The organism is Nocardia sp. X0981, from assembly GCF_977089955.1.
On sequence record NZ_OZ372435.1, the window covers coordinates 5158623 to 5387324 of the forward strand.

208 protein-coding genes and 8 pseudogenes (2 of these 216 running past the window's edge) are annotated in these 228702 nt (G+C 68.8%); 92 read left to right on the forward strand and 124 right to left on the reverse strand.

The annotated features are described in order from the left end of the window. Positions 1-63: the start of a cation:proton antiporter regulatory subunit gene (locus ACYR7D_RS22660; protein ID WP_459546541.1), read on the reverse strand. Its footprint begins 420 nt before the window's first position; 63 of the gene's 483 nt are visible here — the first part of the coding sequence; it begins with the start codon at positions 61-63; its stop codon lies beyond the left edge, outside the window. Positions 64-166: 103 nt separating this feature from the next. Then, positions 167-1027 carry a bifunctional 5,10-methylenetetrahydrofolate dehydrogenase/5,10-methenyltetrahydrofolate cyclohydrolase gene (locus ACYR7D_RS22665; protein WP_459546542.1) on the reverse strand — a complete coding sequence of 287 codons (861 nt, stop codon included), beginning with the start codon at positions 1025-1027 and terminating at the stop codon, positions 167-169. Between the two features lie 244 nt (positions 1028-1271). Between ACYR7D_RS22665 and ACYR7D_RS22670 the strand changes: the two genes are divergently transcribed. The 3 genes from ACYR7D_RS22670 (at position 1272) to ACYR7D_RS22680 (ending at position 3831) form a co-directional block, all read left to right on the forward strand. Then, entirely contained in the window at positions 1272-2147 is an 876-nt protein-coding gene (locus tag ACYR7D_RS22670) for a YdcF family protein (RefSeq protein ID WP_459546543.1), read from the forward strand. Positions 2148-2313: 166 nt separating this feature from the next. Further along, on the forward strand, positions 2314-2937 hold the full coding sequence (locus ACYR7D_RS22675) for an NUDIX domain-containing protein (protein WP_459546544.1): 624 nt from the start codon (positions 2314-2316) through the stop codon (positions 2935-2937). Positions 2938-3018: 81 nt separating this feature from the next. Beyond that, positions 3019-3831 carry a putative protein N(5)-glutamine methyltransferase gene (locus ACYR7D_RS22680; protein WP_459546545.1) on the forward strand — a complete coding sequence of 271 codons (813 nt, stop codon included), beginning with the start codon at positions 3019-3021 and terminating at the stop codon, positions 3829-3831. On the opposite strand, the gene ACYR7D_RS22685 is transcribed toward ACYR7D_RS22680, so the two are convergent. Together ACYR7D_RS22685 and ACYR7D_RS22690 are read right to left on the reverse strand one after the other, a co-directional pair. Next, positions 3815-4642 (reverse strand): SDR family NAD(P)-dependent oxidoreductase, encoded by an 828-nt coding sequence (locus ACYR7D_RS22685; protein ID WP_459546546.1) that lies wholly within the window; start codon positions 4640-4642, stop codon positions 3815-3817. The two genes, ACYR7D_RS22680 and ACYR7D_RS22685, sit on opposite strands and share 17 nt — an antisense overlap. A 36-nt stretch (positions 4643-4678) precedes the next feature. Then, on the reverse strand, positions 4679-6250 hold the full coding sequence (locus tag ACYR7D_RS22690; RefSeq protein WP_459546547.1) for a succinic semialdehyde dehydrogenase: 1572 nt from the start codon (positions 6248-6250) through the stop codon (positions 4679-4681). A 179-nt stretch (positions 6251-6429) separates the two neighbouring features. Between ACYR7D_RS22690 and ACYR7D_RS22695 the strand changes: the two genes are divergently transcribed. Then, positions 6430-7185 (forward strand): TetR/AcrR family transcriptional regulator, encoded by a 756-nt coding sequence (locus ACYR7D_RS22695; RefSeq protein ID WP_459546548.1) that lies wholly within the window; start codon positions 6430-6432, stop codon positions 7183-7185. A 28-nt stretch (positions 7186-7213) separates the two neighbouring features. Here ACYR7D_RS22695 and recD read toward each other — a convergent pair whose 3' ends face one another. The 3 genes from recD to recC are packed head-to-tail and all read right to left on the reverse strand — an operon-like array spanning position 7214 to position 16060. Next, the gene (gene recD, locus ACYR7D_RS22700; protein ID WP_459546549.1) at positions 7214-9160 is read right to left on the reverse strand and encodes an exodeoxyribonuclease V subunit alpha; all 1947 of its coding nucleotides are present in this window, start codon (positions 9158-9160) and stop codon (positions 7214-7216) included. Beyond that, positions 9157-12525 (reverse strand): UvrD-helicase domain-containing protein, encoded by a 3369-nt coding sequence (locus ACYR7D_RS22705; RefSeq protein ID WP_459546550.1) that lies wholly within the window; start codon positions 12523-12525, stop codon positions 9157-9159. Before ACYR7D_RS22705 ends, recD begins: the two co-directional genes overlap by 4 nt. Before the next feature lie 40 nt (positions 12526-12565). Next, positions 12566-16060 carry an exodeoxyribonuclease V subunit gamma gene (recC, locus tag ACYR7D_RS22710; RefSeq protein ID WP_459550253.1) on the reverse strand — a complete coding sequence of 1165 codons (3495 nt, stop codon included), beginning with the start codon at positions 16058-16060 and terminating at the stop codon, positions 12566-12568. A 587-nt stretch (positions 16061-16647) separates the two neighbouring features. Here recC and ACYR7D_RS22715 point away from each other — a divergent pair. Continuing rightward, positions 16648-17526: a serine hydrolase gene (locus ACYR7D_RS22715; protein ID WP_459546551.1), complete on the forward strand. Its 879-nt coding sequence runs from the start codon at positions 16648-16650 to the stop codon at positions 17524-17526. Positions 17527-17595: 69 nt separating this feature from the next. Here the strand turns inward: ACYR7D_RS22715 and ACYR7D_RS22720 are convergent, their stop codons facing one another. Then, complete coding sequence (locus ACYR7D_RS22720) at positions 17596-19080, reverse strand: cytochrome P450 (RefSeq protein ID WP_459546552.1); 1485 nt, start codon at positions 19078-19080, stop codon at positions 17596-17598. Between the two features lie 250 nt (positions 19081-19330). On the opposite strand from ACYR7D_RS22720, the gene ACYR7D_RS22725 reads away from it, so the two are divergent. The 3 genes from ACYR7D_RS22725 (at position 19331) to ACYR7D_RS22735 (ending at position 22786) form a co-directional block, all read left to right on the forward strand. Beyond that, on the forward strand, positions 19331-20821 hold the full coding sequence (locus ACYR7D_RS22725) for an NAD(P)/FAD-dependent oxidoreductase (RefSeq protein WP_459546553.1): 1491 nt from the start codon (positions 19331-19333) through the stop codon (positions 20819-20821). A 75-nt stretch (positions 20822-20896) separates the two neighbouring features. Further along, on the forward strand, positions 20897-21778 hold the full coding sequence (locus ACYR7D_RS22730) for a hypothetical protein (protein ID WP_459546554.1): 882 nt from the start codon (positions 20897-20899) through the stop codon (positions 21776-21778). Positions 21779-21907: 129 nt separating this feature from the next. Then, on the forward strand, positions 21908-22786 hold the full coding sequence (locus ACYR7D_RS22735; RefSeq protein ID WP_459546555.1) for a hypothetical protein: 879 nt from the start codon (positions 21908-21910) through the stop codon (positions 22784-22786). A 35-nt stretch (positions 22787-22821) separates the two neighbouring features. Here the strand turns inward: ACYR7D_RS22735 and ACYR7D_RS22740 are convergent, their stop codons facing one another. After that, on the reverse strand, positions 22822-24318 hold the full coding sequence (locus ACYR7D_RS22740) for an MFS transporter (RefSeq protein WP_459546556.1): 1497 nt from the start codon (positions 24316-24318) through the stop codon (positions 22822-22824). 128 nt (positions 24319-24446) lie between these two features. Between ACYR7D_RS22740 and ACYR7D_RS22745 the strand changes: the two genes are divergently transcribed. Continuing rightward, entirely contained in the window at positions 24447-25556 is a 1110-nt protein-coding gene (locus tag ACYR7D_RS22745; RefSeq protein ID WP_459546557.1) for a lycopene cyclase family protein, read from the forward strand. Further along, positions 25556-26443, forward strand: coding sequence for a non-homologous end joining protein Ku (gene ku, locus ACYR7D_RS22750; protein WP_459546558.1), 888 nt, complete (start codon positions 25556-25558; stop codon positions 26441-26443). The genes ACYR7D_RS22745 and ku overlap by 1 nt, the downstream gene beginning before the upstream one ends. A 5-nt stretch (positions 26444-26448) precedes the next feature. Here ku and ACYR7D_RS22755 read toward each other — a convergent pair whose 3' ends face one another. Continuing rightward, positions 26449-26946 (reverse strand): GNAT family N-acetyltransferase, encoded by a 498-nt coding sequence (locus tag ACYR7D_RS22755; RefSeq protein WP_459546559.1) that lies wholly within the window; start codon positions 26944-26946, stop codon positions 26449-26451. Positions 26947-27118: 172 nt separating this feature from the next. Here ACYR7D_RS22755 and ACYR7D_RS22760 point away from each other — a divergent pair, with 172 nt between their 5' ends. Continuing rightward, the gene (locus ACYR7D_RS22760; RefSeq protein WP_459546560.1) at positions 27119-28030 is read left to right on the forward strand and encodes a universal stress protein; all 912 of its coding nucleotides are present in this window, start codon (positions 27119-27121) and stop codon (positions 28028-28030) included. Positions 28031-28152: 122 nt separating this feature from the next. Here the strand turns inward: ACYR7D_RS22760 and ACYR7D_RS22765 are convergent, their stop codons facing one another. Further along, a complete protein-coding gene (locus ACYR7D_RS22765) occupies positions 28153-29061 on the reverse strand; it encodes an LLM class F420-dependent oxidoreductase (protein WP_459546561.1) in 909 nt (302 codons plus the stop codon). 154 nt (positions 29062-29215) lie between these two features. Between ACYR7D_RS22765 and ACYR7D_RS22770 the strand changes: the two genes are divergently transcribed. Beyond that, positions 29216-30106, forward strand: a complete 891-nt coding sequence (locus ACYR7D_RS22770; protein ID WP_459546562.1) for an alpha/beta fold hydrolase — start codon at positions 29216-29218, stop codon at positions 30104-30106. Positions 30107-30194: 88 nt separating this feature from the next. Here the strand turns inward: ACYR7D_RS22770 and ACYR7D_RS22775 are convergent, their stop codons facing one another. Continuing rightward, the gene (locus ACYR7D_RS22775) at positions 30195-31043 is read right to left on the reverse strand and encodes a class I SAM-dependent methyltransferase (RefSeq protein WP_459546563.1); all 849 of its coding nucleotides are present in this window, start codon (positions 31041-31043) and stop codon (positions 30195-30197) included. Between the two features lie 80 nt (positions 31044-31123). Between ACYR7D_RS22775 and ACYR7D_RS22780 the strand changes: the two genes are divergently transcribed. Next, positions 31124-31702 (forward strand): TetR/AcrR family transcriptional regulator, encoded by a 579-nt coding sequence (locus ACYR7D_RS22780; RefSeq protein ID WP_459546564.1) that lies wholly within the window; start codon positions 31124-31126, stop codon positions 31700-31702. Positions 31703-31744: 42 nt separating this feature from the next. On the opposite strand, the gene ACYR7D_RS22785 is transcribed toward ACYR7D_RS22780, so the two are convergent. After that, entirely contained in the window at positions 31745-32737 is a 993-nt protein-coding gene (locus ACYR7D_RS22785; protein WP_459546565.1) for an MsnO8 family LLM class oxidoreductase, read from the reverse strand. A gap of 105 nt (positions 32738-32842) precedes the next feature. Here ACYR7D_RS22785 and ACYR7D_RS22790 point away from each other — a divergent pair, with 105 nt between their 5' ends. From ACYR7D_RS22790 to ACYR7D_RS22800, 3 genes are all read left to right on the forward strand, one after another. After that, the gene (locus ACYR7D_RS22790; RefSeq protein ID WP_459546566.1) at positions 32843-33175 is read left to right on the forward strand and encodes a histone-like nucleoid-structuring protein Lsr2; all 333 of its coding nucleotides are present in this window, start codon (positions 32843-32845) and stop codon (positions 33173-33175) included. 510 nt (positions 33176-33685) lie between these two features. After that, positions 33686-34759 carry an alpha/beta hydrolase gene (locus ACYR7D_RS22795; protein ID WP_459546567.1) on the forward strand — a complete coding sequence of 358 codons (1074 nt, stop codon included), beginning with the start codon at positions 33686-33688 and terminating at the stop codon, positions 34757-34759. 74 nt (positions 34760-34833) lie between these two features. Beyond that, positions 34834-35283, forward strand: a complete 450-nt coding sequence (locus tag ACYR7D_RS22800) for an SgcJ/EcaC family oxidoreductase (RefSeq protein ID WP_459546568.1) — start codon at positions 34834-34836, stop codon at positions 35281-35283. 81 nt (positions 35284-35364) lie between these two features. On the opposite strand, the gene ACYR7D_RS22805 is transcribed toward ACYR7D_RS22800, so the two are convergent. Further along, positions 35365-36183, reverse strand: coding sequence for a hypothetical protein (locus ACYR7D_RS22805; protein WP_459546569.1), 819 nt, complete (start codon positions 36181-36183; stop codon positions 35365-35367). A gap of 239 nt (positions 36184-36422) precedes the next feature. Continuing rightward, positions 36423-36800: a PepSY domain-containing protein gene (locus ACYR7D_RS22810; RefSeq protein ID WP_459546570.1), complete on the reverse strand. Its 378-nt coding sequence runs from the start codon at positions 36798-36800 to the stop codon at positions 36423-36425. Positions 36801-36920: 120 nt separating this feature from the next. Here ACYR7D_RS22810 and ACYR7D_RS22815 point away from each other — a divergent pair, with 120 nt between their 5' ends. The 3 genes and pseudogenes from ACYR7D_RS22815 to ACYR7D_RS22825 all read left to right on the forward strand — a co-directional run. After that, positions 36921-37598 (forward strand): response regulator, encoded by a 678-nt coding sequence (locus tag ACYR7D_RS22815; RefSeq protein WP_459546571.1) that lies wholly within the window; start codon positions 36921-36923, stop codon positions 37596-37598. Positions 37599-38316: 718 nt separating this feature from the next. Then, positions 38317-38712 (forward strand): annotated as a pseudogene (locus tag ACYR7D_RS22820) (histidine kinase dimerization/phospho-acceptor domain-containing protein); the annotation flags it as partial. 150 nt (positions 38713-38862) lie between these two features. Then, positions 38863-39180 (forward strand): annotated as a pseudogene (locus ACYR7D_RS22825) (ATP-binding protein); the annotation flags it as partial. A 28-nt stretch (positions 39181-39208) separates the two neighbouring features. Here ACYR7D_RS22825 and ACYR7D_RS22830 read toward each other — a convergent pair. Next, a complete protein-coding gene (locus tag ACYR7D_RS22830; protein WP_459546572.1) occupies positions 39209-42463 on the reverse strand; it encodes a protein kinase domain-containing protein in 3255 nt (1084 codons plus the stop codon). Between the two features lie 597 nt (positions 42464-43060). On the opposite strand from ACYR7D_RS22830, the gene ACYR7D_RS22835 reads away from it, so the two are divergent. The 3 genes from ACYR7D_RS22835 (at position 43061) to ACYR7D_RS22845 (ending at position 44796) form a co-directional block, all read left to right on the forward strand. Beyond that, entirely contained in the window at positions 43061-43741 is a 681-nt protein-coding gene (locus ACYR7D_RS22835; protein WP_459546573.1) for an HAD family hydrolase, read from the forward strand. A gap of 151 nt (positions 43742-43892) precedes the next feature. Then, positions 43893-44045 (forward strand): hypothetical protein, encoded by a 153-nt coding sequence (locus ACYR7D_RS22840; protein WP_459546574.1) that lies wholly within the window; start codon positions 43893-43895, stop codon positions 44043-44045. A gap of 250 nt (positions 44046-44295) precedes the next feature. Beyond that, on the forward strand, positions 44296-44796 hold the full coding sequence (locus ACYR7D_RS22845) for a beta-class carbonic anhydrase (protein WP_459546575.1): 501 nt from the start codon (positions 44296-44298) through the stop codon (positions 44794-44796). Between the two features lie 45 nt (positions 44797-44841). Here ACYR7D_RS22845 and ACYR7D_RS22850 read toward each other — a convergent pair. The 6 genes and pseudogenes from ACYR7D_RS22850 to ACYR7D_RS22875 all read right to left on the reverse strand — a co-directional run. After that, positions 44842-45231 (reverse strand): annotated as a pseudogene (locus ACYR7D_RS22850) (xanthine dehydrogenase family protein molybdopterin-binding subunit); the annotation flags it as partial. Beyond that, positions 45232-45450 (reverse strand): annotated as a pseudogene (locus ACYR7D_RS22855) (2Fe-2S iron-sulfur cluster-binding protein); the annotation flags it as partial. A 30-nt stretch (positions 45451-45480) separates the two neighbouring features. Further along, positions 45481-46815 (reverse strand): hypothetical protein, encoded by a 1335-nt coding sequence (locus tag ACYR7D_RS22860; RefSeq protein ID WP_459546576.1) that lies wholly within the window; start codon positions 46813-46815, stop codon positions 45481-45483. Continuing rightward, a complete protein-coding gene (locus ACYR7D_RS22865; protein WP_459546577.1) occupies positions 46812-47201 on the reverse strand; it encodes a hypothetical protein in 390 nt (129 codons plus the stop codon). The genes ACYR7D_RS22860 and ACYR7D_RS22865 overlap by 4 nt, the downstream gene beginning before the upstream one ends. Further along, complete coding sequence (locus ACYR7D_RS22870; RefSeq protein WP_459546578.1) at positions 47201-47389, reverse strand: hypothetical protein; 189 nt, start codon at positions 47387-47389, stop codon at positions 47201-47203. Before ACYR7D_RS22870 ends, ACYR7D_RS22865 begins: the two co-directional genes overlap by 1 nt. After that, positions 47386-49242, reverse strand: coding sequence for a hypothetical protein (locus tag ACYR7D_RS22875; protein WP_459546579.1), 1857 nt, complete (start codon positions 49240-49242; stop codon positions 47386-47388). Before ACYR7D_RS22875 ends, ACYR7D_RS22870 begins: the two co-directional genes overlap by 4 nt. A 397-nt stretch (positions 49243-49639) precedes the next feature. Here ACYR7D_RS22875 and ACYR7D_RS22880 point away from each other — a divergent pair, with 397 nt between their 5' ends. Further along, a complete protein-coding gene (locus ACYR7D_RS22880) occupies positions 49640-50590 on the forward strand; it encodes a hypothetical protein (RefSeq protein WP_459546580.1) in 951 nt (316 codons plus the stop codon). 179 nt (positions 50591-50769) lie between these two features. After that, positions 50770-50970: a hypothetical protein gene (locus tag ACYR7D_RS22885; RefSeq protein ID WP_459546581.1), complete on the forward strand. Its 201-nt coding sequence runs from the start codon at positions 50770-50772 to the stop codon at positions 50968-50970. Positions 50971-51004: 34 nt separating this feature from the next. Here the strand turns inward: ACYR7D_RS22885 and ACYR7D_RS22890 are convergent, their stop codons facing one another. Then, a complete protein-coding gene (locus ACYR7D_RS22890; protein WP_459546582.1) occupies positions 51005-52108 on the reverse strand; it encodes a hypothetical protein in 1104 nt (367 codons plus the stop codon). 83 nt (positions 52109-52191) lie between these two features. Then, a complete protein-coding gene (locus ACYR7D_RS22895; protein WP_459550254.1) occupies positions 52192-52620 on the reverse strand; it encodes a DUF4383 domain-containing protein in 429 nt (142 codons plus the stop codon). A 545-nt stretch (positions 52621-53165) separates the two neighbouring features. Here ACYR7D_RS22895 and ACYR7D_RS22900 point away from each other — a divergent pair. Next, positions 53166-53921, forward strand: a complete 756-nt coding sequence (locus tag ACYR7D_RS22900) for an MHYT domain-containing protein (protein WP_459546583.1) — start codon at positions 53166-53168, stop codon at positions 53919-53921. 16 nt (positions 53922-53937) lie between these two features. Here the strand turns inward: ACYR7D_RS22900 and ACYR7D_RS22905 are convergent, their stop codons facing one another. Continuing rightward, positions 53938-54363, reverse strand: coding sequence for an ATP-binding protein (locus ACYR7D_RS22905; protein ID WP_459546584.1), 426 nt, complete (start codon positions 54361-54363; stop codon positions 53938-53940). Positions 54364-54688: 325 nt separating this feature from the next. Between ACYR7D_RS22905 and ACYR7D_RS22910 the strand changes: the two genes are divergently transcribed. Beyond that, positions 54689-55048, forward strand: a complete 360-nt coding sequence (locus ACYR7D_RS22910) for an STAS domain-containing protein (RefSeq protein WP_459546585.1) — start codon at positions 54689-54691, stop codon at positions 55046-55048. Positions 55049-55086: 38 nt separating this feature from the next. Here the strand turns inward: ACYR7D_RS22910 and ACYR7D_RS22915 are convergent, their stop codons facing one another. The 6 genes from ACYR7D_RS22915 to ACYR7D_RS22940 all read right to left on the reverse strand — a co-directional run bounded on the left by ACYR7D_RS22915 (position 55087) and on the right by ACYR7D_RS22940 (position 63254). Further along, on the reverse strand, positions 55087-55530 hold the full coding sequence (locus ACYR7D_RS22915; RefSeq protein WP_459546586.1) for a response regulator: 444 nt from the start codon (positions 55528-55530) through the stop codon (positions 55087-55089). Further along, entirely contained in the window at positions 55527-57191 is a 1665-nt protein-coding gene (locus ACYR7D_RS22920; RefSeq protein WP_459546587.1) for a sensor histidine kinase, read from the reverse strand. The genes ACYR7D_RS22915 and ACYR7D_RS22920 overlap by 4 nt, the downstream gene beginning before the upstream one ends. Beyond that, the gene (locus tag ACYR7D_RS22925; RefSeq protein WP_459546588.1) at positions 57191-58423 is read right to left on the reverse strand and encodes a PP2C family protein-serine/threonine phosphatase; all 1233 of its coding nucleotides are present in this window, start codon (positions 58421-58423) and stop codon (positions 57191-57193) included. The genes ACYR7D_RS22920 and ACYR7D_RS22925 overlap by 1 nt, the downstream gene beginning before the upstream one ends. 301 nt (positions 58424-58724) lie before the next feature. Continuing rightward, positions 58725-61634: an FxSxx-COOH system tetratricopeptide repeat protein gene (gene fxsT / locus ACYR7D_RS22930; protein ID WP_459546589.1), complete on the reverse strand. Its 2910-nt coding sequence runs from the start codon at positions 61632-61634 to the stop codon at positions 58725-58727. A gap of 95 nt (positions 61635-61729) precedes the next feature. After that, positions 61730-62215, reverse strand: a complete 486-nt coding sequence (locus ACYR7D_RS22935) for a hypothetical protein (RefSeq protein ID WP_459546590.1) — start codon at positions 62213-62215, stop codon at positions 61730-61732. 97 nt (positions 62216-62312) lie between these two features. Then, positions 62313-63254 carry a DUF5995 family protein gene (locus ACYR7D_RS22940; protein ID WP_459546591.1) on the reverse strand — a complete coding sequence of 314 codons (942 nt, stop codon included), beginning with the start codon at positions 63252-63254 and terminating at the stop codon, positions 62313-62315. A 345-nt stretch (positions 63255-63599) separates the two neighbouring features. Between ACYR7D_RS22940 and ACYR7D_RS22945 the strand changes: the two genes are divergently transcribed. The 4 genes from ACYR7D_RS22945 to ACYR7D_RS22960 all read left to right on the forward strand — a co-directional run bounded on the left by ACYR7D_RS22945 (position 63600) and on the right by ACYR7D_RS22960 (position 67766). Beyond that, a complete protein-coding gene (locus tag ACYR7D_RS22945) occupies positions 63600-64118 on the forward strand; it encodes a CinA family protein (protein ID WP_459546592.1) in 519 nt (172 codons plus the stop codon). Beyond that, complete coding sequence (locus ACYR7D_RS22950) at positions 64118-65293, forward strand: pyridoxal phosphate-dependent aminotransferase (RefSeq protein ID WP_459546593.1); 1176 nt, start codon at positions 64118-64120, stop codon at positions 65291-65293. Before ACYR7D_RS22945 ends, ACYR7D_RS22950 begins: the two co-directional genes overlap by 1 nt. 118 nt (positions 65294-65411) lie before the next feature. Then, positions 65412-66152 carry an SDR family oxidoreductase gene (locus tag ACYR7D_RS22955; protein WP_459546594.1) on the forward strand — a complete coding sequence of 247 codons (741 nt, stop codon included), beginning with the start codon at positions 65412-65414 and terminating at the stop codon, positions 66150-66152. Positions 66153-66209: 57 nt separating this feature from the next. After that, positions 66210-67766: an FAD-dependent oxidoreductase gene (locus ACYR7D_RS22960; RefSeq protein ID WP_459546595.1), complete on the forward strand. Its 1557-nt coding sequence runs from the start codon at positions 66210-66212 to the stop codon at positions 67764-67766. A gap of 20 nt (positions 67767-67786) precedes the next feature. Here ACYR7D_RS22960 and ACYR7D_RS22965 read toward each other — a convergent pair whose 3' ends face one another. Genes ACYR7D_RS22965 through ACYR7D_RS22975 form a run of 3 tightly spaced genes read right to left on the reverse strand, consistent with a single transcriptional unit; the run spans position 67787 to position 72330 of the window. Next, complete coding sequence (locus ACYR7D_RS22965) at positions 67787-69538, reverse strand: penicillin-binding transpeptidase domain-containing protein (protein WP_459546596.1); 1752 nt, start codon at positions 69536-69538, stop codon at positions 67787-67789. Between the two features lie 48 nt (positions 69539-69586). After that, positions 69587-71362 carry a DUF3556 domain-containing protein gene (locus ACYR7D_RS22970; protein ID WP_459546597.1) on the reverse strand — a complete coding sequence of 592 codons (1776 nt, stop codon included), beginning with the start codon at positions 71360-71362 and terminating at the stop codon, positions 69587-69589. 59 nt (positions 71363-71421) lie between these two features. After that, positions 71422-72330 (reverse strand): LLM class flavin-dependent oxidoreductase, encoded by a 909-nt coding sequence (locus ACYR7D_RS22975; protein ID WP_459546598.1) that lies wholly within the window; start codon positions 72328-72330, stop codon positions 71422-71424. Between the two features lie 198 nt (positions 72331-72528). Between ACYR7D_RS22975 and ACYR7D_RS22980 the strand changes: the two genes are divergently transcribed. Continuing rightward, complete coding sequence (locus tag ACYR7D_RS22980) at positions 72529-73044, forward strand: alpha/beta hydrolase family protein (RefSeq protein WP_459546599.1); 516 nt, start codon at positions 72529-72531, stop codon at positions 73042-73044. 178 nt (positions 73045-73222) lie between these two features. Here ACYR7D_RS22980 and ACYR7D_RS22985 read toward each other — a convergent pair whose 3' ends face one another. The 7 genes from ACYR7D_RS22985 to ACYR7D_RS23015 form a co-directional block, all read right to left on the reverse strand. Continuing rightward, entirely contained in the window at positions 73223-74209 is a 987-nt protein-coding gene (locus ACYR7D_RS22985; protein WP_459546600.1) for a glycine betaine ABC transporter substrate-binding protein, read from the reverse strand. After that, entirely contained in the window at positions 74206-74943 is a 738-nt protein-coding gene (locus ACYR7D_RS22990; protein ID WP_459550255.1) for an ABC transporter permease, read from the reverse strand. Before ACYR7D_RS22990 ends, ACYR7D_RS22985 begins: the two co-directional genes overlap by 4 nt. Then, entirely contained in the window at positions 74943-76223 is a 1281-nt protein-coding gene (locus ACYR7D_RS22995; RefSeq protein ID WP_459546601.1) for an ATP-binding cassette domain-containing protein, read from the reverse strand. Before ACYR7D_RS22995 ends, ACYR7D_RS22990 begins: the two co-directional genes overlap by 1 nt. Beyond that, complete coding sequence (locus ACYR7D_RS23000; protein ID WP_459546602.1) at positions 76223-76864, reverse strand: ABC transporter permease; 642 nt, start codon at positions 76862-76864, stop codon at positions 76223-76225. Before ACYR7D_RS23000 ends, ACYR7D_RS22995 begins: the two co-directional genes overlap by 1 nt. A gap of 202 nt (positions 76865-77066) precedes the next feature. Continuing rightward, on the reverse strand, positions 77067-77273 hold the full coding sequence (locus tag ACYR7D_RS23005; protein ID WP_459546603.1) for a hypothetical protein: 207 nt from the start codon (positions 77271-77273) through the stop codon (positions 77067-77069). Between the two features lie 421 nt (positions 77274-77694). Next, complete coding sequence (locus ACYR7D_RS23010) at positions 77695-78042, reverse strand: DoxX family protein (RefSeq protein WP_459546604.1); 348 nt, start codon at positions 78040-78042, stop codon at positions 77695-77697. A gap of 166 nt (positions 78043-78208) precedes the next feature. Further along, positions 78209-79276, reverse strand: coding sequence for a flavin-dependent monooxygenase (locus tag ACYR7D_RS23015; protein ID WP_459546605.1), 1068 nt, complete (start codon positions 79274-79276; stop codon positions 78209-78211). A 217-nt stretch (positions 79277-79493) separates the two neighbouring features. On the opposite strand from ACYR7D_RS23015, the gene ACYR7D_RS23020 reads away from it, so the two are divergent. Together ACYR7D_RS23020 and yczE are read left to right on the forward strand one after the other, a co-directional pair. Continuing rightward, entirely contained in the window at positions 79494-80531 is a 1038-nt protein-coding gene (locus ACYR7D_RS23020; protein ID WP_459546606.1) for an acyl-CoA thioesterase, read from the forward strand. Positions 80532-80650: 119 nt separating this feature from the next. After that, the gene (gene yczE, locus ACYR7D_RS23025) at positions 80651-81340 is read left to right on the forward strand and encodes a membrane protein YczE (protein WP_459546607.1); all 690 of its coding nucleotides are present in this window, start codon (positions 80651-80653) and stop codon (positions 81338-81340) included. Positions 81341-81518: 178 nt separating this feature from the next. Here yczE and ACYR7D_RS23030 read toward each other — a convergent pair whose 3' ends face one another. From ACYR7D_RS23030 to ACYR7D_RS23040, 3 genes are all read right to left on the reverse strand, one after another. Next, complete coding sequence (locus tag ACYR7D_RS23030; RefSeq protein ID WP_459546608.1) at positions 81519-81821, reverse strand: hypothetical protein; 303 nt, start codon at positions 81819-81821, stop codon at positions 81519-81521. 81 nt (positions 81822-81902) lie between these two features. Beyond that, on the reverse strand, positions 81903-82997 hold the full coding sequence (locus ACYR7D_RS23035; RefSeq protein ID WP_459546609.1) for an NAD-dependent epimerase/dehydratase family protein: 1095 nt from the start codon (positions 82995-82997) through the stop codon (positions 81903-81905). Positions 82998-83025: 28 nt separating this feature from the next. Beyond that, the gene (locus ACYR7D_RS23040) at positions 83026-84417 is read right to left on the reverse strand and encodes an aldehyde dehydrogenase family protein (RefSeq protein WP_459546610.1); all 1392 of its coding nucleotides are present in this window, start codon (positions 84415-84417) and stop codon (positions 83026-83028) included. A gap of 102 nt (positions 84418-84519) precedes the next feature. Between ACYR7D_RS23040 and ACYR7D_RS23045 the strand changes: the two genes are divergently transcribed. After that, complete coding sequence (locus ACYR7D_RS23045; RefSeq protein WP_459546611.1) at positions 84520-84687, forward strand: hypothetical protein; 168 nt, start codon at positions 84520-84522, stop codon at positions 84685-84687. 82 nt (positions 84688-84769) lie between these two features. Beyond that, complete coding sequence (locus ACYR7D_RS23050; RefSeq protein WP_459546612.1) at positions 84770-85564, forward strand: SDR family NAD(P)-dependent oxidoreductase; 795 nt, start codon at positions 84770-84772, stop codon at positions 85562-85564. 71 nt (positions 85565-85635) lie between these two features. Here ACYR7D_RS23050 and ACYR7D_RS23055 read toward each other — a convergent pair whose 3' ends face one another. Continuing rightward, the gene (locus ACYR7D_RS23055) at positions 85636-85971 is read right to left on the reverse strand and encodes a MerR family transcriptional regulator (RefSeq protein WP_459546613.1); all 336 of its coding nucleotides are present in this window, start codon (positions 85969-85971) and stop codon (positions 85636-85638) included. A 578-nt stretch (positions 85972-86549) separates the two neighbouring features. On the opposite strand from ACYR7D_RS23055, the gene ACYR7D_RS23060 reads away from it, so the two are divergent. Beyond that, the gene (locus ACYR7D_RS23060) at positions 86550-86861 is read left to right on the forward strand and encodes a cold-shock protein (RefSeq protein WP_459546614.1); all 312 of its coding nucleotides are present in this window, start codon (positions 86550-86552) and stop codon (positions 86859-86861) included. Positions 86862-87181: 320 nt separating this feature from the next. Here the strand turns inward: ACYR7D_RS23060 and ACYR7D_RS23065 are convergent, their stop codons facing one another. The 3 genes from ACYR7D_RS23065 to ACYR7D_RS23075 are packed head-to-tail and all read right to left on the reverse strand — an operon-like array spanning position 87182 to position 87884. Then, the gene (locus ACYR7D_RS23065) at positions 87182-87367 is read right to left on the reverse strand and encodes a DUF2795 domain-containing protein (protein ID WP_459546615.1); all 186 of its coding nucleotides are present in this window, start codon (positions 87365-87367) and stop codon (positions 87182-87184) included. Positions 87368-87414: 47 nt separating this feature from the next. After that, a complete protein-coding gene (locus ACYR7D_RS23070) occupies positions 87415-87648 on the reverse strand; it encodes a hypothetical protein (protein ID WP_459546616.1) in 234 nt (77 codons plus the stop codon). 5 nt (positions 87649-87653) lie between these two features. Next, entirely contained in the window at positions 87654-87884 is a 231-nt protein-coding gene (locus tag ACYR7D_RS23075; protein ID WP_459546617.1) for a hypothetical protein, read from the reverse strand. A gap of 251 nt (positions 87885-88135) precedes the next feature. On the opposite strand from ACYR7D_RS23075, the gene ACYR7D_RS23080 reads away from it, so the two are divergent. Further along, on the forward strand, positions 88136-89488 hold the full coding sequence (locus ACYR7D_RS23080; RefSeq protein WP_459546618.1) for an APC family permease: 1353 nt from the start codon (positions 88136-88138) through the stop codon (positions 89486-89488). Positions 89489-89511: 23 nt separating this feature from the next. Here ACYR7D_RS23080 and ACYR7D_RS23085 read toward each other — a convergent pair whose 3' ends face one another. Then, a complete protein-coding gene (locus tag ACYR7D_RS23085; protein ID WP_459546619.1) occupies positions 89512-89745 on the reverse strand; it encodes a hypothetical protein in 234 nt (77 codons plus the stop codon). A 17-nt stretch (positions 89746-89762) separates the two neighbouring features. On the opposite strand from ACYR7D_RS23085, the gene ACYR7D_RS23090 reads away from it, so the two are divergent. Next, positions 89763-90401 carry a hypothetical protein gene (locus ACYR7D_RS23090; RefSeq protein WP_459546620.1) on the forward strand — a complete coding sequence of 213 codons (639 nt, stop codon included), beginning with the start codon at positions 89763-89765 and terminating at the stop codon, positions 90399-90401. 68 nt (positions 90402-90469) lie between these two features. On the opposite strand, the gene ACYR7D_RS23095 is transcribed toward ACYR7D_RS23090, so the two are convergent. From ACYR7D_RS23095 to ACYR7D_RS23105, 3 genes are read right to left on the reverse strand one after another with little or no spacing between them, the layout of a single operon-like run. Beyond that, positions 90470-90910 carry a hypothetical protein gene (locus ACYR7D_RS23095; RefSeq protein WP_459546621.1) on the reverse strand — a complete coding sequence of 147 codons (441 nt, stop codon included), beginning with the start codon at positions 90908-90910 and terminating at the stop codon, positions 90470-90472. Further along, the gene (locus ACYR7D_RS23100; protein ID WP_459546622.1) at positions 90907-92076 is read right to left on the reverse strand and encodes a zinc-dependent alcohol dehydrogenase; all 1170 of its coding nucleotides are present in this window, start codon (positions 92074-92076) and stop codon (positions 90907-90909) included. Before ACYR7D_RS23100 ends, ACYR7D_RS23095 begins: the two co-directional genes overlap by 4 nt. Next, entirely contained in the window at positions 92076-92588 is a 513-nt protein-coding gene (locus ACYR7D_RS23105) for a hypothetical protein (protein WP_459546623.1), read from the reverse strand. Before ACYR7D_RS23105 ends, ACYR7D_RS23100 begins: the two co-directional genes overlap by 1 nt. Positions 92589-92769: 181 nt before the next feature. Between ACYR7D_RS23105 and ACYR7D_RS23110 the strand changes: the two genes are divergently transcribed. Continuing rightward, positions 92770-93270: a YflT domain-containing protein gene (locus tag ACYR7D_RS23110; RefSeq protein WP_459546624.1), complete on the forward strand. Its 501-nt coding sequence runs from the start codon at positions 92770-92772 to the stop codon at positions 93268-93270. Here ACYR7D_RS23110 and ACYR7D_RS23115 read toward each other — a convergent pair. Then, the gene (locus ACYR7D_RS23115) at positions 93260-94270 is read right to left on the reverse strand and encodes a helix-turn-helix transcriptional regulator (RefSeq protein WP_459546625.1); all 1011 of its coding nucleotides are present in this window, start codon (positions 94268-94270) and stop codon (positions 93260-93262) included. The genes ACYR7D_RS23110 and ACYR7D_RS23115 overlap by 11 nt on opposite strands. Positions 94271-94333: 63 nt before the next feature. Between ACYR7D_RS23115 and ACYR7D_RS23120 the strand changes: the two genes are divergently transcribed. After that, the gene (locus tag ACYR7D_RS23120) at positions 94334-96571 is read left to right on the forward strand and encodes an ATP-binding cassette domain-containing protein (protein WP_459546626.1); all 2238 of its coding nucleotides are present in this window, start codon (positions 94334-94336) and stop codon (positions 96569-96571) included. Between the two features lie 80 nt (positions 96572-96651). Here ACYR7D_RS23120 and ACYR7D_RS23125 read toward each other — a convergent pair whose 3' ends face one another. The 12 genes from ACYR7D_RS23125 to ACYR7D_RS23180 all read right to left on the reverse strand — a co-directional run bounded on the left by ACYR7D_RS23125 (position 96652) and on the right by ACYR7D_RS23180 (position 104613). Next, complete coding sequence (locus ACYR7D_RS23125) at positions 96652-96957, reverse strand: gas vesicle protein K (protein WP_459546627.1); 306 nt, start codon at positions 96955-96957, stop codon at positions 96652-96654. Then, entirely contained in the window at positions 96954-97169 is a 216-nt protein-coding gene (locus ACYR7D_RS23130; RefSeq protein ID WP_459546628.1) for a gas vesicle protein, read from the reverse strand. Before ACYR7D_RS23130 ends, ACYR7D_RS23125 begins: the two co-directional genes overlap by 4 nt. Beyond that, on the reverse strand, positions 97166-97957 hold the full coding sequence (locus ACYR7D_RS23135) for a GvpL/GvpF family gas vesicle protein (RefSeq protein ID WP_459546629.1): 792 nt from the start codon (positions 97955-97957) through the stop codon (positions 97166-97168). The genes ACYR7D_RS23130 and ACYR7D_RS23135 overlap by 4 nt, the downstream gene beginning before the upstream one ends. Next, positions 97950-98342: a gas vesicle protein gene (locus ACYR7D_RS23140; RefSeq protein ID WP_459546630.1), complete on the reverse strand. Its 393-nt coding sequence runs from the start codon at positions 98340-98342 to the stop codon at positions 97950-97952. Before ACYR7D_RS23140 ends, ACYR7D_RS23135 begins: the two co-directional genes overlap by 8 nt. Then, on the reverse strand, positions 98339-98599 hold the full coding sequence (gene gvpO / locus ACYR7D_RS23145; protein ID WP_459550256.1) for a gas vesicle protein GvpO: 261 nt from the start codon (positions 98597-98599) through the stop codon (positions 98339-98341). The genes ACYR7D_RS23140 and gvpO overlap by 4 nt, the downstream gene beginning before the upstream one ends. 103 nt (positions 98600-98702) lie before the next feature. Then, the gene (locus tag ACYR7D_RS23150; RefSeq protein WP_459546631.1) at positions 98703-98936 is read right to left on the reverse strand and encodes a gas vesicle protein GvpG; all 234 of its coding nucleotides are present in this window, start codon (positions 98934-98936) and stop codon (positions 98703-98705) included. Between the two features lie 4 nt (positions 98937-98940). Continuing rightward, on the reverse strand, positions 98941-99732 hold the full coding sequence (locus tag ACYR7D_RS23155; protein ID WP_459546632.1) for a GvpL/GvpF family gas vesicle protein: 792 nt from the start codon (positions 99730-99732) through the stop codon (positions 98941-98943). Beyond that, positions 99732-100124 (reverse strand): gas vesicle protein GvpJ, encoded by a 393-nt coding sequence (gene gvpJ / locus ACYR7D_RS23160; RefSeq protein ID WP_459546633.1) that lies wholly within the window; start codon positions 100122-100124, stop codon positions 99732-99734. The genes ACYR7D_RS23155 and gvpJ overlap by 1 nt, the downstream gene beginning before the upstream one ends. Continuing rightward, a complete protein-coding gene (locus tag ACYR7D_RS23165) occupies positions 100121-101356 on the reverse strand; it encodes an SRPBCC family protein (protein ID WP_459546634.1) in 1236 nt (411 codons plus the stop codon). Before ACYR7D_RS23165 ends, gvpJ begins: the two co-directional genes overlap by 4 nt. A 5-nt stretch (positions 101357-101361) precedes the next feature. Further along, the gene (locus ACYR7D_RS23170) at positions 101362-101946 is read right to left on the reverse strand and encodes a hypothetical protein (RefSeq protein WP_459546635.1); all 585 of its coding nucleotides are present in this window, start codon (positions 101944-101946) and stop codon (positions 101362-101364) included. 641 nt (positions 101947-102587) lie between these two features. Beyond that, positions 102588-103232, reverse strand: a complete 645-nt coding sequence (locus tag ACYR7D_RS23175; RefSeq protein WP_459546636.1) for an endonuclease — start codon at positions 103230-103232, stop codon at positions 102588-102590. Between the two features lie 991 nt (positions 103233-104223). Next, the gene (locus ACYR7D_RS23180; RefSeq protein WP_459546637.1) at positions 104224-104613 is read right to left on the reverse strand and encodes a MarR family winged helix-turn-helix transcriptional regulator; all 390 of its coding nucleotides are present in this window, start codon (positions 104611-104613) and stop codon (positions 104224-104226) included. A 214-nt stretch (positions 104614-104827) separates the two neighbouring features. Here ACYR7D_RS23180 and ACYR7D_RS23185 point away from each other — a divergent pair, with 214 nt between their 5' ends. Together ACYR7D_RS23185 and ACYR7D_RS23190 are read left to right on the forward strand one after the other, a co-directional pair. Further along, positions 104828-106156, forward strand: a complete 1329-nt coding sequence (locus tag ACYR7D_RS23185; protein ID WP_459550257.1) for an MFS transporter — start codon at positions 104828-104830, stop codon at positions 106154-106156. 157 nt (positions 106157-106313) lie between these two features. Then, a complete protein-coding gene (locus tag ACYR7D_RS23190; protein WP_459546638.1) occupies positions 106314-107261 on the forward strand; it encodes a phosphotransferase in 948 nt (315 codons plus the stop codon). Between the two features lie 109 nt (positions 107262-107370). Here the strand turns inward: ACYR7D_RS23190 and katG are convergent, their stop codons facing one another. Continuing rightward, on the reverse strand, positions 107371-109602 hold the full coding sequence (katG, locus tag ACYR7D_RS23195; protein ID WP_459546639.1) for a catalase/peroxidase HPI: 2232 nt from the start codon (positions 109600-109602) through the stop codon (positions 107371-107373). Positions 109603-109637: 35 nt separating this feature from the next. After that, positions 109638-110042, reverse strand: coding sequence for a Fur family transcriptional regulator (locus ACYR7D_RS23200; protein ID WP_459550258.1), 405 nt, complete (start codon positions 110040-110042; stop codon positions 109638-109640). Positions 110043-110207: 165 nt separating this feature from the next. Between ACYR7D_RS23200 and ACYR7D_RS23205 the strand changes: the two genes are divergently transcribed. Beyond that, a complete protein-coding gene (locus ACYR7D_RS23205) occupies positions 110208-110963 on the forward strand; it encodes an SCO6745 family protein (RefSeq protein ID WP_459546640.1) in 756 nt (251 codons plus the stop codon). Between the two features lie 70 nt (positions 110964-111033). Here the strand turns inward: ACYR7D_RS23205 and ACYR7D_RS23210 are convergent, their stop codons facing one another. The 5 genes from ACYR7D_RS23210 to ACYR7D_RS23230 form a co-directional block, all read right to left on the reverse strand. Continuing rightward, positions 111034-111852, reverse strand: coding sequence for a DUF1206 domain-containing protein (locus ACYR7D_RS23210; RefSeq protein ID WP_459546641.1), 819 nt, complete (start codon positions 111850-111852; stop codon positions 111034-111036). A 235-nt stretch (positions 111853-112087) separates the two neighbouring features. Continuing rightward, the gene (locus tag ACYR7D_RS23215) at positions 112088-112690 is read right to left on the reverse strand and encodes a hypothetical protein (RefSeq protein ID WP_459546642.1); all 603 of its coding nucleotides are present in this window, start codon (positions 112688-112690) and stop codon (positions 112088-112090) included. Between the two features lie 7 nt (positions 112691-112697). After that, positions 112698-113258 (reverse strand): hypothetical protein, encoded by a 561-nt coding sequence (locus ACYR7D_RS23220; RefSeq protein WP_459546643.1) that lies wholly within the window; start codon positions 113256-113258, stop codon positions 112698-112700. A 284-nt stretch (positions 113259-113542) separates the two neighbouring features. Continuing rightward, the gene (locus ACYR7D_RS23225) at positions 113543-114601 is read right to left on the reverse strand and encodes a DUF5914 domain-containing protein (RefSeq protein ID WP_459546644.1); all 1059 of its coding nucleotides are present in this window, start codon (positions 114599-114601) and stop codon (positions 113543-113545) included. Next, on the reverse strand, positions 114598-116142 hold the full coding sequence (locus ACYR7D_RS23230; RefSeq protein ID WP_459550259.1) for an FAD-dependent oxidoreductase: 1545 nt from the start codon (positions 116140-116142) through the stop codon (positions 114598-114600). Before ACYR7D_RS23230 ends, ACYR7D_RS23225 begins: the two co-directional genes overlap by 4 nt. Positions 116143-116690: 548 nt before the next feature. On the opposite strand from ACYR7D_RS23230, the gene ACYR7D_RS23235 reads away from it, so the two are divergent. Then, positions 116691-117569, forward strand: coding sequence for a class I SAM-dependent methyltransferase (locus ACYR7D_RS23235; protein ID WP_459546645.1), 879 nt, complete (start codon positions 116691-116693; stop codon positions 117567-117569). Here the strand turns inward: ACYR7D_RS23235 and ACYR7D_RS23240 are convergent. Next, positions 117566-118027, reverse strand: a pseudogene (locus tag ACYR7D_RS23240) (phytanoyl-CoA dioxygenase family protein); the annotation flags it as partial. The gene ACYR7D_RS23235 and the pseudogene ACYR7D_RS23240 sit on opposite strands and share 4 nt — an antisense overlap. Before the next feature lie 211 nt (positions 118028-118238). Between ACYR7D_RS23240 and ACYR7D_RS23245 the strand changes: the two are divergent. Then, positions 118239-119153, forward strand: a complete 915-nt coding sequence (locus ACYR7D_RS23245; RefSeq protein ID WP_459546646.1) for an SAM-dependent methyltransferase — start codon at positions 118239-118241, stop codon at positions 119151-119153. 125 nt (positions 119154-119278) lie between these two features. Next, positions 119279-119689: a hypothetical protein gene (locus ACYR7D_RS23250; RefSeq protein ID WP_459546647.1), complete on the forward strand. Its 411-nt coding sequence runs from the start codon at positions 119279-119281 to the stop codon at positions 119687-119689. 737 nt (positions 119690-120426) lie between these two features. Here the strand turns inward: ACYR7D_RS23250 and ACYR7D_RS23255 are convergent. Both ACYR7D_RS23255 and ACYR7D_RS23260 read right to left on the reverse strand, forming a co-directional pair. Then, positions 120427-120759: a hypothetical protein gene (locus ACYR7D_RS23255; protein ID WP_459546648.1), complete on the reverse strand. Its 333-nt coding sequence runs from the start codon at positions 120757-120759 to the stop codon at positions 120427-120429. 41 nt (positions 120760-120800) lie between these two features. Continuing rightward, a complete protein-coding gene (locus ACYR7D_RS23260) occupies positions 120801-121598 on the reverse strand; it encodes a peptidoglycan recognition protein family protein (protein ID WP_459546649.1) in 798 nt (265 codons plus the stop codon). A gap of 238 nt (positions 121599-121836) precedes the next feature. On the opposite strand from ACYR7D_RS23260, the gene ACYR7D_RS23265 reads away from it, so the two are divergent. Continuing rightward, positions 121837-122112: a helix-turn-helix domain-containing protein gene (locus ACYR7D_RS23265; RefSeq protein ID WP_459546650.1), complete on the forward strand. Its 276-nt coding sequence runs from the start codon at positions 121837-121839 to the stop codon at positions 122110-122112. On the opposite strand, the gene ACYR7D_RS23270 is transcribed toward ACYR7D_RS23265, so the two are convergent. From ACYR7D_RS23270 to ACYR7D_RS23285, 4 genes are all read right to left on the reverse strand, one after another. Beyond that, positions 122074-122238: a hypothetical protein gene (locus ACYR7D_RS23270; protein ID WP_459546651.1), complete on the reverse strand. Its 165-nt coding sequence runs from the start codon at positions 122236-122238 to the stop codon at positions 122074-122076. The genes ACYR7D_RS23265 and ACYR7D_RS23270 overlap by 39 nt on opposite strands. Before the next feature lie 438 nt (positions 122239-122676). Beyond that, positions 122677-123573 (reverse strand): glycosyltransferase family 2 protein, encoded by an 897-nt coding sequence (locus ACYR7D_RS23275; protein WP_459546652.1) that lies wholly within the window; start codon positions 123571-123573, stop codon positions 122677-122679. A gap of 4 nt (positions 123574-123577) precedes the next feature. Next, complete coding sequence (locus ACYR7D_RS23280; RefSeq protein ID WP_459546653.1) at positions 123578-124465, reverse strand: glycosyltransferase family 2 protein; 888 nt, start codon at positions 124463-124465, stop codon at positions 123578-123580. Then, complete coding sequence (locus tag ACYR7D_RS23285) at positions 124462-125349, reverse strand: polysaccharide pyruvyl transferase family protein (RefSeq protein WP_459546654.1); 888 nt, start codon at positions 125347-125349, stop codon at positions 124462-124464. Before ACYR7D_RS23285 ends, ACYR7D_RS23280 begins: the two co-directional genes overlap by 4 nt. 169 nt (positions 125350-125518) lie before the next feature. On the opposite strand from ACYR7D_RS23285, the gene ACYR7D_RS23290 reads away from it, so the two are divergent. From ACYR7D_RS23290 to ACYR7D_RS23320, 7 genes are all read left to right on the forward strand, one after another. After that, positions 125519-126496, forward strand: a complete 978-nt coding sequence (locus tag ACYR7D_RS23290; protein WP_459546655.1) for a glycosyltransferase — start codon at positions 125519-125521, stop codon at positions 126494-126496. Positions 126497-126504: 8 nt separating this feature from the next. Then, complete coding sequence (locus ACYR7D_RS23295) at positions 126505-127485, forward strand: NAD-dependent epimerase/dehydratase family protein (protein ID WP_459546656.1); 981 nt, start codon at positions 126505-126507, stop codon at positions 127483-127485. A 64-nt stretch (positions 127486-127549) separates the two neighbouring features. Next, positions 127550-129172 carry a carbamoyltransferase family protein gene (locus tag ACYR7D_RS23300; protein WP_459546657.1) on the forward strand — a complete coding sequence of 541 codons (1623 nt, stop codon included), beginning with the start codon at positions 127550-127552 and terminating at the stop codon, positions 129170-129172. Beyond that, positions 129169-130263, forward strand: coding sequence for a glycosyltransferase family 2 protein (locus tag ACYR7D_RS23305; protein WP_459546658.1), 1095 nt, complete (start codon positions 129169-129171; stop codon positions 130261-130263). The genes ACYR7D_RS23300 and ACYR7D_RS23305 overlap by 4 nt, the downstream gene beginning before the upstream one ends. 46 nt (positions 130264-130309) lie before the next feature. Beyond that, entirely contained in the window at positions 130310-131260 is a 951-nt protein-coding gene (locus tag ACYR7D_RS23310; protein ID WP_459546659.1) for a glycosyltransferase family 9 protein, read from the forward strand. After that, complete coding sequence (locus ACYR7D_RS23315) at positions 131253-132575, forward strand: UDP-glucose dehydrogenase family protein (RefSeq protein ID WP_459546660.1); 1323 nt, start codon at positions 131253-131255, stop codon at positions 132573-132575. The genes ACYR7D_RS23310 and ACYR7D_RS23315 overlap by 8 nt, the downstream gene beginning before the upstream one ends. 59 nt (positions 132576-132634) lie before the next feature. Further along, complete coding sequence (locus tag ACYR7D_RS23320; protein ID WP_459546661.1) at positions 132635-133336, forward strand: class I SAM-dependent methyltransferase; 702 nt, start codon at positions 132635-132637, stop codon at positions 133334-133336. A 169-nt stretch (positions 133337-133505) separates the two neighbouring features. Here the strand turns inward: ACYR7D_RS23320 and ACYR7D_RS23325 are convergent, their stop codons facing one another. Further along, a complete protein-coding gene (locus ACYR7D_RS23325; RefSeq protein ID WP_459546662.1) occupies positions 133506-134885 on the reverse strand; it encodes a cytochrome P450 in 1380 nt (459 codons plus the stop codon). Between the two features lie 103 nt (positions 134886-134988). Here ACYR7D_RS23325 and ACYR7D_RS23330 point away from each other — a divergent pair, with 103 nt between their 5' ends. The 7 genes and pseudogenes from ACYR7D_RS23330 (at position 134989) to ACYR7D_RS23360 (ending at position 140120) form a co-directional block, all read left to right on the forward strand. Further along, a complete protein-coding gene (locus ACYR7D_RS23330; RefSeq protein ID WP_459546663.1) occupies positions 134989-135600 on the forward strand; it encodes a TetR/AcrR family transcriptional regulator in 612 nt (203 codons plus the stop codon). A gap of 64 nt (positions 135601-135664) precedes the next feature. Beyond that, positions 135665-136186, forward strand: coding sequence for a hypothetical protein (locus tag ACYR7D_RS23335; protein WP_459546664.1), 522 nt, complete (start codon positions 135665-135667; stop codon positions 136184-136186). Between the two features lie 252 nt (positions 136187-136438). Then, positions 136439-136987: a copper chaperone PCu(A)C gene (locus ACYR7D_RS23340; RefSeq protein ID WP_459546665.1), complete on the forward strand. Its 549-nt coding sequence runs from the start codon at positions 136439-136441 to the stop codon at positions 136985-136987. A gap of 22 nt (positions 136988-137009) precedes the next feature. Next, on the forward strand, positions 137010-138191 hold the full coding sequence (locus ACYR7D_RS23345) for a Dyp-type peroxidase (protein ID WP_459546666.1): 1182 nt from the start codon (positions 137010-137012) through the stop codon (positions 138189-138191). Positions 138192-138256: 65 nt separating this feature from the next. Further along, positions 138257-138679: pseudogene (locus ACYR7D_RS23350) on the forward strand (HIT family protein); the annotation flags it as partial. 383 nt (positions 138680-139062) lie between these two features. After that, positions 139063-139788 carry a hypothetical protein gene (locus tag ACYR7D_RS23355; RefSeq protein ID WP_459546667.1) on the forward strand — a complete coding sequence of 242 codons (726 nt, stop codon included), beginning with the start codon at positions 139063-139065 and terminating at the stop codon, positions 139786-139788. Beyond that, positions 139785-140120, forward strand: a complete 336-nt coding sequence (locus tag ACYR7D_RS23360) for a winged helix-turn-helix domain-containing protein (RefSeq protein WP_459546668.1) — start codon at positions 139785-139787, stop codon at positions 140118-140120. Before ACYR7D_RS23355 ends, ACYR7D_RS23360 begins: the two co-directional genes overlap by 4 nt. A 49-nt stretch (positions 140121-140169) precedes the next feature. Here ACYR7D_RS23360 and ACYR7D_RS23365 read toward each other — a convergent pair. The 4 genes and pseudogenes from ACYR7D_RS23365 to ACYR7D_RS23380 form a co-directional block, all read right to left on the reverse strand. Then, positions 140170-140289: pseudogene (locus tag ACYR7D_RS23365) on the reverse strand (ACR3 family arsenite efflux transporter); the annotation flags it as partial. 4 nt (positions 140290-140293) lie between these two features. Beyond that, positions 140294-140803: a carboxymuconolactone decarboxylase family protein gene (locus tag ACYR7D_RS23370; RefSeq protein WP_459546669.1), complete on the reverse strand. Its 510-nt coding sequence runs from the start codon at positions 140801-140803 to the stop codon at positions 140294-140296. Between the two features lie 37 nt (positions 140804-140840). Beyond that, positions 140841-141284, reverse strand: a complete 444-nt coding sequence (locus tag ACYR7D_RS23375; RefSeq protein ID WP_459546670.1) for a DoxX family protein — start codon at positions 141282-141284, stop codon at positions 140841-140843. Positions 141285-141326: 42 nt separating this feature from the next. Then, positions 141327-142499, reverse strand: a complete 1173-nt coding sequence (locus ACYR7D_RS23380; protein ID WP_459546671.1) for a serine hydrolase domain-containing protein — start codon at positions 142497-142499, stop codon at positions 141327-141329. 320 nt (positions 142500-142819) lie between these two features. On the opposite strand from ACYR7D_RS23380, the gene ACYR7D_RS23385 reads away from it, so the two are divergent. After that, entirely contained in the window at positions 142820-143701 is an 882-nt protein-coding gene (locus ACYR7D_RS23385) for a sigma-70 family RNA polymerase sigma factor (RefSeq protein WP_459546672.1), read from the forward strand. A gap of 653 nt (positions 143702-144354) precedes the next feature. On the opposite strand, the gene ACYR7D_RS23390 is transcribed toward ACYR7D_RS23385, so the two are convergent. After that, the gene (locus ACYR7D_RS23390) at positions 144355-144867 is read right to left on the reverse strand and encodes a hypothetical protein (RefSeq protein ID WP_459546673.1); all 513 of its coding nucleotides are present in this window, start codon (positions 144865-144867) and stop codon (positions 144355-144357) included. Positions 144868-145052: 185 nt separating this feature from the next. Here ACYR7D_RS23390 and ACYR7D_RS23395 point away from each other — a divergent pair, with 185 nt between their 5' ends. Further along, positions 145053-145337 carry a DUF4760 domain-containing protein gene (locus tag ACYR7D_RS23395; RefSeq protein WP_459546674.1) on the forward strand — a complete coding sequence of 95 codons (285 nt, stop codon included), beginning with the start codon at positions 145053-145055 and terminating at the stop codon, positions 145335-145337. On the opposite strand, the gene ACYR7D_RS23400 is transcribed toward ACYR7D_RS23395, so the two are convergent. Further along, on the reverse strand, positions 145327-146568 hold the full coding sequence (locus ACYR7D_RS23400; protein ID WP_459550260.1) for a Glu/Leu/Phe/Val dehydrogenase dimerization domain-containing protein: 1242 nt from the start codon (positions 146566-146568) through the stop codon (positions 145327-145329). The genes ACYR7D_RS23395 and ACYR7D_RS23400 overlap by 11 nt on opposite strands. Before the next feature lie 217 nt (positions 146569-146785). Between ACYR7D_RS23400 and ACYR7D_RS23405 the strand changes: the two genes are divergently transcribed. Further along, on the forward strand, positions 146786-147784 hold the full coding sequence (locus ACYR7D_RS23405) for a LysR family transcriptional regulator (protein WP_459546675.1): 999 nt from the start codon (positions 146786-146788) through the stop codon (positions 147782-147784). A 234-nt stretch (positions 147785-148018) separates the two neighbouring features. Continuing rightward, positions 148019-148363, forward strand: coding sequence for a rhodanese-like domain-containing protein (locus tag ACYR7D_RS23410; protein WP_459546676.1), 345 nt, complete (start codon positions 148019-148021; stop codon positions 148361-148363). A gap of 191 nt (positions 148364-148554) precedes the next feature. Here the strand turns inward: ACYR7D_RS23410 and ACYR7D_RS23415 are convergent, their stop codons facing one another. Together ACYR7D_RS23415 and ACYR7D_RS23420 are read right to left on the reverse strand one after the other, a co-directional pair. Further along, a complete protein-coding gene (locus tag ACYR7D_RS23415) occupies positions 148555-149001 on the reverse strand; it encodes a hypothetical protein (protein WP_459546677.1) in 447 nt (148 codons plus the stop codon). Positions 149002-149096: 95 nt separating this feature from the next. Beyond that, positions 149097-149540 (reverse strand): MarR family winged helix-turn-helix transcriptional regulator, encoded by a 444-nt coding sequence (locus ACYR7D_RS23420; RefSeq protein WP_459546678.1) that lies wholly within the window; start codon positions 149538-149540, stop codon positions 149097-149099. Between the two features lie 111 nt (positions 149541-149651). On the opposite strand from ACYR7D_RS23420, the gene mug reads away from it, so the two are divergent. Both mug and ACYR7D_RS23430 read left to right on the forward strand, forming a co-directional pair. Next, positions 149652-150242 carry a G/U mismatch-specific DNA glycosylase gene (gene mug / locus ACYR7D_RS23425; protein WP_459546679.1) on the forward strand — a complete coding sequence of 197 codons (591 nt, stop codon included), beginning with the start codon at positions 149652-149654 and terminating at the stop codon, positions 150240-150242. 74 nt (positions 150243-150316) lie between these two features. Beyond that, positions 150317-150516: pseudogene (locus tag ACYR7D_RS23430) on the forward strand (acetyl-CoA C-acyltransferase); the annotation flags it as partial. A 255-nt stretch (positions 150517-150771) separates the two neighbouring features. On the opposite strand, the gene ACYR7D_RS23435 reads toward ACYR7D_RS23430, so the two are convergent. From ACYR7D_RS23435 to ACYR7D_RS23465, 7 genes are all read right to left on the reverse strand, one after another. Further along, the gene (locus ACYR7D_RS23435; RefSeq protein WP_459546680.1) at positions 150772-151725 is read right to left on the reverse strand and encodes an acyl-ACP desaturase; all 954 of its coding nucleotides are present in this window, start codon (positions 151723-151725) and stop codon (positions 150772-150774) included. Positions 151726-152071: 346 nt separating this feature from the next. Next, a complete protein-coding gene (locus ACYR7D_RS23440; RefSeq protein ID WP_459546681.1) occupies positions 152072-153031 on the reverse strand; it encodes an NAD(P)H-dependent flavin oxidoreductase in 960 nt (319 codons plus the stop codon). Positions 153032-153144: 113 nt separating this feature from the next. Beyond that, positions 153145-154785, reverse strand: coding sequence for a TlrC/CarA/OleB/SrmB family ABC-F type ribosomal protection protein (locus ACYR7D_RS23445; protein WP_459546682.1), 1641 nt, complete (start codon positions 154783-154785; stop codon positions 153145-153147). A gap of 144 nt (positions 154786-154929) precedes the next feature. Beyond that, on the reverse strand, positions 154930-155199 hold the full coding sequence (locus tag ACYR7D_RS23450; protein ID WP_459546683.1) for a hypothetical protein: 270 nt from the start codon (positions 155197-155199) through the stop codon (positions 154930-154932). Then, the gene (locus ACYR7D_RS23455) at positions 155196-155348 is read right to left on the reverse strand and encodes a hypothetical protein (protein WP_459546684.1); all 153 of its coding nucleotides are present in this window, start codon (positions 155346-155348) and stop codon (positions 155196-155198) included. Before ACYR7D_RS23455 ends, ACYR7D_RS23450 begins: the two co-directional genes overlap by 4 nt. Before the next feature lie 39 nt (positions 155349-155387). Further along, positions 155388-156131 carry an MBL fold metallo-hydrolase gene (locus ACYR7D_RS23460; RefSeq protein ID WP_459546685.1) on the reverse strand — a complete coding sequence of 248 codons (744 nt, stop codon included), beginning with the start codon at positions 156129-156131 and terminating at the stop codon, positions 155388-155390. A gap of 131 nt (positions 156132-156262) precedes the next feature. After that, positions 156263-157153 carry a manganese catalase family protein gene (locus tag ACYR7D_RS23465; protein ID WP_459550261.1) on the reverse strand — a complete coding sequence of 297 codons (891 nt, stop codon included), beginning with the start codon at positions 157151-157153 and terminating at the stop codon, positions 156263-156265. A gap of 492 nt (positions 157154-157645) precedes the next feature. Here ACYR7D_RS23465 and ACYR7D_RS23470 point away from each other — a divergent pair, with 492 nt between their 5' ends. After that, positions 157646-158230, forward strand: coding sequence for a DUF2231 domain-containing protein (locus ACYR7D_RS23470; protein WP_459546686.1), 585 nt, complete (start codon positions 157646-157648; stop codon positions 158228-158230). 35 nt (positions 158231-158265) lie between these two features. Here the strand turns inward: ACYR7D_RS23470 and ACYR7D_RS23475 are convergent, their stop codons facing one another. After that, on the reverse strand, positions 158266-158889 hold the full coding sequence (locus ACYR7D_RS23475; RefSeq protein ID WP_459546687.1) for a TetR/AcrR family transcriptional regulator: 624 nt from the start codon (positions 158887-158889) through the stop codon (positions 158266-158268). Between the two features lie 177 nt (positions 158890-159066). Between ACYR7D_RS23475 and ACYR7D_RS23480 the strand changes: the two genes are divergently transcribed. After that, positions 159067-161322, forward strand: coding sequence for an MMPL family transporter (locus ACYR7D_RS23480; RefSeq protein WP_459546688.1), 2256 nt, complete (start codon positions 159067-159069; stop codon positions 161320-161322). Between the two features lie 50 nt (positions 161323-161372). On the opposite strand, the gene ACYR7D_RS23485 is transcribed toward ACYR7D_RS23480, so the two are convergent. From ACYR7D_RS23485 to ACYR7D_RS23500, 4 genes are all read right to left on the reverse strand, one after another. Beyond that, the gene (locus ACYR7D_RS23485) at positions 161373-162101 is read right to left on the reverse strand and encodes a hypothetical protein (protein WP_459546689.1); all 729 of its coding nucleotides are present in this window, start codon (positions 162099-162101) and stop codon (positions 161373-161375) included. Positions 162102-163438: 1337 nt separating this feature from the next. Beyond that, positions 163439-163900 (reverse strand): DUF4254 domain-containing protein, encoded by a 462-nt coding sequence (locus ACYR7D_RS23490; RefSeq protein WP_459546690.1) that lies wholly within the window; start codon positions 163898-163900, stop codon positions 163439-163441. 277 nt (positions 163901-164177) lie between these two features. Further along, the gene (locus ACYR7D_RS23495; protein WP_459546691.1) at positions 164178-164891 is read right to left on the reverse strand and encodes a DUF6875 domain-containing protein; all 714 of its coding nucleotides are present in this window, start codon (positions 164889-164891) and stop codon (positions 164178-164180) included. After that, a complete protein-coding gene (locus ACYR7D_RS23500) occupies positions 164888-182140 on the reverse strand; it encodes an amino acid adenylation domain-containing protein (protein ID WP_459546692.1) in 17253 nt (5750 codons plus the stop codon). Before ACYR7D_RS23500 ends, ACYR7D_RS23495 begins: the two co-directional genes overlap by 4 nt. A gap of 632 nt (positions 182141-182772) precedes the next feature. Between ACYR7D_RS23500 and ACYR7D_RS23505 the strand changes: the two genes are divergently transcribed. Together ACYR7D_RS23505 and ACYR7D_RS23510 are read left to right on the forward strand one after the other, a co-directional pair. Continuing rightward, positions 182773-182991 (forward strand): hypervirulence associated TUDOR domain-containing protein, encoded by a 219-nt coding sequence (locus tag ACYR7D_RS23505; protein ID WP_459546693.1) that lies wholly within the window; start codon positions 182773-182775, stop codon positions 182989-182991. A 33-nt stretch (positions 182992-183024) separates the two neighbouring features. Next, the gene (locus ACYR7D_RS23510; protein WP_459546694.1) at positions 183025-183363 is read left to right on the forward strand and encodes a DUF3140 domain-containing protein; all 339 of its coding nucleotides are present in this window, start codon (positions 183025-183027) and stop codon (positions 183361-183363) included. A 686-nt stretch (positions 183364-184049) separates the two neighbouring features. Here the strand turns inward: ACYR7D_RS23510 and ACYR7D_RS23515 are convergent. Next, entirely contained in the window at positions 184050-185354 is a 1305-nt protein-coding gene (locus ACYR7D_RS23515) for a cytochrome P450 (RefSeq protein WP_459546695.1), read from the reverse strand. Between the two features lie 226 nt (positions 185355-185580). On the opposite strand from ACYR7D_RS23515, the gene ACYR7D_RS23520 reads away from it, so the two are divergent. Next, entirely contained in the window at positions 185581-187221 is a 1641-nt protein-coding gene (locus tag ACYR7D_RS23520) for an ABC-F family ATP-binding cassette domain-containing protein (RefSeq protein WP_459546696.1), read from the forward strand. A 225-nt stretch (positions 187222-187446) separates the two neighbouring features. Then, positions 187447-188571 (forward strand): AI-2E family transporter, encoded by a 1125-nt coding sequence (locus tag ACYR7D_RS23525; protein WP_459546697.1) that lies wholly within the window; start codon positions 187447-187449, stop codon positions 188569-188571. A gap of 30 nt (positions 188572-188601) precedes the next feature. Here the strand turns inward: ACYR7D_RS23525 and ACYR7D_RS23530 are convergent, their stop codons facing one another. Beyond that, positions 188602-189993 (reverse strand): MFS transporter, encoded by a 1392-nt coding sequence (locus tag ACYR7D_RS23530; RefSeq protein ID WP_459546698.1) that lies wholly within the window; start codon positions 189991-189993, stop codon positions 188602-188604. Positions 189994-190002: 9 nt separating this feature from the next. Then, positions 190003-191844 (reverse strand): glycoside hydrolase family 15 protein, encoded by a 1842-nt coding sequence (locus ACYR7D_RS23535; protein WP_459546699.1) that lies wholly within the window; start codon positions 191842-191844, stop codon positions 190003-190005. 362 nt (positions 191845-192206) lie between these two features. Between ACYR7D_RS23535 and ACYR7D_RS23540 the strand changes: the two genes are divergently transcribed. Continuing rightward, positions 192207-192995 (forward strand): Mut7-C RNAse domain-containing protein, encoded by a 789-nt coding sequence (locus tag ACYR7D_RS23540; RefSeq protein ID WP_459546700.1) that lies wholly within the window; start codon positions 192207-192209, stop codon positions 192993-192995. A gap of 99 nt (positions 192996-193094) precedes the next feature. Here ACYR7D_RS23540 and ACYR7D_RS23545 read toward each other — a convergent pair whose 3' ends face one another. Continuing rightward, the gene (locus tag ACYR7D_RS23545; protein WP_459546701.1) at positions 193095-193280 is read right to left on the reverse strand and encodes a hypothetical protein; all 186 of its coding nucleotides are present in this window, start codon (positions 193278-193280) and stop codon (positions 193095-193097) included. Positions 193281-193515: 235 nt separating this feature from the next. Here ACYR7D_RS23545 and ACYR7D_RS23550 point away from each other — a divergent pair, with 235 nt between their 5' ends. Continuing rightward, positions 193516-193737, forward strand: coding sequence for a hypothetical protein (locus ACYR7D_RS23550; RefSeq protein WP_459546702.1), 222 nt, complete (start codon positions 193516-193518; stop codon positions 193735-193737). Positions 193738-193887: 150 nt separating this feature from the next. After that, entirely contained in the window at positions 193888-194850 is a 963-nt protein-coding gene (locus ACYR7D_RS23555) for a ferritin-like domain-containing protein (RefSeq protein WP_459546703.1), read from the forward strand. 222 nt (positions 194851-195072) lie between these two features. Here the strand turns inward: ACYR7D_RS23555 and ACYR7D_RS23560 are convergent, their stop codons facing one another. Continuing rightward, positions 195073-195999, reverse strand: coding sequence for a universal stress protein (locus ACYR7D_RS23560; protein WP_459546704.1), 927 nt, complete (start codon positions 195997-195999; stop codon positions 195073-195075). 494 nt (positions 196000-196493) lie between these two features. Here ACYR7D_RS23560 and ACYR7D_RS23565 point away from each other — a divergent pair, with 494 nt between their 5' ends. Next, the gene (locus ACYR7D_RS23565; protein ID WP_459546705.1) at positions 196494-197009 is read left to right on the forward strand and encodes a DUF2231 domain-containing protein; all 516 of its coding nucleotides are present in this window, start codon (positions 196494-196496) and stop codon (positions 197007-197009) included. Positions 197010-197120: 111 nt separating this feature from the next. Then, positions 197121-199205 (forward strand): neutral/alkaline ceramidase, encoded by a 2085-nt coding sequence (locus ACYR7D_RS23570; protein ID WP_459546706.1) that lies wholly within the window; start codon positions 197121-197123, stop codon positions 199203-199205. A gap of 131 nt (positions 199206-199336) precedes the next feature. Here the strand turns inward: ACYR7D_RS23570 and ACYR7D_RS23575 are convergent, their stop codons facing one another. The 4 genes from ACYR7D_RS23575 to ACYR7D_RS23590 all read right to left on the reverse strand — a co-directional run bounded on the left by ACYR7D_RS23575 (position 199337) and on the right by ACYR7D_RS23590 (position 201070). Further along, the gene (locus tag ACYR7D_RS23575) at positions 199337-199816 is read right to left on the reverse strand and encodes a CBS domain-containing protein (protein ID WP_459546707.1); all 480 of its coding nucleotides are present in this window, start codon (positions 199814-199816) and stop codon (positions 199337-199339) included. A gap of 194 nt (positions 199817-200010) precedes the next feature. Next, a complete protein-coding gene (locus tag ACYR7D_RS23580) occupies positions 200011-200268 on the reverse strand; it encodes a DUF4235 domain-containing protein (protein WP_459546708.1) in 258 nt (85 codons plus the stop codon). Continuing rightward, the gene (locus ACYR7D_RS23585; RefSeq protein ID WP_459546709.1) at positions 200265-200657 is read right to left on the reverse strand and encodes a DUF3618 domain-containing protein; all 393 of its coding nucleotides are present in this window, start codon (positions 200655-200657) and stop codon (positions 200265-200267) included. Before ACYR7D_RS23585 ends, ACYR7D_RS23580 begins: the two co-directional genes overlap by 4 nt. Beyond that, on the reverse strand, positions 200654-201070 hold the full coding sequence (locus ACYR7D_RS23590; protein ID WP_459546710.1) for a phage holin family protein: 417 nt from the start codon (positions 201068-201070) through the stop codon (positions 200654-200656). The genes ACYR7D_RS23585 and ACYR7D_RS23590 overlap by 4 nt, the downstream gene beginning before the upstream one ends. 377 nt (positions 201071-201447) lie before the next feature. Between ACYR7D_RS23590 and ACYR7D_RS23595 the strand changes: the two genes are divergently transcribed. The 8 genes from ACYR7D_RS23595 (at position 201448) to ACYR7D_RS23630 (ending at position 206980) form a co-directional block, all read left to right on the forward strand. Then, positions 201448-201798 carry a hypothetical protein gene (locus tag ACYR7D_RS23595; RefSeq protein WP_459546711.1) on the forward strand — a complete coding sequence of 117 codons (351 nt, stop codon included), beginning with the start codon at positions 201448-201450 and terminating at the stop codon, positions 201796-201798. Between the two features lie 44 nt (positions 201799-201842). Beyond that, positions 201843-202550: a DUF6597 domain-containing transcriptional factor gene (locus ACYR7D_RS23600; protein WP_459546712.1), complete on the forward strand. Its 708-nt coding sequence runs from the start codon at positions 201843-201845 to the stop codon at positions 202548-202550. Between the two features lie 10 nt (positions 202551-202560). Next, entirely contained in the window at positions 202561-203415 is an 855-nt protein-coding gene (locus ACYR7D_RS23605) for a hypothetical protein (RefSeq protein ID WP_459546713.1), read from the forward strand. Positions 203416-203620: 205 nt separating this feature from the next. Then, positions 203621-204484 carry a universal stress protein gene (locus ACYR7D_RS23610; RefSeq protein ID WP_459546714.1) on the forward strand — a complete coding sequence of 288 codons (864 nt, stop codon included), beginning with the start codon at positions 203621-203623 and terminating at the stop codon, positions 204482-204484. Positions 204485-204603: 119 nt separating this feature from the next. Further along, positions 204604-205329 (forward strand): GlxA family transcriptional regulator, encoded by a 726-nt coding sequence (locus ACYR7D_RS23615; protein ID WP_459546715.1) that lies wholly within the window; start codon positions 204604-204606, stop codon positions 205327-205329. Between the two features lie 176 nt (positions 205330-205505). Then, the gene (locus tag ACYR7D_RS23620) at positions 205506-205673 is read left to right on the forward strand and encodes a hypothetical protein (RefSeq protein WP_459546716.1); all 168 of its coding nucleotides are present in this window, start codon (positions 205506-205508) and stop codon (positions 205671-205673) included. A 45-nt stretch (positions 205674-205718) separates the two neighbouring features. Further along, on the forward strand, positions 205719-206027 hold the full coding sequence (locus ACYR7D_RS23625) for an antibiotic biosynthesis monooxygenase family protein (protein ID WP_459546717.1): 309 nt from the start codon (positions 205719-205721) through the stop codon (positions 206025-206027). A gap of 329 nt (positions 206028-206356) precedes the next feature. Then, complete coding sequence (locus ACYR7D_RS23630; protein WP_459546718.1) at positions 206357-206980, forward strand: TetR family transcriptional regulator; 624 nt, start codon at positions 206357-206359, stop codon at positions 206978-206980. Between the two features lie 498 nt (positions 206981-207478). Here ACYR7D_RS23630 and ACYR7D_RS23635 read toward each other — a convergent pair whose 3' ends face one another. Together ACYR7D_RS23635 and ACYR7D_RS23640 are read right to left on the reverse strand one after the other, a co-directional pair. After that, positions 207479-208006 (reverse strand): DUF1990 family protein, encoded by a 528-nt coding sequence (locus ACYR7D_RS23635; RefSeq protein ID WP_459546719.1) that lies wholly within the window; start codon positions 208004-208006, stop codon positions 207479-207481. Between the two features lie 131 nt (positions 208007-208137). Beyond that, positions 208138-208503 (reverse strand): hypothetical protein, encoded by a 366-nt coding sequence (locus ACYR7D_RS23640; RefSeq protein WP_459546720.1) that lies wholly within the window; start codon positions 208501-208503, stop codon positions 208138-208140. Between the two features lie 91 nt (positions 208504-208594). Here ACYR7D_RS23640 and ACYR7D_RS23645 point away from each other — a divergent pair, with 91 nt between their 5' ends. Then, positions 208595-209425, forward strand: a complete 831-nt coding sequence (locus ACYR7D_RS23645) for an alpha/beta hydrolase (protein WP_459546721.1) — start codon at positions 208595-208597, stop codon at positions 209423-209425. 71 nt (positions 209426-209496) lie between these two features. Here ACYR7D_RS23645 and ACYR7D_RS23650 read toward each other — a convergent pair whose 3' ends face one another. The 3 genes from ACYR7D_RS23650 to ACYR7D_RS23660 all read right to left on the reverse strand — a co-directional run bounded on the left by ACYR7D_RS23650 (position 209497) and on the right by ACYR7D_RS23660 (position 212876). After that, complete coding sequence (locus ACYR7D_RS23650; RefSeq protein WP_459546722.1) at positions 209497-210684, reverse strand: His/Gly/Thr/Pro-type tRNA ligase C-terminal domain-containing protein; 1188 nt, start codon at positions 210682-210684, stop codon at positions 209497-209499. A 164-nt stretch (positions 210685-210848) separates the two neighbouring features. Then, a complete protein-coding gene (locus tag ACYR7D_RS23655) occupies positions 210849-211898 on the reverse strand; it encodes an AraC family ligand binding domain-containing protein (RefSeq protein WP_459546723.1) in 1050 nt (349 codons plus the stop codon). Between the two features lie 126 nt (positions 211899-212024). Then, positions 212025-212876 (reverse strand): crotonase/enoyl-CoA hydratase family protein, encoded by an 852-nt coding sequence (locus ACYR7D_RS23660; RefSeq protein ID WP_459546724.1) that lies wholly within the window; start codon positions 212874-212876, stop codon positions 212025-212027. A 65-nt stretch (positions 212877-212941) separates the two neighbouring features. On the opposite strand from ACYR7D_RS23660, the gene ACYR7D_RS23665 reads away from it, so the two are divergent. The 5 genes from ACYR7D_RS23665 to erm all read left to right on the forward strand — a co-directional run bounded on the left by ACYR7D_RS23665 (position 212942) and on the right by erm (position 219326). Beyond that, a complete protein-coding gene (locus tag ACYR7D_RS23665; RefSeq protein WP_459546725.1) occupies positions 212942-213097 on the forward strand; it encodes a hypothetical protein in 156 nt (51 codons plus the stop codon). Between the two features lie 164 nt (positions 213098-213261). Next, on the forward strand, positions 213262-214518 hold the full coding sequence (locus tag ACYR7D_RS23670; RefSeq protein ID WP_459546726.1) for a cytochrome P450 family protein: 1257 nt from the start codon (positions 213262-213264) through the stop codon (positions 214516-214518). Between the two features lie 231 nt (positions 214519-214749). Further along, positions 214750-216435 (forward strand): tetratricopeptide repeat protein, encoded by a 1686-nt coding sequence (locus ACYR7D_RS23675; protein WP_459546727.1) that lies wholly within the window; start codon positions 214750-214752, stop codon positions 216433-216435. A gap of 140 nt (positions 216436-216575) precedes the next feature. Next, positions 216576-218087 (forward strand): MFS transporter, encoded by a 1512-nt coding sequence (locus ACYR7D_RS23680; protein ID WP_459546728.1) that lies wholly within the window; start codon positions 216576-216578, stop codon positions 218085-218087. Between the two features lie 402 nt (positions 218088-218489). Beyond that, positions 218490-219326: a 23S ribosomal RNA methyltransferase Erm gene (gene erm / locus ACYR7D_RS23685; RefSeq protein WP_459546729.1), complete on the forward strand. Its 837-nt coding sequence runs from the start codon at positions 218490-218492 to the stop codon at positions 219324-219326. A 66-nt stretch (positions 219327-219392) separates the two neighbouring features. On the opposite strand, the gene thpD is transcribed toward erm, so the two are convergent. The 10 genes from thpD to ACYR7D_RS23735 form a co-directional block, all read right to left on the reverse strand. After that, on the reverse strand, positions 219393-220262 hold the full coding sequence (gene thpD, locus ACYR7D_RS23690; protein ID WP_459546730.1) for an ectoine hydroxylase: 870 nt from the start codon (positions 220260-220262) through the stop codon (positions 219393-219395). A gap of 18 nt (positions 220263-220280) precedes the next feature. Then, positions 220281-220676, reverse strand: coding sequence for an ectoine synthase (locus ACYR7D_RS23695; RefSeq protein ID WP_459546731.1), 396 nt, complete (start codon positions 220674-220676; stop codon positions 220281-220283). 16 nt (positions 220677-220692) lie between these two features. After that, complete coding sequence (ectB, locus tag ACYR7D_RS23700; RefSeq protein WP_459546732.1) at positions 220693-221952, reverse strand: diaminobutyrate--2-oxoglutarate transaminase; 1260 nt, start codon at positions 221950-221952, stop codon at positions 220693-220695. Then, complete coding sequence (gene ectA, locus ACYR7D_RS23705; protein ID WP_459546733.1) at positions 221952-222563, reverse strand: diaminobutyrate acetyltransferase; 612 nt, start codon at positions 222561-222563, stop codon at positions 221952-221954. The genes ectB and ectA overlap by 1 nt, the downstream gene beginning before the upstream one ends. A gap of 94 nt (positions 222564-222657) precedes the next feature. Further along, positions 222658-223734 (reverse strand): sensor histidine kinase, encoded by a 1077-nt coding sequence (locus ACYR7D_RS23710; RefSeq protein ID WP_459546734.1) that lies wholly within the window; start codon positions 223732-223734, stop codon positions 222658-222660. A gap of 3 nt (positions 223735-223737) precedes the next feature. After that, positions 223738-224448, reverse strand: a complete 711-nt coding sequence (locus ACYR7D_RS23715) for a response regulator transcription factor (protein ID WP_459546735.1) — start codon at positions 224446-224448, stop codon at positions 223738-223740. A 153-nt stretch (positions 224449-224601) separates the two neighbouring features. Beyond that, a complete protein-coding gene (locus ACYR7D_RS23720) occupies positions 224602-224913 on the reverse strand; it encodes a hypothetical protein (protein WP_459546736.1) in 312 nt (103 codons plus the stop codon). Positions 224914-225127: 214 nt separating this feature from the next. Beyond that, on the reverse strand, positions 225128-226237 hold the full coding sequence (locus ACYR7D_RS23725) for a PP2C family protein-serine/threonine phosphatase (protein ID WP_459546737.1): 1110 nt from the start codon (positions 226235-226237) through the stop codon (positions 225128-225130). A 133-nt stretch (positions 226238-226370) separates the two neighbouring features. After that, positions 226371-227744 carry an FAD-dependent oxidoreductase gene (locus tag ACYR7D_RS23730; RefSeq protein ID WP_459546738.1) on the reverse strand — a complete coding sequence of 458 codons (1374 nt, stop codon included), beginning with the start codon at positions 227742-227744 and terminating at the stop codon, positions 226371-226373. 79 nt (positions 227745-227823) lie between these two features. Beyond that, a protein-coding gene (locus ACYR7D_RS23735; RefSeq protein ID WP_459546739.1) for a flavin-containing monooxygenase crosses the window boundary here: on the reverse strand, positions 227824-228702 show its 3' portion. The gene runs 663 nt beyond the window's last position; only the last 879 of its 1542 coding nucleotides appear in the window; its start codon lies off the right edge, out of view — the gene reads right to left on this strand; it ends in the stop codon at positions 227824-227826.

A 228702-nucleotide genomic window follows, 5' to 3' on the forward strand; every position in this document is an offset into this window, starting at 1 on the left:
GGCGGTGAGCGGAAAATCCTTGCGTACGCCTATACCCGGCAGGGGCGTCACTTCGACGTTCACGATGTCACCTCAACTCGACTACGAGTGCGGCCCGATGGCCGCACCCACCCTAGCGGCTACCCCGCAGCGGCCGTTCTCGAACCTGTCCGGGGCGGGACGCGGGTCAGTCCGCACGACGCGCCCGCTCGGCGGCGATCACCACATGGCGCATGAGCAGTGCCGTGGTCACCGGACCCACCCCGCCCGGCACCGGGCTGAGGCCGGCGGCGATGCCCCGTACCGAGTCCGGGTCCACATCGCCGACGATCTTGCCGTCGGCGGATTCGTTCGTACCCACATCGATCACCACCGCACCGGGGCGCACATGTGTCCCGGTCACCAATCCGATCCGGCCGGCGGCGGCGACCACGATATCGGCGGCCGCGGTGACCGCGGGCAGATCCCGCGTCCGGGAGTGGCAGACGGTGACGGTCGCGTTCTCCGCGAGCAGCAGATGCGCCAGCGGTTTGCCCACCACGTTCGACCGGCCCACGATCGCCACGTGCCGCCCCTCGAGGGCGATCTCGTGATGTTTCAGCAACTCCACCACCGCTTCGGCGGTGGCCGGGGCGAAACCGGCCGATCCGGCCGTGAGCAGACCCAGGGAGAGCGGGCTCACCCCGTCGACATCCTTGGTGGCGGCGATCGCCGGGGACACCTCCTCCAGCGTCACCCCCGAAGGCAGGGGGGTCTGCAGCATGATCGCGTCGGTTTCCGGGTCCGCGCTGCGCACCGACAGCTCGGTCCGCAGCGTATCGAGCGAGGCGTCGGCCCCGAGATCCACTGTGTCGCATTCGATTCCGCGGTTGGCCGCCGATTTCCGCAGCGAACTGACATACCAGGCGCTGGCCGGGTCGTCGTTGGCGACGACCAGCGCCAGCCGCGGAGCGCGGCCGGTCTGCTCGGTGAGCGCCGTCGCCCGCGCGGTCGTATCCGCGTTCAGGGCGGCGGCGAGGTCTTTCCCGGTCAGCGATGCGGTATCCACGAACGTTCACCCTAACGGGCGCGCCCCACCGCTTCCCATCCGCAGTCGCACACCGCCGGAGCGGCGGCGGGAAGCTTCCACTCCGCCACACCGGAAGGCGCCGGGACATGCCCGGGATCCGGTAGTGGCAAATCCCGGGTTCCGGGTGTGTCGCGCTCTAGGGTGATGAGCCACGTACCGTAAGCGCCGGCCCATCCCGTCCGTCTACGAGAACCAACTCCGCCCGTGGAAAGGTGTCGACGTAGTGCACAGTCGCAGAGGTTCGCAATATCTGGTGGCGCTCACCGCCGCCGTGAGTATCGCCCTCGCCGGATTCAGCGGCGCCCCCGCTCGGGCCACCCCCGAAACAGACGCCCTCTACAACGCCGCGCAACGCCATTTCACCGACGGCGACGCGGCGGCCGGTCGCGCCGCGCTGAACGATCTCATCGGCCGCGACCCCACCGATGCCGAGGCATTGTCGTTGCAGGTCATCTGGTCACACTATGCCGGCGATATCCCGGCCCTGCACCATGCGATGGGCCGCCTGCGCGATATCGACGCGGGTATGGCCGCGGGCACCGACCGGGTACTGCACGCGGTGGCCGCGGGTATCGCCACCCTGCCCAATCCGCTGCCCGCCCTGGTCGGGCCGCAGACCGGCATCGTGGTCTTCGGTTTCGGCCTGTTGCCCGATGGCTCACCCCGGCCCGAACTGGTCCAGCGACTACAGGCCGCCTGGGTCCAGGCCCTGGCCTCGCCGTTCTCCCCGATCGTGGTGAGCGGGAACAACCCGAGCAACGGCATCACCGAGGCCGAGGCCATGCGGCACTGGCTCATCGGCCACGGAATCCCGGCCGAACGGATCCATGTGGAGAACCGAGCCGGATCGACCGTGCAGAACGCACTGTTCAGCGCGGATATCCTCCGCCGGATAGGGGCGGATACCGTTGTCGCGGTGACCTCGCCCAACCATATCCGGCGGGCGGTCGCGGACCTGTACGTGGCCGGTATCCCGGTGGTGGGCGCCACCACCTCGCTGAACCAGCTGGTATCGCAGCTCCCGCCACCGAGCAAACAGGCGCAGTACAGCATCTATCTCGATGCCACCCGCACCTTCCGCCTCAGCACCAGCCGCTGAACGGCCGGGCACCGCGTTCCCCGGCGCGGTGCCCGGACCCGGCTGCGGTCCTACCGAGGCGACGGCCGCGCGGATGCGGGCGGCGACCGTCTCGGGCGGGATATCGGCGACGAAGGCACCCGGCCGGTGGGGCCACCTGCCCTATCGGATGCGGCAGGATGAGTTCGTGGAGCAATCGGCGGTATCGGTGGATGTCGTGGCATTGCGGTTCTGGAGCGATGAGGCCGCGGCCACCTTCGGAATCGCGGCCCGCTCCCATGAGCCGTTCACCGGCCGGCTCGCGCTACCGGGTGTCCTCCTGGGTCGCGGGGAACGCCTCGCGGACGCGGCCCGCCGGGCGGTCCATACCGAGCTCGGAGTCCCGTCCGCCGCGGTGGGACCGGCCGGTCAGCTGGTCACCTTCGACGAACCCAGCCGTGACCCGCACGGCCCCACCCTGTCGATCGCCATGTGGGCGGTCACCGAACCCCATGAGGGGCCTGCGGAATGGGCCTCCTTCGATTCCCCGCCGCCGCTGGCCTTCGATCACAACAGCATCGTGACCGCCGCGCGCACGCTGCTGTCGGGCCTGCTGTGGAAAGACCTGACGCTCACCCGGGCGCTGCTCGGCCCGCGGTTTCCGGCCACCCGAGCCATCGATCTCACCGCCTCCCTCCTGGGGGCCCGGCCGGACCCGGCGAATCTGAACCGCACCCTGGCCGGGATACCGGGGCTGACGAAGACCGGCGAACGGCGGCGCACCAGGGCCACCGGCCGCCCCGCGGCGGTGTGGGCCTTCACCGGACAGTAGGGCGGAGCAGCCGGCGTAGGCACCCCGCCGGACAGCGGATATTCCGGTGCGCGCGAACGCCGCGATCGACACACTGGGCCCATGACCGCATTCGATACGGCCGCCGTCACCCGGCGCCTCCGGGCGGCGGGTTGCGTTTTCGCCGAGGACGAAGCCCGGCTGCTGGTGAGCGCGGCCCGGTCCGCGGACGAGCTCGCGGGACTGGCGACGCGACGGGTCGCCGGGACCCCGCTCGAGCATCTACTCGGATGGACGGAATTCCACGGCCTCCGGGTCGGCGTCCGGGCGGGGGTGTTCGTTCCCCGGCAGCGGTCGGTCCTGCTGGTGGACGAGGCCGTGGCGCTGGCCCGCACACACTCGGTCCATACCGTGGTGGATCTGTGCTGTGGATCGGGCGCGCTGGGGCTGGCCCTGCTCACCGAGCTCGGCGACTACCGGCCGCATCCGCCGCGACTCGTCGCCGCGGATATCGATCCGGTCGCGGTGGCCTGCGCGCGTGACAACCTCGCGGCCCTCGGCGGACAGGTCCACCAGGGTGATCTGTTCGAGGCACTCCCGGACACCCTCCACGGGCGGATCGATCTCCTGCTCGCCAACACCCCCTACGTGCCCTCCGAACAAATTCCACGGCTGCCGCCGGAGGCACGCGAGCACGAACCGGTGGCGGCGCTCGACGGTGGCCCGGATGGCCTCGAGCTGGCCCGGCGCACCGCCGCGGCCGCGGCCCACTGGCTGGCGCCGGGCGGATCGCTGCTGATCGAGATCGGAGTGACCCAGATTCCGGCGGCCACCACGCTGCTCACCGAAAGCGGTTTGCACGCACATATCGTGCGTTCGGCCGAACTCGGCGCGACCGTGGCGGTGGGCCGCCGGGACGCTACTTCCGACCGGTGAACTCGTCCATGGAGTGGTACACCCCGACCGTGTTCAGGAACAGGTCCCGGAGCCGGATCGGCAGCAACCCGGACAGCGCCTTGTTGAAACGAGAGGTCCAGGGCAGGATCACCACCGGCGTGCCCTTCTTCATCTGCTTCCACGAGGTGTTCACGACCCGGTGCTGATCGAGGATCGGGGTGAACCAGAAACCCTTGGCGCCCTCGAACATTCCGGTATTGATGTAGGTCGGGCAGACGGTGGTGACCCGGACGTGGTGGTGACCGGCCTGCTGTAGTTCGATACGCACCGAATCCGACCAGCCCAGCGCCGCCCATTTCGACGCGGCGTAGACACTCATCCGCGGATTGTGCACCAGCCCCGCCGAAGAGGCGATGGTGAGTACCCGGGCCTGCCCCGTACCGGCGACCATGGCCGGTAGGAACTCCAGGGTCACATACATCGGACCGAGCGCATTGATCGCCATGGTCTTGTCGATATCGGTGCGGTCCTTCGTCTCCCAGAAGTAGGCGTTCCCGCGGACGATCCCGGCATTGTTGACCAGGACATCGATATCGCCGACGTCCGCCCGCACCGATTCCGCGGCCGCCGCGATCGCGGCCCGGTCCGAGATGTCGACGGTACAGGTGTGCACGGCACCGCCCGCGGCGGTGAGCTCGGCCGCGGTCGCGGCCAGCGCGGTCTCGTTGATATCCCACAGCACCACGGCGGCAGCGCCCTCGCGGACCGCCCGTTCGGCGAACAGTTTGCCCAGACCCATGGCGGCGCCGGTGATCAGGACTTTCTTACCGGCCACCGTATCCAGTTTCATCGGTGTGAATCCTTGTCGTGAGAGTGGTGTCAGGGCCTACTTCTGGCGCAGGGTCCGCATAATCCGGAAGTAGAGTGTCATGGTTTTGGCCCACATCGCCTCCGACATACCCGGTAGCGGGGCGATGGGCAGTATCCGCTGGACCGCGATGGTCTGGGTATCGACGTATTTCAGCAGGCCTTCGGGGCCGTGCCGGCGGCCGGTACCGGAAATTCCCAGCCCACCCGACGGTGCGTCGGCGCTCCCCCACGCCGCGATGAACCCCTCGTTCACGTTCACCGAACCGGCGTTGATGCGGGCGGCGAACGCACGGCCGCGGGCCGCGCTGCGGGTCCAGACGCTGGCGTTGAGCCCGTACGGAGTGTCGTTGGCCTGCTCCACCGCCTCGTCGTCGCTACTCACCTTGTAGACCGAGACGACCGGTCCGAAGGTCTCCTCCCGGTGGACCGTCATCTCCGGGGTGACATCGGTGAGCACGGTGGGCTCGTAGAAGTACGGGCCGAGATCCGGGCGATGGACGCCACCGGCGAGCACGGTCGCACCCTTGGCCACCGCGTCCTCCACATGCGCGCGAACGGTTTCGAGTTGCCGCGGGAAGGTCAGCGATCCCATATCCGTGGTGTAGTCGAGGGGCGACCCCAGTTTCAGGGCGCGCACCGCCGCGACGAATTCGCCGATGAACCGGTCGTAGACCTGCTCGTGGACGTAGATACGTTCCATCGACTCGCACAGCTGGCCGGCCGAGGCGAAACTGGCCCGCACCGCGGTCCGGGCGGCCGCTACCGGATCGGCATCCGACAGCACCAGCAGCGGATTCTTACCGCCCAGTTCGAGGGAGCAGCCGATGAGCCGCTCCCCTGCCTGGCGGCCGATGGTGCGGCCGGTAGCGCTGGAGCCGGTGTAGTCCACGTAATCGGCCCGGTCGATGACCTCACCGCCGATCACCGACCCACGGCCGAGCACGATCTGCCAGAGTCCTTCCGGCAGGCCCGCGCGTACGGCGGCGTCCACGGCCCACAGTGCGGTGAGGGCGGTCTGGTTGTCGGGACGGCCGACCACGGCGTTCCCGGCGATCAACGCCGGCAGCGCGTCGGATACGGCCAGGGCGAGCGGATAGTTCCACGGGGAGATGACCGCCACGACCCCCTTCGGCCGATGCCGCACCTGCACATCGGTGAGCAGTGGCAGCACGCCACGCGGCTTGCGGCGCGCGAGCAGTGCGCCGGCGGTGGCGGCGTAGTACCGGGAATTGACGGCCACATCGGCGACTTCGTCGAAAGCGTGCGCCCGGGACTTACCGGTCTCGGTCTGGACGATATCGAGGATCGTCTCCTGTTCGGCCAGCACCAGATCGTGGAAGCGGCGCAGGATCGCGGCCCGCGCGCGTACCGGTACCCGCGCCCATTCCCGCTGCGCCGCGCGGGCCCGGTCGAAGGCGGCGTCGATATCATCCACCGCGGACTGGGGCAGTTCGGTGATCGTCTCCCCGGTGGCGGGCGCGGTGATCGTCACCGGGGGAGCTCCGCCGGCCGCGGCCCGGGCGAGTAGCGGTTTCACCAGTTCCGGGGTCAGCGCGCCGGTGGCGGCGGGCCGCTGGGCGGTCGTCATCGTCGGGATTCTCCTGGGCGATCTCGCGCGGCGGGCGGAAAACCGCAGCGGGCGGATTAATTGAACAGTGGTGTTAGAGTAATGCTCGTGCCGCATGCCGTGTCAAGGGCTCCGTTTCGCGCAACAGCGCGCCACCGCCGCGGTCTGTGGGATTTCACAGGCCGGCCGGGAGCCGGATCGTGAACGAGAAGCCGGCGGATCCCGGGGCGGCCACGGTCCCCGACGAGCACATACCCCCGAACACCTCACGCGGAATCCGCCGGGGCCGCCCACCACAGACCCGGGAGCAGGCCGAACAGGTGCGCGCCCGCATCGTAGGGGCCACCGCGGAGGTCTTCACCCGCGGCGGTTCGCGCACTCTCAGCGTCGCGCAGATCATCGAGCAGGCGGGACTGTCCCGTCCGACCTTCTACCGCTATTTCGCCAATGCGACCGAACCGCTCAACGCGGTACTGGATGTATCCAACGCCGAACTGGTCGCAGGTATCGGCGCGGCACTCGAATCGTCCGGTGAGGGTGTGGACCTGGGTATCCGGCTCATCGACGCCTACCTGGACTGGGCACGTGGGCACGGAGCCATGTTGCGCCCCCTGTTCGCCGAACTCCACGACCCCGGGTCGCCGGTATCGGGCTACCGCAATACCGCGCTGGAGGCGATCCGCTCCATCGTACGAACCAAGTTCGCCGAGCTGGGCCGGCCGGTTCCGGCGCCGCTGGACCTCGACGCGGCACTGCACGTCTGTGAGTACGTGGTGTACCGGATAGCGGCCGCCGCCGAACCGGGCGGCGAACCCGATCCCGGCACGGTGGCGGCGGCCCGCCTCACCATGATCCGGGTCGTACTGGCCACCCTCGGCAACACCGACGACGTGCACTACGCCATGGCGCTGCCGGGTATCTTCCCGGCGGCCCCCGCCGAACCACCGCCCGGATAGCCGTGGGTCCGGCACCGGGTGCCCGGAATCAGAGCCGCGCCCCGGCCTCGTCGAGGCTCAGCCCGCTGGCCCGCAGGACATGCCGGTCGATGGCCGCCCGGATGGCCTCCTCGGTACCCAGCACCCGCACATGCCGGCGAGCCCGGGTGATCGCGGTGTAAAGGAGTTCGCGGGTGAGCAGACCGGAACCCGGTTCGGGCAGGACGATGGTCACCGCGTCGTACTGACTGCCCTGGCTCCGGTGGATGGTCATCGCGAAAACCGTGACCACGGCCGGGAACTGGGTCGGATGGACCAGATGAGGTTCGTTCCCGCGCTGCAACGCCACGCGCAACGAGCCGTCGGGGCGGCGCAGCACCACCCCCGTATCACCGTTGTAGATACGGGCCTCGTGATCGTTGGCCGTAACCAGCAGGGGCTGTCCGGGATACCACGGCCCCGACCGGCCCTCCGGCCCGGCACCGGCCGCCGCGGCCCATTCCGCGGCCGTACGATCCCACTGCTCCACCCCGTAGGGGCCACGACGGTGTGCGCAGAGCAGACGATGCGATTCGAATGCCGCGAGCGCCGCGGTGGCGTCACCGGCCAGGGCCGCGGCGGCGACCCGCCGCGCCGTGGCGGCGATATCGGCACGGACGGCGGCGATATCGTCCGGTTCGAGCAACTCCAGCATATCGCCGCCGGCACGCAGCAGGTCCAGGGCAGCCTCGGTATCACCGGCCCGGACCGCGATCGCCAGATCGGCGATCCGGCCCCCGAAACGACGGCCGCGGGTCAAGCGGATGATCCCGCCGCGCAGCCGGTTTCGCTCCGATTCGGTGAGCGCTTCGGCATCGGGCGGCTCCACCGGCCCGGAAACGCCGGCCGTCGCATCCCCGCCGTCGGCCGGGCCGGACGATTCGAAGAGCGCCTCGAAGGCCGGATTACCCGGCCCGGGGAACGGCGCGGCCACGAGATCGGCGAGAACAGCGCCGGCATCGACCGAGGCGAGCTGATCCGGATCGCCGACGAGGACCAGACGGGTGTCCGGGCGCAGCGCGGCCAGGAGCCGGCTCATCATGGTCAGCGAGACCATGGAGGTCTCGTCGACGACCACCACATCGTAGGGAAGACGGTTGTGTTCGTGATAACGGAAGCGGGTGGTACGGCCGCGTTGCCAGCCCAGCAGCCGGTGCAGGGTGGCCGCCGACAATTCCGGGAGACCGAGTTCACCGGCCTGGTCCCGCACGGCCTCCTGGAGCCGGGCCGCCGCCTTGCCGGTGGGCGCCGCCAGCGCGATCCGCAGGGGCGCGTCCCCGGCATCCGGCTCGGCCCCGGCCGCCCGATACGCGACCAGTAGCGCGAGAATGCGGGCGATGGTGTGGGTCTTCCCGGTACCGGGACCACCGGCCACCACCGTGGTCCATCGCGTCGCGGCCAGCGCCGCCGCGAGACGCTGGCGGTCCTGGATCGCACCCGGCGGGCCGAAGAGCCGGTCGAGTTCCCGGCGGATCACCACGGAATCGACCGGCGGATGGTCGGCCGCGCGGGCGGTGAGCACCCGGCGGATGATCTGTTCCTGCTGGTAGTAGCGATCCAGGTAGAGCAGCGGGCCCACTCCGGGGCGGGCCGGATCGGTGAGTCGCAGCGGGCGCAGGGGTCCGGCCGGGCCACCGCACACCAGCGGACTCCGCCGCAACGCCGCGATGACCTCCTGTTCGTCCGGCCAGGGTAGTTCGGCCGGATCGAGCGGATCCGGGCTTTCCTCGTCGGCGTCCACACCGATCTCCCGTATCCGCGTCAGATCCAGGCACACCGATCCCGACCGCACGGCACGCACCGCCAGCGCCGCGGCGAACAGCACCGGTTCCGCCGCCTCCCCACCGAGCCTGCCCAGCCGTTCGGCCACGTGCACATCCGCCGCCGAGAGCACCCCGGCTTCGTTGAACTCCCGCAGCAGTCCGGTTCCCCGCTGCGCCACTCGGATGGGGATCATGCCGGCCCCCCGGCGAGCAGGTCGGAGAGGGCGGTGACGAGACCGGGTGGTGGTGCCCAGTCGTAAACTCCCGCACCGCCCGGGGTCTCGGGGCCGATCATCCCGCGAACGAACAGGTAGCGGATACCGCCCAGATGCCGGGCGGGATCGTAGCCGGGCAGCCGCCAGCGCAGATACCGGTGCAATGCCACCGAGTACAGCAGGGCCTGCAGGGGGTAGTGGGAGCGGATCATCTCCGCGGCCATCCGGTCGCGGGTGTAGTGCGCCACGGTGAGCTCCCCCGTACCGAGGCGGTTGGTCTTGTAGTCGACGACGATGTACCGCCCGTCCGGAATACGCAGTACCGCGTCGATACTGCCGGTGAGGTATCCCCGCAACGGTACGTCGTCGAGGGTGTCCAATTCCGCGGCATAGGCGTAGAACTCGTCGGCCGGGTCCAGATGCGCGCGGAGTACGGTGGCGATCCGGTGCAGCGTGGCGGCGGAGGCAGCGGGCGTGTCCCCACCGGCGAGCGGTAATTCGAACTCCAGCTCGCACAACCTGTCCCGGCCCGCCACCTCGGCGAGGGTGCCGAACCCGATCGGTGTCCGCAACACCGCGAGCAACGCGGTCGCCAGTAACTCCGGATCGGCATCGGAGAGCATCTCACCGACCGCCTCGGCACAACGCGCCCGTAGCTCGGCCGCGAGATCGGCCGCATCGGTGTCCACTCGTTCCAGCACACCGTGCACCAGAGTGCCGAATTCCGCACCGTAGGGCAGATCGTTCATCAGCGAGAACGCGCCCGGTTCCGGATCGGCGACCGCGACCGGAGCCTCGGGCTCGTCACCGGGACCGGGCGTCCCCTCTGGTTCGGCGCCGGAGGATTCGGCATGCGCGGCGGCGGTGAGCGCCGAGTAGGACGTACGCCGCCAGTGGTCGTCGACCTCCCGATCGAAGGTCGCGACGACGAGATCCTCCCTCGTCGTACCGCCGGGGGCGCGGTACACCGGGGGTTTCGCGGCAGGGTCGGCGGCGGTGACCGAAACGACGTCTCCGGCCGCCGCGGCCCAGGCTCCGATCCGGTCCACCACTGCCGTGTCCTCGTCGACAGGAGCGCGGAATGCCGGTTGCGCCGTACCGGCGGTGCGCCCGAACAGCAGCCGGTGCAGGGGTGCGGTGGCGGTACCGAAGGAGGGCGCCCACCAGGCGACCACCTGGCAGCAGGCCCGGGTCAGCGCCACATAGCAGAGGCGGAGTTCTTCTCCGGCCGATTCGCGGTCGGCACGTTCCTTACGCGCGGCGTATCCCGGGGAATCGGGTCCGCCGATATCCAGTACCCGGACGCCGTCCTCGTGCATGAGCAGAGTGGCGGGTTTGGGATCGGCGGAACTGTCCCACGCGAAAGGCAGGTACACCACCGGGAATTCGAGACCCTTACTCGCGTGCACGGTCGCGATCTGCACGGCGGCGATATCGCGGTCGAGCCGGCGACTGCGCCCGGACACCGATCCCGAGGCGGGCTCCCGCACCCGATCGGTCAGCCATCTGGTGAGCGCGGTGAGGCCGAAACCCTCGGTGACCGAGACCTCGTCGAGCAGCTGGGCGAGGTGGCGGATATCGGTGAGCCGGCGTTCGCCGTGCTCCACGGCGAGCAGCCGGGCCGCGAGCCGGGTTTCGGCGGCGATCTTCTCGAATACCGCGGCGAAACCCGAACGCGCGAAAAGCCTTCCCGCATCGCGCAGTTCGGCGCTCACCCGGCCCACCAGATCCGCGCCCCCCGCCTCGAGCTCGGCGGTGGTCTGCCCGAACAGCGGGGTGAGCGCGGCCAGCCGCACCCGGTCGGCGCGATGCGGCTGTTCGAGCGCCCGCAGCACCCACAGCCAGTCGGTGGCGCTGGGAGTGGCGAAAATACTGCTGCCGCTGGTCAGCACAACCGGGACCCCGGCGCGTTCGAGAGCGTCGCGGACCACGTCGAGCTGGGTGTGGGTGCGGACCAGCACCGCGATATCACCGGGCCCGATCGGCCGCCACTCCGAGGCGGACTCCGCGGCATCACCGGTTCCGGCCGGCGGCTGGTCCCGCTGCCGGCGGCGTACCGCCGTTTCGGCGACCGTGGTTCCCGATTCCAGGAGCGCGACGATATCGGCGGCCAGATCGGCGGCGACACGGGCACGCTGCCGATGGATGTTCGGGAAACCGGAGAATCCACGCGGGCCCGCGCCGGTCCGGGGCAGACAACGCAGGCGCAGCGGGGTGATCAGCCCGGCCGGGCCGTTCAGCCTGCTCCAGGGCTGGGTGGCGGTCACCGCGGGCACCACGATCTCGTCGTGGCCGAGCGCCGCACCGCCCAGCAGATGTTCGAGGGCGGCGAGCAGTCCGGCATCGCTGCGCCGGTTGGTGGTGAGTTCACAGCGCGCGCTCGCATGACCGACCGCGTCCAGATAACTGAGCACCTCCGCGCCCCGGAAAGCGTAGATCGACTGTTTGGGGTCGCCCACCAGCACCAATGTGTTGTATCCGTGGAACGCGCGGCGCAGGATCTCCCACTGCAGGGGGTCGGTGTCCTGGAATTCGTCCACCAGTACCACCCGATAGCGGTCCCGGATACGGCCGCAGGCCGCCGCACCGTGCACCGGATCGGCGAGGATATCGCGCAACAGCACCAGCAGATCGTCGAAATCCCGGAGGCCCGCCAGGCGTTTACGACGTTCGACCTCCGTGCGGACCGCGGCGGCGAACGCCACCCGCTCGGCGGAGATCTCGTCGGTATCCGGTGCCAGGCGCGCCTGCCGGTCGCGCACCGCGGCCAGCGCGAAGCGGTGGGCCTGTTTCACCGGGAAAGGCGCCCGGGTGCGGGCGTAGCGGCTCAGATACAGATCGTCCACCGCCGTGCGGATCACCTCGTCGGCTTCCTCCACCAGCCGGACACCGGGATCCAGATCGCCGGCGAGGCCCAATTCGGCGAGCATACGCTGACAGAAACTATGGGTGGTGGCGATCGCCCCCGCGTCGAAACCCGAGAGCGCGGCCAGCAGCCGGGCGCGGCGGGTCTGGACCTCTTCCGGGGTCCCGGTGGCCAGATGCCGGATGAGCTCATCGGGCGCGCGGCGGGCGGATTCCGGGTCGGCCAGCGCGGCGGCGACGGCGACGAAACGGTCCCGGGTGCGCTCGCGTAGTTCCTGGGTGGCCGCACGACTGAAGGTCACCAGCAGCAGCCGGGAGATTTCGACATCGGCCTCGGCCACGTAACGGACGGCGAGGCCGACGATGGCGTAGGTCTTACCGGTACCGGCGCTCGCTTCCAGCACGGTGGTGCCCTCGGGCAGTTCACCGCACAGGTCGAAGGCCGTGCCGGTGGGTAGCGCCGTGGTGGTGGTCGTCATATACCTTCCGCCGTCCCGTCCGGGAGCCGTACCGTCGCCGTCACGGCTCCCCCTGCCGTTCGGCGCGCAGCAGCGGCACCCACAACCGCCGCGCGATGGAGCCGAAACGTGTCGTTTCCACGGGTTCCCCGGCGGGTGCGCCCGCACGGGTCAGATCACGCAGGTCCGGCGCCGCGCCCCAGACATAGCGCAGCGTACGGTCGGTGCGCTCGGCGAAATCGCGAGCGCGGTCGCCGCCGCCGAACGTGCGCTCGGCGGCGACGATCGCCTCCTCCGGTGGTAGCCGGCGGTAGCGGGCCTCGGCATAGGCGGCGGTGGTGGCGGTGGCGATGGGCAGGGGCTCGGAGAGCCCGGCGTCCCGGAGAGTGACCAGGGTACGCAGGACCGATATCGCCTCGTCCGCGGGCGGAGCGGTGAGTTCGGCCCGCCACGCCGGCGTCGGGAACCGCCCACGACCGGTGACCGCGGCGCGCCACGGCCGGTCCTGCGCGACGGCCAGCGCCAGCAGCGATACCCAGGCCGCGAGCCGGTGTTTCGGCGCGATACGGGAGAACGTGGTACGCACGAGCAGATCGCCGCGCACCTCGGCAACGGTTCCGGTGAGCCGGCGGCCGCCGCCCAGATCCACGGCGATATCGATATCGCGCGGCGCCTGCGCGTAATCCGGACCGGCGGCCCGGGCCAGGAGCTCCACGGTGCGTTCCACTTCGTCGAGCACCGCCCGGCCGAGTTCGGCCGGGGGCAGGGTGCCGCGCCGCCATTCCGCGGCCCGCAATTCGGCCGGATCGGCACCGGCCAGCCGGGCTGCCAGCATGCGCTCCCCCAGCGCCCAGGTCTCCAGCCCACCGAACTCGATGGGCAGCCGGTCGGCGATCTCGTCCTCGTGGTCCGGTACCCGCAGTCCCAGACGCTGCCACAGGAAGCCGCGAACCGGATGCTCGAGGAAGGCGACGAGTTCGGCCAAGCCGATTTCGGTTGTCTCGGCGGCGGGTAACGCCCGGCCCAGCAACCCTGCCGGCGGCACCGGCGCACCGGTTGCCGCCCGGGCCGCCGCGAACGCGACCGTATCGAAGCTGAACGGCCGCGGCGGGGTGAAATTGCGGTGGTCGTGGGCCTGCAACGGGTGGCGGATCAGCACACGGGACATTCCCGTGGCACCGGTATGGGCACGCAGCACATCGAGAAGTTCGGCGATCGGCACCGCGGGTGGGCGGTAGGCGCCGGTCACCGGATCGGCCCCGGTGTGCACCACCACCAGGGTGTCGCCGGCGGCCATGAGCGCGTCGAGCAGGAGCTGGCGGTCCTCGGACCGCGGATCGCGTTCGCCCAGGAGCGGATCGCGGGCACAGACCTCGTCGCCGTCGATACCGGCGCCGCGCGGGAACACCTCATCGTCCACGCCGAGCAGCACCACCACCCGATGCGGAACCGACCGCATCGGGGTCATGGCGCAGACGGTGAGTTCACCGGTGCGGAAATTGGCGCGGGTGGGGGCGGCGGCGAGCCGGTCCCGGAGCAGGACCGCGATATCGGCGAGGCGCAGCGGCAGCTCTCCGGCGTACGCGGCGGCGGCGGCCAGTTCACGCCGCGCCTCGGTGCGTACCCACGCCTGCGACTCCGGCACCTCGGTGAGCAGATCCAGGGCCCGGCTCAGCGTCGCCGACCACTGCGCCGCGGGCCCCGTACCCTGCAGGTCACGCAGAATCGAGGCCAGCCGGTCGACGTATTCGGCGAACCGGCCGGCGAGGTCGATATCGTTGCTGTCCACATCGTCGAGCGGCAGTACCCGGCCGAGCCAATCCTGGGAGCTCTCGTCCGCGGTCACCCCGAGCAGGATCCGGTCGACGGCGGCGTTCACCGTGTTCTGCTCGAAATCGCCGAGACCGAACGCGGTTCGCTGCCGCCTGCCGATCCCCCAGCGCGCACCGGCTTCGACCGCCCATTCCCGGATCCGCTCGAGATCGTCGCCGTCGAATCCACAGGCGCGACGCACCGGTTCGGTCGCCGCCACATCCAGTATCTCCGTGACCGTAGCCCGCCCCTGCGCGAGTTCCAGCAGCATCATGACCACACCCAGCAGCGGATTGGTCACCGCGCGACCCCGGTCGGCCAGCCGCACCCGCAATCGGTGGCCGGGGTGGGCCGCGACCTCCGGCGGTTCCGGGGTTCCCGTCCCGGGGTGCCCGAACGCGGCACGGATCAGGGGGGCGAACGCCTCCACTTCCGGGCACATGATCAGCACATCGCGCGGCTGCAGGCCGGGGTCGGCGGCGAACAACCCGAGCAGACATTCCCGCAGGACCTCCACCTGCCGGACCGGACCATGGCAGGCATGTATCTGCACGCTACCGTCGCCGGGCACTTCCCCGGGGCCCGGCGGCCAGCGGTCGTCCCTGATATGCGCCTGCAGGGTTCGCAGCAGGGTCGCCGGCGCCGCATCCGGCCGGACCCCATCGGTCTCGTCCACGCAGGCACCGGAGGGCTCCGGGGCGGCATCGTTTCCGGGTTCCGGATACCGCCGGTCCGTCTCCGCGGGCGGTAAGCGGAGCTGGAATTCCCGGATATCCCGGCTCAGCCCGGCCAGCAGCGGGTGTCGTACCCGAGTGGCCGACAGATCGGCGGCCCGGGCGATATCCGGCACCGGCCCGGCCCCGGACGGCTCCGTCGCCTCGGTATCCGCCGCGTCCCGCCGCAGCGTCTCCCACATCGCCGGGCTCGGGTGGGCGAGCCACAGGTGCAGGTCGCGATGTTCCGCCAGCGCGGTGAAGACCGCCGAATGCGCGGCCGGTAAGCGGGTCGTGCCGAAGAGGGACAGCCGGGCCGGGAGGTCGACCACCGCGGGATCCGACCGCAGCCGCGCGCATACCGCGTACAGGCGTTCGGCCGGATCGGGGGCGGCGACGGCCCGGCGCAGCCGGCGCCACAGGGCGGGCTGCCAGAGCAGATCGTCCGGTAGGGACCGGCCGGTGCCGTCGGTATCGGAACCCGCGGCCCATTCGGTGAGCATCGTGGGGCGCTGCACCGCGTAACTGTCGAACAGGGCGGCCAGCCGGGCCGCGGTGGCGTAGCGCCGGCCGCGCCGGTACCCGAGGCCGGACTCCTCGGCGGTCGCTTCCTCCGCACCCGGTTGTGTTGCGCCGGTTTCCGGTTCGCCGGCCGTCAGGCCGAGATGTCGCGCCAGCACCGCGCACCAGGGTTCGTGGACCGATGCGTCGATGACCCGCAGCAGCTCCCACACCACACGATCGGCCGACCACGGGTCGGTATCGGGTGCGATACCGGCGGTTGTGGTCAGCACCTCCTCGACCAGGGCCGCCGGAGCGGGGAACCGGATATTGGCCGCGATACCGTCCGCCGCACCGGCCGAGGTGCCGAGAGAACCCGAGAGCCGCTGGGCCAGCCAGCGTTCCACTCCCTTGGCGGGTACCGCCACCACCTCGGTGGCGAACGGGTCGGGCAATGGATCCGCCAGTACCGCGGCCAGGGCGCCGGCCAGCACGTCCGCGCGTTCGGCGCGGTGGATGTGCAGCGGCATCTCCGCCCTTTCGCTCGGTTCGATCACCGTCCTCCGGCACGTCCGCACGGACGCGGCGGACGCTTCGTCCACCCGTTTATACGCCCGGTCCCCGACACCGCTCGACGGCCCCCCGAAGAGGGCAGGACACCCCGGGGACAGGCGATCGTCAGCCGAATGTCCCTAGCGCCGAAGACTTTTACCGGATATCCACCCGATGCGCACAGTGATTTATCACACATGAGCCACCGACACGCGGCTCGATGGCCGCGGTACGACCGAGGCCCTGTGTCACAGTGCAACCCCGGGAGGAACGGGTTACCGCACGAAAGGCTGGTTCGCGCCGATGAAAGCGCTGGTTGTGCCCTTGATGCCGAGAGACGGGTTCACTGTCCGCCGATCCGGCGACCGGTGGGAGCTGATCAACTCCCGACATTACGGACGCGCCGTCGTGCTCCACTCGTGGCCGCGCGAGGCCCATACCGAAGCGTTCGAACACTGCTGTCGCCTCAACGGCCGGTCGCCGGCCGAAACGAAGGCCACGGCGCGAGTCCGCTAGCTGCCGGAAAACGTGCGTACGGAGCGCCGATATGACAAGGTGTTTCCTCGTGCGTTACCCCCTGCTCACCGGTGCAGCGCCTCGTGTGGCCGCACCCGCCACTGTCCTGGCCGCCGCCGCGATCCTGTTCGCCGGGGCGCCCGCCGGCCTGCCGTCGGCCGATGCCGTCCCGCACGCCCACGCTCAGGGTTGCGCGCACGGTTTCGACTGCGATATGGCGGGCCGGATCGAAAACGTCAACTCCTACCTGAACTCCCGCCCCGGGGTCACCGGTTACGTCATCCGGGACCGGCAGACCGGGGCCGTCTACGCCAGTCCGCACGCCGAGGACATGGTGTGGACCGCGTCCACCATCAAGCTCGCCATCGCCGAGGACCTGCTGAACCGGGCCCGCGTCGGCGCCATCGCCCTGCCGCCGGAGGATCGCGCCCTCATCGAGCAGATGATGTCGACCTCCAACGACCAGGCCACCGATCTGCTCTGGAACAAGTACGCGGGTATCGACCGGCAGGCGTTCAACAACGCCTTCCGCGCCAACGGGATGACGAGCCTGGCGCCGCAGCCTTCGCCCAGCGGCGGACCGCACTGGGCATTCCAGAAGGCGACCGCGGCGGATCTGGACCGGCTCATGTCGAATGTCCTCGACCGTATGCACCCCGACGACCGGTCCTATCTGCTCGATCTCATGCGCCGGGTGGACTCCAACCAGCACTGGGGTGTCTGGGGCGCCGGCGCGAGTATGCGACCGGGCCTGAAGAACGGCTGGTCCGACGAACAGGGCGGCTGGGTGGTCAACTCGGTCGGTTTCGCCGGGCCCGGCGAGCGCTACACCCTGGCGATCATGACGGCGATGAACGGCGAGGGCGGCTACCAAGAGGGCGCCGAAACCGATACCACCGTCGCCGAATACCTGCTGGCCGGACGCTGATCCGGATTCCGGCACCGCAACACCGGGTCTGGTCTCCCACCGGCCCGGTGTTCGCGGATCATCTCCGTTTCAGGTGAGCCGCCGCAATCGCATGGGGGCGTCGTCGCGCGGGAACGGAATCGTCGTGAAACCCCATGGCATCCGGTAGGCCTGCGGGAAACTCCATTCGTAGTCGCGCACGAGGGCCGAGATGATGGTCTTCACCTCGAAGGTGCCGAAGTGCATACCGATGCACTTGTGGGACCCGGCTCCGAAGGGCATCCAGGCGAGCCGGTGCGATTTGTCCTCCCGCCGGTCCTCGGCGAACCGCAGCGGGTCGAAGACCTCGGGATCGGTCCAGAATTCCTCGAGCAGGTGATTGACCTGGTATCCGAGGTCCACGGGTGTTCCGGCGGGAATGTAGTGGCCGAGGATCTCGGTATCGCGGACCGCGCGCCGTACCATCCCCGGCACGGGCGGCATCAGCCGCAGGCTCTCCTTCACGACGAGGTCCAGGGTGCGCAGGGTGTCCAGATCGGCGATGGTCGGGGATGCGTTGTCCAGGTCCAGCGCCAGCACCTCCTCGCGCACCCGCTGCTGCCATTGCGGATGCTTGCCCAGGTAGTAGGCGACCGCGGTGGCCGTGGTCGTGGTGGTGTCGTGCGCCGCCATGATCAAGAAGATCATATGGTTCACCACGTCGGCGTCGCTGAACACCGAACCGTCCTCGGCACGGGCGTGGCACAGGCCGGAGAAGAAGTCGGGTGCGTCGCTGCGCCGCTTCTCCGGCAGCATCGCGGTGAAATAGTCCTCCAGCACCTTGCGGCCGCGCAGCCCGGCGCGCCATTTCCCGCCGGGCACACCGTGGCGGACTATCGCGAGCCCGGCGTGCGTACAGGCCACGAACGCGTCGGTGAGTTTCCGGCGTTCGTCACCTACTTCCACCGCCATGAACGTCTCACCGGCGATATCGAGAGCCATATCCTTGATCGCGGGGAACAGGGGCACGGTCCGGCTCGCGCCCCGTCCCTCCGGTACCCAGTGGGCGATGGTCGAACGCACCACCGGGGTCAGTTCGGCCAGATGCGCTTCCAGCCGCTCCCGGGTGAACGCCTGCTGCATGATGCGGCGGTGGAACATGTGCTCGTCGAACTCGAGCAGGAGCAGGCCGCGCCGGAAGAACGGTCCGATGAAGTAGTCCCAGCCCTGCCCGAAATCGCGGCGTCGGCGGCCGAGTACCTCGTCCAGCGCTTCGGGGCCCGCCGCGAACACCCGGTCCATACCCAGGGAGCTGTTGAGGGTGACCGGACCGAAGCGACGGTATTTGTCCAGCATCTCCGCCGGACCCCAGCGCATGTAATGGAAGGTGCGACCCATATAGGGCAGGCCGCCGTCGCCGCGCACCGCGACGGTATCGCTCCCGCTGGGCGGAGTGGCCAGTATCCGGGGCCGCTCGGGCACCTTCAGCAGCAACCGGTCCACGAGCTGACGCCGGGGTATTTCGATGAGCGCCGAATTCTCGGTATCGGTGCGCGCACGCGCTCGGGGCGTGGCGACACGGTCGACGGTGACCATGACGAAACCTCCTGAGAGACAGCGCTCATCATATTCTCTTTGTTGCACCAACTCGGCCCTTTACTCCGAATCGGTACCGTCTCGCATCACCCGAGACCATCGCGCGATGGCTATCGTGGAGAGTGGCCACAGCGCTACGCACGAACACCGGGCGGCCCATTGCGCCCTCGGCCCGTACTGCCACTACCGTGTGCATTGTCAGGAAATGATCACCAGGGCAGTATCGGCCCACCGCTGGCGAGGAGCGACCATGAGCACGCAACCTGTTGGAAACGGCCGGCACCGCGTCGTGGTGATCGGGTCCGGGTTCGGCGGCCTCTTCGGCACCAAACACCTCAAACGGGCCGATGTGGAGATCACCCTCATCTCCAAAACCACCACCCACCTGTTCCAGCCGCTGCTCTACCAGGTGGCGACCGGTATTCTCTCGGTCGGCGAAATCGCCCCCGCGACCCGTCTGGTCCTACGTAAACAGAAGAACGCGCGAGTACTACTCGGCGAGGTCACCGATATCGATGTGGACAACCGCACGGTGACCTCGGTACTCCTCGGCGAATCCACGGTCACCCCGTACGACAGCCTGATCGTGGCGACCGGTGCCCAGCAGTCGTATTTCGGCAACGACCATTTCGCCACCTTCGCCCCCGGGATGAAAACCATCGACGACGCCCTCGAACTGCGCGGCCGCATTCTGGGCGCATTCGAACAGGCCGAGGTCGCCCTCACCCAAGAGGAACGCGACCGGCTGCTCACCTTCGTGGTGGTGGGGGCCGGCCCCACCGGCGTCGAACTCGCCGGCCAGATCGCCGAACTGTCCGATCGCACTCTCGAGGGCACTTTCCACAATATCGATCCGCGCGACGCCCGGGTGATCCTGCTGGAGGGCGCGGGCGCGGTACTCGGCCCGATGGGCCCCAAACTGGGCGGTAAGGCACAGCGCCGGCTCGAGTCCATGGGGGTGGAGATCCAGCTCAACGCCATGGTCACCGATGTGGACGCCCACGGTGTCACCGTACGGGACTCCGACGGCACCACCCGCCGCATCGAATCGGCCTGCAAGGTGTGGTCGGCCGGGGTACAGGCCAGCCCGCTGGGCAAGATGCTGGCCGACCGATCCGCGGGTACCGAGGTCGACCGGGCGGGCCGAGTAGTGGTGGAACCGGACCTCACCATCAAGGGCCACCCGAACGTTTTCGTCGTCGGCGATCTCATGTCGGTACCGGGAGTCCCGGGGCAGGCCCAGGGCGCCATCCAGGGCGCCACCTACGCGGCGAAACAGATCAGGGCGGAGGTCGCGGGTAAGCAGTCGCCGCAGGAGCGCAAGCCCTTCAGTTATTTCAACAAGGGCAGTATGGCGACGATTTCGCGTTTCAGCGCCGTGTGCCAGGTCGGGAAACTCGAATTCGGCGGGTTCCTCGCCTGGCTGGCCTGGTTGGCGCTGCACCTGTACTACCTCGTCGGCTACCGCAGCCGGATCATCACCATCATCCAGTGGTTCGTCACCTTCCTGGGTCGCAGCCGGGGCCAGATGGCGGCCACCGAGCAGTGGATCTTCGCCCGGCTGGCGCTCGAGGCAGTGTACGGCGACAGCGAAGAAGGGGAAGAGATCGTGCGCGGCGCGGCGGGTCGCCGGCCACCGGCCCCCGTGGTGGGCAGCCCGGCGGGAACTCTCGAATCCCCCGGCGGCAGCACCCCCGCCAACTCCGCGGATAAACCCGGGAGCAATCGTAAAGTCGGCTGACCAGGCCGACCTCCCAGCCATGCGACCACTCCGGAGCTACTATCGGGCAACCGAAAACTCCGGAGAAAGGCGACCATGGGTAAGCACTCAGCGACCAGTGTGCCCCGGCGCGCTGCCGGATCACTCGTCGCGGCGGGGGCCATTCCGCTCATCGCGACGCTGATCGGTGCCGGTACCGCCGCGGCCGAGACACTTCCCGCCTCGACCGCGCTGCCCGCGCCGATCCCCGCCCCGCCGCACGATCCGCTCCCGACGCTGCCGGCTCCGGCCGGTAACCTGCCGGCGGTGACCCCCGGCACGGTCGGGGAGGCGACCCGGGCGACCGTCCGGGCCGTCACCGATACGCTCGCCGCGGCCACCGCCCCGTTCATCCACCCCGCCCCGGCGGCTGCGAACCCCGTGATCCCCGCACCGGTGCCGGTCACCGAACCGGCGCCCGGCATCCGGGCGCTACCGGATCACCTCTCCCCCGCGACACCCGGCACCCTGCACGCTCCCGTACAGGTCGCCCCCGTGACTCCGCTCGAAACGCCGCCCGGCACGCTACGGATCGGCAACCTCATGATGAGCGTGCCCTTCGACGCGAGCCCGGTCAACGAAGGCGCGGCGCAGGCCGAGGCCCAGGTGGCCACCCTTTTCGATTCCATGGGCGTCGAGCGCCACCGGTCGGACCGTATCGCGGCGCAAACCGTCGGATCCGCCGTCGTCGGTGCGGCGGTGGCCGCCGCGGTGGTCACGCCGGTGGCCATCCCGTTCGCCATGGCCGGGGCGGTAGCGGGCTTCGTCGCGGGAATTCCCTTCCTGCCGACCGGTCTGGTCGCCGGCCCCGTGCTCGGCGCGGCGATCGGGTACGGGGTCGTCGCGGTACCCGCCATGCTCGCCGGCGCGGCGCTCGGCGGGGCCTACGGGGCGACCGACGGCTTCACCGCCGCATCCTTCGGCGCATCCCCGCGGTGATCCCGGCGAAGCGCCGGCCCGGCGCCGGGCCGGCGGCCGGTGCACAGCCGACCGAACAGGGCGATCCCATCCACGGCCCGCTCCGAAACGAATGTCGGGCAAACCGATAAATTCCGGAGAAAGGCGACCATGGGTAAGCACAGGGCTTCCGGTCCGTCCCGGCGTGCGACAGGATCGGTCGTCGCGGCCGGGGCCATCCCGCTCATCGCGACGCTGATCGGCGCCGGTACCGCCGATGCCGAAGTACTCCCCGCTCCACCCGCGTCATCCCCGATCCCCGCGGCGCTGCCGGCGCTTCCCTCGGTTACGGCCCCTACCGCGGATCCGCTCGGACCGGCAGTCCACACGGTGCAGGACACGGTCCGTATCGCCGTCCGGTCGGCCACCGATACCCTCACCGCGGCCACCGCCCCGTTCACGCATATCGTGCCCGCGGCTCCCGGTGTCGCGCCGCTGGCCGCGATCACGGAGCCGGCGACCCCGGGCACCCGGGAGCTGCCGAAGCACGCCTATCTCGCGCCGCAGGGGCAACTGCACGCTCCCGAACCCGTGGCACCGGTGGCGCCGATCGAAGCGCCGCCCGGCACCCTGCGAATCGGGAACCTGCTCATGGAGGCGCCGCCCTTCGACGTGCGCGATATCAACACCGGCGCGGCTCAGGCCGAAGCCCAGCTCGCGACCTTCCTGGACTCGGTGGGTGTCGAACGCAGCCGGTCGGACCGTATCGCGGCCCAGACCCTGGGTTCGGCCGCTATCGGCGCATCGGTCGCCAATACGCTGGCCTCACCGCTCGCCGGTACCTCGGCTCTGGTCGGCGCGGTCGCGGGTTTCATCTCGGGGATACCGTTCCTGCCGATCGGCCTGGTCATCGGGCCCGTCCTCGGAGCGGCGATCGGTTATGCGGTGATCGCCGCCCCGGCTGCCGCCGCGGGGGCGGCGATCGGCGGGGCGATCGGTGCGGCGGAGGGTTTCGCCGCCGCACCGTACGGCACGCCACCGGCCCAGTGACCGGCGGGTGGCCGGTCCATCCGGCCGGCCACCCGTCACCGGCCGGACACCGTCGGCCCGTCGGGGCGCGTACCCCGGCCCACAGCGAAGGCGATCGCCCCCATCAGCAGCAGCACACCGGCGCCGACCGCTATGGCCGCGTGCGCACCGGAGACGAACGCGCCCCGCGCCGCCGCCAGGAGCGCGGGATCCCCACCGTAACGCTGAATGGTCTCTCCCAGCGTCGGCGCGAAATCCCCGCCGGAACGGAAGAACAAGGCCGCGAGCGAACCCAGGAGCGCCAGGCCCAGCGCATTGCCGAGTTCGAAACTCGTTTCGGAGATCCCCACCGCCGAACCGGCTCGCTCCGGCGGCACCGAGGCAACCGCCACCTCCGATACCAGCGTGAACACGATGCCGTAACCGGCGCCGGCGAGCGCCGATCCCACTATGTACCACCCGGCGCCGCCGGCGACTCCGATCCCGAGGACCATCAGGTTACCCAGCGCCGCCACCAGCAGCGCCAGCGCGAACGCCCATCGGATACCGAGCCACCGGCCGACCGCCGAACCGTTCACCGAGAAGATGAACACGGTGATCGCCATGGGTATCCCCAGCAGGGCGGCCGCCAGGGGATCCCGCCCGGTGACCGACTGCAGCCAGATACTGCTCAGATAGCTGAGTCCGGCCAGCGACATCATGCTCGCCGTACTCGATCCGATGGCCACCGAGAAGCGGGCCCGGCCGAACAGCGCCAGATCGAGCAGCGGTTCGGCCAGCCGCCGCTGCCTGCGCACGAACAAGGTCAGCACCACCGCGCCGGTCACCGCGCCGACCAGTGCCTCGATATCGAAACCGTACTCGGCTGTGTGCTTGACCGCGTACACCGCGGGAAGGATGCCGCCGATCGACAGCGCGACACTCGGCAGATCCAGCGGGCCGAGGGTGCGCGCCCGGTGTTCGGGCAGCAGCATCGGCGCGAACACCAGCAGGACGAGCAGCACCGGGACGTTGATCAGGAACACCGACCCCCACCAGAAATGGTGCAGCAGGACTCCACCGATGATCGGTCCGACCGCCGAACCGCCCGCGAAGAACGCCGTCCACACGCCGATCGCGGTGGAACGCTGTCGTTGATCGGGGAACAGATTGGAGATGAGTGCCAGGCTCGACGGCAGCAGGGTGGCCCCGCCGACCCCCATCAGCGCCCGCGCCGCGATCAGTACCTCGGCGCTCGGCGCGAAGGCCGCGACCGCCGAGGCGGTACCGAACACGGTGGCGCCGGCGAGCAGGATGGTGCGCCGCCCGATACGGTCGCCCAGGTTGCCCATGGTGATGAGCAGGCCGGCGATGAGGAACCCGTAGATGTCGAGGATCCACAACTGCTGCGCCGCGGTGGGGTCGAGATCCGCGGTCAGGGTGGGCAGCGTCAGGAACAGCACCGACATATCCATCGACACCAGCAGTACGGGCAGCAGGAGCACGGCCAGCCCGAACCAGGCCCGCCGCCCACCGGTCTCCGGTGCGGCCCGCACCGCCTCCAGGTTCGTCATCGGATTCCTTCCAGCTCGTCGGTTCACGTAGTCGTAACGCGACCTTCGGCCGCCGCTGTTCCACGGCGGCCCGGCGGTGCTCTCACCACCCCGATGGTCACGGTGCGCTCGGCCCGTGTTTCGATCCGATGGTGAGCGCCGACATCATCGTCTGCGGGCTCGGTCCCGCCGGTCGCGCCCTCGCGCATCGATGTCTGGCCCGCGGTATGACGGTCACCGCGGTGGACCCCGCCCCGGATCGACGCTGGGAGGCGACCTATGCCGCCTGGTCCGACGAACTGCCCGCTTGGCTGGATCCCGCCGTCGCGGCGGTCACCGTCACCGAGCCGGCCGCCTTCGGTGAGCGCGCGCACCGGATCCCGCGTTCCTACACCGTTCTGGACACCGCCCGGTTGCACGCCTGCCTCGATCTCACCGGCGCCACCGTGGTGCGGGGCCGTATCGCGGCACCGGCCCGGAACTCGGTGACGCTGGACACCGGCGACACGCTGCGGGCGGACCGGGTGATCGATGCGCGCGGTCTCCCTCGTCGGCCCGGACGCCCGGAGCAGACCGCCTACGGGCTGATACTGCGCGGTACCGGGGAGCACGAAGCGGCGCTCTTCATGGATTGGCGACCCGACAACGGCGCCGGCCCGGATGCGCTTCCCTCGTTTCTCTACCGCGTCCCGCTGGGGAACGATACCGTCCTGTACGAGGAGACCTGCCTGGTGGGCGCTCCCGCGCTGGGCTCGGCGGAACTCGCGCGCCGATTGCGCCACCGCCTGGCGGCCCGCGGTATCGCGCTACACGGCGACGAACCGGTGGAACGGGTGCGCTTCCCGGTCGCCGGTGGCTCCCCCGGCGGCGCCCGGTTCGGTGCCGCGGGCGGCTATCTGCACCCGGCCACCGGGTACAGCATCGCCGCGTCGCTGTCGGCCGCCGATACCGTCGCCGCGGGTGGTTCGGGATGGACCGCCGCGGCCCGGGCGGTACACCGGCTACGCCTGGCGGGCCTGCGCGCTCTGCTGGCTCTTCCGGCACGCGATATTCCGCGGTTCTTCGATACCTTCTTCGAACTCGATATCGCATTGCAACGCGCCTATCTGTCCGGCCGCGGCGACCTCGCCGGTACCGCCGCCGCCATGAACGGCCTCTTCTTCGCTCTTCCCGGACGCACCCGGACTCGCCTCGCCGTCGCGACCGTCTTTCCGCGCGCTGCCTCGCTCTCGCGAACAGGTTCGGCCATCATGGAGTGATGCGGTCAATCTGGAAAGGCTCGATCGCGTTCGGATTGGTGAACGTCCCGGTGAAGGTCTATACCGCCACCGAGGATCACGACATCACATTCCATCAGGTCCACGCCGAGGACGGCGGCCGGATCAAATACGACCGCGTATGCACCGTCTGCGGGAAATCGGTGCGGTTCGCCGATATCGACAGGCAATACGAATCGCCGGAGGGCGAGAGAGTCGTGCTCACCGACGACGATCTCGCCGAACTACCGGTCGCGGAGAAACACGAGATCCCGGTTCTGCAATTCGTGCCCTCGGAACAGATCGACCCCATCCTGTACGACAAGACGTATTATCTCGAGCCGGATTCGAACACACCGAAGGCCTATGTCCTGCTGGCGGCCACCCTGGACCGTATCGACCGGACGGCGCTGGTCCATTTCACCCTGCGCCAGAAAACCCGGCTGGCCGCGATGCGGGTGCGGGACGGAATGCTCGTCCTGCAGACGCTGCTGTGGCCGGACGAAGTACGCTCGGTCTCGTTCGAATCGCTCGAGGAGGCCAAGAGGCCGCGGCCCCAGGAGATCGAGATGGCCGAAACACTGGTCGAGTCGATGTCGGAGGATTTCGATCCGGAGCAGTTCACCGACGAGTACCAGGTCGAACTCCAGCGACTCCTGGACGAGGCCATCGCCCGGGGCGACGGTAAGGTCCCGGAACACGCTGAAGCACCGGCACAGGAGACCGACGCCGAAGTGGTCGACCTGGTCGCCGCGCTGCGGCGCAGCCTGGAGGCCAGCGGCGCGCGCGCAGGTGACGAATCCGGAGCCGGTGGGAAATCGAAACCCCGCAAGGCCGCCCGGCACTCGACGCAGAAGAGCGCCCGGAAACGAACCCGTAAGGGCGCCTGAAGCAGCTATACGGCCTGAATGAACCAGTCGAGTCCGCCTTCGGGCCCCGTGCTGGTGCGGTGATAGCGGAAGCCGAGGTGATGGGCCAGCACGATCGCGGCCCGGTTACCGGAGTCGATGCGCAGTACCGCCTCGTCCGCCAGATCGTGGCGGGCCAGGTACCGGCACGCCAGGACGATGGTCCGGCCCGTGATACCGCGCCCCCGCCAGGGGGCGTAGATACCGTAGGTGATATCGGCCTGCCGTTTCGCCAGGAACTCCTGGTCCAGGGCGAGGTCGAGAGTTCCGGCCAGGGTATGAGCGGCGATGTCCACCACACCGAAGGTTTTGCACGGCTCGTCGTTTTCCCACGCCGCGGCGCAGCGTTCGAAATCGGCCACCACGTTCGGGGTCCCCGGGCCCGGCGTCCGGCGCATCGATTCCCGATCCTGCGCCGCGAGATGCGCGGCGGCATCGGCGATCTCGATCGGCCGCAGCCCGATGACCCCATCCGATATCAGCACGTGATCATGATTCGCGTATTCCACCGTCCCGGACAAGCCTCACCACGGCGCGCCGCCGAGGAAACAGCAGGTAGCGTCGGATATCGCGCCGAGCGGCAAGTCCGCGACACACCGTCGCCGGGAAACGTCTCGGGACACGGCCGCAGCCGATCGCCGGGTGGATACTCGCCTTATGACCGAAAACGCAGACGATCCACACCGGTTGGTATCCGCTGCCGTGGTGGTGGGCGCCGACGGGTCGGCCGCCGCCCATTCCGCCATCCGCTGGGCGGCCGCGGTGGCGGCCCGGCGCCGGCGGCGGCTGGTGATCGCCTACGGAATGAATTCGACGCCGGCCAAGACCTGGCTGGTCGCCTATCAGCCGATGGTCGACGAAGCCGTCCGGACGCTGCGCACCCATGGGGAACAGGTGCTGGTGGCCGGTAGCCAGATAGCCCGGCAAGCGGTGCCGGGCCTCGAGGTGGACACTCTGCTCTCGGAGCACGCTCCGGCGAAACTGCTCACGGAGCTGTCCGAATCGGCGCATATGGTGGTCCTCGGGTCCCACCGCGGCGGCGCGATCGCTCATCTGGGCTCGACGATCCTGGCGGTGACGGCACACGGTCACGGCACCATCGTGGCGGTGCGTGAGAACGCCGAGGAGATCACCGAGGGGCCCGTGGTGGTGGGGGTGGACGGCAGCCCCGTCAGCGATACCGCGGTGGCGGCGGCGTTCGCGGAGGCCGCCGAGCGGGAGGCCGAACTGGTCGCGGTCCACACCTGGAGTGATCTCACCTTCACGGAGTTCGCGAGTACCGGATACATCGAGATCCCGGCCGAGGATCTGCAAACCGCCGAACAGGCGGTACTGGCCGAACGCCTGGCAGGTTGGCAGCAGAAGTATCCCGAGGTCACGGTGCGGCGCGAGGTGTACCCGTCGACGCCCGCGCAGCACCTGCGCGAATGGTCGGAGCGGGCCCAACTGGTCGTGGTCGGCAGCCGGGGCCGCGGCGGATTCCGCGGGCTCCTGCTGGGATCGACCAGCCAGTCGCTCATCCAGCACGCGGCCTGCCCGGTCATGATCACCCGGCCCGCCCGGTCATGACCACTCGCCTACCCGGTCGCGACCACCCCGCCTACCCGAACCTTCCTGGATGATCTCGATCTATGGCCGGGCCCCGAGGACCTCGACCCGCGCCGCCGCAGGCGGCGCCATCGACACACCCCTCAACACAACTCGGCCAGCACGGTACGGGTCCGCTGGGCCTCCGGGCCGCCGGCGAAGATCGAGCCGACGAAATCGGTGGCCCCCGCGGCGAAGATCTCCCGGACCCGCTCGCTCACCTGTTCGGCCGAACCGATGATCGCCAGGTCCGCGGGGCCGGCCACCCCCTCGCGATCCATCATGGCCCGGTACGACGGCAGCGTGCCGTAGGTCGCGAAAACGCGGGCGGCCCGTTCCCGCGCGCCCTCGATATCATCGGTGACCAGCACGGGCAGCGTACAGACGATACGGGCCGCTTCCCGTCCCGCTTCCCGGGCCGCCGCGGTGATCGTGGGCGCGATATGGTCACCGATCGTGGCCGGACCGGTCATCCACAGCACCGTGCCGTCGGCACGCCGGCCGGCCAGTCGCAGCATCTGTGTGCCCAGGGCGGCCAGCAATACGGGTATCCGGCCTTCGTCGGGGATCCCGAGCTCCAAGTTGCCGGTGAGGGTTTCGCCGCTGTAGGACACCGGCCGCCGTTCCAGCAGCGGGCCCAGGATGGAGAGGTATTCGCGCATATGGCGGGCGGGCCGGTCGAATCCGTAGCCGTATATCTCTTCGATGACCACGCGATGGGACAGGCCGATGCCCAGTGTCAGCCGGTCGGGGCCGACCGCGAGCGCGGTGGTGCGTGCCTGCTGGGCCAGCGCCCCGGGATGGCGCGGGTAGGTCGGCACCACCGCGGTACCGAGTTCGATACCGGGGACCCGGCTGCCGGTGACCGCCAGCGCGGTGAGCGCGTCGACGCCGAAGATATGGGAGAGCCAGGCCGAGTGGAAACCCTCCTCGGCGGTTCGCCGTAGATCGTCGGTGAGCCGGTTCAGGGCATCGCTCCCGGTTCGTTCACCGAGCAGAATTCCGATCCGCACCGTGGGCCTCCTCGTCGGTTCGTCGTGGGACTGCCTCGATCGTCCGGTTGTCGCGAGCCTACCCACATCGTTTCACCGGACCGGCGTCTGCGGTACGAACCGACGCGCCCGCGATCTGCTCGACCCGGGGCCGCCGGCGGGGCATGCTGAGACCATGGACGAGTTTGCGAGCTGGCGGTCGAGCGGGAAGCGGTTCACCCATCGCGGACATCAGATCTTCTGGCAGGAGGGGGGTGGCGGACCGGCGGGAGTGCTGCTGTGCCTGCACGGGTTCCCGACCGCGTCCTGGGATTGGCATCGGGTCTGGCCCGACCTGTGCCGGCAGTTCGAACGAGTGCTGGCGCCGGATCTGATCGGGTTCGGCTGGTCGGCCAAACCGCAGCACTACGACTACACGATCGCCGACCAGGCGGATCTGAGCGAACAACTGCTCCGGGAGCAGGGTGTGGAACGTTTTCATGTGCTGGCCCACGACTACGGCGATACGGTGGCCCAGGAGCTGCTGGCCCGGGACGCGGAGCGCCGTGCGGCCGGGGATCGGTCCCTGGTCGTCGAATCGGTGTGCCTGCTCAACGGGGGGCTCTTCCCCGAGGCACACCGGCCGCGGCCCGTACAGCGCCTGCTGGCCGGACCGTTGGGGCCGCTGGTCGGCCGGTTCGGTTCCGAGCAGACGTTCGCGCGCAGCCTGGCCGCGGTATTCGGCCCCGATTCCGCACCGGACGAAGAGGAAATGCACCATTTCTGGGTGCTGTGGTGCAGTAAGCACGGAAAGCGAAACGGGCACAAGCTCATCGGATATATGGCCGAGCGCCGGGCGCACCGGGAACGCTGGGTGGGTGCGCTCATACGGCCGCAGGTCCCGGTCCGGCTGGTCGACGGGGTACGCGATCCGGTCTCGGGTGCGCGGATGGTGCGCCGCTACCGGCAGCTCGTCGCCGAACCCGATGTGGTCGAACTCCCCGATGTGGGTCACTACCCGCAGCTGGAGGCTCCCGAGGAGACCTTGCGCGCGTTCCGTGAGTTCCACGCGGCGCGGGTCGCCTAGGAACACCACCGCGCGCTCCGGCCCGGTGTGGTGTGTGGTGCCGTTCCGAGAAGCACGGTAGACGGTTTCCGGGCCGCGTACCGTGCTGTTACGACGAGGACTCGGCCGGCCGGCGGGCGACCACGGCGAAATTCAGCGGTATGCGGGGCGCGCCCGGCGGGAGGGTCCACCCGTGCGGGCACGGCACGAGATCGGGGAACGCGGGCCAATCCATGAAAGGCAGCTCCGCGAACGCTTCGATCCGGAGACCGGCGCACAGTAGCGATCCGACGACCTCGCCCAGGTCGTGGCGCCATTCGTGGTTGACCACATGCGTTATCCGCCCTGCCGAGTCCGGGGTGTAGCTGCCGGAGTCCTCGTAGACCCGGACGCCGCCGCCACCGAAATAGTCGTCCCGGATCTCCCAGGGCTCGAATTCCATGGCGGCGAGTATCGGATGGTCGTCGCGGATCATGAACACCCCGCCCGGTTCGAGCAGATCGTGGACGGACCGGGCCCACTCGGTGAGTTCCGGTAGCCACACGATGGTTCCGGCGCTGGTGACGATGATGTCGAACCGGCGGTCGATCAATCGGGAGGCGTAGCGGGCATCACCTTCGATCCAGGTGATATCGCGGCCGTCGGCCGCGGCGATTCGCGCGGCGTGCGCCAGGGATCCGGGCGAGAGATCGAGCCCGTGTACCGCGGCCGCGCCGAGCCGGGCCCAGCTCACGGTATCGGTGCCGATATGGCACTGGAGGTGCAGCAGCGACCGCTCACGCACCCCGGAGGGTGGCAGATGAGGACCCAGAACCGAGAGATCGTTGCGCACGACCGCCGAGATCGCGGCCGGGTCGGCCAGCATTGCCTCGACGTCGTACATGGTGGAGCGGACGTGGACGTCCGCACGGTCGTCCCAGTTCGCGCGGTTGGCGGCTATGGCTTCTGCCTCGTTCACAGCGGGTCCTTTCCGGTTCCGGAATCCCCCTCTTTCTATCACACGTGTGATAGAAAGAGGCCGTTGTCTAGACTGCGCTGATGCCGTTACGGGTCGATGCCGACGCGCGCCGCCGTCATATCGTCGAAGCAGCCCTGCGCCTGGTGGTCGCCAAAGGCCTGACCGCCGTGACGTTCCGGAAAGTCGCCACCGAGGCCCGGCTGAACGTCGGCTCGGTGCGCCACTATTTCGCCGACCACGAGGCCCTGGTCGTCGCCGCGGTGACCGAGGCCGGAGACCGTATGGGCGAGCGCCTCTCCCGCCACCCGGCCCCGGCGCGGGAGGATCGCGCCGAGGCGAAACGTCACCTACTGGCCGTACTCGAGGAGCTGGTCCCGCTGGACGACGAACGTCACCGCGAGGCGGTGGTACTCATGGAAGTCATCGCGGCGTCCCGGACCGAACCCGCGTTCGCACCGGTCACCGCGCGTATGGCGGCGGACCTGCGTACCGTCCTCGTCGAAGCGCTCACCACCGTCGGCGTGCGGGACCCGGCCCACGAGGCGGCACACCTGGCCGCTCTCGTCTCCGGACTGTCCCTCGACGCGGTGACACCGCACGGGGCAGTCGACCGGGCGACGATCCGCGCGGTCCTGACGCGATATGTCGCCGCGCTCTGAACGCCACCACGGCTCACCAACAGCAGGGTGGAGGGGAAACGATCACCCCGGGACGCCCGCTCGACCACGAACGATCCGCGCCAGGGCGGCATCGGAGGCGGCCAGGGCGGCACGGTCGTAGGTGGAGGTCGTGGCCAGCAGTTCCTCGGCGCCGGTACGTTCGGCCACTTGTTCGAGCCGGCGGCGCACCGTCTCCGGCGCGCCCGCGACCGCGCGCTCGAGCGTGGCTTCCACGCGGCGGCGGATCTGCCCCGGCAGGTCCCGGGCCCGGATCGCGGACACGGGTTCCAGCGGCGGGAATTCCCCGGTGCTCCGCGAACGCGCCATGGCCCAGGCCTCAGGGAGTACCAGATCACGGGCGGCGGCATCGGTCTCCGCGACCGTCACGTCCAGTGCGACGACAACTGTCGGCCGCTGCGCCCGCGGACTCGGGCGGAAACCTCGCCGGTAGCCGGCGAGCGCGGTATCCAGTTCCGGACTGTCCAACAGGGGGCCACCGAGTACAGCGGGCAGGCCCAGCCGGGCGGCCACGGCCAGCCCCCGGCCGGTGGCCAGCACGAACATCGGTACGGAGGTGCCGGTGACCGGGTGCGCGGTGACCGGCCCGGTGCGATCCAGGTATCCACGCAATTCCACCAGGTCCGTTTCGAACCGGTCCGGCTGGTCGGCGTCGTGCCGCATCGCGCGACGCACCGGCGCGGTGAAGGCCGGTGAGCGGCCCAGACCCAGATCGATACGCCCGGGATACAGCGCCTCCAGCATGAGGAACTGTTCCGCCACCACCAGCGGCTGGTGATACGGCAACATCACGCCCCCGGCACCGATCCGGATCGATGAGGTCCGGGCACCCAACGCCGCCATCAGCACCGGCGGCGACCCGGACGCGATACCGGGCACCGCGTGGTGTTCGGCCACCCAGAACCGCCGGTAGCCCGAATTCTCCGCCGCCGATGCGCGTTCGACGGTATGCGTCAGAGCGGCCGACTCGGGTTCACCGACCCGGGTCCGGGACCGGTCCAGGAGCGAGAGATGCACGCTCGTGCAACACCGCAACCGCCGGTGATCTTCCGCCGATTCCGACCGGCCGGGTGGATATGGCTACGATTACCGAGATCATTTGCCCACTTATCGGAGGACTGCATGGCGCGCAAGGTCATCGTTGAGCTGGTCGACGACTACGACGGCACTTCCAAGGCCGAAGAGACCGTTACCCTGGCTCTGGACGGTGTCACCTACGAGATCGACCTTTCGGCCCGCAATGCCGAGAAACTGCGCGATGCCCTCGCCGTGTGGACGGCGCATGCGCGCAAGGTCGGCGGCCGGGTCACGAAGGGTAAGCGGCAGTCCCAATCCGCCAACCCCCAGGAAACGCAGGCGATCCGGGAGTGGGCACGCAAGAACGGCCTGGAAGTCTCCAATCGGGGCCGGATCTCGGCGGAAGTGACCGAGGCGTACAAGAAGGCACATCGGTAACGAGCCGCCGCCGGGCCGATAACCGCCGATTCGATCCACCGCGGCCGGCCCCCGGAGGGTCGGCGCGAGTTCGATCGGTGGCGGCATGGATACCGCGACTCCTCTTCGCATGGGCGATCACGGGCCGGCACACCGTCCTCGCTGTCGCCGATACAGCCGCGCGCGGCATCGCCGGCCCGAGAGGCGATGAGCGCGCTCCGACGGCCACCCGGTGCCCTTCCGGGCCGGAGAGGTGCGCCACCTCGGCATCAGGGTCGCCCGCGGGGCCGTGACCGGGCGATACCGCCGCGCTCCGCGGGCTTCGTCCCGCCGGGAACCGGTGATACCCGGCACCCCGGCCACGCGAAGCAGGTCACAAAAAGGTAACGGAACGCCGCGGCGAAGCGAAGGACCGGACGGTATGCCGAGTCCGTGGCAGGGCCACGGAATGTTCGGCGCCGGTCGGGAACGGGTGGTCCGCGGCAGCGGGCCCCACCGACCCTGTGCCCACCCGGACGAAAGGCCCTTCCCATGCGACCCCGCTTGTCCCGCGCACCGCTGGCGCCACCACGCCCCCGGTTCTGGTTGCTCACCGCCGCGCTCGCCGTGCTGATCCAGGCCCTCTCCCTGCTGACCGGCGGTGCGGCCCCCGCCCGCGCCGCCTTCGACCCCGCGGGAACGGACTTCTGGGTCGACTCCGCCGCCATGGGACCGATCAAGACCCGCGTTTTCCGGGCCGCGGACGGGAACACCTCACGGGTGGTCTACGCGCTGGACGGAATGCGGGCGCGGGAGGACCTCAGCGGCTGGGAGATCGATACCGATATCGCCCGGGAGTTCACCAAGTGGAATATCAATGTGGTGATGCCGGTCGGTGGCCGGTCGAGTTTCTACACCGATTGGAACGCGCCGAGCACGTTTCTCGGTGTACCCCCCGGCTCGGGTTCCGCAGCCGGCTCGGCCTCGGGATCGGCCTCCGGTTCCGGCGGACTCCAGGTCATGTCGGCCGGTCCCGGCAAGTCCTACACCTACAAATGGGAGACCTTCCTCACCCGCGAACTGCCCGCCGCACTGCACGACCGGCTCGGTTTCGCCACCCGGCGCAACGGAATCTTCGGTCTGTCGATGGGCGGGAGCGCGGCACTGACGTTGGCCGCCCACTACCCTCATCAGTTCAGCTTCGCGGGTTCCTATTCCGGTTATCTCAATATCTCCGCCCCCGGTATGCGTGAGGCGATCCGCGTGGCCATGATCGACGCCGGCGGCTACAACGTGGATGCGATGGCGGCACCGTGGGACCCCAAATGGCTGCGTATCGACCCCTTCGTCGGCGCCGCGAACCTCGTCGCGAACAACACCCGGCTGTGGGTTTCGGCGGCCAGCGGTCTGCCGACCGCCGCGGACGGGCCGAGTATCGCCACGGTCAACGGTATGGGCCTGGAGGCCCTGGCCCTGGTGAACACGCGCGCTTTCCAGATAAGAATGGCGACCCTGGGCGCCACGAACGTGCACTACGATTTCCCGGCCCACGGGATCCACGCCTGGAACAACTGGGCCGATCAGGCATTACGGATGCTGCCGGATCTGTCCGCCAATATCGGCTGAGGCGGCCGGTATCGCGTACCGGCGCGCTTCGCCGAGTTGACCTCGACAGTACTCGAGGTTCAATGCTGGTATCCATGGATACGACAGCAGCCGTCCCGCCTGTGGTGGAAGACCACAGCATCGATCACACCGCCGATATCGCCGCCATCGAACAATTGGTCGCCGATGTCGAAACCGGCTACAACACCAATGACGCCGAGCTGATGACCAGCGGTTTCACCGCGAACGCGGCGGCGGGCAACGCGGTCGGTACGGTCATCACCGGGCGCGACGCCCTGCTCGGGGCGGCCCGCCGCGGTCTCGCCGGATTCCTGAAGGACGAATACGTGCGCTACGACGTGAGCGATATCGTATTCCTGCGCCCGGATATCGCGATCGCGCACAAGGTGGCCCGAGCCACCACCGCCGATGGTGAGCTCATCGACCGCGACCCGGCCATGGTGGCCCTGTACGTCCTGGTGCGAGAACAGGGGCGCTGGTGGGTGGCGGCCCGGCACAACACCATGGTGCCCGCGGCCGACTGAACTTCCGCCCCGGTCCGGCAAGCGGCTCGCGGGCCGCACGGCGAGCGTGTGCGCGCCGTATCCGCCTCGGGCACCGGTGGGTCACATACCGGCTGTTTCGCCTTCGGCCCCGGCATCCTCCGTGGCCGGGCCGAGGGCGCGCGGCGGCGCGCTCAACGCATGCACCGCACCGAGGCCCGCCCCGACGCCCGCGCCTATCGCCGCAAGCGGAGCGACCATGAGAGCCGCACCGTAGGCCGCCCCGAGCGGTACCGCCGCGAGACCGATGGGCGCGAAGGGCACGCCGACGGCCGCACCGATCGCCCCGCCCAGGCCCGCGCCGACGAGCGCGAACGGGCTCGCCACCGCCGCACCCGCCGCGGCACCCAGCGCGGCGGCGCCCACGGTCTGCCCCGCGACGCGGTCCGAGCGGGTGCGCTCCATTCCGACCGAATCCAGGAAGGTCGCGAGACGGGCCTCGGTGACGGCGGCTCCGTCGTTGAGCTGCACGGCCTGTTCCCGTGGCAGCCACTCCGGGGAATCGACCTGCACATCACCGAAACGCAGTTTCCCGGGCGGGGGTGCGATGGGAGGTACCGGCGCCACCGGTCCGGGCGCGTGCAGCACCTGCACCGGGGACAGGTACTCGCTGTCCGGCACGGGACGCGCCCACTGCAGGGAGGTGTAGGTGTCGTCGGGAATCCGTATCCCCCGGTACAGATGTACGTTCGGCGCCACGGCCGCCGGCCACTGCCGATCCGTCTCCGCGGCCGGGCCGGCGCCGGCGTCCTCGTGTGCCGGTGCCACATCCGGCGCGATGTGCTCGGACCGGGGCACCGGAATCGAACCGGCCGGATCGGCGTGCGCGGTGCCGGTACCCACCAGGGCGAGAACCACGGGAACCGCCCCCGCTACGACCATGGACCCCATCTTCCGCCGTCGCGGACTGACTGCTGTGTGCTTGCCGGTGCCCATCTATCGCCTTTCGTTCAGAAAGAGATGTTGTCGTTCCACATTCGGACCCACCCGGGTGCCCGGATGGGTCGGATATGCCGCGCCGGGCGCCGGGCACACGCTTGCCGAGCCATCGATCGCCGGATCTCCCGGCCGGCGACCGCGATTCCTCGCTCACCGCCGGTCGGGCCCGATTCCGCGGACACTCAGTCGTGCTCCACGGCACCGACGACCGCGCCGGTATCCGCGTCCACGGTCACCTCGTGTTCCACACCGGCCGGCGTCACCACTTCCACTTCCCAGACAGCCGAACCGTGTTCGGTGTCGAATTCCGCCGACACCGCCCGGCTGCCGGGAACCGCGGCCACCGCGGCGTCCATGGCCTGCTGCCGATCGATCCCGGGATCGGCGACCAGCGACCACTCGGTGGCCGTCCGGTCGAAGGAGACGGCGCGCTCCTGCGGCCCGTGGCCGAGGACGACCGCGGCGACGCCGAGACTGGCCCCCGCGACGACCGCCGCGAGCGCGGCACCGATGAGAATCCAGCGCAGCCCGGAGACAGCGCGGCGGAAGACGTTGGCCATGGTGAAACCTCCTGTGTGGGTGTGAATCCCGAATGCGCTCACCACTGTCGCACCGTGATGCTGAAGGCGAGCTGAAGCCACCTGAAGAAAGTTTCAGCAAGCATCTGCCACCCTGTGGGGATGCGTCTGCTGATCGTGGAGGACGAGAAACGTCTCGCTCTCGCACTGGCCAAGGGCTTGACCGCCGAGGGGTTCGCCGTGGACGTCGTGCACGACGGCGCCGAGGGATTACACCTGGCCACCAGCGCGGACTATGATCTGGTCATCCTCGACATCATGCTGCCCGGTATGAACGGTTACCGGGTGTGCGCCGCCCTGCGCGCGGCCGGCCACGAGACTCCGGTACTCATGCTCACCGCCAAGGACGGGGAGTACGACGAGGCGGAAGGCCTGGATACCGGAGCCGACGATTACCTGAGCAAGCCGTTCTCGTATGTGGTTCTGGTGGCACGGATCCGGGCGCTGCTGCGCCGGCGCACCCGCGGCGGCGCGCGTGTCCTGCGCATCGGCGATCTCGTCGTGGATCCGGGGACCCGTACGTGCCGTCGCGGCGACCGGGAGGTATCGCTGACCGCCAAGGAGTTCGCGGTGCTCGAGCACTTGGCGGTGCGCGCGGGTGAAGTGGTTTCCAAAGCCGATATCCTCGAGCACGTCTGGGACTTCGCCTACGACGGCGACCCGAATATCGTCGAGGTCTACATCAGCACCTTGCGCCGCAAGATCGACACACCCTTCGGCCGGCGCACCATCTCGACGGTGCGGGGCGCGGGTTACCGGCTGGTGGCCGATCGTGGCTGACCGAGCGCGCCGGGGCCGGGCCCGGTGGAATTCGGTGCGGGCGCGCACCACTACGGCGGCCACAGCCGTGGTGGCCGTGGCGTTGACGGCCGCCGGGCTGATCGTGCTGGCGGCATTGCGGGACAACCTCGTGGAGAGCGCGAGCACGCAGGCGGAGAACACCGCGCGCGATATCGTGACCCAACTCGAGGCCGGTACCGATCTCACCCGGCTGCGCCTGCCCGACCCCGACGACGAACCGGTACAGGTCGTTTCGGTCGACGGCCTGGTCCTCGCGGCCGATGACGAATTGCGGGACCGGGCTCCGATGGCGGATTTCGGGCCGTATTCCACGGGGCAGGCGAACGGTCGCGATGACGAAACCGACGAGGCGGACGACGAGGACTCCGAGGAGGACGAGGACGAACCGGACGACGAGGACTCCGAGGACGACGCCGATGATGATGCGGAAGCCGGTTCGCCCGAGAACACGGCACTCGGGGGCGCGGCCGGTGCCGCACCCGGCGGTCCGGGAGCCGTGGTTGTCCCCGTGAACGCCTCGTCTGCTACCGAAACCGTCTTCGGCGACGTCCGGTTGACCGTGGGCGATGCCGGTAGCCCCGACGAGTTCCGGGTCGCCGCGATCGCCGGCTCGGCGCCGGGCGGACAACCGGTCACGGTCTACGCGGGCGCCTCGCTGGAGACCGCCCACAGCGCGGTGGCCGATGTCCGGCGGGCCATGCTGATCGGGCTGCCGTTGTTGCTCGCCGTCGTCGCCGCGGTGACCTGGCTGGTCACCCGCCGGGCACTGCGGCCCGTGGAGGCCATCCGCGCCGAGCTCGCCGAGATCATGCACGGCGATCTGTCCCGCCGGGTACCCGAACCCGCCGCGCGCGACGAGATCGCCAGATTGGCCGTGACCACCAACGACACGCTCGCGGCACTGGAGAGCTCGGCGGAGCGCCAGCGCCGGTTCATCGCCGACGCCGCACACGAACTGCGCAGCCCCATCGCCAGCCTGCGCACCCAGCTCGAGGTGGCCCAGGCGCATCCGGGACTGCTCGAGCTGGAAGGGCTCCTCGGCGATACCGTGCGCCTGGAGCATCTGGCCGCCGATCTACTGCTGCTGGCCCGTCTCGACGCGGGCGAGCAGCCCCGGGCGGACCGGGTGGAGCTGACCGCCCTCATCCGTGCCGAACTGGCCCATCGGGTGGGCGACCGCATTCCGGTCGGCGTCACACTGCCGGCCGAGGAGATCCCGGTGACCGGTAGCCGCACCCAGCTGGGCCGGGTCCTGGGCAATCTCGTGGACAATGCCCAGCGGCACGCCGCCTCGAGTGTGCGGGTGACGCTCGCGCGCGACGGGAACACCGCTGTGGTGGAAGTCGCCGACGACGGTCCCGGGGTGCGGGAGGCGGACCGGGAGCGGATCTTCCAGCGCTTCGTCCGCCTCGACGATGCCCGGAGCCGGGACGACGGCGGGGCTGGACTGGGTCTGGCCATCGTGCGGGACGTCGTCGGACGCCACGGGGGCGGTATCCGGGTCGAGGCGAACGCGCCGGGTGGCGCCCGCTTCATCGTCGAACTCCCGGTGGCGGAGTGAGGTCCCTCGCTACCACCGGCGCCCGGCTTCAGCGCTCCGCGTTGTCCACGACCCAGGCCGCGATCTGGGCGCGCGAGGTGAAGCCGAGTTTGGTCAGGATCTTCTCGATATGGCCCCCGGCGGTGCGCTGGGAGATCACCAGTTTCGCCGCGATCTGCTTATTGCTGAGCCCCCGCGCGACCAGCTCGGCGACCTGCCGTTCCCGTTTGGTCAATACCGGGGTTCCGCCGGCGCCGGCGGTGGCCTGCTCGCCGAGTGCGTAGGCGACGGCCGCCTCCATACTCATGGCCCGGCCCTGCTGGTGGGCCGCCTCGTAGCGGCGGTCGCCCAGGGCCTCGCGCGTCGCATGCTCGCACTCGTCGTGGAAGCGCGTCATATTGCGGAAGACGGTGGTCACCTCGGCGCCGGCCGGCCACAGCCCCTGAGCGGCACCCATGAGTACGGCGGCGCGTCCGGCATCGGCGCGGGTATCCACGAGCCAGGCCAGCGCTTCCAGGCAGAACATAGTGATCACCGTGCTGCCGATTCCGCTGTTGACCCGCAGCGCCTCCTCCAGGAACCGCAGCGCCTCCGCCCGGTCGCCTCGCCGCCAGGCGAGGACACCCAGACCGCGCAACGCCGCCCCGCGGTGCACCACTTCACCCCGGAGCTCGGTGACCGCGAGTACCTCGTGGTAGTCCTCGCTCGCCCGGTCGATATCACCGTCCAAGTCGTAGGCCCAACCGCGCAAGGCCAACGCGCTCAATCGGAGCGAAGCCGATCGGTCCGAGCCGATCAGATCCACCACACATCCGAAATGAGCGCACGCGCGCTCGGATTCGCCCTGGGAGATGGCGAAAAGGCCTTCGGCATACTCGATCTGCGCTCGAACGGGCAGCGGTAGATCCGGTGTTGCCAGCGCCCGCGCCTCCGCCAACCGGGTGGCTGCCGTCCGGAACTCACCATGGGTCGAGGCCAGTTTGCCCGCGGTGCAGAGCGCTACGATGCGCTCGGGCGCGGGCTGCGCGCCGGGGTGGGCGAGTACACGTTCCAGCCACGAGCAGCCCTCGCCGTACAACCCGCGGAAGTTCCAGAACTCGTACAACGCCGCGGCCGTCCGCAATCCGGCCGCCGCTGCTTCCACGGTGTCCTCGGACAGGCAGTACTCGAGCGCTTCTCGCAGATTGGGCTGTTCCCGGGCCAGCCGGTCGATCCACCGCGCCTGCTGTGCGCTGATCCAGCCCGCCTCGGCATCGAGGGCCAGCCGCTGATACCAATCCTGGTGGCGGCGGCGCATCTCCCGGTACCGGCCGCAATCCTGTAGTACACGGCGCCCGTAGGCGCGTAATGTCTCGAGCATCCGGAAACGCACGCTCGGACCGGAATCCTGGCGGACCACGATCGACTTGTCCACCAACGACGAAAGCACATCCAGCAGGCTGTGCGGCGCCGTGGCGATCTCACAGATGCCCTCCACCGCGTCCAGTTCCCAGCTTCCGGCGAACACCGAGAGCTGGGCCCACATCTGCTGTTCGGCCGGTGTACACAGGTCATAGCTCCAGTCCATGCACAGACGTAGCGTCTGCTGCCGCGGCGGAGCGGTACGATTCGCCTGGGTGAGCACCGGATGCCGGTAACCGAGCCGCTCCAGGATCTGCTGTGGCGACATGGTCCGCATCCGGGCGGCCGCCAATTCGATGGCGAGCGGTAAACCGTCCAACCGGGCACAGATACGCGCCACCGCGCCCTTGTTCTCCTCGTCGAGTTCGAAACCCGGCACCGCCGCCGCGGCGCGCTCGGCGAACAGGGTCAGCGCGTCGAAACGGGGCAGCCCGAGCAGGGGCGGCTCCCGGTCCGGATCCGGCACGGTCAGCGGCGCCACCCGCAGCACCGCTTCCCCGGCGATATTCAGCGGCTCCCGGCTGGTCACCAGGATGCGTAGTCCCGGACAGGCCCGCAGCAGTGCCTCGTCCAGTTCCGCGACGGCCGCTACCAGCTGCTCACAGTTGTCCAATACCAGCAGCGTCTCGCGCGGGCACAGATACTCCACCAATGTCTCGATCAGCGGCCCGGCCTCCGAGCCGCGGACACCGAGCGTGGCTGCCACGACATCGACCAGGAGGGTGCGCTCGTGGATATCGGTCAGGTCGATCAACCAGACGCCGTCGGAGAAATCCCGGGTCACCTGCGCGGCTACGCGCAGGGCCAGCCGAGTCTTGCCGACACCGCCGGTGCCGGCCAGCGTGACCAGCCGGGAGGTGGACAGCAGGTTCTTCACCTCCGCCACCTCGGTCCGCCGGTCGACGAGACTGGTCAGTTCGAGCGGAAGATTGCCGGTGCGATTCGGGTTCGGCGGGCGTGGGGCCGATACCCACGGCTTCTCCACCCGGGCGGGCTCGGCGGACTCGCTCCGCGGCACCATATCGCCGGCCCGATAGCCGTGCCGCTCCTGCACCCGGCGGAGCATCTCCCCGAATTCGGCGGCGGAAGGACGGGCCCGGCTGTCCCGGCTCATCGCCGTCTCCACCAGCTCGGCGATATCGGCGGCGACACCCTGCTCGCGCAGATCGGGTAGCGGCTGGGTGGTGATCCGCAGGAACTGGGTGACCATCTTCTCGCCACTGCGGCGGGCGAAGGCGGCATGACCGGTGAGCGCGCAGAACATCGTGGCGCCGAGTCCGTACACATCGGCACTGGGCGTCGGCGGGTCGCCCTCGAGTACCTCCGGCGCGGTGAACGCCGGGGACCCGGTCACGGTGCCCGTCTCGGTCCGGAACCCGCCCGCGATATGCGCGATGCCGAAATCGGTCAGCGCCGGTTCACCGTAGTCGGTGAGGAGGATATTTCCCGGTTTCACGTCACGGTGGACCACACCGAGCCGATGGGCGTTACCGAGCGCGTCGGCGATCTTCACTCCGATCCGCAGCACCTCCTCGGCGGGTAACGGGCCGTGCCGGCGGATCCTGTTCTCGAGCGAACCCTGCGGGTAGAACGGGGTGACGAGGTAGGGACGCCCGGCGGTGGTGACCCCCTCCTCCAGTACGGTGACGATATTCGGATGGCCGGTCAGCCGGCCCATCGCACGCTGCTCCCGCGCGAACCGTGCCCGGTTGTCCTCATCCGATGCCGCGGTGAGTACCTTCACCGCCACGGTGCGGTCCAACGGCTCCTGGGTACAGCGGTAGACCACGCCGAATCCGCCCCGGCCGATCTCCTCGGCATCCTCGAAACCCACGGCGTCGAGCTCCGTCGCGACGGGCATTCTCGACTCACGACGTGTTCTCAGGGGATCGTCGCTGTTCATCGACCGGAAACCAGCCGCCGAGGATGTATGCGGGCATCGGGCACCATGGGATCACCTCTCGCCTCACCCTCAACTGTATCCCCGGGCCACCGTGGCGGCGAGGTACCGGCGAGCTGTCCCGGCAGGCGGAATCCCGCGGTGTCCGGCCCGGTATCCAGCTGTATCGAGGGAACCGAGGGGTTATACGGCGCGCGGCTCCCGATGGACCGTGAAGAGGGGGAGCAGTCTCCGCGCGGCGGCGCCCGGAAGCGCATCCGCACCGGTGGGTGCGCGGTCGGGGGCCGAAGCACCGTCCGATCAGCGATCCGGCTCCCCGACGCCTATACCGTGTTCAGAACAGCATCATCATGGCGATGAGCATGAACATGAACCCGAGCATTTGCCGGCCCATTTCCACCTGCTTCCATCGATTCCCTACCACCACGGCCGAAGAGCCGGGTAGACGCAGACACTATTATGCCGCTATTCGACGGTACGATACCTGACGGCATAGATTTCGGCTGCCTTCCCCAGGAAGGGAACAAGGTTCGACGACGGGAGGCCGCTCCCCGACCCCGCGCGGCGATTGGGTGCGGTGCGACCGGGTAGCCCACCCCCATGTCCGACAGCTCTCCGACCGGTGCGGTTCTCTTCGATATCGACGGCACCCTGGTCGACTCCAACTACCTGCACGTGCACGCCTGGATCAGCGCTTTTCGCGAAGTGGGCGCAGATGTGGACGCCTGGCGGGTGCACCAGAGCATAGGAATGGACGGCTCCCTGCTCGTCGAGCGACTACTGTCCGGCTGCGACGAAAAGGCCCGGCAACAGGCCGAGGACCTGCATCTGCGTTACTACCTCGACACACGCCCCCTCATGCGGCGTACCGCCGGTGCGCGGGAACTACTCGACCGCGTCGCGGCGACCGGCCTCACAGTGGTGCTGGCCACGTCCGCGCCCGAAGACGAACTCACCACCCTGCGCGAGGTGTTGGGCGGAGCGGAGGTGATATCCGCGCAGACCTCCTCCGAAGACGTCGAGACCGCGAAACCGCGACCCGATATCGTCCGCACCGCGCTGGACCGCTCCGGTGCCACCGCCGATACCGCGATCTTCGTCGGCGACACCGTCTGGGATGCCGAGGCCGCCCGCCGGGCCGGTGTGCCCTTCATCGGAATGCGCTCCGGCGGGATCACCGAGGCACAACTGCAGGCCGCCGGTGCCCGCGCCGTCTACGACGACCCGGCGGACCTGATCACCCGGTTCGACCACAGTCCGATCGCCGAATTGCTCCGGTGAACCGGCGTCCCGGCCGGCCGCGGACGCGCCCCCACCGCGGCCGGCCGCAGGCAGCAGAAAATGTTTCGCGTCCGGGAAATCGGTCATGCGCCTGACGAACGCCGTTTCGCCTCGTTACGGCGTCACCGGGAAAAGAGAGAGCGGAGGATCGATGACCGATCGGGACATCATCGCGCAACTGCACCAGGACATCACCACCGCGGAAAACGCGGGTGACGAAACCACCGCCGCGCGGCTGCGCCGGGATTTGGAAACAGCGCTGCGCGAAGCCAAAGACCCGCGGAAGACGGACGGCGGCGACTAGCGCACAGGGGCCGGCGCCGAGTGGCTTCGGTACACCCGGCCGAAGCCGCTCGGTGGTTCCCCGGAGCGCTCCGCCCGAGCGTTACGACCGCGGCGCGACTTCCGGGCGCGCGGCCCGCGATGATAGATAGCTGTACCGCGACACGCCAGAGTTCGATTCAGCCGATACCTATCGCTCGCCGTGGCGCTCGGCGACCGCGAAGGTGGGTGCGCGCATTCGCATATCGGAACATCGACGCTCGGAGGTCGGCATGACTGTCACCGATGATTATCTGGACAACAACGCGCGGTACGCGGCACAGTTCTCCGGTCCACTCCCGCTACCACCGAGCAAACATATCGCTGTGGTCGCCTGCATGGACGCACGGCTGGACGTCTACCGGATTCTGGGCCTGCGCGAAGGCGAGGCACATGTCATCCGCAACGCGGGGGGTGTGGTGACCGACGACGAGATCCGCTCGCTGGCGATCAGCCAGCGACTGCTGGGTACCACCGAGATCATCCTCATCCATCACACCGATTGCGGGATGCTCACCTTCACCGACGACGATTTCAAACGCGCCATCCAGAACGAGACCGGCCTCAAACCGGCGTGGGCGGCCGAATCCTTCACCGACCTCCACGAGGACGTCCGGCAATCCCTGCGGCGGATCGAGACCAGTCCCTTCCTCACCCGAACCTCCTCGCTGCGGGGTTTCGTCTTCGATGTCGCCACGGGTCGCCTCGACGAGGTCGCCGCGGCGGCGGCCTGAACGGCTCCCGGCCGCAGCGGTGGCCGGCGGCGCGGCACCTGGGCCTCAGATCAGCAGATCATCGACCGTGATCGGGAGGTCGCGTACTCGCACGCCGGTCGCGTGGTAGACCGCATTGGCCACCGCCGCGGCCGCGCCGACGATACCGATCTCCCCCGCGCCCCGGGAGCCCATCGGGTTGACGTGCTCGTCCACCTCGTCCAGCCAGATCGCATCGATATCGCGGATATCGGCGTGCGTGCTGATGTGGTAGCCGGCAAGATCCTGGGTGACGATATGCCCGAAGCGATGATCGCGCACGCTTTCCTCGTGCAGGGCTCCCGAAATACCATAGGCGCCGAACGAGTGCGACGCGTACTTCTCGGCATCCGGGTTCTCCGCCGCGTCGGCGGTACTGTGCGCGCCGGTCGCGGGCGTGAGGCCATGGTCGTTCCGGTTACCGCTCATCCGTTCCCGGATCTCGGCATCGGAAAGTTCCACGTCCGCAGTGAGGTCGGCGGTGATATGGCTGGGATGGCCGGCCTTCACTTCCTCCAGCATGCCCACTGCCGAGCACACCTGCCCCGGTGTGCAATAACCGCACCGGAAACCGTCCTGATCCAGAAACGCCTGCTGCACGGTGTGCAGCTCGTCGCCATCGCCCAGACCGGCGGCGCGGGCGGGGCGCCGCGCAACGAGCCGAGGTCAGGCGTCGAAGAGCAGATAGAGGCCGGTGAAGGTGTAGCCGACCATGAGGAGCATGAGGGCGAGCTGACCGGTGAGCCGGTGTGCCGGCGGGAGCAGGCGCAGGCAGCGATCATGGGCCGCGGCGACACCGAGGATATGGCCGAGGACCACCGCCGAAACCTTGACCGTCCCGAGCACCGCGGGATGCGCGGACAGGAGGTAGGCGATATCGCGATCGGCCAGCCCGAACAGGTTCCAGCCGACCCCGAACGGATCCGCGAACAAGATCACGGTCGCCTGTCCTTTCTCGACGAGGAAGGACAGGTAGTGGGCGACGATATAGCCCGCGATGATCGGTGTGAGCGTGTACGACAGCCGGGTCGGCAGCAGCCCGCGTTCGGCGCGGGACAGCCCGCCGGTAGCCGCGGCGGCCGCTCGGAACGTCGTACCGACGACGAGAACGAAGAAGAGCAGGCCGAGGGTGCCGGCAAGAGTCGCCCCGAACCGGGAAGCACCGGCGGCGCCGGCCACCACGTCGCGCCACCAGGGGAACAGGGAGAAACTGTCGAACGCGGTGGACCCCAGCAGGGTGGCCGCCACCGCCACCGAACCCGCGCCGACGGGTGTCCCGGCCAGATTCGCCAGCGGTGAGCGCATCACGAGCGCACCGTTCACGCCACGCCCGAGCGGACTCAGGCGGCCGAGCAGAGCGCTGTACACCTCGAACGGATCGGCGCGCTCGGCCCATACCGTGCCGAACATCAGCAGACCCAGGAAGGTGACGATCAGGTACCCGATCAGCCACGCGGTCACGGCGGCCACCGATCCGGGGTCGGGCGAGACGAGTTCCAGCCAGACGAAGGCGAACAACCCGAATGCCGCCGGCCACCGCCCCCATCGTTCGGGGTACCGCAGCGGCCCGGCCGTGGGCGGACGCCGCCGGATCCAGCTGACGATCCGGTGCAGAGCGCGCGCCGGGGACAGCAGTTTCCACACGGGGCCGGCGACGAGCGAGGCGACCATCACTGCGACCCACAGGAAAACGTAGACCGCGCCGGGGACCGGATTGCGGGCCGGATCGGCGGGACCGAGAAGACCGATCGCCACCACGGTGAGGAAGGCCAGGAGCCCTGCGGCCGCGAGCGCGGCCCGCACGGCGGGGGAATCCACGACGGTACGGATACCGGGGGGCAGCGCGATCCCCGGAGATGCCGGATCCAGCCGCGGTGTCCGCCACGCGAAGGCGATCACCGCGAACGAGAAAGCGAGCGCCCATGCCGCCCCGATCAGCGCATAGGCCAGGGGGATCGGCAGATCCGTGGCGCCACCCAGTCCGTGCGCGAGCAGGGTCATCCGCGGACGAGCAGGGTCGCCACGGTACGGCCGGCGCCGTGCAGTTCGATCTCCACTCGTCCCGGTACGTCGACCGTGAAAGCGAAACGCTGATTCGTGCCCGGCGTTATCGCGAAGGTGTGTTCGGGTGCGGCGTGGACGTGCAGTTCGTCCGCTGTATCGCTGTCGACCACGAGCTCGATCGGCTGCCCGATCCGGGCCTCCAACCGGATATCGGCGGGAGTCACCACCCCCGCGGCGATGCGCACCTCGATGGGCAGGGCCGGCAGGGTTTGCGCCACGCTCGGTGTCACCGGCGCGGCCTGATTCCCGTCTCCGGCCGCGCACCCGGTGCCGAGCAGGACGGCGGCGAGTACGGGCAGGCACAGTCGGAAGGCGGACGGCATCAGATCTCCTTGTCCGTATCGGTGGGCGTGCCCGGTTCCGGGGGTTCCTCCGGGTCGCCGCGGCGGCGGTCGCGTACCGCGATGACGAGCACGACCGCGGCGATGAGAATCGCCGGCAGGAAGGCGGGCACCGCCAAGAGGATCGAATGGTCGGCGAGGATGTCGACGCCGTCGTACCGGTTCGTCATGACGCGGTGGCCCGTTGTCTTTCCGCCACGGGCCGGTGGGGGTAGCGGTCGTTGATCCGGGCGGCGCCCCAGGCCAGCGCGGCGATCAGGATCAGGCTGCACACCAGGACCACCAGCGACGCGGCCGCGAACAGCCACGCGGGATGGTCGAACGATCGCTCCCGCTGCAGCACCGTGATCTCGGCGACGAACGGGCGGGTGAACGAGTCGAGCGCGGGGACCTCCTCGGCGCCGATTCCGGGGTCGGCGGCCATGAAGATCGGCAGCGCGGTCTGCGTGCGGCCGTCCTGCACCCGCAGTACGGTCTTCCAGGAGCCGTGGGCGGGGACCGGTTTCGTGGAGAGGTAGTGCCCCGGCTCCACGCGGCGGAGGTGATCGACCACCAGGCCCCGGCCCGGGTTGTCGCTGCCGGCCCCACCCTGCCAAGCCAGGATCTGGATCCATTCGGGGTCCGCGGAGACCAGATCGGCGGGCGAGATCCGGATATCGGCGTACACCATGCGTTCGGCGTATCCGGGGGCGTCGCGCAGTTCGACCGTGGCCCGGGCATCCGCGGGTACCTCGATCATCAGGCCGTTGGCGGTGGCGGCGGCCACGACGACCACCGCCCCGGTCATCAGCGTCCGCCGCACCGCCGGACGCGGCAGTGGTTCACCGCGCAGTACGGTGGCGAACAGAGCGCCCACCACCCCGCCGGCGATTCCGGAGGGTATCGCCATCGCCAGCAGTTCCGGCCATATCGACACCGGCCACGGATCGACGAACATCGCCGCGATCCACAGCGATTCGAGCCAGAGCCCGACCGTCGCGGCCACCAGTCCGCAGCCCGCGCCCCACAGCACCGGGCGCTGCCGCACCGGCAGCAGTGCCAGTAGTTCCACGACGACCGCGATACCGAGGTACAGGGGGAAGACATTGCGCGGCGCGTCGAGGATCGGACCGCCCACGAGAACGGCGACCACGGCGCGCACCACGGCGGCGAAACCCACTACCACCAGTGTCCCGCACGCCCCGAGGGTCAGCCGCGCGGCCACGAGGGTCAGCGTGGCCGCGACCACGATCAGCATCGGCTGCAGCACCAGCCGGAACTGCTCCACGCCGAAGTCGTACTCCACCTGGAATACCGACAGCCCGATGAGCAGGCCACCGAAGGCGAAGGCACGCAGCAACCACATACGCCGGGTTTCCGGACGGGCCGGGTCGGGCCGGTTGTGGCGGCCCTCGAATTCGAGCAGCAGCACACCCACCAGAGACAGTCCGGCCCCACCGATCAGCATGAGGTGGGTCGGGCCCCAGAGTGTGACGTCCTGGCCGAAGATCCGGTGCCATACGTCGTCGAGTGGAAACCCGATCAGGGCATACAACCCGGCACCCGCCAGCAGGATCCCGCCGACGGGCGCGTACCAGGTGCGGGTGATCCGTACCGCCGCCATACCGGGTTTTTCGTCCAAGGGCAGCACTACGGCCGCCATACCGGCGGTGAAAAGGAAGAACAGTCCGACGAGAATGAAGTAGTGCGCCGGATTCGCCAGCGGTCCCTCGTCGCGGCCGTTTCCGATGTGCAGGCTCACATCCCAGATGAAACCGAGCAGAGCGGTCAGGATGGTGACCAGGAACATCGCGAGCGGTAGCGCGACCCAACCGGGGCGGTCGAACGCACGGCCGAGCCGGTCGGCGAGCCGCTGCAACCAGGTGATACGCCGGTTTCGATGGAGATATCCCACCCACATCAGAACGAGGGCCACGACCCCGGCGGCCCCGGTCATGATGGCCACTTGATCGAGCGCCGCACCACCACCTTCGCCACCCGGCGCCGCCGACCAGCCGATCGCCCCGTACGCACTCACCGGCATCGAACCTCCACCCGCCGAGCGTTATATGTGTAACCAAAAGTATCATGAATCAGAGCCGGTGCGGAACGATTTCTTCCACACCCGTCATCCGTCCGGGCAGTACCCGGAAAGTGGCACATATATCCAGCACATCACCGGCGGGGGGCGATCACGTATCCACCGGCGAAGACCGGCGTGTCCGCCCCGGTGGTGTGCTAGAAATTCCGCGAACAACAAGGAAACGACGATGTCCCGTCCATTTCGGTTCACCATCCGGGCAGTGCGCTCCTCGGTGCGGACCGGTCCGCGGGCGCCGGCATCCCGGTCGCCGTCATACTCGGGGTAGTTCCGCAGTTGTGCGCCGCGCCGACCGGCGTGGTGGTGCCGGCCCGGATCCTCACGACCTTCTGGAGTCCACATGAGTTCACCCACCCTCACCGTCGCGGTGCTGGGCGCCGGTCGCCTCGCCGACCGGATCGCCGAAAAGATCGCGGCCCGAGCGGATCTCGAGGTGACCGCCCGTATCCCGGCCGACCAGACGCCGCCCTGCGGGACCGACTGCGTCGTCTACGTACCGTCCTTCGCCGAAATCATCGCGGATCTACCGAAAACAGTGTTACCGCAACTACTTCGGGACGGGTTCGACGTGGTGTCGACGGCACCGCTCGACGGGCGGATGCCGCTCACCGAACTGCTCGACGCCTGCTACGCCGGGCGATCGACCTTCCATACGACCGGCGCCTTCCAGAGCACGATCCCGGCCCGGCTCATCCGCTCACTGGCGGAGGTGACACAGGGCATCCGGCGTGTCGAACTCATCGAGGAAATCGATCTCACCGATACCGCGGTCTATCCGTGGGACACCCTGCGCGATACAGGAATCGGTACCACCGGCGCCGAGACCGCCACAGCCGGGGCCGCCGCGCTGGACGGGTACTACGCAGCCGGGCTGCGCGTCCTCGACGATGCCGTATTCGACAGCGCGGCAGGCACCGCCGCGGCCCACCACAGTGCGGTCGACGTGGTCACCGACAGGTTCGGGATCGTCGAAAAGGTGATCGTGAGCCGGGAACTCGGCCCCACGCTGAGTTACCGCTCCGTGTGGTCTGCCGCCACCACGGACCGGGCTCCGCTGCGCTACCAGCTGATCACCACCACCGACACCACGACAGGAAGAGCCAACGTCCGCTTCCGGTTCACCGACGGACTCCATCCGGCCGACCATTTGACCTGCGCGAACGTCGTCGATGCGGTCCGCCCGGTCCGCGAGCATCCCCCGGGTATAGCCCCGCGCGATCTCTCTTCCCCCTGCCCGGTGCCGGACCGGCCACTCATCGCCCCGCGGACCGACCCGGCCGCGGCTCGGTGATCCGGCGGCGCGGACGGCCCGGCCCGCTCCCGGCCGCGAACCCCGCCACGCGCAAAGTCGCGCGCCCGGCCGGATTCTTTCCTGAAAGCGCCTTCAGGCGGCTTCAGGCTCCCTTCAGCACCGGACTGCGACAGTGGCCGCAGTGTCGTGGAACACAGTGCGAGAAGGGAGATCGGTTCATGGGTCCGATGGTGTGTATCGGTGGAGAACCCTATCGAGTCATCGGCAGGACCCCGCTGGCCGCGGTATCGCGGGCGGGGTACGGCAAGTATCGCTATGTGCTGCGGCGAGTGAGGGACGGTTCGCTGTGGGTGGCCTTCGCGAAGCGGGTCACGGCAGCGTCGGAGCTGGTGAAATGCGGAGCACCGCACGGGCGCTGACGCCGGCGCCCCGGCGGAGGGCCACCGGGACCGCTCAGAACCGCTCCGGTGTTCCGGCACCGCCGACCCGATCGCGGCGTTCCCGCTCCCGGTATCCGTACGTGGCCCGCCGCACGCTGACATCGTCCTCCAGACCGGAGCCCACGGCGCCCGCCACGGTGCCGAGCGCACTGGCCATCACCGCGATGGTGAGGTAGTCGTCCGGCTGCGCGGCCCGGCCGAGCACTGTGCCGAGGTAGCCGGGCGGAATCACCAGCAGCACAGCGGCGAAGGTGATCAGGAACAGCGCGCCGAAGAACACCAGAGCCCCCACGGCGACTGTGACAACCGTTCCGGCATTACGCATTCGCAGGTCGTGGTCCGATTCCCGGCGGGTGGAGACCGGACGCTCCCACAGACCGTGCCCCACGATGATCCACACCGCCAGCGCGGCGACAGCCGCTGCGGCGACACCGGCGAGCCGATACGGGCCCAGCGCTGTCGCCAGTTGCCAGATACTCGAATACAGCACACCGAAGGCGGTACCGGCCAGTGATCCGGCCAGCGCGGAGGACAGACCGACGAACAACTGCCAGGGCCGGTTCGCCCGCACCATACCCGCCAGCAGCCGCGGATACCCGGTCACACCACGGTGCACGATGCGTTCGTCGCCTGCACCGGCTTCGGCCCGGATCCCGCGAAACGGCAGCCGTGCCGCCGGATCGGGGCCCGGCCGGAGCCCGATCCCGGGGCCGGGCCGCAGCGCGCCGACGATTCTCAGGGCGAGGTCTTCCAGCCTGCGCTGTAACCGTATTCCGCCGAGCGCCGGTAACGACACCAGCCCGACCCGATGGCGCCGGTCGAGCCGGGCCAGCACGATTTCCCGGCCGTCGCCGCGCATCGGCAGGTCGGTCAGGCACAGCGCCAGGTCCCAGGAGGTGTCACGGACATGCCGCCCGGCCTTGTCGATGAGGTACTCCAGATCGGGGTACATCGCCTCGAACGGGTCGTCGAACACCTCCACCCGCCAGTCGGCACCCGCGAACCGCCGCGCCAACAGGGTGGGAAGTGTTTCCGCGAGTTCGCGCGCGAGCCGGATGGGCAGATCGGGGTCCGCCACCACGCCCACCACGATCGTGGTCCGTTCCTCGGTGGTCACCGTCCTCCCGGCTGGTCGCGCCACGGTCGGTGCCGGTTGCGGACCGGCCTCGGCACCGCGCTTCTCTCCCGGCGATACCACTGCTATTCGATGATGCCGGGCTGATGCCCCGACAGCCGCGACGCGGTATCTCCGGCGGTCCGGGACAGCGCTGTCCCCAGAGCCACCATGCCGAGTCCGAGACCGAAATGCAGCCAGTTGTCGGCCGTGTCGAGCGGGACGACATTCGCCGTGCTGTGCCGGTCGACGAACAGCCCGTACAACCACAGGAGCAGATACACCGCCCCACCCACGAGGAGAAAGGCTCGTGCGGCGGATGCTTTCGCGCCCGCGGCGAGGCCGGCCACCCCGAACGCCAGATGCACGATGTTGTGCAGTACCGAGACACTGAACAGCCCCAGCAGCTGCGCTTCCGAGTGGTGTCCGGCCCAGCGGAGCTGGTCGTAGTCGGTCGTCACACCCGGTATGAAACCCAGCACTCCGACCAAGAGGAACACCGCGCCGACACCCATGGCGGCGAGTTGGAGCGGAGAGCGGGTCCGGCGCGTGACGCTGTGGTGATTCGACACGTTCTCGTCCTTCCTCCTGCTGCCGGCACGAGCCGGTCCCGTATCCGGCAGCCAGGACACCGGCCGGATGCCCGGCCGCGAGAATGGCAAACCCCGATATCGCGGTGAGCGACCGAGCCGGTGTCACGGGCGCCGACCGGCTCGGTACGCGATACGACCCAGTTAAAGTTCCGTTATCCGGGGCGCACGAACCTCGGTGGCGCGGACGCCCGGGGTCATTCCACCGTGCCCGGCAGCTCCCCGAGGCCCCGTGATACCCGACTTCCCACAGCCACATCCGATTCGATCCCGGCGTGCGCCCAAGGCCGAAAACTGGGCGGTCCGTTCACTGGACAGAAGAACGCAATCTTGCGTATCCAATGCCCGCAAGAACGATGATGTGACCCAAACCACCATCGCCCAGGCAAATGATCAGCACACCGCGCCGCACAGGCTGTCGTACTGTCGAGCCCTGGAAACGATCTCCGGTTCTTCCGGCGGAGCTTTGGATGGATATGCTTCACCTCGAACATTTCGCGTTCGGCTGGCTGACGCCCGCCCTGGCGTACTTCCTGTCGGCCACTGGATGCGCCATCGGACTCCAGTGCACGAAACAGGCGCGGCGTGGACGCCGCCGGGTCGGCTGGCTGATCCTGGCCGCCATCACCATCGGGGGAACAGGCATCTGGGTCATGCATTTCGTGGCCATGCTCGGCTTTTCGATCGAAGACGCACAGATCCGCTTCGATGTACCGCTCACCCTGCTGAGCGTGGCCCTGTCGGTAGGCGTGACCGGGATCGGGCTCTACCTGGTGAGCTCTCCCGGAGCGGGCCGGACCGCCCTCTTCGCCGGGGGCGTGATCGCCGGCCTCGGCATCGCGGCCATGCACTACACCGGAATGTTCGCGATGCGGACCGACGTCCATATCCACTACGACGCTGCGCGCGTAGCTCTGTCGCTGGCCATCGCCGTGGTGGTGGCCACTGCCACGCTCTGGTCGAGCATGCGCTCCTGGGGGCCGCTGTCCACACCCGTCGCCGCCCTGCTCCTGGCCGCCGCCGTGGCGGCGATGCACTACACGGCGATGTCGGCGATGAGCGCCCACTCCGTACCGGATGCCGCGGAACCACAGGGCGCCGAACCTCTACAGGTACTGGGCCCGTTGCTCGGCGGGCTCAGCGTGATCACGGTCGTCCTGCTCATCACGGTGAGCATGGCGTTGACCGATCCACACGGGGCGCCGAAGGCCGGCCGGCTGCGGTGAAACGCACCCGGACCGCTCAGCGGGGAATCGGCATCCACATCTCGACGGTCGTCCCGTTGTCCGAAGCGGTGATCTCCACCTCCGGGATCAGAGCCCGGATCATGGTCAGCCCGCGCCCGCGAACCAGATCCGGACCGGGTGCCGGGCGCTTCCAGCGGCCGTGGTCGCTGACGGTGATACGCAGGCCCACGGCATCGAGGGTGGCCTGCAACCTGATCGTTCCGCCGTCGCCGCGGTGCCCGTGTTCGATCGCATTGGCACAGGCCTCCCCCACCGCGAGCAGCACATCGTAGGCCGCGCGCTCATCGAGCGGGCAGTCCCGGAGCCACTGCTGCATGGCGTGCCTGACCTCGGCCAGCGCGGTGGGCTCAGCGGGAAAGTCCAGCTCGAACCGGCTCGGCGGACTGTGCAGCCCGGATGGGCGGGCCATTGTCAACCTCATCGCCTCCTGTAGCTCTCGCCGACGGACGGCGCAGGCGGTACCATGCCCGTGGCGTTCGATCAAGATGCGCACTCGAACCGTGCTCGCCGATAGCCATACCCATTCGATCCCACGGCATGCGGCCCAGCGGTGGTGATCACGCGAGACGCCGCGACCGGAGCGTACCCCACGGGCCGATGACCGGCGGACCCGGCGGCTGCAACAGCGCAGATCCCGATCGGGTAAATTGAGTGCGAAGATCACTTACCGCCCCGGTCGCGTGCCGCGCCGGGGCCTCGACGCACAGAGGTGGAGAAGTGGCGAATCACGTACCAGGAGGTCCGAGGTGAGCAGCGAAGGCGGGTCCCGCATGCTCGACGTCCAGGTGCGCGTCGCGGACGGGACCACGATCGTCGCCGTGCACGGCGAGGTCGATATGGCTTCGGCACCTCAGTTGCAGAGCGCCCTCGAGGAGGCTCAGCGCGGCGGGGAACCGCTGGTGGTGGATATGTCCGAGGTCGGATTCCTCGGATCGGCCGGATTGAGTGTGCTCCTGGTGGCCTCCGAGGCCGCCCCCACCGACGGTATCCGCGTGGTCGCCTCCGACGCCGTCCGCCGGCCCATCGAACTCACCGGTCTCGACAAGATGCTGGCGGTATACGACTCGCTGGATGCGGCCCTGGCCGCCGGCACCTCGGCCTCCTGAACCGCGTACCACGCGCCCGGCGTTGCCGGGCGCGTGGTCTACCGGGCGCGCGGCAGGCGGACGACCTGCACGAAGAAATCGTCGATCTGCTTGATCGCGGCCACGAACTGGTCGAGATCCACCGGCTTGGTGACATAGGCGTTGGCGTGCAGTTTGTAGCTGCGCAAGATGTCTTCCTCGGCCGCCGAAGTGGTGAGTACCACCACCGGGATATGGGCGAGGTCGGGATCGGCTTTGATCTTTTCCAGCACCTGCCTGCCGTCGTACTTCGGCAGGTTCAGGTCGAGCAGGATGAGATCGGGGCGCGGCGCGTCCGCGTACATGCCGTTGCGGTAGAGGAAATCCAGCGCCTCCTGCCCGTCGTGGGCGACGTGCAACGTATTGCCGATCCGGTTGTCTTCGAATGCTTCCCTGGTCATCAATTCATCACCCGGATCATCCTCGACGAGCAGGATATCGATCGGTGTACCCGGCACAGTCATGCGTTGGCTCCTTCGGCAGTGGGGGTGGCCGGCGAATCCGCGGCGGGTGGGGCCTCGGGTTCATCCGGTGTGTTCGAGGACTCGCCGGTCACCACGGACTCGGCGCGCAGGGTGAAGCAGATCCGGGTGCCGCCGGTGTGGGCGGTATCTATCCAGATACGGCCGCCGTGGTATTCGACGATCTTCTTGCAGACGGCCAGCCCGATTCCGGTACCGGTGTATTCGTCACGGGCGTGCAGCCGTTGGAAGATGACGAACACCTTTTCCGCGAATTCCGGCGGGATACCGATACCGTTGTCGGTTACGGAGAGCAGTAGCGCGTCCGGATCCTCGGCGGCGGCCGCGACCTCGAGCCGGATGAGGGGAGCGAGACCGGGCCGGCGGAATTTGATCGCATTGCTGAGCAGGTTCTGCCACAGCATGACCAGCAAGGTGGGTTCGCCCAGTATCTCCGGAAGTTCCGCCGGCCGCTCGACCACGGCCTCCGTATCCTCGACAGCGGCCGACAGGTTGGCCAGCGCCTTGTCCAGGGCCTGATCGAGACGCACCGGCTGATTGCGGTCGCTCATCCGGCCGACCCGGGAGAAGGTGAGCAGATCGTTGATGAGCACCTGCATACGCTTGGCGCCGTCGACAGCGAAATCGATGTACTGTTTGCCCCGTTCGTCGAGCTGGGAACCGTAGCGCTTCTCCAACAGCTGACAGAACGAGGTCACCTTGCGCAACGGCTCCTGCAGATCGTGCGAGGCCACATAGGCGAATTGCTCCAGCTCCGCATTGGAGCGGCGCAACTCGTCGGCCTGAAGGTCCAGCTCGGCTTTCTGCTCACGCAGCAGCGTGCCCTGGGACCGCGAAGAGCCCAGCTCCTCGACCACCCGGCGGCGCATATCCTCGACCGCGGCGGCCACCTGCACCAGGTCCGCGGGACCGTGCGCATCGATATGATGATCGAATTCGCCGTCGGCCACCCGCAGCGACGCCTCGGTGAGCGAGGCCAGCGGCCGTATCACGAGCCGGCGGAGCAGGACGGTCAATACCGCGCCCGTCAGCAGGAACACGAGCACCAAGCCGATCAGTACGGCATCGCGGACAGCGCGGGCGTGGGAGATCGCCTCCCGGTCGGCGACGACCGCGCTCGCCAGGTGATCGTTCTGGACGGCGAAGGAAACCCGCAGTTCGTCGAAGAGGGTTTTCGCGCGTACCGCCGTCGTCGCGCCCAGTTCGGCGGCATCGTCCGCCGCGGCGGCCGTGGCCAGCGGATCGGCGTAACCGGTACGCCACTCCCGCGCCCAGCGCTCGACCGTGTCGAGATCGGCCATCAGGTCCGGGCGGTCCGCCAGCAGTTCGCGCAGCCGCGCGGCCGCGCGGTCCTGTTCCTTCCGGCCCTCCGCATAGGGATCGAGGAACTGCGGATCGGCGGTGATGGCGTAGCCACGCAGCCCGGTCTCCTGGTTGACGAGCGCGCTCTGCAACCGATACGCCTCCGCGGAGGCGGGGAGCGTCTGCCCCACCAGCCGATCGGTCGCCTCGCCGGTATCGGTGATCACCTGCGCGCCCGCCAGGGCACCGAGCACCACCACCACGAACATCAGCCCGAAGACCAGGTGGAACCACGCCTGCGCGGTCAACCTCCCGACCACTCGGGAACCACTATCCGTCATCACAGCTCACTCCCGGGTGTTCCGTTCCAGCGCACGTAGATGATGGCCAGGTCGTCGTCCAGTCCGCCCGCGTCGGTGGCCATACTCTCGACGCGGGCGATCAACTCGTCGACGAAGCGTTCGGGACGGTCCGCGGGGACGCTCCGCGCGACCTCCAGCAGACCGGCCTCCCCGAGCCGCGCACCGTCACGGCCCGCCCGCCCCTCGAAGAGACCGTCGGTGAACAGCATCAGTCCGCCGTCGGCGGGCAGTTCTATTTCCACGGCCGGCCAGTGCGCGCGGCCGGGCATGAATCCGAGCGCCGCGCCTCCGGTGACCTCGACCCAGCACAGCTCTCCACTGCTGTGCCGGAGCATGCCCGGATGTCCGGCGCGGCGCACCAGCACCCGCCCGGTCGAGCGGTCCAGCACCAGGCTCGTCGCGGTGGCGAAGGTCTGCCGATCGGTACGCTCGGCGAGCAGGACCTCCTCCAGCAGACGCAGCTGCCGCGAACCCGTCACACCACTGAGTACCAAGGTGCGCCAGGCCAATCGGAGCGCCACCCCGGTGGCGGCGGCATCGGGCCCGTGGCCGGAGACATCGCCGACGATCACATGCACGAGGCCCTCGGGATCCTGGACGACATCGTAGAAATCGCCACCGAGCAGAGCATGCGCGCGGCCGGGCCGGTACCGCGCCACGACGTCCACCGCGCGATCGGCCCCGAGGAGCGGGGTCGGCAGCAGCCCGCGCTCGAGCCGGGCGTTCTCCTGCGCCCGCATCTGACTCGCCTGCAGGGCCGCGCTGGTGCGCTCGGCCTGTTTGCGCTGGATGGCGTAGCGGACGGCGCGAGCGAACAGTTCCGGTTCCACGCGGCCCTTGACCAGGTAGTCCTGGGCCCCCGAGGCCAGGGCGGCCAAACCCGTGCGTTCCTGGTCGAGCCCGGTCATCACCACCACGGCAACCTGATCGTTGTGCGCGCGGATACCGGCGAGCGCCTGCAACCCCTGCGCGTCGGGCAGGTGCAGGTCCAGCAGTACACAGTCCGGGATATCGGCGCGCAACCGGTCGCACGCCTCGGCGAGCGTGCGCACCCAGCCCAGGCGCATACCCGGTTCGGCGTCGGCAACCAATTCCTCGACCAGCAGGGCGTCGCCGGGGTCGTCCTCGACCAGCAAAACGAACGGTTCCCGTTCGAACCACCCCGCTTCGGCCGCCCAATCCGTCTCCGCGCTCGGTGGATCAGCGAGCACCGGTACCACCTGCACCGTCGCGCGGAGCCGAAGCGAGGACCGGATGACACGGCGCTGCCGCGAACAGCGGAACGGGAGTATCACGAATTTCGCCAGGGGGCACCGGCACCAGGCCTCCGATCACACAGGAAAACGACGCCGCCACGGCGCACGTCCACTCACTCAGCGGCCGGTTTCTGGACCGAGAGGCAGCAGTGATCGTAACGGATGTGCACCGATCCCGGTGAACGGAACCCGGCCGAGGCCAGCGGCCCACAGCAGGCCCGTGACGGCGGTCACGAAGCCGGTTCGGGCGGCATACTCACCCGGCATCGTCCTCCCGAACCGGTTCACCGGACTCTTCCTCCCCGCGGGCGGCGGTGAGTCCGGCCCGTACGTCCGAGGCCAGTGGGTGTGCGGAACCGAGAACACGAACGACCTGCGCGTAGGCTGTTTCGAAGACGTCGGTCGCAGCGCTGTGCCGCCCGGCCGCGTGGTACGCGCCGGCGAGGGCATACACCGCGCGCACCGTATCACTGTGCGCGGGCCCCAGCGCCCGGCGGTAGTCGTCGATGTTCGTTTCGTACAGCGGAATCGCTTCGTCGAGCCGGCCTGCTTCCCGAAGGGTTGTGGCGAGCGCGCCGCGGAGCGTGCGGAGCCGGCGATGTCCCGGCAGCAACCGCTGATACGTGGTCAGGTTCTCCCCGAACAGTTCGATCGCCCTGTCCAGACGCCCCGCGGCGCGGTACACGGCGGCGAGGTTGTCGCGGGATTCCAGGCTCGCGGCGCTGTCCGGACCGAGAATACGCAGCCGGTCGGCCAGGTTCTCCTCGAAATGGGTGAGGGCCTCGTCGAGCCGCCCCGCCGCCTGGTAGGCGGCGGCAAGATTGTGACGGCTCCGCAACGTGTCGGGATGGTCGGGACCGAATTCACCAGCGGTGGCGAGGAGGTTCTGCTCGAACAGCGAAATCGCGCGCGGTAGATCGTACACGGCCAGCGCGTCGGCGAGATTGCCGACCGCGTGCAGTGTCTGCGGGTGCCGCGGCCCGAGAACCCGCAGGCGGTCACGCAGGGTGGCCTCCTGCACCGCGATCGCCTCCTCATGGCGTCCCGCCGCACTGTAGGCGATACCGAGCCCGGCCCGGGTGAGCAGACTGTACTGGTGGTCCGGCCCGAGAACCCGGCGGAAATCGTCGACGTTCATTTCGTACAGCGCGACGGCCTCGTCGAGGCGACCGCCCAGATACAGGGCGTGCGCCAGATTGTGGCGGGTCAGCAGCGTATCCGGATGGTCCGGGCCGAGGACACGCAGCCGCTCGGTCAGATTGGCCTCCCCCAGGCGGATCGCGTCCGCGAATCGTCCGAGGGCCTGGTAGGCGAGGGCGAGGTTGTTGCGAGCGGCGAGAGTCGAGGGGTGATCGGCGCCGAACGCTCGTACCGCCTCCTCCAGGTTCGCACGCAGCAGCGGTACCGCCTCGCCGGTCCGCCCCGCCTCGCCGTAGCAGTGGGCGAGATGGTGGCGGCACCGGAACGTCTCGGCATGACCGGTACCGAGCACCCGGATGTACAGGGACAGCACCTCCTCGAAGAGCGCGACAGCCTCCGCCACCTGACCCGCGGCCTGGCGCGCCTGTGCCAGACCGGTACGGAGGGCGAGGGTCTCCGGGGCCTCCGGACCGAATACGCGCCGGCTCAGCACCAGTGCTTCGCGATACCGGGCTTCGGCCTCCGCCGGTTTCCCCGCAGAGTGGTACGCGGAGGCCAGCTGACCGCGCAGTGCCAGGGTCATCGCGTGGCCGGGCCCGAGAGCCCGTTCGGCATCGGTGAGGTCCGCCGCCGCGGCCTCGCACGCCGCGTCGAACCGGCCCGCGGCCACGAATGCGCGGGCCACGCGATTCCGGGAGAGAAAAGTATCGGGATGCGCGGCGCCGAGAAGGCGCTCGGCGGAGCGGGCGACATCCTGTGCGAGGGTCAGCGCCCGGGCGGTATCCGCGGCCTCGATCAGCTGTTCCACGGCCCATCGCCGAGCGTTCAGCATCCCGACCGCGTGCCGCCGGGTGCTCAGCTCCACCATCTCCGTTTCCCACAGCGCATCGATCTGGTCGACGAGATGAGCTCCTTCGCCGCGGCGTGACCAGGCCTGCGAGGAAGGGAAGGTGTTCGCGATGACGACGGCGAGCGCCGACCGCACGAGCTGCACCGCCGTACGCGGCGCGGGCCGGCGCCGGTACAGCGTCCCGGCGATACGGCGCAGAACTCCTCTTTCCACGGTGTCGCGCCCGCGTTCACGCAGTACCCGGCCCACGAGCCGGTGCATGAGCAGGGCTTCTCCCGAGGTCGACCAGCTGAGCAGGGATCCGGTCACGCACCGTTCCACCGCGTCGTCGACTCGGCGCGCGGCGACCGCGAGCAGTGAACGGTGGACTCCACCCGGTGAGAGCATCGCCATCACTCCCAGTAACCAGGCGACATCGAGGTCGAGACCGTAGTCGTCGGTCGGTGCCTCGACGGTGTCGATACACAGCAGGATCGCCTGGACCACCGAACGTGGATAGTCGTGTCCCGCCCGGCGGCGCAGTACCGTCGGTAGCGGGCTCTCGTGCAGCAGGAGGCCGTATTCGCCGTAGCCGAGGCGACGCCCGGTGATGGTCGCGGTGGCCGCGGACAACGCCAGGGGCAGATCGCCGAGGTCGGCGGCTACCTGATCGGCGCCGTCTTCGCCCAGCCCGGTCGCTTCGGCGAGGTAATGCACCGCTTCCGGTCTGGTGAAGCAGCTGATGTCCACGACTTCGCCGAGTGCGCCGAAGGAGCGGTCCACGCTGGTGACCAGTATCCGGGTCCGGCCGCCGGTGGGTAGTAGTGCGCCGATCCGGTCCGGGTCGGTGGCATTGTCGAGAACCAGCAGGGCGGGATCGGCACCGCCCGAGAGGTGGTCGCGCAGCCGCCGGGCCGATTCCACCGAGTCCCCGTCCGGCGCGGCGACGCCCAGACGTTCGGCGATATCAGCCAGGCCGGCCACCGTGCTGCCGGGTGTTTCGGCATTGACCCAGCCCACCAGTGCCACATCGGTTCCGAACAACGATCGGGCGTATTCCGCCGCGAGATGGGATTTTCCGGTGCCCCGCAGCCCGGTGAGCACGACCACCCCCGCCGGCCCCTCCAGCGCACAGCGCAGCCGGGCCGATTCCGTGCGGACGAGGAAAAACGGCGGCTCGCGGGGGATCCGGCCCACGACGACGGTGGCTCCGGACGAAGCCGTACCGGCTCCGGCGGTGAGATAGATATCGCGAGCGTGAACATTGTGGAGTTGGTGGATGATTCGTGTGGTCAGCGCGGCGGGGCCGGAGGACGCCGCGCGTGAGCCGGGTGTGACGGATCACCGGCTCCGGCCTCGACAGCGCCGATCTCGATATCCCCGCTGAACCGCCCGTCACGCACCCGCACCCCGGTACCGGTCGCCGTGACACCGCTGATCCGCAGGGCCGCGCCCTCCACCATCTCCAGGTCGACTCCGACCGCCGCGCCCGTTTCGGCCGCCGCTGCCCGCACGGCACTGATCAGTTCCGTGGCCAGGGCGGCCAATTCGTCGTCCGTGCCGGCTCCCTGGGCCCGCAACGTCCCCATGAGCGATTGCCGCTCGGCGCCGGACTCCGGGGTGGATTCCAGTGGTGCCAGATCCACCTCGCGGTACCGGTGGGTGAGCAGATCTCGCAGCGCGATGTAGGCGTCGGTCACCGACTGCTTCGCGGTATCGGTGACGCCCGCGGCGGCGCCCACCGCGACAGCGGTGACGATCAACGTGACCAGGTCCAACGAGAACTCCCCCTTCTGCGACCGACTCGGCACAGTAGATCAAGTCCGCGGCGTCCGGGCAAGGCGGTGGCGGCGCGCGACGGCAGCGCCACCACTGCTACAGTGCGCCGTTCGCGGCGAGCACCTCGAAGGCCGTATCGGCGCTGTGCCACAGCAGATCCATCTCCACCCGCACCGCCGGTTCCGCCGCCGGGTCCTGCAGGGCCAGGCCGTTACCGAAGATCACCACATTGGCGCCCGCGTCGACCAGCCGCAGCAGCGGCCCGGTGGCCACCCCGGCACCGAAGACGGCGTCCAGCCCGTCACCGACGAAATAGAACCGCCACAGCGGGCCGAGGTCGCCACCGTAGACGGCGTCGGTGCGGTCGACGATGAGGGATCCGTGCCGGGCGATCGTATCGACGATCAGGAAATGGTCGCGCGCGTTGGCCGGCACCGCGCGCGTCGCGGCCACCGCGTTGGACAGGTCCACGGTGAGGTGGGCGTTGTAGCCCGCCATGGCCACTCTGGCGGGTGAGAGCTCGCACAGCCGGGTGAGCCGGAAATAATGATGCCACTGCGGTTCCGACGGTGCGCCGGTGAACTCGGCGCGCAGATTACGCAGGAACCGCGCCAAGAGATCCAAGCTGATGCGATGCGCCCATTCGGGGTCGTCGAACGCGGCCGGATCGCGTTGCAACGGCAGCACCGCGGCCTGCTCCACGGCATCGAGGCCCAAGGCGAACAGCCCCCGCCGGTCCCGGTGCTCCACCAGGATCTCGGTGATTCGCCGGTGGTGCGCGACCGCTCGTTCGAGCCGCTCCAGTGCCGAGCCCGAACGTTCGTCGAGTACCGCGGAAGTATCGGAGAGAGCGACGATCTCGGCCACCGCCGCCGGGGACAGCGGCGCACCGCACGCACCGCTGTCCGCGACGGCAGCCGCGCGGCCGGGCACCATCGGCGCGGGCAGGACCGCGAAATATATCGCGGCGAGGAGAACGAGCGGATAACGGAGACCCGTATGGGCGGGGCGGGCGGAAAGTTCGCTGGTCATGCTCATATCGCTTTCACTCGGCGAGAAACGAGTAGGCCATGCGGACGGATCGTGCGCAACTACAGCAGCGGGCGCCACGGCGCCGGTTCAGGGTAGCCCGGCCGCGCCGGGAACCGGCACCGGGTCGCCGTTGTGTTCCGGTGCCGAAGAGACAGGGCATGCGCCGGCGGGTACCGTGCCGGCTCGCGCGAACCCTCACACGTGGGACTCGGCGGGACCCGGCGGCCCTGGACGATCACGGAAGCGGCGGCCGTCGCGGTGGCCGGAGACTGTCTACGATATCGGCCATGGGGTACGACAGAGTGATCGTTGCCGAGGTGAGCCGGACCGCGGCCGGACGGAGGGACTCCGATGTCCGCCGAATCCGATAGCGAGGACGTGCTGGTGCCCTCCGTGCTCGGACGAGCACAGGACCGGGCCCAGGAACTCGCGGAGATCGCCGGGCACGCCGGTCTCCGCGTGGCGGTCGCGGAGTCGCTGACCTCCGGCCAGATCGCGGCGACCCTGGGCGCGGCGAACAATTCGGGCGAATGGTTCCGGGGTGCGGTGGTCGCTTACAGCAGGGAGGTCAAGTACCACGTACTCGGCGTTCCCGAGGGCCCGGTGGTCTCGGAAACCGCGGCGACCGCGATGGCCGGAGGCGTGCAGTCCCTGTTCGATGCGTCGCTGGCGGTGGGGGTGACGGGCGCGGGCGGCCCGGACCCGCAGGACGGGGCGGAACCGGGTTCGGTCTGGTTCGCCGTCGCCGCCGGCGATACGGTGCGCGCATATCATCGGCACTTCGAGGGCGAGCCCGCCGAAATCCTGGATCGCACCGTCGATTACGCCGTGGGATTACTGCTCGACGCGGCACGGGAACACCGTCGCTGATGCGGGACCGCCCGGCCACCGTCGCCCGGCTGCGGCCGTTCGCCTCGACTGTCTTCGCCGAGATGACCGAGCTGGCGGTCCGCCACGAGGCCGTCAATCTAGGGCAGGGTTTCCCGGACAGCGACGGGCCGGCGAGCATGCTCGAGGTGGCTCGCCGGGCCATCGCCGAGGGCATCAACCAGTACCCGCCGGGACGCGGGATGCCGGTACTGCGCCGGGCCGTCGCCGCCGACCGCGCCCGCCGTTACGGCACCGGCTACGATCCCGATACCGAGGTGCTGGTGACGGTGGGCGCCACCGAGGCGGTCAGTGCCGCGGTGCTCGGCCTGGTGGAGCCGGGTGCCGAAGTCGTGCTGATCGAGCCCTACTACGACTCCTATCCGGCGGCGGTGGCCATGGCCGGAGCGCGCAGGCGGACCGCGCGTCTGGTCGCCGACGGTGACCGTTTCGTCCTCGACCACGACAGCCTGCGCGCCGCGATCACCCCGGCCACCCGGATGCTGATCCTGAATTCCCCGCACAACCCGACCGGCACGGTACTGGATCGCGCGGATCTGACCACGATCGCCGAGATCGCCCGCGAGCGCGACCTGCTGGTGCTGACCGACGAAGTGTACGAGCATCTGGTGTACGACGGCACCGAACACCTCAGCATCGCCACCCTTCCCGGTATGGCCGAACGGACCCTGGTGGTCTCCAGTGCCGCGAAGACGTTCAACGTCACCGGCTGGAAGATCGGCTGGGTATGCGGTCCGGCCGCCCTGATCGACGGGGTGCTCGCCGCGAAACAATTCCTCACCTTCGTCGGTGGGGGCCCCTTCCAGCCCGCGGTCGCGCATGCGCTGACCCATGAACTGGAGTGGGTGGCCCGGCTGCGGGAGACCCTGGCCGGCGCACGGCTCCGGTTGTCCGCGGCACTCACCGAGAGCGGGTTCCGGGTGCATCCGAGCGCCGGCAGCTATTTCCTCTGCGCCGATATCCGGCCGCTGGGCGCGGACGACGGGATACGGTTCTGCCGGGAACTCCCCGGCCGGGTCGGTGTCGCCGCCGTACCGGTGAGTGTTTTCGCCGATGATCCCGGACCGTGGCGGCACCTCGTCCGGTTCACCTTCTGCAAGCGGCCCGAAACGCTGGACGAGGCCGTTCGCCGGCTCCGCGCGGCCCGCGGGCACTGACTTTCGCGGGGCCACCGCGCGCCACCGCCCGTCCCGTCCCGCCCCGGAGTACCGTCCGCTGCATGAACACGATCTCACCGCGGATCCGCACGGGTGTTCGTGTCGAGGGACGGGCGCGATGAAGGCCACGGTCGTCGGGGGTACGGGCCGGATCGGATCACAGGTGGTCCAGCAGCTGACCGCGGCCGGGCACGAGGCCGTTGCGGCCGCACCCTCCACCGGCGTCGACCTGATCTCCGGCGAAGGCCTGGACCGGGCCGTCGCGGGTGCCGAGGTGGTGATCGACCTGGCGAACTCGCCGACCTTCGACGAAGCGTCGCTGGAATTCTTCCGCACCTCCATGGACAACCTGCTCGCCGCGGGAGCGCGAGCCGGTGTCCGGCACCAGGTCCTCCTGTCGATCGTGGGCGTGGACCAGGTGCCCCAGCTGGACTACTACCGGGCCAAGGCCCTGCAGGAGGAGTTGCTCCGCAACGGTCCGACGCCGTATTCCATCGTGCGCGCCACCCAGTTCTTCGAGTTCATCGACGCGGTGCTGTCCTGGACCTCCGAGGAGGACACCGTCCGGCTCCCCGCCACCCCACTGCAGCCGATGGCCGCGGCGGACGTCGTCGCCGCGGTGGTCGAGGTCGCCACCGGTGCCCCGCTGCAGGGCATCCGCAATGTGGCCGGCCCCGAGGTCTACGCCCTCGACGATCTCGGCCGGATCACGCTGGCGGCACGGCACGACGACCGTATCGTGGTCACCGACGAGACGGCCGGCATGTTCGCCGCGGTCACCGGTGACGTGCTCACCGCGGGACCGGACGCGCACCTGGCATCCACCCACTACCGCGACTGGCTCCGCACCGCCCGCTGAACCAGAGGCCCTCGGCGGTACAGGTGTCGGGAGGGGCGTCCCGGGTATCCGGGCGCCATGGAGGCATCGATCGGAACAGCCGAGTCGTACTGGATGGATTCCACCGCGCCCACCTCGTATCCGCGGGCCACCGACGATATCGAGGTCGACGTGGCGGTGGTGGGCGGCGGAATCGCGGGTATCTGCAGTGCCTGGGAGATCGCCCGCACCGGTCGGTCGGTCGCGGTATTCGAAGGCGACCGCATCGTTGGCGGCACCACCGGATACACCACGGCGAAGGTGAGCGCACAGCACACGCTCGTCTACGATTCGCTGCGGTCGTCGTTCGATGCCGAGACCGCCCGGTTGTACGCCCGCTCCCAGCAGGACGCCGTGGATCATCTCGTACAGACGGCCGCCGACGCCGGTATCGAATGCCAGCTGGAACGCGCGCCCTCCTACACCTATGTCACCAGCGGGGACGGGGTCGGCAAGATCCGGGCCGAGGTGGCCGCCGCCCGGGAGGCGGGGCTGGCGGCATCGCTGGTCACCGAGACGGGATTACCGTTCCCGGTCGCGGCCGCGATCCGGGTCGAGGACCAGGCGCAGTTCCATCCCCGGCGTTATCTGCTCGCCCTGGCCGAGGATCTGGTCCGGCGCGGCGGCCGCGTCTTCGAGCGCACCCGGATCACCGGCCTGGCGGAGGGCACCACCACCTGCCGGCTCACCGCGGAATCCGGTGTCACCGTCACCGCGCGCGATGTGGTCGTCGCGACGCACTACCCGGTGTTCGACCGGGCGCTGCTGTTCACGCGATTGCAGCCGCGCCGGGAAATGGTCGTCGCCGGACCGGTGGCGGCCGACGCCGACCCGCAGGGGATGTACATCACCCCGGACGAGAACACCCGTTCGGTACGTACCGCGCCCTATTCCGACGGCCGGCGACTGCTCATCGTCACCGGCGAACACGTACGGCCGGGCACGGTATCGACCGAGGAGCGGTTCGACCGCCTCGCCCGGTGGGCGCGCGAGCATTTCCCGGTGCAGTCGATCGATTACCACTGGGCGGCCCAGGACAACGACACCGCCGACCATCTGCCCTATATCGGTCCTTTCCACCTCGGTTCCCGGCACGTCTACGTGGCCACCGGGTTCGGGGGGTGGGGGATCACCCACGGGATCGCGAGCGGCCGCATCCTGGCCGCCGAACTGGCCGGCGCACCGCTGCCCTGGGCCCGTATCTACGATCCGCGCCGCCTGCACCCGAGGGTCGAGGCGGGCAGCGTGCTCGCGGCGGGGGTCGAGTTCGGCCGGCACCTGCTCGGCGACCGGATCCGGCCGGCCACGCATGCCGACTCCCCCGCCGAGCTCGCCCCGGGCAGTGGGGCGGTGATCCGGCGCGGCGGCCGGCGCAGTGCCGTCTACCGGGACCCCGCGGGTGAATTGCACGCGGTATCGGCCGTCTGCACCCATCTCGGTTGCCTCCTCGCCTTCAACGACGCCGAAACCAGCTGGGACTGCCCCTGCCACGGTTCGCGTTTCGCCATCGACGGCAGTGTGCTCGAGGGCCCGGCCACCGCCGCGCTGGACCGCCACGAGGTGGACGACGAACGACCGGCCGCGCAGGGCGGCTGAACCGGCCACCACACACCGGATCACCGTGCCGCGCGCAGCATCCGTCCCGCGGCGTCGACGGCAGGACCGGAACTGCCCGCGTCGGCGACGAATACCGCGAACGCGAGATCGTCGCGGATGCCCACGAACCAGCCGTGCGCACTGCTGTTGTCGCCGTACTCCGCGGTGCCGGTTTTGCCCAGCAGGCCGGGGATATCGGCCAGTTGGGTGGCCGTTCCCGCCGTAACGGTTTCGCGCATCATGGTTTTCACCCGGCCGGTGACCTCGGCGGGCAGCGGCGGCGGGGTGCGGTCGGGGGTGCCCGGTGATCCGGCGACCAGTACCGGCGCCGGCGGGGAACCGTGTGCGATCGCCGCGGCGACCAGCGCCATACCGAACGGTGAGGCCGTCACCTGTCCCTGCCCGATACTGGCCTCCACGCGTTGTGCCGGATTCCGCGGGACCGGCACACTTCCGGTGACCGTGGTCAACCCCGGGGTCACATAGTCGATACCGAGGCCGAGACGTTCGGCCGTATCGGTCAGCGCCGGCTGCGGCAATCGGACGGCGAGACCGGCCATGGTGGTGTTGCAGGAGCGGGCGAACGCCGTGTGCAGAGGCACCCGGCCGAGGTCGAACTCCTCGTCGTTGGGAATACGACGGCCTTCGATATCGGCGACGCCCGGACAGGGCAGTACGGTGTCGGGAGTGGCGATACCCGCGTCCAGTGCCGCGGCGGTGGTCACCGTTTTGAAGGTGGATCCGGGAGGATACAGGCCGGTGAGCGCGATCGGGCCTGCGCTGTCGGCGGCCGCGTTCTGCGCTACGGCGACGATTTCACCGGTGGTGGGCCGCACGGCCACGAGCGCCGCGGGCCGGTCGATCGGGTCGAGCGCCGCTTCCCCGGCACGCTGGAGCGCGAGATCGATGGTGGAGCGGATATCGCTGGTCGGGCGCGGTTGTTCGCCGGCGATCCGCTGGGTGCCCTCGGGGGTCTGCGCGCGCACCGCCCAGCCCGCCGCGTCGTCGGCCTGCTGCTGCCACAGTTCGCCCAGGCCGGACAGGGTGGGCGCGGAGATCGCCTTATCGGTGGTGAGCAGGCGTGTCTGCGGGGTGAGGGTGACGCCGCGGGCAGTGCTCAGGGCGGCACGGATCGGTGCGATATCGCTCTCGCGCAGGCTGATCGCCGTCACCGGCACCCCCTGGGCCGCGGCCAGGTCGGCGTCGAGGGATGCGGCGGTGATCCCGGGGGCCAGCGGCGCGAGGAGTTCCGCCACGGCGGCGGTGTCCGCACCCGGCGCCAGCTGGACCAGGGTCACCACCTGTTCGCTCATCAGCTCGCCGCCCGCGGCGTCGAGAACGCGCGCGGGTTCCGGATACACCGGGGTGTAGGCGAGGGGACCCTTGTCGAGACCGGGCGCGAGGGTGAGCGGATCCCAGTGGATCCGCCATCCGTCGCCGGTCTCCTCGGCTCTTCCCGAAGTGGTGTACTTCCACTCGGAACGGCCTTCGGCACCGAGCTTCCAGGTCACATCGAGGGTGAAGGAATCGTCCTCGACTCCGGACACCGCGAAGGTTCCCTCTTTTCCCAGTCCGTCGTAGAGCGCGCCGAGAGTATCGCCGGCCCGGGCGGGGTCGTCGGTGAGCGCCGCCGCGGCAGCGATATCGTCACCGGTGAGCGCCTCGGCGAAGCGGCCGGCCACGGTTTCGGGTTCGTCCGGCCCGGTGGAGCAACCGGCCAGCGCCGGACCGAGAGCGATCAGCAGGACGAGAACTTTCCGATCGATACGCATCGGTCCGACTGTATCGACCGCTGCCCCGCTACGGCGCCGGCGACGCGCTCACCCACCCGGGCCTCCTCCGGCCGGGTGCCGGGGCCGGTCCGGATATACGGGTACATCGTCGTCCCACGGCTGCCGGACGACCATATCCGCGACCCGCACGTACCCTCGCTCGAATTCTCCGGTCGCCGCGTCCACGAGCCGGTAGCGCTGGGTCTGCCGATGGATGGGCTGCGCGTCGAGCAGCACCACCCGCACCTCGCCGGGTTCGAAACCGCAGCGCTGCTGCAGTGCCGCGATCAGTTGTTCGTTGTGCAGGTGACCGTCGCCGAAATTCCAGCCCAGGGCCGTGGAACAGATACGTTCTCCGTCGGTGAGGACGTAGTCGTCCTCGGTCTCGCCGGCCATGGCGCGATGCGCCAGCGTGAACAGCGCTTTGCCGTGGGTATTGAACGCGCGGAAGGCATAACCCAGGTACAACGGGATCTGTGCGGCCTCCCGGCTGCCGTAGTACCGCTCGAGCTGCGCGGCGGGCATGGCGGCGACGGCGACGATACCCGCGCGGATCTTCGCGTCGGCCGACGGTTTGACGCACCACAGCGTGGTGTCCCAGTTACCGGCGTAGTACCGCATACCGGGCAGGAACGACACCTTGCGCGGGAAGAGGTTGCCGAGGATCACCACCCCCACGAGCACGATCAGCAGGAGTACCACGGGCACCGGGTCGCCGAGATCGGCGAGGCCGATATCGGCGTGCGCCACGAACAGCGCCGCTATCCCGAAGATCATGAAGACGTTCCACTCCAGCGGTACCCCCATCGGAATCGCCGTGAGGATCACCAGGTGGAAACAGACGAGCGCGGCGGCGGCGAGCGCGGTCGGCCATCCCCCGGACGTGCAGAACAGGACCACCGGCGCGCACAATTCGACCGCGGTGCCCCCGTGCGCGAAGAGCCGCGATAAACGCCCAGGCCGCAGATCGTCGGGGAAACGCTCGAAGAACAGACGTTTGAGGGCACGAGGCCGGACCACCGGACTGTTGGACATCATCGTCGACACCACGAACGGGAAGTGTTTGTTGAGTTTCGAGACCGCGGCGCCGATCCAGATGACGAGGAAGACCACCTGAGCGGCGACGATCATATCGGCGCCGCCGAGGAGGAATGTCACGGCGAGCGCACCGTACACCTCACCGCGGGCCGCCAGGAAGATCACTTTGTCGCGGAGGCCGAGTATCGCGAGCAGCGCGAGGACCACGGCGACCTTCCACGCCGGCAGTACCCCCACGCTCGTATCGAGCGCGGAGACCGGCCCGGTCCCGTCCGATACCAGCGCCACCAGCAGGAAGACGAGCACACCGGCGTACAGCAGCGCGTCGAAGGGGGTGCGCGTCGTTCCCCCGGTGCCCGGCACCCGCTCCGGCCAGGGCGGCAGCCGGATGGTGCCGGGACGCAACCAGTACAGGATCGAACCCATCGGCGGAGAGAAGCGGTTGTTCAGCGGCCCGAAACCACAGCCCAGACCGACGATTTCGAACAGCATGGTGAAGAGCACCAGCTTCTGGAACACAATGGGCTCCGACCACCACGACCCGACCGCGGTGACCCCGTCGATACCGGCGGTGGTCAGCGCGAACAGCCACCCGCCCAGGAGATACAGACCGATTTTGCCGACGTAGCACAGATACAACAGCGGTGGCGTGCCGAAACCGACCTCGGCCCAGTGCCGGGCCATCGGCCGGATCTTCTCCGCCCGGGTTCCCCTGCTCCACTCTTCGAGGTCGACCACCGGCAATTCCGGCCGGAGCGCATCGAACAACCGATCCGTTCTGCCCACACCTACACCCGATCCGTCTACCGTTCGATCAGTTGATCGAAAGCTACTACGAGGCGGCCTCACGGCGTTCCGGATTCGACCGAGGGACCGCGAGAAACTATCAATTGCAGGGTCGCCTCCAGCACGGCCGGATCGGCCGATCCCGGCACCAGGATGAATTCGTCGAGTCCGGCGGCCTCGGCCGCGTCCAGCGTCCGGTGCAGCGCATCGGCTTCGAAGGTTTTCATCGACGCCGCCGCGCTCGCCGCGTTCCCGGAACCGAGGAATCCCAGGTATTCCGCGGTGAATTCGCGCAGTACGGTCTCGGGCTCGGGCACCCCGAGCACGTAGAAGCAGCCGCTCACCAGGCGGGGCGTCCGGCGGTCCGCCTCGTCCCAGGCCCGGCGGGCGGCCTCGGCGGACCACGCGATCTCGCCGGGTACCCCGCCGACACTGAACGCCACCACCCCGTCGGCCCAGCGCGCCGCGCGAGCCAAGGATCTGGGTCCGAGCGCCCCGGCGAGTACCGGCGGGCCACCCGGCTGGACACAGGGCGGCCCGATCGGGTCGGTCGTGCCGGACGGCGGTTCCCCTGCCCAGAGGGCCCGCAGTCCGGCGACCGCGCTATCGAGCCGGTCGTGCCGGCGGCCGAACCCTGTTCCGAGACTGCGATAGTCGTCGGTACGCCCGCCGACGCCGACCCCCAGCGTGAAGCGGCCGCCGGACAGCACATCGAGGGTGGCGGCTTGTTTGGCGACCAGCGGTACCGGATGCGCCGGTAGCACCGAGAGATTCGCGATGATCCGCACGCGCTCGGTGACCGCGGCGGCGGCCGCCAGCGTGGTCCACATCTCCGGATTGTGGAAGGTCATCCGCTCGCCGCACGAAATACTGGATACCGGGCCCGCTTCGGCGAGCCGGCACCAGTCGATGGTGGTCGCGCGGTCGTAGTCCCGGCACATGGTGGGTAATGCGATCCCGATATCCATCGCCCCAGCATCGACCCCTTCGCCCGCCACCGCAAGAACGTGTTCCAGTTTTTCCGGGGGCAGGCACTCCGATCCTCGAGGCAGCGCATCGGCGACCGTTGTGTGAATATCATTTCCGCGAGTAAGAACGCAATTTTCACTCCTGTCCGGCGCACCGGCCCAGTACGGGCAGTCCGCACCACCGGGTTCCTCCGCGCCGTGGGAATCCTCACGGCGGTCTTCGCCCTGCTCACGCCCTCCGGGCTTGCCGTGGGTCGCGCCGGCGCCGAGGAGTCGCCGCCTGCGGCCACCGGCGGATGTGCGGCGGCCCCGGTTCCACCGGGACGGTCGGTGGCGCAGTTCACGGCCGCGGGAAGGTCCGGTGCCTACGTCCGGGACGTTCCCCCCGAGGCACACGGTCCCCTTCCCGTGGTGTTCGATCTGCACGGATATATGGAGCCGGCCGCTGTTCAGCACGCGACCAGCGGGTTCGGTGAATACGGGATGGCGCGCGGGTTCGTCACCGTCACACCACAACTCGCCATCGCCCCGGTCGCCGGAGTACAGGACTTCCCCTGGTGTGATACATCGCGGCCGGTGCCGGTCATCGCCTTCCACGGCACCGCCGATCCGATCGTCGCCTACACCGGTGGTCGTGGCCCCACCGCTCACCTTGCTGCTCCTCCCCCGACGGTTCGGGTTCGGCCACGGGCAGGTCCGACGGCCCCGCGGTGAACGGCCCGCGGCCGGAGAGCATCCCGGACGCTGTCGCCGGGTGGGCGCGGCGCAACGGCTGCGGAGCCGAACTCGATCGATGCCACCCGACTGATCTGGGATTTCTTCGCGGCCCACCCGTTGCCCCGCTGATCCGGCCGCGTGGCGTTCGGATACCACGCGCCGCGGGCCGCTCTCCCTACTCGATCAGGTTCTCGCTCTTCAGCCAGTCGTAGGCGATATCGGCCGGGTCCTCGCCGTCGATATCGACGCGACCGTTGAGATCCCGCATCAGCTCGTTGGTGAGATGCCCGGAGATCGTACCGAGCAGCGCTCGCAGTTGCGGATAACGGGCGAGGACCTCCCCGCGCACGACCGCCGCGCCGCTGTAGGGCAGGAAGAATTTCCTGTCGTCGTCGAGAACGTTCAGGTTCAGATTCTCGACCCGGCCGTCGGTGGTGTAGATCATGCCGAAATTGCACGGCGCGCCCCGAGCGGTCGCCGTGTAGACCACTCCGGCGTCCATACGTGTGACATTTCCGGACGGAACGCCGTTCGGATCGTTGTACGGAATCCCGTACTTGCGCAGCATCGGAAGGAAACCATCGGAACGGCTGAAGAATTCGTCGTCCACACAGAAGGTCCGGTCACCGACCGGCAGCGCGGCCACCTCGGAGAGGGACCGTACCCCCAGCCGTTCGGCGGTCGGCGCCGAGGCACCGAAAGCGTAGGTGTTGTCGAAACCGGCCGGCGGTAACCACTCCAGATCGTGCTCCCGCTTCTCGATATCGTGGACCCGCTGCCAGAGCCGCACCGGATCCGAAACGGTCTCGGTCCGGTTGTGGTAGTTCACCCAGCCGGTACCGGTGTACTCCCAGAGCACATCCGCGTCGCCGTTGAGTTGCGCCTGCCGCGAGGACGCGGAGCCCGGGGCGCCGGTGAGGTCGGTGATATCGGCGCCTGCCGCCGCCAGATAGGTGGCGGTGATCTTGCCCAGCAGTACCCCTTCGGTGAAACTCTTCGAGGTAACGGTGAGCTTCGCGCCGTCCAACGGCTGTTCACCACCCGGCAGGATCGCGTCGTGGAACGTACCGGACGAACTCACCAGACCACATCCGGTGAACACCGATATCGCCACGACGAGAACGGAGAGCACAGCGGCCGGCCGGGCTCGTGACGCTCTCATGAGATACCTCGCGGGGTCGCGGCCGATTCGACGAGCCTGCCCAGCCAGTCGACCGTCAGCGCCAGGAGCGCGACCAGGACCGCACCGGAGACGAGCAGGGTGGGTAGAAAGAGAGTGACACCGGTGGTGATCAGCGTGCCCAGGCTGGTGGCGCCGATGAACGTGCTCAGGGTGGCGGTACCGACCAGTACGACCAGGGCGGTCCGCACCCCGTTGAGAATCACCGGCACCGCCAGCGGAAGTTCCACCTGGAACAATGTCCGGGTACCGGAGTAGCCGATACCGCGCGCGGCCTCGATGGTGTGCCGGTCCACCCGGCGCAGTCCGACAATCGTGTTCTGCAGGATCGGCAGGACCGCGTAGACGACGAGACCGATGAGCGCCGTACGGAAACCGGTGCCCAGCCAGAAGGTGAACAGCACGAGCAGGCCGACCGCGGGCGCGGCCTGGCCGATATCGGCGATATCGACGGCGATCGGCTCGAACCGTTTCAGTGCGGGCCGGGTCAGCACGATACCCAGCGGAATGGCGACGGCCACCACGATCACCGCGGCCACCACGGTCAGCTTTATGTGTCCGAGGATGGTGGTCTGCAGATTCGCCCAGCTCAGGGCGGCTCGCTCGGTCGGGGTGAAGGTCGTCGACCGGTACCAGAGGACGTAGCCGGTACCGATGACGAGGATGACGAGCGGCTCGAACCAGACGTCGATCGGCAGGCGGCGCAGGCGAGCCATCACCGGCCGGCCGATCCGGTTCGCTCGTCGGCCGCCACCACCGGGGTGGGTGCCGGATCGGTGCCGTCGACGTAGGTCGCATACGAGACCTCCCGGCGCTCCTCGCGCACATCGGCGAGTTTGTTCCTGATCGATTCCGTCACCGAGTCGATACCGAGGGAACCGACGACCACGCCGCGGCCGTCGGTGACGAGTGTGGCGCCCTGACTGGTCGCCAGCATGGTGTCGAGCGCATCGTCGAGGGTCGACGATCGTGTGACGACCGGCAACCGCCGGTCGAGGAAATCGGACACCTCGGGTTTGGTGGCCAATTCGGTCAGCGTGGGCCACGACCGCGGCCGGCCGGCCGCGTCGACGACCACCACCCCGGTGTGTCCGGCGGCCCGTGCGCGCTCGATCACCTGCCGCGCCGGTTCCCCGACCCGGGCGGTGACCACATCGTCGCAGGCTACATCGCGCACCCGCGACACGGCCAGATACGCCAGTTTCGCACCGGATCCGGCGAATTCCTCCACGAACGGCGTGGCCGGGGCGGTGAGGATTTCCTCCGGGGGCGCGTACTGCTCGACGTGCCCGCCCTCGGACAGGATGAGCACCTTGTCACCGAGTTTGGTGGCCTCCGCGAAATCGTGGGTGACGATCACGATGGTCTTACCCAATTCCCGCTGGATACCGAGCAGACTGTCCTGCAGCCGTGCCCGGGTGATCGGGTCGACCGCGCCGAACGGCTCGTCCATGAGCAGGACCGGCGGATCGGCGGCGAGGGCGCGGGCGACACCGACCCGCTGCTGCTGGCCCCCGGACAGGTTCTTCGGCAGCCGGCCGGCGAATTCGGCAGGATCGAGACCGACCAGATCGAGTAGGTATTCGGTGCGCTCGGCGATCCGTTTCCTGTCCCAGCCGAGCACTCGTGGGACGGCACCCACATTCTTGGCGACGGTCCAGTGCGGGAACAGGCCGCCCGACTGGATGACATAACCGATCGACTGCCGCAACGTGTCGGGGTTCTCCCGGGTGACATCGCGGCCTCCGATGAAGATGCGGCCCTCGGTCGGTTCGATCAGCCGGTTGATCATTTTCAGTGTGGTGGTCTTACCGCAACCGGACGGACCGACGAACGCCACGATCTCGCCCGCCCCGATCGCGAGATCGAGACGCTCGACAGCGGGTTTCTCCTGGCCCCGATAGCGTTTGACCACCGAGTCCAAGTGGATGGAGGCACCGGTTACCGCGCGCTGCGGGATGGGCGCGGACCGGTCGGCCACGTCATCATCGGTCATCACAGTCCCTTCGCGATCGTGAGGCGCCCGAGCAGCCCGAGAAGAGCGTCGAACACCAGCGCGATGACGACGATGAGAAGAGTTCCGGTCAAGGTCGTTTCGAGGGCGTTCGCGCCCCCGAGTCGCGAAAGGCCGTTGAAGATCAGCGATCCGAGGCCGGGCCCCAGGACATAGGCGACGATGGCGGCGACCCCGACGATCATCTGGGTCGATACCCGGATACCGGTGAGGATCACCGGCCAGGCGATCGGCAGTTCGACGGTCAGCAGGATGCGCCGGCGCGACAAACCGATACCCCGCGCGGATTCGATGAGCGAGGCCGGTACCGACCACAGGCCCACGAGGGCGTTGCCGATCACCGGCAGCGCCGCCAGGAACGCCAGCATGAGGAACGACGGGAGCACACCCAATCCGAACGGGACCAGCAGCAGGGCCAGCAGCGCCAGGGAGGGGACCGTCAGCGCCACCCGGCTCGAGGTGAGCGCCAAGGCGGACAGCAGCGGCAACCGGTACACCGCCACCGCGATGAGGACCGCCACGATCGTACCCACCAGGACCGTTTGGAACGCGAGGGAGGCATGTTGGTATGTGAGGAACGCCAGACTATCTTCCCGCCCTCGGATATAACTCCACAAATTCACGGTTTCCCCTCGTCGACCGAATACCAGCCGATTTCCGCCGGTGAGTGCGTCCCGGATACGCGAGTCGTCGAAGCCTAATCGATTCCGCGCTTTCCGATCCGGACGGCGCGCGACGGATGGCCGGTGGGAACACGCGCACGCAGGCCCGTTCCGGCACTACCTGCGGCGGAACACCTTCGAGACGACCGGGCCGGAATTCGGCTCACGGTGAGCCGGATTCCGGCCCGGCGCCGCGCCACTGCCCGGACACCGCGCGGACCGCCCGGACAAGAGAACCCGGAGCCGGTAGAGCACCACGGCGACCGCGCCGCGACGGCACGATGCCGTAGCCGATTTCGAGCACCCCCGCACTCGGCGGCCAGAACAGACCGATCGAACCGACCACCAGGCCGGTGTCTCGTTCCAGCACGAGCCGGTGGCCGAAATCGTCCAGCCATTCGGGTCGCGCCGTCAGAGCTTCGGCGATCTCCCGGTCACCGGGGGCGGGGAAGTCCGCCGCCCAATGCGGCTGGGGGCACCGGCGCGTACGGCGGCGAGATCACCCGCCATCCATCCGCGCGATATCAATCGTTTCGTGGGGATTTCGGCAGGGGTCGCCAGAGATGTGGCAGACAAGGTTTCTCCAGAGAGTGGGAGGACGAACCGGTTACGCGCAGGCGAACCGGATGAGGGCAGGACGAATCGAGCCGGGGCGGGCCATATTCATCGACCTCATCGTCATCCGCACGTATCGACTCGCGGTATCCGTGCGCACGTCTCCCGGCAAACCGACCAGCGGGGACGAGTCCGGAACCGGTACGTGGTACCTCCGGCGCGGCGGACGGTACGCCTCACCGGGCCGATTGCAACACCAGGGTCGCGACGACGGGCGCCAGGTAGAGCAGCGGGAAAACGGCGGTCCGATAGGAGCGGACGCGGAGCGCGGTCGCGACCGCACCGAGAAAATAGAGGATCAGCCCGATCGCCGCGGCGATGCCCACGAGAGGGACGGCGAAGCCGGCGAGCAACCCGAGCGCTCCGGCGGATTTGGCCAGTGCCAATGGGTTCCACCACGAACGCGGTACCCCGTAGTGCTGGAGGGGTTCGACGACGAACTGCTGCTTCGAGAACAGCGAATAGCCCGAGAACCCCACCCAGAGGGCGGTCAGGACGGCGACGACGTAGTACGCGATGTTCATGGGAACCGTTTCTCTCGTAGGGTGTTCGCGAATGGACACCTGAGAGACGAAACGGGCAGGCGGCGTGTGACATCGCCGCGGAACTCCACCACATACCTCTCGGACCCGCCGTGTCCCCGCGGAGCTCACCGCACCGTCGGCCCGGCCGCCCGCCGGACCCGGCAGATCACCGAGCCGAGGGAGCGGATTCCGTGCCCGCACCGCGCATCCGGCGGGCGACCCGATCTCGTTCGTCGAGGATGGCGCGGCGACGAAGGCCCATGGCCGCGGCGGGCGATTCGCCCGCGACGATCGCGCGGTACACGGCCTCGACGTCCTCGATACCTTCGCGGGCTCCGACGCCGGCCGCCGGGGTGATGGCGTGGTCGGCGTCACCGACCAGCACCACGGGCAGCCGGGGCTCCGCCGCCGCGCGCAGCGGGACGTTGCGGGCATTGGACACGTGCACCGAGCCCGTCGCGGCGACCAGGCGCCCGGCCAGCTCCCGCACCGGAGCGGGTGTCGCCGCCACCACGGTATCGGCCCACCGGCCGGCGGGCAGGATTCCGGTCTCCACATCCGGGAGCGGTTCCCGGGCGATACGCAGGAACCACAGCGCCGCGGTGGCACCGGGGCGCCAGATATGCCCGAAAGTGGTCTCCGGCCGGCCGCCGGAACCGGACTCGGCGTGAAAGTGCAGGACGAACGGATCGCTGGCACATTCCACCGGTCGCTCCGTCATGCCGTACACCACGATATCCCCCGCGTACTCCGTGGTTCGCCCCGGCTCGATACCCGCTCGCGCCACCGAATCGATACCGTCGGCGCCGATGACCGGATCACGGGTGGTGATCGAGCGGCCACCGGCCCGAATGATGGTGTCCGCGCCGTCGACCACCACCTCCGTAACCGGAATCCCATAGGTGATCTCGGCTCCCGCGTCACGGGCGAACCGGCCCAGCACGTCCATGAGATCGCTACGCAGCCAGAACCGGTGTCCCTCGCTGGGACGCCCCCGCGTGACCCCGTCGCCGGGGGTGTAGCGCAACGCGTGGAGCGGATACGACGCCGCATGCAACTCCCGCTCCGGCACCCCGAGCGCGACGAGTCCGCGGTGCCCGCGACCGTCCAGGATGAGAAACGCCCCACCGTCCCCGCCGCTGCGCTGCTCGTGAACCGCGACCGGCCGTCCGGCCGCGGCCAGCGCACCGGCCAGGACGGTTCCGGCGATACCACTTCCGAGGACCGTGATCATCGGCACTCCTTCCGGCGAGGTATCGGCCAGGGTAACGGGGATCGGCGCCGCGGAGTGTAACCCGTTGTGCCCGGCGCGTTCCGGTGCGATACGCCCTCGGCACACCGAATGCCGAGGTCGCGAACTACTCGCCCGTAGCGTCGCGGTTCCCTATCCTCCTCGGACGACAACGGAGTCGGCAGCATGTATCCGCAACCACGAACAGATCGGCACCCATGTGAACGCCACGACCACCGACCCTCTGCCCGGCCCCGCGGTAACCGGTACTCGCGCCGAGGCGGTCCACCGTTTTCTCGTGAAACCCGCGGACGCGGGGATCGCGGGTGCGGTCGACGGCGGCCGGCTCCTCGCCTGGATCGATAAGGTCGCCTACGCCGCGGCGGCCCAGTGGAGCGGACACTATTGCGTGACGGCCTATGTCGGCAATATCCACCTCGACCGGCCGATCGCCGTCGGTGAACTGGTCGAGTTGCACGCGAATCTCGTGTATACGGGCCGGACCAGCATGCATATCCTCGTCAGTGTCTATTCCACCGATCCCACGCGGCAGAAACCGGTACAGACGGCCCAGTGCCTGACGATTTTCGTGGCGATCGATGAGCAGCGACGCGCCGTGCCGATTCCGCAGTGGGAACCGACCACGATTCTCGAACTCGGCCGGCACCGGCAGGCGCGGGCCAGGATCTCGCTGCGGAAACGGATCGAGGCGGCCATGGCCGCACAGAAGTACACCGCTGCCGGGACCGCACCGAGCGCCACCCTGCGGTTCCTGGCCGCACCCTCGGATATCAACTGGGGCGGCAAGGTTCACGGTGGGCGCATCATGGGATGGATCGAGGACGCCGCCTATGTGTGCGGCGCCGATTGGGCCGGGCAACACGTCATCACGTCCTATTTCGGCGGGATCCGTTTCTACCGGCCGATCGTCATCGGTCATATCGTCGAGGTCACCGCGCGACTGATCCATACCGGACCGCGCAGTATGCATCTCAGCGTGCATGTGACCTCGACGGACACGGTTTCCGATGCACCCACGCTCGCGGCCCACGGGCTCGCCGTCGTCGTCGCCGTGGACCACGACGGGAAAGCGCGGGCCGTCCGGCAGTGGACACCGGTGTCCGAGGAGGACCGTGCCCTCGAAGCCCACGCCCGGCATCTCGTCGAACTGCGCGCGGCGGCCGAACCGTTCACCTCGGCGAGCGATATCCCCGCCGACGCCGAACCGAATTACTTCCGCGCTCCGCTCCCCAGCTGATCCGGTCCGCCCGGTCGATACCGGTGCCCGGCACGCCGAGGCCCGCCACCCCCGGAACAAAGGCCAGCCGAGAGCGATTGGCCCTGTACACGGGATTCGGGGCCCGGCATGCTCGCGGCATGCTCCGACGTCTCATCGCACTGTTCACCGGCCTGTGGTTGTACGGCTTCTCGATGGCCGTGATGATCCGTGCCGCGGTGGGCCTGGGCCCGTGGGACGTCTTCCATCAGGGCGTGACCCGGCATGTGCCGTTGGGCTTCGGCACCGTGACCGCGCTGACGGGGGCAGTGGTGCTGCTGGCCTGGATTCCGTTGCGCCAGCGCCCCGGTGTGGGAACCGTGAGCAATGTGGTGATGATCGGGATATCGGTCGATATGGGGCTGTGGCTGCTGCCGCACTGGCAATCGCTACCGGTGCGGCTGGGTGCGATGGCACTCGCCGTGGTCCTCAATGCCCTGGCGAGTGTGCTGTACATCGGGGCCGGACTGGGGCCGGGGCCGCGGGACGGATTGATGACCGGCTTGGTACACCGGACCGGTTGGTCCATCCGCCTGGTGCGGACCGCGATCGAGGTGTCGGTACTGGCCACGGGCTGGCTGCTCGGCGGCGGTGTCGGTATCGGCACCGTGGTCTACGCGGTCTGTATCGGGCCGCTGATCCAGATGATGATCCCACTGGTCGCCGGTAGGCTACCCGGTTTCCACCCTCCGCACGCGGAGGACCCGGTCCCCGCCCGGACCGCCGGACCACTTCCCTCGGCACCCGGATGCGCGGACGACCCGCCCGGCTCGTCCACACCCGCCGGATGACCCTCGATCCGGCCGGAACTCCGCATCACCACCCCGACCGGTGTCCGATCGGCCTGCCCGCGACGGGCACACCGGCACCCGTCACCAGCACTGGGCGCGACTCCTCACCCCACGCTCCGCGTCCGGGATCCCGCTCGGAGCGGACACACAGATGGGCCTACCTCGTCGTGGCGCCGCCTCAGGCGCCCTGCAGCCGGATCTCGGTGTTCAGTTCGGCGGCCTGAACGGTGAGCGCGTCTTCGGTAGGGTCGGTCCCCACCCGATCCGTCAAGGCGGTGCGAGTGATGAGGGCCAAGCCCTCGTTCGCGACGTCGGCGCCCGTGGCGACGCCGATCCGGCCCCCGGTGAGCACCAGCGTGGCCTGCGCGTCCTCCGTTCCGAGCAGACGGCGCAGATCACCAGGGGTGACTTCGGTATGCGGCGACGGTGCCCCGTCCGCGGCCTTCGGCGAGCTCCCGGGAGTGCGGTTGTCGGCATTCATGGTGCCGGGTTGCCCCGCTCGTGCGGAGAGAAACCTCCGCACAGATGTTCCCGGCCCGTATCCCGCGGCACCCCCGATCGTTCACCGGTCCGGGTGATACGGCGGTTCGCCGAGACCGGCCGCGGGGGGATTCTGATTCTGATGAGTCGGGTGACCGAGCCGGATACGGGGATGTTCCGGGGCCAGCGGGCCGCTGCGCCCGGTCCGGCCGGCCCGCATCGCCGCCGCGAGCTCCGCACAGGCGGCCGCGGCATCCCGGCGCGGTGTCCAGCCGAGTTCGCGGGCGGCTTTGCTCGCGTCGAGGAGGCAGGCACGATCCGCCAGCTCGAGCCAGGCGGGGTGTAGCGGCAGCAGACCCAGCCGCCAGCTCGTCCAGGCCCCGGCGACCAGGGCGGACCGGGGTACAGGAGCCCGGAAGCCGCCGAACGCGGACGCCAGTGCCCCCGAAGACAGGACGGGGTCGGCGGCGAGGTTGAAGGCGCCCGCTGCCCGGCGTTCGAGGATCGAACAGAGGGCAGCGGCGACATCGTCGGCATGAACCAATTGCAGGCGCAGGTTCCTCCACAGCGGCACGGGTGTCCACGACCGGCCGATCAGTGGTCGTGGTAACCAGGGACCGAACAGCCAATCGCTCACCTCGGCGGCCGCGTCGGCCTGCGCGATCGCGCACGGCCGGATCCGTGCGACCCGTATCCGCGGCTGTCGGCGCTCGAACGCATCGAGCCGGGACTCGAGCGCGGCCTTGCCCCGGCTGTAGGCGCTCGTGGGGAGCCCGGCCCGTTCCTGCTGCTCGTCGACCCGGGTCCAGCGCTCGGCAGGGGTGTACGCGGCCGCCGAGGACGCGCACACCACCTGCGCCACCTCCGCGTCCGCCGCGGCGCGCAGGACATTCGCGCTGCCGACGGTGTTCGTCCGGATCATCGGCGGGTCCGTCCGGTGCGGATGAATCGCCCACGCCAGATGAACCACGGCATCCGCGCCGGCGAAAGCGGCTTCCAATGCGGCTTCCGCCCCGGGCTCCCCGATATCGCATTCGATCCACCGGGCACGGGAGTACGGTTCGGCCGCCGGTGGTCGCCGGCGGGTGACACCGACGACTTCCCGGTCCGGACCGCACAGGGTGCGCAGTAGCGCCGTTCCCACATTTCCGCTGGCACCCGTAACGACTACCTTCATCCGCCGGACCTCCGATGACCCGTGTCTGTCAGGAGAACGCGTTCGCGACGAAACCGGCACCGCCCGGCGGGCTCTCCAGATGGACGACCTTCGTCATCGTCATCTCGTCCAGGAGTTCCGGACCGTAACCGAAGCCGTTCCCGGAGCGGCCCCGGGGCTGAGCGGCTCCGCCCGGCGCGCCACCGAATACGGCGTTCACTTTCACCGTCCCGACCGGCAGCCTCCGCCAGGCCTCCTGGGCGTGGGCCATGGAGCCGGTGAGCACGGTGGCCGCGAGACCGTGGTCGTCGGCACCGGCCTCGGCCAGGCCCGCGGTGAAATCCGCCACTACCCGGACCGGGGCGACGGGCCCGAAGGTCTCCTCCCGCATCACCCGCATATCCGGCAGGCATTCGGCGAGCACGGTGGCCGGGTAGATCGCACGGTCGCTGTCGGGTATCAGCCCGCCCACCAGAGCGCGCGCTCCGCGGGTCACCGCGTCCACGACCTGGTCGTGCACGTGTGCGCGCTGCCGGGTGTCGACGAGCGGTTGCGGCTCGGTGTTCCACTGCCGGGCCCGGTCGCACAGCGCCGCGACGAACGGATCGGCGATCCGTTCGTGTACATAGATACGTTCCACCGACGTACAGATCTGCCCGGCATTGCTGAACGCGCCGACCGCGGCCTGTTCGGCCGCCCACTCCGGATCGACATCCGCGTCGATCACCAGGGGATCGTTACCCCCGTTCTCCAGGAGCACCTCGGCGCCGGTGCGGGCCGCGGCGGCGGCGATCCGCCGCCCGGTATCGCTACCACCGACGTGGCAGATCAGGTCCACCTGGGCCGAGGCGCTCAGCAAGGCGCCGACATCGCCGCCACCGGGCAGCGTGCGCAGAACGGAGTCGGGAAGGCAACCGGCGATCAGCTCCCCCAGCAGCATGCCCGTGCGCGGGCAGCGTTCGCTCGGTTTGTGCAGGACGGTGTTCCCGGTGACCAGCGCGGCACCGAGCAGACCACAGGCTATCGCCACGGGATCGTTCCAGGGTGTGAGCGCGAGTACGACACCGCGCGGTTCGGGGATCATGAAATCGGTCGCGCCGTAGTGACCGTGCAAGGCGCGGCCCCGGTGCACCGGCCCCAGCTCGGCGTACTGGTCCAGGGTGGCCGCCCCGGCCAGCGCGCCCGCGCGCCCGGACGCGCTCGGCCGGCCCGTCTCGCGCTCCAGTAGGGCTGCCAGTTCGTCGGATCGCGCCCGGACACCGGCCGCGGCTTCGTGTAACCGCGCGCCCCGCTCCACCGCCGAGGTGACCGCCCAGTCCGGCTGCGCGGTCCGCACCGCCCGCAGTGTCTCCTCGATATCCGTCACATCGGCCGTCAGCGGCACGCGCGGGCCGCCGGGGAGGTCCTGGCTTTCGCTCGGTAGCTCGGCTGTGTGCGTCATGCCGCGGGGATACCCGCTGCGGAATCGAGAAACCTCTGCCGCTGTTTTCGCGCGGTGCGCTGCGGGTACCGCGAACGAACCAGCGTCGGAGGAGGTTGTGTGATGCCGAACGGGCCGAGGGGCGAAACGAGCGGTGGTCCTTATGATCCCGATGAGGATCCCGACGCCGATCCGGGGATGCTCCGGCCGCAACGCCGGACCCCGCAACCGGATCAGGCCGAGGGCGCGGACGAGGACGGGGAGGGAGACGAGGACGGCGCCGGCTCCTGAACATCCGTGTCGCCCGCGGCGGGGCCGGAAAATGTGCGCCGAGCGGCGGCATGATTCCCGTGGACCCGGGTAGACGCCGCGTATGACTTCGACACGCCCCCTCGCTCTGGTCACCGGCGCGTCCAGCGGGATAGGCCTGGAACTCGCCGCCGAATTCGCCGGCCACGGCTACGACGTGGTGATGGCCGCCGAGGACGCGGCCATCGAGGAGGCAGCCGAGCAGGTACGCCGTCCCGGCGTGGAGGTCCGCGCCGTGCAGGTGGATCTACGCACTCCCGAGGGCGTGGAACGGTTGTATTCGGCCGCTACGGAGGACGAACGCCCTCTCGACGCGGTGGCATTGAATGCCGGGGTGGGCCGCGGCGGTGATTTCGCGGAGACCGATCTGGACGATGAACTCGATATCATCGCGCTCAATGTGCGTTCGACCGTGCATCTCGCCAAACTGGCACTGGGCGATATGGTCCGGCGCGATACCGGGGGGCTGCTGTTCACCTCGTCGGTGGCGTCGATGATGCCGGGTACCGGGCAGGCCGTGTACCACGCCTCGAAATCGTTCGTGCAATCCTTCGCCGAGGCGTTGCGCGCGGAGGTACGCGATACCGGGGTGACGGTCACGGCGTTGATGCCGGGACCGACGGATACCGATTTCTTCCGCCGGGCCGGACTGCTCGAGACCCCGATCGGCCGGGGCCCGAAGGAGGATCCGGCGCGAGTGGCGCGTCAGGGTGTCGAAGCCCTGCTCCAGGACAAGCAGAAGGTAGTGGGCGGATCCCTCGGCAGCCGGGCGATGGCCACCGTGGCCCATGTGCTGCCGGATTCCGTGAAGGCCACCGCGAGCCGGGTGATGTCGGCCGCGCTCCCCCACCGGTCCTGAGCGTGCCGGCAGCTGTCGCGACTCCCCCGTGCGATGCGGGGTCGTCGTACCACCGCGCGCGCCACGTACCGCTACGGTGTGCCGCGCAGAGTGTCGTTGTCGAGCCGCAGACGGTCGTTGTCGGCGTGCAGATCGGCATTGGCATCCTCGAGGTCGAGGATCCGGCCGATGCCCGCGAGGTTGACGCCGGAGGCCACGAGGTCGGTTATCCGCCGCAGACGGGCGAGATCGTTCCCGCTGTAGCGGCGAGTGCCGCCGTCGCTACGAGCCGGAGTGAGCAGACCGTGGCGTTCGTAGAGCCGCAGCGTCTGCACGCCGATGCCCGCGAGGCCCGCGGCAACCGAAATCCCGTACACCGCCTGATCGGGATCGGGCAGATGCTGCCCGCGGCCGCGCTCCTGATCCATGCACTCCTCATTCCTTTTCGCCGTTATTCAGCTTTCCTACTCTATCAAGTTGCACTCACCGATTGTCGGTGCTATAAGAAATCTATGTCAATCGACGCAGGTTATCTACCTCGAATGTTGTGAATGGAGTGAGTCGGAAGTGGTCATCACATTGATGCGCACCGAGGCGTTTCCTGATCTCGACCGATCGGCACCGCCGGTCTTCCCCACCACCACCCGGCACGCCGGAGAACCCCGGAGCCGCGGCCGGACCGTTCGCGCTCGTGCCCGAGCCGCCGGGAATCGATGACACAGAACCTGCTTCCACGGTCGGACGATTCACCCGGACGAAGGGACCGGAACCTGACCATCCGGGCAATGCCCCGGCGAACGACCCGCTCGTCGCCGCCGAGTACCCGTCCACCGAGGCACCTATTGGAGAAGAACCTGAACATGGCCGTTGCCGAGATACCGACAGCAGCGACGCGAGAACGTGGCGAATCCGCCCCGGCCGAAACCGCGGTGGTATGGCCGGACCCGAGTCCCCTCAACGATTGGTGGCACCAGATCATGCACCACACCCGGAAAGCCGGTGCGCGGTGAACACGTCGATGCCCTCCCCGGTGAACAGCGAACGCGGTGAAGAACGCCCCGGGCCCGCGCACACCAGTGCGTCGTGGCGGTGCGGCCGAGTCATCTGGTTCGACGCCCAGAAAGGCTTCGGCTACATCGAACCCGACGACGATATAGCTCCGGTCTTCGTGGAATATCGCAGTATCGAGGCGGACGGCTACAAAACCCTCTTCGCCGACCAGCGTGTCGAATTCACCACCGTACGGCGCGCCGGCGGAGCCGAGGCCGTCACCGTCCGCCTCTCGACCGACCGCCCGGTCGAACATCTCGCACAGTGATTTCGTGCCCGGCTCATCGCGGAGTGAGGATGATCAGCTCGCGCGGCATGCGCCGCCCGGCCGCGGCACCGGTTCCCTGGCCGGCTGTTGCCGGGCAGGGCAATGAACGGATCCTGTCCCCCTCGCCCCTGTCCCCGATACTGCTGTCGAGGAAGGCCGCCGCGTTCACCACGAAACCTTCCAGGCCGGGCAGGACTCCCGCCGCTGAGCTGTCCCGCCGACCGCGCCGGACCCGGCCGATCCTTTCCCGAACGCGGCGTCTCGGCAAGACGTCGGTGGGCCGGGGCGAGAGCACGCCCCGGCCCCGGCGGAGTCGGATTTCAGGAAATGGCCTGGCTGACCGCGTTCGGCCCGTCGAAGGTGCGATCCGGAAGGTCCTCGAGAGCGTGGATGACCTCCGCACCGGCTCCGTTGTGCCGGGCAGTGGCGACCAAGCCGTCGCGATCACAGGGGTAGTCGATACCGGAGAGATACTTTTGTACCTGGATCGGGCTGATCTGGCTCATATGTACTCCCTTCTCGAAGATGTGGTGGTGCACGCGGTACGAACCGGCTATACGCGATCGACCAGCGACCGGTGACCGGCCCGCTCCGCGCAATGGGCGCAGCAGAAGATCTGCTCGGCGGCTTCCACACCGTGTCCGAGAACACGGCAACCGCAGTGCGCGCAGACGGGCGCCAATTCGCTCGCGGCACATTCGACACTGTCGAATGTCCACGAGCGGCCGTCGCGAGTGACGGTGAACGCCTTGTCGTAGTCGTTGCCGCAGGTATCGCAGATCGCCATGATGATCAGCTCAACCGGCGAGCGAGCAGAGCCTTGGCCTGCTCGGCACCCTTACGGCTCTCCCCCTGCGCACGGCGGAAGAACTCGGCGAGCTCGGTATCACCGGCTCGTTCGGCGTCCTGGCTGTACACCTCCATACGCAGGGCATTGCTCAGCGAGGCCTCGGCGAACCAGAGAAGGTTGTAGTCCTTGTCCTTCGTGCCGGTGACCTGACCGGATTCCTGTTCGATTGCCATTCGTCCCCAACCTCCTGGGCGTTGTTGCCGGTGCCGGTGAAAACCGGCGACGGCGCGCTTGCCGTCACCGCTCGCCCTACCCCGCGACGAATCGGCCAAACGCGAACCGCCCGGGGTCGCGGCACCGGTTCCGGCCGCTTCCGCCGTACTTCCCGAGAGGAGCCGGCAGGGCATTCGCCGGTCCGGCCACCACGAATCCGCGGTGCAGGGCCCGCTGGCCGCAGCGGCGGGTCCCGGGTATATGTGCACATATGGCGGCGACGATGAACCGGGTCGTGCGAACGCCCCTGCTCTATTTCTTCATCCTCGGCGATGTACTGGGCGCGGGAGTGTACGTCCTGGTCGGCGAAATCGCGGCGGAATCGGGTGGCGCGGTGTGGGCGCCACTGCTCGCCGCTCTCGTACTCGCCTGCCTCACCGCCGGCTCGTATGCCGAACTGGCGACCCGTTTTCCGCGCGCGGGCGGATCCGCGCACTACCTCACGCTCGCACTCGGGCCGGCGGCGGGCAGTTTCGTCGGCTTCTGCATGCTCGCCGCGGGGGTGGTGTCCGTCGGCGCGCTCGCCCGGGGTTTCGCCTCCGATTATCTGGCCGCGCTGGTGACCCTGCCGACCGTGGTCGTGGTCGTGGCATTCCTGCTTATCCTGGCGCTACTCGATATGCGGGGCATCAAGGAATCACTCGGCGCGAACATACTCGCCACCGTGATCGAACTCGGCGGTCTGCTGCTGGTCGTCGGCCTCGGCGCCCGGGTACTCGTCCGCGGCGAAGGCGACCTGGGCCGTCTCACCGACCTGGGCACCGCCGAGCACGGTGCGGCCGGGGCCGTCCTCGCGGGTGCGGTCCTCGCCTTCTACTCGTTCGTCGGCTTCGAGACCTCGGTGAACCTCGCGGAGGAGGTCCGTGACCCGCACCGCACGTACCCACGCGCGCTGTTCGGCGCGCTGCTCACCGCGGGACTGGTATACGTGCTGATCGGCCTGGTCGCGGGCGCTGTCGTCCCCACCGAGATACTGGCGGGATCGAGCGGTCCGCTGCTCGAAGTGGTGCGGGCGGCCGGCGGTGTGCCGGAACGTGTATTCGCCGTGATCGCTCTGGTGGCCGTGGCCAACGGCGCTCTGTTGACCGGCATCATGGCCGCACGCCTCGCCTACGGGATGGCACGTGACGGTCTGCTCCCCGCCGCGCTGGGCCGGCTGCTGCCGCGACGCCGTACGCCCTGGGTCGCTATCGCGGTCACCACGGCGGTATCGCTGGCTCTCGCTCTCAGCAGCGAGGTGACAACGCTCGCCGAAACCCTTGTGCTGTTGCTTCTGGTGGTGTTCACCGCGGTCAACGCCGCGACCCTGATCCTGCGCCGGGAGCCCGCGACCACCGCCCACTTCCGGGTACCGACAGCGGTGCCCTGGCTCGGCCTGGCCTCCTGCCTGTTCCTGTTCACCCGTATCGATGGCGCGGTGTGGTCACGCGCGGCGATCCTCCTCGGTGCGGGTGCGCTGCTCGCCGGTGTCAACGCTCGCCGGCGTGGTGTGTCCGGGACCGCGTCTCCGGCCGGCCCGCGTCACGAACGAACTCTCACTCGAGGCACCGGTGACAACGCCTGACCTCTCGCTACCGGTCCGGGCCGTCAACGCCGGAAGATCCGCCGGGCCCATCCACGGATCCGCTCGGAACGAGATGGCGGATCGGGGATCTCGACGGTTTCCTCGACGGCCGACACCTGCGCGAACCGGGCCTGCAGTTGTTCTCGCACCTGGTCGGGAGTGTAGGCGCGACGGCGGCGCTCGGCCCGCACCACCACCACGCCGGTGGCCACCACACCGGCCGCACCCGCCAATCCCAGCACCTTCCACCACCTCATACACATAGGCTACGTCCATGGTGGGTGCGGAGATCGATCTCGACCGGGCGGTCGAGATCACCAGAACAGGTGACATCTGGCTTTTCCGTGGACATTCCACGGCCGACCGGATGATCCGGATGACGACGAACAGCCCGGTCAACCACGTCGGTATGTCCGTGGTGCTCGACGATCTCCCCGCCTTGATCTGGCATGCCGAACTGGGTCGTTCGCTGACGGATATGTGGTCCGGTACCGCCCACCGCGGCGCCCAGCTGCACAACCTGCGTGACGCGGTGGTGGTGTGGGCCGAGCGCTACGGCCAGCAGGCCTGGCTGCGCCAGCTCGAGCCGCCCGCCACGCGGGAGATGGAAGACGGTGTGCTGCGCACCGTCGCCCGGCTCGACGGTACTCCGTTCCCGTCCACCGCCGCACTGGCCGCGCGCTGGTTCCGCGGCCGGGTCCGGCTACCACGCCGGCGCCCCCGCCGCCCCGATACCCGGCGGGTGGAGAACGCCTACTGCGCGGAGATCGTGGCCGCTACCTATCAGGCGATGGGGCTGTTGCCGGAGAACCGCAGCCCCGACTGGTACGACCCGGGCCGCTTCTGGAGCGGTGATCGCCTGCGGCTCACCGGTGGTCACACCCTCGGCGGCGAGATCGCGGTCGTGGTGTAGTGGGACCGCCCGCCTTCGCACGATAGGCCCGGACGGTTCCGGCGCGGTGCGGGTACCGCGCCGGAACGTCATCCCGGGCGGGCCTCGTGACCGGCACGGCCGTGGGTCCGCCGAGCTTCTTTCATCTCGGCTTCGTAGACGTGGCGGCGGCCCTGGAGCAGTTCGTCCCGGACGTCACATTCGATACCGCGGAACACTTCGTAGTACCCGTCGTCGTACTCCTCGACGATCTGGAAGGTCCACCGTCCCGGAAGCACGTTGCGGCCGACCAGCTCGGTGGTGATCCGCTCGGCGATACGGTGATGGCCCGCCTCCCGTAACAGCTGCGCGGCCTGCTCCAGCGCGAAATCGGCGCCACCGGTCAGCTGGTGAAAGGTGTACAGATGACCGCGAGCGCGTTCGGTCATCTCCCACGCCTCCGACAGCTTTCCCACGGCCTCGACCGTGGCGTCGTCGGCCCCCGGCGGGCGGCGATGACGCTGCGCGGGCCCCTCGCCGGTATCGCTCACGGACGGAACACCGCCCGGATACAGCCCTGCTCTTTGGATTTGAACAGTTCGTACCCCTGCACCGCTTCCTCCAGTGGCAGATCGTGGGTGATCAGATACGAAGGGTCGAGGTCCCCCTGCTGGATGTAGTCGAACATCCGCGGCATGTACCGCTGACCGTGCTGCTGTGCGGTGCGGATCGTGAGGCTCTTGTTCGTGACCACGCCCATCGGGAACTTGTCGGTGAGCCCGTAGATACCCAGCACGGAGACGACACCGCCTTTGCGGCAGGCGATCAGGGCCTCCCGCAACGGCGTGGCCCGGTCGGTTTCCAGCCGCAACAGTTGTTTGGCGCGATCGTAGAGCTGCTGCAGGCCCGTCCCGTGAGCTTCCATACCGACCGCGTCGATACATCCGTCGGGACCCCGGCCCCCGGTGATCTCACGAAGTACTTCCGGCACGCTGTCCACTTCCGTGTAGTCGATCGTCACCGCGTCGAATCGCTCCTGCGCCAAGGCCAGCCGTTCGGGGAAACGATCGATCACGACGACCCGGTCGGCACCGAGCAACCGAGCCGAATGCGCCGCCATCAGGCCCACCCCGCCGCTCCCCCAGACCGCGACGGTATCGCCGGGGGAGATATCGCAGAAGTCCGCGCCCATGAGGCCGGTGGGTACCGCGTCGGAGCAGAACAGCGCTTGTTCGTCGGTGATCTCTTCGGGGACGGTGAAGCAGTTGACGTCACCGAAGGGGACGCGGATGTAGTGCGCGTGCGATCCCTGATAGCCGCCGAAAGGGTGGGTGTACCCGTAGATACCCCCGGTGGGATACCCGAAGACCTGCTGCTGCAGCGCGGCATTCGGGTTGGTGGTGTCACAGACCGAGTACAGGTCGTTCTCGCAGTACCAGCACGAGCCGCAGCCGATGAACGACGGCACGACGACGCGGTCGCCCACTCGGGTGGACCGCACCTCGGCACCCACTTCGACGACCTCACCCATGAATTCGTGGCCGAATACGTCGCCGGCGCGCATCCCGGGTAGATACCCGTCGATGAAATGCAGATCCGACCCGCAGGTGGTGGTCAACTTCACGCGCACGATGACATCGTGCGGGTTCACCAGAACAGGATCGGGGACGGTTTCCACCGAGAGATCATTGGCACCGTTCCAGCAGAGTGCGCGCATTACGCCTCCTCGGTGGTCGCACGGCTGCGGGCGCTGGGGTTGTGCTCGAGTGTGGGCGCTTCTCCTGTCTGCAGCAGGGCGCGCGCCCGATACAGAGCGGTGAAGAGCCCCGCATCGGTGAGCTTGTCCGGCAGCGGCGCCGCGGCCGAGATACGGACCTCGGTACCGAGGTCGTGTGGCGCAGCGGCGAAACCGATCCGGATCCGCACGGCGTCGTCCTCGGCCGCGTCGACGAACCGCATACCGTTCTCCTCCGGTACGACGACGGTTTCCCACCGGACGACCTCGGCGCCCTCGGGCCCCACCGCCCACTCGTAACGATCGGCGCCGGTGGAGCGCACGTCGGCGATACCGTGGAAAACCCGGGACAGGTTCTCCGGCTCATACCAGAACTGTTCCACCACCGCGCGCGGACGGCGCACTGTCACTGTCTGGGCGCTACCGTGGTGCGCCGAACCCACCGCCTTACCGGCCAGGGCGGTGAGCTGTTTCGCCTTCTCGAGATAGTCCACGGGCATTCCCTTCGAAAGACGGTTCCCTCACAGGTAGGGCTTGTTCCGGCTCCGAGAACGTGACCGGCCTACCCGCTGGGTAGCGGGACAAACCGGCCGTTGCGGGCGCTGCGCATATCGGGATGGCAATGGGGTAGCACGTGCACGTATTCGCCGCCGACCATCGAACAGTGGAGGACAGATGACGAATTTCGAGGCATCTTATCCGTCGCAGCCCGCAGTGCCCGGCCGGGCATCGGCCGCCGCCGACGGTGGCACCCGTATCGCCTCCTTCGACAACTATCCGCAAGCGCAGCAGCTCGTGGATCGCATGTCCGACGCCGGATTCCCGGTCGAGCACGTCCGCATCATCGGTGACGGATTGCGAACGGTGGAGCAGGTCACCGGCCGGTTGACGAAGGCCCGGGCGGCGCTGGCCGGCGCGGCCAGCGGCGCCTGGCTGGGTCTGCTGATCGGGTTGCTGTTCGGGTTGTTCACCAGCGGTCCCGTCGCGTGGATCTGGGTGCTCGTCTCGACCGTGCTCATCGGTGCCCTCTGGGGCGCGATCTTCGGTTTCGCCGCGCACTGGTCCACTCGGGGCACGCGGGACTTCTCCAGCGTGCAGAAGCTGCAGGCGCAACGCTACGACATCTATGTCACGGCCGAACACGCCGCCGAGGCGGCGCGTTACGTCACGGGCTGACCTCGCAGGTCGCGGGGCGGCCCGCGGCGGCGGCCGGCCGATCGGTGACCGCCGCGCGCAGACGCCCGGCGAAGGTCTCGTATCCGGTGAAGAAATCGGCGGGGGCCGCCGTCACGGTGAATTCGCTGTCGAGGAAGGCGAGCGCACTCAGGATCCACGGCCAGGCGTCGAGCCATACGGTGACAGTGGTGTGCTGATCGTCGTCGGCGGCGATATCGGCGTGCTGATGGATCAGCGCGTCCGCTACCCGCTCCGGCGGTAGCGCGATACGCAGTTCGACGCGCTGCTTGCCGACCGTGAGACCGCGCCGCAGGTAGTCCAGTGCCGAATCGGCGGGTAGCGAACGCGGCGGGTAATGCGCGCCGGTACGCAGCAGCTCGGTCATCCGGTCCAGCCGGAACACCCGCCAGTCGGCGCGCCCGGTATCCCAGGCCAGCAGATACCAGCGCAGATGTTGATGGACCTGCCGATAGGGGTGAACGCGGCGCGTCTTCGAATCACCGTGGCCGCCGCGATAGGTGAAGGTGACGACCTCCCGGTGCGCGATGGCCGCGCCCAGGGTCGCGAGACGTTCGGGCGGCACACCCGGCGCACGCTGGTAACCCGTTTCCAGGCTGGCGCGAATCGCCGCGGCCCGGGGCCGGAGCCGGGCGGGCAGGAACTGGTCGATTTTGCCGTAGGCGCGGGTCGCGGCATCGTCGAGACCACCTTCGGTGGCGGGGCCGGTGGCCCCGAGAGCCGCCAGGCCGAGCAGGGTGGCGATCGCCTCGTCGTCATCGAGGAGCAACGGCGGCAGCGTGCGGCCGGCCCGCAGCTGGTAGTAGCCGCCGGGACCGGGCCGGGTCTGCACGGGGTAGCCGTAACCGCGTAAGCGTTCCACGTCCCGGCGCAGGGTGCGCGGGCTGATACCGAGCCGGCGGGCCAGCTCGTCGCCGGAATAGGCGCGGCCGGTCTGCAACGTGGACAACAGCGACAGCATTCGTTCGGTCACATCCGCCACACACCGTATTCTTCCGCGAATCGCGGTCGGAAAGCGACCGCATCTCCTCCTAGCGTCGGGGTCATGGACACCAGCAGCATCACCATCCGCGGCGCGCGGACGCACAATCTGGCCGAGCTGGATCTCGATATCCCCCGTCACCGGCTGATCGTTTTCGTGGGCCGGTCCGGCTCCGGTAAATCGTCGCTGGTGTTCGATACCGTGGCGGCGGAAGCCGGCTATCAGCTCAACGAGATCTATCCGCCGTTCGTGCGCAACCGGCTACCGAAATGGGCTCGACCGGAGGTAGACCATATCGCCGGGATGTCACCGGTGGTGGTGATCGATCAGCGGCGCCTCGGCGGCAACGCCCGGTCGACGGTCGGCACCATCACCGATACCTGGACCTATCTGCGTCTGCTGTACTCCCGGATCGGCGAGCCCTGGATCGGCGAGTCGAACCACTTCTCCTTCAACGAACCGGCGGGTATGTGCCCTACCTGTTCGGGCCTGGGTGAGGTGGTGGTGAGCGCGACCGAACGGTTCCTCGACCTCGACAGATCCCTCGCCGACGGGGCGATCCTGCTGCCCGGGTTCGGCAACGGCGGTTACTGGTACGCCCGATACGCGGATATCGGCGTCTTCGATCCCGAGACCCCGCTACGGGAGTGGAGCGAGACCGAACGCTCGGCGCTGCTGTACGGAGGCGCGGCGGCGGCACGGCTCGGGCGGCGCGCACCCAAGGATTACGAGGGCATCGTCGAACGGTTCGAGCGGATCTATCTCCGTACCTCCGACAACCTCTCCGACCGCAAACAGGAGACGATCCGCCGGTTCACTCGTTCCGCGTGCTGTCCCGAATGCGAGGGCGACCGGCTGAACAAAGAATCCCGCTCGGTCACCGTGCTCGGCCGGACCATCGGGGAAATGTCCCGGATGGAGGTCTCCGAACTCGCCGGCCTCATCGCGACCATCGAGAGTCCCCGGGTCGCGCCGGTAGTCGAGGCATTGCGCGCCCGGCTGGACGCCATGATCACCATCGGACTCGGCTACCTCACTCTCGGCCGCGCCACCACCACCCTCTCCGGTGGTGAGTCCCAGCGCGTCAAAACGGTGAAACATCTGGGGTCCAGCTTGATCGAGATGACATACGTGGTCGACGAACCCACCGTCGGCCTGCACCCCACCGATGTGGTGTCGATGACCCGCCTGCTCGCCCGTTTACGCGACAGCGGTAACAGCGTCCTGGTCGTCGAGCACGATCCGGCCGTGATGGCCTGTGCCGATCAGATCGTGGAACTCGGCCCCGGAGCCGGCGCGGACGGTGGGCGGCTGGTTTTCCAGGGCACTTTCGCCGAACTGCGCGCGGCCGATACGCCGACAGCCCGCGCGCTGGCCCGGCAGCACCCGGCGCACCGGAAACCGCGCACCGCCACCGGCGAACTTCCCGTGCGGAATGCGCGGCGCAACAATTTGCGCGGCATCACGGTGAACTTCCCCACGGGGGTCCTGACCGTGCTCACCGGGGTGGCGGGATCCGGTAAATCGAGCCTGGCGGCCGAATTCGCCGCCCGGCACGAAGCGATAGTCGTCGACCAGAAACCGGTGAGCGTCAATCGGCGCTCCACTCCCCTCACCTACACGGGTATCGCTCCCGCGATCCGCAAGCTCTTCGCCCGGCAGCACGGGGTGCCCGCGGCGCTGTTCAGCGCCAACTCCGAGGGTGGCTGCCCCGAATGCGGCGGGCTCGGTGTCGTGTACACCGATCTGGCGTTCCTGGACGGACAGGAGGTGGTGTGCGACAGCTGCCGGGGGCGACGGTTCACACCCGAGGTGCTCGCCTACACCGTGGACGGGGCCAGTATCGCCGATATCGACGATTTCACCGTCGCCGAGGCGGTCGAGCGGCTGGCCGAGCCGGCGATCACGCGGGCTCTGGAGCGCCTTGTGGAGGTCGGGCTGGGGTATCTGCGGCTCGGCGAACCGTTGAGCAGGCTGTCCGGGGGCGAATGCCAGCGGCTCGGGATCGCCAAGGAGCTGCGAGAGGCGCAGCGGCCCGCCGTGTATCTCCTCGACGAGCCGACCACGGGTTTGCATCCGGCCGATATCGATACGCTGCTGCGGGTGCTCGACTCGCTGGTGGACCGCGGCCACACCGTCGTCGTCATCGAGCACAACCTGGAAGTGATCCGCCACGCGGACTGGTTGATCGATCTCGGACCCGGGCCCGGCAGGCACGGTGGAACGGTGCTTTTCGAAGGGCCGGTGGCCGACTACACCGATCGGGACACCCCCACCTCGCGGGCCCTCGCCCTCCCCTGAACTCTGTCTTCGGGTATATCCCCGAGCCACATCGCGGACCGTTGCGGCAGCGGAGCCGCTCCGGTTCCCGGAACCTCGTATCAGGGGCCTGCCGGGTGCTCCGGGAGGAGCGGCCCGAGCGGGCCGAGGTCGATATTGAGGTCCTCGGGCGTCAGGCCGAAGTGGTCACGTAGTTCCTCCATACGCTGTTCGAGCAACATCAACGTGGTTCCGATGCGCTCGATCTGTTCCTCGCTGAGATCGCCTTCGTCCACCCGGCGCAGCGCCTGGCGTTCCATCAGCTGCCGGAGCAGCTCCACCAGGGTGAGTACGAGGGTGACCAGCCCGCGTTCCACCGATTCGGGATCGGTGTCGATCCGCGGTGGGATACCGCCGAAATCGGTCATCGGGGCAGCTCCGGTACGCCGTCGGACCCGGAATCGCGGGTGGACGCCGAAAGCGTGCTGATCGAGGAGATCAGCGCGCGCAAGGAGATCTGGACCAGATCGACATCAGCGATGGCCAGCTTGATATCCCCGGAAACGACCACCCCGCCGGCCAGGACCCGGTCCAGCAGATCGACGAGTGCGATACGGCGTTCGCCGTCGGCGGAGCTCACGCCGGCTCGCGTTCCACGCCCGCGAAGGAGTAGGGGGGCCACGGGCCGGTCAATTCGAGCCGGATACCCGGGAACTCGTGCCCGAGCGCGTCCACGGCCGCGGCGAAATCACCGGCCCGGTCGTCGTCCACCAGATAGGTGCCGTTGAGCACCATCCAGTCGGTGCGACCGCTCAGCGCGGGGTCCGTGGTCGCCTGCCGGCGGCCGGCCGCAGCCCGGCGGACCAGGCGCGCGTGGATCGTCTCGGCACGCTGCGCCGCGTCGCGTTCCACTGTCTCCTGCGCGGACAGTTGTGCCCGGCGCCGCGCCAGATACGCCGCGCCCGCGCCCCGCGCGCTGCTGTCACCGGCCCCGGCTTCGGCCACCGCCGCCATGAGGGCGGCGCGGTCGCCGTAGGCCTTCACGCCCCATTCGGTGCGACCGCGCACCAGGACCAGAGCGGCGTCGAAATCCGCTCGCCGTTCGTCGAGCAGTTCGCGCACCCGGTCGTCGTCGAGGAAGACGGTGGCCAGGCGCATCGGGACGGTGGGGCCGCGGCGCACCGCGGCCGATACGACAGCGTCGTGCGCCCGGGCCGTCGCGGCCAGCCAGTCCAGATCTTCGAGATGCGCCCGCAACGGTTGCTCACCGAAGACCTCGAGCGGTACCGAACCCGCGACCGCCGCCAGCGGCCCCGAGACGATGAGACGCACCGGCTCCCCTGCCACTCCGGTGATCTCGTCGAACTCCGGCGCGGCGACCGTGGCGGCGGTCACGGCATACAACCAGGTCCCCCTGTCCTCAGTCACGACCACGCGCCTCCTTCGGTGCGCGGCGTCCCTCGAGTGCGGTGCGGCGCTCGCTCGCTGCCTCCAATTCGGCGATCCGATTCCGCAATTCGCGGTTCTCGAGTTCGAGGTCGCGTTCCTTGCCCTCGACACCCCGGGCTCTGCTGTTGAGCCAGGGGTCGCTCTCCCACCAGTCGATACCCACCGCTTTGGCCGTCTCCAAGGACGCGACGACCAGCCGCAGTTTGATGGTCAGCAGTTCGATATCGAGCAGGTTCACCTGGATATCCCCGGCGATCACCAGGCCCTTGTCGAGGACTCGTTCGAGGATATCGGCCAGATTGGTCGACTGGTGCCCGCCACCGTAGGGTTCCGGTGCGTACGAGCCGCCACCCACGACCGTCATCGCCGGTTTCCTCCGCCGATATCGGTGCTCCCGCGGGCATAGCGCCTGGTTCTGCGGTAGGCCAGCAGATTCCCGTCGGCGTCGAGCTCCACTTCGTAGAGCGCGAGCATATCCGCCGAGGAGGGAATACGGCGGTCCTCGAGCACCTCGATCTCCACCAGCCATCCGTCCTCGAGGGGCTCCATCGAGGTGACCCCCTCCACCGCTTTCGAGGTCAGTTCCACCAGATGCTCGACCGCCGCCGTCGCGACCTCCACGGCGGTGCGGGGAGGTGTCCCACCCGATTCGGGTTCGACCTCGGGGGCGTCTTCGGTGCTCGTTCTGCGACTCACGCTGATCACTCCTCTACGACGGCCGCCGCTACATCCCGGGCGGGCGGATCATCCGATCCAGCACCTCCTGCTGGGCCCGGTCCCGTTCTTCCTCGGTGATACGGCCTGCCGCGGCGTCCGCCTCGATCTGCTCGAGTTCCCGCCTGACCGATGCCGGGTTGCGCAGCTGCTGCTCGACTTGTTCCTGAATGACCTCGCTCACCCAGATCACCCCCCGGACCGGCGCCCAGGGCAACGAGACGATCGACCACAGCAGGCCCACCGCTTCACTCCTCGGGTCCGCGGGCGGTGACGAAGTCGTACGGCGCCATCGGGCCGAGCAGGCTCAGCCGGACCCGGCCGCCCCATTCGTCGGCGAGATCGGACAGCGCCGTACCCAGTTCCTCCTGCCGAGAGAGCTCGATGAGGACGGCCAGATGCGCCGCTTCTTCTTCATGGGTGGGTTGCCGTTCCCGCACGGTCGGATCGAGATCGCCGAGGGCCGCCACGACCGCGCGGGTATCCGCGGCGCGTTTCGCCTCGATCGCCCGATTCACGATCTCGCCGAGCGCGATCCGCGCGTCCCGGGTAGCGTCCTCGGGTTTGTCGCGGATCTCCGCGCGCAACCGGGCCGCGTCGGTATTCTCGTCCAGGATCTCGCGCAGGATCGCGCCCTGGTCGTAGCGGCCCCGGATCACGAATTGCGCGCGGCCCTCGAGGTCGTTCAGCGCACCGCGGAACTCGTCGTGGTTGGGGGCGAGCAGTTCCTTTTCCACCGCTTCCTCATCGGTCACGACCGCGCCGAACCGTAACGGCAGCACCGGTGCGACAGCGGCTGTCCCGTCCAGCAGCCGCGCGTGGGTGGTGAGATCCTCGGGCGTGCCGAGCGGGCGATCCCGCGACACTTCGCCGACCAGCGCCGCGATCTCGCCGTACCGCACAACCGCGATCTCGCCCGGTGGATCCCCGACACCGCGAGCGTGCGGCTCGGGCTCGACATCGGCGGGCACGATACCGTAGACGTACACTGCGGTGCGCTGCTCGCTTTCGGCTTCCCGAGCCGAGGAGGCGGTGGACATCAGTCCTCCTTCCGTCTGGTGGCCCGGCGCTTCTGGTCCACATCCCCGAGGAATTCCTGGACCTTCTGCCCCGCGGCTTCGATCGCGCCCTTCGTCTTGTTCTCGGCGATACCGTGGGTGGCATCGCCGACCAGATCCGTCAGCCCCTTCGGCTCGCTACTGGAGATCTCGAGCCGATTGACCGCTTCGGCGAACCGCAGATAGGTATCGACGCTGGCCACCACGACCCGGGCGTCGATGGTCACCAATTCGATCCCGACCAGGGAGACCCGCACGAAGGCGTCGACAACCAATCCCTTGTCCAGGATCGTGTCGATGACATCGGCCAGACTGCCCGAATTCGGTCGCGCTACCGCGCTGCCTCCACCGCCGCCCGCCGGTTGGATGCTCATGCCCGTGCTCCTCTCTTCGGCCGTGCCCGACGCGCCACAGGGGCACGACGGCGGGTGCTCGGGCGGCGGGCCGGTTCGGGTTCCGCGGCCGCGTCCTCTTCCGCGGCCTCCTCGCCGGGCTCTTCGTCCTCTCCGGTCTCTTCGTCTGCTTCGGCCTCTTCGTCTTCGTCGGCTTCCGCCTCTTCGTCTTCGTCGGCTTCCGCCTCGTCGTCTTCGTGGTCGCCGGTCTCGTCGTACTCGTCCTCCTCCGGTGCTTCCTCGCCCTCTTCGCCCTCGGCTTCCTCCTGCTCGGCCCGACGCGCGGTCTCGTCGTCCTCGACGACTTCGCCGTCACGGATCTCGCCGTGCCAGCCCACGACATCATCGGGATGCAGAACGGCCTCGGTCATGACGTACCGCTGGAAGAGTTTGAGTTCCAGCCGGCACCGCCGACCGGTCGCGCGCCACAGATTGGCGGTTTTCTCGAAGAACCCGTGCGGGTGGTATTCGAGCACCACGAGAATGCGGGTGAGGGTCGGAGTGACCTCGTGAAAGGTCACCGCACCGTCGATATAACCCTTGGCCCCCTTGGAACGCCAGACGATCCGTTCGAAGGGTACCTGTTCGAGAATCGTGGACTCCCAGGTCCGCCGGGACCAGAACACCTTGCCCGTCCAGCTGAGCTTCTCGTCCGAAACCTGCTCGGCCTGTTCGAGCTTCTTCATGAACTTCGGGAATTCGGCGAACTGGGTCCACTGGTCGTAGGCGAGGCGGATCGGCACACCCACATCGATATGCTCGACGATATTGGTCAGCTTGATCTTCTTCCCGCCGGCGCCTTTGCCTTTACCGCCGGTGAGCGATTCCTTGGCCGATTCGAACGTGTCCTTGGCCGAACGCTTGAGTTTGTCCATACCGGCGCTCATGGCCGCCTGCATCGGGGAGGCACCGCCGGCGAGCTTCTCGACCCCGGTCAGGGCCGAGAGCAGATTTCCACCGCTACCTTCGGCATAGTCGTTCAGTCGGTCGGCCGCCCCGGATACCGTGCCGGACAAACCGGAGATCGCCCGTTCGGCCAGCGTCCCGGTGAGGTTCTGCACCGATTGCCGCAGCAGATCACCCGGAGCCGATTCCCCTGCTTTTCCCTTGGCCGCGTTCCCGGCGCGGCCGGCGGTTTCCTTCGCCCGTCCGGCGGTGCCGGTGGCCGCCTTGCCGATCCCCGCCGCCGTGTCACGCAGTGCCTTCGCCGCCATCGATTTCATCTCCTCGTGCGTCGCACCGGCGCCGCGTCATCGGTTTCGGTACGAGCGCGACGTCGGCGCGTCGCGGCCGTACCACCGGCCGCGGAGCCGGAGGCCCGGCTCGAGGTCCGGGAACTGGCCTTACTTCCCTTGGTGGTCCCCGACCGGCGGGTACTCGAACGCGGCGCGGGCCGTGCGGGCTCGTTCTCCGCTTCGTCCGCGGCGTATTCGTCGAGATCCTCGTCGGTTTCCTCGGGCTCGGTCTCTCGTACGCCGCGCCGATCCTCGGTGTCCTCCTCGTCCGCGCGGCTTCCCGGCGGATGCTGCAATCGGTCGTTCAGCGCGTCGATGCGGTTGCTCGCCGCGGTGACGGCGGCGGACCGGACGGCACCGAGCAATTCGCCGCGAACGGTTTCGGTGATCTTGCCGAGCTCCGCCGAATCGAGCTGGGAAGCTCCCCGCTTCAGCAGTTCGGTGGTGACTCCCGTAGAGCGTTTGGACATCGCCGCACCCGCCATCGCCATGGCCCAGCGCATCTTGCGCGTGCGGCCCAGCAGATACCCGATGCCCACCCCTAGCGCGATTCTTGATCCGCCTTTCATGCTCACTCCTTGCTCGCCTGGACCACATCCGCTCCGGACCCGATCGGCGAATCGACACCCTCGGACGCGGGGTGCGCCGGATTACCTCGGTCAAGCTTCAGCGTATTCCTGGTTATCCGGCGGGTCGATAGGCGTGAACTGCGGAGAACGAGCCCCGGAGGCCGGGGTCAAGGTTCGGTAGCGACCCCCGAGCCGCACGGTGCGCGACGTCGGCCGCACCGGCCCGGAGCGGCGGGGCGGCACACCGGCAGCGTGACGCTCGCCGACGGTGGCGAGGCAATGGCCAACGATGAACGGCTCACCGGATTTCGGGAAACGACGACAGGGGGGCGGCGACTGCGGAAGTATCCGGGCTCGGCCTCCGGCGGCGCCGGCGCCACGGGCCCGCACCGACCGCCATGCCGGGGGCGTCCCCGATGTGACACGACAGGTCACGAAATCGATACCGGCACCCGCGGCCGCCTGTTCCACCGGCATCGTCGTCGGTGTCTCGCCCGCCACGCGCGGCCGGTCGGGCACAGCGCATCGGGGGCCGGGCCGGGCTCGGCGGTATGCGACCCGACGGGGGTCGCGTCCGGACAGGACCCGGCTGTATATGCGGCCCGGCGAGTATCGCGCCCGGGCCGGACCCCGGCGCGGCGTCAGCGCACCGCAGCGCTGACTTCGCCGGCCAGCCGGCCGTCGAGGCCGACCCGCACCAGCGCCGCGGCGAACTCGGCGGTATCCGCACGAGGCGTCAGGCGGGCGAGGTCGTCCGCGACGGTGGGCAGGCCGATACGCTCCGCCCCGCGGAGCGCGCGCTCGTCGAAGTAGGGACGCACCCAGGGCCAGACCTGCTGGACCTCACGCAGGAAGATATCCCTGCCGGCCGGGCCGATACCCGCGAACTGCTGGATCAGTTCACCGGCGTGACCGGCGTCGTAACCGCATTCCTCCGCGAGTTCGCGCAGGTCGCCGTGGTATTTGTCGAGCGCGGCGGCGGCGGTCGCGCCGAGCTGGGCGGCGGTGCTCTTGTCGTAGCGGCGGTAGTGCCCGCGCCCCAGCGCATCGGCCAGTTCCCGTTGCTCCGCAGCCGCGACCTGCTGGGCGCTGCGGTAACCGCTGCGTACCAATTCCGCCGTGGCGGCGATCGCGATATCGGGCGAAATCCGGGCGCTGAGCAGTTCGGTCAGCATCAACAGCTGGAACAGCGGGGCCGGCCTGTCATCGAGCTCGATAGTCGCTTCGGCGGCGTAGGTGGCGCCTGCCCGGTCGAGTAATGCGTGCACCACATCTCGCTGACTCATCAGGCCTCCTTCCTGCGCCACGCGTACCCGGCACCGTCCGGTTCACACCCACGACTCCGCTTTGTTCACTTATCGTCGGTAACACCCGATACGCGCACAGCGAAGGTTCGCCCCTGCGGGCCCGTGCCCCGAACCATGATCCGCTGAGGCCCCAGCCATTTCGCTGTTCCATCATCGAGAACATCACACTCGGAACAAATTACGATTCGCGAACAAACCAGGGTCCCGCCCTTAACTTATACAACCGGAAGGTGACGCATCCGAATGAATATCGATCACATTGCGTCGCAACTAATTCGGCGAAGAAAATTGTTCCGAGATCGAATACTCGGAAGGATATTCGATACGATCATGATCCCCAGAGCCGCTCTCGGAGAGGCGAAAGCAGTGGTCACCGGCCGATCATCGCTACGGCACCGGCCAGGAGCTCCCGAAAAAACGGCCCGCCGGATACGATCCGGCGGGCCGTAGGTGCAGCGGAGCCGCACTGCCTACATACTATTCGGCAGAGAAGCTCGACAGCGTACCGAAGCCGCTGAAGATGTCGCCGAAGGCACTGAAGATGTCGCCCAGGCTGCTCAGATCGATTGAACCCATTTTCCGCTCCGATCGGTGTTCATCCATTTACTACACGCCTTACGACGTCGCCACCATTGGTAATTGCGTTATATTAACGTAATCCATGTGTTATCTTAAAGTTATCTTACACACAGGTGAACCCAGGGTGAATACACCACCGAAGTCGAGCAATTCCTCGCAATTCGGAAATTACACGAATGTCAGCATCCAACCTTTTCGTCATATATTTCGTGACGAATTGCACAATATACCGATCGGACCGAGAAGCGCCGATACCCAGGGGGCGGCACCCGCACGCCACGGACACGTTCCACCCCCAGGGGGCCGAAGAGCTCGACCACGCCGGACGGCAGCCTTCGACGACGAGCGCGCGGATCGTCCTCGTCATCCGCCCCCTGCAGGCCCGGCGCTCTCAGGCGAGGTGCTTGCGCAGAACTTCCACATGGGTCGGGCGCGCATCACCGAGCCGCTCCCGGCCCGCTGGAGTAAGTTTCAGGAAGTTGGCCCGGCGGTCGAAGTCACAGGCGGCGCGCTCCACCAGCCCGGCCTTCTCGAGCCGGGTCACGGTGCGCGACAACGCACTCTGGCTCAGGTACATCTCGGCCTCGATGTCCTTCATCTTCACCTTCTCCACCTCCTCTCGGCCACAGCGGCCCCCGAGCGCCTGCAGTAGTTCGAACTCACTGAGCCCGAGCCGGTGCCGAGCCTGGAGAGCGCTTTCCAGCTCACAGGAGATGCCGTGGTAGAGGCGGAGGGTTTCGGACCACTTCGCGCAGACGTCGTCGTCGGAGTCGTGGTACATGCCCCGAGGCTAGCATGTCAAAGCATTTAATGTGCCAGCATTACATGCCCTGACATTACATGCGTTGACATTCAATGCGCGCGCATTTAAGTTACCGTTCGTGATCGGAACAGCAACCGCCCCCGAGAAGCCCACCGCTTCCACTCCACTCAAACCCACGGCCGGCCGCTGGAGCCCCAGGCTGTGGGCCATCCTGTTCGTCGCCGGCCTGGCGATGTTCCTCGACGCCCTCGACGTCTCCATGGTCGGCGTGGCACTTCCCTCGATCGGGCACGAACTGGGCCTCGACACCTCCACACTGCAGTGGATCGTCAACGGCTACATCCTCGGCTACGGTGGCCTGTTGCTCCTCGGCGGTCGAGCCGCCGACCTGCTCGGCCGCAGACAGGTGTTCCTGACCGCCCTGGTCGTCTTCGGTATCGCCTCTCTCGTCGGCGGACTCGTCGATTCCGGCGGACTGCTGATCGCCACTCGCATCATCAAGGGTGTGGCCGCCGCATTCACCGCACCCGCGGCGCTGTCGATCATCACCACGACCTTCAAGGAGGGTCCGGATCGCAACCGGGCGCTGTCCATTTTCACCATCTTCGGTGCCACCGGATACGCCTCCGGACTGATCGTGTCGGGCCTGCTCACCGGTATCGACTGGCGGCTGAGCTTCTACATGCCGGTGGTGGTCGTCGCCGCGGTGGCGCTCACCGCGTACTTCGTGGTGCCGCGCGATATCGAGAAGGAGGAAGGGCGCGTCGATATCACCGGCGCCGCGCTCCTGACCGGCGGCATGCTCTCGGCGGTGTACACGATCGTCACCGCGCCGGAAACCGGTTTCACCGCCACGGTCGCCGCGACCGGTGTACTGGCGGTCGTGCTGCTGGGTACGTTCTTCGTGGTGGAGAACCGGGTGGGCCACCCTCTGGTCCGGCTGAGCATTTTCCGGGTGAAGTCGATCGTGCGGGCCAATCTGGCCGCGCTGACCATCTTCGGCTCCTACCTCAGTTTCCAGACGATCGTCTCGCTGTACCTGCAGAACACGCTGCAGTGGGAACCGCTGCAGATGGCGCTCGCCATGGCGCCGACGGGCATCATCGTGGCCGTCCTGTCGCCGATCGCGGGCCGGTTCATCGACCGGTTCGGCACCACCCCGATGATCCTGGCCGCTCTCGCCTCGTTCGTGGCGGGCTATCTGTGGTTCCTGGTGCGCGGCGGTAGCCCCGATCCCGTCTACACCGTAGACTATCTGCCCGCTTTCCTCCTGCTGGGTCTCGGGTTCGCACTCGGTTTCTCCGCGGTGATGGTGCAGGCCACCGAAGGTATCGCCGACCACGAGCAGGGGCTGGCCTCGGGCCTGGTGCAGACCTCGTTCCAGATCGGCGGTGCGGTCGTCCTCGCGATCGCCACCGGACTGATCAGTGGTAGCGCCACCGGCGGTATCGCCGGCTACCGTCCGGGGCTGTACCTGGTCACCGCGGTCGCGGTGGCCGGCCTGGCGATTTCGGTTACGGCGGTCTCGGCCCGGAAACAGGCCGCCACCGCAGCGGCATAGGTCGCGCCGACGACATCCGAGGGTGGGGCCGCCGATCCGGCGGCCCCACCTCGGCGCCGTCGCGGATGCAGGTCCGGCGCGGGTCGCGGCCATCGAGGTGACCGCGGTGACCTTCTCTCCGCAGGCGACGACGAGCCCGGCGAGGAACAATCGAGCCATGACCGATATCCGGCCACCGCAACACCTCGCCCGCACCACCGCCGCGGTCGACGCGGCCGTCGGGGCGGCCCGCGATCTCGGGCTCACCGTATCCGACGCCGCAGTGCTCCACGATCTGTTCTCCGTTGTCGTGCACCTTGCGCCGGGCCCGGTCGTGGCCCGGATCCCCACTGTCCTACCGCCCGGCACGGACCTCGTTTCGCTGGCACACCGCCAGCAGGCGGAACTGGAGGTGACACGGTGGCTCGCGGACCGGGGGATTCCCGTGCTCTCGCCCAGTCCCCTCGTACCGCGCGAACCCGTGCGGCGCGAAGGCTTTTCGCTGACGTTCTGGCAGTTCGTGGCGGAAGACCGGGAAAAAGAACCCGATTACGTGGCGAACGCCGAATTCGTCGCCGATCTGCACGCCGCGATGCGCGCGTATCCGGGTCCGCTGTCGTTCCTGTCCGCGGCCGAACCGCGATCCGTCACCGAAAGCCTTGCTCTGCTGGCGCATCGCCCCGACCTCATCGAGGCGGCGGACCTGGACCGCGCGACCCGCGAATGGCGGGCCCTGGAACCTCTCGTACGCTCCCGCGCGGCGTTCGAGGAAGCTTTTCCGGGCGTCGATCTCCAGCCCGTCCACGGCGACTCCCCGCCCGCGAACATCTTCTGCGGGGTGGACGGGGATCGCTACTCCGATTTCGAGCTGGTCACGCTGGGTCCCGTCGAATGGGATCTGGCCGGGCTCGGCACCGCGCACGAAACCGCTTACAACCGCGGCGCGCGACGTCACGGTATGCGGCCGCTGCGCGAGGACGGCATGGGCTTCGTGAACGCAGTCGGCATGCTGCGGGCCATCGCCTCCCTCGCGCTGGTACCGCAGTTGCCCGTATTGGTGGAGTATCTGCGACCGGCTCTCGACCACTGGCGGACTCTCCCCTTCGCGGGCGACCCGATGGGCTGACGCCGGCGGGTACGTCCCCCGCGCCGAGAATCGGGAAGCACTGCGCGGCAGTTTCCCGGGAGGTGGACGAGTCCGGGCCGGCGGACCGGCCCGGACTCGTCACGAGGGATCAGGCGAGGTCGAACCGATCGTTGTTCATCACCTTGACCCACGCCGCGACGAAATCGTTCACGAACCGCGGGCCGGCGTCGCGCTGGGCATACACCTCCGCCACTGCCCGCAGCACCGAATGCGACCCGAAGACGAGATCGTTGGCGGTAGCGGTCCACCGGGCCTCACCGGAGCGGCGGTCGCAACCTTCGTAGACGTTCTCCGCCGACTCCGACGCCTTCCATTCCGTGCCCTGGTCCAGCAGGTTGAGGAAGAAATCGTTGGTCAAGGTACCGGGCCGGTCGGTGAAGACACCGTGCCCGGCACCGCCGTAATTGGCGCCGAGGACACGCAGACCGCCGATCAGCACCGTCAGTTCCGGAGCCGTCAGGTCGAGCATGTACGCCCGATCGAGCAGCAGACGCTCCAGCGGGGCCTTCTCACCGGAGCGCACGTAGTTGCGGAATCCGTCGGCCCGCGGTTCGAGCACCGCGAACGATTCCACATCGGTGTTCTCCTGCGAGGCATCGGTCCGGCCGGCAGCGAACGGCACGGTGATGTCGTGCCCGGCGTCCCGGGCCGCCTTCTCGACCGCCGCGGACCCGGCGAGGACGATCAGATCGGCCAGGGAGATCTTCTTCCCGCCGGTGGCCGAGCTGTTGAAATCCTGTTGGATCCGCTCGAGCACGGGCAGCACCTTCGCCAGCTCGGCCGGTTCGTTGACCTCCCAGTTCTTCTGGGGTTCGAGCCGGATGCGGGCCCCGTTGGCACCGCCGCGCTTATCGGTGCTGCGGAAGCTCGCCGCCGACGCCCACGCGGTCTTGACCAGCTGCGCGATCGACAGGCCGGACTCCAGGACCTTGTTCTTCAGCGCCGCGACGTCCTGCTCGTCGACCAGTTCGTGGTCGACGTCGGGTACCGGATCCTGCCACAGCTGCGGCTCGGCAACCCACGGACCGAGGTAGCGGCTGAGCGGCCCCATATCGCGGTGCAGCAGCTTGTACCACGCCTTCGCGAACGCCTCGGCGAGCTCTTCCGGGTGATCCAGCCAGCGCCGGGTGATCTCCCCGTAGACGGGATCCTCCCGCAGGGCTATATCCGTGGTCAGCATGGTGGGGGTACGCGCGGGCCCGTCGAACGGATCGGGGATCGCGCCCTCGCCGGCACCGTCCTTCGGCTTCCACTGCCACGCTCCGGCGGGGCTCTTCGTCAGTTCCCATTCGTAGCCGTACAGGTTCTGCAGGAAACCGTTACCCCACTGGGTCGGGGTGGAGGTCCAGACGACTTCCAGGCCGCTGGTGATGGCGTCCCTGCCCTTGCCGCTGCCGTAGGCGCTCTTCCACCCCAGGCCCTGCTGCTCGATCGGGGCGGCTTCGGGCTCGGCGCCGACCAGGTCGGGATCGCCGGCGCCGTGGGTTTTACCGAAGCTGTGACCGCCGACGATCAGAGCGGCGGTCTCCTCGTCGTTCATCGCCATCCGGCCGAAGGTTTCCCGGATATCATGCGCGGCCGCCACCGGATCGGGCCGGCCGTTGGGACCTTCCGGGTTCACATAGATGAGGCCCATCTGGACGTTGGCGAGCGGGCTCGCCAACTCGCGGTCGCCGCTGTAGCGTTCGTCGCCGAGCCAGGTGTCCTCCGGACCCCAGAACACCTCTTCCGGCTCCCAGATATCGGGGCGGCCGAAGCCGAACCCGAAGGTCTGGAACCCCATCGATTCGAGCGCCACGTTACCGGCGAACACCAGCAGGTCGGCCCACGAGATGCTGTTGCCGTACTTCTGTTTGACCGGCCACAGGAGCCGCCGGGCCTTGTCCAGGTTGGCGTTGTCGGGCCAGCTGTTGAGCGGGGCGAAGCGCTGGGCGCCCTGACCGCCGCCACCGCGTCCGTCGGCGATCCGGTAGGTCCCGGCCGCATGCCAGCTCATCCTGATGAACAGGCCACCGTAATTCCCGTAGTCGGCCGGCCACCAGTCCTGGGAGTCGGTCAGGACCGCCGCGACATCGGCCTTCAGGGCCTCGACATCGAGCTTCGCGAATTCCTTGGCGTAATCGAAATCCTCGCCCAGCGGGTTGGCCTTGGACGAGTGAGCGTGCAGAACCGATACATCGATCTGCTCGGGCCACCAGTCCCGGTTGGTACGGGGCCGATGGTCGGTTTTGGCGACCGGAGACGGGATCGCCGGGTTCTCTGTCTCGCTGGTGCTGCGAGTCTCGGTCTCAGGAGCGGGTGGACGGCTATCGGATGTCACGATATTCCTTCCTGAAGAGGTGATGCGGGCTGCGATCAGAGATGCGGTGATGCCGCGCAGGAGGGGCACAGCCCCCAGTAGACGACCTCGGCTTCGTCGATCGAGAACCCGTGGTCGTCGGAGGCGGTCAGACAGGGGGCCGCGCCGACCGCGCAGTCGACATCGGCGATCGTCCCGCACGTCCGGCATACGACGTGGTGGTGGTTGTCGCCCACCCGTGCCTCGTAGCGCGCCACCGAGCCGGACGGCTGGATGCATCGGATCAGGCCCGCGGCGGTGAGGGTGCGCAACGAGTCGTAGACGGCCTGGTGCGATACCGCCGACAGGCGGGATCGCACGGCACGGATGATCGAATCGGTATCGGCGTGCGGATGATCGTGCACTGCGCTCAGCACCGCGACACGCGGCGCGGTCACGCGCAGCGAAACTCCCCGCAGCATCTGCTGGAATTCCACGGCGGTATGCACGCAGGCGAGTCTCGTCCGTTTTCTGGAACGAGTCAAGCATCGGCACGACGGGGGTCCGGGCGCGAGCGAGGGCGCGAGGTTCGCCGATCTCGTCCGTACACCGTATAAATTCGGTACGGTGATCACCGGATTCAGGCAATGAAGGGAACGGGCATGTCGGTCGGCGCCACGGTGAACAAACACGTACAGGAACTCGGTGGAGGTTTCATGTTCTCCCGGGAGGCACGGGCCTACGCGGCCGAAACGGGAGTCACGGAGTTCTTCGGCCCGTACACCCGCGGGCGCGCCGGTGTACTCGGCGACGTGGACGCCGACGTGGTCACCGCGGCCTTCGGCTTCTTCCCGCCGCACTCGGTACGCAAGGCGTGGGAGTCCGTTCCGATGCCCGCCGAGAAGGCAGCCCAGCGATACGCGCTGGCCTGTCAGGAATTCGGCCGGCGCAAGCTCGGCGCCTTCCCGGAGGCGGACCGACTCGCGGCACTCCTCGAAACCGTGGTGACGGCGGCGGATCCCGCCGGGCTGCCCTTGTTCGCGGGCTGGCGGGCGCTGCCGCTGCCCGCCGACGCGGCCGCCCGCGCCATGCAACTCACCCATATCCTCCGGGAACTCCGCGGCGGTTTGCATCTGATCGCGATACGAGCCGTAGGGCTCACCCCGCTCCAGGCCGTGCTGATCTCCGGGTCCCCCCTCAACGACGGCCCCGGGCAGGCCCGCTGGTACGGCTGGCCGGAGCCTTTCGAGGAGATCGGTGACGAGACACGCGGCAGGTGGGAGCAGGCGGAGTCGGTCACCGACACTCTCATCGCTCCCGCGTTCGCGGCACTCGACGAGACCGAGAGCGCCGATCTCGTCCGGCTCCTCGCCGCTGCCCACACCGCGACCTTCGCCCGCTGAACCCACGGCCCGCGTCTGCGTGCTCACTCCGCCGCCGAGCGCGGTGAGCACGCAGCGACGGCCGATCCGGTCACATCTCGGCGTACCGGGCGCACGCGAAATCGTAGAGACCGTAGGCGGCGATCCCGAGCCCGGCGGCGATCAGGAGTACAACCCCGTACGGTTGCGCGCCCAGTGTTTTCAGGGCGGCGTCGAGACCGCCGGCCTTGCTGGGGTCGGACCGGCCGACCGCGACCATCACCAGCACGCCCACGCCGGCGATGACGAGCCCCTTGCTCGTGTACCCGACCGTACCGAGCCGGCGCAGGAACGCGCTGTCGGTGCGCAGTTCCTGCACGAATTTGCGGGTGAGGCCCTTGTAGACGTGATAACCGCCGACCGCGACGATGACCAGCCCGGCGACGACGAGCGCGATCCGGCCTCCATCGCTGTGCATGAGGCGCGCCGACAACCCGGCACTTTCACTACCGCTCGATCTTCCGCTGCCCCGGGCGAAGCCGAACGCGGTGACCGCGTAGCAGAAATAGACCACGGCCACGGCACAGGCTTTCGCCCGGTGGAAAGCCTCGGAACCGCCTCCTTTCCCCTGCGCGCGGGAGCGCCGGCCCGAGGCCGCCTCGGCGAGCCGCCACAGCGCCATGAGCACGAACGCGACGACACCCACGCTCAGGAGGAAAACGCCACCGGGTTTGGCGGCCAGTTCCGCCATCGCGCCGGACTGATCGGTGGCGCCGTCGCCGCCGAAGGCGATACGTACGGCGAGATAGCCGATCAGCAGGTGCACGAGTCCTGCCATGAGGAAACCGGCGCGGGCGAAACGCTCGACTACACGATTGCGCGTGAGACGGTTCGCGGCCGAGACCGGGCCGGAGGTGGAAACGTCGAACATCGGTGCTCCTCGTACCGGAGGCGTCCCGGCGGGCCGGACGAGAGCAGACCGCACATGCGGACGGTCATCGGATATCGACGGCCCGGATCGCCTGCACGGTAGCTGTTCGCCGACCCCGCCTCCTCGGTGATCGAACGGGATGTCGGGCAGATACCCGGTAAGGAAGCACCGAAACGACACGGGATATCGCGACCGGCCGCGCTACGCCGATGGCCCTACCCGGGGCGTGCCCGGTTCACCGCCCGGGCCGTCTGCTCTTCTTCGGCCACGGGTTGGCGGCCTTCCCCGCTTCCTGCAGGGCCTTGATCCACTCCTGGGCGATACGGTGCGGAACATCGTAGTGTTTCGCCACCTTGGCGATGCTGCCCAACCGCCAATAGGTCACACCGAAATCGGCGGGCATATCGAAGTTTTTCGTGTTCCCCTTCGGCGCGGGCCTCGCTGCCTCCCGGCTCTGCCGTACAGCCGATTCCGGCGCGCCCGTGGGCGGCACAGGTTCCGCGACCATCGACGGTGCGGGTTCCGCGGCCATCGGCGGTGCGGGTTCGGCGGCCATGGGCGGTGCGGGTTCGGCGGGTGCGGACGGCCGGTCATCCGTGGCCGGACCTTCTTCGGTGCCGGGGTGCGGTCCGGGCCGCGCCGCTCCCGAGAACATCATCGCGGTGCGCACCAAAAGGGAGAAATCGATCTCGCCGAGCTGGGGAGGGACGGCTTCGGCTCCGGCACGAGCGCGTATTTCGGTGATCCGAGCCCGGCCGCTGGTGATATCGACGGTGGCGGTGGCGAGTACGTCCTCGCGGTCCGCGTCCGAAATACTGATCGTGTAGATATTGCTCATTTCCGACTCACCGCCCCGGCAGATCGCCGACTTCGGGAACTGCCGACTGCTGCGCGCTGTCCGCTTTTCGCAGACGTCCCACCCATCCCTGAGCGGTATGTCTGGGCACGCCGTAGTATTTCGCCAAGCCGGTCACGGTGCCGATCTTCTGCAGGTTCTCCCGGAGTTCGGCCGGATCGGGCATCTTCCGATACGCCCTGCCCGGCACGGGTTCCGCCGAGTGCGCGGCCGGCGAGGACGGTACGGTGGCCGGCCCGGCCATATCCGGCGCGGCGGATCTCCCGGCCGGCTCGGCGCCGGAGGGAGCGACTCGGGAGCTCTCGGGCGAATACCGCTGCGGTCGCCCGTTTTCCGCGGGCAGCCGGGCGGCCAATGCCTCGACCACCGCGGCGAGATCGACGCGGGGAATATTCTCCGCGGTCAGCCCTTCGGCCTCCTGGGTGCTGACAGCCACCCCCGTGACCCGCGGCCCCGGCGCACCGGTATCGATGTACATCGTCAGACGAGGACATCGCGCGTCGGTGGCCCCCGGTTCTTCCCGCGTGATCACCACGGTGTACTTGCTCATCCCCAGGTAGATCCTTACGTTTCGGTGGCTCGGTGTGTGCTCCAACATACCGGCCCGCGCCCCCGGCCCCGGTACGGTACGAGCAGCTGGGAGCATCTATAAATAGATGCGCATATCACAGTAAGTACAATACTTTACTCGTCTGGCTGCCGCGTCGGCGTGCCGGGCGGCGAGGGCCGGGGCCTTCGCACCGAATGCGCTACAGCGACGGTGGAGCGCCTACCCGATTCGCTCGTATCCTCGGAAGCGCGTGGGCGATCGACCCCGGGGCCGGCGACGGTTCGTCACCGATTCGCGTCGGTCTCCTGCCCCGCCGCCGTGGAGGACGGTGTCGAACCGAGCGCGCGTAGCTGGTAACGGCGTTCGGCATAGGCGAGATCGTCACGCCACAACCGGACGGAGGCGCGGGTCAGCAACGGCCTCACGAATCGGGCCGCCCGGCGGGCATGCGCGAACCCGGGGCGGCCGGAGGTGGCGACAACCGCTTCGATGACCGCGGTACGCGGCAGGCCGTCGGGCCCGTTGCCCAGAGGTGTGGCATGGGTTTCCACCACACTGCCGGTCCCCTCGCCCTCGATTATGCGCATGGTGACCGTACGCGGTTCCGGACTACTGAATTCGGCTCGTACCGGCACCCCGAGCCGGCGGCCGAAGCGGAACGTGACAGCGACGAGGAAACGATCGCCCGTCTCGGGCGAACCGATCCGCGCGGCAGGGGTTTCCAGCACCTCCAGCCGCGTGAAGGAATACGGATGGAGCCAGCCGCCGTGCCAGGGATCGAGCCGGTTGGCGACGATATCGGCCGGCTCGCATACACCGCTGAGCGTCGCCACGGCGGTGATCGCCCGGTGGCCGGGCGGGCGATCACCGATAACCGGGGCCTCGAGTGGAATGTCGCCACCGATGTGGTCGAGGCGTACCCAGGCCAGCACCCCGTCGTCGTAGCACGGTAGCGGGGCCCAGCCGGGGGTGCCCCCGGCCCGGATACGCAGGCCGTGCCATCGGCACACGAGAGTTCCGCAGTCGATGCGCGCTCGGTCCAGTGGCGCGCCCAGATGCGGGCAGGCTCCGGGACCCACCACGAGCCGGTGCCCTCGATCGCGCCAGGCCACGAGTTCCGTTCCGGCGACGGTGAACCCGGTCGGACGGTCGGCGCGTAGCTGCGCGCTGGCGGCGAAAACGTACCAGTTACCGGACGGGCGAGCCCGGGCCCGGCTCAGTGCCGCGGCGATGACGGTGGGATCCGCGGCCCGGTAGGTGGGTTGCTGCGATACCCAGCGGGCGGGCCGGATCGGCTGCAGCGGCCACCGTTGGGGCCAGCGCCGGAACACGGTGTCCTTCACGAGGATTTCTCCCTCGATGCGGTGCTCGAGCCGTATCGGGTGGCGAGCCGGCGCAGCACAGCATGACGGCCGTCGGTGGGCACGGTGTACAGATCGTGCCCACGCAGCCCCCAGCGAGCGAGCAAGACGTTCGCCGCCGCCCAGCCGGTGGTGGCGGCACGTTCCATGAGCGCCACGGGCAGGTCGATACGGATACCGTCGCCTGCCAGCACGAGATGCTCGTGCGGCGTGCCGACCGTGGGCCGGTGGATGTGATCGCCCACCCCGAACAGCGGGCAGTCCGCGCGCCATTGCAGATGTTCGCCGACGATACGGGCGGTGGCGGTCTCCGGGTACAGATCGTGCATCCGACCGAGCAGCCGGGCACGGATATCGCGCTCCTGCGCCGGTGTGCTCTGCCGGGGTAGCGCATAGGCGTGCAGTTCGAGCACGGCGCCGTGGTGGCCGTCGGCCCATGCGCCGGCCTGCTGTTCGTAGCGGTTCACCACACTGATGTTGTCGAGCGGGGGAAGACCGCCGGTGGCCAGGAAAGCGGGACGCTGTCGTGCCACCGGCCGGTCCAGCCACACCCGGTACACCAGAAACGGTGGTGCGCTGCGTAAACGCCGGACAGAGGAGCGCCACGCGGCATCACCGAGCCACGGGGAGTTCTCGACGATACGCCGCAACCCGGTCACCTCGGTGGCGAGGACCACGGCGTCGGCCGTGCTCTCACCACCGTCGTGCTCATACACCCGGAAGCCGCAACCTTCGGGTCGCACCGCGGCCACCGTCGTACCGGTCCGGACCCGGGCGCCGTGCGACAGCAGGTACCGGTGCAGCGGCACCCACAGCGCGGTGTCGTAGTTGGAAGTGGGGACATCGAACAGCAGACCTTCGCTCGAGCCGAGGAAATAGATGTGGAACATGGTCGCCAACTCGGCAGCCGAGAGTTCGGCGGGCGGGGCGAAGAAGCTGCGAGAGAAGACGTCGAAGGCCAAATGACGCGCGGTGTCGGGAAAATTGATCCGCCGCAGATAGGTTTCCGCGTCGAGGTGGTCGAGCAGTTCGTAGATCGCGGGCACCGAGACCGCGGCCAGCGGCGCCGCGGCCCGCCCATCGATACGGCGCAGCTCACGCAGCGGGAACGTGGGGCTCCGGGCGGCGAACGCCAACGCGTTCCACGGTGGGCAACGGGGCAGATACCGGAATGTGTCCCGCCGTCCGCTCGCGTCCACGAGCGGATAGTCCTCGACACCGCTGAGCCGGCGCAGGTACGGATCGGTGCGCCGCAGGAGTTGGCGCAGGTTGTAGTACTGGCGGAAGAAGGCATGGAAGCCGCGGTTGACCGCACGGTCGACACCGTCGGCCGCGGTGTCGGTCCAGCCACCGGCCCGGCCGCCGAGGTAGCGCTCGCGTTCCAGGATCTCCACACCGATTCCCCGTTCCACGAGTCCGGTCGCCGCCGTGAGCCCGGCTATCCCGGCGCCGACGACAATCACGTGTGGACGGTGGTCGTTGTGCCGGGACCCGTTCGCGGGTGGAGCGCGATGGTGAACGATGCGTCGGTCACGACCGAGATCGGCACGCACTACGTTCTCCCTTCCACCCGGGGCCGGCGCTTCGGCGAACTGTAACCGGCGCGCCCGGCGCGGGCCCGGAGCCGCGCCGAGGCCCGGGAGACCGCGTTCACCGGTTGGGTGGGGTCCCCGGCGCGCAGCCCGCGACCCGCAGAACCGAGACGCGACCTCGGGACCGCCGCAGCGGCACCGGACCGGTTTCGCTCTCATCGTCTCTTCCTCCGGGCACGGGTCGTACCGCGAGGCTCGCAGTACGAGAGCGATCGCTTCGGCAGGTTCTTGTCCATCCGAGGTTCGGCCCTCCGGCCGATCTTCGCCCGCACCTCCGGAACTTTTCCGCCGGACACAACGCGAGCGCTTTCGTCCCCACCATTGGAACACCAGATTCTCGCCCGCACCGATCCACGCATCGCGCGGGCGCTCCCCCAGCGACTCGGCGTTTCGGCCGGCGTTTCACTCTCCGCCGCCCGGACCTCGGCCCGCACCCGCGCAGAAAACGCTGGGACCAACGAGGAATTCGGAGATATGTGATGACATCGGACATCGGTGAACACCAAGGCGCCTCGGCCGAAGCGGTCGAGCATCACTACGATATCGGTACCGAATTCTACCGACTGTGGCTGGATACCGACCTCACCTACTCGTGCGCGATGTGGGCAGACGGGGACGACCTCGATCGCGCTCAGCAGCGCAAACTCGACCATCTCATCGACCTGGCCCGTATCACCGGCGCCGAGCGCATCCTGGATATCGGATGCGGCTGGGGAAGCCTCATGCGGGCGATCGCCGGGCGGCACGGGCAGGCCCATATCACCGGCCTCACGCTGAGCCGGGACCAATACCACTACGTCCGCTCGTCCCCTGCCGACCGGGTCGAGGTGCGCCGGGAGCATTGGAACGACCATCGCCCGGACCATCGGGACGATGCCATCTTCTGTCTCGGCGCACTGGAACATTTCGTGCGCTTCGGATTGTCTCGCCGGGAGCGCACCGCGGCGTATCGGGCGTTCTTCACCCACTGCCACGATATTCTCCACCCGGGCGGTGGGCTCGTCGTTCAGACGATCGGCAAAGGCAACCGGCCACTGGACCAGGACTCGCTCGCCGATGTGCGCTTCCTGGCGAACGAGATCTTCCCCGAATCGGATCCCCCGCGACTCGCGGAGCTCGCCCACGCCTCTGAAAGGCTCTTCGAAATCCGCTCCCTGGTCAACGACCGCCACGACTACTCGACAACATGCGCGGAATGGTTACGCCGGCTCCGATCGCGCCGGGCCGAAGCGGAAGAAATCGCCGGCGCCGACGTGACCGAAGCATATGAGCGCTATCTGGAGGCGTCCATCCGGCAATTCGATCGGGAACACCTCGTGCTGTATCGCATCCTGCTGCGAAAAGTGGCCACCACCTAGCGCGGCGCGTCGGTCGGCCGGGGCTCGCGGGGATCGTCGGGATCCGGTGTTTCGAGCAGCCGCTTGGGGTGCATACCGTCCACGGCGCCCATGAACGGCGGATGGATGCTGTAACCCACCATCCGGCGGATGTTCTCGGAAACCGTCCACGCGGTGTGCCGGCTGGTGGCCAGGGTGTAGGCCTCCTGGGGGCGCAGCCACGGTTCGCAGTACTGCACGGTCACGCCGAGACGTGGATCCGCTGTTCGATTCGCACCGCCACCGTGCCACAGCGTGCCCAGATAGAACGCGCACGACCCGGCGGGCACCCGCAGTGCCACCCGCGTATCGGACTCGGCCGGGCGGCGGGCGGAATCCCATCGATGGCTTCCGGGGACGACCACCGTGCCGCCGTTGGCCTCGGTGAACGCATCGATCGCCCACATGGTCGCGGCGCTCAGCGGGGGACGGGGTCGCGGGTCCCCCACGGAGGGGCCGGCAGCCGCTGAGGCCCCCTGCGTCGAGATCCACCTCTTCGACGGCCTCGCCCTTGATTCTCGTGACGCTCCGGGCCGGCCGGTCGACCGGGTGCGAACGGACTGCGCACCGCTGAAATCCGGAGATGCCGGTCCGCGACAGGCCCCGCGCGTCTGCACAGACCGCGCGGTCGGTCCGTCCTAGGCTGAGGCGGTGACCACGAACGACTCCGGTTCTTCGAGCAGCTCACCCGGCGACTCGCCGGCGCCGACCGGCGTGGGACGCACGGCGCTCATGGTCGCCGCCGCTCGCGCGGCCGAAACCACACGTGCCGATCGCCTGTTCACCGATTCGCTCGCCGCCGATTTCGTCGCCGCCGGTGGGGGCATCGCGATCCCCGCCGCCGACCCCGCGGCGTCTGCGGACGATCCGGAACAGGCTTCGAATTCCTTCGCCGACTACGCCCCCATCCGCACCCGTTTCTTCGACGACTATCTGCTCGAGGCGAGCCGGGCGATCCAGCAGCTCGTGATCGTCGCGGCCGGACTGGACACCCGCGCCTTCCGGCTCGGGCTGCCCGCGCAGGTGACGGTGTACGAGCTGGACAGCGCCGAGGTACTCGGTTTCAAACAACGTGTGCTGGACGAGCGTGGTGCGCAACCGACGAGCCGGCGGGTACCGGTGGCGACCGACCTGCGTGGGGCATGGGCGCAAGCCCTGCTCCAGGCCGGTTTCGATCCGGCGGTTCCGTCGGCATGGCTGATCGAAGGCCTGCTCCCCTACCTGGACCCCCGGCAGAACGACGCGTTGCTGGCCACTGTCACCGGCCGAGCGGCCCCCGGCAGCCGGCTCGCCGTCGAATTCGTACACGTGGACACCGTGGCCCTGCTGGGCCGGACGCTCCCTGATACCGAGGATTCCGCCGAGTTGAGAGCGCTGTGGGAAAACGGCGGCGTCGACGAGCCCGCCGAGCCGTGGCTGCGGCGGCACGGCTGGGAGCCCCGGGCCTACGATGCCTACGAACGGGCGCGCGCCTACCACCGCGATCTACCGCCCCCGGGCAACGCTCCGATGGAGCTTTTCACCGACGCGGCACGCAACGGTCTGGTCGTCGCGCAGCGTAGCTGAACCGGATTCCCCCGGCCCGCCGTACGGCTTCCCTGCCCGTCGTTCCAGCAGATATCTCGGGGCAACGCATATCGGCGGCAGTCGCCCGTGCGATGATGCGGAATGCAGGACCCGGGGAGGATCGCGTGGTCATTTCGAAAGCGTTGGTCCAACTGGGTGCCCGTCTATCCGCCACCGCGCGCAACATCGCGTCCGGCTGGCGCAGCCATTCACCGAACCACGAGGGCAAACTGGCTGCGGCCATGACGCCGTATCAGCAGGCCGCCGCACGCGGGGAAGCCACGATTTCGTCCGCCGCGCCGCCGACGGCCGGCGGCCGAGCATCTGTACCGGCCGGCGCCGCCCGGCCGGATCCCGCGCATTCGGCCGGGCGGGTGGGGGACACCGCCTTGCGCGACGGTCCCCGGGTGAACCGCACTGCCGACCAGGTGACCGTCTGCAACGACCCGGTCGATGTGGCGACCGGCGAATTCGTCCTTGCCGGTATCGATCTCCGGCTCCCGGGATGCGGACACGGTACGGAAGTTCGGCTATGACGCCGGACAGTTGGTGACCGTCCACAACGGCGTGGGCGCGGCCACCGCGTACACCTACGATGCCGAGCACCGGATGACATCGTGGACCGACTCCAACGGTGCGGTGACCCGCATCGATGTCGACCCGGCCGGGCTGCCGGTCCGCGTCACCGACCCGCACGGCGCGGTCACCACCATCGCGCGGGATCATTTCGGGCGTCCGATCACCGTGACCGACGCGCTCGGCGGGATCACCTCCTTTACTTGGTCGGGAGAGCGAACTCGTCGGCCGCACCGACCCGAACGGCTACGGGTGAGAGCCGGACCTTCGACGGCGAGGGCAATCTCCGTACGCACACCGACCGCGCCGGGGCCGCACCCGGTACCATCGCACCCGGTACCATTACGGTGCGTTCGACCTACTCAGCCGGCGCAGCGACCCCGACGGCAGCATTACGCACTACACCTGGGACAGGCAGCGACGCCTCGTCGGTGTCACCAGTCCGCTCGGCGACGCCTGGCGCTACGCCTATGACGCGGCGGGTAGGCGAACCAGCGAAACGGACTATGCGGGCGCGCTCACCCGCTACACCTACGATCCGCGCGGCCGGATCGCCACCGTGACCCCCGCCACCGGTATCACCCCCTATGACGTGCTCGGTCGTCCGATGGGTGGCGGTAACCCGTGGAACGCGCGGGGCGGATACTCCCCGCGGCGCCGGGCGCGGACCGCTCGGCGCCGGTGGCCACGGCGCCTTTCATTCGGAGATCTCCCGGATGAAAGGCGGTGGCGGCGGTACATCGACGCCCAGATTCAGCAACGACGAGCGGACCACGAGATCCCAGCTGGTGTGCTGGGTCGCGAGCCGGCAGCGTTGCTCGGCGTCGGCCACCACGCGGCGATGCGCTTCCAGTTCGGCTGTCATCGCCGCGACCTGCTGCGAGAGCGGTTCCACCATCTGGGCGGCGGCCTGGGTCAGTACCTGAACGGCGTCGGCACGGCGTTTGCGCCTGCTGAAGGCTCCGGCCGCGCATACTCCGCCGACTCCGGTGACCAGGCCACCGAGGACAGATGCCAATTCGCTGATCACGCTGTCCTCCCATCCGTAGAGCAGGCTCGGTGCGCCTCTCCTCAGGCGCGCGTGGTGGGGTCGCGGAAACCGGGAATCTTCAAGGCCGCGCCGATGACGCCGAGTGCTTCGGCGGTTGTCCGGTTGCCCAGGAAATCCCAGCCGGGGAAGTCCGCCCCGCGGGCGGTCCCGGCACCGGCGAGCTGGTCGAGAGCGAGCCCGACATGCTTGTCGAGATAGTGCAGCAGGGTTCCGACGGTGACCTGCTCGCCGTGATAATTGGTGATCTTTTCTTCCAGGAACGCCATGTCATCGCCCCTTCCGTCGAGGAGTGCCTGTACGTCCCGGCGGAAGGCGTTCATATCGATGCCCGCCGGGTCGATCTTTCCTTCACTGGAGTACTCGCGGTGGGCGACGCAGTCGCCCGAGCCACGGCCGATACGCCGAAGTATCGCGGCGCATCCGCGGGTGTAGGCATCGAGCTGAGCCGGGGTCCAATCCCACGGCGGCGTACCGCGCGAAACCGCTTCGATGCCGATCGTGTGGTAGTTCGCGTTGTCGGTGGGCCAGCCGGGCCAGCTGCCGCGTCCGGCGTGCCAGCAGACACCGACGGCGATCACTCGATAGGTGCCGTCCTTTTCCAGCACCAGCTGGGCCAGCGGGCCCGGCAGCCCGGGACGCCCGTCCTGGACGACGCGCCAGTCGTTCGGGCCGCCTCCGGCCGTATGGTGGCACAGCACTCCGCGGATATCGCGGAAGTCGCCGTGACCGCGTTGCCGCCAGCCGTCGTGTTCGATCACTCTCAGACCGGCGCCACGAAGCACATCGGCGAGCCATATCGGGTCTCCGCTCCAGCTCATCGGACCCTCCTGCCGTCCTGCCCCGCCGGCCCCGGCCGGGAGTGCCGCGTACCTTCGGGGCTTGATCTGCGGTAATAGTCAACCGCTACCTTCACCGTAGACCCCATTCGGTCCCTTTTCAACCAATATCGGTAACCATATGGCCGCATTCGGTCCTATCTTCCGCGTCAATTCCGACGCCCGGCCGAAACCCCCGAACACTTGATTCGCACCCTGCCAGGTCTCCAGAATGGTCGTCATGAATGCGACGCCCGCGGAGTCGGAGGAAGCGACCGCCGAGGAGGCGAGGCTGGACGCGGCCTTGGGCGCGGAGGTACGCGCGATGCGGGCGCGCCGCGGCTGGAGCCAAGAGGCGCTGGCCGATCGAACCGGCTACAACAAGAAGACCATCACCCGGCTCGAGCGCGGCGAGCGGGCGATGACCATGGCCCAGATGTACAAGATCTGCAAAGCGTTCGGTATCCGGCCGAGCGAACTAGTCGGCGCCGCGGAGAAAGAAATCGGCATCCAGTAACGGCAGCGGGTCGACCCCACGCCGATGGGCCTCGACGACGAACGACGAGACCGTCGTCGTGGTGAGGTCACCGGCCAGGTAATCGGCCATCGCCACGGCCGGACGATCCGGAGCTTCGTTGCCCATGAGCGTTTCCAGTTCTGACCGATCCACGCTCGCGAGGTGTTCCCGCATCCCCCGCGCAGCCCGACAGTTCCTTACTCCACACCCTCGACGAGGGTCGGCACGGTGAAGCTGGGCGAATTCGCCGTAACGGATCAGCCGTGCCGGCGTCTGCGACGCGGGCACTCACCGTTACCGGAGCCGACCCGAGCCCCCGAACCTTCTTCCCCCGGAACAAGCTCGAAACCCATGCCGACACCTTCCCGCTGCCCGACCCTCGCTCCCGGACCCGTCACCGGGGCCTGAGGCCGAGTGTAATTATTCTGGCGCTCTCCGCCTAGGCCCGGATGGAATGAAAGTCAACGCGATTCGGCATCACACCATGGCGAGCCCGTGAAAGCGCAGGGCCGCAGGAAATATCGTTCACCCGCCGTCTCACCCGAGCCTTCACCTCCGGCCGGCTCAGCCCACGTAGCGGCGGGCCGGGGAACGACGTTGGGACTCTTCCAGAAGCACCAGGCCCGCCTCGATATGCGGGGGCACGACCTTCCTCTCGCGCAGCACCCAGGGCAGCCCGCGCACCGCTTCCAGTACAGCCCGGGCCGTCACCGCGTCGGCCGGGGCGGACCGGAGCACCACCGCGGTCCGGCGAGCGGCGCTGCGCACCGGACGACGCAACCACAACGTCCACAAGGTATTCCGGATACCGAGGCCGCGCCGACGTGTCGCATCCCGTATCCGTGAAGGCGCGTGATGGATCACCATGTCCTCTATCCAGCACATCCACCAGCCGCGCGCGGCGAGATCGAGGGCGAGGAGTTCCTCTTCCCCGCCGAACCACAGACGGGGAGAGAAACCGCCGGCCTCCCGGAACGCGCGCACCCGGAACACGGACAGTGCCGCCATCACACCGAGCAGCGCCGGGCCCGGTAACCATTCGGGTCCGGGCACCGGCGACCAACGCAACTCCGGGGTGATCGGATCCTCGTGCAGATCGGGGGCGACCAGGCATCGTCCGGTGACCGCACCCAGGCCGGGATACCGGTCCAGGAGATCGGCGGCGCGGGCCGAAGCGCCCGGCTGCCACCGCGTATCGTCGTCGCAGAACGCGACATAGGGCGTGCGCACTCGCTCGACCGCGATATTACGCGCCACCGCGCCCAGGTTTTCCGGCGCGCGGATGAGTTCCACGGCGGGGAAGGCCGCCGCGACCGCGTCGGCTGTACCGTCGGCGGAAGCGTTGTCGACCAGGATGATCCGCGCGACGTCCGGGAGTTTCGTCATATGCGCCAGTGTTTCCAGGAGCTGGTCGCGGCGATCGCGGGTGATGACGACGACGGTGACACGCTCCGTGGCCATCCGGTCATCTCCTTCCGTCGGCGAGTTCGAGAATCCTGGCCCGGCGCTCCACCTCCGGCGGCAACCGCCGCCGCTGCGCCACTGCCCACGGCAGACGACGGAGCACTCCCGCCACCACCGGCACCGTGCCCGGCTCGCGCGCCGCGCGGCCCAGCAACTCCGCGGTTTCGGCGACACAGCGGCGCAGGGGGCGGCGCATCCAGGTGATCAATGCGTTGTTCCGCTGTTCGACTCGTCTGCGCCAGTCCGGAGACGGGCGATGCGCCGAGGGGTGGTGGTGGGCCCGCACATCCGCCAGATAGCAGAGTTGCCAGCCACGGGCCGCCAGATCGAGCGCGAGCAATCGTTCTTCGGCACCGAAATGCAGGAGCGGGCTGAAACCGGCGACCTGCAGATACGCCTCTCTTCTGACGATCGAGGCACAGGCGAGGAAGCCGAGGACCGAGGGGCCGGGCAGTTCCGCGGTACGCCCCAGGGGACTGTCCGCCATCAGCGCGTTGACCGGGTCGTCACGGTTGCCGGCCCCGACCAGCGTGCGACCCGCTATCAGACCGAGCCGCGGACAGGAGTCGAATCTCTGCTCGGCGGTGACGAGCGCATCACCGGCCCACCACGAATCGTCGTCGCTGAACGCGATATACGGAGTCCGGGCGAGTACGACACCGATATTGCGCGCCGCCGCACCCAGATTGCGGCGCAGCCGGATGACCAGCACATCCGGAAACGCTTCCGCCGCACGGGCGGTATCGTCGTCGGAGGCGTTGTCCAGCACCACGATCGGTGGTCGCGGACGTAATGCGCGTAGCTCGGTCAACGTGCGGGTCAGCTCGCGAGAGCGGTTCCTCGTCGCGATCACGACCGTGGTCTTCGGCTCGCCGGGGAACGTGTTCATACCGGCCGTCCCGTGAGCAGTTCGCCGAGCAGTTCCCCGGTGGCGGAGTCGCCGCCGGGAAATCCGGGGCGGCGTGCGTATTCACGCCCGGCGGGCGACAGACACCAGTGCCACCAGCTGTCCAGCGCGCCCGGCTCGACGGCCCGGTCGGCGGAGAGGAGTGCGGGCCAGCCCAGCGCACCCGCCTGCGCGGTGACCTTCCCACCGCCCGCGATGGGATCCACCGCCAGAACCGGGACCCCGGCACGCAGCGCGAACACCAGACCGTGCAGCCGAGTCGAGACCACCGCGTCGAGGCGGGAGAACACCGAGGCGAGCTGATCGGGTGTGCCGCACCGGCGCCAATCGTCGGACGCCAGCCGGATATCGAGCGGTAACCGCGCACAGTCGAGGCCGCCCAGCCAGCGCGCCACTGCCGCGTGTACCGTTCGATGACGCCGCGCCGCCCCGTACTCGGGCTGCCCCGGGGCGAACACCACGCCCACCACGGGAACGGTGCTCGTGGGGGCCGCGGCGGATATGTCCGGGCGCGCCGTGGTCGGATCATCGCGCGCGATCACCCGGTGGAAGCCGGTCACCGCCGTATCCGCGGGATCGAGAACCGAGACCCCCACCGCGATACGGCGGCAGTGGGCGTACCGCTCGTGCAGTGACCGCACCTGTTCCCCGTGAACCGGTCCGCATACGAAGACGAGGTGCGTGTAACGGCGCGCGTCGGCCTCGTCCAGATGTAACGCCGCGGGCCGGAAAACCGGGCTCCACGCCGTATCGTGGGGTATCACCGCAGCCGTGAGAGCGCCGCTCACCCGGCGCATGCTCAGTACATCTCCCGCCGTCGCCTCGCCGTGCAGGAAACTGGACCACCCGGTCACGAGTACGCGCATGCCCCGTGCCTACCCGGTGCTCAGCGCACCAATCCGCGATATCGCGGCTACCTTCGCCCGGCAGCCGCACAGGTCCGGTGCGGCTCCGGCCGCGATACGCGATATCCACCGGAACGCGACCGGACGGCAGACAGGTTTGAGCCGGCCGGAACCGGCAAGAGCTACCGGCATGGGCGATACGGCGAACCGGCTCGGGGTGCTGCTCTGGCACGTCCACGGCTCGTGGACGACCTCGTTCGTACAAGGCCCGCACCGTTATATCCTCCCGGTGGTACCGGGCGGTGGGCCCTGGGGGCGGGGCCGATGCGGCCGCGACTGGCCGTCCGCCGAGGACGTGCCCGCCGGCGAACTCCGGGACACCGAACCCGATGTGGTCGTACTCCAGCGTCCGGAGGAGATCGGCCTCACCGAGGAATGGCTGGGCCGGCGTCCGGGCCGCGGTATTCCGGCGGTCTACGTCGAGCACAACACGCCGCGCGCCGGGGCGGCCACCACCAGGCATCCACTGGCCGATCACACCGATATCCCGATCGTGCACGTCACCCATTTCAACGATCTGATGTGGGACAACGGCCGGGCGGCGACCCGGGTCGTACCCCACGGCATCGTGGACCCCGGCTCGCTCTACACCGGAGAGCTGCCGCACGGTGTCGCGTTGATCAACGAGCCGCAGCGGCGCGGACGGATCACCGGCACCGACCTGCTTCCCGCCTTCGCGGCGACCGGGCCGGTCGATATCTACGGAATCGGAACGGCGGGGTTCACCGTCGACGTGCCCACCGCGTATCCCGTGCGCGGAATCGGTGACTTCCCCCAGGCCGTACTGCATGCCGATATGGCGCGCAGGCGGGTATATCTGCACACCGCTCGGTGGACCTCGCTCGGGCTGTCCCTGCTCGAAGCCATGCATCTGGCCATGCCGGTACTGGCCCTCGCGACCACCGAGGCCGTTCGCGCGGTACCGCCGGAGGCGGGTGCGATCTCGGCCGATATCGGGGTACTCACCGCGAAGTTCCGCGAGTTCTGCCACGAACCCGATCTGGCGGTACTCGCGGGTAAGACGGCGCGGCAGTTCGCCCTCGAACACTACGGCCTCGGCGCCTTCCTGCACCGGTGGAACTCCGTACTCGCCGAGATCACCGGGTAGGGGGCAGCGTGTCCACGCACTGGGAGCGCGCCCTGGTGACCGGCGGTGCCGGGTTCCTCGGATCGTATCTGTGTGAGCAGCTGCTGGACGCGGGCACAGCCGTGGTGGCACTCGACAATTTCGCCACCTCCACCCCGGACACCATCACCACGCTGCGGGACAGATCCGGATTCGACCTCGTACGGCACGACGTCACGGAGCCTTTTCCGCCGCTGGGCCGTTTCACGGTGGTCCTCCATCTCGCCTCCGCCGCATCCCCGCCGGACTATCTGCGCCTGCCGATCGAAACGCTGCGAGCCGGGTCGCTGGGCACCACATATGCCCTCGAGCTCGCCCAGCGCGACCGAGCCCGGTTCGTCCTCGCGTCGACGAGCGAGGTGTACGGCGACCCCGGAGTACATCCACAGCCCGAGAACTACTGGGGATACGTCAATCCGGTCGGCCCGCGCAGCGTCTACGACGAGGCGAAACGGTACGCCGAGGCGTTGACGACGGCCTATCGCAGGGAACGGGGCGTGAACACCGGGATCGCCCGGATCTTCAACACCTACGGACCCCGTATGCGTGCCGATGACGGCCGGATGGTGCCCACGTTCATCACCCAGGCACTGGCGGACGCGCCGCTGACCATAGCGGGTGACGGAGAGCAGACCCGCTCGCTCTGCTACGTCGAGGACACCGTGCGCGGCCTGCGGGCCCTGGCGGGTGCGGACCACCCCGGCCCGGTCAATATCGGCAACCCCCACGAACTCTCGGTACGCCGACTCGCCGAGGAGATCCGCGCCGCGATCGGGAGCCGGTCCACCATCGAGTACATCGCCGGTGCGGTCGACGATCCGCGACGCCGCTGCCCGGATATCTCCCTGGCCCGGCGCGCACTGGGCTGGCAGCCGACGGTCGGCAGAGCCGAGGGCCTGCGCCGCACGATCGACTGGTTCGCACAACGCCCGGCTCCGGTAACGAATCCGGACGCCCCGGTTTGGCGGTGATCTTCCCGGGTAGCGCGCAGAACGTCAGCGGGCGCAGCCCGTGCTCCGAGTGGAAGGCGGCCCGGTGCGCATTCTCGGTGTGAACGCGGTTTTCCACGACCCCGCCGCCGCGGTGATCGTGGACGGTGAAATCATCGCCGCCGCGGAAGAGGAACGATTCAGCCGCCGGAAGCACGGTAAGCGCCCGGTGCCGTTCTCCGCGTGGGAGATGCCCGAGCAGGCCGCCGCCTGGTGCCTGGACCGAGCGGGCATACGACCCGATCAGCTCGACGCGGTGGGCTACTCCTACGACCCCGCCCTGGTCGACCATTCGCTCGGCGGTCTCGACGAAGCCAGTGAGGAGATACGTACCGACTACGCCCGCCGGGCACCCGCTTTCCTCCGCGCCGCGCTCCCCGGCCTCGACCCGGCGATCGTACGTTTCGTCCGGCATCACGTGGCGCACGCGGCCTCGGCGGCGCTGGCGGCACCGTGGAAGGATTCGGCGGTGCTGGTGGCCGACGGCCGCGGCGAAAGCCACTCCTACCTCGCCGGTGAATACCGGGACGGCAAATTCGTCGAACTCGCCGCTCAGCGCCTGCCGCATTCCCTCGGCCTGATGTACGAAGATCTCACCCAGCATCTCGGATTCGCGCGATCCAGCGACGAATACAAGGTGATGGCCCTCGCGTCCTACGGCACACCGCGGTTCCTCGACCGGTTCCGGGAGCTCGTCCGCGTCGACGGTGACGGGGGCTTCCGCACCGACCCCGTGGACTGGGAGCGCTTCGCGCCCGCGCTCACCGGCGGTGCACCCGGCCCGGAACACGCCGACCTCGCCGCGACGGTGCAGCAGCGGCTCGAGGAGGTACTACTCGAACTGGTGTCCTGGCTCCATCGCCGGACCGGGCAGCCGAACCTCGCGCTCGCCGGTGGTATCGCGCTGAACTGCGTGGCCAACACCCGGCTGTACGCCGAGGGCCCCTTCGAACGGATATGGGTCCAGCCCGCCGCCGGGGACGCGGGCACCGCGCTGGGCGCCGCACTGCAGCTGGCCGCGGAGTTCGGTGAGCGGGCCGCCCCGATGCGCGGGACCGACCTCGGCCGTGAATGGACGGATGCGGAGTTGGAGGCCGTATTGCGTGCGGCCGGGGTCCGCTACACCGGACCGGCGGATGTCGCGGCCGAGGTGGCGGAGGCACTCGCGGCGGATCAGGTGGTCGCCTGGTTCCAGGGCCGGGCGGAATTCGGTCCGCGGGCGCTCGGGCACCGTTCGCTGCTCGCCCATCCCGGCCGGGTGGCGAATCTGGAACGGCTCAACGAAGTGAAGGGCAGGGAACAGTTCCGCCCGGTCGCGCCCATGGTGCTGGCCGACCGCGCGGCCGAGATATTCGGTCGCGGCCCGCTACCCAGCCCGTACATGCTGTTCGTTCATGATGTCGCCCCCGGGTGGCAGGCCAGGATCCCGGCGGTGACCCATGTGGACGGCACCGCCCGGGTGCAGACAGTGGATGCCGCGGACGATCCGTTACCGGCGCGGATGCTGGCGGAATTCGAACGGCGCACGGGTCTGCCCGTGGTGGTCAACACGAGCTTGAACACCGCCGGAAGGCCGATGGTCGATTCCCCGCGCGATGCGCTGGAATGTTTCGGTTCCGCCCCGATCGATCTACTGGCCCTGGGTCCCTATCTGGTGCGGCGCGCATGAACGGCCCCGGCGTGGACTACAGCGTCGTGATCCCGACCACCGGGCGGGACAGCCTCCGCCGGTTGCTCGAGGCGCTCGGTGCGGCCGTGGGCCCCGAGCCGCGGGAGATCATCGTGGTCGACGACCGACCCGGCGGCGGGGAGCTACCGCTGCCGGGCACTCCGCCGGGGGTGCGGGTCGTCCGCTCGGGTGGCCGTGGGCCGGCGGCGGCGCGGAATGTGGGGTGGCGGCAGGCCGCCGGCGCCTGGATCGCCTTCCTGGACGACGATGTGCTCACCGCACCGGATTGGCCCGCCCGGCTGGCCGAGGACCTGCGCGGGCTCGGGGAGAACACGGCGGCCTCCACGGCCCGTATCGAGGTTCCGTTACCAGCGCACCGCCGGCCGACCGACGCCGAACGCGGGACCGCCGGGCTGGCCACCGCGCGCTGGATCACGGCGGATATGGTCTATCGCCGCTCCGCGCTCGCCGCTGTCGGCGGGTTCGACGAACGCTTCCCACGGGCCTTTCGCGAGGACGCCGATCTGGCGATGCGGGTTCGCCTCGCCGGTTACACCATCACCCGCGGTGCGCGGATCACCGTCCACCCCGTCCGCGCCTCGGGGCCGCTGGCCAGTGTGCGCGCCCAGCGCGGGAATGCCGACAACGCGCTGATGCGGCGCAAGTACGGTGCGCACTGGCGGCGGCGTATCGGCGAATCCCACCGGCGTCTCCCCCGTCATGTGCTCACCACGGTGGCGGGCGTGGCGGCCGTGGCCCTCGGTGTGGCCGGGTGTCGGCGTTCCGCTCTCGGCTTCGCCGCGATATGGACCGTCCTGACCGGCGAATTCGCCGCGGCCCGTATCGTTCCCGGGCCCCGCACGCCCGCCGAGATCGCGCGGATGACAGTGACCAGCGTCCTCATCCCCCCGGCCGCGTGCTGGTATCGGTTGCGCGGCGAACTGCACCACCGCCACGTGCCTCGGCCCGCCGTATACGCACCGCTGTCCGCCCGGACCGAGTCGCCGGAGGCGGCCCGCCCGGATCGGTCCGCCACGGCGCGCGAGGAACTCCGAGCGGCCGGGGCCGGGGAGCCGGGAGGTGTGTCGTGATCGATAAGCGTTGCGCGGCTGCGCGTACCGCCCGGGAAATGAGCTCGTGGCCCTGAACGGGTCGGTTCTCGTACTCCGCGCGCTGGGACTCGGTGACCTGCTGACCGCGGTCCCCGCACTACGGGGTCTGCGCAACGCCTACCCCGACCATCGGCTCGTGCTCGCCGCACCGGTAGCGCTGCGCGAGCTCGTCGCGCTCGTCGACGCGGTCGACGAACTGCTGCCGACTCCGGGGCTCGGTGCGCTCGACCGGACGGACGAGTCGCCGAGACTAGCGGTGAACCTGCACGGCAAGGGACCGGAAAGCATTCGCGATCTGCTGGCGACGCATCCGGAAAGACTGCTGACCCACCGTCATCCGGAATTCCCGGATGTGCCCGGACCGGCGTGGCGCCGGGATGTGCACGAGGTGGACCGCTGGTGCCGGCTACTGGAGTACGCACGGATCCAGGCCGATCCCACGGCGCTGCGGCTCCCGGCCCCGCCGCGACCCACCCCGGCGCCGGACGCGATCGTCGTGCATCCCGGCGCCGCCTATCCCGCGCGGCGCTGGCCACCCGAACGTTTCGCGCGAGTGGCGCGCGCCCTCGCCGCCGACGGCCGGCGGGTGGTGATCACGGGTTCTCGCGCGGAGGTACCGCTGGCGAACGCGGTGGCCGACCGAGCCGGTCTACCCTCCGGGGCGGTGTATGCGGGACGTACCGATCCGGGTGAACTCGCCGCGCTGGTGGCCGGTGCGGCGCTGGTCGTCTGCGGCGATACCGGAGTCGGGCATCTCGCGACGGCCTTCGGTACGCCGTCGGTCCTGTTGTTCGGCCCCACACCACCACATATCTGGGGCCCACCCGCCACCGCGGAACACCATATAGCGCTGTGGACCGGGAAGATCGGTGATCCGCACGGTGACCACCCCGACCCCGGATTGCTCGAACTGCCGGCCGATCGGGTGCTCACCGCCGCGGCCGAAGTGATCGGGAAGCGAGGCCACCATGGGTAATCGCGTCGGTGTGATCGGTGCCGGGTATGTGGGACTCACCAGTGCCGCGTGCCTGGCCCACCTCGGCCATCACGTGATCTGTCTGGACAACGACGAAGCGAAGATCGCGCAACTCCGCACGGGTACGGTGCCGATCGTCGAACCGGGCCTGCCCGAACTGGTCCGCGAAGGGCTGGCGGAGGACAGGCTCGTATTCACCTCCGACCCGGGGGCCTTGGGGGAGGCCGAAATGGTGCTGCTGTGCCTTCCCACGCCCATGGGCAACGGCGGTGGCGCCGATCTCGGGGTCCTCGACGACGCGCTCGAGGCATTGGGGGCGGTACTGCCGCCGGATTGCACGCTCGTCACCAAATCCACTGTGCCGGTGGGAACGGCGGCACGGATCGCCGCCCTGTCCGGTCGCACCGGGGCGGCCGTCGTCAGCAATCCCGAGTTCCTCCGTGAAGGCCACGCGGTTCACGACTTCCTCCGGCCCGATCGCATTCTCATCGGCACCGCCGGCCGGGATCCGGCGTCCGCCGACCGGGTCGCACAGCTGTACGCGGATACGGGCGCCACGGTACTGCGCTCCGATTCCGCCAGCGCGGAACTCGCGAAGTACGCGAGTAACGCATTTCTCGCGGTGAAGCTCTCGTTCGTGAACACATTGGCCGAATTGTGCGAGCGGGTCGGTGCCGATATCACGAAAGTCACCGAGGCGATGGGGATGGACGACCGGATCGGCCCGCATTTCCTCGCCCCCGGGCCCGGGTGGGGCGGCTCGTGCCTGCCCAAGGACACTCTGGCGCTGCTGCGGACCGCGCAGGAATCGGGTGTGGATTTCGCGATGGTCCGGGACGCGGTACGAGCCAACGAGCGTCAGCATGCCATGGTGTTGCGCAAGATCCGTTGCGCGGTCACCGGTTCGGCCGCCGGTTCCCTGGCGGGCTCCCGGATCGGCGTGCTCGGTCTCGCGTTCAAGGCCGGGACCGGGGATCTGCGAGACTCCCCCGCTGTCGCGATCGCCCGGCAGCTCTGCCGCCACGGTGCCACGGTCACCGCCTATGATCCGTGCGTGCCCGAGGGCACGCCGGGCCTCGAGCCCATCCGGGTGGTCGACGAGCCGTATCCGGTCGCGCGGGACGCTGCCGCGATCGTGCTCCTCACCGAATGGCCCGAGTTCCGCGCGCTCGATTGGGGGCGGCTCGGCACCGATGCCGAGCGGGCGGTGGTCGTGGACACCCGCAACCTGCTCGACGAGCATCTGCTGAGCGGCACCGGTTTCGACCGGATCGGCCTCGGCGGCACCGGGTCGTACCGCGATGGGCCGCGTTGAGCGGTATGCGCGAGCGGCCGGTGCTGTACTTGCACCCACCCGAGTGATAGTCATACGACATGACAACTCCGGGTGATTTCGAATTCGAAGAGGTCTACCGCGGGACAAGCGGTCCGTTCGGGCCGGGTGTCCCCCCACCGTGGAGTATCGGCGAGCCCCAGCCCGAACTCGCCGCGCTGATCGAACAGGGCGCGTTCCACGGCGATATCCTCGACGCCGGTTGTGGGGAGGCCGCGCTCTCGCTGTATCTGGCCGAACGGGGATACACCACCGTGGGACTGGACCTCGCGCCGACCGCGATCGAACGAGCCCGGGAAGAAGCCGCCCGGCGCGGCCTGACCAACGCTTCGTTCGAAGTCGCCGATATCACCTCCTTCACCGGATACGACGGACGGTTCGGCACGATCGTCGACAGCACGCTGTTCCATTCGATTCCGGTCGAGTCGAGGCCAGGTTATCTGCGATCGATCGCGCGGGCGGCGGCACCGGGGGCCTCGTATTTCGCACTCGTTTTCGACCGGGCAGCCATACCCGCGGCGACCGGCCCGGGGCCGGCGCCCGTCACCGCGGACGAACTCCGGGATGTGGTGTCGAAGTACTGGGTGGTCGACGAGATCAGGCAGGCGCGGATCCACGGCAATCTACCGACGGAGCCGGAGCGACTCGCGGGCAGTCCGAATTTCCGTTTCGAGGGTGTGCGAGACGAACCCGGCGGCCGGAAATCGGTACCGGCCTGGCTGCTCTCGGCGCACCTGGGCTGATCCGGGACGGCCGTGGAAGGCCTCGACCGTCCCCACGCGACCAGCGGGTTTACCCGGCCGAGCGCCGGGTAGTCGGCCCGGGCCGACCGGTACAACCGAGAGGGAGGCGCTCTTCGCCCCGTGCGGGAACCGGCCGCGCAAGCGGCGGGAACCGTGGTGGTCTCGTACCTCAGTTCCGCACCAGGGTGATCGGCAGGCCGTCCTTGGGGAACGGCAGGGAGTGGTAGTCCATCGGGGGCACATAGCCCGGGTCGACACTCCAGTGGTATTCGCGCAGCAACCTGTGCATGATCGCCTTGATCTCGAGCCCGCCGAAGTACAGTCCGATACATTTGTGCACGCCACCGCCGAACGGCTCCCAGGCGAACCGGTGTGACCGGTCCTCCCGGCGCTCGGGCCCGAAGCGCTCGGGGTCGAAGGCCGTCGGGTGGGTCCAGTAGTCCTCCATCAGGTGGGTGAACTGGATGCCCAGGATGACATCGGTGCCTTCGGGAATACGAACCCCCTGCACCACGGTGTCCTTGACCGCGTACCGGACCAGTACCGGAACCGGGGCCCGTAGCCGCAGCGCCTCGCGCATCACCAGGTCGATCGAGACCAGACCCTCCAGTTCGGCCATCGACGGCGCCGGACCGAGCGCGAGCGCCTCGTCCCGGCAACGCTGCTGCCACTCCGGATATTGCCCGAGGTACTGCAGGATCGTCGAGGTGGTGATGGTGGAGGTGTCGTGCGCCGCCATCATCAGGAAGATCATATGGTTCACCACATCGTCGTCGGTGAACCGCTCGCCGTCCTCGTTCTGCACATGGCAGAGCACCGAGAAGATGTCGTCGGTCTGCCGAGACCGCTTGGCCGGGAGGTAGTGGCGGAGGAAGTTCTCCAGCACCTTACGACCGCGATAGGCCCGGCCCCACCGGGTGAACGGCACATCGGCGCGGACAATCCCCGCGGCGGCCTGGACACAGGCGACGAACGCCCGGTTGACCCGGTCCATTTCGGCTCGGCTCGTATCCTGGGCGCCGCCCATGAACAGGTCCGCCGCGATATCGAGAGTGAGCTGTTTGAGCTTCCGGTAGGAAGGGAATTCCCTGCCTTCTTCCCAGCCGGCGACGCCCTGTTCGATGGCCGGGTGGAGCCGACGGGTGTAGGCCTCGAGCCGCGACCGGGTGAACGCCTCCTGCATGATCCGCCGGTGCCCGCGATGCTCCTCGAAATCGATGAGCATGAGACCACGATGGAAGAACGGTCCGACGAGCTGGGACCAAGCCGGCTCGTTGGCGAACGCCTTGTCCTTGTTCTGTAGCGCCTCGCCGCAGGCGTCGGGGCCGAGCAGCATCACCGCGGTTTTGCCGAGCACGCGGAACGGAGCCACCGGGCCGTAGCGTTCCCACCGGCGACGGCAGAGGTCCACCGGATCCCGGGCGTACTCGAAGACCTGCCCGAGCACGGGCAGGCCGCGGTCGTCACGGTGCTGGACCGGGATCGGGCGGGGGGTCGCTTCCCGCTTCCCGGCCGTTTCCTCGCGGGGTCCCAGGGCCTCGGCCGTCATGGCTCACCTCATATGTATGTGGTTTCGATCACGTTCAGCGTGATTCAGGAAGAGCATCCTGTCAACCTTGGTGCGCGAAATCCGTTGTGGCATGCTGGGGACCATGGCCGTGCAATCAGGGGTCTACCGGGGCGTCAGCGCCGCCGAACGTGCCACCGAGCGCCGGGCCCGGTTGCTCGAGGCCGGCCTCACGGTCTGGGCCGCCCCGGAAACACGGACCACGATGACCGCGGTCTGCGCCGCGGCGGGTCTCAGCGAGCGCTACTTCTACGAGAGTTTCTCCGGGCTGGACGCCCTGCTCGAGGCGGTGATGAACGGAATCGCGGCCGAGATCGAGGAAACCAGCAGGCACGCCGCCGACAATGCCGGTGACGATCCGGAGGCCCGAGCACACGCCTCCATTCGCGCGTTCGTCCAACTCCTGCTCGACGACCCCCGGAAAGCGCGTGTGGCCATCGTGGAATCCGTCGCCATACCGAAGTTGCGGCAGCGCCGTACCGAACTCCTGCGCCACCTCGCGCATCAGTCCGCACTCGAAGCACGCGAATCGCTCGGCCCCCGCGGCCGGAGCGAAACCGCGGACGAAACCGCGGGGCTGCTCTTCGTCGGCGGTATGGCCGAACTCGTCACCGCATGGCTGGACGGCTCCCTGGAATCCTCCGCCGACGAGATCGTCGAGGCGGCCTCCCGCGCACTTCTCGGCCTCTACCGCTGACCCGCACCCCGGCAACCGGCCCGATCCGTTTACTACGAAACGTCGTAGGTAGTACTCTCTCGGTATGAACTCCGATGCGGCCGTTGCCCTGCGCGGCGTATCGGTAGGGGCGCTGTCGGCGCTGACAACAGTAACGGCGCACCATCTGGGCGGCGCCGCGGTGCCGTCCGAAGCCGCCGGTCTCCTTCTGCTCCTGGTCTGTTCGTCGGTCGGGTACGTGGCCACCACGCTCCGCGCCCAGCGCTTCACCCGAACCGCGTTGATGGGCTGCCTCGCCGCCGCCCAGGCCCTCGGCCATCTGGCTCTGACCGTGGCCGGACCACATCGGCACGGTCCGCTCCTCGACGAACGCATGGCCGGCGCGCATCTTCTCGCGGTCATCGCCGGTGCCTGCCTCGTATACGGCGCCGAGCGTGGCCTCCGCTGGGCGGTATCCACTCTGCGGTGGGTGTTGCCCGGCGCGGTGATCCTGGTCGCCGGCCCCGATACGACGGTCGCGCCGCGGCCGGCGTACCGCCGCTCGCTCTCGGAACGACTGCTGGACCTGTCCGGAACCGGAACCCGCGGACCGCCCGTTCCGCTCTGACACCCCACACCCACCGGCCGGCCGCGGTATTCGAGCCGCGATCCGGATTCCGTCAGTGGATCCTCGCCCACCGCCACGGCAGCGTGGCGGTGGCACACCTGCCCGCAGGAGCGCCCCGGAGTCACAGCGCAACAGCTCTGCCCCGCGGATGCCGCACGTCCGGCTGCGCCGGCGTCGCCCGCTCGGCATATCCGCGCAGTGCTCGTGATACGCGCTCTCCACCATGTCTTCCCGATTCGAAAGTGGAAAACCGTGCGAACCATTTCCCGTCGCGCCGCGCTCGCCGTGGCGTTCTCCACCGCCGCCCTCCTGGCAAGCGGTTGCACCCAGGCCCCCGATGAGACTCCGGCACGTCAAGCCGACTCGGTGGTGATCCGTGAACAGTGGGTCAAGGCGGTGGACTCCGGAATGACCGCGGCCTTCGCGGAACTCCAGAACTCCGGGGACACCGATATCCGCGTGGTAGGCGCCTCCTCCCCCGCGTCGAACCGAGTGGAACTCCACGAGATAGCCGCGGGGAACGGCGGCTCGGCGATCATGCGGCCGAAGGCGGGCGGTTTCGCGATCCCCGCCGCAAGCACCTATGTCCTCGCGGCCGGAGGCGACCATATGATGCTCATGGATGTCACCGCACCGCTCACCCCCGGTTCGGATACCTCGATCACGCTGGAGTTCGAGGACGGCTCGAGCACCACCTTCACCGCACAGGTCCGCGATTTCCGCGGAGCGCAGGAAAACTACGAGCCGGGCGGCGCCCACACCGGGCCGGCCGCCCCCGCGACCCCCGCGCACGGTGGCTGATCCGGCGCGGAACCGGTCGTCGTTGAGCCGGCGGCGGCTGCTCGGCAGCAGCGCCGCCGCGCTCGGCGCGGTCGGCGCGGGGGCCGCCGCCGTACGGTTCGGCGGCGACGCGGGTGCCACGGTCACCGGTGCCGAAACCGTCGCCTGGGACGGCGTACACCAAGCGGGTATCGCCACCCCACCCCAGGCGCATGCGATGATCGTCGGTCTCGACCTGCTCCCCCGGACCGGGCGTACCGAACTGATCGGCATCATGAAGGTGTGGACGGAGGACATCTCCCGGCTCACCCGCGGACAGCCGGCACTCGCCGATACCGAACCCGAACTCGCCGCGGCCCCTTCCCGGCTGACGGTCACCGTCGGGTACGGACCCGGCGTCTTCACCGCGGTCGGCAGACCGGACCGGGCCCCCTCGTGGCTGATACCGCTGCCCGCCTTCGGTATCGATCGGCTCGATCCCGCCTTCACCGGAGGTGATCTGGCACTCCAGGTGTGCTCCGACGATCCGGTCACCGTCGCGCACACCGTGCGCGTGCTGGTGAAAAATGTGCGCTCACTGGTCACCGTGCGCTGGGCACAGCGGGGTTTCCGCCGTTCCCGGGGCTCGGAATCCGCGGGAACCACGATGCGCAATCTGATGGGGCAGGTCGACGGCACCACCAATCTCGTACCCGGTACGGCCGATTTCGACGCCCTGGTCTGGGATGACGGCTCCGAACAACCGTGGCTGACGGGTGGTACATCGATGGTGGTGCGCCGTATCGCGATCGAACTGGACACCTGGGACGAACTCGACCGTCCCGGCCGCGAGGCCAGCGTGGGCCGCACCCTGGACACCGGGGCGCCGCTGACCGGCACCGCCGAAGCCGACGAACCCGATTTCACCGCGACCGATCGCAACGGCATACCGGTCATTCCGCCGGGTTCACATATCGCCCGCGCCCACCACACACATGCGGGAGAGCGGATATTCCGGCGGGTCTACAACTACGACGACCCGCCGGCCGCCGGCGCCCTGTCGAACTCGGGTCTGTTGTTCGTGTCCTATCAACGCGATATCGCCCGTCAGTTCCTGCCGATCCAGCGGCGACTGGACGAGTTCGACGCCCTCAACGAATGGACCACACCCATCGGCTCCGCTGTTTTCGCCGTCCCGCCGGGCATCGGCTCGGGCAGTTACCTGGGTGAAGGGCTACTCGGTTGAGACGCTGAGCGGCCGACGGCGCGGCTGGGGAGCGGGGCCGCGACCCGGCACTGGTGTCGGTGGCCATGAGCGAGGAATGCGTGTTCTGCGGCATCGTGGCCGGCGACGTACCGAATGTGAAAGGGGCAGAAGACGAGACGACCTACGCCTTCATGGATATCAATCCTGCCTCGGACGGTCATCTGCTGGTCGTGCCCAAACGACACAGCAGGGACCTGTTCGAGATCCCGGACGCCGACCTGACCGCGGTCACCCTGGCCGCTCGGCGGATCGCCGAGGCGACGGTCGAGGAGTTCGGCGCGGACAGGGTGAACCTGCTCAATTGCTGCGGCGCCGCCGCATGGCAGACGGTGTTCCACTTCTATCTGCACGTGGTGCCCCGGTACGTCGACAAAACCAAGGACCGGCTGGTACTGCCCTGGCGACCGGGCACGCCGGGCGACCCGGACACGCTCGCTGCCCTGGGTGGCCGGCTCTCCGCCACCCTGGAGCGATTCGACGGTCGCCCCGCCGCGTCGGCGACGGAACCGCGGCGAAGAGCGTTCCCCGATCGTCGGCTCCCCGAGCCCAGGATGCGACGACCGGAAGCGCCAGACCGTCCCGGTAGAAGGCGACCGTAGCCTCGTAGTCCGAGGTGAAATAGGCGAAACGAAACGTACCTTCTCGCACGCGGACGCTCCTTCATCCCAGTGGACATCTCGAACGCGACCCTCGACGCCGGCGATCATAGCCGAGTATGCGGGAGCGACCTGGACGGAATGCGATGCCGCCGGGACCAGCCGTCCGGAACCACCGGAAGACCAGGGATCGAAGGGGACGGGATCCGCGTGATGGCATTGCCAAATTAAGTTTGTAATGCAAACCTGTTTGTATGACAGACCGTAAGGGCCCCTCCGCGGAAGCCGCCCGGCAAACGCTCTCGACCACCCAGCACCTCACTCGCCGCGTACGCCTCGCGCAGCGCAGTACCTGGTTCCCTCTCGCGCTACTGGGCCTGGTGGTCCTCGCGGCGGCGCCCTTCTACCGCATGGGGCGCCATGCCGTCACCTGCGATCCGGCCCTGGGCGCCCGCGGCGGCGTGCAGATCATTCACCGCGGGAGCTGTGTCCAAGTCGTGAGCTGGCCGGCCGGGGTCTACTGGATGGTCGCCTTCGTCCTGGCCTACACCGCGATCGCCGCTTTCTACCTGCACCGGGCCCGCAGCCGAGGGGTCGGCGTTCGGATCCTGCCGTATGTGGGCTCCGGAATCGGCGCCGGACTGGTTTTCGGTAGTGCCGCGGCGTGGTCCCATCAACTCGACCTGGCGGGCCGTTTTCCCTCGGGCCCGGTCGCTATCGGTATGGTTCCACTGGTGTCCATCGGTCTGACATTGTTCGTACTGGCACGTCTGGAACGGAACCGGGCGCTGCTGGTGTTCACCGTCGGCTATTCGGTTGTCGCTCTTCTGGTATGCGGGATCGGCACGCGGAAGCCGATCCTGGACGTCGATGCCGGCCTCGGTCCGATGTGGGGATTCCTGCCCGGCCTGGTTCTGACCGGCGGTGCGCTGTTGCTCGGCGGTATCGGTTTCGCGCTGGCGCAACAGCGTGGGTTATGACCCACCCGGCAAACGGACTCGACGACGTGGTTCACCAGCGCGTCCGACTCGGCATCCTCACCATCGCCCACGAGGCCCGCCGCGTAGAGTTCAGCTTCCTGCGGACCACGCTGGACCTGACCACCGGCAATCTCTCCCAGCACCTGACCGTGCTGGAAAAAGCGGGCCTGGTGCGGATCGAAAAGGGCTACGAGGGCAGACGAGGCCGCACCTGGATCCACCTGACTCCAGCCGGCAAGACGGCATTACGTGACGAGATCGCCCACCTGAAGCGGATCATCGACCACGTCGAGCATGCCGCCACAGCGCACCCGTCTCCTGATCCCGCGTGACCGGAGAGAAACCCTGTCGCATACCCCGGCCGAAACGATCCCCGCCACATTCGAAACGGTCACCCACCTGGTGACCGAGGCCGCCGCCCCACCCGAGCGCGAAGTAGATCAGCAGTGGCACCGCGATCCGCGCGACATCGAGTGGTCGGCCGGTGATCTGCTCGCCTCGTCTGTCAGGCGGAGACGGGGGTCCACTGTTCGGCCGGGGGCAAGCCGGGCAGCGGTTGCCCGATCAGAGCCAGCGGGACGAAGAAGTTCACCTGACCGATGGCCAGGGCGAGGGTGGCCAGGGCCTTGTCGCCGTAGTGCCGGGCGGCCTGGGCGTAGATATCCTCGGGTACCCGCTCACCGTGGGGTGCCGGCTGCAGGACAGCTTCGACCAGGGCCAGCGCGGCGCGTTCGGGCTCGGTGAAGTAGGGGGCGTCGCGCCAGGTCGCGACCGCGGCGATGCGTTCTTCGGATTCCCCGGCGGTGCGCAGGTTGCCTGTGTGCAGGATGGCGAGATAAGTGCTGCCGACGATCTGGCCGGCGCGCAGCTGGACCAGGCCGATCGTGGTCCGCGGGATCGCCCCGTTACCGGTGGCCTTGAACAGCGCCGCCCCGATCTCGCCGAGCTCGGGGACGAGCTGCTGGGGGTTGGGCAGCCGGGAGCCGTTGCGCTGCTGGGTGGTGTTCGTGTTCATCGTTGTTCCTTCTCTGTTGTGGTGATTCCGTTGTGGGTCAGGCGGGCCGGGGCCGGTGTCCGGCGGTGCCGAGTGCGCGCAGGGCGGCAGCGATGGAGGTGCCCCGGGGCAGCCAGGCGCGGGCGGCGAAGGTGCAGGCGGCGAAGGCCAGCGGCATGGCCCATTTGTCGGGGCCGTCGCCGGCGGCCAGGTGTGAGGTAGCGGCGCCGCCGTAGACGAAGACCAGTCCGGCGTAGGCCCATTCCTTGGTCCGCGGGTGGCCGGGGGTGAGAATCGCGGCGAGGGCGGCGGTTTTGGCGACTCCGAGCATGGTGGCGAAGTACATGGGGTAGCCGAGGTGGTCGAAAGAGTCTCGGACGTAGGAGATGCGGGCCAGGTCCCAGTAGGCGCCGACCGCGGTTTCGGCGAGCACGGCGGCCACGGGAACCCAGCGGGCCAGTTTCAGGCCGCGGGAGATCATTGAGGTGGTGCGGGCGGACATGGTGGTGTTGCTCCTGAAAGTGAGAGGGGTGGTCGCTGAAGGTCAGGCGGCCGAGGCGATATCGGTGCCGGTCGCGGCGCGGTGCACGGCGGCGGCCAGCCGGGCGTTCTCCGGGGCGTTGAACGCGAATGCGGCGCGGCGGCGGGTGTAGCCGTAGGCCAGGCCGCTGTGCGGGTCGGCGAATCCGTCCGATCCGGCGGAGCCGGTGTGCCCGAAGGAGTGGGCGCCGAGGAACGGATACAGCAGGCTCTTGGCCTCGAAACCCAGCGTGTAGGGCGCCTGCGCGCCGCGGACCAGGTCCGCACCGCTGGAATGGATGGCGGAGATGGTGGCGATGGTGTCCAGGGACAGCAGCGGTTCCCGGCCGTCGAGGCCGGTGGTGGCCGCCGCGTACATGGCTGCCACGCCGTTCGCGCTGCCGACGCCGCCGGCCGAGCCCTGACCGTGACGGCGCAGGGCGGTGTCGTTCGGCAATGCCATGACGTCGGGGGCGGTGAAACCGCGGGCATTGAGGTTGTAGGAGATACCCGCAATGCTGTGCGGGGCCGGTGAGTTGGCGGCGAAGGCCGCTTCCATCTCCGGGGTGGCCCGCCATGGCAGGATCGGCAGGTATCGGTGGTCGAGTTCGGCGGGCAGACCCAGATAGACGTCCAGCCCGTAGGGTGCGCGGATCCGCTGCTCGAACAGTTCCTGGACGGTGCTGCCGGTCACCGCTCGCACCACCTCGCCGACGATGGCGTAGGTGACGAACCCGCCGTATCCGTGCACCGATCCCGGTTCGAAGAAAGGCCGCTGTCCGACCAGCCGTTCGGCGATGACCTGCTCATCGGCGAGTTCGGCGACAGTGAACCCACCGTCGACCCCGACGATCCCGGATCGGTGCACGAGCACGTCACGCACGGTGATGCGCTCTTTGCCCGCCGCGGCGAACCGTGGCCAGTAGTGGGCCACCGGCCGGTCGACATCGAGGGCACCGTCTTGGATCAGCAGCGCCACCGCCAGGCCCGCGGCGCCCTTGGTCGTGGAATGCAGACCGGTCAGCGAGGTGCCGGAAACCTCCCGGCCGGCCCACAGGTCCACCACTTTCCGGCCCCGGACGAACGCGGCCAGCTGGGCGCCTGATTCCCCGTCCTCCTCGGCGACGACGGCGGCGAACTCGGCACGCACCTCCTCGAACCCGGCGGCGACTGTGCCGTGTACTTCGATCGCATTCACAGTGTTGTTCCTCTCGATAGCGGCCGAGGTGGCTTCACACGGCGGCAGCGCCCGGCTCCGAAAGCCGCCGTGGTTCGTGTTCTGATGCACTGACGGACGGCGGCGAGAAAACGTGACCGAAACACGAGAAAAAGCAGGTAGAACCCCGGAAAACCGGCTCAGACACCATCGGGTGGTGCGCTTGCGGAGCTCTGGGCCGGCGGTCGATCCGGGGCAACGCGCGCGATGAATCGGCAAAGGGAAGAAACCGGCGAAACCTATAGGGTCACGTTTCCCACCGCCCATCCGTCATAGGTACGGGACGAGATCGAGGAGGACCCGTGCACGACGAGCAGTTCCTGGCCGAGGAATTCGAAGGACACCGCACCCACCTACGGGCGGTGGCCTACCGGATGCTCGGCTCGCTCACCGAAGCCGACGACGCGGTACAAGAAGCGTGGCTGCGCCTGGCCCGCACCGACACCACCGACGTCGGCAACCTCGGCGGCTGGCTGACCACCGTCGTCGGACGGGTCTGCCTGGACATGCTGCGCACTCGCAGAACCCGCAGCGAAGAACCACTGGAAACCGAGCACCTACCCGACCCGGTGATCACCAGTGAGTCCACTCCCGACCCGGAACACGAAGCACTGCTCGCCGACTCGGTAGGCCTCGCGCTACTGGTCGTGTTGGAATCGCTGAGCCCGGCCGAACGGCTCGCCTTCGTCCTGCACGATATGTTCGCCCTACCTTACGAACAGATCGCCCCCATCATCGACCGCACGCCGCAAACCGCCAAGAAACTCGCCAGCAGAGCCCGCCGCCGAGTCCAAGGGGCCGCCCCGGACCCGAATCCGGACCTGCTCCGGCAACGCCGCGTCGTCGACGCCTTCCTCACCGCCGCCCGCGGCGGCGACTTCGACGAACTGCTCCGCCTGCTCGACCCCGACGTGGTGCTGCGCGCCGACTCCGGCGCGGCGATGCGCGTAATCCGCGGCGCGGCCGCTGTCGCCGGCCGAGCCGAGACATTTCAGCGCATGGTCACCCTCTGCACCGTCCATCCCGCCCTCGTCAACGGCCACGCGGGACTGGTCAACACCGTCGACGACGCCCCCTTCTCCGTCATCGGTTTCACCGTCACCGGCGACCGCATCACCGCGATCGACATCCTTTCCGATCGCGACCGCCTCGCCCACCTCGACCTCACCGCCGTACTCGGATGAACGAGCCAGAACTCGAGCAGGCCGGCAGACGTTCGCAAAACGGAGCATTCCGGGCACCCGGCGGCCGGTGAACATCGACTACCGGCGATGAGGAGGGCGAGCGTCAGCCAGAGGTTGTCGTCGGAGGGCACGACTACTCACCACCACGATGCGCTGAACCCCAACCCGTGCGGGGTGTCCACGAATGGATGGTTGATGGACAAGCGATCCGAAAGAATCATCGCTGATCAACGATTACCCAGCCCATCGGTGTTCGGGAATGCACGCATTCCCGAACACCGCGAGAAAGGACCATCGCTGGTCGACGATCCTCAGCAGCAGGTAACCGGCCGATAAGGCCCGGTTCTCGAACACCGTACAGTCGGGCGGAGGTCCTGAGGTGCGCTGGTGCCGACCGGGGGTTCGGGCGAGGGGATGATGTCGCGGAACGGGCCCCTCTTCGGAGGGGCTCCATACTTCACCCGACGGTTCGGCACCGGGAGTCGGGAATATGGCCGAGGCCCGAACGCGGTCCTGACCTTCCTGCACCAGGGCGGTATCGGCCACGGCGACCCGTGACCCGCGGCGGACCACGGTGGTGCGCATCGCGAAGGGGGCGTGGAGCACCGGCCGCTATGCGGTCCAGCTCGCTCGTCTCGGCGGTCGCCGTGCGGTCAACGCGGACCCGGAGAACCTCCGGCAAGCGGGGCGGACTGCCGGTCGCTCGCAGCGGAGCGGGAGTTGCGACGCTCGTGACGATACCGCACGACCATCAGGTACAGCCCGGAGAGCATGAGCGCGACGAGCGGAAGCAGAGGCAGGTAGGAGACCCAGACGATGGGTTCCGGCAGCGCGAACGCGACAAAGGTCGCGACCACGGTCACCGTGAACACCGCGGCCGCGCCGCGGTGCAGGCGCGATACCCACGCCGGGGACGAACGGACCACTGATCCGGAGGTGCGCGCGGTCGAGAGATCCACCGGCCCGCCGCCGCGCCGGTTCACGATGTACGGCAGCGCGTACAGATAGAGGCCGGAGAACAGGAGTAGGGCCAGCGGGGGCAGTGGGAGGTACGACAACCACACCGGTGCCTGTAGCGCCAGGGCGACGAGGGTGGTGACGACAGTGGCCAGGAAGACCGCCCCCAGCGCCCGATGTGTCCGCCGCACCCGTTTGCTCCATTTCATTACGTCCTCCTCCGACAACGAATTCGTGGCCCGGCGCTCTGCCGCGCGACTATCGATGCCGACGCTACGGACGGCCCTGCCACCAGCGCTTCTCGATTCCTGATCACTTGTCCCGCGGTCGGCCGCCCCCGAGTGTGATCGATTACGCTCGAACGAGTTGTGCCGTAAGGGATGTGAGGTTCTGGATGGACCGGTCCGCGGGGATCCAGCGCGCCGAAAAGGTCTGTCACAGTTACTACTGCGTGGGCATCATGTGCCGCAATGGATTCATCCCCACGAACGTCGTAGCCGATTCGTGGGGTGATTCGCTCCGAACCTGCTGGAACGGGCTACAGCCGCTGGTCGAGAAGTACCGTTCGGAGCGGAACCCACCGCAGCTGTGGGACGAATTCCCATGGCTCGCCGAACGAGCTGTCGAGCTCCACCGGACCGGTCCGGTGGAGCTCGACTCGCCCGCACTCAGGGAATGACGACCGGACCGGCTACCGGCGCCGGGTCGTCGGCCCAGCGGTGGCCGGTCTCGCGCGGGGTGGTGCCTTCTTCGGCCCACGCGGCCAGTAGCTGCGCGACCTTGCCGTGCATGATGGCGCGGAGCCGGTCGAACGAGTTCGCCGGGGTATCGTCGACCTCGCCGAGCAGCAGCCACCAGGCCCAGGCCACGGCCCCGGCATTCGCCACGAAATCGGGGATCACCGGGATACCGCGGGCGGCGAGCATGGCCTCCGCCTCCGCGGTGGTGGCGGCGTTCGCCGCCTCGACGACAATATGGGCGCGGACGTCGAAAGAATTGTCCGGAGTGATCGCATAGGAAATCGCCGCCGGCACCAGGATATCGACATCGGCGGAGAGGATCGCGTTACGCGGCAGTCGCTCGATACCCTCGGGCAACCGGGAGCGGTCGATCTCGCCGTAGCCGTCACGCAGTTCCAGCAGCGCCGGAACATCCAATCCCGCGGCACAGTGCAGAGTCCCGGCGGCGTCGGCCACGGTGGTGACCTTCATCCCGGCCTCGTGCAGGTAGTAGGCCGCCGACCCGCCCATGGTGCCGACGCCCTGGATCGCGACGGTCGTCTCGGCGGGCGCCCGGCCCCACCAGACCGCGGCGGCGAGGCAGGCGTGCGCGACCCCGTAGCCACCGATCACATCGCCCAGCAGGAAGCCGCCCTCGACCGCCGCGTTCAATCCGTTCCGCACCCGAGCCAGGGTGGCCGCCGGGTCGTCGGCACGGCTGATCGCGGCGTGGTAGCTCTGTCCCAGGCCGAGCTTTTCGAAGACCTCGTCGATCAGGTGCTGCGGGACGCCCAGATCCTCGGCGGTCACCCAGTGCGCGGCGAGCCACGGACGCATGGCCTCGCAGAACCGCTCCAGCACCTCGACGGCCCGCGGATCCTTGGGGTCGAAATCGATACCACCCTTGGCTCCGCCGACCGGCAGGTCGAAGGTGGCGGTTTTGTTCGCCATACCGCGGGCCAGGTCTTCGACCTCGCTTAGTGTGCAGCCCGCCCGCATCCGGGTGCCGCCGGTGGCCAGGCCGGCGCGCAAGGTGTGCACTACGAGGTAGCCGACGGCGCCGGTGCGGGAGTCCGTCCAGTGCAAGCGCATATACGGTTCGGGACGACGGACCGCCGGGGCGGCGGCCACCGCCGCGGAAACAGCCGGAAAGGTTTGAGCGGTCATCTGCGGGGTATCCGGGTTATGCATCGTCGTCACGGCGAACAACCTCCTTCTCGGGTTCGGTGCCGGTCACCACCACCCACAGGGAAACGCCGGGTCGCGTGATCTCCCGTGCGGACTCCGTCGTCTCGCCGATGGCTCGCATCCGGTGTCACCAGCGTGCGGTCCCACCTGCCGTCTCGTCTATTTACGGTTCGTTCACGGCAGTGTTCAGCGTTGCTGCACAACGCTTACGCTCGGTGTTATGGATCTGTCGCTGGCCCGCTTACGAATGTTGCGTGAGCTGCACCGGCGCGGCACCATCACGGCCGCGGCGGCTGCTCTGCACTACACCGCTTCGGCGGTTTCCCAGCAGCTCGCCCAGCTGGAACGCGATGTCGGCACCCGGCTGTTCGAGCGCCGGGGACGCCGCGTGCAGCTCACCGACCTCGGGGTGCTGCTCGCCGAACACGCCGAGGAGATCCTCGCCTCGGTCGAGCGCGCGACCCAGGCCCTCGAGGAGGCCGGCGAATCGGTGACGGCGAAACTCACTGCCGGTGTGTGGGCCTCGGTGGCGTCCGGGCTGCTTCCCGATGCGCTCACCGCCCTCGCCCGTACCCATCCGAACATCTCGGTCCGGACGCGGGAACTCGCCCCGGAGGCGACCGCCGCGGCGGTCCGCGACGGCGCGCTCGACCTCTCTTTCGTACTCGACTACTCGAACTATCAGATGACCTGGGATCGTGGCCTGGAACGTGCGGTCATCGCGGTCGAACGGATCTACGCCGCCGTCCCGGCCGGTGCGGTGCCGGCGGCCAGCGTGACGCTGACCGAATTGGCCGAGCACCCGTGGATCCTCGCGCCTGCCCGGTCGAATTTCGGGCATTCGGCCCGGCTGGCGTTCCAATCCGTCGGACTCGAGCCACGCATCGATCACGAGGTGGAAGAACAGGCGACGGCGATGGCGATGGTGGCGGCCGGATTGGGTGTGACCCTGGTGTCCGATCTGGGCTTGGCACTACGACCGCCGGGTACCGATATCGTGGCGCTCGGCGATGTTCTCACCCGCACGGTATCGCTGGCCTACCGCACGAATACGGCGCGGCGGGCGGCGCTGCTGCTGGTCGTGGACGCGATCCGGACGGCGGCGGCGGAGAAAGGACTGGGCGCCGATACCGCGCTGCCCGGCGGGGCCGTCACGGCGGCCGCGCCACCGGTATCGAAGCCGCGCAGAGCGACGGGCACGGGCCTGGGGCTCGGCTGATCACTCGGGTCCGCGCGTCGCGGTCCACGCCCCGGCCGGCCCCGGGCATTCCGGGTTCACGGCGTACCCCCTGTGCTCGACCACTGTATTGACAACACACTCCCCACACCTTCAGACTAGCTGAAGCAGCGGCCCGGCTCGGAACGCCGCGGGCCGCCCGCCGGGTCGCGCCGCTCGTCCAGAACGATCCCGCCGCCCGCCCTGATCACCGGACGCACGAAAGAGATTGCGGCAATGGGAATTCGGCACTACTTGCGTCACACCCCCGCGGTCACCGCCCCGGAGGCCCTCCGCCTGGTCGGCGACGGCGCGTTGATCGTCGATGTGCGCCGGCATTTCGAATGGAAGCGCAACCATATTCCCGGTTCGGTACACATCCCACTCGAAGAACTTCCGGACCGCTGCGCGGAATTGCCGGATGATCGCCTATTGATCACCTTCTGCACCGGCGGCCTCCGGTCGGCCGGTGCCGCGAACATGCTGATCGAGTTCGGTTTCGAGGCCGTGAACATGTCGAAAGGACTCATCGACTGGCGTGCTTCCGGAGGTCCGCTACAAGGGAGTCGGCACACCTCCTGACCCCGCCGCAATCCGATCGATGCCGGTCGCGGCACAGTCGAGGCCGAGGGCGTTCCTCTGCGGGCGACACGATGATCCGCACGGTGGGCACGCCCTCGTCGACGACCGGCATCCTCATAGCGGGCACGACCGGCACCGGGCCGCGGCACCCGCGCAGAGACCACCGGCGGGCTGCGAAGAATTCGCCGGGTTCAGAGATCCGCGCCGGGACGGACGATCATGAGCACTACGACGACCAGCCACAGCGTGTTGTAGAGCCCGGCGAGCATACCGAGGGTGCGCAGCCGCCGACCGGCATCCGGGGCGCCGAGGGCCTCGCGCTGCATCGGATGGATGAGCAGGGTGATCATCGCGGCGGCGCAGCCGGTGAGCACGATCGCCGCGGTGATCCAGACCTCACCCATCCGCCCCTGCACGGCGGCGAGGATCATGCCCACCACCGGGACGATCAAGCCGAGCAGCGCGTAAGTCCCGGTGATCCGGTGCAGCACGGCAGCGACGGCGGGATGACGCTCGCTCGCTCCATCGGCACTCTCGGCCACCGGCGCGTAACGGGGAAACAGACTGGTGGCGACAGCCGATCCGCCGATGAAAACGATGGCCGCCAAGACGTGAACCGACAGCAGTAACTGATGCATGGACAACTCCCTCTTACCTTCAGCTAGGCTGCAGGTTAGCACGGGCCTTCATATAAGCTGAAGGAAATATCGGAAGCTACCCGGGTACGACTCGGTCAGGAGGAGAGCTCACCGGCGAAGGCGGCGAGCATCGCGGCACCGATCTGCCGCTGAACAGGATCGGCCCGAGGCCCGAACAAGCGATCGTCCACCTCGGCGACCACCTGCCGCGCAGCCCGGAGCAGCCGGACCCCCTCGGGCGTCAGTTCGAGAGTCGAGGCCGCCCCCGCACGGGCGGTGCGGTCATGCACCAATCCCGCCGCTACCAGCGCCTTCACCGCTGTATGCATACTCTGCACACTGATCCCCGACATTCGCGCCAGCTCGCTGAACGACGCCCCCGGCACCCCGGAGATATGGCCGAGCACACCCAGCCGCCCGACGGTCAGATCCAATTCGGCGAGTGCTGTGTTGAGTTCGGTTTCCACTCGCCGCGCCAGCGTCAATACGAGGATCGAGGCGCTGGTGGCCGGCGGCGTCCGGTCGTTGTCGGTGGTCATCGCTCCAGTTTCGCGCACCGGCCGGCCGGTGCGCGGCCGAGCGGTGCGCGAACAACCCGGATCGCGGACGAGAGCCCGGAGAGAGCAGACCGGGTCGGGCAGACTGGATGGATGGAACGTTCCGCTGCATACCGTCCCACACCGGCCGAGCTGGCAGCCGCGGAGGGCAAGACCGTTCCCGACGTGGTGGCGCCGGATCTACGTGTGTTGTTCTGTGGAATCAATCCGGGATTGTGGTCGGGGGCGACAGGCCACCATTTCGCGCGGCCCGGAAACCGCTTCTGGCCCGCGCTGTTCCGATCCGGGTTCACTCCGCGGCTGCTCCGCCCCGACGAAGAGGGAGAACTACTCGAGCTCGGGCTGGGCATCACGAACGTCGTACCCCGTACGACGGCGAAGGCGGCCGAACTCACGACGCAGGAGTTGCACGACGGCGGCCGCGCCCTGGTCGAAAGGGTGCGACGCTACCACCCGCGGGTTCTCGCGGTGCTGGGCCTGGGCGCCTACCGCACCGCGTTCGGCCGGCCCCGGACCACCGTCGGACGCCAGCCCGATACATTCGGCGATACCGAGGTATGGGTACTCCCGAACCCGAGCGGCCTCAATGCCCACTACACGCTGAACGCGCTGGCCGCCGAATTCCGCGTTCTCCGAGAGGAAACGGAACGAGATACCCGCGTCCCCCCTCGCGCTGCCGAGTAGTACCCGGTTATCGCGGAAGCCGCCTTCCGAGGGGATCCGGCCGGTTCAGCCGACCCGCTCCGCCGGCGCGCGGCCGCTCGTGGAAAGTCGAGCCCGACGACGAGCGGCTCGACCCCAACGGTTCGGGTATCTCCCTCGGGCATGCGGTGGGCACCACCGGCGCCCGTATTCTCGCCACCCCCTTGCGCGAGCTGGACCACCGTGAAGGCCGCTACGGAGTGGAGACATATGTATCGGCGGTAGCCAGGGTCCGGCCGCCGTCTTCGGACGAATCCCCCAGGCGCTGTGTCCGGGCCGGGATCCGGTCCGGGGCAACCATATGGTGCCGCCCGGATGAACAGTTGCCCACGTTCCCACGAACCGTACTGGTTCCTCCGCCGCGACAGCGGAATCCGCGGGTACGGTTCTGCCTCGAAGTCGCGCCGCACCCTCCGCGGTTCCGGACCTTCACCGGGAAGCACCCGGAGCAGGGCGGGCGAGGGCCGGACGGCCGGATCTCGGAACGAGGGGAGATCCGGCCTGTCCGGGATCAGCCCACCGCGCTTCCGGCCTTCGCGGCTTCCCGCTCGAGGATACGTGCGCGCTGCTCTTCGAACCGTTCCACATCCCCGGCCAGTTTCTCGAGATACTCGCCCAGTTCTTCGCGGGCCCGCTCGCCGCGCGCGGTGAAATCGTCGCGGCCGAAGATGTTCCAGATCCGCAGGACCGGCCAGAGCACATCGTCGAGATGCTGACGCAGGTCGTAGATACCGTGTTTCACCATCAGAACTCCGTTGCGGCGCCAGTTGGGCATACCGCGGCCGGGCATCGCGAAATCCTTGACGATCTTGGTGACCGACTCCATGGCCTGGTCGGGCGCGATATCGAACGCGGCCCCGGCGATATTGCGGTAGAACAGCATATGGAGGTTCTCGTCGGTGGCGATCCGCTTGAGCATCCGGTCGGCGACGGGATCGCCGCACACCTTACCCGTGCAGCGATGACTGATCCGGGTGGCCAACTCCTGGAACGTGACATAGGCGACCTGATCGAGCACACCCTCGAAATAGTCCGGGGCGTGGACGCCACGTGTCATGTGCACCATGCGGTCCTGTTCGAGCGCCACCGGATCGACACCGCGTGTCACGACGAGATAGTCGCGCATGACGATGGCATGCCGGTTCTCCTCCGCGGTCCACCGCCCCACCCACGTACCCCATGCACCGTCCCGGGAGAAGTACTCGCTGATGGTCCGGTGATACGAAGGCAGATTGTCCTCGGTGAGCAGGTTGGTCACCATCGCGACCTTGGCGACCTCCGACAATCGCGATTGCTCCGGTTCCCAATCGCTGCCGCCCATCGCGGCGAAGTTACGGCCCTCGTCCCACGGAACATAATCGTGTGGATTCCACTCCGCGGCCGTGGCCAGATGCCGATCGAGATTCGTGGCCACCACCGGTTCCAGCTCCACCAGCAACTCCAACTGCGTCAGATCCCGGGCCATACAGTCCCTTCTCTCTCAGCTCGAATTTCGACGGTGAAACGACACTCCCTACTACGGCGGCGAACCCGTACCGCGAACCCCGCACAGCGCCGGGCCTTCTCGAATCGGCGAGGACGGTAACTCCTGCGCGGCCGAAATACCGCTGTCCGCGCAGGTCCCGGCAGTTACCGCGGTGCCGGTGCAGAGCGTACCCGGATGTCCGGAAACACAGGCCGGAGTCCGGCGGAATGTCGGCTCCGGCTGCCGGACCCGCCCCGCCCGGGCATCGTTGCGGGCTCGGGGCGGGCCGAGTCGATGCCGGCATCATCCGCAGCGAGGTCCGGGGACGCCGAATCCTCCGCTGCCCTCAGCGTGTTCCCCAGGGGCGCAGGCACCGCTGCGCGACCGAGCACAGTTCCTCGATGACCTGGGCGGCCGGACGGCTCTCGGTCAGCACTCCCACTCCTTGGCCCGCGTCGATCGGTGCTACGGCCGGATCATGGGTGTCCATCGCCGTGGCCAGAGCTTCCCGGGCCGCCCGCGCACCGGCCAGCTCGCCCGCACGGTCCGCCCACTGCCGGGTGAAATCGTTGCGCAACACCCGGGAAGGGAAACGCGCCGGCCACGGAAGATCCTGACCGATATCGAAGACGCGCGTGGTGAGGGTATCGGTGGCATCCGCGCGGATCAGGGCCGCACGCGTACGGTCGGGAGTGAGCGCCTCGGTGCACATCGACAACCGTGTGCCCATCCAGGCTCCGGCGGCGCCCGCCGCGAGCACGGCAGCCAGGGTCCGGCCGGAGGACACCCCACCGGCCGCCAGCACCGGCACGTCGACCGCGTCCAGCACGGCGTCCAGCAGGGGGAGGGTGCCCAGAACCGGCGCCCCGTGGCCGCCGCCCTCGGCGCCCCGCGCGACGATCACATCCACCCCGGCGTCTTCGGCGCGGCGTGCCTGCGTCGCGTCGTAGACCTGGGTCACCGCCGCGATACCGTGCCGGTGCAGTGTGTCGACCCAGGCGAAATCCTCGGTGAAACCGACCGAGATCAGCGTCGGCCGCGCCGCCAGGGCGGCGTCGAGCAGTCCTGGTTCCCGGGTCAGCACCCAGTGGACCAACCCGATGCCGAACGGCCCCGGCACCTCCCCCAGCAACTCCAGTTCGCTGGTCAGGCGTGCCACCGAACCCGCACTGCCCATCCCGATCATGCCGAGCCCACCGGCAGCGGTGACGGCCGCCGCGAGACGCCCGCCCGCGACACCGCCCATCGGAGCGTTGACTATCGGAGCGCGTAACCCCATATCCCGCGACCAGGAAGTCGACAACACTTCAGTTCACCTCGCTTGTCTGCGCACCGGTATCGCGCCACCGGATCCGGCTGCCGCCGCGACCGTACCCGGTGTGCCCACTCGGCAGCACAGCGCACACGATGGTGCGCGGCCTATGCCGCCGCGGCCGGGGCGACGATCCCGTCCCGCACCTCGAGCCGGTTACCGCGGAAGCGTTCGCGCAGGCGGCGATCATGGGTGACCACGACCAACGCGCCCCGGTACCCGGTCAGCGCGTCCTCCAGCTCTTCCATCAGCGCCGGAGACAGATGGTTGGTCGGCTCGTCGAGCAACAGCAGATCGACCGGATCACTCACCAGTCGGGCCAGTTCGATCCGCCGGCGCTGCCCATAGGACAGTCCACCTACACGCAGGCCCAGTTCATCGGGCCGGAACAGCCCCAACCGCAGCAAGGCGTCGGCGTGTTCCTCCGGATGCCAGGGCCGGCCGGAGGCGAACGCCTGCAGCACGGTCGTTCCGGCGGGCCACGGAACCGCCTCCTGGCGGAGATGTCCCACCCGGCCGCGAACCCGCACCGAACCGTTGTCGGCGTCCAGTTCTCCAGCCAGCAACCGCAGCAGCGTGGTTTTACCGGCGCCGTTGGGGCCGGTGACCAGCAGCCGCTCACCGGCGGCGATACGCATCGCACCGAGCTCCAGCCGTCCGGCCACCCGCACACCGTCCGTCTCGGCCACCGCCCCGTCGGCCGGTAGCGCCGTCCGGCCCGCCAGTTCCGGTGTGAAACTCAGTGGTTCCGGTGGTGCGGCCACCGGGGTGGCGGTGAGCCGCTCGACGCGTTCCTTGGCGTTGCGGATACGAGAGCGTGCCCCGTGGTCACGCCCCCGCGCCCGGAACGGCCCGGCGGCGAAGACGGCGAGCGGCAACTTGCGCGGAATCGCGTCCAAACGCACCACATTCGATTCGGCCAGTCGGCGGCTACGAGCCAGTTCCTCCTTCCACCGCTGGTGTTCGGCGGCCATCCGCCGTCGCTGCGCGGCCTTCGCCCGCAGATACCCGGTGTAGCCGTCCCCGAACCGGGTGATCCGTCCCCCCTCGACCTCCAGCACAATACTGGTGATCCGCTCCAGGAACACCCGATCGTGGGTGACCGCCACGATGGTGCCGCGATGACGGCGCAGCCGCTGTTCGAGCCAGGACACCGCCGCGTCGTCGAGGTCGTTGGTGGGTTCGTCGAGCAGCAGGAGTTCCGGCGCGGCGGCCAGCGTGGCCGCCAGCGCGAGCCGGGATCGTTGCCCACCGGACAGTGTCGCCAGCGCGCGGTCCCGCGCCAGGCCCGGCAGACCGAGCCCGGCCAGCGCGCGGTCGACGCGCCGATCGGCCTGGTAGCCGCCGCGCGTCTCGAACCGCGCCTGCAGTTCCGCGTAGCGGCGCAGCGCCGGCTCCACCGGGTCCGCGGCGCCCAGTTCTCTTTCCGTACTGCGCAATCGGGCCTCCAGATCCCGGATATCGGCCAGCGCCAGGTCGATCGCATCGGCGACGGTCGCGGTACCCGGTAGATCGAGTGTCTGTGCCAGATAACCGATTCCGCCGGGAGCCGAGACGCCCACCTCGCCGTTGTCCGGTAACTCCCGCCCGGCGAGCAGCTTCAGCAGCGTGGATTTGCCCGACCCGTTCTCCCCGACGACACCGACCGTTTCACCCGGTCGGATCGAGATCGATACTCGGTCGAAAACGGTGTGTTCGCCGTAACGTTTACTGGTTTCGGACAGAGTGATTCGAGCAGCGGTGCGCATGAATGTCCTCCTGTTCTCGGCACACGGCCGTGATCACGCGAACCCACACACCCGGCAGACCTGTGACCGCGCGATGGTGTCGTGGGGAGAGAGAACGCGGGGCCGGCTCGGCAACGGAGCGGCGCTCGACGCGTCGGGGAGTGATTACAGGAAGAACAACAAAGTACCCATGAGGTGTATCAAACTATCGGGGCGCCACCCTGTTGTCAATTTTTGCCGCCGCCGATACCCGCCCCGGCCCGGCCGCCGCCTCAGCGACCGATGCATTCCGGCCGGTCGAGCCGGTCCGGATGTATCGATGGGCGTCCACGTATCGCCCACCCGGGCATAGAAGGGGACGAAATCGTTGTAGTTCTGGGAATGGTCGTAGGAGAACCCGTATTCGGCGAGGATCGCGGCGGTGTGGGCACTCATCTCCCACCACGGCGCCACGTAGCCTCGCGGACGCCGAAGACCCCGCGCCGCATATCGTTGGGCGAATCCCCACCGCCGTAGGAACCGAGCCATCCGGCACAGGAATCGACATCGACGCCCACGGCCACCTGGATCTTCTTGCCGGTCATGCGCACTCCGTTCCTGGTCGGCGGCAGGGCCACCCGTGGTCACGAGGGCCCGGCACGCAACGCGATCTCGACCGCCGATACCACACCCCGATGCCACGGCTGCCCGTGTCCCGGCAGCACCGAACGCGCTCCCGTATCCGCCAGCGCGGCGAGCGAAGCCAACGCCCGAGAGCTGTCGGCGGTGGCCGCACCCGATACGATCTGTGGACCTTTCCCACCGGTGTAGGGATCCAGGGTGACCAGTGCGTCACCGGAGATCACGGCGTCCCGCTCGGAGAGGTGCAGGGCACAGTGCCCCCAGGTGTGGCCGGGAGTGAACACCACCCTGGGCCGGCCCGGCACGGCGAGCCGGGCGCCGGCCTCCATGGCCACGGTATCGCCCAGACCGCGTACGAAGAACGCTCCCGCCAAGGCCATCTTCCCCAGGACCGGCAGCGACCGCGGGTATTCGACCGGATACCTCAGTGGGTTGCGTTCGCGCTGGTACCGATACGGATGAGCGGCCAGGAAACGGTCACCCTCGTGGGCGTGAACCGGGACACCCCACTCTTCGTGGACCCGTCGGGCCGAGCCGATATGGTCGAAATGCGCGTGGGTGAGCAGCACAGCGCGCACCTCGGCCGGGGTGCGCCCGAGCTCGCGCAGTGCGGCGGTGATGCGGCGGAAGGTCGCGGGCAGCCCGGTGTCCACCACGGTGACGCCGTCGTCGTCCTCGACCAGGTACACATTGACCTCGGCATGCGCGAGCCGATGGACGCCGTCGGTGACGTTGCGTTCCAGCATGGCGCCGTGCTACCCGGCAGGTCAGAGGGCAAACCGCCGCCATCGGGAGCGAGGCAGGCTGCCGGTCGCCGTACGGGACGGCGACCGGCAGGAGATCACAGTGCGGACGGCTCCGGGGCCCGCCCGAGAGCTCAGGCGGGCCTGTGCTGTTCGTGGGTGAACGGCTTGCTGCCCGCCACCGCGGGACTGCCCTCCGGATTGGTGTTAGTACCCCGGTTCTCCCGCTCCGCGCTGCCGATCCAGTCGCGCACGGGATCCTCGACGTACTTCCATTCGACACCCTCGGGCCAGGGTCCCCGGCCTTCGTTCCACGGACCCCGCGCGCTACCGGCACCGTCGGACATGTTGAACGCGAGGTTCTGGAAACGGTCGTCGCCGGGCAGCGCGCCCGGCGGGAAGTTGACCGGCAGCTCGTTGAGAGCCGCGGTGAACTGCTGGAAGTGGGCCACTTCGCGCGTCATCAAGAACGACAGGGTGTCCTGGACGCCGGGATCGTCGGTGAACTGCTTCAGGTACTCGTAGACGATCTTGGCGCGCGATTCGGCGGCAAGATTGCTCCGCAGGTCCACCGAAGGTTCCCCGTTGGAGTTCACATACGCCCCGGACCAGGGCACACCGGCCGAGTTGCCCACATCGGGCCCGCCGCCGCGCAACGCGAGGAACAGCGGGTCGGTGGCCACCTGGTGAATGGCCTGTTCCCGGCCATCGGCGGAGGCGACCACCGGCATCCAGTCACAGTGTTCGTTGGCTTGTTTCAGGTCGTCGTTGAGCCCGTCCAGCAGCATGGTGATCATATTGCCGACGATCTCGAGATGACTGAATTCCTCGGTGGCGATATCCATGAACAGGTCGTACATCTTCGGATGTTTGCGGCGCAGCACGAAGGCCTGGCTGAAGTACTGCATCGCGGCCTTGAGCTCACCGTTGGCGCCACCGAACTGTTCCTGCAGCAGGGTCGCGAACCGAGGGTCCGGGCGTTCGACCCGCACCTCGAACTGGAGATCCTTGTTGTGGATGAACACTTCACTCCTCGTGGTCGGCACCGTATCGTCCGCGCGTGACCTGCCCGCGCCACGGCGGAAACAGCGGTGTAGGTAGGGAAGCATCGAAAGCGTGCGCGCTTGTACCGGCCCGGTGTTCGCGGGTGGCACACCTCGTACCGCGGGTCCACGGAGGTCATCGGGCGAGTCGTGGGCGGCAGACCGAACCCACCGTCCGGCTCGGTGGTCTCGGGTCCCGGAGCGTGATGCCTACGGTAGGGGAATTCTCACCGCCCGGCCGGGACATCGAGGGCGCGTGTTCCACTGCCCGGCGCTGTGCCCCGGGCCACGACAGTGGGTGGGCGTCGGTCGCGGTCGGCCCCCTGTCGGCCACCGGCCCGGGACCGAGCCGTGTGCGACGGCCCGGTACGCCGCCGACGATGATGTCCGCGACGGGCCGGCAGCCGGGAGCGGCGCGACGGCGTACCCGGTATCGAGGTGATTCGTCGTGCCGGAGACGGGTATGGCGGCGGAATGAACGTGCATCGAGTACTGCGCGCGGTCGAAGAAACCGCCGGCGTGGACCGGCCGGCCGCGGCGCTGACCGCTGTGATCGAACGTGCTCTGGGGCAGGGGCGTATCGCGGAATGGCTGCGCGGGTCGTGGCTCGGCCATCCGGTACATCCGTTGCTCGTCACGGTGCCGATCGGCGCGTGGTCCAGTGCCGCTGTGCTGCGCCTGGCCGGTCGATACGATTCCGCGCAACGCCTCGTTCTCCTCGGACTGGCGGCCACGGCGCCCACCCTCGTGACGGGTCTGGCCGAGGTCCCCGGCCTCGATACCCCGCAGCGGCGTGTGGCCCTCGTCCACGCGAGCAGCAACGCCGTGGGCAGCGCCTTGTTCCTCGGGGCCTACCTGCGTCGAGCACACCCACGGCACGCCACCGTTCTCGGCGCGTCCGGACTGGCGGCGGTGGGCATCGGTGGTGCCCTGGGCGGTCACCTCTCCTATGCTCTCGGCGCGGGCGTGTATCGCTGGCAGCGCCGGCCTGCCCCCGGCCGGCCGGAAATCGCCCCCGCCGAACCCGTCTCGGTGGTGGAGCCGCGCACGGATCCCTGATCACCGGTGTAGCCGAATGTCCGCGGCTTCGCCGGTCACGACCGGGGCCCGTCCCCGGCCGGCTGAGCGCGCAACGCCGCCAGCGCGAGCCGCGCGTAGCGGCGCCATACGGCGGGATCCCGGATATCGAGCTCGATCAATGCGCGGGCCGCCCCGGAAACCAGGACCTGGATATCCATGCCGGTGGCGTCCGCGCGCAGGCTTCCCTGAGCGCGGCCCAGCGTCAGGATCTGTTCCAATTGCTGTTCGAGGCGTTCGTCGCCGAACCCTTCGACGCCGCTGAGGACCTCGATCATCAGCCGGTCCTCGGCCAGCCGGGCGGTGACCCGTTCCAAGAGGTCCTCGAGGGCGTGATACGCATCGGTCCGCGCCGCCGCGACAGCGGCGGTGGCGAGTTGGTGGAACCAGTCGATATGCATCCGTGCCAGCGCCCGCACCAGGTCGGCTTTGGTGGGGTAACTGCGGTAGACCGTGGCTTTACCGACGCCGGCGCGGGCCGCGACCTGCGGAATGGTGGCGCCGATACCGTGCTCGGTGAACACTTCTATCGCCGCGGCCAGTACCCGCTCGTGGTTGTGCCGCGCGTCCGCCCGGCGCCCGGCCCACTCTTGCGGATCGCCGGGTGCCGTATCCGGATCCGGTGTCGCCCTGCCGCTCACGGTGCCGCCTCGCCACGGCCGGTGTGGGCCCACCCGGACCGAGACCCACGTCTCATTCCGGGGTCCACGTGAGTTGCTCCACATCTACCTCCCTGAAGTGGACCCTCGAGTCCGCTTACTCCTACCCTGAAGCATATCCGGACCATAGGGTCCACATAGCCGCCTGGAGGAGAGCGCATGGCGTGGCAGTTGTTCCGGCTCGGCCGGTGGTCGTTCGTCCACCGCAGGGTGGTGGCAGCGGTCTGGGTGGCGCTGCTGGCCGTGCTCGCGGTCGGCGCGGCGACACTGGCGGGGAAGACGAGCGAGAAGTTCGAACTCCCCGGTATCGAGTCCACGCAGGCATTCGAGCTCATCGAGGAACGCAGCCCACAGGCCGCCCCCGACGGTGCCACCGCGCGGGTGGTGTTCGAGGCACCCGAAGGCCGGTCGCTGACCGAACCCTCCTACAGCTCCGCGGTCGCCGCGGCGCTGCGTGGCCTGACGACCGAGAACGTGCAGTCGGTGACGGACCCGTTCACCGGGGGCGCGCTCTCCGCGGACGGCCGGGTCGGCTACGCCTCGGTGAGCTACAGCAAAACCGCCAACGAACTCCCCGATACCGACCGGACAGCACTCGAGAACGCCGCCCGCGCCGCGGAGGAATCCGGGCTCGGTGTCGCCATCGGCGGTGACGCGCTCAGCCAGATCGAGATGCCGCTCGCCGAGGTGATCGGTGTCGCGGTCGCCCTGGTGGTCCTGGCGATCACCTTCGGATCCTTGGTGGCCGCGGGTATGCCGCTGCTGACCGCACTCGTCGGCGTGGGGATCGGGATGCTCGCCATCACCACCCTCACCGGGTTCGTCGAGCTCAGCTCGGTGACCCCCGCGCTCGGCACCATGCTCGGCCTGGCGGTCGGTATCGACTACGCGCTGTTCATCATGTCGCGGTACCAGAGCGAGGTCCGCGCCGGACGCTCACTGGAGGAGGCCGCCGGCCGCGCTGTCGGCACCGCGGGGTCCGCCGTGGTCTTCGCCGGGTTGACCGTCATCATCGCCCTGGTCGGCCTGGCGGTGTGCAATATCGGATTCCTGACCCAGATGGGCCTCGGTGGCGCCTTCACCGTCGCGATCGCGGTGCTCATCTCGCTCACCCTGCTCCCGGCGATCCTCGGTTTCGCCGGCGACAAGGTCATGAAGGGGCGCCCCCGCTACATGAGCAAGGAGACGGGCGGAGCGGAATCCCGCACCCACGGCCGGCGCTGGGTGGAGGGCATCTCCCGGTACACCTGGCCCGCCCTGGCCGCCGGTATCGCCGTCGCGGCCGTGGCCGCCGTCCCGGTCGCCTCCATGCAGCTCGCCCTGCCCGACGACTCCAGCAAACCCGCCGGCAGCGACGCCCGCATCGCCTACGACCTGATCGCCGAGAACTTCGGTGCCGGTGCGAACGGCCCGCTCGTCGTGGTCGTCGACACCGCGAACGCTCCCGACCCGGCGGCGGCGGTGCGGACGGTCACCGAAGACCTGCAGACCCTCGCCGGCACGGCGGGCTCGGATATCGCCGCCGTCGTCCCGGCGGTCACCAGCCCTGCCCCGGAAGCCCAGCAGGCCTTCGCTCAGCAACTGGCGACAGTCCGGTTCGCGACCGTCACCGTCATTCCCGGCTCCGGTCCGTCGGAGCAGGCCACCAAGGACCTCGTCGCCGAGATCCGCGCCGCCGTCGCCGACCTGCCCACCGAGACCGGCGCCCGCGCCCTGGTGACCGGCCAGACCGCGGTGGGTGTCGATATCGCCAACGAACTCGCCGACGTGTTCCCGATCTACCTCGCCGTGGTGGTGGGTCTGGCGATCTTCCTGCTGATCGCGGTGTTCCGCTCGGTCTGGGTACCGCTCAAAGCGGCGCTGGGCTTCCTGCTCTCGGTGGGTGTCTCCCTCGGCGCCACCGTCGCGGTCTTCCAGTGGGGCTGGCTGAACCGGCTGATCGGCCTGGACACGACCAGCCCGGTGCTGTTCATCCTGCCGATCCTGCTGACCGGCATCCTGTTCGGTCTCGCCATGGATTACGAAGTGTTCCTCGTCAGCCGGATGCGTGAAGCCTATGCCCACGGCGTTCCGGCGCGCCTGGCCGTGATCGACGGCTTCGCTCACAGCGCCCGCGTCGTGGTCGCCGCCGCGATCATCATGATCGGCGTTTTCGCCGGATTCGCCCTGACCGACGACGTAATCCTGAAAACCATCGGCTTCGCCCTGGCGGTCGGTGTACTGGCCGACGCCTTCCTGGTGCGTATGCTCATCGTCCCCGCGGTCATGCTGATCGTGGGAGAGCGGATCTGGTGGATGCCGAAGTTGCTGGCTCCGCTGGTACCCGCCTTCGATATCGAAGGCGAAAAACTCACCGAACGCCTCGACACCGCTGCCGGCGGCGCCATCGAGGAGCCGGTTCCAGCGGCCCGCTGAACTCGGCGGCCCGGCTGCCGTCCGCGGTACCGGACGGTGGCCGGGCCGGGTCAGGCCGAACTCTCCTCGGGTTTCGCCCGCGCCATCTTCAGCAATGCCTCGTGCAGATTTTTCGCCGACTCCCCCGCCCGCTTTCCCCGCAATTCGAATTCGGTGAAACCTTCGATCAACGCGCGCCCCGGATCGAGCAGACCGCTGCCGAGATCCATCCCACCGCGCAGGGAATCGGCCATGAGGATGCGCCACGCTTCCTGGCGGGCTCGATAGTCGCCCGCCTCGTCGAGCGCGGCGGCGAATGCGCGGACCACCGCCGCATGCACCGGCGGTCCGAGGGTGCCGGATCGGCGGAAACGTCTTCTGGTTCGCCCGTCCTCGGTCGCGCCGGGACTTGCCAGCTCGGCTCGTTCCACCGCTATCCATACGCGCGGACGACCGGCTTGCCCCGCCTCCCCCAGTTTCTTACGCTCCCGGCGGATCGTATCCTCCCGTTGTTCGACCACTTCGATGCCGTACAGCGGGACGGCGTACTTCGCCAGCAGATCATCCAGGACAGCGGAGATCTCGCGCACGGTGGCGGCATCGATATCCGCCATATCGAAACCACGAATCCTCAGACCGTGCCTGCGGGCCATATCCTTCGCGAGCCGGACCGCCTCGGCGTCCTCGTTCCCGCCCGTCGCCCGCAATACGGCCAGTGCCTCGGGGGCCGGGGCCCGCTCTGCGCCGGCCGGCCGCACCTCCGGCGACCGTGAATCGGGTACCGGCCGCGGTGGAGACACCGGCACCACCGCCGGTGACAGTTCCTCCTGGGCCGGTTCGGTCGGCCCACCCCCTGTCACCGGCTCGGCCGACCCTCTCTCCGGAGCCGGGAACAACGGTGGTTCGAGCCGCGCTTCGTCCGGCCGCGACCCGGGCGGTGGTTCGTTCGAGGGCGGTGGAGACACCGCACCCCGCATTGCCGTGCGCATCCGGTCGGACGGCATATCGATCACCCTGTTGCGCGCTCCCGCCGACAGAGATCCGGATGCCGCGGCCCGGTCCGGCACAGCGGGCCCGGGCGGCCGATCTCCTCGCGCGGCGATCGGTGGCGCGGACCCGGTGTGGTCGGCCACGCGCCGGGTTTCGCGGGGCGGGCCGCCCGCCTCGACGGCATCCACCGACGGCGGCCGGTGAGCGGGCCCGCTCGGAGGTGGTACTTCCGGCTGTCGCGTACCGCCGACCACGGGCGGCTCCGCCGACACGACCGGCCCCGTCACGCGCTGGGTCTCGCTCGGCTCGTCGACAGCCGCGGCCCGCGGCGCACCGGCCGGACGCCGAACCAGCGATATCCGCACGGGTACACCTGTTTCCGGTACCGGAGCCGGCTCGGAAACCGGTACGGGAGTTACCGATCCGGGTACCGGCTCTCCGGCCGGCGCAGCCCCCGGCGGAGGCGGGGGAGACGCGGCGGGGAGGGCGGCGCCGGAGCCGGCGGGCGGCCCCGAGGCCCGTGTCTTCGCCCGTTTGCGCGACCACGGGGTGGACGCCGGCTTGTGTGCGGCGACAGCCGGTCGGTCACGGCCGCTTCGATGCTCGACCGATATCTCGTGGCCGGAAGCGACCGTCCGCTCCGGAACGGGCACGGCGGCGATGCTGCGCTGCGAATCTTCCTCGGCGGAAGCTATGGCAGCTTTCAGTTCCGCGGTGACCCGGGAAGCCTCGGCGATCAACCTTTCCATGGTCGATACCAAGACGCGCAGTTCGCCCACGTCTATCTTCGGGGTCCGGGTCACCGATATCTCCGCTGGTCGACGCGGCGATCAGACCCGACCGGATATCAGCTCGGCCGACACCGACGGCCTGACTCGCACTGACATGAATACAGTTTGTTACGTCTCGGTGCGCCGCGCGAGCCGGTATCACTCTCCCGGATGGGAAGAGCCGGTTCGATCCCGAAATCGCGAGAACGGCAACGCCGCAGCCGGTATCGCCGTCGACGGACACCTCTCCAAGGCTACCGGAGCCCGACGTTCCGAGAGCAGCCTCGCCACCATGCGGTCGCAGGGCCGTCGTTCGCGGAATCGGCTGGGCGACAATACGGTGAACCGGCCCGGCCGCCCGAGCGAGAAGTCCGATTTCATCCGGGCGGCAGGCAGCAGCGCCCGATCTCGATATCGTGCACCAGATCGCGGTAGGCGATCTTCAACTCCGCCAGACGGGTCCATTCGGCGTGCATACGTTCGCTCGCCGGATCATCGTGCATCAGCAGATGGAACGCGCGAGCGGCACCGGCGGCCATCACATCGATGAGTTCCCCGAGACTCTGTTCGTGCACCCGGGCACCGGCGGCCGGCGGAGGCAGATGCCGCCGGCCCCAGTCATCGATCTCCGCGATCAATTCCCGTCGGCGCGCCGCGGAGAGAACCGAGCCGGGCCGGTACGATTCCGCCAGTTCGGAGGCCAGCCCGCAGAGGTATCCGGGAGAATGACGGCCGCCGAGCGCGCACAACAGTTCGGTCGCGCTGGGCAGGTGCGCTTCTCCGGCGGCCGGGGGCCGGCCGGACACCGCGATGCCGGGACCTACCGTGCGCTCACACACCGATGGGCTCCGCGAGCCCGGTGCGCGGTACAGACGAACGAGCATCGCTGAGGCACAACTTTCGTCGAGATTCCTGCGAAACGAACGAATTCCGGAAAACGCTTCCCGGTGATCGCGATCACCGGCGCCACCAAGGAATTCATAGTAGGGTGCGACCGCCGCCTCGCCCATGGGCGCACGTAATGAAAAACCGTTGCGCCATGGTGCTGTGCGCACAAACGGGCTCGGTACCCGGTATCCGCCGCACTGCCTCGGCACCGGCCCTCGCCCGAGCAGGTCAGCGACGCCCGGGAGGCGCCCCCACCGGCTTGGGGCGGGACCGGGCTCCTTCCGGGACCTCGGGGGTTTGCAACAACCTGTCGGACAGGGTGCGGGCGATGAAACCGGGGATGGCGGGGGCAAAGATCTCGAGATAGGTATCGATCCATTCGTGACGAGTCACGAGGAACATCAGGTCGGTGGCCACCATATGCCGTACGGCGAGCAGCGGCAGGGGCGCGTCGAGTGCCGGGAAATCCGGGTTGTGCAGGCCGGCGACGGTGCAGCCCGGATAGAACTGACCGAGCATCAGGCCCTTGTTCACGAACCGGGTTTTCTGGTCGCGCTGGACGGCCTCGATACCGGCGTAGTCGGTGAGGTCGGGAAAGACCGCGAGGACTGCTTTGAGTTTGGCATCGGGCCCCTCCCGGGGTGGCAGGGTGGGAAACAGCTCGTAGAGTTCGTCGACGATTGCGGTGATGCGCTCCACGTCGATGTGGCGACCGTCGAAGAACACGGCCCACAGGAAGCGACAGGTGATGGCGTGGCTCATATAAGGGCAGACCGGACCGGGCCGGCCGAGGTCCGGGTGGGGTCGGCACAAATATTCGCGAGCCCACCGGCGTAGTTCGCCGGCGCGGGGGTGCTCGGTGCCGGCATCGGCCGATTCGAGGTCGAACAGGTTGGCCGGCTCGATACCGGAGCGTGGCCCAACGGCTCGGTCGGTGGTCATGAGGGGCCCTTTCTTACTGGAGTAGGGGCCTCCGCTGAGGGAGTCCGGGCAGTGTGGAAGTGCTCGGTGAGGACGAGTCCGATGGCGCGGAGCGCGTCGGGATCGGTCATCCGTTCGTGCCGGGCCGGGATGCGGTGTTCGGTGATACGGCCGGTGATGTGCTCGGCCCAGGCGAGAGCGGGCGAGGGACCACCGTCCGGATCGCCCGAGGCAGCGCTGAAGTAGATCAGGTCCCCGTCGAAAGACGCCGGCCGGTGGTTCCAGGTGAGGTCGACGAGCCGGGTGTAGTCCCGGCGCAGGAGCACGAGATGTTCCGGAGTCAGAACGGTGCCGAGCCCGCCGAGCCGGTGGAGCAGTTCGGCCGCCGCCGCGATGGTGAGTTCCTCGGCGGCCTGTGGCAGGGGGAGGCCGCCGAATTCGGCCAGCATCTCCCCGATGGTGGGGGTGGGAGCGCGGACGCTCTCGGCGGTGACGACCCGGGTATCCATCATGGCCAGGGTCGCGACGGCGTCGCCGTCCCGGCGGAGCCGGACGGCGATCGCATGGGCGATGGTGCCGCCGAGCGAATAGCCGAGCAGGTGGTACGGGCCCCGCGGCTGCACCGTCCGGATCTCCTGTACGTAGCGGGCGGCGAGCTGATCCAACGTATCGAACCGGACGGCAGGGTCGCTCAGCGCCGGAGACTGCAATCCGTGCACGGGGCGGTCGGGCCCGAGATGCTGCACGAGACCGCTGAAACCCCAGGCCAGCCCGACGGCCGGGTGGACGCAGAACAGCGGAGGGGACTCACCGGTAGCACGCAGCGGAAGTACGACCGCGAGCACATCGCCGGGGCCGGTTTCGTCACAGCCCTGCTCGTCGGGGCGACGACGGCGGATATCGATGCGGTGGGCCAGTGCTCGGGGGGTCGGATCGGTGAAGATCCAGTGGATCGGTACCTCGGTCCCGGTCGATTCCCCCAGCAGCGCCACCAGGCGGGCGGCGGCCAGCGAGTTGCCGCCGAGGGTGAAGAACTCGTCGTCGACCCCGGTGCGTTCGATCTCGAGGGTCCGGCTGAAGGCCTCGCAGACGGTGGCCTCGAGGGGGGTGGACGGCGACCGGAACGGGATATGTGGCCGTCCGGGCATGGGCAGTGCCCGGTAGTCGAGCTTGCCGGTGGCGGTGAGCGGGAACCGTTCGAGGGTGACGATGGCGGTCGGGATCATATGGGTGGGTAGCCGGGTCGCGAGATGAGCGGTCAGCGCGGGGATATCGGGCGTGGCGCCCGGAGTGGGCACGACATAGCCGACGAGTTGATCGGTGCCGTCGGGCCGGGGGCGGACCGTGACCGCGGCATGGGCGATATCGGAATGGCCACGAAGCGCGGTTTCGATATCCCCGGGTTCGATGCGATTGCCCCCGATCTCGATCTGCAGGTCACTGCGGCCTCGGTAGAACAGCGTCCGCTCGCCGGCCCACACGACCAGATCACCGGTCCGGTACATCCGGGTCCCGGCCGGCCCGTACGGGTCGGGAACGAACCGGGCCGCGGTGAGGGCGGGCTGCCGGTGATAGCCACGGGCCAGGCCCGGCCCGGACACGTACAGTTCGCCGGCCACACCCGGCGGGACGGGGCGCAGGCTGCGGTCGAGGACGACAGCGGTGAATCCGCGGAGCGGACCGCCGAGCGGCATCGGGCCCTCCGCGTCCGGAGCCCGCGGGGCGGCGGCGCAGCTCATGGCCGTGGTTTCGGTGGCCCCGTACGCGTTGATCACCCGGCGCCCCGGTGCCCACCGTTTCAGCAGGTCCGCGGGGCATACCTCGCCGCCGACCATCAGGGTGCGGAACGCGCCGAGCCGGTCGGGATCCAGGGAGGCGAGCACGGCGGGTGTGAGTGCCGCATGGGTGACCTGTCCGGCGTCGATCACCTCGGTCAGTTCGGCCCCCGCGACCACCGGAGCCGGGGCGAGCACCAGCGTGGCTCCCGCGGCGGCGGCACCGAGCCATTCGATGATCGAGACATCGAAGCTCGGGGAGGCGGCGGCCAATACCCGAGAGGCCGGAGTGAGCTCGAGCAGCTCCCCGGTGTCGGCGGCCAGGTTCGCCATCCCGGTATGGGTGACGACCACCCCTTTGGGCGTTCCGGTGGATCCCGAGGTGTAGACCAGGTACGCCGGGTGCTCCGGCCGCAACGCGGCGGTGCGCTCGATATCGGTGATCGCGGCGGGGGAGACCGCCGCGGCTGTCGCGACGAAGGAGGGGTCGTCGAGGACGAACCACCCGATGGTGCCCGGTAGGCGGTCCCGGCAACTGCCCAGGGTCAACCCGACAGCGGCGCCGGAGTCGGTGAGGATGCGGGCGATCCGGTCGCGCGGATGAGCGGGATCGACCGGAACGAACGCGGCGCCGGTTTTCAGGACCGCCCACACCGCGGTGACATCCTCGACCGAACGCGGTACGGCCACGACCACCGAGGATTCCGGCCCGGCTCCGGCATCGATGAGTACCCGCGCCCACTGGTTCGAGGTCTCCTCGAGTTCCCGGTAGGTCCGGCGCACACCGTCGCAGACCACCGCTTCGGTATCCGGGGTCGCCGCGGCCGGCGATACCCACGGCAGCACCGATATCCCCGCGTCGGGCCGGCCGCGCACAGGTACCAGCGCGGCTTCTTCGGCAGGCGACAGCAGCCGGAGCCGGGCGAGGGGGAGATCGATGTGGTCGGCGAGGGTGTCGAGTACACGCAGCACCCGATCACCGAGGGCGTCGATCCGCTGCCGGGTGAACAGCTCGGGCAGGTATTCGAAGACCAGATGCAGCCGGGTGTCCTGGTGGACGATCAGGCCGAGCGGATAGTGGGCGGCATCGCGTCCGTGCACGTCGAGCACGCGCATTCCGGCGATATCGGTGGCCTCGGACAGTCCGCTCCGGTCGATCGGATAGGACTCGAAAACGGTCACGGTGTCGAACAGCGCGCCGGGACCGGCCACCTCCTGGATCCGGGCCAGCCCGAGGTGATGGTGGTCGAGCAACACGGTTTGCTCGGCTCGGACGCGGTGGAGCAGCTGGGCGAGGGTTTCGCGAGGATCGAGCCGGACTCGGACGGGCACCGTGTTGACGAACAGCCCGATCATCGATTCGATACCGGCGATCTGTGGGGGGCGTCCGGAGACGGTGGTACCGAAGACCACGTCCTCACGGCCGGTTTCGGTGGCGAGCACGATCGCCCACGCGACCTGGACGAGGGTGTTGAGCGTGATCTCCTGCTGGTGTGCCCTCGTGACCAGCGCCGCGGTGCGGTCCTCGTTCAACTCCAGAGGGGCCTCGCACGAGGACACGGTGTACCGGCGGCCGCGGTCCGCGGCGGTCAGCAGAGTCGGCTCGGTCGTCCCCTCGAGTGCTCGCGCCCACGCGGTGTCCGCCGCGGCCCGGTCCTGCGTTCTCAACCATGCGAGATAGTCGCGGTAGGGGCGTACGGGGGGCAGTACCGCGGGGTCACCGTCGCCGGCGTAGAGCGTCAGCAGTTCGCGGATCAGCACAGGCGTGGACCATCCGTCTATCAGGATGTGATGCATGCTCACCAGAAGCCGGTACCGCTGGGGGCCGGTATCGATGAGCGTCAGGCGCAGCAGCGGCGCCGCGGTCACATCGAAACCGGCGTGGCGGTCGGACTCCGCGAGCCGTTCGAGGTCGGCGGCCGCCGCGTCGGGGTCGATCGAGCCCGTCCGGGTGAACGGGACATCGACGTGCCGGTGCACCACCTGGACCGGGTTCCCGGCACCGTCGCGCACGAACGCGGCCCGCAGGTTCGGGTGCCGCCCGGCCAGGGCCCGCACGGCGCGCCGCAGCCGGTTCGCGTCGACGCGCCCACCGAGTTCCAGACAGAGCTGTACCACGTACACATCGGAGTCACCGCCGGCGAGCTGGGCGTGGAACAGCAGCCCCGTCTGCAGCGGGGTGAGCGGCCAGATGTCCTCCAGCCCCGGATACCGGGCCTGGAGCCGGTCGATCTCGGCCTGATCCAGCTCGACGAGATCGAGATCGGAGGGGGTCAGCCCGCCGGCGCCGGGCCGGGTCGCGTGGTGGGCCAGCGCGATCATCGCCGCGCGCCACAGTCGCATGAACTCGGTGACCTCGGCCGCGGTGAGCAAACCGGTCGGATAGTCCCAGGCGGCGGTGAGCACCGGCCCGTCGGGCGTATCCGTGGTGACCGCGTTGACGCCCAGCACAGCCGCTACGGGCGCGTCGGGATTCTGCACACCACCGGCGGCGAACGCGTCACCGGCCGGCATCCACCCGGTATCGCGCAACGAGTCGGGAAGGGTGTCGAAACGGCCGAGATAGTTGAAGCTCACCTGCGGGGTGGGCAGCGCGCCCAGGACACGGGCGGTATCGGTGCCGAGATAGCGCAGCAGTCCGTAGCCGATTCCGTGTCCGGGTATCCGGCGGAGTTGTTCCTTGACCGATTTGACCACGGTCCCGGCAGCGGGCCCGCCGGCGAACGCCTCGTCGATATCGATTCCGGACAGATCCAGGCGCGCCGGGTAGGTGGTGGTGAACCATCCGACGGTGCGGGTGAGATCGGCCCCGGGCAGCACGGTGTCGTGGCGACCGTGGCTTTCGAGGGTGAGCAGCGCCTCGGTGCCGGTTTCCCCGCGACGGTGCCGCCAGCGCGTCAGCGCCAGCGCGAGCCCCGCCACGAGGGCGTCGTCCACATTGCTGTGGAAGGCCCGGGGCAGGGTGGTGAGGACATCGCGGGTCACCTCCGGGGACAACGCCACCCGAGCGGTGGCGGCGGTGGCCTGCACGTCCACGGACCGGTCGATCGGACGGGCGGCGATCGGCGGATCGTCCGCGGCGAGCGTGGACCGCCACCAGTCGAGTTCATCGATACTCTCGGCCGCGGTGCTCAGCGCGTCCGACCAGCGTCGCATCGAGGTGCCGACCGGCTCGAGCCGGGGCCGCCGGCCGGTATTCACCTGCGCCCATGCCGCGGCGAGATCGGAGACGAGGATCTGCCACGACACACCGTCCACCACCAGGTGGTGCGCGGCCACGAGCAGCCGGCCCGGTTCGTCTGCCCGGTCGAACCAGACCAGTTGCAGCACGACACCCGCGGCGGGGTCGAGGTGCTCGGCCGCCCTGTCGGCCTCCGCCGTGACGAGTGCGGCGAAGGCGCCGCTGTCGGTCGCCGCGGCCACCGGCACACGCCGGATCAATCCCGCGGCGGATACCGCGGCCGGTTGCACGCGCAATGCCCAGCCCGACGGGTGGGCGGGGTCCGGATGGAGCCGGGCACGCAGCATATCGTGGTGATCGATCACCGCTTGGACGGTTGCGCTGATACCGGCGATATCGATACCGGGTGGCAGCGTCAGCATCACCCATTGGCAGAAGCGATCGAAACTCCCGCGCTCGAACATCCAGCACATGATCGGTGTGAGTGGGACCGGTCCCACACCCCCACCGGGCAGTTCCGCTGGCAGAGTGGTCACCGCGGAACTGTCCGCGGGCACCGCGATCCGAGCCAGCCCGGCGACCGTTTTGTGGTCGAAGACGGCGCTCGCGGAGAACACCAGCCCCGCCGCCCTGGCCCGGCTCACCAGTTGGATCGACATGATGCTGTCCCCGCCGAGCGCGAAGAACGAATCGTCGGCCCCCACCTCCTCGAGCCCCAGCACTTCCGCGAACAGGCCCGCCAGCGTCTTCTCCGCCTCGGTGACAGGCGCCCGGAATTCCGTTCGGCGCGGCGCGAACTCCGGTTCGGGCAGGGCGGCACGATCGAGCTTGCCGCTCGCCGTCACCGGCAGCGCCTCGAGTACCACCACCGTCGCGGGCACCATATGCGGGGCGAGCCGGTCCCCGGCGCCGGCGAGGACCGCGGCCGGGTCGATCTCCGCGCCGGGTTCGGGCACCACGTACCCGATCAACCGATCACCGGTCGTGGGGTGCCGGTGCACGACCGCCACCGCGTCGGCCACCCCCGCACAGGTCCGCAACGCGGATTCGACTTCGCCGAGTTCGACGCGGAAACCACGGACCTTGACCTGGAAATCCGCCCGCCCCATATAACTCAGTGTCAGATCGCCGCGGGGTCGCCGCGACCAGCGGACCATATCCCCCGTCCGATACATGCGCTGCCCCGGTCCGGCGAACGGGTCGGCGACGAACCGTGCCGCCGTCAGGCCTTTCCGGTCGCGGTATCCGCGAGCCAGCCCCGGCCCCCTCAGATACAGTTCCCCCACGAACCCCTCCGGTACCGGTCGCAGCCACGGGTCGAGCACGATCTCCCCGACACCGCGGATCGGCCGGTCGAGCGTCACCGGTTCACCGGCCACCAGCGGCGCACTGGCGTGGGTCTCGATGGTGACCTCCGCCGGACCATAGGTATCGAACATCCTCCGGCCCGGTGCCCACTGCGACACCAGCTCGGGCGAAGGTACCTCGCCGCCCACCGTGACGGTTCCGAGGTTCTCCAGCCCCACCGGGTCGACCGTCCCCAGCGCCGTGGGGGTCAACGCGGCATGGGTCACCTTCTCCCGCACCAGCAGCTGCGCCAGCTCGTCCCCGCCGTAGACATCCGGTGGCGCGATCACCAGCCGGGCCCCCGAGGCGAACGCGCACAACTGCTCCAGCAACGCCGCATCGAAACTCGGGGAGGCGATGTGCAGCATCCGCGCGCCCGCTCCGAGGCCGAGCCGCGAACATTGCTCGTCCACCAGGTTCGCCAGGCCGCGATGCGACACCACCACCCCTTTCGGCACACCTGTCGAACCGGACGTGTAGATCACGTAGGCCGCGTGATCGACCCGCATCGGCAGGGTTCGCTCCGCGTCGGTCACCGGATACGCCGGCGATCCGGCGATTTCCGCCTCGACCGCCGGCGCGTCGAGCACCAACCACCGCACCGGGCCCGGCAGCCGATCCCGCCATCGCGCCACGGTGATTCCTGTCGTCACACCGGAATCGGTGAGCATGTGCTCTATCCGGTCGGCCGGGTACTTCGGGTCCACCGACATGAACGCTGCCCCCGACTTGGTCACCGCCCACACCGCCAGTACCGACTCGACCGACCGCGGCAGTCCCACCGCGACAGTCGTCTCCGGCCCTGCGCCCCGGTCGATCAACAACCGGGCCAGGCGATTCGACTCCGCGTCGAGCTCGCCGTAGGTCCACCGGCGGTCCCCGCACACCACCGCGACCGCCCCCGGATCCCGGCCCGCCGCCAATAGATCCGCCAGCATCCGGACCGGCATCGCCGGAGGACCCGCTATATGCGTCAGTTCCTGTCGTTCCGCCGGGGAGAGCAGATCCAGCCGGGCCAGCGGCAGGTCCGGATCGGCGGTGATGCCGCCGATCACGCGCAGGATCCGCTGCAGTGTCGCCTCCATCGCGGCGTGCTCGAAGAGATCGGGCAGATACTTGATCCGCAGGCGCAACCGGGTATCGGCATACGCGACCACCCCCAGTGGATAGTGCGCGGCGTCGATACCGGTGACACCGGCCACCCGTAGGCCGGCGATATCGGTATCCGCGGTCACCCGGCCCCGATCGACCGGATAGGTCTCGAACACCGTCATCGTGTCGAACACCGCCCCCGGACCGGCGGCGTGCTCGATATCGGTCAGCCCCACGAAATGGTGGTCGAGCAGGGTGGCCTGCTCCGTTTGGACGCGCTCGAGCAGCTGTCCCAGGCTTTCGGTGGGATCGAGCCGGACACGCACCGGCAGTGTGTTGACGAACAGCCCGATCATGGATTCGATACCCGCCATCTGTGGCGGGCGTCCGGACACCGTGGACCCGAATGTCACATCGTCGCGGGAGGTCGCCGCGCCCAGGACGATGGCCCAGGCCGTCTGGAGCACGGTGTTGAGGGTGACTCCCCGCGCCTGCGCGAAATCCGTCAGGGTCGCGGTCTGTTCCTCGGTCAGCTCACCGAACACCTCACGGGAGCGGGTGTAGCGGCGGCCGGGATCGGCGGGGGCCAGCAGCGTCGGTTCGTCGGCACCGTCGAAGACGCGGGCCCAGGCGTCGAGCGCGGCGGCCCGGTCCTGCTCGGCGAGCCACGCCAGGAAATCCCGATAGGGGCGAACCGGGGGTAGCGTCGCGATATCGCCGTCGGTGGCGTAGAGCACCAGCAACTCCTTCAGGAGCAGCGGCGTCGACCAGCCGTCGAGCAACAGGTGGTGGTTGGTCAGCACGAGCCGATAGCGTTGTGGTCCCGTGGTGACCAGCATCCAGCGCAACAGCGGGGCACGGGCCGGGTCGAACCGGGTGGCCCGGTCCGCGGCCATCAGCAGCTCCCATTCGCGGTCCAGCGCTTCGCCGTCGAGCCCCGACAGATCGAGTTCCGACCAGGGCGCCTCGACACCTTCCTCGACCACCTGCACCGATCCGGTCTCGGTGACGAACGCGGTGCGCAGATTCGCATGCCGGTCGAGCAGCAGCTGCCCCGCTCGGCGCAGACGCGCCGGATCGATCCGCCCGCGGAGTTCGAGGACCAGTTGCACCATATAGGCGTCCATCGATTCCGCGGAGACCAGCGCGTGGAACAGCAATCCCTCCTGCAACGGGGTCAACGGCCAGATATCGCTCAACGCCGGATACCTGTCCTCGAGCCGCTCGATCTCGGATTGCCCGAGCCGGACCAGATCCAGGTCCGACGGCGTCCGCTCGCCGGCCCCGCGCCGATGGGTATGGTCCGCCAGCGCGGTCAGAACCGCACACCACGCCTCCGCCGCCGCACGCACCGCGGCGGCGGTGAGCAATCCGGCGGGATACGACCAGATCGCCCGTAACCGCGGCCGGCCCCCGTCGGCGACGACGCGGGCATTGATATCGAGCACCGCCGGCACCGGCATATCCGGGTTCTGCGCCCGGGCGAGCTCGGCGCCCGAGAGGTCGCCCCCGTCGTCCACCGGCATCCATCCGGCCACCTGCACGTCCTCCGGAATCCCCGGGGTGACGCGGCCGAGGTAGTTGAACGCGATCTGCGGTGCCGGCAGGTCCCGCAATACCGGTTCGGTGTCCTCGTTGAGATACCGCAGAAGGCCGTAGCCGATCCCGTGGTCCGGGACGGCGAGCAACTGTTCCTTGACGGACTTGACGGCTGCCCCCAGTGCCGGCCCGCCCGCATACGCGTCCTCCGGGTCGATATCCGGAAGACGCAGGACCATCGGGAAAACGGTGCTGAACCAGCCGACCGTCCGGGTCGTATCCGCACCCGGTACGGCGCCCTCTTCGCGACCGTGCCCTTCGATACCGATCGCCACGACCGGGCGGGAACCGCGGGGCGGCTCCGTCGTATGTTCGCGCCGCCATTTCGTCACCGCCAGAACCAGCGTGGTCAGCAACCCGTCGACCACGGTGCCGTGGAAGGCCGCGGGGACATCGGACAACACTGCCTCGGTCACCTCGGGGGGCACGTCGACCTCGACCGTGCGCACAGTGGCGGTCACGTCGATGGCGGGGTCGAAGGGCCGCGAACCGATCACCGGCTCGTCCTCGACAGCCATCGCCTGCCACATCCCGAGCTCGGCGATCCGCTCCGGGCGGTGGGCCTCCTCGACCAGCCCGTGTGCCCATCTGCGCATCGAGGTGCCGACCGGGGCGAGATCAGGAGCACGGCCGGCCTCGAGCCGCGCCCACGCGATCGCGAGGTCGGGCACCAGCACTCGCCAGGAAACGGCGTCGATCGCCGAATGATGCACCAGCACCAGAATCCGGCCCGCTGCCGCCTCGTCCACCGGATCGAACCACACCAGTTGCACCACCACCCCGGCCTCCGGATCGAGCCGGTTCGTGGCGGCATCCAGCTCCGCGGCCACCGACGCGCGGAACGCGGTACTTCCCGGCTCCTCCGCTGTGACCACCCGGTGGATGATGTCGCCGGATCGGACCGTCCCGACCGGCAGCGCCTCCCATATCCAGCTTCCGTCACCGGCCGGGCGCAGCCGGGCGCGCAGCATATCGTGCCGATCCAGTACCGCCTGCACCGTATCCGCCAGCCGTTGCCGGGCGATCCCCGCCGGCAGGCTCAGCAGCACGGCCTGGGAGAAACGGTCGAATCGCGATACCGCACGGTCGATGAGCCAGCGCATGATCGGCGTCAGCGGTATCGGCCCGACGCCTCCACCGGGCAGCTCCTCCGGTAGTGGAGTCGCTGTGGAGTCCTCGGCGCGGACGGCGACCCGGGCCAGCCCGGCAACCGTCTTACGGTCGAACACCTCCCGCGCGGAGAACAGCACGCCCAGCGATTTGGCCCGGTTCACCAACTGGATCGCCATGATGCTGTCGCCGCCGAGTGCGAAGAACGAATCGTCGGCACCCACCGATCCGACACCCAGTACCTCGGCGAACACCTCCGCGATCGTGCGCTCCACCGGGGTTTCCGGCTCCCGGAACACCGCCGCACCAGCGAAAACCGGCTCCGGTAACGCCCGCCGATCCAACTTGCCCACCGGGGTCAGCGGCACCCGGTCCAACACCATGATCGCCGCCGGAACCATATGGGAAGGCAACCGAGCCCCCACATACTCCGACAGAACCGCCACATCGATCGAACACCCCGGCGCGGCAACCACATACGACACCAGCGAAACCGCCCCGGAACTGCCGTGGTGACCGATCGTCACCGCGAAACCGACGGTGTCGTGCGCGGCCAGTACCGCATCGATCTCGCCCAGTTCGATCCGTATCCCACGGATCTTGACCTGGAAATCCGAGCGCCCCAGATGCTGGAGCGACCCGTCAGCGGTCCACCGCACCACATCCCCGGTGCGATACATCCGCTCCCCCGGTATCCACGGACACGCCACGAACCGCTGCGCGGTCGGCCCCGCCCGGTGGTGGTAACCACGGGCCAGGACCGCGCCCGCCACGTACAACTCGCCCGCCACCCCCACCGGCACCGGCTGCAACCGCTGGTCCAGCACCCATTCCGCCACACCACGAATCGGAGCACCGATCGTCACCGGCTCCCCCGCCACCAGAGGCGCACTGTGATTCGTCATCACCGTGGCCTCGGACGGGCCGTATCCGTTGAACACGGTGCAGCCGTTGCTCCAGCGTTCGACCAGGTCGGTACCGTAGACCTCCCCCCCGATCACCAGGTTGCGCAGGTCGGGAAGCGGCCAGCGGGTGTGATCGATGGTGGTCAGCGGGGAGGGGGTGATGAAGACGTGGCCGATATGCTCGCTGCCGAGCAGTTCGCCGAGTTCGTCACCACCGTAGACATCGGGGGGCGCGATGACCAGGGCCGCGCCCGCGCACAGTGCCGACAGCAATTCCTCGACCGAGACATCGAAGCCCGGCGACGAGAGATAGGCGATACGGGAGCCGGACTCGATACGCATGACGTCGCGGTGCTCGTCCGCGCAGTTGCGCAGGCCGCGATGGGTGACCGCGACGGCTTTGGGCAGTCCGGTCGACCCGGAGGTGTAGATGACGTAGGCGATATCGTCGACACGGAGGGGACGCACCCGGTCCTCGTCGGTGAGGGGGTGGGTGGGGTAGCTGTTGTCGGAGTGTCCCGGTATCACCCATTCGATACCCCCGGGTAGTGCTTCACGCGCTGGTGTGACGGTGATGCCCAGGGCGGCGCGGGAGTCGGTGAGCATGTAGTCGATCCGTTCGGCGGGGTAGCCCGGGTCCACGGGCAGGAACGCCGCTCCCGATTTGGCCACCGCCCATACCGCCAGTACCGATTCCACCGATCGTGGTATCGCCACCGCGACCACGTCTTCGGGTCCCACTCCCCGGTCCACCAGTAATCGGGCCAGCCGGTTCGAACGCTGGTCCAGCTCGCGGTAGCTCGTACACCGGCCCGCGAACACCACCGCGGGAGCCTGCGGATCCCGCGCCACCGCACCGGCCAGCAACTCCGCCAACACCACCGGCGCCGCACCGGGGCCACCGCGCCGGGACACCAGGTCCGCGCGTTCGGCGGGGTCGAGCATATCGATCGATCCCACCACCACCGCCGGGTCCTCGGCCACCGCTTCCAGGACCCGGACCCACCGTTGTGCCAGTGACTGCACGGTGCCCGCGTCGAAGAGGTCGGTGGCATATGTCACCGACACTGCCAGCCCGCCGCTGTCTCCTTCCGGGGAGACCACCACCTGCAGGTCGAAACGGGAGACGTCTTCGGGGAGGTCGACCACCGATACATCCACCCCGGCCAGTGCCAGGTCGGCTCGGGCCATGTTCTGGTATGCCAGCATCACCTGGAACAGTGGGGGTACCGACTGGGAGCGTTGCGGTGCGAGTTCGTCCACTATCTGTTCGAATGCCACATCCGCGTGTTCGAAGGCGGCCAGGTCCACGTCCCGGACCCGCTGCAGGAGTTCCGCGAACGGTTCCCCGGGATCGATCTCGGTCCGCAGGACCAGGGTGTTGACGAACATCCCCACCACATCGTCGAGCGCTTCCCCGCCGCGTCCGGCGACCGGCGTGCCCACCGCGATATCACCCGAACCGCTCAACCGGGCCAGCAGCACCGCCAACGCGGCGTGCACCACCATGAACAACGACACGCCGCGGCGATGCGCTATCCCCGCCAGCCGCCCCACCAGCACCGGTTCCAGCCCCACCCGGTAACTACCACCCCGGCCCGAGGCCACCGCCGGACGCGGCCGGTCGAAAGGCAGACACAACTCCACCGGCACATCCCTCAACGTCTCCCGCCAGAACCGGATCTGTTCGGCACACAGCGATTCCGGATCCTCAGGCGAGCCGAGAACAGCGCGTTGCCACAGGGCATAGTCCGCGTACTGGACCGGCAGCGGGGTCCATACGGGGGCTTCCCCACGTGCCCGGCAGGTGTACGCCGTGGCCACATCGCGGGCCAGCGGGACCATCGAGAAACCGTCCGCGGCGATATGGTGTACCACCACGGACAGGACGTATTCGGTCTCCGCGCTGTCGACCACGCGGAACAACCGAGCCCGCACCGGCGCCTGCGCACTCACGTCGAAGCCCTCGCGAACGACGCGCATCACGGTGGGGATCAACCGGTCCGACCGGACGGGCACCGGATTCAGTTCGTGGTCCGTATCGCCGACGGGTTCGATCACCTGGATCAGCGTTCCGTCCCGGTCCGGGTACCGGGTCCGCAAGGATTCGTGCCGGCGTAGGACATCGGCCATGGCCGAACGCAGGGCGCCGAAGTCCAGTTCCCCACGCAGCCGGAGGGTGATCGGCATGTTGTAGGCCCCGGAAGTGGTGTCGTATTGGTTGAAGAACCACATCCGTTGCTGGGCCGGTGCCAACGGCAGCAGATCGGGCCGGGGTCCGGCGACCAGCGGCGGCCTCGACCGTCCCGTACGAGGATGCTGCGCTGTGCGGGTCGCGAGCTGCGAGACCCGTGGCGTCTCGAACAACCACCGCACCGGAACCTCGGTATCCAGCGCCGTACCGAGTCGCGCGGCAACGCGCGTGGCGACCAGGCTGTCGCCGCCGAGCGCGAAGAACGAATCGTCGGCACCCACCGATCCGACACCCAGTACCTCGGCGAACACCTCCGCGATCGTGCGCTCCACCGGGGTTTCCGGCTCCCGGAACACCGCCGCACCAGCGAAAACCGGCTCCGGTAACGCCCGCCGATCCAACTTGCCCACCGGGGTCAGCGGCACCCGGTCCAACACCATGATCGCCGCCGGAACCATATGGGAAGGCAACCGAGCCCCCACATACTCCGACAGAACCGCCACATCGATCGAACACCCCGGCGCGGCAACCACATACGACACCAGCGAAACCGCCCCGGAACTGCCGTGGTGACCGATCGTCACCGCGAAACCGACGGTGTCGTGCGCGGCCAGTACCGCATCGATCTCGCCCAGTTCGATCCGTATCCCACGGATCTTGACCTGGAAATCCGAGCGCCCCAGATGCTGGAGCGACCCGTCAGCGGTCCACCGCACCACATCCCCGGTGCGATACATCCGCTCCCCCGGTATCCACGGACACGCCACGAACCGCTGCGCGGTCGGCCCCGCCCGGTGGTGGTAACCACGGGCCAGGACCGCGCCCGCCACGTACAACTCGCCCGCCACCCCCACCGGCACCGGCTGCAACCGCTGGTCCAGCACCCATTCCGCCACACCACGAATCGGAGCACCGATCGTCACCGGCTCCCCCGCCACCAGGGGCGCACTGTGATTCGTCATCACCGTGGCCTCGGTGGGACCGTAGGCATCGAAGAACGCACGGCCACCGGATGCCCAGCGCCGCACCAGTTCCGGCGGACAGACGTCTCCCGCGGCGACGACGACGCGCAAGGTGTCGAGCCCGGCCGGGTCCACCGATGACAACGCCGCCGGGGTCCCCACCGCGTGGGTCACCCGTTCGCGCCGCAGCAGCTCGGCCAGCTCCGCGCCACCGTAGGTGCCGGGCGCCGCGATCACCATCGTGGCACCGGCACCCACCGCGAGCAGCAGTTCCCAGACCGAGGCGTCGAAGCTCGGTGTCGCGAGATGCAGTGTCCGCGAATCACCGGTTACGGCATAACGTTCCCGCTGTTCGCCGGCGAGTGCGGCCAACCCGGTATGCGTCACGGTCACCCCTTTCGGCACGCCCGTGGAACCCGAGGTATAGATCAGGTAGGCCGGGTGTCCGGGCCGCAGCACGGTGGTGCGTTCGGTATCGGTGAGGGGGTGGGTGGGGTAGCTGTTGTCGGAGTGTCCCGGTATCACCCATTCGATACCCCCGGGTAGTGCTTCACGCGCTGGTGTGACGGTGATGCCCAGGGCGGCGCGGGAGTCGGTGAGCATGTAGTCGATCCGTTCGGCGGGGTAGCCCGGGTCCACGGGCAGGAACGCCGCTCCCGATTTGGCCACCGCCCATACCGCCAGTACCGATTCCACCGATCGTGGTATCGCCACCGCGACCACGTCTTCGGGTCCCACTCCCCGGTCCACCAGTAATCGGGCCAGCCGGTTCGAACGCTGGTCCAGCTCGCGGTAGCTCGTACACCGGCCCGCGAACACCACCGCGGGAGCCTGCGGATCCCGCGCCACCGCACCGGCCAGCAACTCCGCCAACACCACCGGCGCCGCACCGGGGCCACCGCGCCGGGACACCAGGTCCGCGCGTTCGGCGGGGTCGAGCATATCGATCGATCCCACCACCACCGCCGGGTCCTCGGCCACCGCTTCCAGGACCCGGACCCACCGTTGTGCCAGTGACTGCACGGTGCCCGCGTCGAAGAGGTCGGTGGCATATGTCACCGACACTGCCAGCCCGCCGCTGTCTCCTTCCGGGGAGACCACCACCTGCAGGTCGAAACGGGAGACGTCTTCGGGGAGGTCGACCACCGATACATCCACCCCGGCCAGTGCCAGGTCGGCTCGGGCCATGTTCTGGTATGCCAGCATCACCTGGAACAGTGGGGGTACCGACTGGGAGCGTTGCGGTGCGAGTTCGTCCACTATCTGTTCGAATGCCACATCCGCGTGTTCGAAGGCGGCCAGGTCCACGTCCCGGACCCGCTGCAGGAGTTCCGCGAACGGTTCCCCGGGATCGATCTCGGTCCGCAGGACCAGGGTGTTGACGAACATCCCCACCACATCGTCGAGCGCTTCCCCGCCGCGTCCGGCGACCGGCGTGCCCACCGCGATATCACCCGAACCGCTCAACCGGGCCAGCAGCACCGCCAACGCGGCGTGCACCACCATGAACAACGACACGCCGCGGCGATGCGCTATCCCCGCCAGCCGCCCCACCAGCACCGGTTCCAGCCCCACCCGGTAACTACCGCCCCGGCCCGAGGCCACCGCCGGACGCGGCCGGTCGAAGGGCAGACACAACTCCACCGGCACATCCCTCAACGTCTCCCGCCAGAACCCGAGGCTTTCGTGACGATGGCGGATCCGGGCACCGTAACGGACACTGTCGGGGTGGACCAGTCCGAGGCCGGTATCGCGCCGGGCACCGGCGAATGCGTCGAGGAATCGAGCAAATCGGGCATGGTGCGCCGAGAGTTCCGGGCCGGTGTAGAGACCGGGATTGGCCATGAAGTGCAGGATCGTCCGCGGCGGATCGCCGGTCTGATAGAGGTCTACCAGCAGATCTTCGACCGGCCCGGAGCTGAGTATATGGAATTCCCCGGTAATCGGCCCGAGCCGGATCTCCTGCGGGAAGAACATGGCATTCACCATCGGCCCGGCGAATCGTCGCTGCCCGTCGCATCCAGCGGCGGCGCGAATATCGGCGAGACCGCACCGCTGATGCCGCAGGGCGCCGATCAGATCGGATTGGACGCGGCGCACCAGCGTCTCGACCGTATCCTCTGCCCCGAGCCCGATCGGGAACGGCACGATATTGACGAACACTCCCCCGGACCGGCGCAGCACGGCGGTGGTACGGCCCGATACGGGAATATCGACCATGACGTCGTCTTGCCCGGTCATCCGGCCCAGGTAGCATCCGAACGCGGCGATCACCACCGCGGACGGACTCGCGTCCAGCACTTTCGCGCAATACTCGATCCGCGCTACCGTCGCTGCCGGCAGTTCACCGAGCGCGGCCACACTGTCCGCGCGCGCGGGTGCGTACCCGGCGGCCAGGCCGGAACTCTCCTCGACGCCGGCGAGTTTGTCCATCCAATAGGCTCGGTCGCTGATGAACCGCTTCGATTCCCGATAACTACGGTCGGCTTCGTACAGGGTGCGCAGGTCCGCCGCTCGGTTCGGTTCCACCGGCGCACTCTGTTCGCCCGACCGAGCTCGCACCGTGGCCGTGTACAGCGCCGCGATCCGGTTCACGATGGTCATCGCGGCGTAGCCGTCCAATGCCACGTGGTGAATCCTGTTGTACCACAGGTAATGCCGATCACCGACCTGCACGACCGCCCCGGCGACCAACCGGTCCCGGGTGATATCCAGCGGTGCGGTGTACTCGTGGCGCATCCATTCCAGGGCCGCCGCCATGGGGTCGGGCTCGCGACGCATATCGACGATCGGCCCGATCGAATCCAGTTCGGGGTCGAACACCTGCTGCGGCTCGCCGTCGTTGTGGACCAGGCGTAGATACCCCGACTGGAATTCGCGACCCGCCCGAATCGATGTCCAGCGCAGCAACTCGAGGTCCAGATCTCCGCGTATTTCGATATATTGCGCCTCGCAGATCGGCACGTCGGGACTCAACTGCTGCGCCAGCCACAGGTCCCGCTGTCCGGCGGAAAGCGGGACGGGCCGGTGCGCCGGAAAAGAGGGTGGATCATCATCCCTGTCGAAAGCAGGGTCGGAATGGACACGGGGGTGCGGACTTGTCATCGCTCTCCTCCAGACCCGAATTCTCCTCCATACCCGACCGGCTTCAGTCTAGGACGCTCGAATTGTCGGCGTATACCCCGAATCCACGATCCGGACAACAAAATTGCTGCTAATTTTACGAGAGCGATAGTCCGTCGGAATTTTTGTCCGCCGGCGATCTGGATGTGCCGCGAGACCCCCGCAAGGAAATCGCAAGGTTCATCGGCAACAGGTATCGATAGGGTCCCGAATCCGGCGCTGTGGCGGAAACCGGAACGCACCGCTCGCCCGGCCGAAGCCACACAGGCGATACTCGTACGTGATCCGGATTCCGCAGGAAACGTCCCCACCCTGGAAATCAGGTGTTTCACGTTCGCCCCGATCGGCACGGACACATGACCGGGCTCCGGCGCTATTTACGAAAGCGAGACTCCGATCGGGAACAGCGCTTCGCGATCACCGAACACCAGGCCACGGGAAATATGTTAATCATAATTTTTTCACTTTTTATGATTTCCGGCCGACCTGCCCCGCATCCGGTGCCGGAGCGGAAAAACACCGATAATTCATAGGATGACACCGCCGAACGTTTCCGGCTATCCCATACGGGTAGTTCGCGCCATCAGGAAACCGGCACAGGTCAGGAGCCGACCATGAGCAGGCAATTGTTTCGCAAAGGCGACAAAGTCGCATGGAGCAGCCACGGAAATACGGTCGAAGGCGAGGTCGAAGAGGTCATCACCTCGGACACCGAGGTGGCCGGGCGGACGGTCCGAGCCTCCGAAGAGGAGCCACAGTATCGGGTCCGGAGCGCGAAAAGCGGCCGCGATGCCGTGCACAAACCCTCCGCGCTCCGCCGGCAGGGCAAGTGATACAGGACCGATCGATACAGGAAGGAGAAGGCCGTGCCGGACGACAACGACGCGGACATACGTAAGCAATTCGACGACACCGTCAACATGACGGCCGAGGAGTTACGCCGATGGCTCGACACCGACGAATCGAAGTCGGTCGGGCAGAAACCGGCAGGCGGGGGCGAGTCGACAGGGCATGCCAGCGGACGCCGCATCGTCGAACTACTCGAGAAGCAGACCCTGACCGACGACGATTATGCCCATATGCGCAAAGTTATCGGCTACGCGCATCGCCACCTCGAACAACGTCCGTCCGGCGAGATCGAGGACAGCAAATGGCGCTATTCGTTGATGAATTGGGGGCACGACCCCCTGAAGGCCACCGAGTGAGAACCGCGACGAGGTGATATCACCGCCGGTGCGCCGGGACTTCTCGCGGCCGGCTACGTTCGTTCCGGCCGCGTTCCCTGCCGTGGGGCACCGGGTGCCCCTTCGTATCGGTCGAGCTGCCGGCGGAGGAGTTTGCCGGTCGCGTTACGCGGAAGTTCGTCGATGAACCGCAGATGTGGCCGGCCGATCGCGCCGCCTTCACCCGCTATTGGGAGGCCGAGAGCGCCGAGATATCCCTCGATGCCGAGGTCAAGGCCTATGAACCGGCACCTCGCGGATATGAGGCGACGGCGGGCGCTCGGTAAATCACTCGTCTGACCGACCCACTCCCCCGGCCGCGGCCCCCGTCCGAGCAGTGATGAGCGCATCCGGAGCCGGGTGCCGGTACCGCAACCGCCCGCACCTATCCCCTGCGCGACCGCATGCTCGGCCTGACCGACCGGCTCCCCGCCCTGACCCTTCACCTGTGGTATCGCGAGCACACCTCCGGCGCCCACCACGGCAGCCTCGACCCGGCCGGCCTCGACCTGCCAGAAAAGCGGACTACATCCGCTGCGGTGGTGCCGAATTCCTCTGGACCATCCGAAGCTTCCTCCGGAAACGGCGTATTCCCGGCAACCGCGTGCGCACCGAACAGTTCACGCCGATGGACTGGCGGGAAGCTACGCGCTGATTCCCGGTACGGGTCAGCCGATGGGTTGGCGGCCACGAACGCGCGGACCGGTATGGGCGGGAAGATGCCGGTAACCGTGCAGGGTGAACAGCGGCCGCCGGGTCGGCGGGCCGGTCAGCCGCAGCTCCGGGAATGCCTCGAACAGCGCGTGCAGGGCATGTGCCGCCTCCATCCGGGCCAGACCGGCGCCCAGGCATACGTGGATACCGCTACCGAAGGACAGGTGGTTCCTGGCGTTGTCCCGGGTGATATCGAAACGGGCCGGATCGGTGAACACGGCGGGATCGCGGTTCGCGCCGGCCAGCGAGAGCACCACGGTCGATCCTGCGCGCAACCGGGTGCCGCCGATCTGCAGCGCGGTGCGCGTGGTACGAGCGGTGGCCTGCACCGGCGGATCGATCCGGAGGATCTCCTCCACCGCGTTGGGCCAGAGGTGCGGCTCGGCGCGTAACCGGTCGAGTTGATCGGGATGCTGGAGCAGCCGGACGATGCCCTTGCCGATCAGGTTGACCGTGGTTTCGAAACCGGCGGCCATCAGCAGAGTCGCCGACGCGCACAGTTCGTGGGTGGACAGATCGCCCGCGACGACCAGGTTGCTGAGGATATCGTCGCCGGGTTCGGCGCGGAGGCGCTCGATATGCGCGAGCAGGTACCGGTGCACTCGCTCCGAGGAGCGCATCGCCCGCTGGTGGGTCCGCCAGGGGATACCGAAGTCGAGCAGCGGACTGATGTCGTCGCCCCAGCGCAGGAACATCTCGCGGTCGGAGTCCGGGAAACCGAGCATCTCGGAGATGATGGCGATGGGTACCTGCGCCGCGTACCGCTCCACGAGGTCGGTGGGCCCGTTGTCCGGGAGCGCCGCGAGCAGTTCCGCGGTGACCGTTTCGATCCGGTCGCGCAGCCGGGCGACGGCGCGCGGGGTGAAGGCCGCGGTGACCGGTTTACGCATCCGGGTGTGCCCGGGCTGGTCGATCACCAGCATCGACGGCGGATCCACCGGGTTCGGGGGCACGGGTCGCCGTTCCAGCGCGCGCCGGACGGGCCACGGCGCACCGAGCACGGTGGGTACGCCGACACCGAAGCGGCTGTCGCGCAATACATCCCGGACGAGATCGTGGTCGAAGGTGATCCACACGGGAAGGGCCCGGTGCAGACCACCCGCCCCACGCATCTCCTCGATCAGTGCGTAAGGGTTCTCGATGCCCTCCACACCACCGTTCAACCGTGCGAACAGATCACCGCGGCGGAGCTGGATCCGGTGGAACAGGCGGATCACCCCGTGATTGTTGACCCACCGATACACATACTGCGGTTTCATCGAGCCCCTCCATCGCCGAACCGTCGCCTCCTTGTGGGTGTTACGAATATCACAACCCGAGCGGCGACCGAGTACCGCACCGAGTCCTGTCGCGGTAAGTGATCCGAGGTTCAGCGCGCGAACCACCCGCGCCGCGCCGAGTACGACAGGACATCATCCGAGGCGTATCCCGCCGTCGGGCGGGCCGAGCCCCGACGCCCCACCGGTGGCGGGCAGACTGTGCCCGGTGAGCGCCACATTGCATGCCAGCGGCCTGTCGGCCGGGCACGCCGAACGGACCCTGTTCGCCGACCTCGATCTCACCCTCGCCCCCGGCGACGTGATCGGCCTGGTGGGCGTCAACGGCGCGGGCAAATCGACCCTGCTACGCCTGCTCGCCGACGGCACCCCGGACAGCGGCACGATCACGCTGAGCCCACCCGACGCCACCGTGGGATACCTGGCCCAGGAACCCGAACGTATCGATGGCGAGACCGTACTGGAGTTCCTCGCTCGCCGCACCGGTGTCGCGCACGCCCAGCGGCTCATGGACGCGGCCGCCGAACGCCTCGGCGACGGCGGCGCCGACGACTACTCCCCCGCACTCGAGCACTGGCTCGCTCTCGGCGGCGCCGATCTCGAACAACGCGCCGCGGAGGTCGCCGCCGATCTCGGGCTCACCGACGGCCTCGCCGGTGGACTGGCCACCCCGATGACCGGGTTGTCCGGCGGACAGGCCGCCCGCGCCGGACTCGCCTCGGTCCTGCTCTCGCGTTTCGACATCCTGTTGCTGGACGAACCCACCAACGACCTAGACCTCGACGGTCTCGACCGCCTCGAACGATTCGTCACCGGCGTCCGGGTTCCCCTGATGATCATCAGCCACGATCGGGAGTTCCTGACCCGAACGGTCAACGGCGTCCTCGAGCTCGACCTGACCCAGCAGCAAGTCGGTTTCTACGACGGCGGCTACGATGCCTACCTGGCCGAACGGGAGATCGCGCGCCGGCACGCCCGTGCGGCGTACGACGAATTCGCCGCCACCAGAGCCGGTTTGGAAGCCCGGGCGCTGATGCAGCGCAATTGGCTGGAACACGGCGTCCGCAATGCCCGCCGCAAGAGCAGGAACGACTCCGACAAGATCGGCCGTAGGACCCGCGCCGAATCCACCGAGAAACAGGCCGCCAAGGCGCGCCAGACGCAGCGGCGTATCGAACGGCTCGAAGTGGTCGAGGAGCCGCGCAAAGAGTGGGAGCTGCGCATGGAGATCGCGCGGGCACCGCGCAGCGGTTCTGTTGTGGTGACGGCCGGTGATGCCACCGTCACACGCGGCGAGTTCGTTCTCGGGCCGGTGACCACCCAGATCGATCGAGCCGACCGTATCGTCTTGACCGGGGCGAACGGCTCCGGTAAGTCCACTCTGCTCGCCCTGCTACTCGGTAAGCTCGCCCCCGATACGGGCACGGTCGCACTCGGTTCCGGCGTGCGGATCGGCGAGGTCGACCAGGCACGTGGCCTGTTCCGTGGGAACATCCCCCTCGCTCACGCCTTCGGCGCGGCGATGCCGGAATGGCCCGAAGCCGAAGTACGCACTCTGCTCGCCAAGTTCGGTCTGCGCGGCCCACATGTCAACCGCGCCTGCGATACTCTCTCCCCCGGCGAGCGCACCCGCGCCGCGCTGGCCCTGCTGCAGGCCCGTGGAGTGAACCTGCTCGTCCTCGACGAACCGACCAACCACCTCGACCTGCCCGCTATCGAACAGCTCGAGCAGGCCATCGATTCCTTCACCGAGACGCTCGTTCTGGTGACACACGACCGCCGGATGCTCGATTCGGTACGAGCCGACCGCCGCTGGCATATGGCCGGCGGGCAGCTCACCGAGGAGTAGGGCGGCGAGAGGGGCGCTGCCCCGGGGCAGCCGGCTGTCGACCACCGCGCCGAGTTCGATCAGCCCGGTGGCGACTCCGGCGGCGACAGGGCCCCGGCTCGCCGCAGTTCGACGCCGAGCACCTGCTACAAGAGCCCTCCTGTATGGGATACGCTCGGCAGTAGCTCGGTTGCGCTGAACCTCCGCCGCCGATCCGCGGCGCCGAAGCCTACTCAGGAGGCGGCGATGCGCTCTCGCCGTTCCACACGGAACGATCCCGTACCGCCACCGGCTGTGGCGGCAACCCCTTGGTCGATTCCCCGAGGGCTGATCGTCGTACTGACCGTGGCCGGAGTGGTGGTGGCCGTCACGGGAACGAAAGCCGCCGCCGACATTCTGGGCCCCGTTTTTCTCGCCCTGATGCTCAGCATCGCGGTCCAGCCCGTTCAGTCATGGGCGCAGCGGCGTGGACTGCGCCCGTGGGCCGGAATGGCGGGCGCGGTGGTGGTGGTCTACCTGATCCTGCTCGGTTTGATCGGAGCTCTGGTGCTGTCGGCCGCCCAGCTGGCCACCCGGCTGCCGGAATACGCCGGAGCCGTGGACGACAGGCTGGCCGGCCTACGCAATGCTCTCTCCGCCGCCGGGGTGGGCGACGAGCAGATTCGCAAAGCGCTCAGCGGTATCGATATCGGCAGGGTCGTCGCGCTCCTCGAATCCGCGTTACAGGGTCTGCTCGGTGTGTTCTCGAATGTGTTCTTCATACTCGCGCTGCTGTTCTTCATGGCGCTCGACGGTATGACCATCGGGGCGAAGATGGACATCATCGCGCGCACGCGGCCCGAGATCGCTCACGCGTTGACGGCCTTCGCGCGAGGTACTCGCAAATACTTGATCGTCTCCACGGTGTTCGGCTTGATCGTCGCGGTATTCGACGGCGTGGCACTGTGGCTGCTGGGGGTCCCGTTACCGGTGCTGTGGGCCCTGCTGTCGTTCATCACCAACTACATTCCCAATATCGGCTTCGTCATCGGACTCGTACCACCGGCACTTCTGGCGCTGCTGGAAGGTGGGCCGCAAACGATGGTCTGGGTGATCGTGCTCTACTGCGTGATCAACTTCGTGGTCCAATCGGTGATCCAGCCGAAATTCGTCGGCGATGCGGTCGGGCTCAGCGTCACCGTGACCTTCCTGTCGCTGGTGTTCTGGTCCTGGGTACTGGGGGCACTCGGCGCACTACTGGCCATCCCGATGACACTGCTGGTCAAGGCTCTCCTGGTGGATATAGACCCCGCCGGCCGCTGGATCGGTGTTCTGCTCGGGGAAAAAGGAGTGACAACCGAGCGAGCTCCTGGATCCGGAGCTCCTCCGTGAGGGTGGATATCGCCGCCGTCGTACCGGTGGTCACCGGGTGCCGGACGCGGCCCGGGCTCGAGTAGTGGGACGCGGCAGAGCGGCGGCGACGAGGAGCCCGACGGCCGCGAGGACGGCCAGGGTGATCATGGCGGCGGCATAGGCATGACCGGTCAGACCGGCGACGAGGATGGTGCCGGCGACGGCGGTACCCAGTGACGAGCCGAGGTTGGAGACACAGCGCGAGAGGCCGGAGATCTCGCCTTGGAGTTCGTCGCCGAAGCTGGACTGGACGATATCCACCGAGGGAGTCAGCATTGTGCCGAGTCCGAGCCCGATGAGCAGTAGTCCGGGCGCGAACCCCCAGGGGCCGACAGAGCGGCCGGCCAGAGCGACCAGGACAACGATTCCGGCGATGGTCGTCCCGAAGCCCGCCATGATCAGGGTGCGCCGGGTCCGGTGCCGGACCAGCCACGCGGCCGCGAGCGAGGTGGCCAGGAGCCCCGCGGTCGCCGCGGTGAACACGATCCCGGTCTCGATCGCGTTGTAGCCACGCACGACCTGCAGATAGGCCGCCACCACGAACGAGGTCCCCATGAGCACCAACCACTGGATGTGCTGGGTGAGGAGACCGAGATCGGCCGTGCGGTTACCGAAGAGGCGGGCGGACAACAGCGGCTCGTGCCCGGCACGTTCGGCGGCGCGGGAAGTGGCGAAGAACACCGTGAGCACTACCACGCCCAGTGCGAGCAGGGCCAGCATCAGCCAGAGGTTGTCGTCGGCGGCCAGGATACCCAGGACGAGCAGGATCAACCCGGTGGCCGACAGGACCGCTCCGCGGATATCGAAGGGCCGGGCCGGGTCCGGCGGGACCGGATCGACGATGCGGCGGCTGGACACGATGATGACGATGATGACCAGGACCTGGAACCCGAAGGCCGCGCGCCAGCTGAGAGCCGAGGTGATGAGCCCGCCGATCAGCGGTCCGGCGGCGGCGCCGATACCGCCCATGGCCATGATCGCGCCGAAGGCCCTGGCGCGGGAATCCGACTCGGTGAACAACAGTGTGGCCAGGATGTAGACGGGTGGGATCAGCATCGCGGTGCCGATTCCCTCGAGGATCGAATTGCCGAGCACCAACACACCCAGAGCCGGGGCGAGCGCGCTGAGCAGGGCGCCGACGCCGTAGACGGTGAGGCCGGCGACGAAACAGCGTTTGCGGCCGTAACGGTCGGTGAGCTTTCCGCCGGGGATCATCAGCGCCGCCATCACCAGCAGGAATATCGTGATCGTCAGCTGCACTCCGTGCACGTTCGTGTTCAGGTCTTCGCTGATGTCGGTGATCATCACGTTCATATTCGAGCCGGCGAAGCTGCAGATGAACTGCGCCAGCGCGAGGGGCACCAGGACCCCGCGCGGTGTGTCGCTGCCCGCCGCCGCCATCGACCGATGCTAGGTCGGGGCCGCGGGGCCGGGCTCGGATCGATCGAGTTGCTCGTCCAAGGCGATGGCCGCGGCCACCAGGGCCAGGTGGGTGAAGGCTTGCGGGAAGTTGCCCAGTTGTTCCCCCGAGGGGCCGATCTCCTCGGCGAAGAGACCGACATGGTTGGCGTAGGTGAGCATCTTGTCGAAGGCGTAACGGGCTCGGTCGACCCGGCCCGCCTCGGCGAGGGCTTCGACGTAGAGGAAGCTGCACAGGTTGAACGTTCCTTCGACGCCGCGTAGGCCGTCCGGCGAGGCCGCGGGGTCGTATCGGTAGACGAGACTGTCGCTGACCAGTTCGGTCTCCATGGCGTCGAGAGTGCTCAGCCACGCCGGATCGTGCGGGGTCAGAAATCCCATCCTCGGCATGAGCAGCAGTGAGGCGTCCAACACGTCGGTATCGAAGTGCTGGACGAACGCCTGCCGATCCGTACTCCAGCCGCGCTCGACGAGCTGGCCGAACACCGCGTCACGTTCACGTCTCCAGCGGGCCAGATCGGCGGGCCGGGCATGGTCGGTGGCGAGCCGGATACCACGTTCGAAAGCCACCCAGGTCATCAAGCGGCTGTAGGTGAAGTCCTTGCGGCCGCCCCGGGTCTCCCAGATTCCCTCGTCGGGCCGGTCCCAGTGGTCGGCGAGCCAGTCGAGGAGATCGGCGAACGCACGCCACCCCGCGATGCTGCCGATATCGGCGGACTGTGCCAGCGCATCGGCGGCCTCACCGTAGATATCGAGCTGGATCTGATCGGCCGCGCCATTACCGACCCGCACCGGGGCCGAACCCCGATAGCCCTCCAGATGGGTGAGGATCTCTTCGTCGAGCCGTGGCTCGCCGTCGATCCGGTACATGATCTGCAGCGGCTCCCCGGACGCGGTGCCTCCCGCCGCCACGCGGTCCCGCAACCACCTGCGGAAGGCGGCGGCTTCCTCGGTGAAGCCCAGATCGATCAGGGCCCGCACCGACAAGGACGCATCACGAACCCAGGTGTAGCGATAGTCCCAGTTGCGTTCACCCCCCACCTGCTCGGGCAGACCCATGGTGGCCGCGGCGATCGGCGCCCCGGTCGGTGCGTAGGTCAGCAGCTTCAAGGTGATCGCCGAGCGTTTGACCATATCCTGCCAGCGTCCCCGATACGTGCATGCGCGCAACCACTCCTGCCAGAACTTCCGGCAGGCCTCGAACTCGGCGAGGACCTCTTCCCGCACCGGCGGGTGCTGGGCGGCGCCACCGGCAGCGGTGGTGGTCAGCACGATCACCGCGGTCTGCCCCGCGGCCAGCGTGAAACGCGCGGATACGTCGCCGCCGTCGGCATGTAGCGGTACCGGATCGGTCACCTGCAGATGTAGATCGGTGTCCGCGCTCCGGAAGACCGCCCGGCGAGAGTCGGGAAGCTCCAGAGTATGTGGGGCGCGGGCGTAATCGAACCGCGGCCGGCAGATCAACCGGAACGGCAGACTGCCGCGGACCACACGCACGATCCGCACCACACGGTGCCGGTCGGTCGGGGCGCGATCCTGGATCGGCCCCATGAAATCGATGACCTCCCCGACCCCGCCCGGCGCCATGAACCTCGTGACCAGTACGGCGGTATCGGAAAGGTAGAGCTGGCGCACCGTTGTCTCCCCCGAATCCGGATCGGCGGCCAGCTGACAATGACCGCCGCGTTCGGAATCCAGCAGCGACGCGAAAACACTGGGCGAATCGAAGCGCGGGGTGCACCACCAGTCGATCGTGCCCGCCGAGGACACCAGCGCGGCGGTCTGCAGGTCGCCGACGATGCCGTGCTCGGCGATCGGGGGGTAGGAACTCACGAGCACTCCTTCGCCGAGGAACGCTCGGGTCCCGTCCGATAGGTCGCCATGTCCCGCCTTCCACAAGTGTTCGGCCCCTAACGAATACGCCGGACTCGGCATCCGACGCCTCACCCGCCACGGGTGAATCGACCGATGGCCCCATCGCTGCCCGTCCCGACGGCGAGTAGAATTTCCGACCACGCCGCTTCCAGCGGGACTCCACACCACAGCGAGTCGGGCGTGCACACCACATCGATGAGATCGCCGGCGGTATTCGTCTCCTTTTCCGTCGTGCCCGCGGGAGCGCGGATCGGGCCGGAGGGCAATGGTGCGGTGGTGCCGTGTGATCTCTCGGCGAGCCGCGACGACAGGCCGAGCGCGTGAGCCCCACCGGCAGCGACCCCGCGGTCCACGAAGGTAGCGTCGAAATACGCGTCTATGCCGAGCTGAACGATCTGCTCCCGCCGCAGTCGCGGTACGCGGTCCTGACGCGGCCGATGCGCTCCCATCAGACCGTCAAGGACATCGTCGAGGCGGCCGGTATCCCGCATACCGAAATCGACCTGCTCCTGGTGAACGGGGAATCCGTCGATTTCGGGTACCGTCCGTGTCCGGGCGACCGGCTCGCCGTCTACCCGATGTTCGAAAGTCTCGATATCGCCGGGCTGACCCGGGTGCGCCCCCGGCCGCTGCGGGAACCGCGCGTACTCGTCGATGTCAATCTCGGGGGGCTCGCCCGGCTCCTGCGGCTGATGGGGCTCGACGCCCGCTGCGAATTCGCGGCCGACGACGCCCGGCTGGCCGAGATATCCGCCGAGGACCACCGCGTCCTGCTCACCCGGGACCGCGGCCTGCTCGCCCGCCGCACGGTCACCCACGGTGTTCTCGTCCGCGCCGATCAACCGGTCGAGCAGACCGTGGAGGTGATCGCCCGCCTCGATCTGGCCGACTGCCTGGCACCGTTCACCCGCTGCCTCCGCTGTGGCGCGCTGCTGGCGGACGTCGCCAAGGACGACATCATCGACCGGATACCTCCGTTCACCCGCCGGTACCACGACACTTTTCGCCGATGCACCAGCTGTGAGCAGGTCTATTGGCCGGGCACCCACCAGCGGCGGCTCGACGAACTCGTCACCCGGATCACAACCCGGGTGCGGCGCACCTCGTGATCGCGAGCCGGACACCTGATACCCGGCGTCGACCGGTCCGGCGATACGGCGGTGTCCACTCCGAGCGGTATCCGGCTCGGCCCGTCGACCACACCACTGTTACGAGGCCTCGGCGGGATCGGCGGCACACCGGTTACCGGGACCGGTCCGGCCGCGCATACCCATGACTTCCTCCCACCAGTCGCCGACCGGGCTCGGGTCGGGCCATACCACCGGTTCGGCCTGTCGGTCGCCGGTTGCCGGCGAGAGCTGATGTTGTGCGGGCACACCTGCGCTGGGTGACATGATCACTCCTCGATGCTCGTCGGCTGCTTCCGCCGACTCGCCCGTTCTTCCCCGCCGTGCGGTACCGAAACCCGGGCACGGACAGCGACAGGACTCGCCGCGAGTGGGGAGCATCACACCGGCGAGTCGGGCCGGTCACGTTTCGCCGCCCGATCTCGGGTATCTCCCGGCATGACGGTGACGCGACGCGGCGCACCGGTGCGACAGTTACCCATCGCATGCTCCGGGAGGGCTTGTGTCTTCGATGCTTTCGTTTCTCACCCTCATGCTCGTGTTGCCGGGCTTGGCGGCCGCCGCCGCGTATGTCGCGGTAGCGATCAGTTTGTGGCTCGAAGGCCGGGAGACAGCCGAGGGTGCCGATGCGTCGGGTGCCACGCCGCCCGGCCGAGTCCGGCCGGTCTCCCCGGTGTCGTGCGCCCACCCGGTCCGACACGCCCGTACCGCCGCGACCCGGTGAGCGAGGCGGCCGCGGCAGCGGCGATGACACCGGCCTCCGCCGAGTGCGGGCACCGGGGCAGCTGATTACCGGCCGGTAGCACGGGTAGTCGCGACACAGGCGCAGCATGCGCCGGACCCACATCCTCGATACGAAGGAAATGAGGTAAGCATGAGTTCGCGTGATACCACTGCTCTGCTGACGCAGTTGCGGGCAGTCCTCGATCTGACGCACACCGAAATCCAAGTAGCCGAAACCCGTATCGCCCAGGCCCGGACCGATGCGGTGCGGCGGGAACTGTCCGAGAACGCCGACAATGCCCGTGCCCGGGCGGAGGCCATCGAGGCCGCCCTTCGTGAGCTCGGCGGTTTCCCCGAGGTCATCGGCCCCTTCCTCGGGCGGGTGGCCGCGGCGGTCAAGGCGATGGCCGAGCAGGCCCAGCCCTTCGAGGAGGCCCTCCTGGGCGATCTCGCCCTGGAACATCAGCTCCTCGACCGCGCCCGCTATATCAAGGCCCTCGCGACCAACGCTCGTAACACCGAGATCGTGGATCTGGCACAGCGGCTGATCACCGCGCACTCGGCGACGGTGGAATGGCTGACCACCGTTCTGGTCGAGGATGCCCTCGGCGGTCCGGCCGCACTGCGCCGCACCCCGCTGCAGGCGGTCACCGGAACAGCGGTGAAACTGGCCAATCTTCCGGTGGCCTGGTCCGCCCGCGGTTTGGACCGCGCGCTGGACGCCGTCCGCGCCACACCACCCGCGTTGAGCGAACTGCTGGCCCGCGGCGCGCATGCCGGGGATATCGCCGCCAAATCTCTCACCGCCTCCCGCGACGCCGCCCTGGAGAGTGCCGAGCACGTGGTACGCCGCGAAGGCAGCGATACCGCTGCCGACTCCCTGCACTCGATCCGCACGGCCACCGGCACCCTCGACCCGGAGGAACTGCCCATCGGCGACTACGACGAGATGAATGTCGGCCAGGCCGTGGCCGCGGTCAAAGAGCTGACCGAACCGGCCGATGTCCGGGCGATCGTCGCCTACGAGGAAGCGAACAAGAACCGACAGGGTGTGGTATCGGCCGCCCAGGCCCGTCTCGCGGCGATCGCCCGCGAGGTCGCCGACCTCAACTGAGCTCTTACCACGCGGGACCCGACCATCGCACCGCCGGGCTACGCACCCCCGGGCAGACCGTCGCGCATCCGCTTCCGGTCCGGGCCACCGGGCGGTTCCGGACGTCGCTCAGGGTGCTCCGGTCTCCTGTTCAGGAATGGTCGGCGGCACGAAGCGACGGCGGCTTGCGTCCTTCGCCGGTCGCGGCGGTCGGCCCGGGTCCGGCGAAACGGTGCCACGGAATCACGGCGGGGTATCGGTGCCCCGGTGGACGACCACCGTCCGGTCGGCGCGGTGGAGCAGATTCTGGCTGGTGGAGCCGAGTAGGGCGCCGCGGAACCGGCCCCACCCTTTACTCCCCACCACCACCATCTGCGCGTCCTCGAGGGCGTGCAGCAGTTCCCGAGCGGCCGAGCCCCGCCGTGATCTCGGTTCCACTTCCACATCGGGGAACTCCTGGCGGTACGGCGCCAGGATCGTCGCAAGAGTTTCGGCTTCGGTACGGGCGATCGCTTCCCAGTCGATGATCAGCTCGGTGGGACCCAGCAATTGCATCGCCGTGGGTACCGCGGCCCCGACCGCGGAACTGTCGGTCCAGCTGCGTACCGCCGTTACCGGAACGGAGAGGAGACGGGCCCATTCGAACGCGATCCGGGTCGCCGCGGCCGCCGGGGGGCTCCCATCCGCGCCCACCGCTATCGGGCGGTCATCGATCGAGACGTCGGCGGGATCCCCACGCCATACCGCCACCGGGCAGTGTGCGTGATTGGCCACTCGCAACGCCGTGGAGCCCAGTAGCCATCGTTCGACCGTGCCCGCGCCGGTGGCACCCACCACGATCAGCACGGCGTCCTGCGCCGCGGCGAGCAGACCCGCGGCGGGGGCCCGGCTGTCCGCTACCGTCTCCAGGTCGACCCCGGGCACCCGTTGCCGCAGCGAGGCCGCGGTAGCCGACAGCAACTCGGACCGATAGGCCTGCTGTATCTCGGCCAGTTCGGCGGGGGTGAGAGCCGTATCGGCCATCGGGCCGGGAGCCGGTGAGGAGTGCACCAGGTGTACCGGCACGGCGAGTCGTGCGGCGAAGATCGCGGCCCATTCGGCCGCGGCCAGCGAGGTCTCCGATCCATCGATACCCGCCACGATGTAGGTTCCCGAGAGCGCCGACCGCATATGTTCCCACCTTTCGTACCCGTGTACCGCGACGCTCCTACGCGGCGATGCGGAGAGCTGGTATCGCGCGGCAACCAGTCGCTCGGCGTGATCGGGACCGAGACGGCAGCGCCGCCGGCCGGCTATCCATATCAGCCCAGAATAGGAGTCCGTACCGTCCGCTCCCGGGGCCGACACGCGGCGGGATCCCGGACTCCGGCGAGACGACTGACGCAGCCCTGCCGGCGGCCGCGCGTATGACGATCGGAGCGCCGTTTTCCCGCCCGTTCGGCCGTACCGGCGTTATCGCCGGCGGGGCCTCGCCCCATACGACGGCAGGGGCGCCGGCGGTGAGGTGGGCGACCCGGGCTCCGTGGGATCGATAGGAGGATTCGCGCCCGGAAAGCCGGAGTCCGGGGTGCCGGAAGTACCCGGCGCAGGTGAGGGGGCCGGTGGGCGGTTTGGCGGCGTCCGAGGGGGTACCTCGTCCGGGTCGACGAGGAAAGGAGAGGGCCGTGGAGAGTCGCGCCAAGTTCTTGGGACATGCTGTTCATCCGATGCTGATCGCGTTTCCGCTCGGACTGCTGGCCACGGCGGTCGTGTTCGACATCCTGTACCTGACGACCGACCGTTCCGGATTCGCGGTGGCGGCCGCGTATGCGATCGCGGCCGGAATCGTGGGCGGGTTGGCTGCCGCGCTGTTCGGCTGGATCGACTGGTTCGCCATCCCGGCAGGTACCCGGGCGAAACGGGTCGGGTTGACCCACGGGCTGGGTAATGCCGTCGTATTGGTGTTGTTCGCGCTCAGTTGGCTGCTGCGGGCCGGCGCCGACGGCTGGGTGCCGAATCCCTTGGCCCTGGTCTGCAGTTTCATCGCTGTCGTATTGGCCGTTGTCACTGCCTGGCTGGGCGGTGAGCTGGTAGAAAGGCTCGGTGCCGGGGTCGATCCGGGCGCCAACCTGAACGCTCCGAATTCGCTGACCCACAAACATCTCACCCGGGGAGCCGGGACGGAGGCGTTCCGGGCCTGAGGGCGAGACCGGATCACGCTCGGCGCATCCAATAACTGAACAAATGTCCAATTAGATCTGGACGAACGTTCAACAGTGTGGTTCGCTGCCTCTCGGAAGGAAGGAACACCGATGGCAGGAACCTCACCCCACCTCGCCTCCGGCCCGGGCACCGACGAACGGACACTGCGCCGGCGCACGATCCTGGCGGGCGCGGCGGCCGGCACGGCGGCCCTCGGCGCCGCCGCGGTCGCCGGAACCGGCGCGGCACCGGGGCAGGCGTGGGCCGCCCCGGATTCCGGTGAATATCAGGTCGGACTCGGTATCTCCGATATCACCGGTCCGGCCGCGGAATGCGGCATGATGGGCTATTCCCAGCAGGACCAGACCACCGCCGGTATCCATCTGCGCCCCCGGGCGCGTGCCTTCGTGATCGCGGCCGGTGGTGAGCGCGTCGTCTTCGCCGTCGCGGAGAACGCCATGATCTTCCAATCCGTGCACCGCGGGGTACTCGCCGAACTGGCCCGCAGGTTCGGTGACCTCTACACCGAGCGCAATGTCCTGCTCACCTCCACACATTCGCACGCCGTCTGCGGCGGCGCGGCCCACGACTACGCGTACAACCTGTCGATCCTCGGATTTCAGCAGCAGGTCTACGACGCCGAGGTGAACGGCCTGGTCGAAGCCATCGCCGCCGCGCACGCCGACCTCGGGCCGGGCACACTGTCCCTGGGCCGTGCCGAACTGCACGACGCCAGTGTCAACCGCTCCCGCGTCGCTTTCGACCGCAATCCCGCCGAGGAGCGGGCACACTTCCCCGGTGCCATAGCCGCGATATCGCTCCACAAGGGCGGCGAGCCGGTCGGCGCGATCACCTGGTTCGCCACCCACAACACCTCGATGACCAACAAGAACCGGCTGATCAGCGCGGACAACAAGGGTTACGCCGCGTTCACCCACGAACACACCGACCACGGGGTCCGCTACCTCGACGGCGCACCCGGTTTCGTGGCCGCCTTCGCGCAGACCAATGCCGGCGATATGTCACCCAATCTCGACCTCCAGCCGGGTTCGGGACCCACCCACGACGAGTTCGAGAACACCCGGATCATCGGCCGGCGCCAATACGATGCCTCCCGCGCCGCGCTGGGGGCCGCCCGGCCGATCAGCGGACCGGTGGGTGCGGTGTTCTGCTATATCGACCTGGCCGATACAGCCGTCGACGCGCGTTTCGTCCCCGAGGGGCAGCCCCGGCGGACCGCCCCGCCCGCGGCCGGTGTCTCCCTGCTGGCCGGCAGCATCGAGGACGGCCCAGGTCTGCCCGGCGGACCGATTCCCGAAGGGGTCCGCAATCCCTTCCTCACCGCACTCGGCGATCCGCACCGGCCGGCTCCCGCCTGGCTCGCCGACGCGCAGGCACCGAAGGCGATCGCGGTACCGTTCGCCCTGCTTCCCCCGGCACCCTGGGTGCCGAGCGTCGTACCCATCCAGATCATGCGAATCGGTGAACTGTATCTGGCCGCCGCCGGCGGCGAATTCACCATCGTGGCCGGGCTGCGGGTCCGCCGGGCCGTGGCGGACGCCCTGGGGGTGCACCTCGATCAGGTACTGCTGCAGGGCTACGCCAACGCCTACCACGAATACGTCACCACCCCGGAGGAATACGACGCGCAGCAGTACGAGGGAGCGTCCACCCTGTACGGGCGCTACACATTACCGGCCTACCAGCAGGAGTTCACCCGGCTGGCCGCCGCGTTCGCCGCCGGCGCGAACGTCCCCCGCGGCCCGGCCCCCCGCGACCTGTCCCATATGCAGCCGAACTTCGTCCCGCCCCCCGGCCCGGATACCGCACCCGCGGGCCACGACTTCGGCGCCCCACTCGTCCAGCCGGCTCCCTCCTGTCCTCGGGGTACACGGGCAGAGGCCGCGTTCGTCTCGGCCCACCCGAAACACAACCCGCGCCGCAACGGTACGTTCCTCGAGGTGCAACGTTTCGCCGGTGACCGGTGGGTGCGGGTGGCGAACGAGGGCGAATGGGATGTGCGCTTCCACTGGAGCAAACGCGCGCCGACCACCTCGGTGGCGACCTTCGCCTGGGATATTCCGGCCGACGCGCCGACCGGCCGGTACCGCTTCGTCCATTTCGCGGACCGGCTGGGGGCGGACGGGACGCTGTCTCCGTTCACCGGTACCAGCAACGAATTCGAGATCACCTGATCGTGCCCCGGACCGGCCGCACACGAGCCGGGCGGACCGGCTCCGGCCAGGACCGCGCGATGGGATCACACCGGCGCCACCCGCGGTCGCCACGGCGAGATCCGGACTCGCACAGCGGACGGCCCGGCGGCTCAGGTGGGGGCGCTGTTCGCCGACAGCGGGTTCGTGGTGCCGTCGACCGGTAGCGGCAACTGCTGCTCACAGACCGCCTCGACGAATTCGCCGGTGAGTTCCTCCGACACCCCGTGCGCGATATCGGCCTCGGTGATGATACCGACGAGCCGGCCCTGCTCGGTCACGGGCAGACGGCGTATCTGATAGCGCTGCATCAGCGCCAGCACCTCGGTGACGTCGGCGTCCACTTCGACACAACGTAATTCGTCGCCCTGCGCGAACTCCCCGGCGGTCGACGTGGCAGGGTTGCGCCCCAGGGCCAGGCAGTTCACCACGATATCCCGGTCGGTCACGATCCCGACCGGATGGCTTTCCCCATCGCAGATGAGCAGTGCGCCGATATCGCGCTGGCGCATCTGCTGCGCGGCCGTGTCCATGGTGTCGCGCACGCCGATACTCACCACATCCGGATGCATGAGCTCTCGCGCCTTCATCATCGTGCTCTCCTTCCACCGGAATCGACCTGTTCGGTACCTACGTCACCGCGGCACGGCCGCCCGGCGGGGCCCGGCGTACCGATCCGCGGCGCCGGCCTGACGGCCGACCCTGTGCATCGGGCCCGGAGAAGACGTGGGCCCGTGAGCCATCAGGTTCCATGGTCCGTGCCCTCGCCGACGGTGTCCACAGCAGCCTAGTCCGGCCAGTGACCCGTGGCTCGCTGATAGGCCACGGCGCCGCCGCGGTCGACCGCGGCTTTCACCGCTCCGAAGATCGCGCCCTGTAAGGCCGCGGCCACCAGAATTTCCCGCCAGCCGTGGTTGCGGGACCTCGCCCCGGGAGCCTCGTCCTCCCCGCTGGCGCGGCGCCACACCTGCCGGAACACCGCGTGCGCGGCCATCCCACCCAGCGCCCCGGCCAGTATGCCGAATGGTTTGTACACGATGCTCACGCTGTCCTCCTGCGCAGGACGAACCAGGTCACCAGAGCGGCGAACGCGGCGGCGCCCACGGCGGGTACGGGGTTGCGGCGCAGGAATCGCGCGGCCTCTCCGCCCCGCTCGAGCACCGGGTCCGGGGTTGCGGCCTCGGCGCGGTCCAGTACCCGGCCGGCGTGGTCCCGCGCCGCCTCGACACGCTCACGCATATCCTGCTCCACCCGAGTGGTCCTCCGGCGTACGGTATCCGCGGCCGCCTGGGCGGTATCGGTGGCGCGCGCCCGCACATCGAACTTTCCTGCCAGCGCGTCCACGGTCTCCCGGAGTTCTTCGCGAACCTGTTCGCGGTCTCGGCGCAGTGCCTCGAGATCCTCGCCGGATGTGCTCCGGCCATTGTCGGTCATCGCTGCCTCCGGTGAGTGACGGTATCGAGATCGGTGCGCGCGCCCGCGACGGCCTCGCGCGGCATCGGCGGGATGTTCGCGGTGACGTTCTTCTTTCCCCTGATCGTCAGCGCGGCGCCGAATACGATCAGCACGACACCGACCAGTAACGCCGCGGCCCATACCGCAAGCACCAGGGCCAGCGCCGCCACGGCGGCGGCGACCGAGGCCGCGCCACCGTAGAACAGCAGCAGCCCACCGATACCCGCCAGACCCGCGCCCTTGGCCGCCGCGCTGGTCTTGTCCTGCATTTCGAGCCGGGCCAGCCGCATCTCGTCGCGCACCAGCCGACTCACCTGGATGGTGGCCACATCGACGAGTTCGCCGACCGACCGGTCATCGGTTCTCGGGCGAGGTCCTGTCGTCTGGGTCATGGGCTCCCTCCGTTTCCGGTTCGTCGCGGTCCGGTGGAACGTGCGCCGGACGAGCCGTCGAATGGGTGCGCGGAATCGGGCCGCCGACCCGCTTTCTCCGGCCTCCGAACTCACTTCCTGTTCGGGGAGCGGCTACCCGGGGCGATTCCGGATAAACGGCATGCCGTACCGACCCGCCGCGGTGCCGTCCACCGAGCGCGCCGGCGAAGCCGATGTTCTCCGGTGACCGGCCGATTCCGGGGGCCGAGTGAGCGAGCGTGGACGGCAGCGGGTAAGCAGTGAACTCACAACTTCTCACGTTGCGATGACAGGCTTCGACGACATCGTGGCGGGACATGTTCTCCCCCGGTCCCGGCACACAGCTTCGAGGAGAGCGGATGCAGCGATTTCCCGGCACGGACACCACCCCCACACCACAGGTCATCGCCTGTCGGATAGAACAGTTGCTCGATGAGCAATCGCGCGTGGTCGATGAACTGCTCTCGACCGAGACCTCGTATATCGAAGCGGTGGCCCGGGCTCGGCACGCCGGCCTGTTGGACTCGTCGGAGCTGAGGCGAGCCCATGACCGGCTTCGTGGCTGGGGTATATCGAACTTCTCCGGCCGCTGGCTGCGACTCGTGGGAGTCGCTCCCGAGGAATTTCCCGTGGCGGATACCGTGCGGTCACCCGACTGCGGGCACGGCACCGGCCGCGGGATACACCAGGCACCGGCAGCCTCCGAATAGGCTCGCGGGCGGCTACTGCCCCGAGCGCCGGATAAAGTCCCCTCGTGGACGTCTACCGTGAGTACCGGCCACCGGCCGGACTGCGCCCGGTGGTGGCGTGTGCCTGGGAAAGCGATGCGCTCGTCGACGGCACCCAGCGCGTCGTCCCGGATGGATGTGTCGATCTGGTCTGGCTCGGTGACCAGCTGCTGGTTGTCGGGGCCGATACCGAGCCGGTGCGGTGGACGGCGATCGGCGCGCCGGTCACCGGGCTCCGGCTGCGGCCGGGCATGGCAGGCGAAGTGCTGGGCGTGCCCGCCGACGAGGTCCGCGACCGGCGGGTTCCGTTGTCCCTGCTCTGGCCGGCGGTAGCGGAACTGACCGACCGTCCCGAAGCCACGGACCCGGCGGCACGCCTCCGGTTGTTGAGCGAGGCCGTACTACACCGTAAAGCGGAACCGGATCCGTTCATCGTCACCGCCGTGCGCCGGTTGGCCGTCCCGGGGGCTCGTGTCTCGGCCGTGGCGCAGACCCTCGGAGTCAGCGAACGCCATCTCAACCGCCGGGTCACCGCGGCTGTGGGGTACGGCCCCAAGTTCCTGGCTCGCGTGGCCCGGCTGCGCCGGTTGATCGTCACCCGGGACGGCACATTGGCGGATCGCGCGTATGCCGCGGGCTACGCCGGTCAGGCGCATATGACGGACGAAGTGCGGCGCCTGACCGGTCTGACGCCGGTCCGATTCCTGGAAGACGCGAGGTTGACGGCTGCCTAGCCTCCGGAGCATGAGTATCGACCTGTACGCAGCCCGCCGGTTCGTCGAATCCACCGCCCGCGTCCTGGAACGGCACCGGCTCGCCGTCCTTCTCGACCACGCGCCTGTCCGGCCGGTCCGCACGGCCCTCGCGGCATACCGCAACATCGACGGCGGCTTCGGCCACGGGCTGGAACCCGATGTGCGCTGCCCGGACAGCCAGCCGGCGGCGGCGCTGGCGGCGCTCGATGTGCTCGCCGAGGTGGGCGCGGCCCGCGATCCCATGGTCACCGAGGTAGCCGACTGGATCGCCGCCGTCGCCCACCCCGACGGTGGGGTACCGACCGTCTTGCCGTCGGCGCAGAACCACCCGCACGCGCCCTGGATGGCGCCCGATCCCGAGGGCGGGTTCCTCACCTACGCGCTCGCGGCCCGCCTGTGGCGGCTCGGCGTGCGGCACCCGTGGCTGGAGAAAGCCACCGCGTGGTGCTGGCACCGGATCGACACCATGGAAGATCCCGGCGGCTACACCGTGAAGTTCGCCCTGCAATTCCTCGACGCCGTACCCGATCCCGCCCGCGCCACCGCGGCGGTCGAGCGGTTCCGCTCCGCACTCCGCGCCGACGGTACGGTCGCCGTCGCCGGCGGAACCGAGAACGAGCACCTCACCCCGCTCACTCTGTCACCGCGTCCCGAGGCCCCGAGCCGGGCGCTGTTCGGCGAAGAGACGATCGCGGCCGATCTGGACCGGCTCGCGGGTGCGCAACTCGATGACGGCGGCTGGGATTTCGACTTCCTGCACTTCTCGCTCGGGCAAACCGTCGAATGGCGCGGTGTGGTCACCGTGGACGCCCTCCGCACACTACGCGAACACGGGAGGCTCTGACCGAGTCGTAGCCGGCGAGCCGGATTCCGTTCGGTCCGTGCCGCATCGCTTCGAGGGCTTTCGTCCTCCCGGTGGGGTACCAATGGCGGCATCCCTGGTAGGCGGGAGCACCCTAGTCTCGGGACTGATCGGCGCGGGGCCGGCGGCACGGTGCGAGTGCCGTCAGGTTCCGGGCGCGCCGGACCGTCGAGCGGAAGGCCTGACCGTGCACACCGAATCGCCCGTCGTCGTCGGAATCGATGGATCGCCCGCCGCGCTGGCGGCCGTACGCTGGGCCGCCCCGGTGGCCCAGCGGTATCGAGCGCCCCTGCACCTGGTGTATGCCGTCGGTGCTCCCATCGATTACGGACCCGGACTCGGCGTCACCGTCGCGTTCGACAACCAGGCCATGCGGGCCGACGGGGAGGCCACTCTGCTCGAGGCGGCGAACCTGGCGCGCGAACAGGCCGATGGGCTGGAGATCATCCGGACGGTGGTCGATCCGGCGCCCGAGACCGTACTGATCGGACGCTCGAAGGATGCCCGCATGGTAGTGGTCGGCACCCGCGGACTCGGAGCGATCGGGCGCGGCCTGCTCGGTTCGGTCAGTACCGCGCTGGCCCGCCACGCCCACTGCCCGGTCGCGGTGATACCGGCCCCCGAACCCGGCGTGGCCGATCCGGCGGGCCGCCCGGTCGTCGTGGGTGTGGACGGATCCGCTTGTAGCAGAGAAGCCATCGATATCGCCTTCGAGGAGGCGTCCCGGCGCGGAGTGGGCCTCGTCGCGGTGACCACCTGGTCGGAGTTCTTCCGATACGACTCGCGGGCCGCGATGCAGGAGCAGGCCCGGGCGATGCAGGCCGAGAGCCTGGCGGGGCAGGCGGAGCGGTATCCCGATGTGCCCGTCACCCACGTGGTCGCCGAGGACCGGCCGGCCCGCCGGATCCTGGCGGAGGCCGACCGGGCCCAGCTGGTGGTGGTGGGAAGTCACGGCCGCGGTGGTTTCGCCGGGATGACCCTGGGCTCGGTCGGACAGGCGGTACTGCACGGCACCCGGGTCCCGGTCGTCATCACCCGGCCCCGGAGCTGATCGCTACCGGGCCGGCAGCGCCGGTACCGAATGTCTCACACGTCGGGACGAGGCACTCCCCTGATGGCGCGATCCGTGGGGTACTCGTCGTGGCCTGTGGGCCGGGTATCGGCAAGGCGATGGACGATATCCCGCTCATGGCATGGATCGCGGCTACCGCGGCACGGGCCCGCCGCGTCACCTCCGTGTGCACGGGAGCGTTCCTGCTGGCCGCCGCCGGGGTGCTGGACGGCCACCGGGTCACCACCCACTGGGCGTTCGCCGAACAGCTGGCTCGGGAATATCCCCGGGTCACCGTCGATCGGGATCCGATCTTCGTCCGCGACGGCCGCGTATGGTCGTCGGCGGGAATCACCGCCGGGATGGATCTGGCCCTGGCGTTGGTGGAAGAGGATCTCGGCCGGGAGGCCGCGCTCACCGTGGCCCGGTATCTGGTGATGTTCCTACGCCGGCCGGGCGGCCAAACACAGTTCAGCACCGCGCGGTGGCAGGCTCGGCCCGCCACCGACCCGGTGCGAACGGCGGTTGCGGCGATCCACGCCGATCCGGGCGCCCGGCACGGTATCGGCGATCTCGCCGCCCGCGCGGGGCCGAGCCCTCGCCATCTGCAGCGCCGTTTCACCGCCGAACTCGGTGTCCCGCCCGCCGCGTATGTGGAGCAGGTCCGTATCGAGGCCGCCCAGCGCGCCCTGGTGGGCGGTGACCCCATCGACACCATCGCGCGCCGGTGCGGTTTCGGCACGGCCGAGTCCCTGCGCCGCGCGTTCCATCGCCGGCTCGGCGTCGCACCGTCGGAGTACCGGGCGCGTTTCCGGTCCGCCGCCGTCCCGGCCGGATCCGGGTGAGCCGGCGGGCCACCGGCCTGTCCCGGTAACGCCTCTCATCCCTTCCCGGCTTCTCGCCCGGCACGGCCGGGCGGGCTCTCACGTGCGGCCGCGTACCACCTACGCGGCCGCACGGCCCGGAACCGCCCGTCCGGTACCGGGCCGCCGTGTTCGCTTTGTACACAAGGGGTTTCGTCATGAATTCGGAATTACCGTCCACACCGCTGGCGCTCGCCACGCAGGCGCTGGCGAAACCCCACAAGGCGCCGCCCGGTTCGTTGCCGGGCGAAGTGCTGCGGCTGAAACACCCTGAGCTGGTACCCACCTGGCACGATCTCGTCGCGATGAGCGGCTGGAACGACTGAGCACACCTTGATCCGCCGGCCGACCACCACGAACAAGGAGCACCTGTGACCGATCACGGAGTCGTCTTCATCAATGCGATCGAACTCGCCGCCGACGAAGTCGAGACATTCATCGGCCAGTGGCACGAGCGGGTGGCACTCATGCGCACCGCACCCGGTTTCCGTGATGCGCGGCTGCACCGGGCGTTGCTGCCGGGCGCGCGGTTCCAGCTCGTGAACATCGCGCATTGGGACAGTGCCCAAGTCCGCGAGGCCGCCGGTGGGCAGCCACTCGTCGAGGCCTCTGTCGCGGAGGCCGAGAAAACGACGAACGCCCATCCTGCCCTTTACCGGGTGGTCGCCGAGCACGGCTGATCTCCGTGGCCGGGCCGGTCACCGGGTGCGCACCGGGACGATCGTTGATCCTGTTTCCCCTGGCCGTGGGCCGGCCCGGCAACCACGCCGATCACGACGTGGTAACTCTCGGTGGCCGAGGAAGGCTCCGGGGCCGCGGCGGGTTTTCCGAATTCACCTGGGGCGAATACCTGTTCATCGCGACCGATCTGCCGCAGAATCGAGTCGATGAATTATCGTGACCCGGCGCCGTACGATTTGCCGTGGAGTCGATCGCGACCGACTCGAATTCGCCTCGGGTGGGGTAGAGTTGGGGCATACATACTCGGAACCTGGGGGCAGACAAGCTCATGACCGTCGGCACCGGAGCTCACCGGGAAAGTCCGCGTTCCAAGCGCGGCAGCATCCTGACCGCCGCGATCGAACAATTCGGACGTCTCGGTTACGAGCATACGAAATGGGCGTCGATCGCCGACGAGGTGGGCATCGGACAGACCGCGCTCTACCACTATTTCGAATCGAAAGCGCATTGTCTGCTGACGATCATGCGCCTGGAACTCGACGATTCCGTAACACGTTTCGTCGCCGCCACCGAGAACGAAAACGATCCGGAAAAGGCATTGCGCGCGGCCGTGGCCGCCGCGCTGCTGGCCGAGCCTGTCGACGCATTGCGGCGGCGAATTCTGCAGAACCATATGGATCTGCTCGCGGCACCGCGACAGTCGGAAAAGGAAGAAGCCGAACGGCTGAGCTCGCGGGAACTGGTCCGGGAAATCGAGCAGAATTGGACCGAACTCATCGCCCGCGGTATCGAGGAAGGCGTTTTCGCCGGTACGAATCCCCGGATCCTGGGCCGTCTCGTCCTTGCCATGGTGATCGGCGTGTGGCGTTGGTACCGCCCCGACGGCACCCTCTCCCTGGCCGAGATCACCGAAACCGTCACCGATACGGCGATCCGGATGGTCCGCGCCTGACCCGTCACGGCGGCATCCCGGTCCGCCGCATCCCCGGCGAACCACACAGGATCCGGCTGGAGGGTCTCGCGTGCACCTCGCCACTCCCGCCTCCCCGGCGCCACCCGGACCCGGAACTCGTTGCGAGAGCGGATATTCGGGATATCATCGGCGACTTCCGGAGCGGTCGCGGGCGAGCTGCCCAGCTATCGGGCACTGTTGGACCGCCAAGGTATGGCGGGTGTCCAGGACACCGTGGCCGCGGGCGATGAGGAGACCGTGGCCCGTGTGATCCACCGGTACGCGCAGGCGGGTACCACCGACCTGCTGGTCAGACCACTGGGCGAAAGCGCCGAACGTCAGCGGACTCTCGAATTGCTCGGCGCGGTACGGCGGCAACCGGCACAACCCCTTCGATCCCGCGAAGGCGACAAGCCCGGTGTTCCGGTGCCGGGGCAGGTCCTCGGCGGCCGGAGCGGAGCCATACCGAAGCCGGTGGGCGACGGGACTCGGAAAGGATCAGCGCTCGCGCGGTGTGCGGCGCAACACCGAGAGATAGGCCACCGCGGCGGCGCGCTGCGCCGGGCCGGTGAACGGTCCGCCCAGACGGGTGAACCAGCGCGCGGGACGCGAGAAAGCGGTGATCACGCCGTAGACGGCGTCTGTCGCCGGGTCGTACTCGACGGCGAACAGCTCCTCCCCGCTCACCGGATGTCCCGGCAGGGTGCCGTAGGCGAAACCGCGCCGGTCCGGTTCGTCGAGGACGTAGACCACCCGGCACGGCGCACGCAAGCCGAACCGCCCCACCCCGATGACCACCGTGACGTCCGCACCGGGTTCGGCCACCGGCGTCTCGGCGGCCCGGAGGATACCGAGCCCGCGCTGTATCCGGTAGGCCAGCACCGCCTTCCCCAGCCGGTGGAAGTCGGCGGTGCCGTGACCGATCACGCGCCGTCGCCGCAGGTGCTGGTATCCGGCGGGCAACTCACCGCGGGTGGCGCCGGTCTCGGTGTAGGTGAAGCCGGGCCGGGACGAGGATTCGGTCATACCTCGATCCTCCCCGCCGCCACCGCGTACGGCCGCCCCGGAGTGCCGGCGCGTCGCGCCGGCCCGACAGCGGAGAACACCGGCAGCGCGACTACGCTCACGCCGCCGGAATCCGCGCCGCGCCCGAATGATCAGCGGCCGTGCGGGCCCACTCCGGGCCGGGCGTGGCGCGCGGCCCACACCGTACCGGCGAACAGCAGCAGACCGGCGAAGGCCAGCCCCGCCCCGACCAGCAGGGCTCCGATTCCGGCCGTCACCGGGTGGTGCGCGGCGGCCACGAACCCGATCAGGATCACCGTCATCGCCCCCATGGCGACGACGATCGACCGGTCCACCCCGCGATCGGCGAGCACACCACCGGCGGTATCGCCCAGCACCATCCCGACGCCGAAGAGCATGAGCACGACCGGTACCAGCGCGGAGCTCAGGCCGGCGATATCGGTGAGCGTCGTACTGACGTACCACCCGGCCGCTGTCCGTCGCGCGGGCGATACCACCCCGTGGCCCGGCCGGGCCCGGAGGTCGATACGGTGTACGGCCGGGTCGACAGCGCGCCCGGCCGCAGACGACCGCAGAAGAGGACGGTGGATGAGCGACCCGCAGATTCGTGACAGCGCACTCGACGGCCCCCGCGGCCCGGTCCCCATCCGGGAATATCTGCCCGCCCGGTCCGACCCCACCGCACCGCCGCTGCTGTGGGTGCACGGCGGGGCCTTCGTCTCGGGAGGTCTGAACCAGGCCGAATCGCATGAGGTGGCGTGGCGGATCGCGGCCGGCGGCCGGCGGGTCCGCACCGTGGACTACGCATTGGTGCCGCGGTTCCGCCTCTGGGGACCGCTGCGCCTCCAGCCCTCGGACAACCGCTATCCGGCCCCGCTCGACGATGTCCTCACCGCCGCGACCGACCTGATGGCCGGCCGTACCCGGATCGTTCTCGGCGGAGCCAGCGCGGGCGCCTGTCTCGCCGCATCGGCCGCGCTGCGCCTGCGCGACCGGCAGGGGGAGGTACCGGCCGGGCTCGTTCTCGTGTACGCCACCCTGCACGCCGAACTGCCTCCGCTACCCGCGGCGGTGCGCGCCCGGTTGCGGGGCCGGCATCGGATCCGCACCTACAGCCCGCAGGTCATCCGGCGGATGAACCTGAACTATGTAGGCTCCGAAGACCTGCTCCGCGATCCGGAAGTTTTTCCCGGCGGAGGAAAACTGGCCGGTCTACCACCGGTTCTGCTCCTCGACGCCGCCCACGATTCGCTGAGCGCGTCGAGCACCACGTTCGCCGGGGAGCTCACCGAGGCGGGCGTCGAGGCCGAACACGTCGTCGTACCCGGCACCCGGCACGGATTTTTCAACCGCCCCGGTTCTCGCGGATTCGCCACCGGCCTTTCCGCCTTCACCGACTGGCTCGACCGGCGCGCATAGCGGCCGGCCGGGACGGCGGCTCTTCGCCGCCGCCCGGTAATCCGGCGGAGCCGGAGCCGACCGGCAGCCGCTCAGTAGGCGCGCGAAAAGATCACCCGCTTACCGTAGGCGGCCGGCGCGGCACAGCGCACACACCGGCCGCTCGCGACCGGACCGGTCGAGGGCACACACCGCGGGGTGGCCGCGGTGACGGCCTTGATATCGTCCTCGCAGCCGGACCGGCCACAGTGCGCGGCCAGCGCCCATCCCTCGGTGACAGCGGCTTCGAACGACGGCAAGTCGTCGACCGTGCGGGTGCGTTCCTCCCGGAAGGCGGTGGCCCGCCGCAGCAGGTATGCCTGGAAATCCTCGAGGATCGCCGGTACGGCAGCGGGGAGGGCGGCCAGGTCCATCGTCTGTTCACCCTCCTCGCCGAGCCGGCGCACCAGCACCGCGGTGCCCGCGGCGAGATCCCGAGGCCCCAGCTCGAGGCGGATCGGGACACCGCGCATCTCCCATTCGTTGAACTTCCAGCCCGGCGTCCGGTCACGGTCGTCGATATGCACCCGGATCCCCGCCGCGCGCAGCGCGGCCGCCAGTTCGCCCGCGGCGGCCGGCACCGCGTCGGCGGCACCGGTGGTGAGCGTCTCGACGGCACCGGCGAACCGCTCACCGGGGGTTTTCGCCCCCGGCACCACCGGCATCGCGGCCCACTCCCGGGCGACCGTGGCATAGATGTCCAGCGCCAGCTCCATCTCCGCACGCGCCTGCGCTTCGTCGGCGTGCGCGGTATGGCCCTCCTGCCACAGGAATTCGGTGGTCCGCAGGAACATGCGCGGACGCATCTCCCAGCGCACGACATTGGCCCACTGGTTGAGCAGCATGGGCAGATCGCGATACGAGGAGATCCACTTCGCCATCATCTCGCCGATGATGGTCTCCGAGGTGGGCCGTACCACCAGCGGCTCCTCGAGTTCCTTACCGCCGGCGTGGGTGACCACCGCCAACTCCGGCGAGAATCCTTCCACGTGATCGGCCTCGCGTTCGAGGTGCCCCTGCGGGATGAGCAACGGGAAGTAAGCGTTCTCGTGTCCGGTCTCCTTGATCCGGCGGTCCAATTCGGCCTGTAACAACTCCCAGATCCGGTAGCCGTACGGTCGAATCACCATGGTGCCCTTGGCCGGACCCCGGGCGACGAGTCCGGCCGCGATGACCAGCTCGTTGTACCAGGTGGAAATATCCGCGCCCCCGGCGCCGATCCCGCGCTCGTTCCGTGCCATATCGATGAGGCCAACGCCCCGGTCCAGCGATTTGCGGGGGCCGGATCACCGGGCTGTCGGCCACCCCCGGCACCCGAGGAATCCGGATGGGACGGGTCCGCCGGAGAGCCCGCCGCCGGCTCCGATGGCGGGCCCGGCGGTGGTGGGACGAGCGGGAGCCGCGATCAGTGAGCGGCCGCGGCCGTCCGGCCGTCGGCCGGATGGACACCGTACTGATCGGTTTCCATCAGATGCGCGATATCCCGTCCGGCCGGGGTCATGGTGAGACCGGCCCGGGTTTCCACCAGGAAGGCGCGGTAGCCCGGCTGGACATCCTCCTCCGGTCCCTGATGCAGAAGGCCCTTCGGCGTCCAGGTGATCGTCCCGGGGGTATCGACCGAACCCCACGCAGAGGGACCCATTCCGTAGCAGATGACCTCGTCGAAATCGGCATTGTGGTGCACCGGCGGACGGCCGCTGCGCCTGCTGCCCGTACCGAAGACGAAATCGTTACCGGAGGTGCTGCTCATGAGCCGTGCCGGAGCCAGCCCGCCCTCGGCGACGCCGAGGCCGTGCACGTTCTCGATATTGAAACGCACGACCAACGGGGCGCCGAGGGCATCGAGGCACGGAATCGGGTCGATATCGTAGAAGTACGAGGTGAAGGTGGAGCCGGTACGAACGATCACCTCGTACTCCTCCAGCGGCAGGCCCGGCCGCCCGTGCGGAACGGGCCGGTCCAGGTGCAGATCCGGGTTGAAGGTGCCGGGGGCACCCTCGGGGTCGATACGCAGCTCGCTCGCGGTGGCCACGATGAACTCGTTGATCTCCTCGGCGATCGCACCCCAGCGGTAGGTCACCGCGCGCGGTATGAGCACGAGATCGCCGGTGCGGACCTCGAGTGTCCCCACCTCGGTATCGAGCTCACCGCGCCCGGAGACGATGTAGTGCAGCTCATCGGCCCCGACATTGACATAACCGAAACCCGTTGCGGCCGAACGGCGGTTCAGTTCGAAGCTGATGCCTTCGCCTTCCAGGATCGGCACGGGTAGCGCCTTCGGTTCGGCGAACACACCGGCCGGTAGGTCCCAGGTGTGGAACCGGCGGGGAACGTAGTCACCACGGGCACGCACGAAACGCGGCCGGTACTGGGCCCGGACGATGGTGGTGTTCGGGCCGGCGAAACCGTTACGGGAGAAGAGCTCGATATTGGGCGCCAGGACTTCGTCCGGCATGCAGCACCTCCGAAAATCGTTGTGCCGCAGATCCTAATGCCGCACCCCCGTGTCCGCGCACTTTTGCGAACTCAACCCTGCTCGGATATCTGTCACCTGAAATCCGTTTTCACCGGCGCATACCGCTCAGGGCCGGAACGGCGGAACCGGCAGATCGTCGCCGAAGATATCCGGCAGATCCCCGGCCACACTGTCCGGAAAACGAGCAGACCGCTTCTCCAGGAACGACGACACCCCTTCCCGGGCATCGGCGCTGGCACCCCGGCTGCGGATACCTCGCGACTCCACCCGGTGGGCGATCATCGGATGGTCGGCGCCCAGCCCGCGCAGCAGCATCTGCCGGGACAGTGCCACCGAAACGGGAGCGGAGTGCTCGGTGACCCGCCGGGCCAGCGCGTAGGTTTCGTCCAGCAGGGTCTCGGCCGGGCACAAAGCGTAGAAGAGCCCCGCTTCACAGGCTTCGGCCGCATCGATGATCCGGCCCGAATACACCCAGTCCAGAGCCTTCTGCACGGGAACCAGGCGGGGTAGAAACCAGCTGGAACAGGATTCCGGCACGATACCGCGGCGGTTGAACACGAACCCGATCCGCGCGTTGTCCACGGCGAGCCGGAAATCGGCGGCCAGGGTCATGGTGATACCCACGCCGACCGCGGGACCGTTGACGGCGGCGATGATGGGTTTGCGGGATTCGAACATCCGCAACACCACTTCCCCGCCACTGTCGCGAAACGATTCCGGATCCGCGTCCTCGGGAGCGACGAAGGTTTCCGATCCGGCGGACAGATCCGCTCCGGCACAGAAGGCGCGGCCGGCTCCGGTGAGGACGATGGCACGCACCGCGTCGTCCCGGTCGCAGGTGTCGAACGCTTCGATCAGCTCGTGCCCCATGGCGGTGGTGAAGGCATTGAGCTGGGCGGGGCGGTCCAGGGTGATGGTGGCGATGGAGTCGGTGACGTCCAGGCGAATATCGGCCATAAGGGACAGCATGCCATCCGTGTGCCGAACGGTGGGCCACGGACCAGAAGCCCCGCTTCCGGGATGTGTTCTACCGGGAAATCCTGGACGAGTCGCGCCGGCGCGGCAAAACGGTCGTGGTGATCACCCACGACGACCGCTACTCCGACTGCGCCGACCGTATCGTCGAACTCGCTTCCGGGCAGGTGGTGGAGCCACTCCAGGCGTCCGCGGAGAGCTGAGCGACGAGATGAGCCGGTCGGTTCGGAGATCGGCCGCGACGGTATCGGTATCATCACTCGCCGTACGCGAAAAGCGTACTGGCCGAACATTTTCGAGCAGGGGTTACATTTCGGCCGGTTGACGATCGCGTCCGTACCACGGGCGCACGACCATGGGGGTACCAGTGACAGGGCCGTCCCGGCGCCAGTCGGCGCACCGGCGTGGCAGCATCGCCACGACCACGGATCCCAGCGAGCCGCGGATACCGATCTACACCAGGGAATTCGCCGCGGACCCGCACCACCACCATCGGCGGATGCGCGCCCGCCACGGCGCCCTCGCTCCCGTGGACCTCGCACCCGGCGTCCCGGCCACGCTGGTGATCGGGCACGACACCGCGGTGCGCATCCTGGAGGACCCCACACATTTCCCGGCCGACCCCCGCGCCTGGCAGCAGAAAGCCCCCTCCGGCCTGCCCATCGTGCCGGTGATGCGGTGGCGGCCGAACGCGCATCGCAGTACCGGCGCCGACCACGCACGCTATCGGGCCGCCACGGTCGACGCACTGGCCGCCGTGGACCCGAACTCGCTGCGCACGCTGGCCTCCCGGCTCGCCGTCGGGCTGATCAACCGCTTCTGCGCCGACGGCACCGCCGATCTGATCGGCCAGTATGTGCTGCCGCTGATGTTCGGGGTGTTGAACGAGCTACTGGGCTTCCCGCCCGCGCTCGGTGACCGGCTGACCCGTGCGCTGACCGCGCTGCTGGATATGCGTCACGACGCGGAAGCCGAGGCTTCGGCCGGAGCCGCGCTCGCCGAGCTCGTCGCCGGTGCACGCGCCGAGCCGGGCGACGATATGACCTCGCGTCTCGTGCGCCATCCGGCGCAGCTGTCCGACGAGGAAGTGGTTCACCAGCTGCTCGGCATCTACTGGGCGGGGATCGAGCCGCCGCGCAATCTCGTCGCCAATACGCTCGCCCTGATTCTCACCGACCCCCGCTTCACCATCAATCAGGTGGGATTCGCGCCGTCGGCGCGGGAGGCGCTCGCGGAAGTGCTCGGCACCGATCCGCCGTACGCCGGGCACAGCATCACCTATCCGCCGCTGCCGGTACTGATCGGCGCGGTATGGCTGCCCGCCGATCAACCGGTACTGATCGGTCCCGCGGCCTGCGCGCAAGACCCCGGACGGCCCGGATATCACTCGATCACGGGCGAGAATCTGGCCTGGGGCGCCGGGCCGCACGCGTGCCCGGCGCAGGCCCGTACGATCGCCTGTCTGCTCGCCGAGGAAGCGATCGACCAACTACTGGACGCGCTTCCGGAACTACGGCTCGCCCTCGATCCGGAGCGGCTGGTGTGGCGGCCGGGGCCCTTCCATCGGGCCCTCACCGCACTTCCGGTCGTCTTTCCGCCGACACCGGTGCTACACATCCGCTGAGCGTCGTCGCGGACGGATGCGACCCGCGACGACGCGGGACGAACACAGCGCGCCGGATGTGGGGGGTTTCGCTCCGCGACCGGCTGTTCCGGTCGCGGCGACGAGATACGGCGACACTCCAAGCCCGGTCCCCACGGAATCGGCCCCCGTCCGCCGGGTCCGGCTAGTACGGTATAGCCACCGCATAGCTGCGGGGTGAATCGGAGCGGTGGGAAAGGTGGGGCGAGGTATATGTACGATTCGGTGCCGTCATCGACCGGAGCCATTCCGTCGCAGGCCGATACATTGCCCGCGCCGCCGCGCGCCGGACAACTACCGCGGTACCTTCGCGACCTCCGCCGTGATGCCGCACCGTTGCTGAGCGGCGGCGATCGCGTTCCGGCCGGGCAGCCATCGCTCGCTCCGGCCGATCTGCCCACGCTGGCGGCGTATTACCGCAGCGCCGAACCGATCGCCTGGGAGGGCTCCGCGGTGTACCCGATGTACAGCGAGGAATTGACCACGGCCGCTTCGTCGCTCACCATGACGCTGTTGTCGGCCGACCCGCCCGCCGGGCTGTCCGGGATGGGTATGGGACTGTCCGTGGCGGAGGGATACATCGGGTTCGGCAACCGGCACCTGACCGGGGTGGATATCTGGCTCGATGCCCTGGAACAGGGGGTCACCTTCACCCTGACCGCCGAATCCCGCGGCGCGTTGTTCGTGCTCACGCCGGTATGGGCGAACAGTTCGGGGGAGCCCCGGTCGTGGTCCGGTAACTACGGCATCGTGATCGAACGCATCGGAACCGGGCACACCGTGCTGTGGTGCAGTATGGGCGAGGGCCCACCGCATTTCACCGACCTCGTGGTGGAGGTGCACAGCACCCCACTGGATACCCCGCCGCGAGCGTCCATTTCCGAGACCCACCCCATCCCGGCGGTCACCGTCGCGAGGAAAACGGTTCCGGAGGTTTCGATCCCCGGGGAGGCGTGCTCGCGCGACCGCACCGGCGACGCGGTCCCGGCGTTCTCCGGAACAACCGTCCTCGACCTGTGGGAAGGGCAACGTCTGTCCACACCGGTTCCGGTGGCGGACGACAGTACCGAATTCTACGGTTACCCCTGTAGTTTCGCCGATCTGTTCCTCTTCTTCCCCCCATTCGAGCCCTCCGGGCCCGAGGACACCGCGACCCGCGGCGGAGCCGGTGACGACTACGGTGCGGCAGCTGATCCGCTGCTCCCCTACCCGGCGGATGAGGACGGAGACGAACGCGGCGGTTCCACACCTCGTCACGCGCTGCTCACCGACGAGGACGACTGCACCGGCTCCCATGGCTGGGCCGTACATCCCGAGGAGACCGGCCTGGTGCCGGTGGTGAGTATCGCGGAGCTGACCGATTACGGGCCGGAACCACCCCGATCCGCCGCAGAGCCTGCTCTCTCGGCCGATCCGCTGCCGTATCGGGAGGACGCCCGGTACACCGCGGAGGACGATTCTCCGGCGACGGGCGGCCATTCGATCCTCGACACCGTCGCCGACGATTCGCTCACCCCACTCCCCTGTGATCCTTTCACCGCGGGCGAGGCGGGTCCGGAGCATCTCTTCGAACTGGGCACGGCGGCCTACGCCCGAGGAGACGACGAGCAGGCCGGCCGATGGTGGGAGCAGGCGGCACGAGCCGGTCATCTCGGGGCCGTCTACGACCTCGGCGTGTTGTCGTTGCGGCGCGGTGATACCGATGCCGCGGAACGATGGTGGCGAGCCGCGGCCGGCCGGCGCCTGATCCGGGCGATGGCCGGGCTGGCCCAGCTCCTCGAAGAACGCGGCGCCGTCGCCGAAGCCAGAATGTGGCGCACTCAGGCCATCGCCGAACAGATGATCGCCACCGCTACCCGGTCGGGCGGAGCCCGGCGGCTCACCAGCGCCTATCGGTAGTTCTCGCACCACCGGGGTCCCGGATGCCGGGCAGGCGGCGTCCGGGACGGCGATGATTTTCGGCGGTGGCGACGGTCTGATCCGGTGATGTATCCGCCGGGTCGTCCTTGACCCGAACCATTGTCGAGGATGTTGAGTACATGAACATGGAAGCCCCGCGATCGAACACCCCCGAGGCCGCAGCCCGGCTCGACATCCACGATCCCACCGTCCGGATATTCGCACACCTGCTGATGAACGTCCTGATGGTCTCGGTCATCAATTTCACGGTGTGGTTCGGGATCACGTTCTTCGTCTACCTGCAGACCCGCTCGGTCTTCGCGACCGGCATGATCGCCGGGATCTTCCTGGTCGCCATGTCCGCCACGGGCGTGTGGTTCGGCAGTATCGTCGACCACCACCGCAAGAAGAGCGTGATGCAGGCCTCCGCGCTGGTGTCCCTGGGCATCTACGTCGTCGCCCTGGTGTTCTATGCGCTCACCCCCGCGCACCTCTGGCAGGACCCGGCCGGGGTGCGGCTGTGGGCGCTCATCGTATTGCTGATGGCGGGGGTGATCACCGGTGGCCTGCGCACCATCGCGCTGCCGACCGTGGTCACCGCCCTGTTCGAGGCGCGGGTCCGGGACCGGGCCAATGGCCTGGTGGGGACGACGACCGGGGTATCGCACCTGGTGACCTCGGTGGTCAGCGCTCTGCTGGTCGGCTGGAACGGCATGCTGGGCGTGCTCGTCCTCGCTGTCGTCGTGCTGACCGCCGCGGTGGTGCACCTGCGGCGGCTCACGCTGCCCGAAGCGCCGGCCCGGGCGGCTGCCCCGGACGAGCCGAAACGTGTCGATCTGCGCGGTACGGTCCGGGTCGTCCGCGGTATTCCGGGCATGGTCGCGCTCATCGCGTTCGCCGCGCTGAACAACCTGCTGTTCGGCGGGCTCATGGCGCTGATGGACCCCTACGCCCTGTCCATGATGTCGGTTCAGGCATGGGGTCTCGTCTGGGGGGCGCTCAGCGCGGTGATGATCCTCGGCGGGCTGCTGGTGGCCCGAACCGGCACCTCGTCCGACCCGGTCCGCACGATTCTGCTGGTCAACCTGGCGCTGTGGGCGGTGACGCTGGTCTTCCCCCTCCGCGATTCGGTCCTCCTGCTGATCGCAGGTATGGCCGTGTTCATGCTGCTCATGCCGTTCGCGGAGGCCGCCGAGCAAACGGTGCTGCAGAAGGTGGTGCCCTATGAACGACAGGGCCGGGTGTTCGGATTCGCGCAGAGTGTCGAGCAGGCCGCGTCGCCACTCACGGCATTCCTGATCAGCCCGCTGGCGCAATTCGTGGTCATCCCCTTCATGACCGACGGGGCCGGTGCCCGGTGGATCGGCGACTGGTTCGGAACCGGCGAGGCCCGCGGGATGGCACTGGTGTTCGTACTGCTCGGCGTGCTCGGTCTGGTGTTCACCACCTACGCGCTCGGCAGCAGGCACTACCGCCGGTTGAGCCGTAGCTACCGGCAGAATGCGACCGGGCCCGTGGACGATCCGGCGACCATCGGTCGCGGGCCGCGGGAAAACCTCGCCGGCGCCGATGGCGAGACCGAGGCAACCGGTCTCGCCCCGGCGCAGGGCGAGACCACACCGGCCGGTACGCGACCGGCGGGCATACCGTGAGATCCGCCCCGGGCGCCGGAAACGAACGCCCGATATGCGGCGACGAGCCGAGGAGCGGGGCCCCTGCGCAGGTCGCGGTTTCCGGCCCGATAAATCCGTGGACGGTCCCGACGCACCGCTCTACAGTGGCCCGCATGGGAACTTTGTGCAGCAACGGAGTGTGCGCGGTCGGCGCGTACTACATCCGCCCGCGCACGGCAGCTCGGACTCTGCCGGTGCACCCCACACTCCGCTGACCCGGCCGCCCCGTCCCCGCCGCGGGACGCTCCGGCCGTAACCAGGTGCCGGTTCCACCGAACCGGCACCCTGCGCGAACTCTCGGCGCCACCCGCCGCCTCCTGCCCCGGCATGAGTCCGGGCGAATCAGCTTTCCCGATTCGACCCACTCCTTCGGAGGACTCCATGCCCCGCCCCGCCGCACGTCCGCGTGCCCGGGTAACCGCCACCCGTAAACGGCTCTCCCAGAATTTTCTCACCGACCCCGCCATCGCCCGGCGCATCGTCCGTGCCTCCGGTATCGGCCGGAGCGACCTCGTACTCGAAATCGGTCCGGGCGATGGGATGCTCACCCGCCCTCTCCTCCGCTCGGCGGGCCGGATACTGGCCTATGAGAAGGATCCGTACTATGCGCGGCGACTGGCCGCCCGGTATGCCACGGACAACCGGATCCGGGTGCTGCACCGCGACTTCCGCGAAGTCACCCCGCCTACCGAACCATTCGCCATCGTCGCCAATATCCCGTTCGCGGCCAGCACCGATATCGTGCGCTGGTGCCTGGCCGCCCGGTATCTCACCTCGGCCACCCTGCTCACCCAATACGAATTCGCGCGTAAGCACAGCGGCGATTACGGGCGCTGGACCAAACTGGCGATCACCCATTGGCCGGATTCGGTACTCCTACTGGGTGAACGGATCGACCGCAGGGAATTCTTCCCGGTCCCTCGCGTGGACGGCGCGGTACTGCGTATCGAGCGGCGATCGGCACCGTTACTGCCGCACCCGGAGCGCGCGGCTTACCGAGCACTGGTCGAACTGGGATTTTCCGGTGTCGGGGGCTCATTGGCGGCCTCGCTGCGGCGTGCTCACCCCACACGGTCGGTTGCCGCGGCGTGCGCTGCGGCCGGTATCGCGGCCGATCTTCCCGTAGGTCTGGTATCGCCGCAGGCCTGGCTCACCCTGTACGACCGGCTCGGTACCGGGCGGCGTGCCACCGGCACCAGCCCGCCACGGCGGTTCTGACCCGAAAGACGGCGACGGGGACGAACCCGTGCGGATTCGTCCCCGTCGCCATGGCGACTCTGCGATCTATACCGGTGTGAACTCGCGGCTGGCGATGTACTCCGGCCGCCGGGCCGGCGCGGCGAACGGTTCTTCCAGGGTGTTCTCCACGCTGTTGAACACCAAGAAGATATTCGACCGCGGGAACGGCGTGATGTTGTTCGCCGATCCGTGCATGATGTTCGAATCGAACAACAGGGCCGAACCGGCCGGACCGGTGAACTGGGTGATGCCGTACTTATGGGCCATATCCTCGATATCGGCCCGGTTCGGCACCCCGATCTCCTGCTCGCGCAACGACTCCCGATAGTGATCCGCCGGTGTCGCACCCTGACAGGGCACGAAGGTGCGGTGCGAACCGGGCATCAGCATCAGACTGCCGTTGTACGGGTAGTTGTCGGTCAACGCGATGGACAGGCTCACCGCTCGAGGCGCGGGCATACCGTCTTCGGCATGCCAGGTCTCGAAATCGGAGTGCCAATAGAAACCGGTCCCGAAACCGGGCAGATAGTTGACCCGGCTCTGGTGGATGTACACATCCGAACCCAGAACCTGACGGGCCAGATCCGCCACCCGCGATTCGCGTGCCAGTTCCGCCACCGCCGGACTCAACTTGTGCACCTCGAAAATCGAGCGCACCTGCTGCGACGATTTCTCCACGATGAGCCGGTCGTCACCCCGCAATTCCGGAGCCTTCGCCAGCCGATCGATCTCGGCGGCGAACCCGGCCACTTCCTCGGGGCCGAGCAAACGATCCAGAATCGCGTAACCGTCGGTATCGAACGCAGCCAGCTCCGCGTTGCCGATCCGGCCCCACACAGTCGCGTCGTGCCGCTCCTGCTGCGGCGCGCGCTCGGCGGTTCTGGTCGGATAGCGATCGATCCGATTGTCTAACAACGTCGTTCGTCCTTCCTCTCAGTCGGCCGGAACGGCGATCAACGGATAAACGCCGTTCTCGTCGTGCACCTCCTGCCCCGTGACAGGAGGATTGAACACGCACAGCATCCGCATCCGTGTCCGGGTCCGCACCTCGTGCTTCTCGTGCCCGTTCAGCAAATACATGGTGCCCGGCGCGAGATCGTAGGTGCGGTCGTTGGTCAGGTCGGTGAGGGTGCCTTCGCCCTCGACCAACCAGACCGCTTCCACATGGTTCTGATAGTGGAAGACGTGAGTGGTGCCGGCTTCGATGGTGGTCTCGTGGAACGAGAACCCGACCCCATCACCGCCCAGCACGATGCGCTTGCTCCGCCAACCTTCGGCACCGACATCGCGGTGGGTGCCGGTGATCTCATCGGTGGTGCGAACGATCATTCTTGTGTGTTTCCTCTCAGCTGCAGACGGTCTCGACGGAATCGCTCAGGATCCGCAACCCGTGGTCGAGTTCGTCGTCGGTAATGGTCAGCGGCGGCAGCAATTTCACGACCTCGTCGGATGCGCCCGAGGTCTCGGCGAGCAGACCGCGCTCGAACGCGACCTGGCACACCTTCCCGGCCTGCGAGGCGTCGTCGAAGGCCAACCCGTGCACCAGGCCCCGGCCCCGGGTGGTGATACCCGGCACGGCCGCGGCGACCTCACCGAGCGCCGCGGCGACCCGCTCACCCTTGGCAGCGGTGGACTTCTCCAGTACATCATCGGACCAATAGTGTTCGAGCGCCACCTGCGCGGTCACGAAAGACGGATTGTTACCCCGGAAGGTGCCGTTGTGCTCGCCCGGAGACCACACATCGTGCTCGGGCTTGAACAGCACCAGCGCCATCGGCAGACCGTACCCACCGATCGACTTGGACAGGGTCACGATATCGGGGGTGATACCGGCCGCTTCGAAGGAGAAGAACGGACCGGTACGCCCGCAGCCCATCTGCACATCGTCGACGATGAGCAGGATGCCACGCGCGGAGCACAGCGAGGCGAGGTGACGCAGCCATTCCGCCCGCGCCAGGTTCACGCCGCCCTCGCCCTGCACGGTTTCCACGATGACGGCTGCCGGACGATCCAGGCCGGACGAGGAATCGTCGAGCACCCGCTCCATCCACTGGAAATCGGCGGTGGTGCCGTCGAAGTACCCGTCGTAGGGCATCGGCGTGGCATTGTTCAGCGGCACGCCGGCACCCGCGCGCTTCATGGAGTTACCGGTCACCGCGAGCGCGCCCAGGGTCATGCCGTGGAAGGCGTTGGTGAAGCTCAGGATGCTCTGCCGACCGGTCACCTTACGGGCCAGCTTGAGCGCGGCCTCCACCGCGTTGGCGCCGGTCGGACCCGGGAACTGCACCTTGTAGTCCAGGCCGCGCGGAGCCAGCAGGGTATCGCGCACGGTTTCCAGCAGTTTGCGCTTGGCCACCGTGGACATGTCCAGGCCGTGCGTGATGCCGTCTCCGGCGATGTAGTCGACCAGAGCGGACTTGAGCAGGGGGTTGTTGTGCCCGTAGTTCAGCGCACCGGCGCCGGCGAAGAAGTCGAGGAAATCCTTACCGTCCTCATCGCGGAGCCAGGCGCCCTGCGCGGTCTCGAAGACCGTGGGCCAGGAGCGGCAGTAGCCGCGCACGTTCGATTCCAGGTCGTCGAAGATCGTCGTTTCGGCGGTAATCATCAGAGATCCCTTTCGTTTTTACGGGCGATCGGGGAAATGTGGTACAAGTCCTCGGCGGCATGGCTGTCCGGGAAGACATCCGGTTCGAACAGCGCGCTGCGTACCATTTCGGCTCCGCGGCGGCGGGCCAGCGAGGCGAACATGGCGATCGAGGCGGGATTGTCGGGGGAAATGGTGGTCTCCAGCGCGGTCACGGCACCACCGGCGGAATGACCGGGGGCGGTGACGCTGGTAACCAGCCAGTCGAGCATGGCGACGCCGATACCGCGGCCACGCTGGTCGGCGTCCACGGCGACCTGCCAGACGAACAGCGTGCCGGGCGCCTCGGGTCTGCGGTAGCCGGTGACGAAACCGACCACTCGGCCCTCGCTCTCGGCAACCACCGAGGTCGCGGCGAAATCGCGACACCACAGCAGGTAGGCGTAACTCGAGTTCACGTCCAGGACCTGCGACTCGTCGGCGATCTGCCACAGTCGCGCCGCATCGGCGATTCGCGGTGCGCGTAGCACCACGCCGGTACTGGCGGGCTCCGCATCGGTCGCGGCGGACGAAGAGGTGGAACCGGTGCCGGACGAACCGGCGGTCTGCGTGGACTCAGTGTGTAGAGACATACAACTCCGATGTCTGCGTGCAGTACTTTTCCAGGCTTGCGAACGAACATTGAGGTGGCCTGGTCGAGTTCTTTACGATCGTGTTACAGGCTTGTTAAGTCGCTCCCTCTCTTTGAATAACCGGAAGCCGGATGACGAAACGCGCGCCCCCACCGGGACGTTCCGTACACTCCACCCGGCCACTGTGCGTGGCCACGGTTTCGGCGACCAGCGCCAGACCGATCCCCGTGCCACCGGCGGCGGAGCGGCGGCCGATACGCGCGGTCGCGAAACGTTCGAAGATCCGGTCGCGATCCGCGGGCGGCACTCCGGGGCCCGCGTCGTCGACCTCGACGACGGCATCGCCACCCTCCCGGCGTACGGTGACCGCGACCACACCGCCACCGTGGCGGTCGGCGTTCTTCAGCAGATTCGCCACCGCGCGCTCGAGCTCGAGTTTGCGGCCGAGCACGACGACCTCGTCGCGCACCGTGAGCAGTTCGCGCGGACGGTGGCTGTCGTGCAGCGTGTGGGCGAGCAGATCCCCGAGGGATACCGGGTCCGCGTCACCGTGGTGCATCCCCGCCTCGACCCGGGCCAGGGCGAGCAGGTCGTCGAGCATCCGGCGCAGGTGTTCGACCTCCGCGGTCACCAGATCCAGCGCTTGGCGGGACCGGGGCGGAAAATCGTCCCGGTAGCGTTCGAGCACACCGACCGCGGTGGTGAGGGTGGTCAGCGGGGTGCGCAGTTCGTGGCTGACATCGGCGAAGAGCCGATGTTCCCGGTCGATGCGCCGCTGCAGCGAATCGACCATCCGGTTGAACGACGTCACCGTACCGGCCAGGTCCTGGTCGTTACTCTCCGGAAGCCTGGTGCCCAGCTCACCGGAGGCGATACGGGCCGCCGCGGCGGATACATCACGCAGCGGCGCGAGCATCCGCCGGCTCACCCAGACCCCGACCGCCCCACCCGCCAGTGCCGCGGCGAACGCGCAGCCGATCAACAGCAGCGGCCGATGATGGACACGCTCACTGAAGGAACGGCTCTCCTCACTGACAACGGCGAAAACCGCGAGCACCAGAACCAGCGCCATCAGGCCGGAGGACACCGCGAAAGCGGTCGTCACCCGGCTGCGCAAGCTCCAGCGCCCCGAATCGCTACCGAGCCGGGGAGCGCTTTCTACGCCGCTCATGGTCTAACGCTGGACGTCCAGCCGGTAACCGAGGCCACGCACGGTGACCACAATCCGTGGATCGGAGGGATCGCGCTCGATCTTGGTGCGCAACCTGCGCATATGGACGTCGACGATACGTTCGTCACCGAAGAAACCCCGATCCCACACCCGCTCGAGCAGTACATCGCGGCTCAGTACCCGGCCGGGAGCATCGGCGAGTTCGCACAGCAGCCGGAACTCGGTGATGGTCAGGTTGATCTCCTCGTCCCCGCGGCGCACCGCACCCCCTTCCGGGGACAGGATCAGTGGCGACTCCGGATCGGCGTCCAGGACCACTTCGACCGGCGCCTGTGCTTCCGTCGACAACCGCGCTCGCCGGCGCAGCGCCCGCATCCGCGCGGTGATCTCCTTGATCTCGAACGGCTTGGTGACGAAATCGTCGGCGCCGGCCTCCAGGGCCGCCACCACATCGTGTGTATCGTCACGGGCACTCACCACGATGATCGGTACATCGTGATCCCGCCGGATCTCCCGGATACAGGTGAACCCGTCCATACCGCCGAGCATGAGGTCGACGATCATCACATCGGGGACGCCGATCGTGCGCAGATGGGTGAGCGCGGCCTCGGCTTCCTCGGCCTCGGCGACGTCGTAGCCCTCGTCCTCCATGGCCAGGCGTAAAGCGCCCCGGACCCGGTCGTCGTCTTCCACGATCATCAGGTTCGCGCTCAATTTTTCAATCCCTTGCAGACACACATGGCGTGCCGCGGCGCGGGTTCGCATCCCCGAACCGACGCGACAGCCCGCTACTCAGCTTACTCGAGCAACCTTTCGGTTATACGAATAGCCGGAACGCCGCAAAGTAAACCACCCCAGTGAAATGCCTCACGGTCGGATTTCTCTGAGGTGTTCCAGGCGGAAGAAATTGCTGGGGGTGCCGTCGGCACGTAGTTCCTGGTAGCGGAAGCTCAGTTTGCGCGCGTCGAAACTGGCGAACCAGTCGGTCCAGCTGACCGGTTGGAGTACCGCTCCGCCGTAGTGGGGGAAGTCCAGACGCAGCACCCCCACCTCGCCGCCGTACTGACTGCCGGGTGTTGTCGCCGGGTTCGCACCCCGCCGCTGTGCCCACTGGCGGATGACCTCATGATTCGTGGTGACCATGGTTGTTCCGGGAGCGGCGGACAGGCCACCCTTCATGACGAACCTCCTTGCGGTAGGTGCGTACCTGCTCACTCCGGTACGGTCCTCGGTGTCGTACCGGTTCATCGGACTTGTACCCGGCTTCGTACTCTTGCAAACACAGCGGAGGTGAACCGTCCGCCGGGTACTCAGGAGCGGATTCGGTAAGAAACGGCGGCCGACGCGACCCCGCCGGCGAATTGCCGAGGATTTGCCGGAGGCCGAAAGAGGGTCACCGATCACCCGAAACGGGAGCCAGCGCGACCGTGATGTTATCGCTTCCCCCGCACACCACGGCGTAATCGACCAGGGCACGGGCCGCCTCGGTCGTCGGCACGCCGAGCACCCGTTGCGCCAGATCCGTCGCTCCGGGCAGATAGTTCCACAGACCGTCGGTGCACAACAGCAACACGCCGGGGGTCTCGGTGTAGTAGGTCCGGATACTGTCCGCCGACCAGGGCTGCTGGCCGGCGTCGGCACCCAGCCAGCGCATGAGGGTATGAGCCCGCGGATCGGCCATGGCGGCGGTCTCGTCCATGGCGCCGGCTTCGACGAGTGTCTGAGCCCAGGAATCGTCGACCGTGAGCTTCTGCGAACCCGCCAGCCTGCCGGGGTGCCCGGGACGGGCCGGCTGCTCGGCGGCGGGCTCGCCGGAGGCCAGCCAGTAGGCGCGGCTGTCGCCGATATTGGAAACGGTGACCGACATCCGGTTACCGCCCTCGGCGCACACGATCGCCGAAACATAGGTGCACGAGGGAGCGTCCCCGTCCGGTCCGACCAGGTTGCGTACCGCTTCCGAAGCGGCCGCCATCCCCGCCGCGGTGGCCTCCTCCGCGGTCCGATCCCCCGCCAGTGCGGCGAGGCAGGCATCCACACCGGTCCGCGCCGCGGTCCCGGAGGCCGCCTGCGGATCCGGCGAGGACGAGACACCGTCGCACACCACCAGCACGATGATCTCCGGCCGGCCGCTCCGGTCGGGCACCACCGCGGCCGCCACGGCGTCCTCGTTGCGCGCATGCAGTATTCCGCGGTCGGTGACCAGCCCCACGACACCGAGATCGGCCTCGAACCTGTCCTGCACGCGGTGCGGCCGGTCACAGACCGGGCAGCGCAGGCCGCGGCTCTGGGTTCCGCAGTTCACGCAGACGATCTCGGTGAGTTCGTCGTCGGGGAGGGCGACCCGATGAACAGCGGGACCGATCGTCTGCCGGGGCACGGTGGCCTCGGTGGCCGCGGCCCGGCGCCGGGGATCGGTGGTCTCACGCATCCGCGGCATGGGTTCGGTCACCGCGTCGAGGATGTCCGCCGGATCGGCGCCTGCGGGGTTCGTGTCGGGGTTCATCCGGCCACCACATTCATGAGTAGTTTCCGGTGCTGCCCCATCCGGACACCTCGGGTCCGCACACCGTCCCCCTTCGTTCGACCCGTTCCGTACTGACGATGGAAGATAGTACGCGGTGCGCGGACGAGCGAGTTCATCCGCGTTCTCCGACCGCCCGCACCGCTTTACGCGCCGCCACCAGCACCGGATCCCATACCGGCGAGAAGGGTGGGGCGTAGCCGAGATCGAGTGTCGTCATCTGCGCCACGGTCATTCCCGCGGTCAGTGCCACCGCCGCGATATCGACACGTTTACCGGCTCCTTCCCGGCCCACGATCTGCACACCGAGCAGCCGCCCGGTGAGTCGTTCCGCGAGCATTTTCACCGTCATGGGGGCAGCGTCCGGGTAATACCCCGCGCGGCTGGTGGATTCGATCGTCGCGGTGACGTATCGGAGCCCGGCGGCCCGAGCGTCTTTCTCCCGCAACCCTGTTCTCGCCACCTCCAGATCACACACCTTGCTGACGGCGGTCCCCACCACGCCTGGGAAGGTCGCGTAGCCGCCACCGATATTGGCGCCGATGATCTGACCGTGTTTGTTGGCGTGCGTACCGAGCGGAATATGCCGCCGCATCCCGGACACCAGGTCCAGCACCTCCACACAGTCGCCGCCCGCCCAGATGTTCTCGTACCCGCGCACCCGCAGCGCGGAATCGGTGAGCAGGCCACCGTATTCGCCGATCGGCAGGCCGGCCGCCCGCGCCAGCCCGGTTTCCGGAGCGACCCCGATACCCAGCACCACCACATCCGCCGGGTACTCCGCCGCGCCGGCCACCACCGCCCGGGCGCGGCCGTCGGCGCCGGTGCGGATCCCGGTGACCTCGCTGCGGCCGACCACATCGACGTCCAGCCCGCCCAGGGCGGTGCGTACCAGCGCCCCCATATCGGGATCCAGCGTGGACATCGGTTCGTCGCCGCGGTGGACGACCGTCACCTCGAAACCGCGGCGGATCAGAGCCTCCGCCATCTCGACTCCGATATATCCGGCGCCGACGACCACCGCGCGCCGGCCGGAGGTGGCGGTCAATGTGGCGATGAGGGCTTCTCCGTCGTCGAGGGTCTGCACCCCGTGCACCCCCGGGGCGTCGATACCAGGCAGCTCGGGCCGGATCGGGCGCGCACCCGTCGCGAGAACGAGTTCGTCGTACCCGATCCAGGTTTCGGTACCGCCGGCCAGGTCCCGGCTCCGCACCCGGCCCCTGGCAACGTCGAGTTCGACGATCTCGCTGCGGAGGCGGACATCGATCTGCCGGGCACGGTGCTCCGCGGGCGTCCGGGCGATCAATTGATCGCGGTCCCGGACCTGCCCGCCCACCCAGTACGGGATACCGCAGGCCGAGTACGACGTGAAGTGTCCCCGCTCGAACACGACGATTTCCAGGTCCTGCGCATCCCGGAAGCGGCGGGCCTGCGCAGCCGCCGACATTCCCGCCGCGTCGCCGCCGACGATCACCAACCGCTCGGTCATAGAACCGAACTACCCAGCGAACGGGCGGGAACACCGGCAGCGGGCACCGGGCGCCGGACCGGTCCCGGTCCCACCGTCCTCACGCCGGCCGGGAACCGATCGACGGGAACCGGGCGACGGCGCTCCCGGCGCGGGAGCGGGCCCCTGTCATCTCGGTACCGTCGCGGTCGGTGAAGGTCAGGACGCCGTCCTCGACAGGGCTTCTGCGCAGGTAGGCACGGTCCCGGAAATAACTGTTGACCACCTTCCAGGGACCGCCGGTGCCCTGGCGCGGCATCACCGCGTCGCCACGCTGGATATAGCCGGAGCTCAGCGCACCCCCCATGACCGAGACCTCCGACCGGTCGCTGTCGCGGGCGTGCACCACAAAGCGTGTATATCCCTTTTCGCGCATACGGTTCAGCACCCGGCAGAAGTATTCGGCGGCCAGATCGGCTTTGAGCGTCCACGATGCGTTGGTGTACCCCAGCACCATCAGCGCGTTCGGGACGCCGTCGAGCAACGACCCTTTGTACATGACCCGGTCGCGGGGGTGCACGGGGACGCCGTCCACCTCCAGGGTGGCGCCTCCGAGGATCTGGATGGTCAGCCCGGTCGCGGTGACGACGATATCCGCTTCGATCTCCTCCCCCGAGGAAACGCGGATACCGGTTTCGGTGAACGTCTCGATGGTGTCGGTGACCACCGAGGCCTGTCCGCGACGTAACGCCTTGAACAGGTCGCCGTCGGGCACCACACACAGCCGCTGATCCCAGGGTGCGTAATCGGGCGTGAAGTGCCGCATATCCACCCGGGTACCCACCGCCGCGCGTACCCATTTCAGGAACAGCTGCCGCGCCAGTTCCGGCTGTTTACGCGACAGCTGATAGCTCGCCTGCTGGACCGCGATATTGCGGGCACGACCCACCCGGTAGGTGAGACCGGCCGGCGATCCGAGCTTCGTCAAACCGATCGCGAC

Coding starts and splice junctions, on each gene's coding strand:
- ACYR7D_RS22680 (WP_459546545.1), top strand. CDS start 3,019: ATGACCGCATTCGATACGGCCGCCGTCACCCGGCGCCTCCGGGCGGCG.
- ACYR7D_RS22685 (WP_459546546.1), bottom strand. CDS start 4,642: ATGAAACTGGATACGGTGGCCGGTAAGAAAGTCCTGATCACCGGCGCC.
- ACYR7D_RS22690 (WP_459546547.1), bottom strand. CDS start 6,250: ATGACGACCGCCCAGCGGCCCGCCGCCACCGGCGCGCTGACCCCGGAA.
- recD (WP_459546549.1), bottom strand. CDS start 9,160: ATGATCCCCATCCGAGTGGCGCAGCGGGGAACCGGACTGCTGCGGGAG.
- ACYR7D_RS22705 (WP_459546550.1), bottom strand. CDS start 12,525: ATGACGACCACCACCACGGCGCTACCCACCGGCACGGCCTTCGACCTG.
- recC (WP_459550253.1), bottom strand. CDS start 16,060: ATGCCGCTGCACATCCACCGCGCCGAACGCGCGGACGTGCTGGCCGGC.
- ACYR7D_RS22720 (WP_459546552.1), bottom strand. CDS start 19,080: ATGGTCACCGTCGACCGTGTCGCCACGCCCCGAGCGCGTGCGCGCACC.
- ACYR7D_RS22725 (WP_459546553.1), top strand. CDS start 19,331: ATGAGCACGCAACCTGTTGGAAACGGCCGGCACCGCGTCGTGGTGATC.
- ACYR7D_RS22730 (WP_459546554.1), top strand. CDS start 20,897: ATGGGTAAGCACTCAGCGACCAGTGTGCCCCGGCGCGCTGCCGGATCA.
- ACYR7D_RS22735 (WP_459546555.1), top strand. CDS start 21,908: ATGGGTAAGCACAGGGCTTCCGGTCCGTCCCGGCGTGCGACAGGATCG.
- ACYR7D_RS22740 (WP_459546556.1), bottom strand. CDS start 24,318: ATGACGAACCTGGAGGCGGTGCGGGCCGCACCGGAGACCGGTGGGCGG.
- ACYR7D_RS22745 (WP_459546557.1), top strand. CDS start 24,447: ATGGTGAGCGCCGACATCATCGTCTGCGGGCTCGGTCCCGCCGGTCGC.
- ku (WP_459546558.1), top strand. CDS start 25,556: ATGCGGTCAATCTGGAAAGGCTCGATCGCGTTCGGATTGGTGAACGTC.
- ACYR7D_RS22760 (WP_459546560.1), top strand. CDS start 27,119: ATGACCGAAAACGCAGACGATCCACACCGGTTGGTATCCGCTGCCGTG.
- ACYR7D_RS22770 (WP_459546562.1), top strand. CDS start 29,216: ATGGACGAGTTTGCGAGCTGGCGGTCGAGCGGGAAGCGGTTCACCCAT.
- ACYR7D_RS22780 (WP_459546564.1), top strand. CDS start 31,124: ATGCCGTTACGGGTCGATGCCGACGCGCGCCGCCGTCATATCGTCGAA.
- ACYR7D_RS22790 (WP_459546566.1), top strand. CDS start 32,843: ATGGCGCGCAAGGTCATCGTTGAGCTGGTCGACGACTACGACGGCACT.
- ACYR7D_RS22795 (WP_459546567.1), top strand. CDS start 33,686: ATGCGACCCCGCTTGTCCCGCGCACCGCTGGCGCCACCACGCCCCCGG.
- ACYR7D_RS22800 (WP_459546568.1), top strand. CDS start 34,834: ATGGATACGACAGCAGCCGTCCCGCCTGTGGTGGAAGACCACAGCATC.
- ACYR7D_RS22805 (WP_459546569.1), bottom strand. CDS start 36,183: ATGGTCGTAGCGGGGGCGGTTCCCGTGGTTCTCGCCCTGGTGGGTACC.
- ACYR7D_RS22810 (WP_459546570.1), bottom strand. CDS start 36,800: ATGGCCAACGTCTTCCGCCGCGCTGTCTCCGGGCTGCGCTGGATTCTC.
- ACYR7D_RS22815 (WP_459546571.1), top strand. CDS start 36,921: ATGCGTCTGCTGATCGTGGAGGACGAGAAACGTCTCGCTCTCGCACTG.
- ACYR7D_RS22830 (WP_459546572.1), bottom strand. CDS start 42,463: ATGAACAGCGACGATCCCCTGAGAACACGTCGTGAGTCGAGAATGCCC.
- ACYR7D_RS22835 (WP_459546573.1), top strand. CDS start 43,061: ATGTCCGACAGCTCTCCGACCGGTGCGGTTCTCTTCGATATCGACGGC.
- ACYR7D_RS22840 (WP_459546574.1), top strand. CDS start 43,893: ATGACCGATCGGGACATCATCGCGCAACTGCACCAGGACATCACCACC.
- ACYR7D_RS22845 (WP_459546575.1), top strand. CDS start 44,296: ATGACTGTCACCGATGATTATCTGGACAACAACGCGCGGTACGCGGCA.
- ACYR7D_RS22860 (WP_459546576.1), bottom strand. CDS start 46,815: ATGACCCTGCTCGCGCACGGACTGGGTGGCGCCACGGATCTGCCGATC.
- ACYR7D_RS22865 (WP_459546577.1), bottom strand. CDS start 47,201: ATGCCGTCCGCCTTCCGACTGTGCCTGCCCGTACTCGCCGCCGTCCTG.
- ACYR7D_RS22870 (WP_459546578.1), bottom strand. CDS start 47,389: ATGACGAACCGGTACGACGGCGTCGACATCCTCGCCGACCATTCGATC.
- ACYR7D_RS22875 (WP_459546579.1), bottom strand. CDS start 49,242: ATGCCGGTGAGTGCGTACGGGGCGATCGGCTGGTCGGCGGCGCCGGGT.
- ACYR7D_RS22880 (WP_459546580.1), top strand. CDS start 49,640: ATGAGTTCACCCACCCTCACCGTCGCGGTGCTGGGCGCCGGTCGCCTC.
- ACYR7D_RS22885 (WP_459546581.1), top strand. CDS start 50,770: ATGGGTCCGATGGTGTGTATCGGTGGAGAACCCTATCGAGTCATCGGC.
- ACYR7D_RS22895 (WP_459550254.1), bottom strand. CDS start 52,620: ATGGGTGTCGGCGCGGTGTTCCTCTTGGTCGGAGTGCTGGGTTTCATA.
- ACYR7D_RS22900 (WP_459546583.1), top strand. CDS start 53,166: ATGGATATGCTTCACCTCGAACATTTCGCGTTCGGCTGGCTGACGCCC.
- ACYR7D_RS22905 (WP_459546584.1), bottom strand. CDS start 54,363: ATGAGGTTGACAATGGCCCGCCCATCCGGGCTGCACAGTCCGCCGAGC.
- ACYR7D_RS22915 (WP_459546586.1), bottom strand. CDS start 55,530: ATGACTGTGCCGGGTACACCGATCGATATCCTGCTCGTCGAGGATGAT.
- ACYR7D_RS22920 (WP_459546587.1), bottom strand. CDS start 57,191: ATGACGGATAGTGGTTCCCGAGTGGTCGGGAGGTTGACCGCGCAGGCG.
- ACYR7D_RS22940 (WP_459546591.1), bottom strand. CDS start 63,254: ATGAGCATGACCAGCGAACTTTCCGCCCGCCCCGCCCATACGGGTCTC.
- ACYR7D_RS22945 (WP_459546592.1), top strand. CDS start 63,600: ATGTCCGCCGAATCCGATAGCGAGGACGTGCTGGTGCCCTCCGTGCTC.
- ACYR7D_RS22950 (WP_459546593.1), top strand. CDS start 64,118: ATGCGGGACCGCCCGGCCACCGTCGCCCGGCTGCGGCCGTTCGCCTCG.
- ACYR7D_RS22955 (WP_459546594.1), top strand. CDS start 65,412: ATGAAGGCCACGGTCGTCGGGGGTACGGGCCGGATCGGATCACAGGTG.
- ACYR7D_RS22960 (WP_459546595.1), top strand. CDS start 66,210: ATGGAGGCATCGATCGGAACAGCCGAGTCGTACTGGATGGATTCCACC.
- ACYR7D_RS22965 (WP_459546596.1), bottom strand. CDS start 69,538: ATGCGTATCGATCGGAAAGTTCTCGTCCTGCTGATCGCTCTCGGTCCG.
- ACYR7D_RS22975 (WP_459546598.1), bottom strand. CDS start 72,330: ATGGATATCGGGATCGCATTACCCACCATGTGCCGGGACTACGACCGC.
- ACYR7D_RS22985 (WP_459546600.1), bottom strand. CDS start 74,209: ATGAGAGCGTCACGAGCCCGGCCGGCCGCTGTGCTCTCCGTTCTCGTC.
- ACYR7D_RS22990 (WP_459550255.1), bottom strand. CDS start 74,943: ATGGCTCGCCTGCGCCGCCTGCCGATCGACGTCTGGTTCGAGCCGCTC.
- ACYR7D_RS22995 (WP_459546601.1), bottom strand. CDS start 76,223: ATGACCGATGATGACGTGGCCGACCGGTCCGCGCCCATCCCGCAGCGC.
- ACYR7D_RS23010 (WP_459546604.1), bottom strand. CDS start 78,042: ATGAACATCGCGTACTACGTCGTCGCCGTCCTGACCGCCCTCTGGGTG.
- ACYR7D_RS23015 (WP_459546605.1), bottom strand. CDS start 79,276: ATGATCACGGTCCTCGGAAGTGGTATCGCCGGAACCGTCCTGGCCGGT.
- yczE (WP_459546607.1), top strand. CDS start 80,651: ATGCTCCGACGTCTCATCGCACTGTTCACCGGCCTGTGGTTGTACGGC.
- ACYR7D_RS23030 (WP_459546608.1), bottom strand. CDS start 81,821: ATGAATGCCGACAACCGCACTCCCGGGAGCTCGCCGAAGGCCGCGGAC.
- ACYR7D_RS23035 (WP_459546609.1), bottom strand. CDS start 82,997: ATGAAGGTAGTCGTTACGGGTGCCAGCGGAAATGTGGGAACGGCGCTA.
- ACYR7D_RS23040 (WP_459546610.1), bottom strand. CDS start 84,417: ATGACGCACACAGCCGAGCTACCGAGCGAAAGCCAGGACCTCCCCGGC.
- ACYR7D_RS23045 (WP_459546611.1), top strand. CDS start 84,520: ATGCCGAACGGGCCGAGGGGCGAAACGAGCGGTGGTCCTTATGATCCC.
- ACYR7D_RS23050 (WP_459546612.1), top strand. CDS start 84,770: ATGACTTCGACACGCCCCCTCGCTCTGGTCACCGGCGCGTCCAGCGGG.
- ACYR7D_RS23055 (WP_459546613.1), bottom strand. CDS start 85,971: ATGGATCAGGAGCGCGGCCGCGGGCAGCATCTGCCCGATCCCGATCAG.
- ACYR7D_RS23065 (WP_459546615.1), bottom strand. CDS start 87,367: ATGAGCCAGATCAGCCCGATCCAGGTACAAAAGTATCTCTCCGGTATC.
- ACYR7D_RS23070 (WP_459546616.1), bottom strand. CDS start 87,648: ATGGCGATCTGCGATACCTGCGGCAACGACTACGACAAGGCGTTCACC.
- ACYR7D_RS23075 (WP_459546617.1), bottom strand. CDS start 87,884: ATGGCAATCGAACAGGAATCCGGTCAGGTCACCGGCACGAAGGACAAG.
- ACYR7D_RS23080 (WP_459546618.1), top strand. CDS start 88,136: ATGGCGGCGACGATGAACCGGGTCGTGCGAACGCCCCTGCTCTATTTC.
- ACYR7D_RS23085 (WP_459546619.1), bottom strand. CDS start 89,745: ATGAGGTGGTGGAAGGTGCTGGGATTGGCGGGTGCGGCCGGTGTGGTG.
- ACYR7D_RS23090 (WP_459546620.1), top strand. CDS start 89,763: ATGGTGGGTGCGGAGATCGATCTCGACCGGGCGGTCGAGATCACCAGA.
- ACYR7D_RS23100 (WP_459546622.1), bottom strand. CDS start 92,076: ATGCGCGCACTCTGCTGGAACGGTGCCAATGATCTCTCGGTGGAAACC.
- ACYR7D_RS23110 (WP_459546624.1), top strand. CDS start 92,770: ATGACGAATTTCGAGGCATCTTATCCGTCGCAGCCCGCAGTGCCCGGC.
- ACYR7D_RS23120 (WP_459546626.1), top strand. CDS start 94,334: ATGGACACCAGCAGCATCACCATCCGCGGCGCGCGGACGCACAATCTG.
- ACYR7D_RS23125 (WP_459546627.1), bottom strand. CDS start 96,957: ATGACCGATTTCGGCGGTATCCCACCGCGGATCGACACCGATCCCGAA.
- ACYR7D_RS23140 (WP_459546630.1), bottom strand. CDS start 98,342: ATGACGGTCGTGGGTGGCGGCTCGTACGCACCGGAACCCTACGGTGGC.
- ACYR7D_RS23155 (WP_459546632.1), bottom strand. CDS start 99,732: ATGTCCACCGCCTCCTCGGCTCGGGAAGCCGAAAGCGAGCAGCGCACC.
- gvpJ (WP_459546633.1), bottom strand. CDS start 100,124: ATGAGCATCCAACCGGCGGGCGGCGGTGGAGGCAGCGCGGTAGCGCGA.
- ACYR7D_RS23165 (WP_459546634.1), bottom strand. CDS start 101,356: ATGGCGGCGAAGGCACTGCGTGACACGGCGGCGGGGATCGGCAAGGCG.
- ACYR7D_RS23170 (WP_459546635.1), bottom strand. CDS start 101,946: ATGAAAGGCGGATCAAGAATCGCGCTAGGGGTGGGCATCGGGTATCTG.
- ACYR7D_RS23175 (WP_459546636.1), bottom strand. CDS start 103,232: ATGAGTCAGCGAGATGTGGTGCACGCATTACTCGACCGGGCAGGCGCC.
- ACYR7D_RS23180 (WP_459546637.1), bottom strand. CDS start 104,613: ATGTACCACGACTCCGACGACGACGTCTGCGCGAAGTGGTCCGAAACC.
- ACYR7D_RS23185 (WP_459550257.1), top strand. CDS start 104,828: ATGTTCCTCGACGCCCTCGACGTCTCCATGGTCGGCGTGGCACTTCCC.
- ACYR7D_RS23190 (WP_459546638.1), top strand. CDS start 106,314: ATGACCGATATCCGGCCACCGCAACACCTCGCCCGCACCACCGCCGCG.
- ACYR7D_RS23200 (WP_459550258.1), bottom strand. CDS start 110,042: ATGCTGCGGGGAGTTTCGCTGCGCGTGACCGCGCCGCGTGTCGCGGTG.
- ACYR7D_RS23205 (WP_459546640.1), top strand. CDS start 110,208: ATGAAGGGAACGGGCATGTCGGTCGGCGCCACGGTGAACAAACACGTA.
- ACYR7D_RS23210 (WP_459546641.1), bottom strand. CDS start 111,852: ATGTTCGACGTTTCCACCTCCGGCCCGGTCTCGGCCGCGAACCGTCTC.
- ACYR7D_RS23215 (WP_459546642.1), bottom strand. CDS start 112,690: ATGAGCAATATCTACACGATCAGTATTTCGGACGCGGACCGCGAGGAC.
- ACYR7D_RS23220 (WP_459546643.1), bottom strand. CDS start 113,258: ATGAGCAAGTACACCGTGGTGATCACGCGGGAAGAACCGGGGGCCACC.
- ACYR7D_RS23235 (WP_459546645.1), top strand. CDS start 116,691: ATGACATCGGACATCGGTGAACACCAAGGCGCCTCGGCCGAAGCGGTC.
- ACYR7D_RS23260 (WP_459546649.1), bottom strand. CDS start 121,598: ATGAGCTGGAGCGGAGACCCGATATGGCTCGCCGATGTGCTTCGTGGC.
- ACYR7D_RS23265 (WP_459546650.1), top strand. CDS start 121,837: ATGAATGCGACGCCCGCGGAGTCGGAGGAAGCGACCGCCGAGGAGGCG.
- ACYR7D_RS23270 (WP_459546651.1), bottom strand. CDS start 122,238: ATGGGCAACGAAGCTCCGGATCGTCCGGCCGTGGCGATGGCCGATTAC.
- ACYR7D_RS23275 (WP_459546652.1), bottom strand. CDS start 123,573: ATGGCCACGGAGCGTGTCACCGTCGTCGTCATCACCCGCGATCGCCGC.
- ACYR7D_RS23280 (WP_459546653.1), bottom strand. CDS start 124,465: ATGAACACGTTCCCCGGCGAGCCGAAGACCACGGTCGTGATCGCGACG.
- ACYR7D_RS23285 (WP_459546654.1), bottom strand. CDS start 125,349: ATGCGCGTACTCGTGACCGGGTGGTCCAGTTTCCTGCACGGCGAGGCG.
- ACYR7D_RS23290 (WP_459546655.1), top strand. CDS start 125,519: ATGGGCGATACGGCGAACCGGCTCGGGGTGCTGCTCTGGCACGTCCAC.
- ACYR7D_RS23305 (WP_459546658.1), top strand. CDS start 129,169: ATGAACGGCCCCGGCGTGGACTACAGCGTCGTGATCCCGACCACCGGG.
- ACYR7D_RS23315 (WP_459546660.1), top strand. CDS start 131,253: ATGGGTAATCGCGTCGGTGTGATCGGTGCCGGGTATGTGGGACTCACC.
- ACYR7D_RS23320 (WP_459546661.1), top strand. CDS start 132,635: ATGACAACTCCGGGTGATTTCGAATTCGAAGAGGTCTACCGCGGGACA.
- ACYR7D_RS23325 (WP_459546662.1), bottom strand. CDS start 134,885: ATGACGGCCGAGGCCCTGGGACCCCGCGAGGAAACGGCCGGGAAGCGG.
- ACYR7D_RS23330 (WP_459546663.1), top strand. CDS start 134,989: ATGGCCGTGCAATCAGGGGTCTACCGGGGCGTCAGCGCCGCCGAACGT.
- ACYR7D_RS23335 (WP_459546664.1), top strand. CDS start 135,665: ATGAACTCCGATGCGGCCGTTGCCCTGCGCGGCGTATCGGTAGGGGCG.
- ACYR7D_RS23355 (WP_459546667.1), top strand. CDS start 139,063: ATGACAGACCGTAAGGGCCCCTCCGCGGAAGCCGCCCGGCAAACGCTC.
- ACYR7D_RS23360 (WP_459546668.1), top strand. CDS start 139,785: ATGACCCACCCGGCAAACGGACTCGACGACGTGGTTCACCAGCGCGTC.
- ACYR7D_RS23370 (WP_459546669.1), bottom strand. CDS start 140,803: ATGAACACGAACACCACCCAGCAGCGCAACGGCTCCCGGCTGCCCAAC.
- ACYR7D_RS23375 (WP_459546670.1), bottom strand. CDS start 141,284: ATGTCCGCCCGCACCACCTCAATGATCTCCCGCGGCCTGAAACTGGCC.
- ACYR7D_RS23390 (WP_459546673.1), bottom strand. CDS start 144,867: ATGAAATGGAGCAAACGGGTGCGGCGGACACATCGGGCGCTGGGGGCG.
- ACYR7D_RS23395 (WP_459546674.1), top strand. CDS start 145,053: ATGGACCGGTCCGCGGGGATCCAGCGCGCCGAAAAGGTCTGTCACAGT.
- ACYR7D_RS23400 (WP_459550260.1), bottom strand. CDS start 146,568: ATGCATAACCCGGATACCCCGCAGATGACCGCTCAAACCTTTCCGGCT.
- ACYR7D_RS23405 (WP_459546675.1), top strand. CDS start 146,786: ATGGATCTGTCGCTGGCCCGCTTACGAATGTTGCGTGAGCTGCACCGG.
- ACYR7D_RS23410 (WP_459546676.1), top strand. CDS start 148,019: ATGGGAATTCGGCACTACTTGCGTCACACCCCCGCGGTCACCGCCCCG.
- ACYR7D_RS23415 (WP_459546677.1), bottom strand. CDS start 149,001: ATGCATCAGTTACTGCTGTCGGTTCACGTCTTGGCGGCCATCGTTTTC.
- ACYR7D_RS23420 (WP_459546678.1), bottom strand. CDS start 149,540: ATGACCACCGACAACGACCGGACGCCGCCGGCCACCAGCGCCTCGATC.
- mug (WP_459546679.1), top strand. CDS start 149,652: ATGGAACGTTCCGCTGCATACCGTCCCACACCGGCCGAGCTGGCAGCC.
- ACYR7D_RS23435 (WP_459546680.1), bottom strand. CDS start 151,725: ATGGCCCGGGATCTGACGCAGTTGGAGTTGCTGGTGGAGCTGGAACCG.
- ACYR7D_RS23445 (WP_459546682.1), bottom strand. CDS start 154,785: ATGCGCACCGCTGCTCGAATCACTCTGTCCGAAACCAGTAAACGTTAC.
- ACYR7D_RS23450 (WP_459546683.1), bottom strand. CDS start 155,199: ATGAGTGCCCACACCGCCGCGATCCTCGCCGAATACGGGTTCTCCTAC.
- ACYR7D_RS23455 (WP_459546684.1), bottom strand. CDS start 155,348: ATGACCGGCAAGAAGATCCAGGTGGCCGTGGGCGTCGATGTCGATTCC.
- ACYR7D_RS23460 (WP_459546685.1), bottom strand. CDS start 156,131: ATGCTGGAACGCAACGTCACCGACGGCGTCCATCGGCTCGCGCATGCC.
- ACYR7D_RS23470 (WP_459546686.1), top strand. CDS start 157,646: ATGAACGTGCATCGAGTACTGCGCGCGGTCGAAGAAACCGCCGGCGTG.
- ACYR7D_RS23480 (WP_459546688.1), top strand. CDS start 159,067: ATGGCGTGGCAGTTGTTCCGGCTCGGCCGGTGGTCGTTCGTCCACCGC.
- ACYR7D_RS23495 (WP_459546691.1), bottom strand. CDS start 164,891: ATGACCACCGACCGAGCCGTTGGGCCACGCTCCGGTATCGAGCCGGCC.
- ACYR7D_RS23500 (WP_459546692.1), bottom strand. CDS start 182,140: ATGACAAGTCCGCACCCCCGTGTCCATTCCGACCCTGCTTTCGACAGG.
- ACYR7D_RS23505 (WP_459546693.1), top strand. CDS start 182,773: ATGAGCAGGCAATTGTTTCGCAAAGGCGACAAAGTCGCATGGAGCAGC.
- ACYR7D_RS23515 (WP_459546695.1), bottom strand. CDS start 185,354: ATGAAACCGCAGTATGTGTATCGGTGGGTCAACAATCACGGGGTGATC.
- ACYR7D_RS23525 (WP_459546697.1), top strand. CDS start 187,447: ATGCGCTCTCGCCGTTCCACACGGAACGATCCCGTACCGCCACCGGCT.
- ACYR7D_RS23530 (WP_459546698.1), bottom strand. CDS start 189,993: ATGGCGGCGGCGGGCAGCGACACACCGCGCGGGGTCCTGGTGCCCCTC.
- ACYR7D_RS23545 (WP_459546701.1), bottom strand. CDS start 193,280: ATGTCACCCAGCGCAGGTGTGCCCGCACAACATCAGCTCTCGCCGGCA.
- ACYR7D_RS23555 (WP_459546703.1), top strand. CDS start 193,888: ATGAGTTCGCGTGATACCACTGCTCTGCTGACGCAGTTGCGGGCAGTC.
- ACYR7D_RS23560 (WP_459546704.1), bottom strand. CDS start 195,999: ATGCGGTCGGCGCTCTCGGGAACCTACATCGTGGCGGGTATCGATGGA.
- ACYR7D_RS23570 (WP_459546706.1), top strand. CDS start 197,121: ATGGCAGGAACCTCACCCCACCTCGCCTCCGGCCCGGGCACCGACGAA.
- ACYR7D_RS23575 (WP_459546707.1), bottom strand. CDS start 199,816: ATGATGAAGGCGCGAGAGCTCATGCATCCGGATGTGGTGAGTATCGGC.
- ACYR7D_RS23585 (WP_459546709.1), bottom strand. CDS start 200,657: ATGACCGACAATGGCCGGAGCACATCCGGCGAGGATCTCGAGGCACTG.
- ACYR7D_RS23590 (WP_459546710.1), bottom strand. CDS start 201,070: ATGACCCAGACGACAGGACCTCGCCCGAGAACCGATGACCGGTCGGTC.
- ACYR7D_RS23595 (WP_459546711.1), top strand. CDS start 201,448: ATGCAGCGATTTCCCGGCACGGACACCACCCCCACACCACAGGTCATC.
- ACYR7D_RS23605 (WP_459546713.1), top strand. CDS start 202,561: ATGAGTATCGACCTGTACGCAGCCCGCCGGTTCGTCGAATCCACCGCC.
- ACYR7D_RS23615 (WP_459546715.1), top strand. CDS start 204,604: ATGGACGATATCCCGCTCATGGCATGGATCGCGGCTACCGCGGCACGG.
- ACYR7D_RS23620 (WP_459546716.1), top strand. CDS start 205,506: ATGAATTCGGAATTACCGTCCACACCGCTGGCGCTCGCCACGCAGGCG.
- ACYR7D_RS23630 (WP_459546718.1), top strand. CDS start 206,357: ATGACCGTCGGCACCGGAGCTCACCGGGAAAGTCCGCGTTCCAAGCGC.
- ACYR7D_RS23635 (WP_459546719.1), bottom strand. CDS start 208,006: ATGACCGAATCCTCGTCCCGGCCCGGCTTCACCTACACCGAGACCGGC.
- ACYR7D_RS23645 (WP_459546721.1), top strand. CDS start 208,595: ATGAGCGACCCGCAGATTCGTGACAGCGCACTCGACGGCCCCCGCGGC.
- ACYR7D_RS23650 (WP_459546722.1), bottom strand. CDS start 210,684: ATGGCACGGAACGAGCGCGGGATCGGCGCCGGGGGCGCGGATATTTCC.
- ACYR7D_RS23655 (WP_459546723.1), bottom strand. CDS start 211,898: ATGCCGGACGAAGTCCTGGCGCCCAATATCGAGCTCTTCTCCCGTAAC.
- ACYR7D_RS23660 (WP_459546724.1), bottom strand. CDS start 212,876: ATGGCCGATATTCGCCTGGACGTCACCGACTCCATCGCCACCATCACC.
- ACYR7D_RS23675 (WP_459546727.1), top strand. CDS start 214,750: ATGTACGATTCGGTGCCGTCATCGACCGGAGCCATTCCGTCGCAGGCC.
- ACYR7D_RS23680 (WP_459546728.1), top strand. CDS start 216,576: ATGAACATGGAAGCCCCGCGATCGAACACCCCCGAGGCCGCAGCCCGG.
- erm (WP_459546729.1), top strand. CDS start 218,490: ATGCCCCGCCCCGCCGCACGTCCGCGTGCCCGGGTAACCGCCACCCGT.
- ACYR7D_RS23695 (WP_459546731.1), bottom strand. CDS start 220,676: ATGATCGTTCGCACCACCGATGAGATCACCGGCACCCACCGCGATGTC.
- ectB (WP_459546732.1), bottom strand. CDS start 221,952: ATGATTACCGCCGAAACGACGATCTTCGACGACCTGGAATCGAACGTG.
- ectA (WP_459546733.1), bottom strand. CDS start 222,563: ATGTCTCTACACACTGAGTCCACGCAGACCGCCGGTTCGTCCGGCACC.
- ACYR7D_RS23710 (WP_459546734.1), bottom strand. CDS start 223,734: ATGAGCGGCGTAGAAAGCGCTCCCCGGCTCGGTAGCGATTCGGGGCGC.
- ACYR7D_RS23720 (WP_459546736.1), bottom strand. CDS start 224,913: ATGAAGGGTGGCCTGTCCGCCGCTCCCGGAACAACCATGGTCACCACG.
- ACYR7D_RS23725 (WP_459546737.1), bottom strand. CDS start 226,237: ATGAACCCCGACACGAACCCCGCAGGCGCCGATCCGGCGGACATCCTC.
- ACYR7D_RS23730 (WP_459546738.1), bottom strand. CDS start 227,744: ATGACCGAGCGGTTGGTGATCGTCGGCGGCGACGCGGCGGGAATGTCG.